Origin of the sequence: Marinobacterium sp. MBR-109 (assembly GCF_040547565.1) — a bacterium.
Lineage (GTDB): Bacteria > Pseudomonadota > Gammaproteobacteria > Pseudomonadales > Balneatricaceae > Marinobacterium.
Genome location: NZ_JBEPPZ010000002.1, coordinates 111,804 through 338,241, shown reverse-complemented (window position 1 = coordinate 338,241; position 226,438 = coordinate 111,804). Strand labels below are relative to the sequence as shown.

At 56.2% G+C, this 226,438-nt stretch carries 228 protein-coding genes, 3 tRNA genes and 1 pseudogene (2 of these 232 only partly in view); 150 read left to right on the top strand and 82 right to left on the bottom strand.

All coding sequences use genetic code 11. From position 1 onward, the window contains the following. The 7 genes from ABIE60_RS04685 to ABIE60_RS04655 all read left to right on the top strand — a co-directional run. Positions 1 to 652: the 3' portion of an ABC transporter ATP-binding protein gene (locus ABIE60_RS04685; RefSeq protein ID WP_354468139.1), read on the top strand. It extends 170 nt beyond the left edge of the window; only the last 652 of its 822 coding nucleotides appear in the window; its start codon lies beyond the left edge, outside the window; it ends in the stop codon at positions 650 to 652. Then, positions 649 to 1,359 (top strand): ABC transporter ATP-binding protein, encoded by a 711-nt coding sequence (locus tag ABIE60_RS04680; RefSeq protein WP_354468138.1) that lies wholly within the window; start codon positions 649 to 651, stop codon positions 1,357 to 1,359. Before ABIE60_RS04685 ends, ABIE60_RS04680 begins: the two co-directional genes overlap by 4 nt. A gap of 48 nt (positions 1,360 to 1,407) precedes the next feature. Further along, positions 1,408 to 2,607, top strand: a complete 1,200-nt coding sequence (locus ABIE60_RS04675; protein WP_354468137.1) for an ABC transporter substrate-binding protein — start codon at positions 1,408 to 1,410, stop codon at positions 2,605 to 2,607. Positions 2,608 to 2,721: 114 nt separating this feature from the next. After that, entirely contained in the window at positions 2,722 to 3,609 is an 888-nt protein-coding gene (locus ABIE60_RS04670) for a branched-chain amino acid ABC transporter permease (protein WP_091827015.1), read from the top strand. A 10-nt stretch (positions 3,610 to 3,619) separates the two neighbouring features. After that, the gene (locus tag ABIE60_RS04665; protein ID WP_354468136.1) at positions 3,620 to 4,546 is read left to right on the top strand and encodes a branched-chain amino acid ABC transporter permease; all 927 of its coding nucleotides are present in this window, start codon (positions 3,620 to 3,622) and stop codon (positions 4,544 to 4,546) included. Between the two features lie 184 nt (positions 4,547 to 4,730). Further along, complete coding sequence (hemH, locus tag ABIE60_RS04660) at positions 4,731 to 5,816, top strand: ferrochelatase (protein ID WP_354468135.1); 1,086 nt, start codon at positions 4,731 to 4,733, stop codon at positions 5,814 to 5,816. Between the two features lie 94 nt (positions 5,817 to 5,910). Further along, complete coding sequence (locus ABIE60_RS04655; protein WP_354468133.1) at positions 5,911 to 7,203, top strand: sensor domain-containing diguanylate cyclase; 1,293 nt, start codon at positions 5,911 to 5,913, stop codon at positions 7,201 to 7,203. Here ABIE60_RS04655 and ABIE60_RS04650 read toward each other — a convergent pair. Continuing rightward, positions 7,186 to 8,091 carry an AraC family transcriptional regulator gene (locus tag ABIE60_RS04650; RefSeq protein WP_354468131.1) on the bottom strand — a complete coding sequence of 302 codons (906 nt, stop codon included), beginning with the start codon at positions 8,089 to 8,091 and terminating at the stop codon, positions 7,186 to 7,188. The two genes, ABIE60_RS04655 and ABIE60_RS04650, sit on opposite strands and share 18 nt — an antisense overlap. Positions 8,092 to 8,300: 209 nt before the next feature. On the opposite strand from ABIE60_RS04650, the gene ABIE60_RS04645 reads away from it, so the two are divergent. The 9 genes from ABIE60_RS04645 to ABIE60_RS04605 all read left to right on the top strand — a co-directional run bounded on the left by ABIE60_RS04645 (position 8,301) and on the right by ABIE60_RS04605 (position 19,261). Then, positions 8,301 to 9,794 carry a CoA-acylating methylmalonate-semialdehyde dehydrogenase gene (locus ABIE60_RS04645; RefSeq protein WP_354468130.1) on the top strand — a complete coding sequence of 498 codons (1,494 nt, stop codon included), beginning with the start codon at positions 8,301 to 8,303 and terminating at the stop codon, positions 9,792 to 9,794. A 77-nt stretch (positions 9,795 to 9,871) separates the two neighbouring features. Next, positions 9,872 to 11,026, top strand: a complete 1,155-nt coding sequence (locus tag ABIE60_RS04640) for an acyl-CoA dehydrogenase family protein (RefSeq protein WP_354468128.1) — start codon at positions 9,872 to 9,874, stop codon at positions 11,024 to 11,026. Between the two features lie 37 nt (positions 11,027 to 11,063). Then, positions 11,064 to 11,840: an enoyl-CoA hydratase gene (locus ABIE60_RS04635; protein WP_354468127.1), complete on the top strand. Its 777-nt coding sequence runs from the start codon at positions 11,064 to 11,066 to the stop codon at positions 11,838 to 11,840. 25 nt (positions 11,841 to 11,865) lie between these two features. Beyond that, the gene (locus ABIE60_RS04630; protein WP_354468126.1) at positions 11,866 to 12,963 is read left to right on the top strand and encodes an enoyl-CoA hydratase/isomerase family protein; all 1,098 of its coding nucleotides are present in this window, start codon (positions 11,866 to 11,868) and stop codon (positions 12,961 to 12,963) included. Positions 12,964 to 13,016: 53 nt separating this feature from the next. After that, positions 13,017 to 13,910, top strand: a complete 894-nt coding sequence (gene mmsB, locus ABIE60_RS04625; RefSeq protein WP_354468125.1) for a 3-hydroxyisobutyrate dehydrogenase — start codon at positions 13,017 to 13,019, stop codon at positions 13,908 to 13,910. A 78-nt stretch (positions 13,911 to 13,988) separates the two neighbouring features. Next, positions 13,989 to 15,878, top strand: a complete 1,890-nt coding sequence (locus ABIE60_RS04620; protein WP_354468123.1) for an AMP-binding protein — start codon at positions 13,989 to 13,991, stop codon at positions 15,876 to 15,878. Positions 15,879 to 16,178: 300 nt separating this feature from the next. After that, on the top strand, positions 16,179 to 16,364 hold the full coding sequence (locus ABIE60_RS04615) for a hypothetical protein (RefSeq protein ID WP_354406301.1): 186 nt from the start codon (positions 16,179 to 16,181) through the stop codon (positions 16,362 to 16,364). Positions 16,365 to 16,423: 59 nt separating this feature from the next. Beyond that, complete coding sequence (locus tag ABIE60_RS04610) at positions 16,424 to 18,364, top strand: alkaline phosphatase D family protein (protein ID WP_354468122.1); 1,941 nt, start codon at positions 16,424 to 16,426, stop codon at positions 18,362 to 18,364. A gap of 60 nt (positions 18,365 to 18,424) precedes the next feature. Then, on the top strand, positions 18,425 to 19,261 hold the full coding sequence (locus ABIE60_RS04605) for an ion transporter (protein ID WP_354468119.1): 837 nt from the start codon (positions 18,425 to 18,427) through the stop codon (positions 19,259 to 19,261). A gap of 144 nt (positions 19,262 to 19,405) precedes the next feature. On the opposite strand, the gene ABIE60_RS04600 is transcribed toward ABIE60_RS04605, so the two are convergent. Then, positions 19,406 to 21,040, bottom strand: a complete 1,635-nt coding sequence (locus ABIE60_RS04600) for an electron transfer flavoprotein-ubiquinone oxidoreductase (RefSeq protein ID WP_354468209.1) — start codon at positions 21,038 to 21,040, stop codon at positions 19,406 to 19,408. Between the two features lie 265 nt (positions 21,041 to 21,305). Here ABIE60_RS04600 and ABIE60_RS04595 point away from each other — a divergent pair, with 265 nt between their 5' ends. From ABIE60_RS04595 to ABIE60_RS04580, 4 genes are all read left to right on the top strand, one after another. Further along, positions 21,306 to 22,055, top strand: coding sequence for an electron transfer flavoprotein subunit beta/FixA family protein (locus ABIE60_RS04595; RefSeq protein ID WP_354468117.1), 750 nt, complete (start codon positions 21,306 to 21,308; stop codon positions 22,053 to 22,055). Further along, entirely contained in the window at positions 22,055 to 22,984 is a 930-nt protein-coding gene (locus ABIE60_RS04590; protein WP_354468116.1) for an electron transfer flavoprotein subunit alpha/FixB family protein, read from the top strand. The genes ABIE60_RS04595 and ABIE60_RS04590 overlap by 1 nt, the downstream gene beginning before the upstream one ends. An 86-nt stretch (positions 22,985 to 23,070) precedes the next feature. Continuing rightward, entirely contained in the window at positions 23,071 to 23,688 is a 618-nt protein-coding gene (locus ABIE60_RS04585; protein ID WP_354468114.1) for an ABC transporter ATP-binding protein, read from the top strand. Beyond that, positions 23,675 to 24,478: an ABC transporter permease gene (locus tag ABIE60_RS04580; protein WP_354468112.1), complete on the top strand. Its 804-nt coding sequence runs from the start codon at positions 23,675 to 23,677 to the stop codon at positions 24,476 to 24,478. The genes ABIE60_RS04585 and ABIE60_RS04580 overlap by 14 nt, the downstream gene beginning before the upstream one ends. Before the next feature lie 59 nt (positions 24,479 to 24,537). On the opposite strand, the gene ABIE60_RS04575 is transcribed toward ABIE60_RS04580, so the two are convergent. Then, the gene (locus tag ABIE60_RS04575; protein WP_354468110.1) at positions 24,538 to 24,822 is read right to left on the bottom strand and encodes a hypothetical protein; all 285 of its coding nucleotides are present in this window, start codon (positions 24,820 to 24,822) and stop codon (positions 24,538 to 24,540) included. 222 nt (positions 24,823 to 25,044) lie between these two features. Between ABIE60_RS04575 and ABIE60_RS04570 the strand changes: the two genes are divergently transcribed. Further along, entirely contained in the window at positions 25,045 to 25,662 is a 618-nt protein-coding gene (locus tag ABIE60_RS04570) for a flavin reductase family protein (protein WP_354468109.1), read from the top strand. Positions 25,663 to 25,748: 86 nt separating this feature from the next. Further along, positions 25,749 to 27,062: a Na+/H+ antiporter family protein gene (locus ABIE60_RS04565; RefSeq protein WP_354468107.1), complete on the top strand. Its 1,314-nt coding sequence runs from the start codon at positions 25,749 to 25,751 to the stop codon at positions 27,060 to 27,062. Between the two features lie 2 nt (positions 27,063 to 27,064). On the opposite strand, the gene ABIE60_RS04560 is transcribed toward ABIE60_RS04565, so the two are convergent. After that, entirely contained in the window at positions 27,065 to 28,207 is a 1,143-nt protein-coding gene (locus ABIE60_RS04560) for a GNAT family N-acetyltransferase (RefSeq protein WP_354468105.1), read from the bottom strand. 68 nt (positions 28,208 to 28,275) lie between these two features. On the opposite strand from ABIE60_RS04560, the gene ABIE60_RS04555 reads away from it, so the two are divergent. From ABIE60_RS04555 to nadA, 18 genes are all read left to right on the top strand, one after another. Further along, a complete protein-coding gene (locus ABIE60_RS04555) occupies positions 28,276 to 28,722 on the top strand; it encodes an HIT family protein (RefSeq protein WP_354468103.1) in 447 nt (148 codons plus the stop codon). A 109-nt stretch (positions 28,723 to 28,831) separates the two neighbouring features. Then, entirely contained in the window at positions 28,832 to 30,595 is a 1,764-nt protein-coding gene (aspS, locus tag ABIE60_RS04550; protein WP_354468102.1) for an aspartate--tRNA ligase, read from the top strand. Between the two features lie 67 nt (positions 30,596 to 30,662). Then, the gene (locus ABIE60_RS04545; protein ID WP_354468101.1) at positions 30,663 to 31,400 is read left to right on the top strand and encodes a YebC/PmpR family DNA-binding transcriptional regulator; all 738 of its coding nucleotides are present in this window, start codon (positions 30,663 to 30,665) and stop codon (positions 31,398 to 31,400) included. Positions 31,401 to 31,529: 129 nt separating this feature from the next. Beyond that, complete coding sequence (ruvC, locus tag ABIE60_RS04540; protein ID WP_354468099.1) at positions 31,530 to 32,042, top strand: crossover junction endodeoxyribonuclease RuvC; 513 nt, start codon at positions 31,530 to 31,532, stop codon at positions 32,040 to 32,042. Between the two features lie 23 nt (positions 32,043 to 32,065). Further along, positions 32,066 to 32,695 carry a Holliday junction branch migration protein RuvA gene (gene ruvA / locus ABIE60_RS04535; RefSeq protein ID WP_354468097.1) on the top strand — a complete coding sequence of 210 codons (630 nt, stop codon included), beginning with the start codon at positions 32,066 to 32,068 and terminating at the stop codon, positions 32,693 to 32,695. A 10-nt stretch (positions 32,696 to 32,705) separates the two neighbouring features. Beyond that, positions 32,706 to 33,713 carry a Holliday junction branch migration DNA helicase RuvB gene (gene ruvB / locus ABIE60_RS04530; protein WP_354468095.1) on the top strand — a complete coding sequence of 336 codons (1,008 nt, stop codon included), beginning with the start codon at positions 32,706 to 32,708 and terminating at the stop codon, positions 33,711 to 33,713. 114 nt (positions 33,714 to 33,827) lie between these two features. Then, on the top strand, positions 33,828 to 34,184 hold the full coding sequence (locus ABIE60_RS04525) for a TraR/DksA family transcriptional regulator (RefSeq protein ID WP_354468093.1): 357 nt from the start codon (positions 33,828 to 33,830) through the stop codon (positions 34,182 to 34,184). A 73-nt stretch (positions 34,185 to 34,257) separates the two neighbouring features. Beyond that, positions 34,258 to 34,689: a tol-pal system-associated acyl-CoA thioesterase gene (gene ybgC / locus ABIE60_RS04520; protein ID WP_354468092.1), complete on the top strand. Its 432-nt coding sequence runs from the start codon at positions 34,258 to 34,260 to the stop codon at positions 34,687 to 34,689. After that, on the top strand, positions 34,689 to 35,366 hold the full coding sequence (tolQ, locus tag ABIE60_RS04515) for a protein TolQ (protein ID WP_354468090.1): 678 nt from the start codon (positions 34,689 to 34,691) through the stop codon (positions 35,364 to 35,366). Before ybgC ends, tolQ begins: the two co-directional genes overlap by 1 nt. A gap of 10 nt (positions 35,367 to 35,376) precedes the next feature. Then, positions 35,377 to 35,793 (top strand): protein TolR, encoded by a 417-nt coding sequence (gene tolR, locus ABIE60_RS04510; protein WP_354468088.1) that lies wholly within the window; start codon positions 35,377 to 35,379, stop codon positions 35,791 to 35,793. A 10-nt stretch (positions 35,794 to 35,803) separates the two neighbouring features. Then, a complete protein-coding gene (gene tolA / locus ABIE60_RS04505) occupies positions 35,804 to 36,703 on the top strand; it encodes a cell envelope integrity protein TolA (protein ID WP_354468086.1) in 900 nt (299 codons plus the stop codon). Continuing rightward, complete coding sequence (tolB, locus tag ABIE60_RS04500) at positions 36,697 to 38,004, top strand: Tol-Pal system beta propeller repeat protein TolB (RefSeq protein WP_502914940.1); 1,308 nt, start codon at positions 36,697 to 36,699, stop codon at positions 38,002 to 38,004. The genes tolA and tolB overlap by 7 nt, the downstream gene beginning before the upstream one ends. Before the next feature lie 69 nt (positions 38,005 to 38,073). After that, positions 38,074 to 38,604: a peptidoglycan-associated lipoprotein Pal gene (gene pal, locus ABIE60_RS04495; protein WP_354468084.1), complete on the top strand. Its 531-nt coding sequence runs from the start codon at positions 38,074 to 38,076 to the stop codon at positions 38,602 to 38,604. Further along, complete coding sequence (ybgF, locus tag ABIE60_RS04490) at positions 38,604 to 39,419, top strand: tol-pal system protein YbgF (protein WP_354468083.1); 816 nt, start codon at positions 38,604 to 38,606, stop codon at positions 39,417 to 39,419. The genes pal and ybgF overlap by 1 nt, the downstream gene beginning before the upstream one ends. Before the next feature lie 14 nt (positions 39,420 to 39,433). Further along, on the top strand, positions 39,434 to 40,114 hold the full coding sequence (queC, locus tag ABIE60_RS04485; protein WP_354468081.1) for a 7-cyano-7-deazaguanine synthase QueC: 681 nt from the start codon (positions 39,434 to 39,436) through the stop codon (positions 40,112 to 40,114). Between the two features lie 63 nt (positions 40,115 to 40,177). Next, positions 40,178 to 40,253 (top strand) — tRNA-Lys (locus ABIE60_RS04480). A 37-nt stretch (positions 40,254 to 40,290) separates the two neighbouring features. After that, positions 40,291 to 40,366 (top strand) — tRNA-Lys (locus ABIE60_RS04475). Positions 40,367 to 40,538: 172 nt separating this feature from the next. Further along, the gene (nadA, locus tag ABIE60_RS04470; RefSeq protein WP_354468079.1) at positions 40,539 to 41,582 is read left to right on the top strand and encodes a quinolinate synthase NadA; all 1,044 of its coding nucleotides are present in this window, start codon (positions 40,539 to 40,541) and stop codon (positions 41,580 to 41,582) included. A 62-nt stretch (positions 41,583 to 41,644) separates the two neighbouring features. Here the strand turns inward: nadA and ABIE60_RS04465 are convergent, their stop codons facing one another. Beyond that, the gene (locus ABIE60_RS04465; protein WP_354468077.1) at positions 41,645 to 43,093 is read right to left on the bottom strand and encodes a M48 family metalloprotease; all 1,449 of its coding nucleotides are present in this window, start codon (positions 43,091 to 43,093) and stop codon (positions 41,645 to 41,647) included. Between the two features lie 88 nt (positions 43,094 to 43,181). Between ABIE60_RS04465 and ABIE60_RS04460 the strand changes: the two genes are divergently transcribed. Then, positions 43,182 to 43,427, top strand: coding sequence for a sulfurtransferase TusA family protein (locus tag ABIE60_RS04460; protein ID WP_354468075.1), 246 nt, complete (start codon positions 43,182 to 43,184; stop codon positions 43,425 to 43,427). 9 nt (positions 43,428 to 43,436) lie between these two features. After that, positions 43,437 to 44,510: an AI-2E family transporter gene (locus ABIE60_RS04455; protein WP_354468073.1), complete on the top strand. Its 1,074-nt coding sequence runs from the start codon at positions 43,437 to 43,439 to the stop codon at positions 44,508 to 44,510. Positions 44,511 to 44,528: 18 nt separating this feature from the next. On the opposite strand, the gene ABIE60_RS04450 is transcribed toward ABIE60_RS04455, so the two are convergent. After that, positions 44,529 to 44,996: a peroxiredoxin gene (locus tag ABIE60_RS04450; RefSeq protein ID WP_354468071.1), complete on the bottom strand. Its 468-nt coding sequence runs from the start codon at positions 44,994 to 44,996 to the stop codon at positions 44,529 to 44,531. 180 nt (positions 44,997 to 45,176) lie between these two features. On the opposite strand from ABIE60_RS04450, the gene dapA reads away from it, so the two are divergent. Both dapA and ABIE60_RS04440 read left to right on the top strand, forming a co-directional pair. Further along, on the top strand, positions 45,177 to 46,052 hold the full coding sequence (gene dapA / locus ABIE60_RS04445) for a 4-hydroxy-tetrahydrodipicolinate synthase (protein ID WP_354468070.1): 876 nt from the start codon (positions 45,177 to 45,179) through the stop codon (positions 46,050 to 46,052). A gap of 11 nt (positions 46,053 to 46,063) precedes the next feature. Further along, positions 46,064 to 47,461, top strand: coding sequence for an NlpB/DapX family lipoprotein (locus tag ABIE60_RS04440; protein ID WP_354468068.1), 1,398 nt, complete (start codon positions 46,064 to 46,066; stop codon positions 47,459 to 47,461). Between the two features lie 56 nt (positions 47,462 to 47,517). Here ABIE60_RS04440 and ABIE60_RS04435 read toward each other — a convergent pair whose 3' ends face one another. After that, the gene (locus tag ABIE60_RS04435; RefSeq protein WP_354468067.1) at positions 47,518 to 48,138 is read right to left on the bottom strand and encodes a pseudouridine synthase; all 621 of its coding nucleotides are present in this window, start codon (positions 48,136 to 48,138) and stop codon (positions 47,518 to 47,520) included. After that, complete coding sequence (gene rlmD / locus ABIE60_RS04430) at positions 48,135 to 49,487, bottom strand: 23S rRNA (uracil(1939)-C(5))-methyltransferase RlmD (RefSeq protein ID WP_354468066.1); 1,353 nt, start codon at positions 49,485 to 49,487, stop codon at positions 48,135 to 48,137. The genes ABIE60_RS04435 and rlmD overlap by 4 nt, the downstream gene beginning before the upstream one ends. An 85-nt stretch (positions 49,488 to 49,572) precedes the next feature. Here rlmD and ABIE60_RS04425 point away from each other — a divergent pair, with 85 nt between their 5' ends. The 6 genes and pseudogenes from ABIE60_RS04425 to ABIE60_RS04400 all read left to right on the top strand — a co-directional run bounded on the left by ABIE60_RS04425 (position 49,573) and on the right by ABIE60_RS04400 (position 56,345). Then, positions 49,573 to 50,565, top strand: a complete 993-nt coding sequence (locus ABIE60_RS04425) for a glycosyl transferase family protein (RefSeq protein ID WP_354468064.1) — start codon at positions 49,573 to 49,575, stop codon at positions 50,563 to 50,565. 82 nt (positions 50,566 to 50,647) lie between these two features. Then, on the top strand, positions 50,648 to 51,241 hold the full coding sequence (nfuA, locus tag ABIE60_RS04420) for a Fe-S biogenesis protein NfuA (protein ID WP_354468063.1): 594 nt from the start codon (positions 50,648 to 50,650) through the stop codon (positions 51,239 to 51,241). Positions 51,242 to 51,432: 191 nt separating this feature from the next. Beyond that, positions 51,433 to 53,859: an endopeptidase La gene (gene lon / locus ABIE60_RS04415; protein WP_354468062.1), complete on the top strand. Its 2,427-nt coding sequence runs from the start codon at positions 51,433 to 51,435 to the stop codon at positions 53,857 to 53,859. 130 nt (positions 53,860 to 53,989) lie between these two features. Further along, positions 53,990 to 54,268 (top strand): annotated as a pseudogene (locus ABIE60_RS04410) (HU family DNA-binding protein); the annotation flags it as partial. 23 nt (positions 54,269 to 54,291) lie between these two features. Then, positions 54,292 to 54,368: transfer RNA gene (locus tag ABIE60_RS04405), tRNA-Asp, on the top strand. Between the two features lie 108 nt (positions 54,369 to 54,476). Further along, positions 54,477 to 56,345: a SurA N-terminal domain-containing protein gene (locus ABIE60_RS04400; protein WP_354468060.1), complete on the top strand. Its 1,869-nt coding sequence runs from the start codon at positions 54,477 to 54,479 to the stop codon at positions 56,343 to 56,345. Between the two features lie 72 nt (positions 56,346 to 56,417). Here ABIE60_RS04400 and ABIE60_RS04395 read toward each other — a convergent pair whose 3' ends face one another. The 7 genes from ABIE60_RS04395 to gloB form a co-directional block, all read right to left on the bottom strand. Further along, entirely contained in the window at positions 56,418 to 58,004 is a 1,587-nt protein-coding gene (locus ABIE60_RS04395; RefSeq protein WP_354468058.1) for an ABC transporter ATP-binding protein, read from the bottom strand. Beyond that, positions 58,005 to 59,027: an ABC transporter permease gene (locus tag ABIE60_RS04390; protein WP_354468057.1), complete on the bottom strand. Its 1,023-nt coding sequence runs from the start codon at positions 59,025 to 59,027 to the stop codon at positions 58,005 to 58,007. A gap of 4 nt (positions 59,028 to 59,031) precedes the next feature. Further along, positions 59,032 to 60,117 carry a microcin C ABC transporter permease YejB gene (locus ABIE60_RS04385; RefSeq protein ID WP_354468056.1) on the bottom strand — a complete coding sequence of 362 codons (1,086 nt, stop codon included), beginning with the start codon at positions 60,115 to 60,117 and terminating at the stop codon, positions 59,032 to 59,034. Continuing rightward, positions 60,117 to 61,916 carry an extracellular solute-binding protein gene (locus ABIE60_RS04380; protein ID WP_354468054.1) on the bottom strand — a complete coding sequence of 600 codons (1,800 nt, stop codon included), beginning with the start codon at positions 61,914 to 61,916 and terminating at the stop codon, positions 60,117 to 60,119. Before ABIE60_RS04380 ends, ABIE60_RS04385 begins: the two co-directional genes overlap by 1 nt. A 70-nt stretch (positions 61,917 to 61,986) precedes the next feature. Continuing rightward, a complete protein-coding gene (locus tag ABIE60_RS04375; RefSeq protein WP_354468052.1) occupies positions 61,987 to 62,127 on the bottom strand; it encodes a hypothetical protein in 141 nt (46 codons plus the stop codon). Positions 62,128 to 62,129: 2 nt separating this feature from the next. Continuing rightward, complete coding sequence (locus tag ABIE60_RS04370; RefSeq protein WP_354468051.1) at positions 62,130 to 63,500, bottom strand: LysM peptidoglycan-binding domain-containing protein; 1,371 nt, start codon at positions 63,498 to 63,500, stop codon at positions 62,130 to 62,132. 63 nt (positions 63,501 to 63,563) lie between these two features. Further along, positions 63,564 to 64,340 (bottom strand): hydroxyacylglutathione hydrolase, encoded by a 777-nt coding sequence (gene gloB, locus ABIE60_RS04365; protein WP_354468050.1) that lies wholly within the window; start codon positions 64,338 to 64,340, stop codon positions 63,564 to 63,566. 136 nt (positions 64,341 to 64,476) lie between these two features. On the opposite strand from gloB, the gene ABIE60_RS04360 reads away from it, so the two are divergent. The 4 genes from ABIE60_RS04360 to nudC are packed head-to-tail and all read left to right on the top strand — an operon-like array spanning position 64,477 to position 67,163. Further along, positions 64,477 to 65,244 (top strand): class I SAM-dependent methyltransferase, encoded by a 768-nt coding sequence (locus tag ABIE60_RS04360; protein WP_354468049.1) that lies wholly within the window; start codon positions 64,477 to 64,479, stop codon positions 65,242 to 65,244. Beyond that, complete coding sequence (rnhA, locus tag ABIE60_RS04355; protein WP_354468048.1) at positions 65,241 to 65,681, top strand: ribonuclease HI; 441 nt, start codon at positions 65,241 to 65,243, stop codon at positions 65,679 to 65,681. Before ABIE60_RS04360 ends, rnhA begins: the two co-directional genes overlap by 4 nt. Continuing rightward, positions 65,678 to 66,388 (top strand): DNA polymerase III subunit epsilon, encoded by a 711-nt coding sequence (gene dnaQ, locus ABIE60_RS04350; protein ID WP_354468046.1) that lies wholly within the window; start codon positions 65,678 to 65,680, stop codon positions 66,386 to 66,388. Before rnhA ends, dnaQ begins: the two co-directional genes overlap by 4 nt. A gap of 10 nt (positions 66,389 to 66,398) precedes the next feature. Then, the gene (gene nudC, locus ABIE60_RS04345; protein ID WP_354468045.1) at positions 66,399 to 67,163 is read left to right on the top strand and encodes an NAD(+) diphosphatase; all 765 of its coding nucleotides are present in this window, start codon (positions 66,399 to 66,401) and stop codon (positions 67,161 to 67,163) included. On the opposite strand, the gene ABIE60_RS04340 is transcribed toward nudC, so the two are convergent. Further along, complete coding sequence (locus ABIE60_RS04340) at positions 67,153 to 67,476, bottom strand: SCP2 sterol-binding domain-containing protein (protein ID WP_354468044.1); 324 nt, start codon at positions 67,474 to 67,476, stop codon at positions 67,153 to 67,155. The genes nudC and ABIE60_RS04340 overlap by 11 nt on opposite strands. 106 nt (positions 67,477 to 67,582) lie before the next feature. Here ABIE60_RS04340 and sohB point away from each other — a divergent pair, with 106 nt between their 5' ends. The 7 genes from sohB to cydC all read left to right on the top strand — a co-directional run bounded on the left by sohB (position 67,583) and on the right by cydC (position 75,483). Then, positions 67,583 to 68,647 (top strand): protease SohB, encoded by a 1,065-nt coding sequence (gene sohB, locus ABIE60_RS04335; protein ID WP_354468042.1) that lies wholly within the window; start codon positions 67,583 to 67,585, stop codon positions 68,645 to 68,647. Positions 68,648 to 68,713: 66 nt separating this feature from the next. Continuing rightward, entirely contained in the window at positions 68,714 to 69,385 is a 672-nt protein-coding gene (locus ABIE60_RS04330) for a TetR/AcrR family transcriptional regulator (RefSeq protein ID WP_354468040.1), read from the top strand. Then, positions 69,385 to 69,864, top strand: a complete 480-nt coding sequence (locus tag ABIE60_RS04325) for a L,D-transpeptidase family protein (protein WP_354468038.1) — start codon at positions 69,385 to 69,387, stop codon at positions 69,862 to 69,864. The genes ABIE60_RS04330 and ABIE60_RS04325 overlap by 1 nt, the downstream gene beginning before the upstream one ends. A 3-nt stretch (positions 69,865 to 69,867) precedes the next feature. Further along, the gene (gene nagZ, locus ABIE60_RS04320; protein ID WP_354468037.1) at positions 69,868 to 70,878 is read left to right on the top strand and encodes a beta-N-acetylhexosaminidase; all 1,011 of its coding nucleotides are present in this window, start codon (positions 69,868 to 69,870) and stop codon (positions 70,876 to 70,878) included. Continuing rightward, positions 70,878 to 72,029, top strand: a complete 1,152-nt coding sequence (locus ABIE60_RS04315; RefSeq protein WP_354468036.1) for a mechanosensitive ion channel family protein — start codon at positions 70,878 to 70,880, stop codon at positions 72,027 to 72,029. Before nagZ ends, ABIE60_RS04315 begins: the two co-directional genes overlap by 1 nt. Continuing rightward, on the top strand, positions 72,026 to 73,756 hold the full coding sequence (gene cydD, locus ABIE60_RS04310) for a thiol reductant ABC exporter subunit CydD (RefSeq protein WP_354468035.1): 1,731 nt from the start codon (positions 72,026 to 72,028) through the stop codon (positions 73,754 to 73,756). Before ABIE60_RS04315 ends, cydD begins: the two co-directional genes overlap by 4 nt. After that, on the top strand, positions 73,753 to 75,483 hold the full coding sequence (cydC, locus tag ABIE60_RS04305) for a thiol reductant ABC exporter subunit CydC (protein WP_354468034.1): 1,731 nt from the start codon (positions 73,753 to 73,755) through the stop codon (positions 75,481 to 75,483). Before cydD ends, cydC begins: the two co-directional genes overlap by 4 nt. A gap of 17 nt (positions 75,484 to 75,500) precedes the next feature. Here cydC and ABIE60_RS04300 read toward each other — a convergent pair whose 3' ends face one another. Beyond that, a complete protein-coding gene (locus tag ABIE60_RS04300; RefSeq protein ID WP_354468032.1) occupies positions 75,501 to 76,112 on the bottom strand; it encodes a CsiV family protein in 612 nt (203 codons plus the stop codon). Between the two features lie 4 nt (positions 76,113 to 76,116). Then, entirely contained in the window at positions 76,117 to 79,566 is a 3,450-nt protein-coding gene (gene mfd / locus ABIE60_RS04295) for a transcription-repair coupling factor (RefSeq protein WP_354468031.1), read from the bottom strand. A 174-nt stretch (positions 79,567 to 79,740) separates the two neighbouring features. Between mfd and ABIE60_RS04290 the strand changes: the two genes are divergently transcribed. The 10 genes from ABIE60_RS04290 to ABIE60_RS04245 all read left to right on the top strand — a co-directional run bounded on the left by ABIE60_RS04290 (position 79,741) and on the right by ABIE60_RS04245 (position 90,135). Next, entirely contained in the window at positions 79,741 to 81,183 is a 1,443-nt protein-coding gene (locus ABIE60_RS04290; protein ID WP_354468029.1) for a glyceraldehyde-3-phosphate dehydrogenase, read from the top strand. A gap of 309 nt (positions 81,184 to 81,492) precedes the next feature. Next, complete coding sequence (locus ABIE60_RS04285; protein ID WP_354468028.1) at positions 81,493 to 82,833, top strand: Na(+)-translocating NADH-quinone reductase subunit A; 1,341 nt, start codon at positions 81,493 to 81,495, stop codon at positions 82,831 to 82,833. A gap of 12 nt (positions 82,834 to 82,845) precedes the next feature. Continuing rightward, positions 82,846 to 84,054 carry an NADH:ubiquinone reductase (Na(+)-transporting) subunit B gene (locus tag ABIE60_RS04280; protein WP_354468027.1) on the top strand — a complete coding sequence of 403 codons (1,209 nt, stop codon included), beginning with the start codon at positions 82,846 to 82,848 and terminating at the stop codon, positions 84,052 to 84,054. Further along, positions 84,044 to 84,820 (top strand): Na(+)-translocating NADH-quinone reductase subunit C, encoded by a 777-nt coding sequence (locus ABIE60_RS04275; RefSeq protein ID WP_354468025.1) that lies wholly within the window; start codon positions 84,044 to 84,046, stop codon positions 84,818 to 84,820. The genes ABIE60_RS04280 and ABIE60_RS04275 overlap by 11 nt, the downstream gene beginning before the upstream one ends. 3 nt (positions 84,821 to 84,823) lie before the next feature. Then, positions 84,824 to 85,483: an NADH:ubiquinone reductase (Na(+)-transporting) subunit D gene (locus tag ABIE60_RS04270; protein WP_354468024.1), complete on the top strand. Its 660-nt coding sequence runs from the start codon at positions 84,824 to 84,826 to the stop codon at positions 85,481 to 85,483. A gap of 3 nt (positions 85,484 to 85,486) precedes the next feature. Continuing rightward, positions 85,487 to 86,095 carry an NADH:ubiquinone reductase (Na(+)-transporting) subunit E gene (gene nqrE, locus ABIE60_RS04265; RefSeq protein WP_354468023.1) on the top strand — a complete coding sequence of 203 codons (609 nt, stop codon included), beginning with the start codon at positions 85,487 to 85,489 and terminating at the stop codon, positions 86,093 to 86,095. 38 nt (positions 86,096 to 86,133) lie between these two features. Beyond that, positions 86,134 to 87,366: an NADH:ubiquinone reductase (Na(+)-transporting) subunit F gene (gene nqrF / locus ABIE60_RS04260; protein ID WP_354468021.1), complete on the top strand. Its 1,233-nt coding sequence runs from the start codon at positions 86,134 to 86,136 to the stop codon at positions 87,364 to 87,366. A gap of 5 nt (positions 87,367 to 87,371) precedes the next feature. Continuing rightward, the gene (locus ABIE60_RS04255; protein ID WP_354468020.1) at positions 87,372 to 88,409 is read left to right on the top strand and encodes an FAD:protein FMN transferase; all 1,038 of its coding nucleotides are present in this window, start codon (positions 87,372 to 87,374) and stop codon (positions 88,407 to 88,409) included. 19 nt (positions 88,410 to 88,428) lie between these two features. Further along, entirely contained in the window at positions 88,429 to 88,665 is a 237-nt protein-coding gene (gene nqrM, locus ABIE60_RS04250) for a (Na+)-NQR maturation NqrM (RefSeq protein ID WP_354468018.1), read from the top strand. A 171-nt stretch (positions 88,666 to 88,836) separates the two neighbouring features. Further along, a complete protein-coding gene (locus ABIE60_RS04245) occupies positions 88,837 to 90,135 on the top strand; it encodes a tyrosine-type recombinase/integrase (RefSeq protein ID WP_354468016.1) in 1,299 nt (432 codons plus the stop codon). An 11-nt stretch (positions 90,136 to 90,146) separates the two neighbouring features. Here ABIE60_RS04245 and ABIE60_RS04240 read toward each other — a convergent pair whose 3' ends face one another. The 28 genes from ABIE60_RS04240 to ABIE60_RS04105 all read right to left on the bottom strand — a co-directional run bounded on the left by ABIE60_RS04240 (position 90,147) and on the right by ABIE60_RS04105 (position 105,656). Continuing rightward, a complete protein-coding gene (locus ABIE60_RS04240) occupies positions 90,147 to 90,365 on the bottom strand; it encodes a helix-turn-helix domain-containing protein (RefSeq protein ID WP_354468014.1) in 219 nt (72 codons plus the stop codon). An 87-nt stretch (positions 90,366 to 90,452) separates the two neighbouring features. Next, on the bottom strand, positions 90,453 to 90,752 hold the full coding sequence (locus tag ABIE60_RS04235) for a hypothetical protein (protein ID WP_354468012.1): 300 nt from the start codon (positions 90,750 to 90,752) through the stop codon (positions 90,453 to 90,455). Next, positions 90,749 to 90,997, bottom strand: coding sequence for a hypothetical protein (locus ABIE60_RS04230; protein WP_354468010.1), 249 nt, complete (start codon positions 90,995 to 90,997; stop codon positions 90,749 to 90,751). Before ABIE60_RS04230 ends, ABIE60_RS04235 begins: the two co-directional genes overlap by 4 nt. Then, positions 90,994 to 91,359: a hypothetical protein gene (locus tag ABIE60_RS04225; protein WP_354468009.1), complete on the bottom strand. Its 366-nt coding sequence runs from the start codon at positions 91,357 to 91,359 to the stop codon at positions 90,994 to 90,996. Before ABIE60_RS04225 ends, ABIE60_RS04230 begins: the two co-directional genes overlap by 4 nt. Then, positions 91,356 to 91,736 (bottom strand): hypothetical protein, encoded by a 381-nt coding sequence (locus tag ABIE60_RS04220; protein WP_354468007.1) that lies wholly within the window; start codon positions 91,734 to 91,736, stop codon positions 91,356 to 91,358. The genes ABIE60_RS04225 and ABIE60_RS04220 overlap by 4 nt, the downstream gene beginning before the upstream one ends. Continuing rightward, a complete protein-coding gene (locus tag ABIE60_RS04215) occupies positions 91,711 to 91,932 on the bottom strand; it encodes a hypothetical protein (protein ID WP_354468005.1) in 222 nt (73 codons plus the stop codon). Before ABIE60_RS04215 ends, ABIE60_RS04220 begins: the two co-directional genes overlap by 26 nt. Beyond that, positions 91,919 to 92,152, bottom strand: coding sequence for a hypothetical protein (locus ABIE60_RS04210; RefSeq protein ID WP_354468004.1), 234 nt, complete (start codon positions 92,150 to 92,152; stop codon positions 91,919 to 91,921). Before ABIE60_RS04210 ends, ABIE60_RS04215 begins: the two co-directional genes overlap by 14 nt. A 262-nt stretch (positions 92,153 to 92,414) precedes the next feature. Beyond that, the gene (locus ABIE60_RS04205; protein WP_354468002.1) at positions 92,415 to 92,789 is read right to left on the bottom strand and encodes a phage protein NinX family protein; all 375 of its coding nucleotides are present in this window, start codon (positions 92,787 to 92,789) and stop codon (positions 92,415 to 92,417) included. Then, positions 92,786 to 93,310, bottom strand: a complete 525-nt coding sequence (locus ABIE60_RS04200; protein WP_354468001.1) for a hypothetical protein — start codon at positions 93,308 to 93,310, stop codon at positions 92,786 to 92,788. The genes ABIE60_RS04205 and ABIE60_RS04200 overlap by 4 nt, the downstream gene beginning before the upstream one ends. Positions 93,311 to 93,320: 10 nt before the next feature. Continuing rightward, entirely contained in the window at positions 93,321 to 95,150 is a 1,830-nt protein-coding gene (locus tag ABIE60_RS04195) for a DNA cytosine methyltransferase (RefSeq protein WP_354468000.1), read from the bottom strand. Then, positions 95,147 to 95,398, bottom strand: a complete 252-nt coding sequence (locus tag ABIE60_RS04190) for a hypothetical protein (RefSeq protein WP_354467999.1) — start codon at positions 95,396 to 95,398, stop codon at positions 95,147 to 95,149. The genes ABIE60_RS04195 and ABIE60_RS04190 overlap by 4 nt, the downstream gene beginning before the upstream one ends. Further along, positions 95,395 to 95,907: a hypothetical protein gene (locus tag ABIE60_RS04185; protein ID WP_354467997.1), complete on the bottom strand. Its 513-nt coding sequence runs from the start codon at positions 95,905 to 95,907 to the stop codon at positions 95,395 to 95,397. Before ABIE60_RS04185 ends, ABIE60_RS04190 begins: the two co-directional genes overlap by 4 nt. Further along, a complete protein-coding gene (locus ABIE60_RS04180; protein ID WP_354467996.1) occupies positions 95,904 to 96,215 on the bottom strand; it encodes a hypothetical protein in 312 nt (103 codons plus the stop codon). Before ABIE60_RS04180 ends, ABIE60_RS04185 begins: the two co-directional genes overlap by 4 nt. Before the next feature lie 2 nt (positions 96,216 to 96,217). Next, positions 96,218 to 96,637 carry a dUTP diphosphatase gene (gene dut / locus ABIE60_RS04175; RefSeq protein ID WP_354467995.1) on the bottom strand — a complete coding sequence of 140 codons (420 nt, stop codon included), beginning with the start codon at positions 96,635 to 96,637 and terminating at the stop codon, positions 96,218 to 96,220. A 45-nt stretch (positions 96,638 to 96,682) separates the two neighbouring features. Further along, the gene (locus ABIE60_RS04170; RefSeq protein ID WP_354467993.1) at positions 96,683 to 97,066 is read right to left on the bottom strand and encodes a Gp49 family protein; all 384 of its coding nucleotides are present in this window, start codon (positions 97,064 to 97,066) and stop codon (positions 96,683 to 96,685) included. Between the two features lie 75 nt (positions 97,067 to 97,141). Beyond that, positions 97,142 to 97,543: a hypothetical protein gene (locus ABIE60_RS04165; protein WP_354467992.1), complete on the bottom strand. Its 402-nt coding sequence runs from the start codon at positions 97,541 to 97,543 to the stop codon at positions 97,142 to 97,144. A gap of 56 nt (positions 97,544 to 97,599) precedes the next feature. Continuing rightward, positions 97,600 to 98,412, bottom strand: coding sequence for a DUF2303 family protein (locus tag ABIE60_RS04160; protein WP_354467990.1), 813 nt, complete (start codon positions 98,410 to 98,412; stop codon positions 97,600 to 97,602). 6 nt (positions 98,413 to 98,418) lie between these two features. Further along, positions 98,419 to 98,766, bottom strand: a complete 348-nt coding sequence (locus tag ABIE60_RS04155; protein ID WP_354467989.1) for a YfdP family phage-associated protein — start codon at positions 98,764 to 98,766, stop codon at positions 98,419 to 98,421. Positions 98,767 to 98,828: 62 nt separating this feature from the next. Next, positions 98,829 to 99,422, bottom strand: coding sequence for a 3'-5' exonuclease (locus tag ABIE60_RS04150; protein ID WP_354467987.1), 594 nt, complete (start codon positions 99,420 to 99,422; stop codon positions 98,829 to 98,831). 17 nt (positions 99,423 to 99,439) lie between these two features. Continuing rightward, the gene (locus tag ABIE60_RS04145; protein WP_354467986.1) at positions 99,440 to 99,589 is read right to left on the bottom strand and encodes a hypothetical protein; all 150 of its coding nucleotides are present in this window, start codon (positions 99,587 to 99,589) and stop codon (positions 99,440 to 99,442) included. 4 nt (positions 99,590 to 99,593) lie between these two features. Then, complete coding sequence (locus ABIE60_RS04140; protein WP_354467984.1) at positions 99,594 to 100,682, bottom strand: DUF1351 domain-containing protein; 1,089 nt, start codon at positions 100,680 to 100,682, stop codon at positions 99,594 to 99,596. Between the two features lie 2 nt (positions 100,683 to 100,684). Beyond that, positions 100,685 to 101,530 (bottom strand): RecT family recombinase, encoded by an 846-nt coding sequence (locus ABIE60_RS04135; protein ID WP_354467982.1) that lies wholly within the window; start codon positions 101,528 to 101,530, stop codon positions 100,685 to 100,687. Continuing rightward, positions 101,527 to 102,408, bottom strand: coding sequence for a PD-(D/E)XK nuclease-like domain-containing protein (locus ABIE60_RS04130; protein ID WP_354467980.1), 882 nt, complete (start codon positions 102,406 to 102,408; stop codon positions 101,527 to 101,529). Before ABIE60_RS04130 ends, ABIE60_RS04135 begins: the two co-directional genes overlap by 4 nt. After that, a complete protein-coding gene (locus ABIE60_RS04125; RefSeq protein WP_354467978.1) occupies positions 102,405 to 102,650 on the bottom strand; it encodes a hypothetical protein in 246 nt (81 codons plus the stop codon). The genes ABIE60_RS04130 and ABIE60_RS04125 overlap by 4 nt, the downstream gene beginning before the upstream one ends. Further along, entirely contained in the window at positions 102,647 to 102,988 is a 342-nt protein-coding gene (locus tag ABIE60_RS04120) for a hypothetical protein (RefSeq protein WP_354467976.1), read from the bottom strand. Before ABIE60_RS04120 ends, ABIE60_RS04125 begins: the two co-directional genes overlap by 4 nt. Before the next feature lie 5 nt (positions 102,989 to 102,993). Beyond that, positions 102,994 to 103,179, bottom strand: a complete 186-nt coding sequence (locus ABIE60_RS04115) for a hypothetical protein (protein WP_354467975.1) — start codon at positions 103,177 to 103,179, stop codon at positions 102,994 to 102,996. 507 nt (positions 103,180 to 103,686) lie between these two features. Beyond that, positions 103,687 to 104,340, bottom strand: a complete 654-nt coding sequence (locus ABIE60_RS04110; RefSeq protein WP_354467974.1) for a thermonuclease family protein — start codon at positions 104,338 to 104,340, stop codon at positions 103,687 to 103,689. A 671-nt stretch (positions 104,341 to 105,011) separates the two neighbouring features. Further along, positions 105,012 to 105,656, bottom strand: coding sequence for a LexA family protein (locus tag ABIE60_RS04105; protein WP_354467972.1), 645 nt, complete (start codon positions 105,654 to 105,656; stop codon positions 105,012 to 105,014). Positions 105,657 to 105,752: 96 nt separating this feature from the next. Between ABIE60_RS04105 and ABIE60_RS04100 the strand changes: the two genes are divergently transcribed. The 32 genes from ABIE60_RS04100 (at position 105,753) to ABIE60_RS03945 (ending at position 140,063) form a co-directional block, all read left to right on the top strand. Further along, a complete protein-coding gene (locus tag ABIE60_RS04100; RefSeq protein ID WP_354467970.1) occupies positions 105,753 to 105,956 on the top strand; it encodes a hypothetical protein in 204 nt (67 codons plus the stop codon). Between the two features lie 11 nt (positions 105,957 to 105,967). Continuing rightward, positions 105,968 to 106,279 (top strand): hypothetical protein, encoded by a 312-nt coding sequence (locus tag ABIE60_RS04095; RefSeq protein WP_354467969.1) that lies wholly within the window; start codon positions 105,968 to 105,970, stop codon positions 106,277 to 106,279. Further along, positions 106,272 to 106,457: a hypothetical protein gene (locus ABIE60_RS04090; RefSeq protein WP_354467967.1), complete on the top strand. Its 186-nt coding sequence runs from the start codon at positions 106,272 to 106,274 to the stop codon at positions 106,455 to 106,457. Before ABIE60_RS04095 ends, ABIE60_RS04090 begins: the two co-directional genes overlap by 8 nt. A 1,012-nt stretch (positions 106,458 to 107,469) precedes the next feature. Next, positions 107,470 to 108,387, top strand: a complete 918-nt coding sequence (locus tag ABIE60_RS04085) for a hypothetical protein (protein WP_354467966.1) — start codon at positions 107,470 to 107,472, stop codon at positions 108,385 to 108,387. 2 nt (positions 108,388 to 108,389) lie between these two features. Further along, positions 108,390 to 109,073 (top strand): replication protein P, encoded by a 684-nt coding sequence (locus ABIE60_RS04080; RefSeq protein ID WP_354467965.1) that lies wholly within the window; start codon positions 108,390 to 108,392, stop codon positions 109,071 to 109,073. Beyond that, positions 109,070 to 109,555 (top strand): recombination protein NinB, encoded by a 486-nt coding sequence (locus ABIE60_RS04075; protein WP_354467963.1) that lies wholly within the window; start codon positions 109,070 to 109,072, stop codon positions 109,553 to 109,555. The genes ABIE60_RS04080 and ABIE60_RS04075 overlap by 4 nt, the downstream gene beginning before the upstream one ends. Next, a complete protein-coding gene (locus ABIE60_RS04070) occupies positions 109,552 to 110,112 on the top strand; it encodes a hypothetical protein (RefSeq protein WP_354467961.1) in 561 nt (186 codons plus the stop codon). The genes ABIE60_RS04075 and ABIE60_RS04070 overlap by 4 nt, the downstream gene beginning before the upstream one ends. Positions 110,113 to 110,200: 88 nt before the next feature. Further along, on the top strand, positions 110,201 to 110,845 hold the full coding sequence (locus tag ABIE60_RS04065) for a recombination protein NinG (protein WP_354467960.1): 645 nt from the start codon (positions 110,201 to 110,203) through the stop codon (positions 110,843 to 110,845). Between the two features lie 316 nt (positions 110,846 to 111,161). Further along, the gene (locus tag ABIE60_RS04060; RefSeq protein ID WP_354467958.1) at positions 111,162 to 111,599 is read left to right on the top strand and encodes a hypothetical protein; all 438 of its coding nucleotides are present in this window, start codon (positions 111,162 to 111,164) and stop codon (positions 111,597 to 111,599) included. A 314-nt stretch (positions 111,600 to 111,913) separates the two neighbouring features. Next, the gene (locus ABIE60_RS04055; protein ID WP_354467957.1) at positions 111,914 to 112,408 is read left to right on the top strand and encodes a transglycosylase SLT domain-containing protein; all 495 of its coding nucleotides are present in this window, start codon (positions 111,914 to 111,916) and stop codon (positions 112,406 to 112,408) included. Next, positions 112,405 to 112,839 carry a hypothetical protein gene (locus tag ABIE60_RS04050; protein ID WP_354467956.1) on the top strand — a complete coding sequence of 145 codons (435 nt, stop codon included), beginning with the start codon at positions 112,405 to 112,407 and terminating at the stop codon, positions 112,837 to 112,839. The genes ABIE60_RS04055 and ABIE60_RS04050 overlap by 4 nt, the downstream gene beginning before the upstream one ends. Continuing rightward, on the top strand, positions 112,836 to 113,327 hold the full coding sequence (locus tag ABIE60_RS04045) for a hypothetical protein (RefSeq protein ID WP_354467954.1): 492 nt from the start codon (positions 112,836 to 112,838) through the stop codon (positions 113,325 to 113,327). Before ABIE60_RS04050 ends, ABIE60_RS04045 begins: the two co-directional genes overlap by 4 nt. A gap of 32 nt (positions 113,328 to 113,359) precedes the next feature. Further along, positions 113,360 to 113,887, top strand: coding sequence for a terminase small subunit (locus ABIE60_RS04040; protein WP_354467952.1), 528 nt, complete (start codon positions 113,360 to 113,362; stop codon positions 113,885 to 113,887). After that, complete coding sequence (locus ABIE60_RS04035; RefSeq protein ID WP_354467951.1) at positions 113,884 to 115,416, top strand: hypothetical protein; 1,533 nt, start codon at positions 113,884 to 113,886, stop codon at positions 115,414 to 115,416. Before ABIE60_RS04040 ends, ABIE60_RS04035 begins: the two co-directional genes overlap by 4 nt. Positions 115,417 to 115,433: 17 nt before the next feature. Then, positions 115,434 to 115,655: a hypothetical protein gene (locus ABIE60_RS04030; protein WP_354467949.1), complete on the top strand. Its 222-nt coding sequence runs from the start codon at positions 115,434 to 115,436 to the stop codon at positions 115,653 to 115,655. 54 nt (positions 115,656 to 115,709) lie between these two features. Next, a complete protein-coding gene (locus ABIE60_RS04025) occupies positions 115,710 to 117,866 on the top strand; it encodes a hypothetical protein (protein WP_354467947.1) in 2,157 nt (718 codons plus the stop codon). Then, positions 117,866 to 118,066 (top strand): hypothetical protein, encoded by a 201-nt coding sequence (locus tag ABIE60_RS04020; RefSeq protein ID WP_354467946.1) that lies wholly within the window; start codon positions 117,866 to 117,868, stop codon positions 118,064 to 118,066. The genes ABIE60_RS04025 and ABIE60_RS04020 overlap by 1 nt, the downstream gene beginning before the upstream one ends. 41 nt (positions 118,067 to 118,107) lie before the next feature. Then, positions 118,108 to 119,001, top strand: a complete 894-nt coding sequence (locus ABIE60_RS04015; protein ID WP_354467944.1) for a hypothetical protein — start codon at positions 118,108 to 118,110, stop codon at positions 118,999 to 119,001. A 183-nt stretch (positions 119,002 to 119,184) separates the two neighbouring features. Further along, the gene (locus ABIE60_RS04010) at positions 119,185 to 120,177 is read left to right on the top strand and encodes a N4-gp56 family major capsid protein (protein WP_354467942.1); all 993 of its coding nucleotides are present in this window, start codon (positions 119,185 to 119,187) and stop codon (positions 120,175 to 120,177) included. 83 nt (positions 120,178 to 120,260) lie between these two features. Further along, the gene (locus ABIE60_RS04005) at positions 120,261 to 120,698 is read left to right on the top strand and encodes a hypothetical protein (RefSeq protein WP_354467940.1); all 438 of its coding nucleotides are present in this window, start codon (positions 120,261 to 120,263) and stop codon (positions 120,696 to 120,698) included. Positions 120,699 to 120,701: 3 nt separating this feature from the next. After that, entirely contained in the window at positions 120,702 to 121,292 is a 591-nt protein-coding gene (locus ABIE60_RS04000; protein ID WP_502914939.1) for a phage adaptor protein, read from the top strand. Further along, entirely contained in the window at positions 121,289 to 122,941 is a 1,653-nt protein-coding gene (locus ABIE60_RS03995; RefSeq protein WP_354467937.1) for a hypothetical protein, read from the top strand. The genes ABIE60_RS04000 and ABIE60_RS03995 overlap by 4 nt, the downstream gene beginning before the upstream one ends. Next, positions 122,938 to 125,682: a LamG-like jellyroll fold domain-containing protein gene (locus ABIE60_RS03990; protein WP_354467935.1), complete on the top strand. Its 2,745-nt coding sequence runs from the start codon at positions 122,938 to 122,940 to the stop codon at positions 125,680 to 125,682. The genes ABIE60_RS03995 and ABIE60_RS03990 overlap by 4 nt, the downstream gene beginning before the upstream one ends. Before the next feature lie 2 nt (positions 125,683 to 125,684). Next, the gene (locus ABIE60_RS03985) at positions 125,685 to 125,978 is read left to right on the top strand and encodes a hypothetical protein (RefSeq protein ID WP_354467933.1); all 294 of its coding nucleotides are present in this window, start codon (positions 125,685 to 125,687) and stop codon (positions 125,976 to 125,978) included. Continuing rightward, entirely contained in the window at positions 125,975 to 126,559 is a 585-nt protein-coding gene (locus ABIE60_RS03980) for a hypothetical protein (RefSeq protein WP_354467932.1), read from the top strand. The genes ABIE60_RS03985 and ABIE60_RS03980 overlap by 4 nt, the downstream gene beginning before the upstream one ends. A 106-nt stretch (positions 126,560 to 126,665) precedes the next feature. Continuing rightward, positions 126,666 to 127,037: a transglutaminase-like cysteine peptidase gene (locus ABIE60_RS03975; protein WP_354467931.1), complete on the top strand. Its 372-nt coding sequence runs from the start codon at positions 126,666 to 126,668 to the stop codon at positions 127,035 to 127,037. A 37-nt stretch (positions 127,038 to 127,074) separates the two neighbouring features. Further along, a complete protein-coding gene (locus ABIE60_RS03970; RefSeq protein WP_354467930.1) occupies positions 127,075 to 128,295 on the top strand; it encodes a hypothetical protein in 1,221 nt (406 codons plus the stop codon). A 5-nt stretch (positions 128,296 to 128,300) separates the two neighbouring features. After that, positions 128,301 to 128,747, top strand: a complete 447-nt coding sequence (locus tag ABIE60_RS03965) for a GNAT family N-acetyltransferase (RefSeq protein WP_354467928.1) — start codon at positions 128,301 to 128,303, stop codon at positions 128,745 to 128,747. After that, positions 128,744 to 129,700, top strand: coding sequence for a hypothetical protein (locus tag ABIE60_RS03960; RefSeq protein ID WP_354467926.1), 957 nt, complete (start codon positions 128,744 to 128,746; stop codon positions 129,698 to 129,700). The genes ABIE60_RS03965 and ABIE60_RS03960 overlap by 4 nt, the downstream gene beginning before the upstream one ends. After that, a complete protein-coding gene (locus ABIE60_RS03955) occupies positions 129,693 to 130,205 on the top strand; it encodes a hypothetical protein (protein ID WP_354467925.1) in 513 nt (170 codons plus the stop codon). Before ABIE60_RS03960 ends, ABIE60_RS03955 begins: the two co-directional genes overlap by 8 nt. After that, positions 130,198 to 131,163: a hypothetical protein gene (locus tag ABIE60_RS03950; protein ID WP_354467924.1), complete on the top strand. Its 966-nt coding sequence runs from the start codon at positions 130,198 to 130,200 to the stop codon at positions 131,161 to 131,163. The genes ABIE60_RS03955 and ABIE60_RS03950 overlap by 8 nt, the downstream gene beginning before the upstream one ends. A 38-nt stretch (positions 131,164 to 131,201) precedes the next feature. After that, complete coding sequence (locus ABIE60_RS03945; protein WP_354467923.1) at positions 131,202 to 140,063, top strand: LPD38 domain-containing protein; 8,862 nt, start codon at positions 131,202 to 131,204, stop codon at positions 140,061 to 140,063. On the opposite strand, the gene ABIE60_RS03940 is transcribed toward ABIE60_RS03945, so the two are convergent. Beyond that, positions 140,056 to 140,205, bottom strand: a complete 150-nt coding sequence (locus ABIE60_RS03940) for a hypothetical protein (RefSeq protein WP_354467921.1) — start codon at positions 140,203 to 140,205, stop codon at positions 140,056 to 140,058. The two genes, ABIE60_RS03945 and ABIE60_RS03940, sit on opposite strands and share 8 nt — an antisense overlap. A gap of 234 nt (positions 140,206 to 140,439) precedes the next feature. Between ABIE60_RS03940 and ABIE60_RS03935 the strand changes: the two genes are divergently transcribed. Both ABIE60_RS03935 and ABIE60_RS03930 read left to right on the top strand, forming a co-directional pair. Continuing rightward, positions 140,440 to 140,730 (top strand): BrnT family toxin, encoded by a 291-nt coding sequence (locus ABIE60_RS03935; protein WP_354467920.1) that lies wholly within the window; start codon positions 140,440 to 140,442, stop codon positions 140,728 to 140,730. Positions 140,731 to 140,764: 34 nt separating this feature from the next. After that, a complete protein-coding gene (locus ABIE60_RS03930) occupies positions 140,765 to 141,100 on the top strand; it encodes a hypothetical protein (RefSeq protein WP_354467918.1) in 336 nt (111 codons plus the stop codon). Positions 141,101 to 141,171: 71 nt separating this feature from the next. Here the strand turns inward: ABIE60_RS03930 and ABIE60_RS03925 are convergent, their stop codons facing one another. After that, on the bottom strand, positions 141,172 to 141,345 hold the full coding sequence (locus ABIE60_RS03925; protein ID WP_354467916.1) for a carbon storage regulator: 174 nt from the start codon (positions 141,343 to 141,345) through the stop codon (positions 141,172 to 141,174). 363 nt (positions 141,346 to 141,708) lie between these two features. Between ABIE60_RS03925 and sthA the strand changes: the two genes are divergently transcribed. Then, a complete protein-coding gene (gene sthA, locus ABIE60_RS03920; RefSeq protein ID WP_354467915.1) occupies positions 141,709 to 143,109 on the top strand; it encodes a Si-specific NAD(P)(+) transhydrogenase in 1,401 nt (466 codons plus the stop codon). Positions 143,110 to 143,160: 51 nt separating this feature from the next. Here sthA and ABIE60_RS03915 read toward each other — a convergent pair whose 3' ends face one another. Both ABIE60_RS03915 and ABIE60_RS03910 read right to left on the bottom strand, forming a co-directional pair. Next, positions 143,161 to 143,457: a hypothetical protein gene (locus ABIE60_RS03915; protein WP_354467913.1), complete on the bottom strand. Its 297-nt coding sequence runs from the start codon at positions 143,455 to 143,457 to the stop codon at positions 143,161 to 143,163. Positions 143,458 to 143,459: 2 nt separating this feature from the next. Beyond that, positions 143,460 to 144,023 (bottom strand): PilZ domain-containing protein, encoded by a 564-nt coding sequence (locus ABIE60_RS03910; protein WP_354467911.1) that lies wholly within the window; start codon positions 144,021 to 144,023, stop codon positions 143,460 to 143,462. Between the two features lie 106 nt (positions 144,024 to 144,129). Here ABIE60_RS03910 and ABIE60_RS03905 point away from each other — a divergent pair, with 106 nt between their 5' ends. Both ABIE60_RS03905 and ABIE60_RS03900 read left to right on the top strand, forming a co-directional pair. After that, positions 144,130 to 145,380 carry a lipoprotein-releasing ABC transporter permease subunit gene (locus ABIE60_RS03905; protein ID WP_354467910.1) on the top strand — a complete coding sequence of 417 codons (1,251 nt, stop codon included), beginning with the start codon at positions 144,130 to 144,132 and terminating at the stop codon, positions 145,378 to 145,380. Then, positions 145,373 to 146,050 (top strand): ABC transporter ATP-binding protein, encoded by a 678-nt coding sequence (locus tag ABIE60_RS03900; protein WP_354467909.1) that lies wholly within the window; start codon positions 145,373 to 145,375, stop codon positions 146,048 to 146,050. Before ABIE60_RS03905 ends, ABIE60_RS03900 begins: the two co-directional genes overlap by 8 nt. Before the next feature lie 5 nt (positions 146,051 to 146,055). Here the strand turns inward: ABIE60_RS03900 and ABIE60_RS03895 are convergent, their stop codons facing one another. Then, positions 146,056 to 146,571, bottom strand: coding sequence for a DUF2062 domain-containing protein (locus ABIE60_RS03895; RefSeq protein ID WP_354467907.1), 516 nt, complete (start codon positions 146,569 to 146,571; stop codon positions 146,056 to 146,058). A gap of 106 nt (positions 146,572 to 146,677) precedes the next feature. Here ABIE60_RS03895 and ABIE60_RS03890 point away from each other — a divergent pair, with 106 nt between their 5' ends. The 8 genes from ABIE60_RS03890 to murB all read left to right on the top strand — a co-directional run bounded on the left by ABIE60_RS03890 (position 146,678) and on the right by murB (position 153,547). Then, positions 146,678 to 148,930: a DNA internalization-related competence protein ComEC/Rec2 gene (locus ABIE60_RS03890; protein WP_354467906.1), complete on the top strand. Its 2,253-nt coding sequence runs from the start codon at positions 146,678 to 146,680 to the stop codon at positions 148,928 to 148,930. A gap of 61 nt (positions 148,931 to 148,991) precedes the next feature. After that, on the top strand, positions 148,992 to 149,612 hold the full coding sequence (locus tag ABIE60_RS03885) for a MotA/TolQ/ExbB proton channel family protein (RefSeq protein WP_354467904.1): 621 nt from the start codon (positions 148,992 to 148,994) through the stop codon (positions 149,610 to 149,612). An 11-nt stretch (positions 149,613 to 149,623) separates the two neighbouring features. Further along, positions 149,624 to 150,046, top strand: a complete 423-nt coding sequence (locus ABIE60_RS03880; RefSeq protein WP_354467903.1) for an ExbD/TolR family protein — start codon at positions 149,624 to 149,626, stop codon at positions 150,044 to 150,046. Continuing rightward, positions 150,046 to 151,089, top strand: coding sequence for a tetraacyldisaccharide 4'-kinase (lpxK, locus tag ABIE60_RS03875; protein WP_354467902.1), 1,044 nt, complete (start codon positions 150,046 to 150,048; stop codon positions 151,087 to 151,089). Before ABIE60_RS03880 ends, lpxK begins: the two co-directional genes overlap by 1 nt. Beyond that, positions 151,070 to 151,261: a Trm112 family protein gene (locus ABIE60_RS03870; RefSeq protein ID WP_091824332.1), complete on the top strand. Its 192-nt coding sequence runs from the start codon at positions 151,070 to 151,072 to the stop codon at positions 151,259 to 151,261. The genes lpxK and ABIE60_RS03870 overlap by 20 nt, the downstream gene beginning before the upstream one ends. Before the next feature lie 3 nt (positions 151,262 to 151,264). Further along, a complete protein-coding gene (kdsB, locus tag ABIE60_RS03865) occupies positions 151,265 to 152,032 on the top strand; it encodes a 3-deoxy-manno-octulosonate cytidylyltransferase (RefSeq protein WP_354467901.1) in 768 nt (255 codons plus the stop codon). A gap of 11 nt (positions 152,033 to 152,043) precedes the next feature. Then, a complete protein-coding gene (locus ABIE60_RS03860; RefSeq protein ID WP_354467900.1) occupies positions 152,044 to 152,535 on the top strand; it encodes a low molecular weight protein-tyrosine-phosphatase in 492 nt (163 codons plus the stop codon). Beyond that, positions 152,528 to 153,547 (top strand): UDP-N-acetylmuramate dehydrogenase, encoded by a 1,020-nt coding sequence (gene murB, locus ABIE60_RS03855; RefSeq protein ID WP_354467899.1) that lies wholly within the window; start codon positions 152,528 to 152,530, stop codon positions 153,545 to 153,547. Before ABIE60_RS03860 ends, murB begins: the two co-directional genes overlap by 8 nt. A 74-nt stretch (positions 153,548 to 153,621) precedes the next feature. Here murB and rne read toward each other — a convergent pair whose 3' ends face one another. Beyond that, entirely contained in the window at positions 153,622 to 156,954 is a 3,333-nt protein-coding gene (rne, locus tag ABIE60_RS03850; protein WP_354467898.1) for a ribonuclease E, read from the bottom strand. 470 nt (positions 156,955 to 157,424) lie between these two features. Here rne and rluC point away from each other — a divergent pair, with 470 nt between their 5' ends. The 5 genes from rluC to ABIE60_RS03825 all read left to right on the top strand — a co-directional run bounded on the left by rluC (position 157,425) and on the right by ABIE60_RS03825 (position 162,581). Then, positions 157,425 to 158,393 carry a 23S rRNA pseudouridine(955/2504/2580) synthase RluC gene (gene rluC, locus ABIE60_RS03845; protein WP_354467897.1) on the top strand — a complete coding sequence of 323 codons (969 nt, stop codon included), beginning with the start codon at positions 157,425 to 157,427 and terminating at the stop codon, positions 158,391 to 158,393. Between the two features lie 16 nt (positions 158,394 to 158,409). Further along, a complete protein-coding gene (locus tag ABIE60_RS03840; RefSeq protein ID WP_354467896.1) occupies positions 158,410 to 159,516 on the top strand; it encodes a DNA-binding protein in 1,107 nt (368 codons plus the stop codon). Positions 159,517 to 159,603: 87 nt separating this feature from the next. Then, a complete protein-coding gene (gene cysB, locus ABIE60_RS03835; RefSeq protein ID WP_354467895.1) occupies positions 159,604 to 160,578 on the top strand; it encodes an HTH-type transcriptional regulator CysB in 975 nt (324 codons plus the stop codon). Between the two features lie 100 nt (positions 160,579 to 160,678). Further along, positions 160,679 to 161,296 (top strand): bifunctional phosphoserine phosphatase/homoserine phosphotransferase ThrH, encoded by a 618-nt coding sequence (gene thrH, locus ABIE60_RS03830; RefSeq protein WP_354467894.1) that lies wholly within the window; start codon positions 160,679 to 160,681, stop codon positions 161,294 to 161,296. Positions 161,297 to 161,342: 46 nt separating this feature from the next. Continuing rightward, positions 161,343 to 162,581, top strand: a complete 1,239-nt coding sequence (locus ABIE60_RS03825) for a peptidoglycan DD-metalloendopeptidase family protein (protein ID WP_354467893.1) — start codon at positions 161,343 to 161,345, stop codon at positions 162,579 to 162,581. Between the two features lie 29 nt (positions 162,582 to 162,610). Here ABIE60_RS03825 and pabB read toward each other — a convergent pair whose 3' ends face one another. Beyond that, positions 162,611 to 163,990, bottom strand: coding sequence for an aminodeoxychorismate synthase component I (pabB, locus tag ABIE60_RS03820; protein ID WP_354467892.1), 1,380 nt, complete (start codon positions 163,988 to 163,990; stop codon positions 162,611 to 162,613). A 106-nt stretch (positions 163,991 to 164,096) separates the two neighbouring features. Between pabB and ABIE60_RS03815 the strand changes: the two genes are divergently transcribed. From ABIE60_RS03815 to ABIE60_RS03785, 7 genes are all read left to right on the top strand, one after another. Next, on the top strand, positions 164,097 to 164,963 hold the full coding sequence (locus ABIE60_RS03815; protein WP_354467891.1) for an alpha/beta fold hydrolase: 867 nt from the start codon (positions 164,097 to 164,099) through the stop codon (positions 164,961 to 164,963). A 130-nt stretch (positions 164,964 to 165,093) separates the two neighbouring features. Further along, positions 165,094 to 165,816 carry a GntR family transcriptional regulator gene (locus ABIE60_RS03810; protein WP_206841446.1) on the top strand — a complete coding sequence of 241 codons (723 nt, stop codon included), beginning with the start codon at positions 165,094 to 165,096 and terminating at the stop codon, positions 165,814 to 165,816. Continuing rightward, positions 165,809 to 166,702: a methylisocitrate lyase gene (gene prpB, locus ABIE60_RS03805; RefSeq protein ID WP_354467890.1), complete on the top strand. Its 894-nt coding sequence runs from the start codon at positions 165,809 to 165,811 to the stop codon at positions 166,700 to 166,702. The genes ABIE60_RS03810 and prpB overlap by 8 nt, the downstream gene beginning before the upstream one ends. 55 nt (positions 166,703 to 166,757) lie before the next feature. Then, entirely contained in the window at positions 166,758 to 167,888 is a 1,131-nt protein-coding gene (gene prpC / locus ABIE60_RS03800) for a bifunctional 2-methylcitrate synthase/citrate synthase (RefSeq protein ID WP_354467889.1), read from the top strand. Between the two features lie 90 nt (positions 167,889 to 167,978). Next, positions 167,979 to 170,591, top strand: coding sequence for a Fe/S-dependent 2-methylisocitrate dehydratase AcnD (acnD, locus tag ABIE60_RS03795; protein WP_354467888.1), 2,613 nt, complete (start codon positions 167,979 to 167,981; stop codon positions 170,589 to 170,591). 233 nt (positions 170,592 to 170,824) lie between these two features. Beyond that, the gene (gene prpF / locus ABIE60_RS03790) at positions 170,825 to 172,003 is read left to right on the top strand and encodes a 2-methylaconitate cis-trans isomerase PrpF (protein ID WP_354467887.1); all 1,179 of its coding nucleotides are present in this window, start codon (positions 170,825 to 170,827) and stop codon (positions 172,001 to 172,003) included. A 147-nt stretch (positions 172,004 to 172,150) separates the two neighbouring features. Next, positions 172,151 to 173,509, top strand: coding sequence for a diguanylate cyclase domain-containing protein (locus ABIE60_RS03785; protein WP_354467886.1), 1,359 nt, complete (start codon positions 172,151 to 172,153; stop codon positions 173,507 to 173,509). A gap of 18 nt (positions 173,510 to 173,527) precedes the next feature. On the opposite strand, the gene ABIE60_RS03780 is transcribed toward ABIE60_RS03785, so the two are convergent. Next, positions 173,528 to 174,595, bottom strand: a complete 1,068-nt coding sequence (locus ABIE60_RS03780; protein WP_354467884.1) for a 3-deoxy-7-phosphoheptulonate synthase — start codon at positions 174,593 to 174,595, stop codon at positions 173,528 to 173,530. Between the two features lie 217 nt (positions 174,596 to 174,812). On the opposite strand from ABIE60_RS03780, the gene dsbD reads away from it, so the two are divergent. Further along, positions 174,813 to 176,654 carry a protein-disulfide reductase DsbD gene (gene dsbD / locus ABIE60_RS03775; RefSeq protein ID WP_354467882.1) on the top strand — a complete coding sequence of 614 codons (1,842 nt, stop codon included), beginning with the start codon at positions 174,813 to 174,815 and terminating at the stop codon, positions 176,652 to 176,654. 48 nt (positions 176,655 to 176,702) lie between these two features. Here dsbD and ABIE60_RS03770 read toward each other — a convergent pair whose 3' ends face one another. After that, complete coding sequence (locus ABIE60_RS03770) at positions 176,703 to 178,649, bottom strand: acetoacetate--CoA ligase (protein WP_354467880.1); 1,947 nt, start codon at positions 178,647 to 178,649, stop codon at positions 176,703 to 176,705. A gap of 145 nt (positions 178,650 to 178,794) precedes the next feature. Next, positions 178,795 to 179,340, bottom strand: a complete 546-nt coding sequence (locus ABIE60_RS03765; RefSeq protein ID WP_354467879.1) for a hydrolase — start codon at positions 179,338 to 179,340, stop codon at positions 178,795 to 178,797. Positions 179,341 to 179,505: 165 nt separating this feature from the next. Between ABIE60_RS03765 and paaY the strand changes: the two genes are divergently transcribed. Further along, positions 179,506 to 180,123, top strand: coding sequence for a phenylacetic acid degradation protein PaaY (paaY, locus tag ABIE60_RS03760; protein ID WP_354467878.1), 618 nt, complete (start codon positions 179,506 to 179,508; stop codon positions 180,121 to 180,123). Between the two features lie 22 nt (positions 180,124 to 180,145). Here the strand turns inward: paaY and ABIE60_RS03755 are convergent, their stop codons facing one another. The 4 genes from ABIE60_RS03755 to ppsR form a co-directional block, all read right to left on the bottom strand. Next, entirely contained in the window at positions 180,146 to 180,736 is a 591-nt protein-coding gene (locus ABIE60_RS03755; protein ID WP_354467876.1) for a DUF2889 domain-containing protein, read from the bottom strand. A 32-nt stretch (positions 180,737 to 180,768) separates the two neighbouring features. After that, a complete protein-coding gene (paaX, locus tag ABIE60_RS03750; protein WP_354467875.1) occupies positions 180,769 to 181,692 on the bottom strand; it encodes a phenylacetic acid degradation operon negative regulatory protein PaaX in 924 nt (307 codons plus the stop codon). An 81-nt stretch (positions 181,693 to 181,773) separates the two neighbouring features. Continuing rightward, positions 181,774 to 182,340 carry an elongation factor P-like protein EfpL gene (gene efpL / locus ABIE60_RS03745; RefSeq protein WP_354467873.1) on the bottom strand — a complete coding sequence of 189 codons (567 nt, stop codon included), beginning with the start codon at positions 182,338 to 182,340 and terminating at the stop codon, positions 181,774 to 181,776. Between the two features lie 73 nt (positions 182,341 to 182,413). Continuing rightward, positions 182,414 to 183,232 carry a posphoenolpyruvate synthetase regulatory kinase/phosphorylase PpsR gene (gene ppsR, locus ABIE60_RS03740; protein WP_354467871.1) on the bottom strand — a complete coding sequence of 273 codons (819 nt, stop codon included), beginning with the start codon at positions 183,230 to 183,232 and terminating at the stop codon, positions 182,414 to 182,416. Positions 183,233 to 183,478: 246 nt separating this feature from the next. Between ppsR and ppsA the strand changes: the two genes are divergently transcribed. The 3 genes from ppsA (at position 183,479) to ABIE60_RS03725 (ending at position 187,740) form a co-directional block, all read left to right on the top strand. Beyond that, a complete protein-coding gene (gene ppsA, locus ABIE60_RS03735) occupies positions 183,479 to 185,818 on the top strand; it encodes a phosphoenolpyruvate synthase (protein WP_502914941.1) in 2,340 nt (779 codons plus the stop codon). 84 nt (positions 185,819 to 185,902) lie between these two features. Then, the gene (locus ABIE60_RS03730; protein WP_354467868.1) at positions 185,903 to 186,085 is read left to right on the top strand and encodes a tRNA (uracil-5-)-methyltransferase; all 183 of its coding nucleotides are present in this window, start codon (positions 185,903 to 185,905) and stop codon (positions 186,083 to 186,085) included. Between the two features lie 134 nt (positions 186,086 to 186,219). After that, on the top strand, positions 186,220 to 187,740 hold the full coding sequence (locus ABIE60_RS03725) for a sensor domain-containing protein (protein ID WP_354467866.1): 1,521 nt from the start codon (positions 186,220 to 186,222) through the stop codon (positions 187,738 to 187,740). On the opposite strand, the gene ABIE60_RS03720 is transcribed toward ABIE60_RS03725, so the two are convergent. Continuing rightward, positions 187,734 to 188,678, bottom strand: coding sequence for a 5-oxoprolinase subunit C family protein (locus ABIE60_RS03720; protein WP_354467864.1), 945 nt, complete (start codon positions 188,676 to 188,678; stop codon positions 187,734 to 187,736). The two genes, ABIE60_RS03725 and ABIE60_RS03720, sit on opposite strands and share 7 nt — an antisense overlap. Then, positions 188,678 to 189,379 (bottom strand): 5-oxoprolinase subunit PxpB, encoded by a 702-nt coding sequence (gene pxpB / locus ABIE60_RS03715; protein ID WP_354467863.1) that lies wholly within the window; start codon positions 189,377 to 189,379, stop codon positions 188,678 to 188,680. Before pxpB ends, ABIE60_RS03720 begins: the two co-directional genes overlap by 1 nt. A gap of 129 nt (positions 189,380 to 189,508) precedes the next feature. Between pxpB and ABIE60_RS03710 the strand changes: the two genes are divergently transcribed. Then, the gene (locus ABIE60_RS03710) at positions 189,509 to 190,336 is read left to right on the top strand and encodes a CvfB family protein (protein WP_354467861.1); all 828 of its coding nucleotides are present in this window, start codon (positions 189,509 to 189,511) and stop codon (positions 190,334 to 190,336) included. A gap of 8 nt (positions 190,337 to 190,344) precedes the next feature. On the opposite strand, the gene ABIE60_RS03705 is transcribed toward ABIE60_RS03710, so the two are convergent. Beyond that, a complete protein-coding gene (locus ABIE60_RS03705) occupies positions 190,345 to 191,409 on the bottom strand; it encodes an NAD(P)H-dependent flavin oxidoreductase (protein WP_354467859.1) in 1,065 nt (354 codons plus the stop codon). Positions 191,410 to 191,559: 150 nt separating this feature from the next. On the opposite strand from ABIE60_RS03705, the gene yghU reads away from it, so the two are divergent. Then, positions 191,560 to 192,423 (top strand): glutathione-dependent disulfide-bond oxidoreductase, encoded by an 864-nt coding sequence (yghU, locus tag ABIE60_RS03700; RefSeq protein WP_354467858.1) that lies wholly within the window; start codon positions 191,560 to 191,562, stop codon positions 192,421 to 192,423. A 21-nt stretch (positions 192,424 to 192,444) separates the two neighbouring features. After that, on the top strand, positions 192,445 to 192,999 hold the full coding sequence (locus tag ABIE60_RS03695; RefSeq protein ID WP_354467857.1) for a YgjV family protein: 555 nt from the start codon (positions 192,445 to 192,447) through the stop codon (positions 192,997 to 192,999). On the opposite strand, the gene ABIE60_RS03690 is transcribed toward ABIE60_RS03695, so the two are convergent. Next, positions 192,994 to 193,389, bottom strand: a complete 396-nt coding sequence (locus tag ABIE60_RS03690; RefSeq protein WP_354467855.1) for a thiol-disulfide oxidoreductase DCC family protein — start codon at positions 193,387 to 193,389, stop codon at positions 192,994 to 192,996. The genes ABIE60_RS03695 and ABIE60_RS03690 overlap by 6 nt on opposite strands. Before the next feature lie 68 nt (positions 193,390 to 193,457). Further along, positions 193,458 to 194,396: a LysR family transcriptional regulator gene (locus ABIE60_RS03685; RefSeq protein ID WP_354467854.1), complete on the bottom strand. Its 939-nt coding sequence runs from the start codon at positions 194,394 to 194,396 to the stop codon at positions 193,458 to 193,460. A gap of 157 nt (positions 194,397 to 194,553) precedes the next feature. Between ABIE60_RS03685 and ydiJ the strand changes: the two genes are divergently transcribed. After that, the gene (ydiJ, locus tag ABIE60_RS03680) at positions 194,554 to 197,610 is read left to right on the top strand and encodes a D-2-hydroxyglutarate dehydrogenase YdiJ (RefSeq protein WP_354467852.1); all 3,057 of its coding nucleotides are present in this window, start codon (positions 194,554 to 194,556) and stop codon (positions 197,608 to 197,610) included. Between the two features lie 113 nt (positions 197,611 to 197,723). Further along, the gene (gene rraA / locus ABIE60_RS03675) at positions 197,724 to 198,218 is read left to right on the top strand and encodes a ribonuclease E activity regulator RraA (protein ID WP_354467850.1); all 495 of its coding nucleotides are present in this window, start codon (positions 197,724 to 197,726) and stop codon (positions 198,216 to 198,218) included. A 281-nt stretch (positions 198,219 to 198,499) separates the two neighbouring features. Here rraA and ABIE60_RS03670 read toward each other — a convergent pair whose 3' ends face one another. After that, positions 198,500 to 199,726, bottom strand: a complete 1,227-nt coding sequence (locus ABIE60_RS03670; RefSeq protein WP_354467849.1) for an EAL and HDOD domain-containing protein — start codon at positions 199,724 to 199,726, stop codon at positions 198,500 to 198,502. A gap of 130 nt (positions 199,727 to 199,856) precedes the next feature. On the opposite strand from ABIE60_RS03670, the gene ylqF reads away from it, so the two are divergent. Genes ylqF through rssA form a run of 4 tightly spaced genes read left to right on the top strand, consistent with a single transcriptional unit; the run spans position 199,857 to position 203,200 of the window. Continuing rightward, on the top strand, positions 199,857 to 200,771 hold the full coding sequence (ylqF, locus tag ABIE60_RS03665; protein ID WP_206841505.1) for a ribosome biogenesis GTPase YlqF: 915 nt from the start codon (positions 199,857 to 199,859) through the stop codon (positions 200,769 to 200,771). Beyond that, on the top strand, positions 200,771 to 201,088 hold the full coding sequence (locus tag ABIE60_RS03660) for a hypothetical protein (RefSeq protein WP_354467847.1): 318 nt from the start codon (positions 200,771 to 200,773) through the stop codon (positions 201,086 to 201,088). The genes ylqF and ABIE60_RS03660 overlap by 1 nt, the downstream gene beginning before the upstream one ends. Before the next feature lie 3 nt (positions 201,089 to 201,091). Further along, positions 201,092 to 202,270, top strand: a complete 1,179-nt coding sequence (locus tag ABIE60_RS03655) for a BaiN/RdsA family NAD(P)/FAD-dependent oxidoreductase (RefSeq protein ID WP_354467845.1) — start codon at positions 201,092 to 201,094, stop codon at positions 202,268 to 202,270. A gap of 30 nt (positions 202,271 to 202,300) precedes the next feature. Further along, positions 202,301 to 203,200, top strand: a complete 900-nt coding sequence (gene rssA, locus ABIE60_RS03650; protein WP_354467843.1) for a patatin-like phospholipase RssA — start codon at positions 202,301 to 202,303, stop codon at positions 203,198 to 203,200. A 3-nt stretch (positions 203,201 to 203,203) separates the two neighbouring features. Here rssA and ABIE60_RS03645 read toward each other — a convergent pair whose 3' ends face one another. The 12 genes from ABIE60_RS03645 to cspD all read right to left on the bottom strand — a co-directional run bounded on the left by ABIE60_RS03645 (position 203,204) and on the right by cspD (position 214,080). Further along, entirely contained in the window at positions 203,204 to 204,037 is an 834-nt protein-coding gene (locus ABIE60_RS03645) for an enoyl-CoA hydratase-related protein (RefSeq protein WP_354467841.1), read from the bottom strand. A 150-nt stretch (positions 204,038 to 204,187) separates the two neighbouring features. Then, positions 204,188 to 205,783 (bottom strand): isocitrate lyase, encoded by a 1,596-nt coding sequence (locus tag ABIE60_RS03640; protein WP_354467839.1) that lies wholly within the window; start codon positions 205,781 to 205,783, stop codon positions 204,188 to 204,190. A gap of 512 nt (positions 205,784 to 206,295) precedes the next feature. Beyond that, positions 206,296 to 207,444, bottom strand: a complete 1,149-nt coding sequence (locus ABIE60_RS03635) for a ribosomal protein uL16 3-hydroxylase (protein WP_354467837.1) — start codon at positions 207,442 to 207,444, stop codon at positions 206,296 to 206,298. Then, on the bottom strand, positions 207,434 to 207,697 hold the full coding sequence (locus tag ABIE60_RS03630) for a hypothetical protein (protein ID WP_354467836.1): 264 nt from the start codon (positions 207,695 to 207,697) through the stop codon (positions 207,434 to 207,436). Before ABIE60_RS03630 ends, ABIE60_RS03635 begins: the two co-directional genes overlap by 11 nt. 70 nt (positions 207,698 to 207,767) lie before the next feature. After that, complete coding sequence (locus ABIE60_RS03625; RefSeq protein WP_354467834.1) at positions 207,768 to 208,490, bottom strand: RNA methyltransferase; 723 nt, start codon at positions 208,488 to 208,490, stop codon at positions 207,768 to 207,770. A gap of 79 nt (positions 208,491 to 208,569) precedes the next feature. After that, positions 208,570 to 209,403, bottom strand: coding sequence for an alpha/beta fold hydrolase (locus ABIE60_RS03620; protein ID WP_354467832.1), 834 nt, complete (start codon positions 209,401 to 209,403; stop codon positions 208,570 to 208,572). A 62-nt stretch (positions 209,404 to 209,465) separates the two neighbouring features. After that, complete coding sequence (gene purB, locus ABIE60_RS03615; RefSeq protein WP_354467830.1) at positions 209,466 to 210,830, bottom strand: adenylosuccinate lyase; 1,365 nt, start codon at positions 210,828 to 210,830, stop codon at positions 209,466 to 209,468. Between the two features lie 87 nt (positions 210,831 to 210,917). Beyond that, a complete protein-coding gene (gene hflD / locus ABIE60_RS03610; RefSeq protein WP_354467828.1) occupies positions 210,918 to 211,589 on the bottom strand; it encodes a high frequency lysogenization protein HflD in 672 nt (223 codons plus the stop codon). Continuing rightward, on the bottom strand, positions 211,589 to 212,716 hold the full coding sequence (gene mnmA / locus ABIE60_RS03605) for a tRNA 2-thiouridine(34) synthase MnmA (protein WP_354467827.1): 1,128 nt from the start codon (positions 212,714 to 212,716) through the stop codon (positions 211,589 to 211,591). The genes hflD and mnmA overlap by 1 nt, the downstream gene beginning before the upstream one ends. A 3-nt stretch (positions 212,717 to 212,719) precedes the next feature. After that, positions 212,720 to 213,166, bottom strand: a complete 447-nt coding sequence (locus ABIE60_RS03600) for an NUDIX hydrolase (protein WP_354467826.1) — start codon at positions 213,164 to 213,166, stop codon at positions 212,720 to 212,722. A gap of 83 nt (positions 213,167 to 213,249) precedes the next feature. Further along, positions 213,250 to 213,858, bottom strand: coding sequence for a pseudouridine synthase (locus ABIE60_RS03595; RefSeq protein ID WP_354467824.1), 609 nt, complete (start codon positions 213,856 to 213,858; stop codon positions 213,250 to 213,252). A 15-nt stretch (positions 213,859 to 213,873) separates the two neighbouring features. Then, a complete protein-coding gene (gene cspD / locus ABIE60_RS03590) occupies positions 213,874 to 214,080 on the bottom strand; it encodes a cold shock domain-containing protein CspD (RefSeq protein WP_354467823.1) in 207 nt (68 codons plus the stop codon). 296 nt (positions 214,081 to 214,376) lie between these two features. Here cspD and clpS point away from each other — a divergent pair, with 296 nt between their 5' ends. Further along, positions 214,377 to 214,709 (top strand): ATP-dependent Clp protease adapter ClpS, encoded by a 333-nt coding sequence (gene clpS / locus ABIE60_RS03585; protein WP_354467821.1) that lies wholly within the window; start codon positions 214,377 to 214,379, stop codon positions 214,707 to 214,709. Between the two features lie 15 nt (positions 214,710 to 214,724). Continuing rightward, positions 214,725 to 216,983, top strand: coding sequence for an ATP-dependent Clp protease ATP-binding subunit ClpA (clpA, locus tag ABIE60_RS03580; protein ID WP_354467820.1), 2,259 nt, complete (start codon positions 214,725 to 214,727; stop codon positions 216,981 to 216,983). Between the two features lie 33 nt (positions 216,984 to 217,016). On the opposite strand, the gene infA is transcribed toward clpA, so the two are convergent. The 4 genes from infA to trxB all read right to left on the bottom strand — a co-directional run bounded on the left by infA (position 217,017) and on the right by trxB (position 219,712). Continuing rightward, positions 217,017 to 217,235, bottom strand: coding sequence for a translation initiation factor IF-1 (infA, locus tag ABIE60_RS03575; RefSeq protein ID WP_091824146.1), 219 nt, complete (start codon positions 217,233 to 217,235; stop codon positions 217,017 to 217,019). 80 nt (positions 217,236 to 217,315) lie between these two features. Further along, entirely contained in the window at positions 217,316 to 218,056 is a 741-nt protein-coding gene (locus tag ABIE60_RS03570; protein WP_354467818.1) for an arginyltransferase, read from the bottom strand. Next, positions 218,037 to 218,756, bottom strand: a complete 720-nt coding sequence (gene aat / locus ABIE60_RS03565) for a leucyl/phenylalanyl-tRNA--protein transferase (protein ID WP_354467816.1) — start codon at positions 218,754 to 218,756, stop codon at positions 218,037 to 218,039. The genes ABIE60_RS03570 and aat overlap by 20 nt, the downstream gene beginning before the upstream one ends. Continuing rightward, the gene (gene trxB, locus ABIE60_RS03560; RefSeq protein ID WP_354467815.1) at positions 218,756 to 219,712 is read right to left on the bottom strand and encodes a thioredoxin-disulfide reductase; all 957 of its coding nucleotides are present in this window, start codon (positions 219,710 to 219,712) and stop codon (positions 218,756 to 218,758) included. The genes aat and trxB overlap by 1 nt, the downstream gene beginning before the upstream one ends. A 76-nt stretch (positions 219,713 to 219,788) precedes the next feature. Between trxB and ABIE60_RS03555 the strand changes: the two genes are divergently transcribed. From ABIE60_RS03555 to ABIE60_RS03530, 6 genes are all read left to right on the top strand, one after another. Further along, on the top strand, positions 219,789 to 222,329 hold the full coding sequence (locus ABIE60_RS03555; RefSeq protein ID WP_354467813.1) for a DNA translocase FtsK: 2,541 nt from the start codon (positions 219,789 to 219,791) through the stop codon (positions 222,327 to 222,329). A gap of 1 nt (position 222,330) precedes the next feature. Beyond that, positions 222,331 to 222,957, top strand: a complete 627-nt coding sequence (gene lolA / locus ABIE60_RS03550) for an outer membrane lipoprotein periplasmic chaperone LolA (RefSeq protein WP_354467812.1) — start codon at positions 222,331 to 222,333, stop codon at positions 222,955 to 222,957. Then, positions 222,957 to 224,312, top strand: coding sequence for a replication-associated recombination protein A (locus ABIE60_RS03545; RefSeq protein ID WP_354467811.1), 1,356 nt, complete (start codon positions 222,957 to 222,959; stop codon positions 224,310 to 224,312). The genes lolA and ABIE60_RS03545 overlap by 1 nt, the downstream gene beginning before the upstream one ends. Further along, positions 224,309 to 224,680, top strand: a complete 372-nt coding sequence (gene crcB / locus ABIE60_RS03540; RefSeq protein ID WP_354467809.1) for a fluoride efflux transporter CrcB — start codon at positions 224,309 to 224,311, stop codon at positions 224,678 to 224,680. The genes ABIE60_RS03545 and crcB overlap by 4 nt, the downstream gene beginning before the upstream one ends. 37 nt (positions 224,681 to 224,717) lie before the next feature. Then, positions 224,718 to 225,992 carry a serine--tRNA ligase gene (serS, locus tag ABIE60_RS03535; protein WP_354467807.1) on the top strand — a complete coding sequence of 425 codons (1,275 nt, stop codon included), beginning with the start codon at positions 224,718 to 224,720 and terminating at the stop codon, positions 225,990 to 225,992. A 143-nt stretch (positions 225,993 to 226,135) separates the two neighbouring features. Further along, positions 226,136 to 226,438, top strand: partial view of a UbiH/UbiF/VisC/COQ6 family ubiquinone biosynthesis hydroxylase gene (locus ABIE60_RS03530; protein WP_354467806.1) — the 5' portion only. Its footprint extends 906 nt past the window's final position; the window shows 303 of its 1,209 coding nt (coding positions 1–303); it begins with the start codon at positions 226,136 to 226,138; its stop codon lies beyond the right edge, outside the window.

Here is a 226,438-nt window from a genome sequence, read left to right as displayed (position 1 = left end):
TCCCACAACGGGTCAGATTCTATTCAATGGCCGTGACATCACGCCCATGAAACCGGCTGCCATCGCTCGTGCGGGTGTGGTGCGCTCCTTTCAGATATCAGCGGTGTTTCCACACCTTACGGTACTGGAAAATGTGCGTATCGCGCTTCAGCGCAAGGAGGGCAATAGCTTTCATTTCTGGCGCCCGCAAAGGGTACTGGACAAACTCAATGATCGTGCCGTCGAATTGCTCGAATCGGTGGGGTTGGCTGAGTTTGCGGACGCTCAAACGGTTGATCTTTCCTATGGGCGCAAGCGTGCCCTGGAGATTGCGACCACATTGGCGCTTGAGCCTGAGCTGATGCTGCTGGATGAGCCCACTCAGGGGATGGGGCACGAAGATGTGGGGTTGGTTGCAGACCTCATCAAGAAAGTATCTGAAGGTCGAACCATCCTGATGGTTGAGCATAACCTTCATGTCGTCTCCAAGCTTGCTGACAAAATTACAGTGCTTCAGCGTGGCGCCATCCTTACGGAAGGTGATTACGCAACGGTGTCCGCAGATCCGCGGGTGCGTGAGGCCTATATGGGGACGGCTGCCAGTGAGGAGCAGGATCGAGCCAACGAACAGGCAGCCAGGGATGCCGCAGCGGCAGAGGAGACTCAGGCATGAGTACTTATGGCGAGAAATTGCGTATTGACGACCTGCATGCCTTTTATGGCGAGTCCCATATCCTGCATGGCATCGACATGAATATCATGCAGGGCGAGCTGGTTACGCTTCTGGGCAGAAACGGTGCCGGACGCAGTACCACCTTGCGCGCCATCATGAACATGGTGGGACGCCGTACCGGCTCGATCAATATCAATGGCAATGAAACCATCAATATGCCGGCGCACAAGATTGCCCACCTCGGGCTGGGCTATTGCCCCGAAGAGCGTGGCATCTTTTCCAGTCTTAACGTGGAGGAGAACCTTTTGCTGCCGCCGGCAGTGCGTTCCGATGGCATGAGCGTTGAGGAGCTGTACGAGATGTTCCCCAACCTTTATGAACGCCGATACAGTCAGGGCACTCGCCTTTCGGGCGGGGAGCAGCAGATGCTTGCCCTGGCGCGTATTCTGCGCTCGGGTGCCAATATTCTGCTGCTGGATGAGATTACCGAAGGCCTTGCGCCGGTAATTGTGCAGAAGCTGGGTGAGGTACTGGTTAAGCTTAAGGAGCGAGGCTTGACCATCCTGCTGGTGGAGCAAAACTTCCGTTTTGCTGCCCCCATCGCCGACCGTCACTACGTTATGGAACACGGTCATATCGTTGAGGAAATTCAAGCCAGTGAGCTTGAAGCCAAAACAGAGCTCCTGAACACCTATCTTGGGGTTTGATCCCTTAACTGAGAAATAAAAATAACAATGCTCGACAGGAGAGTAACGATGAAAATGATGAAAAAGACCCTTCTCGCTGCATCCGTTGCCGCTTTCGCGTCTTCAGCTGCCATGGCCAACGTCTCCGACGGCAAGGTCAAGATTGGTGTGCTGGCAGACATGGGCGGTGTATACGCGGATATCTGTGGCAAAGGCTGTGTGACCGCGATCGAAATGGCGGTTGAAGACTTCGGTGGCACCGTTCTGGGCGCACCGATCGAAATCGTCAGTGCTGACGACCAGCTCAAGCCGGACGTGGGCTCTGCCATCGTGCGCAAATGGGTAGAAAACGAACAGGTTGATGCGGTTGGTGGCCTGGTATCATCCGCTGTTGTGGGCGCTGCTACCAAGGTAACCACTGAAGCCAAGAAGATCGCCCTGATCTCGACGGCTGCTTCCAACGCGTTTACCACCAAGCAGTGTTCTCCGTACAACGTGCACTGGACCTACAACGTAGTGGCACTGGCCAACGGTACGGTTAAGCCGATGGTTGAAGCTGGCAAGAAAAAATGGTTCTTCATCACGGCTGACTATGCCTTCGGTCACGCGCTTGAAGGCGTTGCCACCAAGGTTATTCAGGAGAACGGCGGTGAGGTCGTAGGTGCAGCGCGTGCACCGCTGGGCACAACTGACTTCTCTTCCTACATCCTGCAGGCACAGTCTTCCGGTGCTGACGTAGTGGCCCTGGCCAATGCGGGTGGTGATACGGTTAACTCATTGAAAGCTGCGTCCGAGTTCGGTCTGACCCAGATGATGGACGTGGCCGGTCTGTTGGTATTCACCCCGAATGCCCAGGCGATGGATGCCAATACAGCGGGTGGCATGCGTACCACAACCGGTTTCTACTGGGATTATGATGATCAGACTCGTGCGTGGAGCAAGCGCTTCATGGAACGTCACGGCGCCATCCCGGCGATGGGACATGCCGGTGCCTACTCCATGACCATGCACTACCTGAAGGCGATTGAAGCTGCCGGTACGGATGAATCCGATGCCGTTATCAAGAAGATGAAAGAGATGAAGCCGGATGACTTCTTCTCCCGCAATGCAACGCTGCGCAGCGATGGCCGCATGGTTCACGACATGTACTATGTCGAAATCAAGAAGCCTGAGGAGCGCCGTGATAACAATGACATCTTCAAGGTCGTGAGTGTGATCCCGGGTGATCAGGCTTTTGCTCCGGTGCTGCCTGAGTGCGACTTCAAATAACAATAAGAGTTAAACCCTGCAAAAACTCTGTCCTGCTGCCCTGAATCGGGCGGCAGGGCAGCCTGACGGCTGCTTCTGGCCGCAGGATCAGGCAGGTGAGAACGGGACAAGGCTATGGCGACATTTCTCGGTATCAATCTCTTTGGTCTTTTCGGCCAGCTGCTGGTCGGTCTGATCAACGGGTCATTCTATGCTCTGCTCAGCCTGGGGCTGGCAATCATCTTTGGTCTGCTCAAGATCATCAACTTTGCTCAGGGTGCCATGTACATGCTGGGTGCCTTTGCTGCCTGGATGGCGCTGAACTACTTCGGCATCAACTATTGGGCTGCACTGGTGATAGTGCCGCTGGTGGTTGGCTTTGTCGGTATCCTGATGGAACGGTTTTTGATCCGTCCCATTGCAAATGAGGATCATCTTTACAGTCTGCTGCTGACCTTCGGGGTTGCGCTGATTCTGCAGGGGCTGTTTACCCATCTGTACGGCTCTTCAGGTATGTCGTATACCATTCCTGACGCATTGCGTGGCGGTACCAAGCTGCCGTTCATGTATCTGCCGGACTATCGTCTCTGGATCATCTGTGCCTCGGTCGTGGTCTGTGGCCTGACCTGGTGGATGATTGAGAAAACCAAACTGGGCGCCTATCTGCGTGCCGGTACCGAGAACCCGCAGTTGATGCAGGCGTTTGGTATTAACGTTCCCTTGATTGTGACACTGACCTTTGGCTTCGGTGTGGGTCTGGCCGGCCTTGCCGGTGTCATGGCAGCCCCGATCTACTCCGTGTCACCGGATATGGGCTCCAATATTCTGATTGTGGTGTTCGCCATTGTGGTGATCGGCGGTATGGGCTCCATTGGTGGCGCAATATTGACGGGTCTCGGCATGGGGGTCATCGAAGGTTTGACCAAGTATTTTTACCCGGAAGCGTCCAATACCGTCATCTTCCTGGTCATGGTGATTGTATTGCTGGTGAAACCGGCCGGTCTGTTCGGTAAGGAAGCCTGAGGGGGTTATGATGAAAGTAAACAAACTCTATGTAGCACTTCTGGTGCTGGCGGTAGTGGCTCCCTTTTTCCTCTACCCGGTATTTCTGGCCAAGCTGCTCTGTTTTGCGCTCTTTGCCTGCGCGTTCAACCTGATGCTGGGGTATGTAGGGCTGCTGTCATTCGGTCATGCTGCTTTTCTGGGCACGGGCGGTTATATCACCGGTTGGTTGATGATGAACTCCGGCATGACGCCCGAGCTGGCGATCATCCTGGGAACTGTTGCGGCAGGAGCCCTGGGGGCGGTATTCGGCAAGCTGTCGGTGAAGCGTGAGGGGATCTACTTCGCCATGGTGACACTGGCATTGGCACAGTTGGTCTTCTTTATCTACCTCCAGGCGCCGTTCACCGGTGGCGAGGATGGCATGCAGGGGGTACCGCGTGGAAATCTATTCGGATTCATTGATCTGTCCGACAACATGAACATGTACTATTTCGTGCTGGCCGTGTTTCTGATTGGTTTCTGGCTGATTCATCGCACTATCCATTCGCCCTTTGGCCAGGTGCTGAAAGCGATTCGTGAGAATGAAGCGCGTGCGGTCTCCCTTGGCTACAACGTCAATGACTACAAATGGGTTGCCTTTACCATTTCAGCCGCACTGGCCGGTCTGGCCGGTTCGACCAAGACTCTGGTATTCCAGCTGGCATCACTGACCGATGTGCACTGGCACATGTCCGGTGAGGTGGTACTGATGACGCTGGTAGGTGGTGTCGGCACCATTCTGGGTCCGGTTGTCGGTGCCGGTGTGATCGTGACCATGCAGAACTACCTGTCCGGTGGTGAGTTGGGCAACTATGTCCATATCATCATGGGCTTCATTTTCGTGATCTGTGTGCTGGCGTTCCGTAGCGGTATCGTTGGCGAGTTCCAGAAAATGTGGAAACGCAATTTCGGCTAAGTCGAGAGTGTCGAGCGATTCGCCCGTCGGAGATGCCCCGGCGGGCGTTTTTTCGTTGTTGGCACTGTTCAGCGGTGATCCACTTGGCGTGAAGCACCGTATGGAATAGGATCACGTCACATCGAGTCTTGTCTTTTTGCCCTGATCTCACAGGATCAGGGCTTTTGCTATTCAGGGAGCTGTAATGGGCTATCGCGGAGTAAAGGGCTTCAGTCACGACCAGAAAGAATTGACCGGGGTACTGGTCACCAACCTGGGGACACCGGATGAGCCTGCACCCAAGGCCCTGAGGCGGTATCTGAAAGAGTTTCTCTGGGATCCGCGGGTGGTTGAAGTGCCGCGACCGATCTGGTGGTGCATTCTTAACGGCGTGATTCTGAACATACGGCCGCGCCGCTCTGCAGCTGCATACAAAGAGGTCTGGACCGATCAGGGGTCGCCACTGCTGCTGTATACCCAGGCACAGACAGCGGCCCTGCGGGAACGGTTGCAGCACCGCTTTGGCGACAATGTGATGATCGAGTTCGCCATGCGTTATGGAAACCCTTCCATTACCAGCGCAATTGAGCGCATGCAGCAGGCCGGCGTGAGGCGTTTGCTGGTGCTGCCTCTGTATCCGCAATACTCCGGCGCCACTACGGCTTCAACCTTTGATGCCGTAGCCGAGGATTTTCGTACCCGTCGCTGGTTGCCGGAACTCAGGATGGTGAATCACTATCATGATGATTCTGCCTATATCGATGCGCTGGCCGCCTCGGTTGAGGCGCATTGGAAGCACCATGGTCGTGCTGACCGTCTGTTAATGTCCTATCACGGTGTTCCCAAACGCTACTTGTTACAAGGCGATCCCTACTTCTGCGAATGCCACAAAACCAGTCGTTTGCTCGCCGAGCGGCTTGGTCTGGAGCCCGGCAGCTGGATGACCACCTTTCAGTCGCGCTTTGGTCGAGAAGAGTGGCTTAAGCCCTATACGGATGAAACCCTGAAGGCCTTCCCGCAACAGGGCGTCAAATCGGTTCAGGTGATCTGCCCCGGCTTCTCGGCAGACTGTCTGGAAACCATCGAAGAGATCGGACAGGAAAACCGGGAATACTTTATGGAGTCCGGTGGCGAGCGTTATGAATACATACCGGCGCTGAATGCGGAGCCTGCCCATATCGATGCGTTGGAAAAGTTGATCCTGAATCATCTGCAGGGCTGGGATCTGTCACCTGTCGATGAAGGTGAAAAGCGTCAGAAACTTGCGCAAGATCAGGGTGCAGAACGATAGAAGCAGGCAATGCTTCACAACAGGGACGGTCGCAATATCATGGATCGATTGATCGCTCCGGTATAACAGGATGACCCGGAGCCAGGAGCCTCTTATGGATTTGGCACAACTGTACGAACATCTTCCCGACGCTGTCTATATTGTCGATTCCGAGACCTCGGCGATCATTGGCTGCAACCGTGCGGCCTGTACTGATCTGGGCTACAGCCGAGAGCAGGTGCTGGGGCATTCAGTATTGACCCTGCAGCGTGATGTGACAGGGATGGACCACTGGCGAAAGATTGTCGAAAGTGCACGGGAGCGGGGTTCGTTTGTGTTTATAGGCCATCATATCTGCGCTGATGGCTATGAACTGCCGGTTGAAATTCGCATTTCAATCGACCAGGTGGATGGTCGTGAAGTGTTTATATCGGTTGCGCGCGATATCAGCAACCGGATGCAGCAGTTCTGCCTGGTGCAGCAGGCGCCGCAGAATGTGTGGCAGGGGCTGCACGATGTGGCGGACGGCGTCTGGGACTGGCAGGTTGACAGTGGGCAGCTGTATTTCAGCCCTAACCTCAAGCGTTTGCTGGGCTACGGACCGGATGAGATGCAGCCGCGGCTGGAAAGCTGGAAGAGCAACATCCACCCGGAAGATGCTCCCCTTGTGCTGAGCATTCTTGAAGAGCACCTGCAGGGGCGGCGTCATCTGTTTGAAGCGGAGTATCGGCTCAAGAACCGCAACGGGCATTATTTGTGGGTGCGCGATCGTGGCCAGGTGCGCGAGCGTGACGAGCAGGGTGAACCTGTTCGCGTAATCGGGATGGTGTTCAACCTGACGGATCTCAAAATGCAGGAGCTGGAGCTGCAGAAACAGGCTGATTACGACGTCCTGACGGGGCTGTTCAATCGTCGTCGCGGCGAAGGGCTTGCCGAGCAACAGATTGCGCTTATGCGACGCCAGCGCCGGCCACTGGGGCTGGCTCTGGTTGATCTGGATGACTTCAAACAGATCAATGACCTGCATGGGCATTTGGCTGGTGATCAGGTACTGCAGAACGTTGCTGCCTATATCGATGAGTTTACCCGACGTTCGGATGTTCTGTTCCGCTGGGGCGGAGAGGAATTTGTGCTGGTGTGTCCTGATACCGATGCCGAAGGTATGAAAAGCCTGATGCAGAAGCTCTGTCAGGGCATTGCCCAGGTAACCTTGCCGGACGCGCTGAAGACACTGGATCTGACAGCCAGTATTGGTGTTTCCATCTACCCGCGTGATGCGACCAGCCTTGTGGATCTGGTTGCCCGTGCTGACTCGGCTCTCTACGCGGCAAAGCATGGCGGCAAGAATCAGGTTGTGCTTTACGATGATCCTCGCTGCTGTGAAGCCTGCTCAGCTGACGTACGATGAGCGACCCAGACGTATCGCACGGTACTGGCTGGGTGAAATCCCCATCATTTTCCTGAAGATGCGTGAAAAATAATAGGCATCTTCATACCCTACCGCCCATGCGATCTCCTTGATGCCTTTGTTGGTCACATCCAGCAAGTGGCAGGCACGTTCAATCTTGAGCTGAATGAAATGGTTGATTGGAGTCGTACCGGTCAGCGCCTTGTACTTCTTGATGAAGTGAAATTTCGACAGGCTGACGGCCCCGGCCAGTGTCTCCACATCGATCTGCTCATGCAGGCGGGCCTGCATCAGGCTGTGAATCTTCTCCAGATCCAGAGACTCTTCCTGCTGTTGCCGTGCAAGCGGTCGCAACAGCGCAATATGTGTCATTAACTGTCGCAATTGATTGGCGCTGTGCAGGTAGGACGCCAGATGGTGACGTGCCTGTCGCGTGTCCAGCAGGGCTTCAAAGTCCGATACCAGACGAGAGTGTATCCCCAACGGCAATAGCGGTGATCCCGGATCCAGCGCCAGCTGCTCAACAAAGTCCTGTGACAGGGCGCCGTCAAAGTGGATCCAGTAGATGCTCCAGGGGTCGCGCTGGTCGGTCCAGTAATGGTGAGGCGTGCCGCGTGGCAGCACCAGCAGATCGCCGGCACGGATGATACGGCGCTTGTGGTCACTGCCGTACTCGACCCGGCCGCTGCCCTCCAGACAGTAGATGAGCAGGAAATCATCATGCTGCTCACGCCGCATTTCATGACCGCGGGCCAGCTGATAGTAACCAATCCCGAGCGGATACAGCTGCTCGCTAAGGGGATGTGTCGCCAGTTTAGAGACCATCTGCCGTGGCAGTACAAAGCGGATGCTTTCCGGTGGCAGGGGCCAGCTGGATGGAGTGCTCATCTGATGCGTTAGCCTTTGGTTTCATATGCTTTAGTGAAAACCCTTACTTTACAGCAATATAGTCCATCATCTGAGCAACATTATCAATCCTGACCACCGTCTGGCTGTGTTACAAAATGGACAACGAATTAACGTTAACGTAAATAGAAGTCAGCAGGTCTGCTTCTGATCGGATAACAACAATAAATCTGACAGTGAAGGTGAAACGAATGACTCAGCATGTACCGCTCCTGATCGGTGGCGAATTTGTCCAGAGTGAAACCAGCCAGTGGCTGCCGGTAACCAATCCCGCCACTCAGGAAGTGCTGGCGCAGGTTCCCTGTGCGACCCCCGCAGAGGTTGAGCGCGCCATTGAAGCCGCCAAGACTGCATTCGAAACCTGGAAAGAAACCTCGGTCGGTGATCGCGCTCGCCTGATGCTGCGCTACCAGCATCTGCTGAAAGAGCATCACGATGAACTGGCTGAACTGCTGGCGCAGGAAACCGGCAAGACCTTTGAAGACGCCAAGGGTGATGTGTGGCGTGGTATTGAGGTGGTCGAGCACGCCTGCAACATCGCGTCTCTGAGCATGGGTGAAACCGTCGAGAACGTGGCCCGTAAAATCGACTGCTACAGCATTACGCAGCCGCTGGGTGTGTGTGTCGGCATTACGCCGTTCAACTTCCCGGCGATGATTCCGCTGTGGATGTTCCCGATGGCAATCGCCTGCGGCAACACCTTTGTGCTCAAGCCGTCGGAGCAGGACCCGCTGACACCGATGCGCCTGGCCGAGCTGTTCCAGCAGGCGGGTGCCCCTGAAGGCCTGCTGCAGATCGTGCATGGTACCAAGGATGTGGTAAACCAGCTGCTGACTCACAAGGATACCCCGGCGATCTCCTTTGTTGGCTCGGTGACCGTGGGTGAACATATCTACCGTACCGGTACCGATCACATGAAACGTGTGCAGGCCTTCGCCGGTGCCAAGAACCACATGGTGGTGATGCCGGATGCCTCCAAGAACCAGGTGGTCAACAACATCGCAGGGGCATCCGTTGGTGCCGGTGGTCAGCGTTGCATGGCGATCTCCGTGGCGGTGTTTGTCGGTGAAGCGCGTGAATGGATCCCGGAAGTGCGTGATGCGCTGGCCAAGGTGCGTCCGGGTGCCTGGAATGACCCCGAAGCCGGTTATGGTCCGCTGATCAATCCGCAGGCCCGCGACCGTGTGCTGCGTCTGATTCAGGAAGGCAAGGACGCCGGTGCCGACTGCATTCTGGATGGCAGCGAGTGTGTGGTGGAGGGCTACCCGGATGGCAACTGGGTGGGGCCGACCATGTTCCGCAACGTGACCCGTGACATGTCGATCTATCAGGAAGAGATTTTCGGCCCGGTTCTGATCGCGCTGGAAGTGGATACGATTGAAGAAGCGATCGCCCTGATCAACGAAAACCCGTACGGCAACGGTACCTCCATTTTCACCTCATCCGGTGCGGCCGCGCGCAAATACCAGCATGAGATCAAGGTGGGACAGGTGGGTATCAACGTGCCGGTTCCGGTGCCGCTGCCGATGTTCTCCTTCACCGGCTGGCGCAAGTCTTTCTACGGTGACCAGCATGCCTATGGCAAGCAAGCGGTTAAGTTCTACACCGAAACCAAGACGGTAACCGCACGCTGGTTTGAAGATGACATCGTGACGGGCCCGAACATGACCATTCAGCTTAAATAAACGACAACGGTCATCGCAGCCATGGTGGTTTCGACCGCCATGGCTATAACAATAAAAAAGTGCGTCCGAGGTATGGAATGGATTTTGAACTGAACGAAGACCAGATCGCCTTTGCCGACATGGCGCGGGCGTTCGCACAGAATGAACTGGAACCCAACGCGGCCGAGTGGGATCAGGAAGCGATCTTCCCGGTTGATGTACTGCAAAAAGCGGGTGAGTTGGGTTTCTGCTCCCTGTATACCCCCGAAGAAGTGGGCGGCCTGGGTTTGAGTCGACTCGATGCCAGCATCATTTTCGAGCAGCTGGCCATGGGCTGTACCTCCACCACCGCCTACATCACCATCCACAATATGGTGAGCTGGATGGTGGCCAGTTTTGGTGGCCCTGCCGTGATTGAGCAGTGGGGCGAAGGGCTGGCCACTGGTCAGATGCTGGGCTCCTACTGTCTGACCGAGCCCAATGCCGGCTCCGATGCAGCCTCACTGAAAACCAGCGCCCGTCTTGACGGCGATCACTATGTGCTCAATGGCAGCAAGATCTTTATCTCCGGTGCCGGCAGCACCGATGTGCTGGTGGTGATGGCGCGCACGGGGGGCGAGGGTGCATCCGGTATTTCAGCCTTTGCCGTCGATGCCAAAAGCGAGGGCATCAGCTACGGCCGCAAGGAAGACAAGATGGGCTGGAACTGCCAGCCAACCCGCATGATCACGTTCGAGGATGTGCGAGTACCGGCCGAGAACCTGCTGAGCAAAGAGGGTGATGGCTTCAAGATCGCAATGAAAGGCCTGGACGGTGGCCGTATCAATATCGCCACCTGCTCTGTCGGTACCGCTCAGCAGGCGCTGAACAAAGCCACCGAGTACATGCTGGAGCGCAAGCAGTTCGGCAAGCGTCTGGCTGATTTCCAGGCGTTGCAGTTCCGTATTGCCGACATGCAGACTGAGCTGATCGCCGCACGTCAGATGGTGCGCCTGGCGGCCAGCAAGCTTGATAGGGGGCATTCTGATGCCACTACCTACTGTGCCATGGCCAAGCGTTTTGCCACAGACGTCTGCTACAACATCTGTGATGAAGCCCTGCAGCTGTATGGCGGTAACGGTTACATTAAGGAGTACCCGCTGGAACGATATCTGCGTGATACCCGTGTCCACCGTATTCTTGAGGGCACCAACGAAGTGATGCGTCTGATCATCGCCCGCCGCGTACTGGCGGAAGGTGCAGCCGAGCTGTAAGCCCTACTGACAAGTCCAGCATAAGGAGAACAGGGTAATGTCTGAACTGATTCGAGTTGAAAAGCGCGGCCATGTGGCGTTGCTGACCATGAACAATCCGCCGGCCAATACCTGGACGGCTGATAGCCTGCAGGCGCTGGTGCGCATCGTCGGTGAACTGAATGAAGACCGTGATATCTGGAGTCTGGTGCTGACCGGCGAGGGTGAAAAATTCTTCTCTGCCGGGGCGGACCTGAAACTGTTCGCCGATGGTGATCGCAGCGTGGCCCGTGACATGGCACGCCTGTTTGGCGAAGCCTTTGAAACTTTGAGCCGTTTCCGGGGTGTGTCCATCGCGGCGATCAACGGCTTTGCCATGGGCGGTGGTCTGGAAGTGGCGCTGGCCTGTGATATCCGCATTGCCGAAACCCAGGCCCAGATGGCACTGCCGGAAGCCAAGGTGGGGCTGCTGCCCTGCGCCGGTGGTACCCAGAACCTGACCTGGCTGGTGGGTGAGGGCTGGGCCAAGCGCATGATCCTCTGCGGCGAACGGCTGAAGGCCGACAAAGCGCTTGAGATCGGGCTGGTTGAAGAGGTGGTCGAACAGGGGCAGTCACTTGAGCGTGCATTGCAGCTGGCAGAGCAGGTGGGCGAGCAGAGTCCGTCCGCAGTAGCGGCTTGCAAGACACTGATCCAGTCGGGTCGCAGCCGTCCGCTGGACCAGGGCTACATACTTGAGCGTGAACTCTTCGTGGATCTGTTCCACACCGAAGATCAGCGTGAAGGGGTTAACGCTTTCCTCGAAAAGCGCAAGGCCGAATGGAAAAACCGCTGAACAAGCAGGCACTGGGAGCCCGATTATGAGCTGCGTACTCTTTACTGAACACGCGACAAAGGATGGCCAGATCATCGGTGAGATCCGTCTCAATGCGGAGAAATCGCTGAACGCCCTTACGCTGGAGATGATTGACCTGATTCAGCCGAAACTGGATGAATGGCAGGATGATGCCAACGTGGTCGCGGTGCTGCTGGACAGTGCCGGTGACAAGGCGTTTTGTGCCGGCGGTGATATCGTCAACCTGTACAAGTCGATGGTTGCCAACGACAACGACTTTCCGGAGCAATTCTTTACCCGTGAGTATCGCCTTGACTATACCCTGCATACCTATCCCAAGCCGGTGATCTGCTGGGGCAGTGGCATCGTGATGGGTGGTGGCATGGGTCTGATGAACGGTTGCAGTCATCGAGTCGTGACCGAGACCTCGCATCTTGCGATGCCGGAGGTGACCATTGGCCTCTATCCCGACGTGGGAGGCAGCTGGTTTCTCAACCGTATGCCTGGCGGTACCGGCCTGTTTCTCGGCCTCACCGGCAATCCGATCAATGCGGCCGATGCGCTGTTCCTGGGGCTTGCTGACCGAGCCCTGACCGTGGACATGCGCGAAGGCATGCTGGAGCGACTGCAGAGCGAGCACTGGGGCGAAGATGCCGGTGGCGTGGTCAGCCGTGTCCTGCGTGAGCTGGAAGAGGAGTGTCGTGAAACCTTCGAGGCGATGCCGGCACCGATTCGTGCCCATGAAGCGTTGATCCGGGAGGTCACCGATCACGACTCCGTTGAAGAGATGGTTGAGTCACTGCTGGCGTTGGAGTCTGACGACAAGTGGATCAAGCGGGCACAAAAGGCGATCAGCCACGGCAGCCCACTGTCGATCAAAATGATCCACGAGCAGTTGCACCGCTGCCGCCATCTGTCGCTGAAGGAGGTGTTCCAGCATGAGCTGATCCTGTCGGTACAGTGTTGTCGTCATCGTGAACTGCAGGAGGGTGTACGCGCGCTGCTGATCGACAAGGATGGCCAGCCCAACTGGACCTTTGCCTCCATCGAAGAGGTCGAGTCGCAGTTTCTGGAGGGCATGTTCCAGTCACCCTGGCAGCAGCACCCACTGGCGGACCTGTGATTACCGATCACCCATATCTTTGACTTTTTAGAATAAAAACAAGGAATAGCATCATGGCAACAATCGCATTTATTGGTCTGGGTAACATGGGCGGCCCAATGGCTGCCAATCTCGCCAAGGCAGGCCACAGCGTCAAGGCGTTTGACCTGTCCGCGCAGGCACTGGCACAGGCGGCGGAAGCGGGCTGTCAGACTGCCGAGTCTGCTCAGGACGCAGTAAAAGGCGTGGATTTTGTCGTTTCCATGCTGCCTGCCGGCAAGCATGTTGAAGGGCTTTTTGTAACAGGCGACCAGCCTCTGTTTGATCTGATCGACAGCAATACGCTGGTGATCGACAGCTCCACCATTGATGCCGATACGGCACGCCGTGTGGCCGCGGCCGGTGCCGCCAAGGGCATCGGTTTTATTGATGCACCGGTTTCCGGCGGTGTGGGTGGTGCCCAGGCCGGTACACTGACCTTCATCGTGGGTGGTTCTGACGCCCAGTTTGCACAGGCCAAACCGGTTCTGGAGTGCATGGGCAAGAACATCTTCCATGCCGGTGATCATGGTGCAGGTCAGGTGGCCAAGGTGTGCAACAACATGCTGTTGGGCATTCTGATGGCAGGTACCTGTGAAGCCTTGAACATGGGCATGAAAAACGGCCTTGATCCGAAGGTGTTGTCCGACATCATGAAGCAGAGCTCCGGCAACAACTGGGCGCTGCAGGTGTACAACCCGGTACCCGGTGTGATGGATGGCGTACCGGCTTCGCGTGATTACCAAGGCGGCTTTATGGTGGATCTGATGTTCAAGGATCTGGGGCTGGCGATGGAAGTCAGTCAACAGAGTGCATCGGCTACCCCCATGGGGTCGGCGGCCCGTGCACTGTTCAACCTGCACAAGTCAGCCGGTAATGGCGCGCTGGATTTCTCCAGCCTGATCAGACTGTATCAGGACGCCGAATAAACAGGGATGTGTGTCCGGCGTGTCGTACGGTGCCTGAGGGTGCCGTACACGCATAACAAGAATAAAATGAGGTGGAGCATGGATTACAACGAACAATACCGCGCGTCTATCACCAGTCCCGAGGCTTACTGGGCCGAGCAGGCCAAAAGCATTGCCTGGTACAAGGCACCGCAAACCACTTTGACCACCACCGATTGGGGTACCCACAGCTGGTACGCCGACGGTGAGCTGAACACCTGCTATCTGGCGGTTGATCATCAGATCGAGCAGGGGCGTGGCGATCAGGTTGCGCTTTACTACGACTCGCCTGTCACCGATACCAAGCAAGCGATCACCTTCAACGACCTGAAGGAACATGTCAGCCGTTTTGCCGGCACCCTGCGCAACCTGGGTGTTGAAAAGGGCGATACCGTCGTCATCTACATGCCGATGATCCCCGAGGCGGCAGTGGCTATGCTGGCCTGTGCCCGACTGGGGGCTGTTCATTCGGTGGTGTTTGGCGGCTTTGCACCGCATGAATTGGCGATCCGAATCGATGATGCCAAGCCCAAGGTGATTCTGACCGCCTCCTGCGGGATCGAATTTGAGAAAAAAATCGCATACAAGCCGTTGGTCGACAGGGCAATTGAACTGGCCAGCCATAGGCCTCCGCACACGCTGGTCTGCCAGCGTCCAATGCTGAAGGCCGAGATGGATCCCAGTCGTGATCTTGACTGGTATCAGGCGCAGGAAGGTGTCGAGCCGGCCGAATGTGTACCGGTCAAGGGCTCTGATCCGCTCTATATTCTCTATACATCCGGTACCACCGGGCAACCCAAGGGTATCGTACGTGACAACGGCGGCTATGCCGTGGCCCTGCGCTACGCGTTGAACAACGTCTATGGCATGGAATCCGGTGATGTCTGGTGGGGTGCTTCGGATATTGGCTGGGTGGTGGGACACTCGTTCATCGTCTATGGGCCGCTGATGGGTGGCTGCAGTGCGATTTTCTATGAAGGCAAGCCGATCAAGACACCGGATGCCGGTGCCTTTTGGCGCATCATTGAAGAGTACCAGGTCAACTCCATGTTCTGTGCGCCAACGGCTTTCCGTGCGGTGCGCAAGGAAGATGCGCAAGGTGATCTGGCCAAAAAATACGATCTGAGCAGTCTGCGCTGGATCTTTGTGGCCGGCGAAAAACTGGATTCCTCAACCTACTACTGGCTGGATGATCTGTTAAAGGTGCCGGTGGTTGACCACTGGTGGCAGACTGAAACCGGCTGGCCGGTGACCGCGCCCATGATGGGTTGGGATTCCCCCTCAGAGCCCCGTCTAGGATCTACCAACAAGCCGATTCCCGGTTACGACATTCAGGTGCTGGATGGCGACGGTGAGCCTGTCGGGGCGATGGAAGCGGGTAACATCTGCATCAAGCTGCCGCTGCCGCCAGGCGTTGCCTGGAGCATCTGGAACAACAATGATCGATTTGTCAGCTCGTACCTGACTGCATTTCCGGGTTACTACCACACCGGTGATGGTGGCTATAAGGATGAAGACAACTACGTTTATATCACCGGCCGTACGGATGATGTGATCAACGTATCCGGTCACCGCCTGTCAACCGGTGAGATGGAAGAGGTGGTCTCCGCTCATGCTGCCGTTGCAGAGTGTGCCGTAATCGGTCTGGCAGATGAACTGAAGGGTCAGGTGCCGGTTGGGTTAATTGTACTCAAGGCCGGCGTTGAGATCGAAGAGGAGCAGCTGGAGAAGGAGCTGGTTGCCATGGTGCGTGAGCAGGTGGGTGCACTGGCCTGTTTCCGTCGTGCCGTTGTGGTGCAGCGTTTGCCCAAGACCCGTTCGGGCAAGATCCTGCGTGCCATCCTGCGCAAGATAGCCGCCAGTGAAGATTACAAGATGCCATCCACCATTGATGATGAAACCATCCTGCCGGAGATCGAAGAGAAGATCAAAGCGGTAGGTATTGCCTGACCTCCGGGCCCCCGTCGTGGGGCCCATTATTCTGTTTCTCCGGCTCCATGCTTGCATACCCATGCCATGGAAGGCCTCTCGGGCTTGAGGGAAGTGATTCCCTCTTTTTTGTCTTGTGCTGTTTACCGCCTGTATTGTGAATGCCCGCGTTTATTGCGGAGAGAACTTTTGCATGCGAATGCTTTCATATTGAGCGGAACGTCATTAGATTGGCCGTAAGACTGGTGGACAAGCCGTGAGCTGTGCACAATATGACGGGCAGAACATCAAGACTGCAGTATCAGCTAAGAGGGCATAGCCATGAGCAACAACACTCCCCACCCCAAATTCATTGAAGCCATGAAGCAGCTCTCGGCCATGAGCGAGGAAGAGCGTTTGTCGGAGGAGAACAAGGAACTGTTTGAGCAGGCCATGAACTATGCACCGCTGGATATTCAGCCTGCTTTAATGGCGATTCGTAAAAAATACGAGGAGCCTTTGCACTGATAACCCGCCACTTCAGGAGACCAGGGCCGGATGTTAGGTGTCCGGCCTGAATCTGAAACATGTCGATAACCCCACCGGCTTCACATTCTGACTCACGCTTTCCCGTGCTGGTTGGCCCCATTCTGCGCCGCACCGCGCCTGATGAGCTGACATTCTGGTGCCTGACCACTGCGCCCCTGGACTTTTCCCTGCGGCTGAAAACCTCAGAGACAATGTTGTTCGACAGGACACTTGCGGCAGATGAGTGCTGGTCGGTCCAGGTTGGTGAGCGTGCCTGGATCTGCCTCCTCAATCTGCAACCCGAGAGCCCTCTGCCGACGGCCGAACGTATTGATTACGATCTGATGATCCGTATTCAGGGGGATGTTCAGTGGTGCTCCATTCGGGATTGGGGGCGGGATCTGCTATATCCAGACGAAAGCCTGCCGGGTTTCGTGATCCAGCCTCAGCTGCGTTCAATGCTGCATGGTTCCTGTCGCAAGCCGCATCACCCATCAAGAGATGGTTTGGCGCGTGCCGATACCTGGCTGGAGCAGAATCTTGCAACACCGGCTGACTGGCCGGCAGTATTGATGCTCAGTGGTGATCAGCTCTACGCGGACGATGTGGCAGGTCCGATGTTAAGAGCGGCACACCTGCTCAGTGATCGCCTGGGACTATGGGACGAAACGCTGGAGGGTGGTGGTGCTGACAGTGGTCTTGAACTGAGACAAAGCCCGCATTGTTACTATCAGCGCGAGCAGCTGCTTCCGAAAGATCAGCTAAGTGAAAATGTGCGAGAACGGTTCTTTGCCGGAGTGCGCAAACCTATTTTTACCAGCGATTCAGCGCACAATCACCTGATTACCTTCGCCGAGGTGATTGCCAGCTACTGCCTGATCTGGTCCCCCAGGGCCTGGCAGGGGATCGATCTGAAACCGCCTCCACTCTCACTCCGTCATGCAGCACTCTATGATGACGAACTGGATGCCATTTTGGGCTTCCGTGCGCAGTTGCCTCAGGTCAGTCGGGTAATGGCTCATCTTCCCACGTACATGATCTTTGATGACCATGATGTTACGGATGACTGGAACCTGTCGGCTGCATGGGAGCTCTCTGCCTATGGCCACCCGTTCTCGCGTCAGATCATCGGTAATGCGATGATCGGTTATCTGCTTTGTCAGGGCAGTGGCAACGCGCCGCGCAGGATCCGCAAGCATTTGAGCGAGCATGTGGAACGTTGGCTCAGAACACACGATGAAGAAGATCACCATAACCTGATCAATGAATTAATAGCGTTTCAGCGCTGGGACTACCTTATTCCCGTTGATCCCGGTGTGCTGGTGCTGGATACGCGTACCCGCCGCTGGCGTGCCGAGCGCAACCTGAACAGTCCTTCGGGGCTGATGGACTGGGAGGCCCTGACCGAGTTGCAGCAGCATTTGCTGGACCGAAAGGCCGTGATTCTGGTTTCCCCGGCCCCCGTGTTTGGTGTCAAACTGATCGAAGCGGTACAGAAGACATTCACCACCTTCGGCCAGCCGTTGATGGTTGACGCTGAAAACTGGATGGCACATCCGGGTGCTGCCAACGTGATCCTGAACATTTTCCGCCATACGCGTACACCGGAGCATTTTGTCGTGCTCTCGGGTGATGTGCACTACTCATTCGTGTATGACATCGAAATCCGCTTCCGCAAGGGTGGGCCGAAAATCTGGCAGATCACCAGCAGTGGTCTGAAAAATGAATTTCCGCCCCGACTGCTGACTCTGTTCGACCGGCTTAATCGCTGGCTCTACGCCCCTTCATCGCCGTTGAACTGGTTTACGCGACGTCGCCTGATGAAGGTGTCTCCTCGACGCCCTGAAGGTGCGGCAGAAGGGTGTCGGCTGGTCAACAAGGCGGGCATAGGCCTGGTGCGTTTTGCGGCCGATGGTGAGCCGCAAGAGGTCTGGCAGCTTGGGGCTGATGGTCGGGATGTACGTTTTGATCTGACCGATGAAGAGGAGCATTGGGGCTGAGAGGTCGCTGACGTATAATCCGCGCGCTTGTCTACCATTTTGTTTCGGAGAGTACGTCGCATGAGGATTTACTGGGCTCGACTCCAGGACAGGCTTGAGCGGCTGCGTGCCAATAAGCTGTTCGAGACTTTTGTCATTCTGGTCATTGTTGCCTCGGCGCTGCTGATAGGCGCCAAGACCTATGAAGAAACGTCAAGGTTTGATCAGCTGATCAACTGGCTCGATCTGGGTGTGACTCTGTTTTTCCTGTTTGAAATTATTGTCAGGATGGCGGCGGAAAAGCGTTTTTTCGACTTCTTCAAAAAGGGATGGAACATATTTGATTTCGTGATTGTGGTTGCCAGTCTGGTGCCGATCAACGATTCGGAGATGGTCCTGATTGCGCGCCTGCTCAGGGTATTCCGAGTCCTGCGACTGGTGTCCATGGTCCCGGAGCTGCGGATGTTGCTGTCGGCGCTGGTCAAGTCGATCCCTCGAATGGGCTATGTGGCGCTGCTGATGTTCATTATTTTCTACATCTATGCCGCCATTGGCAGCTTTCTGTTTGAGAGTATCGACCCCTTCCTCTGGGGCAACATCACCATCGCTATGCTCACGTTGTTCAGGGTGGCAACTTTTGAAGACTGGACCGATGTAATGTATGACACCATGGAGGTGTACCCGCTGAGCTGGGTGTTCTACCTGACGTTCATCTTTCTGACAGCCTTTATCTTTCTCAACATGATGATCGGTATCGTGCTGGATGTGATGCAGAAGGAAAGCGCTGCCGAACAGCTGGAGTCCGGTGAGGGAGAAATAGCCGAGATTCACTGGATGCGTGAACATATGGCTGCCATGAGCGAGCAGCTACAGCGCATTGAAACAGCCCTTGAGCAGGAGCGGATGCGTAACCGTTAAGTGGACAGTAACTACTGTTACGTGCGCGGGTCGTGTTTGTCGAGGTCAGAGCAGGGCCGGCAGTGTGGTATTAAGCTTGATCTTTAGAGGTAAATGGTGATCTGAAATCAACAGGGCCGGCCTTAAAGCCGGCCCTCGGCGTTTCTACATATTGGGATAGTTGGGCCCACCGGCACCTTCAGGTACCACCCAGTTAATGTTCTGGGCCGGGTCCTTGATATCACAGGTTTTGCAGTGGACGCAGTTCTGCGCGTTGATCTGGAACTGCGGGCCGTTTTCCCCTTCAACCACTTCATACACACCCGCCGGGCAGTAACGCTGGGCCGGCTCTGCGTATTTGGGTAAATTTTGACTGATCGGGATATTTGGATCCTTCAGCTGCAAGTGGCAGGGCTGATCCTCTTCATGGTTGGTGTTGGAGAGAAACACCGATGAGAGCTTGTCGAACGACAGGACGCCATCCGGTTTTGGATATTGAATTTCCGTGCTCTCACTGGCCAGCTTGAGCTGTTCATGATCCTTGTGGGTGTCGTGCAGCGTGACCGGAATCTTGCCGCCGAACCAGTTCTGATCGATATAGTTGAAGGCGCCACCCAGATAGGGGCCGAACTTGTGCATCGCCGGGCCGAAGTTGCGCCCGCGATACAGCTCGTCATACAGCCATGAAGCCTGGTAGGCATCGGTAAAGCCGGTCAGGTCCTTGCCGCCTTCATCGCCATTGGCCAATGCCTCTGCAATCGATTCCGCCGCCAGCATGCCGGATTTCATCGCGGTATGAATACCCTTGATCTTGGAGAAGTTGAGTGTGCCGGCATTGCAGCCGATCAGCAGTGCACCGGGCATGGTCATCTTCGGCAGGGTGTTGAAGCCGCCCTTGGTGATGGCGCGGGCCCCGTAGGCCACGCGCTTGCCGCCCTCAAGATACTGCTTGATCTCGGGGTGGTGCTTCATGCGCTGGAACTCGTCAAACGGGCTTAGATACGGGTTGGAGTAGTTCAGGTCAATAATCAGGCCAACCACGACCTGATTGTCTTCCGCGTGATACAGGAAGAAGCCGCCACTGGCGCCGTCGCTCAACGGCCAGCCGGAGCCGTGCACCACCAGGCCAGGTTTGTGTTTGGCCGGGTCAATGTCCCACAATTCCTTGATGCCGATGCCGTAGTGTTGGGGGTCGGCATCCTTGTCCAGAGCAAACTTCTCGATCAGTTGCTTGCCGAGGTGGCCACGGCAGCCCTCGGAGAAAAGCGTGTATTTGGCATGCAGCTCCATGCCGGGCATGTAATTGGGGCCCTGCTCACCGCTGGCGGTCACACCCATGTCACCGGTGGCGATCCCCTTGACGCTGCCGTCCTCGTTGTACAGTACCTCGGCGGCGGCAAAACCCGGGAACACCTCTACACCCAGCTGTTCTGCCTGTTCACCCAGCCAGCGGGTGACATTGGCGAGGCTGACGATATAGTTGCCATCGTTGTGCATGGTCTTGGGCACAAAGGCGTTGGGCAGTTTGACGGCACCGGTTTCATTCTTGAGCAGGAACACCTGATCTTCTGTCACAGGCGTTTTCAGCGGGGCACCGTTCTCTTTCCAGTCGGGGAAGAGCTCATCCAGTGCGCGGGTTTCCATTACGGCGCCAGAAAGAATATGGGCGCCGACCTCAGACCCCTTTTCAACCACACAGACGGTCAGCTCCTGCTCGGCGGCCTGAGCCTGTTGCATCAGACGACACGCCGCCGAGAGCCCGGCAGGCCCGGCGCCTACGATTACTACATCAAATTCCATCGATTCGCGATTCACGGTTGCTCCTCCATCAGTGCAGATGGTTTATTCTTCTACTTATTGTAAGTCGTTATGACTGACCCTATTGTATGTAAATTAGTATAAGTGAAAACCCTTATTTCGGAAATTATCGTCATTGAATGTATCTGTCGATGCTTTTGGATAGGGGTTATTGCTTATTTTTCGTGGCTGGTTATGATGCAAGACAATGCCCGCAAGAGGTGAAGTCGCCTCCGGTGACCCATAACAACAAGCAAAGGATATGACAATGAAGGTGCTGGTAACGGTTAAGCGAGTTATCGACTACAACGTCAAGGTCCGGGTTAAATCCGACCAGTCCGACGTTGATCTGAATAATGTGAAAATGGCGATTAACCCCTTCTGCGAAATCGCGGTCGAGGAGGCTGTTCGCCTGAAAGAGTCCGGTCAGGCCAGCGAGGTAGTTGTGGTCTCTCTTGGGCCTCAGGCCGCTCAGGAGCAGCTGCGCACGGCGCTCGCCCTGGGTGCCGACCGGGCCATTCTGGTTCAGAGCGATGAACCGCTGGAGTCGCTTTCGGTGGCCAAGCTGCTGGCCAAGGTGGTTGAGAATGAGAAGCCTGATCTGGTACTGATGGGTAAGCAGGCCATTGACTCTGACAACAATCAGACGGGTCAAATGCTGGCTGCCCTGACAGGAATGGGGCAGGGGACCTTCGCGTCCGAAGTGAAAATAGACGGCAATCAGGTAACCGTCACGCGTGAAGTGGATGGTGGTCTTCAGACCGTTGCAGTCAACACCCCTGCAGTGGTGACGGTAGACCTGCGTTTGAATGAACCGCGTTATGCCTCTTTGCCAAACATCATGAAAGCCAAGCGCAAGCCGTTGGAAACGCTGACACCGGCTGATCTGGGTGTCGCGGTCAAGGCTCACACCAAGCTGTTGAAGGTCGAACCACCGGCTGAGCGCTCAGCCGGTATCAAAGTGGCTGATGTGGCTGAGCTGATCGATAAACTCAAGAACGAGGCGAAGGTGATCTGATGAGTATTCTGGTAATTGCTGAACATGACAATCAGGTGCTGAAGCCCTCCACCTTGAGCACTCTTGCTGCCGCCGCACAGATCGGCGGTAACGTTACCCTGCTGGTCGCTGGCAACGGTTGTGCCGCTGCAGCCGATGCCGCTGCCAAAGTACAGGGCGTCAGCAAGGTGCTGCTGGCTGACAACCCGGCGTATGACCATGAAATTGCTGAAAACATGGCAGCCCTGATCGTATCCATGGCCGATGGATTCACGCACATTCTGGCACCGGCAACCGCCAACGGTAAAAACTTCATGCCGCGGGTGGCTGCATTGCTGGATGTGGGGCAGATCTCGGATATCATCAAGGTGGAGTCCGCCGATACCTTTGCCCGTCCAATCTACGCCGGTAACGCCATTGCGACCGTTCAGTCTTTGGATGCGGTCAAGGTGATCACTGTTCGCGGTACCGCATTTGACGCGGTGGCAGCGGAAGGTGGCAGTGCAGCCGTTGAAACTCTGACCCAGGTTGAAAATACCGGGCTTAGCCAGTTTATCGGTGAAGAGATGGCGAAGTCCGATCGTCCTGAGCTGACGTCGGCGCGTGTCGTTATTGCCGGAGGTCGTGGCATGGCGGACAGCGAACATTTCCACCTGCTGGAAAAAGTGGCCGACAAGCTGGGGGCTGCAGTTGGCGCATCCCGTGCAGCGGTTGATGCCGGTTTTGCTCCCAACGATATGCAGGTTGGACAAACCGGTAAGATCGTGGCGCCTGAGCTGTATATCGCGGTCGGCATTTCCGGTGCCATCCAGCATTTGGCGGGGATGAAAGACTCCAAGGTGATCGTGGCGATCAATAAGGATGAAGAGGCGCCAATTTTCCAAGTGGCCGATTACGGTTTGGTGGCCGATCTGTTCACTGCGCTGCCGGAGCTGGACAGCGCACTTTAAACCTTGCGTCAAACATCTTGCGAGATGCCAAAACCGGAGCTCAGCTGTTAAGCTGGCTCCGGTTTTCTGTTTTCAGGGAGTCGATTTTGCCGCCTGTTACGCTTCACCTTAAACAACTGTCCAATGAACTGATCCAGCCCTTTGATCTTTCGATAGAGCCAGGAAGGATATGCTGCATCAGTGGTGCGTCAGGCAGTGGCAAAAGCCGCCTGCTGCGTGCCGTTGCTGATCTGGAGCCCCATTCGGGAGATGTCCTGCTTGATGATCAGGAACAGCAACAGCTGCCGGCAGACCAGTGGCGGCAACGGGTACGCCTCGTCCCGGCCGAAAGCCAGTGGTGGAGTGAGCGCGTGGGGGACCACTTTCCTGCGGAGTATAATGGCGAGGGCCTAGAGGCTTTGGGCTTGCCTGCAGAAGCTCATGGCTGGGACGTGATGCGTCTTTCATCTGGCGAGAAGCAACGTTTGGGTCTGCTGCGTGCACTGTCCATTCCCCTTCAGGTGCTGCTGCTGGATGAGCCCTGTGCAAATCTTGACCCTGAAACCACGCAGCGCGTAGAGGCGATGCTGCTGGAGCGAATTCAAGCGGAGGGTTGGCCAGTACTCTGGGTTGCTCATGATGCAGCCCAGATTCAGCGCGTGGCGGACTACCGGTTTCAGATCAGGCACAAGCGGCTGGTTGAGGTAACTGATGGGCGTGATTGATATCAGCTGGTGGCAATTGTCACTGGCCGCAGGGCTGGTGCTGGTGCTGGCATTACTGGCCTGGCAGGCCCGCTTGGGGATCAGTCGCAGTTTGCTGGTCGCCAGTGCACGTACCGTTGCGCAACTGTTTTTGATAGGCCTTGTGCTGGAGCTGCTTTTTTCTGTTGGGACGCTGCTGTGGGTGGGATTAATGGCGCTGGTGATGCTGTTGCTGGCCGGTCGCGAGGTGATGGCGAGGCAGCAGCGCCGCTTCAGCGGCGGCTGGGCTTACTGCATTGGCACCGCGTCAATGTTTATATCCTCCTTCAGTATCGCCTTGATCACACTGCTGGTGCTGGTGGGGCCAGATCCCTGGTATCGGCCACAATATGCCATCCCGCTGTTGGGTATGCTGCTGGGCAATACCATGACCGGTGTGGCGCTCAGTCTGGATCGGCTCACTGAAACGGCATGGCAACAACGTGCGCAGATTGAAAACCGCCTGATGCTGGGACACAACTGGAAACAGGCATTGGGGCCTATTCAGCGTGATGCAATGCGTGCGGGTATGATGCCCAGCATCAATGCGATGGCGGCGGCGGGTATCATAAGCCTGCCGGGCATGATGACGGGGCAGATTCTGGCAGGTACGGCACCGGCATTGGCGGTCAAATACCAGATTTTGATCATGCTGATCATAACGCTGGGCAGTGGTTTCGGGGTGATGTTGGCGGTGGTGGCAGGCAGCTGGCGTCTGTTTGATCAGCGCCAGCGCTTGCGAATGGAACGACTGGTGAAACGGGCCGAGTAACCCTTGGTGGGTGAGTGGCCCTGCACAGCAGGAAGTACTCAGACCCAGGAGTCACCTGATCAGGACGCCAGCATCTGACCCTGTGCCTTTTTTACCGGGTGGGTGGCTATGAAATGGCGCAAAGCCCCCGCCAGAAGTGCCTGCTTCTGGTGGTCACCACAGCGGCGTGCACGTTCAATATCATCCAGAATAAAGCTCTGAATACGCTTTTCGCCATCATGTGTTACGAGATAATGCCCAAGGGCAACAGCTATCATCGGGTCCATATGTTCATGTTCGGCGATGGCGGCGATTTCGTCAGCCGAGAGATCACTCATCTCCAGGCACTCTTCGTACGTCAGCATACCAATCCTCCTCGCATTTGAGGTTTTATGAAGGGGTCGCCCGATAGCGGGAGTTTCAGTTTAGGCCTTTGGTACAGGTTTACGAGGGTGTCTGGCTGCAAGATTTTCATCGTTTAAGCCGATTTCTGCACTGCTGTTCATGCTGCAACTGCGCATCAAAATGGGTGTCAATGGCGCTGAATGTTATGCTGTGGCCCTTTAACGGCTTGAGCAGGAGCAACAATGATCATCGAAGCCAATCAGGTGAGCCCGACCGAGATCTATCACACCTTGACCCAAGTCATTATTCCGCGCCCGATAGCCTGGGTGCTGAGCCCTAATGATGAGGCAGGCAACAGCCATAACCTGGCGCCGTTTTCGTTTTTCAATGTGGTATGCAGCGATCCGCCCATTCTGATGCTTTCCATCGGCCGGAAAAGTGACGGAAGTTTGAAAGATACCTGTCATAACCTGTTGGAATACAAACGCTGTGTGATTCATATCGCGGCTGATCAGCAGGCACAGATGGTGAGCGACAGTGCCGCTGAACTGGCTCGGGGTGACTCTGAACTGGTACTTGCCGGCCAGACACTGGTGCCTTTTGACGGGACTGACTTGATGCGGTTGAAGGGTGTGCCTGTTGCGATTGCCTGTCGACTGCACCAGCACCTAGAGGTGGGCAATCGACCCCAGAATCTGTTGCTGGTGGAAGTGGAGCGGATCTGGATCGATGACGCGGTGTGCGGCCGGGATGCGAAAGGGCGGATGAGATTTGAGGCAGGCAGGATCAAGCCGCTGGCACGACTCGGGGGCTCTGAGTATGCCCGGCTGGGGGAGCTGTTCAGCATTCGCAGAGGCTGAGTTTGACATCTGGCTTTGGCTGCTGCAGAGTGCGCGCTTTTTTTCGTCTACCTTTAGCAGCGAGACGCTGCAGGAGAAAGTGACTGATGAATGCCGTAGTGGCCGCAGTGCTGGTGATGCTGGTACTGAGTCTGGCGCGTACACCCGTGGTGGTGGCGCTGATTCTGGGGGCTCTGAGTGCGGGCCTGTTGGTGGGGATGGGGCTGGAGCAGACACTGGCAGCGTTCAGCGGAGGTATTGGTGGCGGCGCCGAAGTGGCCCTGAGCTATGCGATGCTGGGTGGCTTTGCCGTTGCTATTGCTCAATCAGGCCTGCCGCACGCAATGGCCGACCTGGTCCAACGCAAGCTTGGGCAGGGTAATGGCAATACCCGTGCATTGAAATATGCACTGGTGCTGGTGATTCTGGCGATCGCCATCTCCTCGCAGAACCTGATCCCGATCCATATCGCCTTTATCCCCCTGCTGATTCCGCCACTGCTGCTGGTCATGAGCAAAATGCAGTTGGACCGCCGCTTGATCGCCTGCGTGCTGACTTTTGGCCTTGTGACTCCTTACATGTTCCTGCCAGTGGGATTTGGTGGCATATTCCTTAACAATATTCTGCTGAAAAACATTGCCGATAACGGCCTCACCATGGAGGGGATCAATGTGATGTCCGCCATGTGGATTCCGGCGGCCGGAATGGTAGCGGGGCTGCTGCTGGCGATGGTCAGTTATGGTCGCAAGCGCCGCTATGATCTGGCGCCACTGGAGCAGGTGGAGCGTGTAAAGGTTGAATACAGCGCAGCCCGTCTGGTTGCGGTTATTGTGGCGATGCTGGCGGCATTCGGTATTCAACTCTGGACCGGCTCAATGGTATTGGGTGCGCTGGCCGGCTATATGATCTGTACTGTCACAGGTATCGTGCGCTGGAAACAGGCTGATGGGGTACTGATTGACGGCATGAAAATGATGGCGATGATCGGTTTCATCATGATCACGGCCGCGGGCTTTGCCGAGGTGCTGCGTCAAACGGGTGAAATCACCACCCTGGTCAGCAGCAGTGCAGAGCTGATTGGCCAAAACAAGGCGCTGGCTGCTCTGCTGATGTTGATGGTTGGGCTGTTGATTACGCTGGGCATTGGTTCCTCTTTTTCGACCATACCGATCATTGCGGCGATCTATGTACCGTTGGCGCTGTCATTGGGCTTCAGCCCACTCGCCATTGTGGCGCTGGTCGGGACGGCAGCGGCACTGGGTGATGCCGGTTCACCGGCGTCTGACTCTACGCTCGGGCCCACAGCGGGCCTTAATGTGGACGGCCAGCATCATCATATATGGGATACAGTGGTGCCAACGTTCCTGCACTACAACCTCCCGCTGCTGGCAGCGGGCTGGGCGGCCGCCATGATTCTCTGATCCTATCCTGGTTCACCGGCCGACGGCTTGAACGGCAGCCAGCCGGTGAGTGACTTGATCTGCTCCTGCATGGCGGGCGTCTCCTGCTTGAGGAAATCACGAATTGCGGCGTCGAACCCCGGATGCGCGATCCAGTGCAGTGATCCGGTTGGAACCGGCTCGAAGCCGCGCTGAATCTTGTGCTCACCCTGAGCGCCGGGGTCGAAACGTGCAAGGCCCCGCTCGATACAAAACTCTATGCCCTGATAGTAACAGGCTTCGAAGTGCAGGCAGTCGTACTCCTCTGCACAGCCCCAGTAGCGGCCATAGAGTGTATCTTCACCGATGAAGCACAGTGCAGCAGCGATGGCATCGCCTTCGCGTTCGGCAAGTACCAGCAGCAGTTGTTCCGGCATGCTCTGATGCAGGCGGTGAAAAAAGTCCGGTGCCAGATATCCCTGTCGACCACGCTTGAGGTAGGTCATCTGGTAAAAGCGGTAAAACAGATCCAGTTGTTCGGAGCTGATCTCCTGCCCGTTGATGCGCTTGAGGCTGATCCCTTGCTCCTGTACTTTTTTACGCTCGCGTCGCACGGCCTTGCGCTTTCGTGAGTTGAATCGATCAAGGAAATCATCAAAGTCGCGGTAGTCACGGTTAAACCAGTGATACTGAGCACCCAGGCGTTGCTGCAGTTGCGGCGGGGCGCGTTGCAATTCCGGTTGCGGCAGGAACAGGCCGTGCCAGGAGGAGGCACCGGTTTGGCTGCAAACCGAGTGCACGAGATCGGGCAGTTGCTGCATGACGTCACTGTGGCTCATTCGGGTGCCAAAGCGCGGCCCGGTGGCGGGTGTAAAGGGAACGGCAGTCAGCAGCTTGGGATAGTAGTTCAGGCCGTGACGCTCATAGGCATCGGCCCAGATCCAGTCGAATACGTACTCGCCCCAGGAGTGTGACTTCAGATACAACGGCATCAGCAGGCTGGTTTCACCCGCGTCACTTAACTCCAGATGCAGCGGTTGCCAGCCGGTGCCCGGTCCAACACTGCCCGAGGCTTCCAGTGCGTGCAGAAATTCGTAGCGCAAGAAAGGATAGTCAGTGCCACAGAGCGCATTCCAGCGCTCAAGGCCGATTGACTCTATACTTTGATGCAGATTGACTTTAGCCATGCCGACCTATACTAATCAGTGTAACTGTTGGATTAAAAAGCATATTTAACGATTCAAGGAGCAGGGCAATGGATGAACTGGAGCTGGAGTTTGAACTTGACCCCCGTCTGATCACCGATACGGTCGCCATTGGTGATTTCCCCCTCTGTCGCCTGCTGCTGATGAATGACAGCCAATACCCCTGGTTCATTCTGGTACCCCGAAGGGCTGGTGTCACTGAACTGTACCATTTGCCAGCCAGTGAGCAGCAACAGCTGATGCATGAGGCCAGTAACCTTGCGGAAACGCTGGCGGATCTGTTTCAGGCGCGCAAGATGAATATCGCCTGTCTGGGCAATATGGTGCCACAGCTGCACATGCACGTTATCGTGCGCAAGGAGAATGATCCGGCCTGGCCTGGCCCTGTGTGGGGCAAGGTGCCCTCTGTCGCTTATACGCAGGAGCAGCTTGATCGGGTTCGCGGCAAGTTGGAGGCGTTGCTTGAAGGAGAAATGGCGTTCGAGCCTCATAACTGAGCCTTTCCCGGTGTTATCCCTGTCGCCGGGCCTGTCAGGCCCGGCCAAATCGGTTATAATTCCCGCCTTTCATTTTCCTTGATGCACCCGGATACAGGAACAGGACAGTATGCGTAGCCATTATTGCGGCGATCTCAGATCAGAACATATCGGTGAAGATGTCACACTCTGCGGCTGGGTACACCGTCGCCGTGACCATGGCGGAGTGATCTTTCTTGACCTTCGCGACCGTGAGGGCATCACTCAGGTGGTGTTCGACCCGGATCGTGAAGAAAGCTTCAATCTGGCTGACAGCGTGCGTAATGAATACGTGGTTGAAGTGCGAGGCACCGTGCGTGCACGCCCTGAGGGCACCACCAACAAGGAGATGGGCACCGGCGAGATCGAAGTGCTGGGCAAGGAACTGGTCATTCTGAACAAGTCCGAAACTCCGCCGTTCCAGCTGGACGAGCATCAACAGGTAGGTGAGGATGTGCGTCTGCGTCACCGTTACATCGACCTGCGTCGTCCGGAGATCCAGCGCAAACTGCGTTTTCGTTCCAAAATCACCCACAATATCCGCAACTATCTGGAAGAGAACGGCTTCCTCGATATCGAGACGCCGATTCTGACCCGCGCAACACCTGAAGGTGCGCGTGACTACCTGGTACCAAGTCGTACACATGAAGGCAGTTTTTTCGCTCTGCCGCAGTCGCCGCAGCTGTTCAAGCAGTTGCTGATGGTGTCCGGCTTCGACCGCTACTATCAGATCGCCAAGTGCTTCCGTGATGAAGACCTGCGCGCTGATCGCCAGCCCGAGTTCACCCAGATTGATATCGAGACCTCGTTCATGGACGAGGAAGGTGTTATGGGGTTGACCGAAGCGATGATCCGCGAGCTGTTCAATGAACTGCTGGGCGTTGACCTGGGCGAGTTCCCGCGCATGCCGTACTCCGAAGCGATGCACCGTTACGGCTCAGACAAGCCTGACCTGCGCATCCCACTGGAACTGGTTGATGTGGCCGATCTGCTGCAGGATATCGAATTCAAGGTGTTTGCCGGTCCCGCCAAGGATCCCAAAGGCCGCGTAGCGGCACTGAAAGTGCCGGGTGGTGCCGAGCTGACCCGCAAAATTATTGACGAGTACACCAGTTTTGTTGGTATCTACGGTGCCAAGGGTCTGGCCTGGATCAAGGTTAACGAGCTGGAGAAGGGCGCCGAAGGCCTGCAATCTCCGATCGTGAAATTCCTGGGTGAAGATGTGGCCATGAAGGTCATGGAGCGCCTGGAAGCCAAAAACGGCGACATCGTGTTCTTCGGTGCCGACAAGGCGACGGTTGTCAACGAAGCCCTGGGTGCGCTGCGCATCAAGGTCGGCGAAGACATGAACCTGATCGAACGCGAGTGGGCGCCGCTGTGGGTGGTCGACTTTCCGATGTTCGAAGAGAACAGCGATGGTTCCCTGACCGCGCTGCATCACCCGTTCACCTCACCGAGCTGCACCCCGGAAGAGCTGATCGCCGAGCCCGAAGGCAAGCTCTCCCGTGCCTATGACATGGTGCTGAACGGCACCGAGCTGGGTGGCGGTTCCATCCGTATCCATGATCAGACCATGCAGAAGGCCGTATTCAAGGTGCTGGGCATCTCCGATGAGGAAGCGGACGAGAAATTCGGCTTCCTGCTGAATGCGCTCAAGCACGGTGCGCCACCCCACGGTGGTCTGGCGTTTGGTCTGGACCGTCTGGTCATGCTGATGACCGGCTCCACTTCCATTCGTGAAGTCATTGCCTTCCCGAAAACCCAGAGTGCCGCCTGTCTGCTGACCGATGCACCGGGTGAAGTGAGTGCCGCTCAGCTGCGCGAACTGAACATCAAGCTGCGCAAGACTCCCTGATTGCGCACCCGGGGCGACCATCAGTGTCGCCCCATTTGTTTACACGACCGATATTTGAGGATGTTGTATGGCAGGTCATTCCAAGTGGGCTAACATCAAGCACCGCAAGGCGGCTCAGGACGCCAAACGGGGCAAGATCTTCACCAAGCTGATTCGTGAACTGACGGTTGCCGCCAAAGAAGGTGGTGGTACTCCCGAAGACAACCCGCGCCTGCGTGCGGCGATGGATAAGGCGCTGGGCGCCAACATGAAAAAGGACACCATCGAAAAAGCGATTCAGCGTGGCGCAGGCGGTGGTGAGGGTGACAACTACGATGAGCTGACCTATGAAGGTTATGGTCCTAACGGTGTTGCCATTCTGGTTGAGTGCATGACCGATAATGTCAACCGTACCGTGTCTCAGGTACGTGCGGCCTTCAACAAGGCTGGCGGCAACCTGGGTACCAACGGCTCGGTTGCCTATCTGTTCGAGAAGAAGGGTCAGATCAGCTTCGGTGACGGCGCTGATGAGGACGCGATCATGGAAGCGGCACTGGAAGCCGGTGCCGATGACGTTGTCACCAACGAAGATGGCTCTATCGATGTGTTTGCGCCCTGGCAGGAGTTCATGGACGTGAAACAGTCGCTGGTAGATGCCGGATTTGAACCGGTTTACGCCGAGGTTGGCATGATTCCGTCCACTACGGTTGAGCTGGATGTGGAAAGCGGTCAGAAAGCGCTGAAGCTGATCGACGCGCTGGAGGATCTCGATGATACCCAGAACGTGTATCACAATGCCGAAATTCCCGAAGAAGCGATGGAATAAACGGGCTGTATGACAGCTGGCAGAAACCGGGGGCAACCCCGGTTTTTTTTGAGCAAAATACGTTGTTATAGTGTATAAATATACAGACTTAGCTCGCTTGAAGCTTTCCTGGAGAATCGAGACAGGTCCATGCTGATATTGGGAATCGATCCCGGTTCAAGAATTACCGGCTACGGTGTTATCCGTGTGGCGGGTTCTCGGAGTGAATACGTTGCCAGTGGGTGTATCCGCATCAGCGGTGATATCCTTGCTGATCGACTGCAGCAGGTATATGCCGGTGTTACCGAAGTCATTGAGCGCTACCAGCCGCAGGAGATGGCGATCGAGCAGGTGTTCATGTCACGTAATGCGGATTCTGCTCTCAAGCTGGGACAGGCCAGAGGGGTTGCGATCGTGGCCGGTGCCAATCGCCTGCTGCCGGTCTCCGAGTATGCGGCCCGCCGGGTCAAACAGTCGGTGGTGGGTAATGGTGGCGCCGACAAGGCGCAGGTGCAGCACATGGTGATGCACCTGCTCAAGTTGCCGGGGCTGCCTCAGGCCGATGCGGCAGATGCACTTGCGATTGCGCTCTGCCATGCACATACCTGTGCGGGTCAAATTCAGCAGGCGCGTGGCAAAACGGCCGGGCGCTGGCGTTACTGATTCATTATGGAGATGCAAAGCGCGTGATCGGACACCTAAGAGGTCGAATTCTGGAAAAGCAACCGCCTTGGATGCTGCTGGACGTTAACGGTGTAGGCTATGAAATCGAAGCCTCGATGAACACCTTTTACAAGTTGCCGGAAGTGGGAGCTGAGGTTTCGCTGCATACGCATTTTGTGGTGCGCGAAGACGCTCAGTTGTTGTACGGTTTTGCCGATCAGCAGGAAAAACTCCTGTTTCGTTCGTTAATCAAGGTGAACGGTGTCGGTCCCAAGCTGGCGCTGTCGATCCTGTCCGGCATCAGTGCCGGTGACTTTATCCGCAGTGTGCACAATGAAGACACCACGGCGCTGGTACGGGTGCCGGGAGTGGGCAAGAAAACCGCTGAGCGCTTGATTGTGGAGATGAAGGATCGCCTTAATCAGCTGCAGCTGCCCACCTTGACCGAACTCGAGCTCAGTAGCGGCAACCATTCCGAAATTGTGATGCCCGCCGTGACTGATCACCGTGGGGAAGCCGAGAGTGCATTGATTGCATTGGGCTACAAGCCGCAGCAGGCCACGCGCGCAATCGAACAGGCAGCGCAAGCTCTGGGTGATGACGCCGTCACCGAAGCGCTGATCCGTCATGCTCTGCGCACGATGGTAGGTTGAGGTACTTGCTATGAGAATCGAAGCGGATCGTTTTATTACGCCCATGGCGGCGCCTGCCGAAGAGGTTCAGGATCGTGCCATTCGTCCCAAGCTGCTCAAGGACTATGAGGGGCAGCCAGTGGTGCGCGAGCAGATGGAGATCTTCATCCATGCAGCGCGCAATCGCAATGAAGCGCTGGACCACACGCTGATTTTTGGCCCTCCCGGTCTGGGCAAGACCACGCTGGCCAATATCATCGCCCATGAAATGGGCGCACAGATTCGCACTACCTCCGGCCCGGTGCTTGAAAAGGCCGGTGATCTGGCTGCACTGCTGACCAATCTGGAAGCCGGTGACGTGCTGTTTATTGATGAGATCCACCGCCTCAGTCCCAACGTGGAAGAGGTGCTCTATCCGGCGATGGAAGACTACCAGCTGGATATCATGATCGGAGAAGGGCCGGCGGCACGCTCCATCAAGCTGGATCTGCCGCCTTTTACGCTGGTGGGAGCCACCACCCGGGCGGGTCTGCTCACTTCGCCTTTGCGTGACCGTTTTGGGATCGTACAGCGGCTCGAGTACTACTCGATTCAGGATCTGACCGGTATCGTGATGCGCTCAGGGCAGCTGTCGGGCACGCATATCGATGAAGAGGGGGCTCGCGAGGTGGCAAGGCGCTCACGCGGCACGCCGCGTATCGCCAACCGATTGCTGCGCCGTGCACGCGATTTTGCCGAGGTGAAGGGCGATGGACGCATTACCAAGGAGATTGCTGACCTGGCATTGAACATGCTCAATGTGGATGAGCGTGGGTTCGATCATATGGATCGACGCCTGCTGCTGGCGATGATCGAGAAGTTCGGTGGCGGACCCGTGGGCATCGACAGTCTTGCGGCCGCAATCAGTGAAGAGCGCGATACCATTGAAGATGTGCTGGAGCCCTACCTGATCCAGCAGGGGTTCATGATGCGCACCCCTCGAGGGCGGGTAGTCACCGACCACGCCTATGTCCACTTCGGGATTGAAAGGCCTGACTGATATCAATAGTTGAATGATGTTTTTCCGCTCAGGTGCAGCTCACTGATAAAGATCAACTCGGTCTCCGGAAGAGCCGTCTAGGATGATGACAGTCCAATAGCGGAGTTCATCACCATGTCGGCCGTACTGAATCATCATGAGCTGGAAGGCTTCTCCGAAGAGCTGCACGAACTGCTCACCTCTGTGCAGGAGGAAGTGCGTGATGAGTTGCATGACATTGAGCATGTACGCCAGCTTCTCAAGGCGACCCCTCCCGGGCAAACCGAAGAGCAGGCGGCGCTGGAGATCGCAAGTCGACTGGATCTCGAGCACCTTCGCCATCATCTTGACGTTATCGCCCGCTGCAATGAAGCGCTGGAGCGAATCAATCGAGGCCACTATGGGCGTTGCCGTCACTGCGGCGAAGCGATCGAACTGAACCGCCTGAGAGCTGATCCGCTCACGGATTGTTGCCTGAGTTGTCAGGAGTAGCAGGCCCCCTCTTGTATTAAAATCTGCGGCTGCTATTGTTGTGTGCCATCTGTAACCTGATCAGGTCGACGGCATGCCGTTTCAGTGGCCCCTACGTGTCTATATCGAAGATACCGACCTGGGTGGTATCGTTTATTACGTCAATTACCTCAAGTTCATGGAACGCGCTCGTACCGAACTGCTGCGGCAGTGTGGTCGTTCTCAGCAGGAGTTAATGGCGGACGATATCATCTTTGTTGTCACCCGTACTGATTGCCGTTATTTGAGCCCTGCACGCCTGGATGATGAACTTCTGGTCGAAGTGAGCATCGAACAGGCGAGCGGGGTGAGGGTGTCTTTCCAACAGCGTATTATCCGCCAGTCGGATGAGCGTCTGTTATGTGAGGCAGACGTGGACGTTGCCTGTGTGCGTGCTTCAGACATGAGGCCTGTGCGATGGCCTTATAACCTGTTCGAATCTATGAAAACTGTCACCAAGTCACTGCCTGCTGCCGAGGAGAAATGATGGAAGGCAAACTGCCAATGTGGAGTCTCGTTGCCAATGCGAGCCTGACTGTTCAATTTATTATGGTGTTGCTGTTTCTGGCTTCCTTTGTATCCTGGGTCATGATTTTTCAGCGCCACCAGGTGCTGCGTAAGGCGCGGCGATCCATGCGCGAGTTCGAGGATCGCTTTTGGTCAGGTGTTGATCTGGCCCAGCTGTTTCGTGACATCAATCAGTCACCGAATACGATCTGCGGCGCAGAAAACATATTTCGTGCTGGCCTGCAGGAGTTTACCCGTCTGACGCAAAAGGCGAATCGCGAGCCGGATGTTGTTATGAATGGCGTGCAGCGAGCCATGCGTGTAGCCATGGCGCGAGAGGAAGAAAAACTGGAGCGTCACCTGCCTTTTCTGGCGACCGTTGGCTCAACAGCGCCCTATATGGGGTTGTTCGGTACCGTCTGGGGGGTAATGAATGCCTTCCGTGGACTCGCGACCGTGCAGCATGCAGCTATTTCGGTGGTCGCGCCCGGCATTGCAGAAGCCCTGATTACCACGGCGATCGGCCTGTTTGCGGCAATCCCGGCGGTGGTGGCCTATAACCGTTTCTCGTCTCAGGCCGAGTCTCTGCTGAGCAACTATGAAACCTTTGCCGATGAGTTTTCCAGCATTCTCTACCGGCGTGTGCACTCCGTCTGAGGTCTGATCTATGGATTGGCGTCCACGCAAACAACGCAAGATCAACGCTGAAATCAATGTTGTCCCCTATATTGAGGTGATGACCGTACTACTGGTTATTTTCATGCTGACTTCGCCGATGTTGACCCAGGGTGTGGATGTGAATCTGCCTCAAGCGGGGGCGGAGCCAGTGGAAACGGAAGACGAAGAGCCTCTGGTGTTGACGGTTGACCGTGAGGGGCAGTACTACATCAATGTAGGAGGGGACGATCGGGTACCCATCAGTCGTGAAGAGGTGGCCAGTCGGGTCGGCAAGGTGCTTGCCAGTGCGCCGCAGAAGCTGCTTCTGGTCAGAGGGGATCGTGATGTTAATTACGATCAAGTGATCCAGTTGATGGTGCTGCTGCAACAGGTTGGGGCTACCAGCGTAGGCCTGGTAACGGAATAGAATAGTGGAGATGCGAAGCTATATTCTGCCGTCCATATTGGCCTTGATTGTCCACGCGGTCGCTTTTTCGCTTATTGCCATGAACTGGGATCGTCCTGCAGAGCCGGTGCGTTCAGCTCCCCGTCATATCCAGGCGGAGATGATAGACCTCAAGGCGCTGGCGCAGCAGCAGGCGGCGCAGGAGCAGATTGCTCGCCAGCAGGCTGAGCAACAGCGCAAGGCTGAAGAGGCCCGCAAGCGCAGTGAGCGCGAGGCTGTTGAGCAGCGTCAGCAGGAACTGGCGCGAAAGCAGGCAGAAGCGGATGCGCGCAAGCGTGAGCAGCAGCAGGCCGAGCAGAAGCGACAGCAAGAGCAGGCACAACAGAAAGCTGCCGAACAGAAGCGCCAGGCTGATCTGGCCGCGCGCAAGAAGGCTGAAGCGGAGGCGGCCAGGCGCAAGGCTCAGGAGCAGGCCAAACGGGAGGCTGAAGCAGCCAAGCGCAAGGCAGAAGCAACAGCCAGGGCTGAAGCTGAGCGCCGCAAGCAGCAGCAACAGGCGGAAGCGGAGCTGCAACGCAAGATGGCGGCAGAGCGTGCGGAGGCTCAGGCCCGTGCTGAGCAGGTTTCTCAGGCGGTGATTGGGGACATACAATCCTATATTCAGGCCGTGCTGCAGGACAGCTGGCGTATTCCGTCAACGGCTCGTAACGGAATGGAAGCAGTTGTCGCGATACACTTTCTGCCCAGTGGCGAGGTGGATCAGGCCTACATCCATACCAGCAGTGGCAATGCTCAGTTCGATAGCTCTGCCGTGCAGGCTGTGCTGAGAGCGCGCAGTTTTCCAAGGGTAGCGGATGTTGATCCGCTGCTGTTTGAACGCCGATTGCGAAAACTTTTAGTCAAATTCAGGCCGGAGGGGCTGAGGTGGTAAGGATCAAGCAACTGTTTGCAGCGTTTACATTGCTGTTCGTCGCACAGCTGGCACAGGCTGAACTCATGGTCGAGGTGACTCAGGGGGTTGAGGCGCCGACCTCCATTGCCGTGGTGCCGTTTGGCAATAATACCGGCTCTGCTCTGGCTGAAGATGTGGCCCGCGTAGTCGGCCAGAACCTGGAACGCAGTGGCTTTTTCAGTTCCATGCCGCGTGACAACATGCTGAGTTTTCCGACCCGTCGTGATGATGTGTATTTCAGGGACTGGCGTGTTTCCAAAATGGATTATGTGGTGATCGGGCGCATCGACTCGGCGCAGGATGGTCAGCTTACCCTGCGTTTTGAATTGTATGATGTGCTGCGCGAGCAGCAGGTACTGGCTGAGCAGGTCAGTGCGACCCCCTCAAGCTTACGTGATGCCGCGCACTATATGGCAGACAGGGTTTTTGAGCAGCTGACGGGCCTGAAGGGCGCCTTTGCGACCAAAATAGTGTACGTCACGGCAGAGCAGCTTGGCGACAACAAGCAGCGCTATCGCCTGCAGTTGGCAGACTGGGATGGTGCCCGGGCGCAGACCATTCTGGAATCTTCGCAGCCCATCATGTCGCCCGCGTGGTCAATGGATGGCAGCAAGCTGGCGTATGTATCCTTTGAAACCGGTCGTCCTGCCATTTATGTGCAATACCTTGCAACCGGCAAGCGTGAGCGCATTCAGTCCTTTCCGGGCCTTAACGGTGCACCTGCCTGGTCACCGGACGGCAACCGGCTGGCATTGGTCCTGTCGCGAGACGGTAATCCCGAGATCTACCTGCTGGACCTGCGCAGTCGTCAGCTGCAACGGCTGACTCAGCATTACGGTATTGATACCGAACCGGCATGGTCGCCGGATGGGCGTTCATTGATTTTTACCTCTGACCGGGGCGGCCAGCCACAGATTTACCGCCTGGGACTTGAGGATCGCAAACTGGAGCGTCTTACCTTTGACGGTAACTACAATGCCAGGGGACGCCTGACTCAGGATGGGCGATTCCTGACCATGGTTCATCGCAGCGGCGGTGGCGGAAATGGTTTTGATATTGCGGTACAGGATTTGAAGTCGGGGCGGCTGGATATACTCACTCGCTCCGGCATGGCCGAGTCACCCAGCATAGCGCCAAACGGCAGTGTGGTTATTTATGCCACACAGGAAGGAACGCGCGGTGTGCTGGCGGCCGCATCACTGGACGGTCGGGTTCAATTCAGAATGCCGGTTGACAGGGGTGATGTACGAGAACCTGCCTGGTCACCCTACTTGCAGTAGGGTGGCGTGGCAGTAAATTGCAACACAATGGCAATACACTCATTTAAACAGTCAAATCGAGGATTTATCATGCGGGTAGTCAATCTGAGCAAAGCGGTTGCCCTGACGGCGGCCATGGTATGGGCTGCAGGTTGCAGCACCACCAGCACTACAACTGACGCAGGCGGCGCGGCAGGTAGTGATACTTCGGCTTCCGGTGCCAGTACTTACGGTACTTCAGGTAGCCGTGTCAGCGGTGCCATTGTGACAGCAGAGGACCTGAAGCAACTGCGTACCGTATTCTACTTCGACTTCGACCAGGCTGTAGTACGCCAGGAAGGGTTCTCCGATCTTGAAGCGCATGCTCGCTACCTGTCCCAGAACCCTTCGGCATCCGTTCGTCTGGAAGGTCATGCTGATGAGCGTGGTACCCGTGAATACAACATGGCACTGGGCGAACGCCGCGCCAAAGCCGTTGAGCGGCTGCTGGTCGTAAATGGTGCAGGTAATTCACAGGTGGAAAGCATCAGCTTCGGCGAAGAAAAGCCGGCGGTTGTTGGTCACTCGGCCGATGCCTGGAGCAAGAACCGCCGTGTTGAACTGATTTACCAGAGTAAGTGATGAAAAGTGCCGCAACAGCCAAGGCTACCGTCCTGCTGGTGCTGGCGTCATCCTGGTCGTATGCGGCCCCGGTGCCGGTGATCGAGATCACCGAGACGCCGGTGGCTTCACGAACGGGAGGCACGCAGTCGTTGCAGGTGCAGAGTACGGGCGGTGTTTCGGTTCAGAATGAGTTGTTGTTCAGTCTGCAGCAGCTTCAGGATGAAGTCAGAATGCTGCGCGGGGCATTGGAAGAGCAGCAGCACAAGCTCGAGCGGCTTGAGCAGCAACAGCGCGAGCGTTATCGGGATATGGATCGTCGTATCAGCCTGCTGATGTCAGCCATGCCTGATGATGCCCTGCTCACTGCTCAAACTGCTTTGGAGCAGTCGCAACCGACGGTGAAAGTGCCGGATGCGGCTGAGAATGCTGCCACGGATACCTCTGCAGAACGCCCTGCTGCAAGTGATACTGCCGCTTACGACAAGGCCTACAGCCATGTGCGTCAGCGTGAGTTTGATCAGGCAGAAAAGGCGTTTGAGCTGTTTCTGAACGATTATCAGAACAGTGCGCTTGTACCCAACGCCTGGTACTGGCTTGGCGAGGTAAAGCTTGCTCAGGGCAAGGTGGAAGCGGCAGGCAGCGCCTTCAACCAGGTGATTACGGGTTATCCGGTTCACGCCAAGGCAGCTGATGCGCTCTACAAACTGGGTGTGCTTGCTGAGCGGGGCGGTGACGGCGCAACAGCCAAAAGCCTGATGCAGAGAGTGCAGAATGAGTACCCGCAATCCTCTGCGGCTGGTCTGGCCCGCAGCTTCCTGTCCAATCAACAGTGACTGGCTTTATCGAAATGAAACAAAGTGAAAAACGTGCGGTTGTGCTGCTTTCGGGTGGCCTTGACTCTGCGACCGCATTGGCAATTGCCCTTGAACAGGGCTACAGCTGCCATGTGCTCAGCTTTGACTACGGTCAGCGTTCAGTGACTGAGTTGAACGCGGCCCGGGCAATTGCAGCTCAGGCGGGTGTCAGCGAGCATCGGGTGTTGCGATTGCATCTGGAGGATTTTGGCGGCTCGGCACTCACCGATACCAGTATCGATGTGCCCGAGGATCAGGCTGAAGGCGTGCCGGTTACCTATGTGCCTGCACGCAATACGGTGTTTTTATCACTGGCGCTGGGATGGGCAGAAGTGCTGGACGCCGATGCCATATTCATCGGCGTCAATGCCGTTGATTATTCCGGGTATCCGGACTGTCGTCCCGAGTTTATTGAGGCGTTCGAGCGCATGGCGAATCTGGCAACCCGTCGAGGAATCAACGGTGAGCCCGTACATATCGAGACTCCCCTCATGCATCTGACCAAGGCCGATATAATTCGCCGTGGAACAGCGCTGGGTGTCGACTATGCGCTTACGGTTTCATGCTATCAGGCCGACACTGAAGGCCGTGCCTGTGGTCGTTGTGACAGCTGTCGCTTGCGTGCCAAGGGGTTCGAGGAAGCGGGCGTTGCCGATCCAACACGCTATGTTTGAATAAAATCTCGCCCAAGGGTTGCCTTTCACGCCTCGACAGGTAAAATGCGCAGCCCATCGGGAGGGTCGTTAGCTCAGTTGGTAGAGCAGTTGGCTTTTAACCAATTGGTCATAGGTTCGAGTCCTATACGACCCACCACCTCTTCTTTCCTGCATGCTTTTGGGCATCAGTGTCCGGGTCGTTAGCTCAGTTGGTAGAGCAGTTGGCTTTTAACCAATTGGTCATAGGTTCGAGTCCTATACGACCCACCATTTTCCCTGGCGGATACCTCTGTTTGTCTCAGTCGGGACACCAAACGCAAGGTTTTTTGTACCTGCCTGTTGTGTCGGTGCTTCACCTACTGCAGTGCAACTATGGTATAATCGCCGCCCCAAGATTTTGCCGTCCAAGGCATCCAACCAGCGTGATGATAAGAATCGGACTATGTTGAGTAAGCAGGACATCGAAGATCGCATTCTGGTGCAGGAGCATTTTGCTCAGGAGCACCTGCCGCAGCAGATGGGATCTGCCGAGATCGAGCAATACAAGAGCAGGATCCGTCAGCTTCTGAAGGAAAAGGATGCCTGCCTGGTGGCACATTACTATACCGATGACCTGATTCAGCAGCTAGCGGATGAAACCGGTGGCTGTGTCTCCGATTCTCTGGAGATGGCGCGCTTCGGTTCACGCCACCCGGCTTCAACCCTTATAGTGGCGGGTGTTCGTTTCATGGGCGAGACAGCGAAGATCCTGAATCCAGAAAAACGCATTCTGATGCCCACGCTTGAAGCAACCTGCTCGCTGGACATCGGGTGTCCTGCAGATGAATTCTCGGCGTTCTGCGACCAGTATCCCGATCATGAAGTGGTCGTTTATGCGAATACCTCGGCTGCCGTCAAGGCGCGTGCCGACTGGGTAGTGACGTCCAGCATTGCACTCAAGGTGGTCGAGCACCTGGCCGATCAGGGCAAAAAGATTATCTGGGCGCCGGACAAGCATCTGGGCGAATATGTGCGCAAGGAAACCGGTGCTGAGATGATTCTCTGGGATGGCAGCTGTATCGTCCATGAAGAGTTCAAGGCCAAGGGGATTCTGGATCTGAAAAAGGTCTATCCGGACGCAGCCGTGCTGGTTCATCCTGAATCACCCGACTCAGTGGTCCAGATCGCGGATGCCGTTGGCTCAACCAGCCAGTTGATCAAGGCGGCGCACGACCTGCCAAACGAGACTTTCATCGTTGCAACTGATCGAGGCATCTTTTACAAGATGCAACAGGCCGCTCCCGGCAAGCGCTTCCTTGAAGCACCCACAGGTGGCTCCGGCGCAACCTGCCGCAGCTGTGCTCACTGCCCCTGGATGGCGATGAACGGACTGGATAATATCGTTGCCGCTCTGGAACATGGCACCGATGAAATCCACGTTGATGCGGAACTCGCGCGCCGGGCGCTCAAGCCGCTGCAGCGGATGCTGGATTTTTCGGCCAGCTGATATCACGTGGCCGGGGGCGCTGCCTATCAAACGAGCAGTGCCTCCGGATCTCAAGTCTGCTTTTAAAACTGTTCCTTCATTTCCTGCCGCAGCGCTTTTGCTTCCTGTTCACGCTGCTCCAGTCTGGCCCTGTCTGACGCGGTCAGATCCTTTTCCCGTGCGGCGTACTCAAGCTGTTTCAGCGCCAGATCAAACTGTGCCGTCAGCAGGAAATACTCTATGCGTGCTTCATGTACGGCAAGAATGTTACCGGCAAGTCCCTCAGCTTCAGCCAGCTCGAACCAGATCAGCGTGTCGGTCGGATAGTCACGAGTGAGCTGTTTGTAGAGCCGTATGGCCTGCTGCAGCTGGCCTGTCTCACGCAACGAGCGTGCATGCAGTGTACGTACCGGGCGGCTGTCGGGGTAAAGTGCAATCAGTTCTCGAGAAATTTCCAGTGCGCTGGCTGGATCGGCAGCTGCCAGAAAACGCTCGACTCGGCCCTGCAGTAGCCATGGGTGTCTGCGTGCAGTGGCATCCAGAGAGTTCCAGATTTGATCGGCAAGGTTAAAGTCGGCAGCAGCAGTGGCGGCCAGCATCAGGCCATAACGATCGTGCAGCTGGTCAGATCTTTGAACGGCAGCCCGGAAGGTGGCAAGTGCCTTCTGCGGAGATTCGCTGTGATGAACCTGAAGCCGTGTACGAATCAGATTGAAGTCGGTGTTGTCGGCATGCGATCGCACGCCAGGCAGCTGGCTGGCACGGTTGAGGGAGTCGGCGATGCGTGACTCGGTCACCGGGTGTGTTAACAGAAATTCAGGCGGGCGCTGGCCATAGAAACGATAGTTGCGCTGCAGGCGTGAAAACATCTGTGGCATGGTGTGCGGGTCGATGCCGGCCTCGACCAATGTTTGCATGCCGACGCGATCCGCTTCTTGTTCGTTGCGACGACTGAAAGCCAGTTGCCCCTGGGCACTGGCCCCCATGGTGGAAGACAGCACAGCCATGCCACCCTGAGTGTCGGCTGCCGCTACCAGAATGCTGGCGAGCAGGCCTGCCAGCATCAGTGGACGGTTGCGTCTTTCTTCCTCAAGTCTTTGAGCATAATGGCGCTGACTCAGGTGGGCCAGCTCGTGTGCAATCACCGATGCCAGCTCGCCTTCATTTTCAGCGGCCAGCAGCAATCCGCTATGGATGCCAATGATGCCGCCCGGGACCGCAAAGGCGTTAAAGGTGGGGTTGTCGAGCAGAAACAGTTCGAGCCGGCGATCCTGTACCTGGCTTTTGGGCAGCAGACGCCAAAGCAGGTCTTCAAGGTACTGATAGCTGATCGGGTCATCCAGCAGCGGAGCCTGAGCGCGAAGAATGCGCGCCCAGTTGCGACCCAAGCGATATTCGGCATCCAGGCTGACGGCTGCGGAGCTGGCATCATTCAGCACCGGCAGGTCCGTGTTGGAGCTGCCTGCAGAGGGTAGCAGGGCGGTGGTAAAGCCGGTCGCTGTCACCAGCAGGGTTTGCATCAGTCTTCGCATCATTCTACCGCTGTCAGAATTATCTTGCCGAGCATTATGGTATATAGTGCTTGCCACTCAAGGCCAGTGATTTACGGGAGTTTTCTGCATGTCATCGCCGCCATTTGATCACGAACTGGATACCAGTGGTCTCAGTTGCCCCATGCCACTGCTGAAGGCCAAGCTCGCGTTGCACCAGCTTGAACCTGGGCAGGTCTTGAAAGTGATTGCCACCGATGCCGGATCACTGCGGGATTTTCCCGCCTACACTCGGGTTTCTGACCATGAGTTGCTGCAGACGTTCAGCGATGAGCAGCGTTATATCTATTGGATCCGGCGTGGGGCCAGCGCCTGAGGAGCATTAATGCGCAAGATTTTCAGTAAATGGATAGACCGATACTTTTCCGACGAAGAGGCGCTGTTCCTGTTCCTGCTCCTCGCAGGCGGACTGCTTGTAATCCTGTTTCTGGGGCAGCCACTGGCACCGGTGATTGCGAGTGTCATCCTGGCATTTCTGATGCAGGGTGTGGTTGACTGGCTGCAACGGCGCGGTGCTGCCCATCTGCTTGCCGTCAGTGCCGTTTTTGTTCTGTTTATTGGTTTTGTCAGTGCCTTTCTTGTCTTTGTGGTGCCAATTGTCTGGCAGCAGATGGTCAATCTATTCAACGAAGCTCCGCGCATGGTCAGCGAGGTGCAGAACCTGCTTCTGATATTGCCGGAACGCTATCCGGAGCTGATTTCGGAAACCCAGATAAGGCAGATAATTTCAGCCGCCGCCACTGAGCTGAGCCGTCTGGGGCAATGGGTGCTGACCTTTTCGCTAAATTCGATCACCAGCATTATCACCCTCCTGATATATTTGATTCTGGTGCCCATACTCGTGTTTTTCTTTTTAAAGGATGGCCGCAAGCTGATCACTGGCTGGACCGCCTTTCTGCCTGAAAAGCGCCAGATGATGACCCGCGTATGGCATGAGATGGATGTTCAGATTGCCAATTATGTGCGGGGCAAGTCGATCGAAATACTGATTGTGGGAGGGGTGAGCTACATTACCTTTGTTCTGTTTGGTCTCAACTATGCAGCGCTTCTGGCCCTGCTGGTCGGCTTCTCGGTTGTGATTCCCTATATAGGGGCCACGCTGGCAACGCTGCCGGTATTTCTGATTGGCCTGTTCCAGTGGGGCTGGGGCAATGATTTGATGTATCTGATGATTGCCTATGCCGTCATTCAGGCGTTGGATGGCAATGTGTTGGTGCCGTTGCTGTTCTCGGAAGCGGTTAACCTGCATCCCGTCTCGATTATTGTGGCAGTGCTGATTTTTGGCAGTCTGTGGGGGTTTTGGGGAATTTTCTTCGCCATTCCTCTGGCGACACTGGTAAAGGCAATTGTAAATGCCTGGCCGAGGGTGGCTGAGGAGTTGGATACCCCTGCCGAATAGGGCAGGGGCTGAGTTGGATCAGAGGGTCTGCACGGTTTGCAGAACTTCTGCTGCATGTCCTTTAACCTTAACCTTGCGCCACTCGTGACGCAGCACTCCCTCCTTGTCGATCAGAAAGGTGCTGCGCTCAACCCCCAATGACTCACGGCCATACATTTTCTTCAGTTTGATGACATCAAACAGCTGACACAGCACCTCGTCCTTGTCGCTGATCAGCTCGAAGGGAAAGGACTGCTTGGCCTTAAAGTTTTCATGGCTTTTAAGGCCATCACGGGATACGCCGAAGATTTCCGTATCCAGCGCCTGGAACGCTTCATACAGATCGCGAAAATCCTGACCTTCAGTGGTGCAACCCGGTGTACTGTCCTTCGGATAGAAGTAGATTACGACGTTTTTACCGCGCAGTGCGCTCAGCTTGACCTCCATATTACTGGTTGCGTTGGCGGTAAAATCAGGTACGGGCTGGTCGATAACCGGTGCTGTCATGCTGTTCTGTCCTCGAAAATGAAAAAGTCACCCTCACTACTACGCTAGCCGGGCATAATTCGTTTAGAATGATCGGTCTATTACGATAGCAAAAAAGTGCTGACCGGTTGAGGCTGTTTGTTTGGGCCGGTAGCATGAAGCGGCAACCTGAGAGTTCTCAAATTCAAGATGGAGACAGAGATGATTCGCGGCAGTATTGTAGCGCTCGTGACCCCTATGACAGCCAATGGTGATATCGACTGGCCAGCGCTGGACAAGATCGTGGATTTTCATCTCGACAAGGGCACCGATGCCATCGTGGCAGTCGGCACCACGGGGGAGTCTCCTACGCTGGACTACGATGAGCATCTGGATGTGATTCGTGCCATCATCAACCGTGTCGGAGGCCGTATCCCGGTTATCGCCGGTACCGGTGCCAACTCCACTCAGGAAGCGATTGAATTAACGGAGCGGGCCGCCAGAGCGGGTGCGGATGCTTGCCTGCTGGTTACTCCGTACTATAACAAGCCGACCCAGGAAGGCCTGTACCAACACTTCAAGGCGATAGCTGAAGCGGTTGATATCCCTCAGATTCTTTACAATGTACCGGGCCGTACAGCCTGTGACATGCTGCCGGATACCGTGCTGCGACTGAGTCAGATCGACAATATTGTAGGCATTAAGGAAGCAACCGGTGATCTGGATCGCGCACGCGAGCTGATCAACAAGGTACCGACCGACTTCGCTGTCTACTCCGGTGATGATGCAACTGCGATCGAACTGGTTCTGATGGGTGGCCAGGGTAACATCTCCGTGACCGCCAACGTGGCTCCCACTGAAATGGCTGAGCTGTGTCGTTTCGGTTTGCAGGGTGATACGCAAGCGGCCCGTGAATTACAGGCAAAGCTGATGCCGCTGCACAAGAATCTGTTCGTTGAAGCCAACCCGATTCCCGTCAAGTGGGCCATGGCTGAAATGAAGTTGATCGATTCCGGTATTCGTCTGCCTCTGACAGTCTTGTCCGAGCAGTATCACGAACTCGTTCGCAACTCTCTGCGTGAATCCGGCATCATTTGACAGGAAGCGTCATGCATAATCTCCGAACCATTTGTTTTCCGGCTGGCCTGATTGCGCTGGTGGCGCTATCAGGCTGCAGCATGGTCAAGAACAACCCCGTTTATGGCGAGAACGGTGTGATCCGTGACCGCAGCCAGGATTACGAACTTGCCAGTGGCAGTGACCGTTTGCAGCTGCCGCCTCACCTGCGCGCCAAGCAGATGCAGGAGCAACTCGTGGTGCCGGATGTGGGCGTAACCGCAACCCGCAGTGACAGCGACTTCAGGGTGCCTCGTCCGGAATTCTTTTACGCGGAGTCCGGCAGCGACTCGGTCAACTTCCGACGTGAAGATGGTGAAAAGCTGATCATCGTGGATGAACCGATTGCGGATGTCTGGCTCAAGGCACAGGACTTCTGGGCGTTCAACAATATTGATATCAGCCGCGCCGATCCTCGCCAGGGGGTGATGGAAACCGACTGGATTCGCCTGGATGGACGTGAGTACAGCTTTGTTGACCGCTGGGTCAAACGGTTGACTCTGCAGTCGGTTGATGGCCCGACTCAGAACAAGCTTCGCATGAGCCTGCGCCCCGATCCGGAAGATTATGGTCGTACGGCATTACGGTTGAGACATGTGCAGTACCCGGATGGTGCCAATGTGGCCAATATCAACTGGGAGCAGCAGGCGCGTGACGTAGAGTACAAATCGGACATGATGTTCGAGCTTCTGCGTTATCTGAGCAAGTCCAGCGGACAGCAGACAGCCAACACCTACACGGCGATGCAGCAACAGCGTGCTCAGCGACCTCTGCTTGGGCGTGATTCACGTGGCAACCCGGTGCTGAGAATCAGCTCGGAAATTGATCAGGCCTGGAGGCAGGTCAGTGATGCCCTGGACAAGGCTGAAGTGGACGTGGGTACGCGTGATCAGTCTGCCGGTATTTTCTACCTCACTTACACTACGACTACACCCTTCGATGACACCGAAAAAATGGGATTCTTCGAATGGTTGCACTCCGATCGTGGCGAGATCAAGCTGGATACCAGCATGATCAGTGCTGCTCTGGGGGGCAGTGAAGAAGGTGAAGGTGGTATCAGTTACAGTGCAACGGGTGCGCGACCCAGCAGTGATGCTGAAGATGAGGCACCGATGGAAAATGACCTGTCTGACCCGAACAATCCTGCCAACCAGAAAGGCTACAAAATCTGGTTTGCCGGTAAGGTTGTCTATGTGTTCGGAGGGGGTGACAACGGAAACTACAATGCTGAAACCGGCAACTACGAGCATACCGGACGTTACCAGCTGCGCCTGAATCGCACTCGGACCGGTGTATTCCTGTCGGTGCTGAACGATCAGGGACTGGAAGCTGCACCGGTTGTGGCTGAAGAGATTCTCTGGACGGTCAAGGATCAGCTGCCGCAGAACTGAGTTGAATAGCGACTGAAATCAAAAATGGAGGCATTAGCCTCCATTTTTTTTGCGCGTCAGAATGGGCAGGCGGAATTGAATTCGAGCCATTTTCTGCTTGCAGGATGGTTCAGAGCCAAATGCTCGGCATGCAGCAGCAGGCGAGGAGCAAGTGCGAGAATTTCATCAGGCGCATAGAATTGATCGCCGAGGATGGGATGGCCCAGCGCCAGCATATGCACGCGCAGTTGATGTGAGCGACCGGTATGCGGAAACAGCAGTACTCGGCTGCGATCACCGTAGCGCTCGATGCAGTGCCAGTGGGTGAGGGCGGGTTTGCCTTCGGCCATGTCGACCATCTGCTTTGGGCGCCGTTCCCAATCACAGCGCAGGGGCAGTTCGACCTTACCTTCATTCTGTACCGGCTCGCCTGCAACGACTGCCTGATAGCGTTTCTCGGGTATGCGCTCCTGAAACTGGATGCTCAGTGCTCTGTGGCTGTCGGCGGTCAGGGCCAGCACCATCAGACCTGATGTGGCCTGATCCAGGCGGTGCACGATGCGTGCAGTCGGATGTTGTTGCTGTACGCGATGCCAGACACAGTCCTGTTTTTCAGGGCCTCTGCCGGGGACCGAAAGCAAGCCTGAAGGTTTGTTGACCACCAGCAGGTGTTGATCCTGATAGAGGTACTCGATCACGGTGTACGCTCAAGCAGCAGCATGGATTCCACATGAGAGGTCTGGGGGAAGATATCCATGATGCCGAACCGGGTGACACGGTATCCTGCCTGCAGCAGCAGGGGCAGGTCAGCAACCAAAGCCGATGGGTTGCAGGAGATATAGAGCACCTTGCGGGCACCATAGCCAGCCAGCTGCTGCACCGCCTCACGTGCGCCTGTGCGCGGAGGGTCGAGCAGAATCAGGTCAAAACCGCTGCGATACCAGGGCGCATGGACAAAGCTTTCACTCAGGTTGGCACGATAGAATTGAGCGTTCTCGAGTCCGGCGCAGGCGGCATTGCGCTGTGCCTGAGCAACCATGTCGGCCGAGCCCTCGATGCCGACAACCTGAGCGGCTTGCTGTGCCAGCGGCAGGGTAAAGTTGCCCAGACCGCAGAACAGGTCCAGCACCCGCTCTTCAGGCCCCGGGTTCAGCCAGTCTAAAGCCTGCTTGACCATCAGTCGGTTCAGCTCGGCATTGACCTGAATGAAATCGCTGCTGCCAAATGCCAGTTTAAGCTTGAACTGCGGCAAGTCGTAGTGGCAGGAGGTTGGGTCAGTCGGAATCGTGGCATCATCGAGCGCGACTACCAGTTGCAGTTGCAATGTATTCGCAATAGCCTGCAAGCGTTGCATCAATTCTGCCGAAGGTGGACGGGTGGCGCGAAAGCGAATGAATCCGCTCTGATCGCCGCAACTGAGATCAATGTGGGTCAGTTGACGAACATCAGTGACATCAGCGAGGTGTTTTCGTACTACATCGAACACGGGTTGCAGGCGAGGCTCAAGTATCGGGCATTGGTCGATATGCAGCAATTTGTTGCTGCCGCGGCGACGAAAGCCCACCAGCAGTTCACCATCACGCTGGCGTTGATTCAGGCCTATGCGAGCCGCTCTGCGGTAGCCAAGCGGAGCACCTGTGAGGGCCGGGAACAGCTGTTCTGGCTGTATCTGTACCCCGGCATAACGTTTTAGCTGGTCCAGAACCTGCTGTTGCTTGTGCCGCCGCTGTGCTTCAACGTCGAGGTGTTGAAGGTCACAGCCGCCACACTGATTGAAATGGGCGCATGCGGGTTCACGGCGCTGAAGGCTGGGGTGTATGACCTGAAGCAGTTCTGCCTCGTCGTAACGCTTGTGTATCTGGGTCAGGCGAGCCTGCACCTGCTCTCCGGGCAGTGCCCCTGCTATGAAAGTGGTTTTGCCGTTGTGGCTGGCAATGCCACGACCTTCATGGCTCAATCGATCCACCGTCAGCTCAAGTGGCGTATCACTCACAACGGTTTTTTTACTGCGCCGGGGAGCGCCAAACTGAATTCGTTTTCGACTCATGTCATAATTTCCGCTTTATAAGGCGGGCATTCTAGCAACTGCAGGCAGCAGCTGGAATGCACAGGCTCATCGGGGTAGAGAGCTCATGCAACAGGAACATCCATTTGCAGTCTATGTGCGCATACTCGGCAAGGGTAAAAAAGGCAGCCGTTCATTAACCATGGAGGAAGCCCGGGATGCAATGGGCATGATCCTGGATGGGCAGGTGAGGCCGGAACAGCTGGGCGCCTTTCTGATGCTGATTCGGATGAAGGAAGAAACCCCGGAGGAGTTGCAGGGATTCGCTCAGGCCGTGCGACTGCGTTTGAACCGGCCTCAGTCACTTGTGGCCGATCTGGACTGGCCAACCTATGCCGGCAAGAAACGCCGTTTGCCATGGTTTTTTCTGGCGGCGCTGGTATTGGCTGGTGAGGGGGTAAGCGTATTCATGCACGGTGCCAAAGGACATACGCCGGGGCGTATTTATACTGAAGATCTGCTGTACATGTTTGGTCTGAACGCTGCCGAAAACTGGTCTGAGGCAAGGGCCTCACTGGAGCGGCACAAGCTGGCCTTCTATGCCATCGATCAAATGGTACCTGTACTGGGTGGGCTGATCCAGCTGCGACCGGTGCTGGGGCTGCGCTCGCCGGTTCACACACTGTGCAGACTGCTTAACCCGCTGGATGCCCCCTGCAGTGTGGATGGTGTTTTTCATCCCCCCTATGCGCCGATGCACCAGCGAACGGCACAGCTGCTGGGTACCCCTCACAGTCTGACCATCCGTGGTGATGGTGGTGAGGCCGAGGTGAAGCCTGATTCGGATACCGAGCTGCACTGGGTTACGGCCGGCGAGTTGCATCAGGAAACATGGCCCCGTATCGAGCCCCAGCGGCTGGTTCGTGACGAGCAGCTTGATCCTGAAGATCTGCTGCGGCTCTGGCGAGGTGAAATCAATCATGCCTATGGTGAGGGTGCCATTATCAGCACCTTGGCCGTGGTCCTGCGGTTGCTGTCACAGGGCGAGACGCATTCGCAGGCGCATTGGTTGGCAAAGGCGCATGCAGCCTGGCAACAGCGCGACCGTTCAGCCTATTGATTAATATCCGATCAATTTACTCGGGTTTAATTTGGGTGTATCCTCAGGGGTATTCGAAACATCAGATCCACAAGGTTTAGCCATGACAATTACGGTAACTGAATCTGCCGAGCGTTATCTGGCAGAGCTGCTCGAAAAGCAGAATGTTGAAGGTATTGCGGTACGTCTTTTCGTGACCCAGCCGGGTACTGCCTATGCAGAAACCTGCCTGGCCTACTGTCGTCCGGATGAGGTCAATCCGGAAGATGAAATCATCGATTATGAACTGCTGCGCTTTTACCTGGAGCGTAACAGTCTGCCGTATCTGGAAGAAGCCTACATCGACTTCGCCACTGATCGCATGGGGGGGCAGCTGACCATCAAGGCGCCTAACGCCAAGGTGCCGAAAGTGTCACCCGACAGTCCAATGAATGAGCAGATCAACTATATTCTGTATTCGGAGATCAACCCCGGACTTGCGTCTCACGGCGGCGAAGTGAAGCTGGAAGACTTGATCGAAGATGAAGCCGGTACCATTGCCGTACTGCGTTTTGGCGGTGGCTGCCAAGGCTGCAGTGCCGTTGACATGACCCTTAAGGACGGAGTGGAAAAGACGCTGATAGAGCGGGTTCCGGGATTGATCGGTGTGCGTGATGCTACCGACCATACTGTGCGTGAAAACGCCTATTTCAAGTAACATCTCCTCTGCAGGCGGTCATATCCGACCGCCTCGCCCCTCGTTCAATCGCTGTCTTCTGTGCAGTTGCGAAAAAAGCCTCCGCTCCGGTTGTAATTGCTGGAACGGGCCCCATTGAAAGACTAACCTGACAATTATCCGAAGATGCGCCGGCCCTAATGCACAGGCGCCCTGTAAAGAGGCACTCCATCATGGATCAATTTGAAGCAAAAGATGACGCTGTGACCGTCGAGCTTCCGGTACTGCCACTGCGTGATGTGGTGGTTTATCCCAATATGGTGATCCCGCTGTTTGTCGGGCGTGAAAAATCCATCCATGCCCTGGAACTGGCAATGGCCAGTGATAAGCAGATTCTGTTGGTGGCCCAGAAGAGCGCGTCCGAGGATGAGCCGGATTCCGAAGCTCTGTTCTCAGTTGGCTGTGTGGCGAACGTACTGCAGATGCTCAAGTTGCCGGATGGCACCGTGAAGGTGCTGGTTGAAGGCGATTACCGAGCTCAGATCAGTGCGCTGATCGAATCCGAAGAGTGCTTTCACGCACGCGTAACGGTCCTGCCGGTCGAGGATGTGAGTGCGGCTGAGGCTGAAGTATACAAGAAAACAGCGCTTGATCAGTTTGAGCGCTTTGTACAGGTCAACAAAAAGATCCCATCCGAAGTGCTGAGCTCACTGCAGAATATTGACGATATTGGGCGTCTTGCAGATACGATTGCCGCACATATGGCCCTCAAGCTGGATGAGAAGCAGGCCATTCTGGAAATTCTGGGTACCCGTCAGCGCCTCGAGCACCTGATGTCATTGATGGAAGCGGAAATCGACCTGGTTGAGGTCGAAAAGCGCATCCGAGGTCGGGTCAAGAAGCAGATGGAGAAGAGCCAGCGCGAGTATTACCTCAATGAGCAGATGAAGGCGATCCAGAAGGAACTGGGTGATATGGATGAAACCGGCTCTACCGATATGGAAGAGCTGAAAAACCGTATCGAAAGCGTCGGCATGCCTCAGGAAGCGCTGGACAAGACGCTCAACGAATACAACAAGCTGAAGATGATGTCGCCCATGAGTGCCGAAGCAACGGTGGTGCGTGGCTACATCGACTGGATGCTGCAGATTCCCTGGGTCAAGCGCTCCCGTGTGCGCCTGGACATGAAGCACGCCGAGAAGATCCTCAACGAGGATCACCATGGTCTTGAAGAGGTCAAGGATCGCATTCTCGAGTACCTCGCCGTGCAGAAGAGGGTGAAGAAGCTCAAGGGGCCAATTTTGTGTCTGGTCGGACCTCCGGGTGTGGGCAAGACCTCTCTGGGTCGCTCCATTGCGCGCGCGACCAACCGCAAGTATGTACGCATGGCGCTGGGTGGTGTGCGTGATGAGGCCGAAATTCGGGGCCATCGTCGTACCTACATCGGTTCCATGCCAGGCAAGCTGATTCAGAAGATGTCACGCATCGGTGTCAAGAATCCGCTGTTCCTGCTGGACGAGATCGACAAGATGGGCATGGATCATCGTGGTGATCCTGCATCCGCATTGCTTGAGGTGCTGGACCCCGAACAGAACAGCAGCTTCAACGATCACTACCTTGAAGTGGACTATGATCTGTCTGACGTGATGTTTGTGTGTACGTCCAACTCGATGAACATCCCTGGGCCGCTGCTTGATCGTATGGAGATCATCCGCATTCCGGGTTACACCGAGGACGAAAAGCTCAACATTGCACGCAAGTACCTGTTGCCGAAACAGCTCAAAAACAACGGAGTCAAGGCAAGGGAGCTCGAGATTACTGACGATGCCGTACTGGGCCTGATTCGCTACTACACCCGTGAAGCGGGTGTGCGTGGCCTTGAGCGCGAGATAGCCAAGATTGCACGCAAGGTCGTGCGAGAACTGGCGCTTGAGCGCAAGGGTGAGGTGGTGAAGGTGACGGCTGAAGAGCTGGAGCAGTACAACGGCGTCAAAAAGTACAAGTTCGGCATGGCCGAAGAGCAGGATCAGATTGGGCAGGTAACAGGTCTGGCCTGGACCTCGGTCGGGGGCGATATTCTCACCATCGAATCAGCCGTTGTGCCCGGCAAGGGGCGTCAGATCCATACCGGCTCTTTGGGTGACGTAATGAAAGAATCGATCCAGGCGGCCATGACCGTGGTGCGCAATCGGGCGCGATCGCTTGGCATCAAGGCTGATTTTCACGAAAAAAACGATATTCATATCCATGTTCCTGAAGGGGCAACCCCCAAGGATGGCCCCAGTGCCGGTATTGGAATGTGTACAGCGATGGTGTCTGCATTGACCGCTATTCCGGTGCGTTCAGAGGTTGCCATGACGGGCGAAATCACCCTGCGCGGACAGGTGCTGGCCATCGGTGGGCTGAAGGAAAAGCTGCTTGCGGCGCACCGTGGTGGAATTCGTACGGTGATCATTCCTGAGGAAAATACCCGCGATTTGAAGGAAATACCCGACAATATCAAGGCAGATCTCGATATTCGCCCGGTCAAGTGGATAGATGAAGTGCTGGATGTCGCACTGGCCTATCATCCGACGCCGTTGCCAGAAGAGGTCGAGGAGCCGGCTGCCGCTGATGCCAAAAAGGGACATGCTGAGCCGGGTCAACTCAGCACACATTAACCGGAGGCCGCGGCAGAAAAGGGCTGCGGCCAGTTGACACCGGTTTCAGGCAGTTGGTATAAAGTTGCAGACTATGCGCTGGGCAACGACAACAACGGATAGAACACGATAACGATTCGATAAGGGGAACAATGTGAACAAGTCTGAACTGATTGACGCTATTGCTGCATCTGCTGATATTCCCAAGGCAGCTGCAGGCCGTGCACTGGATGCCACCCTGGACGCGGTCACTGAAGCTCTGCAGCGCGGTGAATCCGTTGCTCTGGTAGGCTTTGGTACTTTCTCCACCAAGGAGCGTGCCGCTCGTACCGGACGCAACCCGCAAACCGGCAATCCGATCGAGATCGCTGCTGCAACCCTGCCGACTTTCAAGCCGGGTAAAGCGCTGAAAGACGCGGTCAACAAGTAAACGGGATCTGAAGTCCTGATACTGGAGCGGTAGTTCAGTTGGTTAGAATACCTGCCTGTCACGCAGGGGGTCGCGGGTTCGAGTCCCGTCCGTTCCGCCAGATTCGGACATGTTCACTGGAAACAGAGAACGGTCTTCGTAGTCCAAGAAAGCGCATTCATGGCTGAATGCGCTTTTTTTTATAAAAGAGTCAGAGTGAACCCAAACCATGCTGCAATCCATTAGGGAAAATTCCAAAGGGATCATCGCCAAGGTGATCGTTGGTCTGATCATCGTCACCTTCGCCCTGTTCGGTGTCGAGTCGCTTGTCGGACTTGCCAACAGTGAAAAGGCACCGGCTGAAGTGAATGGTGAAGAGATCAGTAACCAGGATCTGCAGCGTGGTATTGAGCTGCAGCGGCGCCAGCTGCTGGCCCAGATGGGTGAAAACGGCAATCCGGCAGATATCGATGAAAATCAGCTGCGTCGCATGGTGTTGCAGGCCCTGATTGATCAGGAAGTACGCCTGCAGTCTGCTGAGTCGCAGGATCTGTATCTGTCTGAAGCGATGATCGACCAGATGATCGTACGCACTCCGGATTTCCAGATTGATGGCCGGTTTGATCGCAACCAGTTTGAAGCGGTGCTGCGTGGGGCCGGTTTCACGCCGCTCATGTATCGTGAACTGCTGCGCAAGGAACAGCTGATTGCACAGGAACGAAACGCCTTCCAGCTGTCAGCCTTTGCAACTGAACAGCAGGTTGAACGTTTGTTGAAACTGGATCGGCAGACCCGGGATCTTGCCTGGGCAGAGCTGTCACTTGACCAGTTCCTGCAGGCGGAAGAAGTGAGTGATGCCGAACTTGAGGCGCGTTATCAGGAGCAGCAGGAACGCTTCATGACCCAGCCACAGGTCGTGCTTTCCTACGTGGAACTTAATCAAGCTGACTTTGTAAAGCCGGATTCAATTACCGATGCGGAGCTGCAAAGTGCCTATCAGCAGGAGCTGGCAAGGTTCCAGGCATCAGAGGAACGTGCCGCAGCCCATATTCTGTTTGAAGAGGATGCTCAGGAACAGGCGGAAGCCGTTCGTCAGCGCATTCTTGATGGTGAGCTGAGCTTCGCTGAAGCGGCGCAGGAGTTTTCGGCGGACCCTGGATCTGCCGGGCAGGGCGGTGACCTTGGCTACAATGGCCGTGGCGTGTTTACCGGGCCGTTTGAGGATACGCTGTTTGCAATGCAGCCGGGTGAGCTGTCCGAGCCTGTGCGCACCGAGTTTGGCTATCATCTGATACAGCTGAACGATGTCCGCAGCAGCGAGCCGCCGGCGCTTGAGGAGATGGCGGCAGAGCTGCGGCGTGATTTGGCCCAGTCCCGTGCTGAGGCTGAATACGTGGCTGCACTTGAGCAACTGGCTGATCTGAGCTTCTCGGCGGGTGATCTTGATGTCCCGGCTGAGGAGCTTGGGCTTGAGATTCGTCAGACCGAACCGTTCGCACAGGGTGGCAGTGAGAGTGGATTGGCCTCCAATCCTCGTGTGCTCAAGGCTGCATTCAGTGAAGAGCTGACACGTGAAGGTCTGAACAGTGACCCGATTGAGCTGGATCGTGAAACGACAGTTGTTGTGCGGGTGAAAGAGCAGATTCCGGCACGTCAGCTGTCACTGGATGAGGTACGTAACGAGCTTGAAGGCGAGCTGCGACGTGAACAGGCTGAAGCCGCACTGCAGGCACGCCTGGATCAGTTGCTGGCGGCACTGGAGTCTGGCAAGTCGCTCAGTGAAGTGGCCCCGGAACTGAACTGGAACGAAGCGGCTGCTGCCGAGCGTGAGCAGGCGGACATCCCTCCTGCGGTCAATCGCAAGGCGTTTGAGCTGCCACGCCCGGCGGGAGACAAGGCGTCATTTGCGACTGTGCGTCTGCCGGGCGGAGACCGTGCACTGGTGCGTGTCAGTGCAGTTCAGGAGCCGGATCTTGCAGACGTTGATGCTGACCTGAAGCGTCAGATGGCGGCTTTCCTTGCCAGCCGCAATGGCCAGTTGGACTATCAGCTGCATGTGGAGGCACTGACTGAAACCGCTGAAATTGAGCGAAACTAGTCCGCGGGTCTGCTGACCTGAACTGAAAAGGGCCGCAAATGCGGCCCTTCTCGTTTCTGACGGGCGTAGAGGTCAGGCAGAGGGTAGCGCGGCGGCTTCCAGCAGGCGTTGAGTGTAGGGGTGTTCTGGGCGGTTAAAGAGCTGTTCGGCAGAAGCCTGTTCAACGACTTTGCCTGCCTGCATCACCATAACCCGATGGCTCATGGCCCTGACCACGGCCAGATCATGACTGATGAAAAGATAACTGAGCTGGTAACGCTGTTGCAGGTCGCGCAGCAGCTGGATGATCTGCTTCTGTACGGTGCGGTCCAGTGCCGAAGTGGGTTCATCCAGTATGATCAACTCAGGACGCAGTACCAGTGCCCGCGCGATGGCTATGCGCTGCCTCTGTCCGCCGGAGAATTCATGTGGATAACGGTGCCGCACCTCCGGGTCCAGCCCTACATCGCGCAGGGCCTGGCACACCTGCTCATCCTGCTGACTGCGCTTTGTGATGCCTTGAACCTCAAGGCCTTCGGCGATGATTTCGGCAATGCTCATGCGTGGGCTCAGGCTCCCGAAGGGATCTTGAAATACCACCTGCAGTTGCTTGCGCAAGGGTCTGAGTTGCTTCTGCTTAAGACCTGAAAGCAGCGCACCATTAAATACGATATCACCCTTGCTGGAGATCAGGCGCAATATGGCCAGGGCCATAGTGGTCTTGCCTGAACCCGACTCGCCGACAACACCCAGCGTTTCACCGCGGGCAAGCTGCAGATCAATCTCGTCCACCGCCTTGTGATAGCGGCTGACCCGTTGCAATATGCCCTTGCGCTCGGAAAACCAGACCTTCAGCGCCCGGGTTTGAAGGATCATATCATTGAAGTCGGCGATTGCGGCGGGCTGCCCTTCAGGCTCGGCAGCCAGCAGGGCGCGGGTGTATGCGTGGCGGGGTGAACGAAACAGATCCGCGCAGGGCTGCTGCTCCAGCAGTTCTCCCTGATGCATAACACAGACCGAGTCTGCCACTCTTCGTACAATGTTGAGGTCATGGGAGATCAGTACGATCGCCATGCCCAACTGTTTCTGAACACGCCCCAGCAACTCGAGGATCTGGTGTTGTATCGTGACATCCAGAGCAGTGGTTGGCTCATCGGCAATCAGCAGTTCTGGTTCATTGGCCAGGGCCATTGCAATCATGACGCGCTGGCGCTGTCCACCGGAAAGCTGGTGCGGGTATTGTCCCAGCCGCTCCTTCGGGTGATCAATGCCCACCAGCTCAAGCAGTTCAAGCGCACGCGTGCGACAGGCAGGCAGGCTCAGACCGCGATGCAGATGCAGAGTTTCTCCGATCTGCTTCTCCAGCGTATGCAGTGGGTTGAGCGAGGTCATCGGTTCCTGAAAAATCATACCCACCCTGTTGCCACGCAGCTGCAGCAATCGCTTCTCGGGTGCCTGAAGCAGGTTCTCGCCCTGATACAGCACGACACCTTCCGTCTGAGCCTGGGGCAAAAGTCGCAGCAGCGAAAGAGCCGTAACCGACTTGCCGGAGCCGGACTCCCCCACGATGGCAAGCGTTTTGCCTGGCTCGATATCAAAACTGATATTGCGCACAACCGCCTCGCGTGAAGAGCCGAAACGGACACTGAGATTCTGGACGGAGATCAGCGGTGTACTCACTCAGACTTTCCTCGGGTCGAAGGCGTCACGGACTGCTTCACCGATGAAGATCAGCAGCGTCAGCATGACCGACAGCGAGATGAATGCGGTCAGGCCCAGCCAGGGGGCGTGAAGGTTTTCCTTGCCCTGTGCCACCAGTTCGCCAAGGGATGGAGAGCCCGGTGGCAGGCCAAAGCCCAGAAAGTCCAGGGCAGTCAGGGTAACAATGGCGCTGTTGAACACAAAGGGCATGAACGTCAGGGTCGCGATCATGGCGTTGGGCAGTACATGGCGGTACATGATGAGGGTATCGCTGAGGCCCAGTGCCCGTGCTGCACGTACATATTCAAGGTTGCGTCCGCGCAGGAACTCGGCCCGGACGACATCGACCAGGCTCATCCATGAAAACAGCAGCATAATGCCGAGCAGCCACCAGAACCCGGGCTGTACCAGCGAGGCCAGTATGATCAGCAGGAAGAGTACGGGCAGGCCAGACCATATTTCGATGAAACGCTGAAAAAACAGATCGATGCGGCCGCCATAGTAACCCTGAACAGCACCTGCGCAGACGCCGATGACCGAACTCGCCAGTGTCAGCGCCAGTGCAAACAGAACCGAAATGCGGAAGCCGTAAATGACACGCGACAGCACGTCTCGACCCTGATCGTCCGTCCCCAGCCAATTGGTTGCTGTTGGCGGCGAAGGGGCGGGTTGCTCAAGGTCGTAATTGATGGTGCTGTAGCTGAAACGGATCAGTGGCCAAATGGTCCAGCCCCCGGACTCTGTAATCAGCTCCTGAATGTAGGGGTCGCGGTAGTCGACGGGCAGCGCAAAGTCTCCGCCAAAATCGGTTTCATTGTATTCCTGCAGCATTGGCCAGTAGAGCTGTTGGTCGTGACTGATCAGCAGCGGTTTGTCATTGGCAATCAATTCTGCGACCAGGCTCAGTCCAAACAGGATTAGAAAGATCCAGAGTGACCAGTAGCCACGGCGGTTGCGCTTGAAGCTGTCGATGCGACGACGCTGCAAAGGGGTGAGCTGCACCGGCTTATACCTCCCTGCTGGCAAAGTCGATACGGGGGTCTACCAGCGTGTAGGTAATGTCGCTGACCAGTTTCAACAGCAGCCCCACCAGCGTGAAGATATAGAGGGTGCCGAAGATGACCGGGTAGTCCCGGTTGATGACGGCTTCGTAGCCCAGAAGCCCCAGCCCATCGAGGGAGAAAATCACTTCGATCAGCATCGAGCCGGTGAAAAAAATACCGATGAGGGCGGCAGGCATACCGGCGATGATCAACAGCATTGCATTGCGGAAGACATGGCGATACAGCACCGCGTTTTCATCCAGTCCCTTGGCGCGGGCGGTCAATACATACTGCTTGTGGATTTCATCCAGGAAAGAGTTTTTGGTCAGCATGGTCAATGTGGCAAAGCTGGATACAACCGAGGCCAGTACCGGCAGGGTGATATGCCAGAAGTAGTCGCCGATCTGTTGCCACCAGGTCATCTGGTCAAAGTCAGGAGAGGTCAGGCCGCGCAGCGGGAACCATTCAAGCCAGGTACCCCCGGCAAACAGAACGATCAACAAAATGGCAAACAGGAAGTTTGGAATTGCGTAGCCCACAATGATGGCACTGCTGGTCCAGACATCGAACGATGAGCCATCACGCACGGCCTTGCGGATGCCAAGCGGAACCGAGATCAGATAGGTGATCAGTGTGGTCCAGAGTCCCAGAGAAATTGAGACGGGCAGTTTCTCGATGATCAGCTCGATGACGCTTTTGTCGCTGTAGAAGCTCTTGCCAAAATCGAACATCAGATAGTTCTGCAGCATCTGAATAAAACGCTCATGAGCCGGCTTGTCGAAGCCATACATGCGCTCTATTTCGGCTATCAGCGCAGGATCCAGCCCCTGTGCACCGCGGTAGCCGCTGTTTTCGCTGCCCGCAGCGATATCGGACTGTGCACCGCTGCCGATACGGTTGCCTGCATCAACCCCAAGCCCCTCAAGGTGAGCGATGGTTTGTTCAACCGGCCCGCCGGGGGCAAACTGAACCAGTACGAAATTGAGCAGCAGTATTCCCAGCAGTGTGGGGATGATCAGCAACAGACGACGGACAATGTATGCGGCCATCAGGGCTTGGTCCACCAGGTATCAAGACCGAGATCGTAGGTGGGACTTACCTCGGGGTGAGCAAACCTGTTCCAGTATGCGATGCGGTAGGCACTGATATGGTAGTGGGGGATTACGTAATGATTCCATTGCAGTACGCGGTCCAGTGCACGTGCACGCAATACCAGTTGTTCGCGGTCTGGTGCGGCGATCAGTTGCTCAACCAGATAGTCGACCGCCGGATTTTGAATACCGATCAGGTTGCGGCTGCCCGGCAGGTCGGCTGAACTGGAATGCCAGTAGTCGCGCTGTTCGTTGCCGGGAGAACTGGACTGGCCAAATCCATACACCACCATGTCAAAGTCAAATTGGCGCAGCCGATTGATATACTGCGATACATCAACGATACGGATACTGGCACTGATGCCAAGCCGTTCCAGATTACGGATGAAAGGGGACACCACACGTTCGAACTCCTTCTGTACCAGCAGTATCTCGAAGTTGAAAGGAGTGCCGTTGCTGTCAACCAGCTTGCCTGACTCCAGCCGCCAGCCAGCCTGTTTCAGCAAGCCCAGTGCCTCACGAAGCTGGGTACGATTGCGGCCGCTGCCATCCGTGACAGGAGCACGGTATACCTCGGTAAACACTTCAACCGGCACCTGCTCACGTACCGGCTCAAGAATCTCCAGCTCGGCAGGCGTTGGCAGTGCTTCGGCAGCCATTTCAGAGTTGGAAAAGTAACTGTGGCTGCGGGTATAGGCACCATAAAACAGGTTGCTGTTGGTCCATTCAAAGTCGAATGCATGCGCCAGCGCCTTGCGTACTTCGGGTTGGCTGAATCTGTCCCGACGTGTGTTCATGATGAAACCCTGCATGCCGCGCGGATTTTCATGTTCGATCTCTTCCTTGATGATGCGGCCATCGGCAAAGGGTGCTCCGGTATAGCCTGTAGCCCACGCCTTGGAGGCGTGTTCACTGCGAAAATCGTATTCGCCGGCCTTGAACGCCTCCAGTGCAACCGTGCTGTCGCGGTAGTAGTCGTACTGGCGCTGGTCGAAGTTGTAACGGCCTCGGTTCACTGGCAGGTCGCGCCCCCAGTAATCAGGATTGCGGGTGTAAACAATGGTCCTGCCCGGGTCTATTTTTTCAATCAGGTAGGGGCCTGATCCAAGTGGCTGCTCCAGCGATGGCGTCTCAAAATCCCGTTCGGCCCAGAAGTGCTGTGGCAGGATCGGCACCTCGCCCACGATCAGGGGTAGCTCACGGTTGGTACTGTCTCCAAATTCAAACCGTACGGTTGAAGGCGTCAGTGCCGTGACGCTTTCAATGCCTGCATAGTAGCTTTTGAAAAAGGGGCTGCCCTTTTCACGCAGGATATTAAACGTGAACACGACGTCATCTGCCGATACGCTTTGACCATCACTGAAGCGAGCGTCCGGGTGCAGGTCAAACTCGATCCAGCTGCGATCTTCAGCAACGCGCAGCTGTTGGGCCAGCAGGCCGTATTGGGAAAAGGGCTCATCAAGTGCCCGTGCCATCAGAGAGTCATACAGTAACCCGGTACCCTCGGCGACCGTGCCCTTGACGATGAACGGATTGAGGCTGTCGAAAGTGCCGATGGCCGACTCCTTGAAGCGTCCGCCTTTGGGGGCGTCCGGGTTGACGTAGTCAAAATGGCTGAAGTCGGATGGGTACTTGAGGCTGCCATGCATGGCGATGCCATGCATGTTGTCGGTCGCGGCCTGCAGCGGCAGGCCGAAAAGCAAAAGTGAGAAAACGGCTGAGAGATAAAGGCATACCGAACGCAGCTGTACAGGCACTGTTTTCTCCTTGGTGGTATCGTTTTTTGTGCGAATTTAACCCGTGCTGTAGCTCTGTGACAACGCCGGGTCAATCCGGTTCTGAGTCGTTGGCACGCTCTCGCTCCAAGTCTCGCTTCATCCAGCCTCGAATCTTGCGAAACAGGACCCACTTGAACAGAACGGCCAGCAGTACTGAAACCGCTATGATGAACAGACTCAGACTATCCATGATCAGCTTGCATCGGCTATATCCACGTTGAGCAACAGCAGCGTCTGGCCAATCTTGAGCGTATCGCCGGGCGCCATCTGGTTCCAGCGTGCCAGATCACGTACGCCGACACCATAGCGGCGTGCAATGCTCCAGAAGCTTTCGCCCGAGTTTACACGGTGGTAGTGCTTGCGTTTGGCGCGCTGCTCAAGCTGTTGGCGCTCGGCCTGAATGCGCTGTTCCATGCTCAGGCTGTAACTGTCGGATGAGGCGCTCGGTTTAGGCACCAGCAACGCCTGGCCCGCACGAATCAGATGGTTGTCAAGCTTGTTGCCCTGTCGTATCACGCTGACAGAGCTGTTAAAGCGCCGGGCGATCGTACTGAGGGTGTCGCCGGGACGTACGGTGTAACGGTGCCAGTTGACCCGTTTCTCTGGCGGCAGCGAGTGCAGGGCTTCGCGCAGGCTTGCAGCACGATCTCTGGGAACCAGTAACAAGTGAGGGCCTTCAGGGTCAGTGGCCCAGCGGTTGAAGCCTGGATTGAGTTGGTAGAGGGTATCCAGATCAAGACCGGCCATGGAGGCGGCCTGGGCCAGGTCGATCTGGCCGCCGGTTTCTACGGCCTCAAAATGAGGTGAGTTCTCGATGGGGGACAGTGTGATGCCCAGGGTATCGGCATCACGGACCATCCGCGCAACGGCCAGCAGTTTGGGAACGTAGGCCTTGGTTTCGCCCGGCAGCTCCAGTGACCAGAAATCGGTCGGTTTGTTTTGCTCGCGGTTGCGGCGCATGGCTCGGCTGACCGTACCGCCACCGGCGTTGTAGGCGGCAAGCGCCAGAAGCCAGTCGCCATCAAAACGGCGGTGCAATTGTTCAAGATAGGTCAGTGCGGCATCAGTGGAGGCAAGAATGTCGCGTCGACCGTCGTACCACCAGCTGGAGCGCAGGCCAAAATGTCGTGCCGTGCCGGGTATAAACTGCCAGGGGCCGGCGGCACTGCCGTGTGAATAGGCAAACGGGTCGTAGGCACTTTCAACGATGGGCAGCAGGGCGATTTCAGCCGGCATGTCACGCTTGAGCACTTCATGCAGGATGTGGTGGTAGTAGGGCTGAGCGCGTTCGGTCACACGAGGCATGTGGCCGGGGTGGCGCAAATACCAGTTGAGCTGACTTTCAAGTCGAGGGTGTTGATAATCCAGCGGCAGCTGCAGGTGCTGGCGGGTCAGTTGCCAAAGGTCGCTGTCCTCGGTTTGGCTCGCGCTGGGCGCTGCCTTTTGTGTGGGTTTAACCAGGCTGGATGCCTTGAGTGGCTGTTTTTGTACTGTTTGGGTCTGGCAGCCGGCAAGTGCCAGACCCAGAGTGGTTGCCAGAAGCAAAGCAGGCAGTTGTCGCATCAGTCCCTGTTCCCGAAAAATCGCAAAAGCCTGATTTTATGAGGGGAATAGGTTTGTGGTCAATCAGAAACGGTTCTTCCACTCGCGCAGTGCTGCCAGGACTTCAACCTCGGTTTTCAGAGGATTGCCGCCGTAGTGCTCAGCTGAGTGGATTACGCTGGTTTCAGTCGTGCGCATAAAAGGGTTGATCTGTTTTTCCTGCGCGATACTGGAGGGAAGGGTTGGCCGCCCCTCATGGCGAAGTTGATGGCAGCGTTCATGCACCCGGGTAATCTCTGCGTTGGCAGGCTCTACACTGGCGGCAAAGGCCAGATTGGAGAGTGAATATTCATGGGTGCAATAGACTTCAGTGTTGTCCGGCAGTGAAGCAAAATAGTGCATGGCTGCCAGCATCTGACGGGCAGTGCCCTCAAACAGGCGGCCACAGCCGGCAAGGAACAGGGTGTCACCGCAGAACAGCTGCGGCTGATCGCCGTCCACAAAGTAGCTGATATGGTCCTTGGTGTGAGCGGGTACGGCCTTGACCTGAAGAGTGTGCTGCATCAGATCCAGCTTCGCGCCATCCTGCAGTGGGTGGGTGATGCCCTCGAAAGGCGAGTGCTCGGGGCCGTAAACCGGCACTGTAGTATGGTTGATCAGCGCCTCAACCCCGCCGGTGTGGTCGGCATGGTGGTGGGTGATCAGAATGGCCGCAAGGCTGCAGTTGTTCTTTTCAAGCCATGCCAGTACCGGAGCGGCATCACCGGGATCGACCACGGCAACCATGTCTGGCTGGCGGGTGTTGCGCAATGCCCAGATATAGTTGTCATTGAAGGCAGGGATCGGATGGACGTCAAACATGTTAAGGAGTTCCTGCTTTTTGTAATGGAAACACACAATGCCCAATGGATACAGAGCACTTAGGGTATAGATGGCATTTAGGGTACTGTATACTTCAATTCGATGAAATCTTAGTCCGGCATGGGGCTCCAGGGGTATGAAGTTCAATGAGCAGCTACCAGTCGAGCAGTTAATCCCTCCGCTGTGCCAGTGGTTTGATACCCCGCTGGGGCAAGAGGTGGTTCAGGCCGAGCAGGCACTGGCAGAGTCGGTGTTGCCGACCCTGTTCGGTTATCATCTGTTGCAGGTGGGGCTGGATCATCGGCAAGTGTTGTTTGATGCCAGTCCGGTGTCGCGCAAGGTAATGCTGATGCCGCAGATGCAGCTGGGCGCCCAGCCGCTCACCATCATTGCTGAACATGACGAACTGCCGGTGTGCAGTAATGAACTGGACGTCGTCATTTTGCATCATGCGCTGGATTATGCCGCCAACCCTCACCAGGTGCTGCGTGAGGCTGCACGAGTGCTGCGTCCTGGTGGCTTCATGCTCAGCTTCAGCTTCAATCCGGCCAGTTACTGGGGCTTGTGGTCGAGGCTTAAGCGACGCAATCCGCCACCCTGGGGCGGTCACCTGATCAGCCATGGTCGCCTGCATGACTGGCTCAGCCTGCTTGAAATGACAGAAGTAAAGGCGCAAACCGCCTGCCATCACTTGCCTCTGGAAAGCCCGCTGTGGCGCCGTCGTCTCAGTCTCTTCGAGCGTCTGAGTCAACGTGTGCCGGGGTGCAGCGGCGCCATATTGATGGTGCTGGCGCGCAAGGATGTGGCGGGCATGACACCGATCCGGCCGGGCTGGAAACGCAGGCGCCTGCTCAGTCTACCCGTGGCCGAACCCAAGCCGACTGCCAGAGGAAAAAGTTCTTGAAAGTAGTGGAAGTATTTACGGATGGTGCCTGCAAGGGCAACCCGGGCCCCGGCGGCTGGGGTGCGTTGTTACGGTATGGTGAGCAGGAAAAGGAGTTGTTTGGCGGCGCCAGGGATACCACCAACAACAGAATGGAGCTGCAGGCTGCCATTGAAGCGCTGGCAAGCCTGAAACGCCCGTGCAAGGTGGTATTGACCACTGACTCACAGTACGTGCGTCAGGGCATCACCAGCTGGCTGGCCGGCTGGAAGCGCAATGGCTGGAAAACGGCATCGAAGCAGCCGGTCAAAAATATCGATCTCTGGCAGGCACTTGATGAACAGGTGGCTCGTCATGATATTGAATGGCGTTGGGTCAAGGGGCACAGTGGCCATCCTGAAAATGAAAGAGCCGACCAGTTGGCAAACCGTGGTGTAGAGGAGATTGGCAGGGCGTGAGCGTACGACAGATCATTCTGGATACCGAAACAACCGGTATCGACCCGGAAGCGGGGCACAACGTTATCGAGATCGGCTGTGTCGAGATGATACGGCGCAAGCTGACCGGGAATACCTGGCATCAGTACATCAAGCCTGATCGTGAGGTGGAAGCCGAAGCGATTGAGGTGCATGGCATTACCAACGAGTTTCTGGCTGACAAGCCCAGATTCGCAGAGTTGGCGCGCGAGTTCCTTGAGTTTGTGCGCGGGGCGGAACTGATCATCCACAACGCAGCCTTTGATATCGGCTTCCTGAATACCGAGCTGGCCAGAAACGGTATCAATGAGCGAGTGGACGAGATCTGCACCGTTATCGATACCCTTATGCTGGCGCGCAAGAAGCATCCGGGTCAGCGCAACAGTCTGGATGCCCTCTGCCGTCGCTATGGAATCGACAACTCCCACCGTGAACTGCATGGGGCATTGCTTGACTCTGAAATTCTTGCCGATGTCTATCTGGTCCTGACGGGTGGACAAACCAGCCTGCAGCTGGGGCAGGGTGACAGCGAGGATGGTGAAGGTGAAGAGCCGATTCGGCGTATTGATACCAGTGCCTTGATGTTGCCCGTGGTTCGGGCAGGCACGGATGAAATTGCACTTCATGAAGCGTTTCTTGATCTGCTGGACAAGAAAAGCGATGGAGCTGTCTGGCGCAACCTGAACTGAGAGAGACGCAATGTCAGATCCCGTAACCGCAGAGCGCTGGTTTCTCGCTCACGAGGGCCGGCTGCTGCAGCAGGATAACCACATTCTGTTCACGGCGGCTGAAACGGATGGTGCGGATATTCGTTACAACGTTGATGATGGCTTCGGTCTGGCTGTTCTTGCTCAATGCCCTGCAGGCATGACAGCTGTCGATGGGCTGCGTAGCCTGCTCGCGCGGGCTGTTGATGAGGCGGAGTATGCGCGCCTGGCGCGGGCATCCCAGCTGGCAACCTGGCACGATCAGCACCGCTTCTGTGGCCGCTGTGGTAATACCCTTGAAGCGCATCTGCAGGATCTGGCGCGGCAGTGCCCCGGCTGTGGCCTTGTTCAGTACCCGCGCATATCCCCCTGCATCATTGTCCTGGTGACCCGTGGCGACCGCTGCCTGCTGGCCCATTCGGCACGCTTTCCCGCCGGCCGCTACAGCACGCTGGCTGGCTTTATTGAGGCGGGCGAAACAGCGGAAGCCGCATTGAAGAGAGAGGTTCATGAAGAGGTCGGGATAGAGGTGAACAATATTCGCTTTTTTGCCAGCCAGTCATGGCCTTTTCCGCACCAATTGATGCTTGGCTTCTTTGCCGACCATGTCGATGGTGAGCTGGCGCCCGATGGCGAAGAGATCCTGCAGGCCGACTGGTTTGGGGTTGATGACTTGCCCGATCTGCCGCCGCCGTTCAGTATTGCACGCCGGCTGATCGACCACTTCTTTGCTTCTCAGGCGGGTCTTAACGACTGAACAGTTTCCCCAGTCGAGTGGCCAGCATCACATTGCCTTCGGCACGGAGCTGGCCTTTCATGAAGGCACTCATGCCATCCTGCTCACCGCTGATGATGCGGATCAGGGTGGCCTCATCCAGATGCAGCACCAGGTTGGGATCCTCATGCAGGCCATACTCGCTTGCGCACTCACCGTCACGAATATCAATATAGAAAGATTCTGCATCGCTAAGCCGGAACTGGAAAATGGCATTGAGGCCCGCAGCCTGATCGGGATTGAACTTCTGTGGCAGCTTGTTGACGATGCGTTCGAGAGTGAGTGGCTGGGTCATGTTATGGGGTGTCCTTGGCGGTGATACGGGCATGCTAAAAGCTTTGTTTATGGTACAGTAGCCCCGGCTTTGAAGTGAACCCGTTAGCCCTGACCGGAGAGATAGATTGACAGCGTTTTTAGCCGAGTATGGCCTGTTTCTGGCCAAAACCCTGACCCTGATTGTCGGACTTTTGCTGCTGTTGGGCGGCGTGGCCGCGCTGGTGGAACGCAGAAAGGAGCAGCGTGAAGGTCATATCGAGATCAAGAGCATTAATGATCATCTCGAGGACATGAAAACCGATATCGAGGCGGCGGTGGTAGATGAAGCCCTGGCGCGTCAGCATGAGAAGGCACGCCGCAAGCAGGAAAAGGCTGAAGCCAAGGCTCTGAAAAAAGCCCTGAAGAAAGGTGAAGAGCCCGAAAAGCCGCGTCAGCGCGTTTTTGTACTCGATTTCGATGGTGACATGCATGCCTCTGATGTTGATCGTCTGAGGGAAGAGGTAACAGCCGTCCTGACGATAGCCGATGCGGACGATGAGGTCGTTGTCCGCCTTGAAAGTCCGGGTGGGCTGGTGCATGCCTATGGTCTGGCCAGTTCGCAGCTGGAACGCTTCCGTGCCGGCAATATTCGGCTCACGGTGTGTGTTGACCGGGTGGCAGCCAGTGGCGGCTATATGATGGCCTGTATTGCCAACCACCTGGTGGCGGCGCCTTTCGCGGTCATCGGTTCCATTGGTGTGGTTGCGCAGTTGCCCAATTTCCACCGCTTGCTCAAAAAGCATGAAGTGGACTATGAAGTACTGACGGCAGGCGAATACAAGCGCACGCTCACCGTTTTCGGCGAAAATACGGAAAAAGGTCGGGAAAAGTTTATTGAAGAGCTGGAGGATACCCACTCCCTGTTCAAGACGTTTGTCAGTGAGTACCGTCCGCAACTGGATCTGGACAAGGTTGCCACAGGTGAAGTGTGGTTTGGTCGCAAGGCGCTGAACGAAAAGCTCATTGACGCGATCAGTACGAGCGACGACTATCTGTTTAAACTGTGTCAGGATCGCGACGTTTATGAGTTGCGCTACGAGGTCAGACGAGGGCTGCAGGAGCGACTGGGGCAGCTGGCAGTGTCGACATCCGATAGCCTGTTGCTGCGATGGTGGCATCGTCTGCATAACAGCCGCCTGCTGTCGCGCTGACAGAGTCTATTTTTGAGTAATTGATGTTGTATGGGATCGTGAGTTGAGATGAGATGGAGATCGTTAATGGAACGGCCGGAGGATCTGCAGATGTATGACACCTCTGATACGGCTGGGCGGATCATTCAGGCCGCAGAGAGGCTGTTCTCCGAACAGGGCTTCAAGGAAACCACCATGCGCCAGATTACCGGGCTTGCGGAGGTTAATCTGGCAGCGGTCAATTACCACTTTGGCTCCAAGTTCGGGTTGATCCGCTCGGTTGCCGAGCGCTCGCTGTCACCACTGTGTGAACAGATCGACAAGGGCCTGGTGCAGCTCAAGGTGACCGATGCCACCCCGGGCCTGGATGAGTTGCTTCAGCTGATGGCCCAGGCGCTGGTGCATGTGCACAGTCAAAACCAGCACGCACTTTCGGTACTGATGCGGCTGTTGGATCAGGCCTATCTGCCCAGTCAGCATGACCTGCAGGCTTTTTTGCGCGAGCGTTACGGAGCGCGCTTTGAGCGTTACCTGCAGTATTTCAGGGCAGATGCCGCGCCGCTGGATGAGCGTGAATTCTTCTGGCGCCTTCACTTCCTGCTGGGTTCAGTCATTTTCACCCTGTCCAACATGCACACACTGAGTGCGCTTGAGCAGCACGGTGAAGCCACTGAAGTGGAACTGGAACAGATTCTGGCGCGAATGATTCCGGTCATTTCGGCCGGGATGAAGGCACCGGTCCGCAACGGAACGCACTGATGCAGGTTTGGCTGCAGGTTTCACTGAAGCGGCAGCAACTGGTTGTGCATACCGAAAAGGGTGCACACAGCTACCCGGTGTCAACGGCGAAGGCCGGGGCCGGTGAGCGCAACGGCAGTGGCTGTACACCGCGTGGCAGGCACTATATTCGTGCCTGCATCGGCTCTGGCCAACCCGCGGGGGCCGTATTTGTCGGTCGCCGACCGACCGGTGAGGTCTATTCCGACAGACTGGCAGCCTCTCACCCCGAGCGCGACTGGATTTTGACCCGCATTCTCTGGCTGTGTGGCCGTGAACCCGGCTTCAACAGAGGGGGGGCGGTTGATACCCAACGACGCTATATCTACATACACGGCACCCCGGATACGGAGCCCATGGGAACGCCCTTGTCTCATGGCTGTATTCGGATGCGCAACACGGACCTGCTGGAGCTGTTTGAGCAGGTCTCTCCCGGCACTGACATTCTGATAGAAGAGTAGATCATGACCACTGGCGTTCTGATGCTTGATATTGAGGGGACTGCACTGAATGCAGTCGAAACCGAGCAGATCAAGAGCCCCCAGGTAGGCGGGCTGATTCTGTTCAGCCGCAACTACGACAACCCGGACCAGCTCAAGTCGCTGATGGCGTCGATTCGTGCGCTGCGGGCAGATCTGCTGGTGGCGGTTGATCAGGAGGGGGGGCGTGTTCAGCGTTTCCGTGAAGGCTTTACCCGCTTGCCCCCCATGGCTGTACTGGGACGTCGCTGGCAGCAGAATCCGCATCATGCGATCGCCTGCGCCCATGAGCTTGGCTGGCTAATGGCGACCGAGCTGCGTCAGTTCGATATCGATATCAGTTTTGCACCGGTGCTGGATCTTGACTGGGGGCAGAGCAGCGTAATCGGAGACCGTGCCTTTGGTGCCGACCCTGAAGCGGTTATCCAGCTGGCCGGTGGTGTAATGGCAGGCATGCATGAAGCCGGGATGGCTGCGACCGGCAAACATTTCCCTGGCCATGGCTGGGTTAGGGCCGATTCGCACCTTGAGCTGCCGATTGACGAACGCAGCATGGCTGAAATCGAAGAACAGGACCTGCGGCCATTTGACGCATTGATCCGACGCGGGCTTGATGGCGTAATGCCGGCACATGTGGTGTACAGCCAGGTTTGCTCGGCACCGGCAGGGTTCTCCAGTTATTGGCTGCAACAGGTTCTGCGTCAGTGGCTGCACTTTGATGGCGTGATCTTCAGCGACGACCTCAGTATGGAGGGGGCCAGTCAGGCCGGCAGCTATGCCGAGCGCTGTGATCGTGCACTGGCAGCCGGTTGTGACATGGTGCTGGTCTGTAATCATCCTGAAGGCGCACGGCAGGTGCTTGAGCATTTGAGAACCGGTTCGGTTGCCGCTTCACACCGCCTGGCTCGGATGCGCGCCCGTCCTGCGCGGATTCCGGACCCTGACCGTCTGAATGAAAGCCGCCAGCTGGCGGCTGAGTTACTCAAGGAGATCTGATGCTCGAACAGCTGCTGAAACCTCTGCTGGCCCCCCTGTTCAGACAGTGGCCTGTGTTGGAGGATTACAGCTGGCAGGTGGCCGCCACTGCCGTTATTGTTCTGGTGTGGCTGTTAACCGTTGTGTTCAACTGGGTGATGGGGCGCTTGATTCACCATTTGAGTCAGAGAGCCCCCGCCTGGGATGATCTGCTGTTGAAGTCGATCAAAACACCGCTGCGCCTTCTGATCTGGATCATTGGCATATCCCTGCTGCTTGAAATCTTCAGTCGAAACGGCCTGCCGGTCAGCACGGGAATTGGCGGTGACCTGCGTCGTCTTGGGATTATCATCATTCTGGCCTGGGGGCTGATCCGCTTTATCAGCGCCGGCGAAAGCTACCTGACAACGCCGGTGGCAGGTCGCAAGCAGGTGGATCGTACCACCGCTGACGCCGTTGCCAAGCTGCTGCGCCTGATTGTGTTCATCTTGGCAGGGCTTACGGTACTGCAGTCATCCGGTGTCAGTATTTCAGGCATTCTGGCATTTGGCGGTATCGGCGGTATAGCCGTTGGCTTTGCAGCCAAGGATCTGCTCGCCAACTTTTTCGGTGGTCTGATGGTGTATATGGACCGCCCGTTTCGAGTGGGTGACTGGGTGCGTTCGCCGGATAAGGAGATAGAGGGGACCGTCGAACATATCGGCTGGCGCCTGACACGAATTCGTACCTTTGACCAAAGGCCTCTGTACGTTCCCAATGCAACCTTTACCAGCATCTCGGTGGAAAACCCTTCACGGATGCGTAATCGACGCATTTTTGAACATGTGGGCGTCCGCTATGATGACGCGGACAAGGTCAAGGCAATCGTTGATGATGTGCGCGAGATGATCCGCAACCATCCGGAAATTGATACGCGCCAGACACTGATTGTGCAGCTTAATCGCTTTGGCCCTTCCTCCCTCGACTTTATGGTGTATACCTTCACCAAAACCACACAGTGGGTTAAGTATCACGAAATCAAGCAGGATGTGATGCTGAAGATAGCCGATATTATCTTCAGCCATGGTGCCGAGTTTGCGTTCCCGACCCAAACCATCCACATGGCAGCAGCGGAAGCTGTCCAGCCGGAACCTGTACCGCAACAGGCCGCCGAATCGGGACAGCAAGCATGAGCCGTTTGCAGGAAAGGGAGCAAAAACGCTGGCTGCAGCAGTTGGGCAGGCAGGAAAAACGCTGGGTCTGGCTCAGTGTGGCAGCGGGGCTGGGCATTGGTCTGATGTTGATTGTTCAGGCTCACCTGCTCGCAAGGGTGGTGAATGGCACTGTGTTCAGCCAGCAGCCGCTGGCACAGCATTGGCCGTTGCTGCTCATGCTGCTGGCGGCGCTGCTGCTGAGAGCTCTGCTGGGTGTGCTCAGGGAGTGGGCCGGCCAACAGGCATCAATTCGGATCAGGCGCGGCCTGAGAGGGTTGTTGCTGAATCACATCAACCGTCTTGGGCCGGCCTATACGGGCGACCAGCGCAGTGGTGAGCTGAGCAGCATTCTGCTTGAACAGGTGGAAGCACTGGACGGTTTTTTTGCCCGATATCTGCCGCAGATGGCGCTGGCTGCAATGTTGCCGCTGGTTATACTCGCGTTCATCTTCCCGGTAAATTGGGCTGCAGGGCTTATTTTCCTGCTCACGGCCCCGTTGATACCCCTCTTTATGGCACTGGTGGGAACCCGTGCCGCCGAAGCCAATCGACGTAACTTTGCTGCATTGTCACAGCTGGGATCGCATTTTCTTGATGTGGTGCAGGGCATAGTAACGCTGAAACTGTTTGACCGTAGCCGGGCTCAGGCAGAGGTGATCAAGACCGGGGCGGACGAATTTCGTCAGCGCACCATGCAGGTGCTGCGCCTGGCATTTCTGTCCTCAGCCGTGCTTGAGTTCTTTGCTTCCATCTCCATTGCCGTGGTCGCGGTTTATTTGGGTTTCAGCTTTCTTGGCCACCTGGACTTCGGCTACTGGGATGCACCGGTGAATCTTTACCAAGGTCTGTTTATCCTGTTGCTGGCCCCCGAGTTTTATCTGCCCCTGCGGGAGCTGGGCACGCATTACCATGCCCGGCAGGAAGCGGTGGCCGCCGCGGACAAGCTGCGTGAGCTGCTGGATGCGACACCCAGGGCGATAGCCGCAGAGGGCGCTGGGCTTGATTCTTCAGTGCATCAGATCAGCCTTGTAAACGCGGCGCTGACCTATCCTGGCCGTCAGGCGCCAGTGTTTAGTGGGGTCAACCTGACCCTGCAACGTGGCCGAATTGTCGCGCTGTCAGGTCCCAGTGGTGCCGGCAAATCATCCCTGCTGCAGGTGTTATTGGGGTTTCGTCAGCTCAGTGAAGGTCAGGTCATGGTTAACCGAACATCACTGCAGACGATCGGAAGTTACGCCTGGCTGGAACAGGTTGCCTGGGTCAGTCAGCACACAACGCTGTTTCCGGGCAGTCTGCGCGACAATTTGCTGCTGGCCGCTCCAGGCGCCAGCGAACACGCCCTGTATCAGGCACTGGAACAGGCCAATGCGCTCGAATTCGTGCAACGTTTGCCTGATGGGCTGGATACAACTGTGGGTGAGCAGGGCAGTGGCCTCTCCGGTGGCCAGATTCAGCGTTTGGCGCTGGCGCGCGCCTTTCTCAAGGACGCCCCGGTTCTGTTACTGGACGAGCCTACCGCCAACCTCGACCGGGACAGCGAGCAGCTGGTGCTGGAGTCGCTGCAGCAACTGTGTGCAGGCAGGCTGGTATTGATGCTGACACATCGGCGCTCCTCCATGCTGCAGGCGGATGAAGTCTGGCAGCTTGAAAACGGGCAGCTGAGCCCCTTGAGTACAGACGCACCGGAAGCCGGAGGCGCGACATGAAAGAATTGCGTCCATTCGTTGGGCTGATGCGACCACACCTGAACTGGGTGCTGCTTGGTACCTTGCTGGGGCTGGTCACGCTATTGGCCAGTATCGGTCTGATGACGCTGTCGGGCTGGTTCATATCGGCAGCGGCCCTGGCAGGCATGAGTGCGGTTACAGCCCAGCAGTTCAACTACTTTACCCCGGGCGCCGGGGTGCGCGGTTTTGCCATTGCCAGAACGGCAGGGCGTTACTTTGAACGGGTCACGACTCACGAAGCAACCTTTCGACTGCTGGCCGATCTGCGCAGCTGGTTCTATCGCTGCCTCGAACCGCTTGGTCCTGCGCGTCTGCAGCAGTTTCGCTCTGCTGATCTGCTGAACCGACTGATTGCTGACGTCAATGCGCTGGATAACCTGTATCTACGTGTGCTGGCGCCCAGTGTGATCGCATTGCTGGTATCCGTGCTGGTATTGGGTTTTCTGGCACTTTACAGCCCAACGATTGCACTGTTGGCAGCGGTCGGTCTGCTGTTGGCGGGCGTGATCACACCGCTGCTGGCACACCTGTCGGCACGTCACATTGGTGAGCGGCAGGTGATGGCGACAGCGCGTCTGCGACAGCAGTTGATAGCGCTGGTACAGGGGTTGGCAGATCTGCATATCTATGGGGGTGTACAGCGGGCCATTGATGCAGCCACTGCCGAGGAGGCAAGGTTGCAGCGCACCCAATTGCGCATGTCGCTTCTGACTGGCCTGATGACGGCGCTGATGGTATTTATTGGCGGCACGACCGGTCTGCTTACTTTGGCCATGGGCGTTGAGCAGGTTTACGACGGCAGGCTTGAACCGGCTCAGCTCGCCATGGTGCTGTTTTGCGTACTGGCACTGTTTGAAGTCGTGGCACCATTACCCTTGGCTTATCAGTATCTTGGCAAGACACGCCGAGCGGCTGCGCGCCTGCAGGAAGTTGCTGAAGCTGAGCCGCTGATCAATTACCCGCCGACGGATGAGGTCCAGGTGCTTACGCCCGGCAGCTTCAGTTTTGATCAGGTATGTTTCCATTATGACCGCTCTGCAGAACCTGTGCTGGATCACTTTTCGCTGCAGGTGTCGGCTGGTGAAAAAATACTCTTGCTGGGACACACCGGCAGTGGCAAAAGCACGCTTGTCAGCTTGCTGGCGCGTTTTCATGACCCCCAGCAGGGACAGGTTTTACTGGGTGGTCATGCAGTTGCTCACTACAGTGAATCAACCCTGCGGGAGCAGATGAGTGTTCTTTCGCAGCCGGTGCAGCTTTTTGCCGGTACTGTCGCTGACAATCTGGCACTGGCCAATGCGGCAGCGGATGAGACGGCAATGGCATCGGTACTGGCCGTCGTGCGACTGGATATGGAGCTGGGGGATGAGCCTTTGTCCTACTCGATAGGTGAATCTGGCAGTCGCCTTTCAGGGGGCCAGCGCAAACGTCTTGCGCTGGCGAGAGCGCTGTTGCGTGATGCGCCCATCCTGCTGCTCGATGAGCCGACCGAGGGGCTTGATGCCGCAACCGAAGCCGCTGTCGTGGAGAATGTTCTTCGGCTCTACCCCGAGCGTACGCTGGTCATGATCAGTCACCATCTGCAGACGGCCGCACTGTTTGATCGCGTTGTGATACTGGACAGGGGGCAGGTGCTTGAGCAAGGGACGCCACAGGCGCTGGCGGCCATCCCCGACAGCCGCTTCAGTCAGCTTAATGCAGTTTGAGAGCCCGTTAAGTCGACTTAATTGTCGACAGGGCGAATGATCAAAAGCACACCCATCTGTGGGTGGTCGATATAATGAATTTCATTTGAGCGCATGCGGCGCGCGTCCTGCAGCAGCCAGGCGGCGGGGCGATAAAGTGTGTCGCTGTCTGTTGCGGGCAGTGCCTGTGGAGACCGTCCATGGCTGCTCAGTTGCAGGCTGGGCTGTGCATGCAGGAAACGGTTGCGGTAAATGCTGATTGAACCGTCCAGTTCGTAGCCTTCAGTGCTGGCCTTTACGCGTACTGATCGGGCCTGTTGCCTGCCACCAATGGGTTGCAGCCAGCCGCGGTGGTAGAGCACGCTGTAGTCGCCACTGCGGGTCAGGCGGCTTGCATCTGCACTCAGGCGTAAATCGTTGCGTGGCAGTTCCTCAAAGGCCTGCAAGGGATAGCCGTCCCAACTGCGTGGAAACACGGCGCCGCTGATGTCGGCAGGTGCAATATCCGGCCAGTATTCATCGTTCACACCGATGCCGCTCTCATTGGCAAACACCAGCATCTCGACCTTGTACAGATCGGCGGCGCTGGCTATTGCCGTCAGGCTCGAAAGGGTTGCCAGTGTCAGGGTGCGCTGCAGTAAACCGGGCATAGGATCACTCTTTCTCTTTGGGTGACAGTTGGGTAAGCAGTGACTCGACCGCTTCGAAACGGGACGCGACCTTTTCCATGGGTTGAGTAAACCGCAATACGCTGGCACCGTCCAGACGGAAACGCTGTGGCTGGCGCTGAATCATGGTGATCAGTGTCAGTGGGTCGATGTTGGGCTCGGCTTCGAACTCGATACGACCGGCCTTGTCGCCGGCATCAAGCTTGACGATGCCCAGCGCTTCAGCCTTCAGCTTCAGGTGTGTCAGCCGCATCAGGTTGCGGGTCGGCTCAGGCAGCAGGCCAAAGCGATCAATCATTTCAACCTGCAGTTCATCCAGTGCATTGGCATCTACTGCATTGGCAATGCGCTTGTAGATGATCAGTCGATTATGGACGTCCGGCAGGTAGTCATCAGGAATCAGCGCGGGCAGGTGCAGGCTGACCTCGCAGCCATGGTGCAGAGGCTTGTCAAGATCCGGAGTTTTGCCTTCACGAATGGCCTTGATTGCCTGGTCCAGCATCTCCATGTACAGGCCGAAGCCCACGCTCTGCATCTGGCCGCTTTGCTCTTCACCCAGCAGCTCACCCGCTCCTCGAATCTCCAGGTCGTGGGTTGCCAGAGTAAAGCCGGCTCCGAGAGTGTTGGCTTCGCTGATCGCTTCCAGCCGTTTGATCGCATCCTGTGTCATGGCGCGAGCGGGCGGAGTCAACAGATAGGCATAGGCCTGATGGTGAGAACGGCCCACACGGCCCCGCAGCTGGTGCAGCTGGGCCAGGCCGAATTTGTCGGCGCGATCAATGATAATGGTGTTGGCACTGGGTACATCGATGCCGGTTTCAATGATGGTGGTGCAGACCAGTACGTTGAAGCGCTTGTGATAGAAATCACTCATGACCTGCTCAAGCTCACGTTCGCGCATCTGTCCGTGGCCAATGGCAACACGCGCTTCCGGCACCAGGGCGCCGATATCCTGCGCTACCTTCTCAATGGTTTTGACTTCGTTGTGAAGGTAGTACACCTGGCCGCCTCGCAGCAGCTCGCGCAGGATCGCTTCCTTGACCATCGGCTCGTCGTGCTGGCGCACAAAGGTTTTTACCGATAGGCGCCGGGCCGGCGCAGTGGCAATGATGGACAGGTCACGGATGCCGGACATGGCCATGTTGAGTGTGCGGGGAATCGGGGTGGCCGTCAGGGTCAGAATGTCGACCTCGGAGCGCAACGACTTGAGGCGCTCTTTTTGCTGTACACCAAAACGGTGCTCCTCATCAATGATCAGCAGGCCAAGATCGCTGAAACGGATATCCCCCTGAAGCAGTTTATGGGTGCCGATCAGGATGTCGACCTTGCCCTCGCTGAGTGCGTGAAGAGTCGTCTGTTGCTGTTTGGCGCTTTTGAAGCGCGAAATCAGCTCCACTTCGACAGGCCAGTCGGCGAATCGGTCGCGGAAGTTTTCGAAGTGCTGCTGCGCCAGCAGAGTGGTGGGTACCAGTACCGCGACCTGCTTGCCGCTCTGTACCGCGATGAAGGCCGCTCGCATTGCGACTTCCGTCTTGCCGAAACCCACGTCACCACACACCAGCCGGTCCATTGGAGTGGCTGCGCGCATGTCGCCGACAACGGCATTGATGGCATTGGCCTGATCCGGTGTTTCCTCGAACGGAAAGCTGGCTGAAAAGCGTTCATACTCCGCTTCGCTGCAGTCGAAACTGAATCCCTTGCGGGCCGCGCGGCGGGCATAAATATCGAGCAATTCGGCGGCTGAGTCGCGCACCTTTTCGGCCGCCTTGCGTCGTGCCTTGCTCCACTGTTCGGTTCCCAGTCGGTGCAGGGGTGCTGACTCGTCGCTGGCGCCGGAATAACGGCCAATCAGGTGCAGAGAAGAGACCGGTACATACAGCTTGGCGTCATCTGCATATTCCAGCACCAGGAATTCGGCGGTCTGCTGATCGACACTGATGGTCTGCATGCCAAGGTAACGACCCACACCATGATCCAGGTGAACAACCGGAGCGCCGATGGTGAGCTCGGACAGGTGGCGAATTGCCTGGTCAGAGTCAATTTGCTGCTTTTCACGGCGGCGGCGCTGGAATACCTGACGTCCGAACAGCTGGGTCTCGGTAATCAGCTGCAGCTGGCCCGGAATGTACAGTCCCCGTTCGAGAGCAAAGGTGGTGATCGCCAGGTCTGGCTGCCGTGATACGAAATCCGACCAGTCATCGCACTCGGCAAGATCAAGCCCGGCCTTGCGTGCATGTTCCAGCAGTGCCTCACGACGACCAGCCGACTCTGCACAGATCAGAATGGGAGTGGCATCATGCTGGCGATATGTCTGCAGGGAAGTAAGCGGTGTCTGGCGGTCATCCGTACTGAAATCGGGCAGGGTGGTACAGGGCAGGTTGTCGCGACCGGGCTTGACCTCCTCGGCCTCTTCATTGAGTCGAATGACGGGGCGTTGCCGCAGTGCGCTGAAAAGCTCCTCAGCGGAAAGAAACAGTTCGGCAGGCGAGAGGATCGGGCGCTGCAGGTCACCGCGGCGTTCATCGTGTCGCTGCTGTACATCGTGGTAGAAATGCTCGGCGGCCGAGTTGAGGTGTCGGTCATGAAGTATCAGGGTGTTGTCGGGCAGATAATCAAACAGGGTCGCTGTCTGCTCGAAAAAGAGCGGGGCATAGTATTCGATCCCTGGTGGTGTCAACCCGCTGGCAACATCCTGATACAACGGGCAGCGGGTGTGGTCCACATCAAACCGCTCGCGCCAGCGCTGCTTGAAACGGGTAATTGCTTCCTGATGAAACGGGAACTCCTTGGCGGGCAGCAGCCTTACTCGATCCACCTTGTCGATGGAGCGTTGGCTCTCCGGGTCGAATGTGCGGATGGTATCGATTTCGTCATCGAACAGGTCGATGCGCAGCGGCAGCTCGGAGCCCATGGGATACAGGTCGATGATCGCGCCGCGGATGGCAAATTCGCCATGCTCATAGACGGTATCAACGGCGGTGTAACCGGCATCGGTAAAGCGCTGGCGCAACGCGATGCTGTCGAGCTTCTGCCCCGGTTCCAGAAATAACGCGCTGGCGGTGATGAAGCTCAGCGGGGGAAGGCGATGCATCAATGTGCTGATCGGCAGGATCAGTACACCGTGTTGCTGCTCGGGAAGCTGATGCAGTGTCTGGATGCGTGTGGAAATGATGTCCTGGTGCGGTGAGAAGCTGTCATAGGGCAGAGTTTCCCAGTCAGGCAGCAAGCGAACCGGCAGCTGATCGCAACTGTAGAACCTCACTTCATTCTGCAGTCGTTCCGCGCTTTCCATATCCTGACAGATCAGCAGCATCAAGCCGTCATGGCGGCGGGCTATCTGCTGTGTCAGCAGGCCGGTGGCGCTGCCCTGTACCTGGCCCAGACGTCGAATGTCACCGGGGCCCTTGGGTAATGGAAAGTTGAATTCGACCGCCAATGCCGTTTCTCCCTGCAGGTTGTAAAGGCGAGCAGTTTAACCGCTGAAACCGTAAAACGCAGCCTCGTAACAACAAGGGGACCAAAGTCTAGCGTTACCGGGTTTGCCCCGGCCGTGTGAAAAGAGGATAATGCGCGCACCCAAATTGAGCGTTGACAATTTCGGAGTTACCCCGTGAGCCAAGAACTGATTTTTGCAGACTGGAAAGCCCGTGAAGCGATCGCGGAAGCGATGGTGCCACTGGTAGGTCGTCTGTACCGTGACCGAAACGTAGAGATCTCTGTCTATGGTCGTCTGATCGTCAAGCGGTCTGTGATCAATATTCTCAAGGCACATCGCTTTGTGCGCCAGCTGGAAGCTGAAGAGCTGTCCGTGGTGGATACCTTCCCGGTGCTGGAAGCCGTGGCCGAAATGGATGTGACCAATGCTCACATCGATATTGGCAAACTGGCGGTAAAATTCCGCAATGAAGGTAACGGCCGCACTCTGCAGGCCTTTCTTGCCGACGAACTGGCCGATGCCTCTACCGAGCCGGCCGAAGCGCATGAGTCCACCGATGTTGTACTGTACGGCTTTGGCCGCATCGGTCGTCTGCTGGCGCGCCTGATGCTGGATCGGGCCGGTGGTGGTCACTCTCTGCGCCTGCGTGCCATTGTTGTACGCAAGGGTAACGCCGAGAACGATCTCGAAAAGCGTGCCAGCCTGTTGCGTCGTGACTCGGTGCATGGCTCCTTCAAGGGCACTATTCAGATCGATGAAGAAAACAATGCGATCATTGCCAACGGCAATTACATCCAGGTGATTTTTGCCGATGGCCCGGATCAGGTCGACTACACCCAGTACGGCATTAAAAACGCACTGGTCATCGACAACACCGGCAAGTGGCGCGATGAGGCTGGCCTGTCTCTGCATCTGCAGTCCAAGGGTGTTGCGCGTGCTCTGCTGACGGCGCCAGGCAAGGGTGTCAAGAACATCGTGATGGGCGTTAATCACAACGATATCAATGACGATGACCGCGTACTGTCTGCAGCATCCTGTACCACCAATGCCATCGTACCGGTACTGAAGGCTGTCAACGATCAGTTTGGCGTCGTGAATGGACATGTTGAAACCGTTCACTCCTACACCAACGACCAGAACCTGATCGACAACTACCACAAGGGTGATCGTCGTGGTCGCGCTGCGGCATTGAACATGGTTCTGACCGAGACCGGGGCAGCCAAAGCCGTTGCCAAGGCGCTGCCGGAACTGGAAGGCAAGCTGACCGGTAATGCGATCCGTGTTCCCACGCCGAACGTGTCAATGGCGATCCTGAACCTGAATCTGGAAAAATCCACTGACAAGGAAGAGCTGAATGCCTTCCTGCGGGATGCGGCACTGCACTCTGATCTGCAGAAGCAGATCGATTACAGCAACTCGCCGGAAGCGGTTTCCAGTGACTTTGTTGGTTCGCGCGCCGCGGGTGTGGTTGACGCGCTTGCCACCATCGTCGACGGTAATCGCTGTGTACTGTACGTATGGTATGACAACGAATTCGGTTACAGCTGTCAGGTTGTTCGCATGGCGCAGCATCTGACCAAGTGTACTCTGCAGGCGTTCCCGAAAAACAGTAAATAAGCTTTTGCTTGTTTAAAGAAAGGCTGCTCGCTTCGGGTGGCCTTTTTTATTGTGCAAAACCAAATATTCCATATAGGTATATGTATATTCCTATACGGTCTCTTCATGTATACCTTTTTATCACTCTGATCCGGCTCGGCAAATCAGTGGCTTGTAGAAAAACAACAAGGGTGTCGGTTATACTTGTGCGGATTTTTAGGTGGGAATCCTGCGTCTGTTTCCCGGCACGGAAGGCTGGCTCCAATTCGGCTGAGTGCGCCTGGGCAGGGGCGAGGTCTCCTGAATATTTTCGATAGTTGGGTGAGACGAATGATCAAGATCAATAAGGGTCTGGATCTACCGATTGCAGGTGCACCCGAGCAGACCATCGGTGATGGTCCCGCTGTGCGCACTGTGGCTCTCCTTGGCCAGGATTATGTCGGCATGAAGCCGTCAATGAAGGTCAAAGAGGGTGACCGGGTAAAACTCGGTCAGGTGATCTTTACCGATAAAAAAACAGAAGGGGTCCAGTATACGGCTCCGGGCGCCGGTGTGGTCCGTGCGATCAACCGTGGCGAACGCCGTGTACTGCAATCCGTGGTCATTGAACTGGACGAGCAGGAAGAAGCGGTCGAGTTTGCCCGCTATTCCGCCGCTGAACTGGGCAGTCTGACGCGCGAGCAGATCGAAGAGAATCTGCAGTCGTCCGGTCTCTGGACTGCGTTGCGGACCCGGCCCTTCAGTCGGGTGCCTCAGGTCGGTACCACGCCTCACGCCATCTTCGTCACCGCGATCGACACCAATCCGCTCACCGCCAGTCCTGAGCTGATTATCAATCAGCAGGCTGAAGCGTTTACCAATGGCCTCAAACTGCTGACTCACCTCAGCGGTGGCAAGGTTTACCTGTGTCAGGCCAGTGGTGCCAATGTGCCAACCGCTGAAGGTGTCGAAGTTGCTGAATTTGCCGGCAAGCATCCGGCTGGTAACGCCGGTACACATATCCACTTCCTGGATCCGGTGTCGCAGCAGAAAACGGTCTGGACCATCGGCTATCAGGATGTGATCGCTTTCGGACGCCTGTTTACGGAAGGGCGTCTGCCTGTTGATCGCATTGTTGCGCTGGCAGGCCCTCAAGTTGAAAAGCCACAGCTGCTGCGTACCCGACTTGGTGCTTCCACTGAAGAGCTTGTGGCCGGGCGTCTGCTGCCAGGCAAAAGCCGCGTTATCAGCGGCTCTGTCTGGAATGGCCGTGCCGCACTTGGCCCTCATGCTTTCCTCAGCCGCTATGCCAATCAGGTCAGCGTGCTGCTGGAGGGTGACAAGCGTGAACTTCTGGGCTGGATCGCTCCAGGCAGCAACAAGTTCTCTGTCTTGAACATGTTTGCGTCCATGCTGTCTCCGGGCAAGAAATTCAATTTCACCACAACGACGAACGGATCCGAGCGGGCAATGATTCCCGTAGGTCAGTTTGAAGCGTTGATGCCGCTGGATATCCTGCCGACTCAGTTGCTGCGCGCACTGGTAACCGGCGATATCGTGACCGCGATGCAGCTCGGTTGTCTTGAGCTGGATGAAGAGGACCTCGCACTGTGCACCTTCGCGTGCCCTGGCAAGTACGAGTACGGTCCGATTCTTCGCGACAACCTGACGCGCATCGAGAAAGAGGCGTAAGAGAGGCTGGTCATGAGTTTAAGAACCGTTCTGGATAAAATGGAGCCGCATTTCCATAAAGGCGGCAAATACGAAAACTGGTATGCCCTGTATGAAGCGGTGGATACCATTTTCTACACACCCGGTCAGGTCACCAAAAACGCGGCACATGTGCGTGACGGCGTTGATCTGAAGCGCATTATGATTCTGGTCTGGCTGTGTACCTTCCCGGCAATTTTCTTCGGGATGTATAACATAGGCCTGCAGGCCAATACCGCCATGGCCGAACTTGGTCTGAGCGAGTCGGCCGGATGGCGCGGTGCTCTGGCAGCCTCTCTGACGGGCTTCAGCCCGGACAGTGTTTGGGACAACATCATTCACGGTGCGGTCTACTGGTTGCCGATCTACATCACCACGTTTGTGGTGGGTGGCTTCTGGGAAGTGCTGTTCGCCATGAAGCGTGGTCATGAAGTCAACGAAGGCTTCTTCGTGACCTCCATACTGTTCTCACTGATTCTGCCGCCGACCATCCCGCTGTGGCAGGTTGCACTGGGTATCAGCTTCGGCGTGGTGATTGGCAAGGAAGTGTTTGGCGGCACCGGCAAGAACTTCCTCAACCCGGCTTTGACCGGTCGTGCATTCCTGTTCTTTGCCTACCCGGCACAGATGTCAGGTGATGCGATCTGGACCGCTGTTGACGGTTTCTCGGGAGCAACCCCGCTGGGTCTTGCCGCCATGGGCGGCGTTGAAGCGATTCTGGCAGCAAACGTCACCTGGTTTGATGCTTTCATCGGCACCATTCAGGGCTCGGTAGGTGAAACCTCTACCCTGGCTATTTTGATCGGTGGCTTGATCATCGTTTTTGCCAGGATCGCGGCCTGGCGTATCGTCGCTGGTGTGTTCCTCGGCATGGTGGGCATGACACTGCTCTTCAACGCTATCGGATCCGATACCAACCCGATGTTCAACATGCCGTTCTGGTGGCACTTTGTATTGGGTGGTTTTGCCTTCGGCATGTTCTTCATGGCAACCGATCCTGTATCAGCCTCCATGACCAATACCGGCAAATGGGTGTTCGGTGCGCTGATCGGTGTAATGGTGGTGCTGATCCGTGTCGCCAACCCGGCCTTCCCGGAAGGCATGATGCTGGCGATTCTGTTTGCCAACCTGTTCGCGCCGCTGATCGACAACTTTGTTGTGCAGGCCAATATCAAGCGGAGGATGAAGCGTAATGTCAGCTAATAACGATACTATCCGCAAAACGATACTGGTTACGGTTCTGCTGTGTGTTGTCTGCTCCGTAGTGGTGTCTGCAGCGGCTGTAATTCTCAAACCCATGCAGGTGGCCAATAAGGAGCTTGACCGCAAGAGCAACATTCTGGCGGCGGCGGGCATTTCAGATCCGAGCAAATCGGTGGATGAACTGTTCAAGCAGATCACCACTCGCTATGTGGATCTGGAAACCGGCAGATTTGTTGAAATGCCAGCGACCTATGACGAAGCCAAGGCTGCCAAGGACCCGCAGCAGAATATCCGACTCGACCGTTCTGAAGACAAGGCCGGTATCAAGACGATTGCCCGTGTTCAGCCGGTTTATCTCATAGAAGGTTCTGATGGATCTGTTGAAAAGGTCATCCTGCCGGTTCACGGTAAGGGTCTCTGGTCTACCCTGTATGGATTCTTGGCGCTGGAAGGCGACCTGAACACCGTTGTGGGTCTGGGTTTCTACTCCCATGCCGAGACCCCGGGGCTGGGTGGCGAAGTCGATAACCCTTCCTGGAAGGCGCTGTGGCCTGGCAAGGAAGTCTACGGTGAAGACAAGACGGATCCCAAGATCCAGCTGATCAAGGGCAGTGTTGATGCATCGACCGCAGATGCTGAACACAAGGTGGACGGTCTTTCGGGTGCAACCCTTACGGCCAATGGTGTCACCAACCTGGTTCAGTTCTGGATGGGCGAGAATGGCTACGCGCCGTTCCTGAACAACCTGCGTGCAGGGGAGGCTTAATCCATGTCCAAGACTAAAGACGTTCTGGTAACGCCAATCTTCAAGAACAACCCGATCGCTTTGCAGATTCTGGGTGTCTGTTCTGCTCTGGCCGTTACCTCCAACATGGCGACCGCGACGGTAATGACGCTGGCTGTTATTGCAGTTACGGCGTTTGCCAACCTGTTCGTGTCGCTGATCCGAAACCACATTCCGGGCAATATCCGAATCATTGTGCAGATGACCATTATTGCCTCCCTGGTAATCGTGGTTGACCAGGTGCTCAAGGCGTTTGCCTATGAGATATCCAAGCAGCTGTCGGTGTTTGTGGGCCTGATCATCACCAACTGTATCGTAATGGGGCGTGCCGAAGCCTTCGCCATGAAAAATCCGCCTGTGCCGAGCTTTATTGACGGTATCGGTAACGGTGTTGGTTATGGTGTCGTGTTGTTGTTCGTGGCGTTCTTCCGCGAGCTGTTCGGTTCCGGCTCTCTGTTTGGGGTAGAAATTTTCACGCTGGTCAACAATGGCGGCTGGTACATGGGTAACGGTTTGATGCTGCTGCCTCCGAGTGCCTTCTTCCTGATCGGTATTTTTATCTGGATTATCCGTACTCGCGATCCGGCACAGGTTGAAAAGCCAGACTTCGAGATGGCTCCCAATACCAAGAAGGAGGCTGCGTAAATCATGGAACAGCTGATCAGCCTTGCTGTTAAGGCGATTTTCGTTGAAAACATGGCGCTGGCCTTCTTCCTGGGGATGTGTACGTTCCTTGCCATTTCCAAGAAGGTACAGACGGCCATCGGTCTGGGTATTGCCGTAGTTGTGGTGCTGGTCATCACGGTGCCGGTCAACAACCTGATCTACAACAACCTGCTGCGTGAAGGTGCGCTGGCTTGGGCGGGCTACCCTGAAGTGGATCTGAGCTTCCTGGGTTTCATCTCCTACATCGGCGTTATTGCGGCGATGGTACAGATTCTGGAGATGTTCCTGGACAAGTTTGTACCCGCTCTCTATAACGCGCTGGGTGTATTCCTGCCACTGATTACCGTGAACTGCGCCATCATGGGTGCCGCTCTGTTCATGGTAGAACGTGATTACACCTTCGGTGAGAGTGTTGTATACGGCGCTGGCGCGGGTATCGGCTGGGCACTGGCTATTGCCGCGCTGGCCGGTATCCGCGAAAAGCTGAAGTACAGCGATGTGCCGCACGGTCTGCGTGGTCTGGGTATCACCTTCATCACCGTGGGTCTGATGTCTCTCGGCTTCATGTCCTTCTCCGGCGTACAGCTGTAACCGGTTGGCATGAATAGCGAAAAGGATAGGATGAACCGATGAATACAGAAGTCATCATTCTCGGTGTAGTGATGTTCACGGCAGTGGTGCTTGCACTGGTTGCCGTGATCCTCGCTGCACGAGCCAAGATGGTCAGCTCCGGCAATGTGACCATCGAGATCAACGACGATCCGGAAAAAGCCATCACTGTTCCTGCAGGTGGCAAGCTGCTTCAAACCCTGGCTGACAAGGGGATCTTCCTTGCTTCTGCCTGCGGTGGCGGTGGTACCTGCGCGCAGTGCAAATGTCAGGTGCTGGATGGCGGCGGCTCCATGCTGCCGACCGAAGAGTCCCATTTCACCCTGCGTGAAGGCAAGGAAGGCTGGCGCCTGTCCTGCCAGGTAGCGGTTAAGCAGGATATGAAGATCCACGTAGAAGACGATGTCTTCGGCGTGAAGAAGTGGGAATGTACCGTTGAGTCGAATCCCAACGTGGCGACTTTCATCAAGGAGCTGACTCTGCGTCTTCCTGAAGGTGAAAGTGTCGACTTCCGCGCAGGTGGTTACGTACAGCTGGAAGCGCCGCCGCACGAAGTGCATTACAAGGATTTCGATATCCAGGAAGAGTTCCGCGGTGACTGGGACAAGTTCGACATGTGGCAGTTCGTGTCCAAGGTTGATGAGCCGGTTATCCGTGCCTATTCAATGGCGAACTACCCGGAAGAACGCGGTCTGGTGAAGTTCAACATCCGTATCGCCTCGCCGCCTCCGGGCAGTCAGGGTATTCCGCCGGGGCAGATGTCGTCCTACGTGTTCAGCCTCAAGCCGGGAGACACCATCACTGTATACGGACCCTTCGGTGAGTTTTTTGCCAAGGAAACCGACAACGAAATGGTGTTCATTGGTGGTGGCGCCGGTATGGCCCCCATGCGTTCACACATTTTTGACCAGCTGAAGCGTCTGAAATCCACACGCAAGATCTCCTTCTGGTACGGTGCTCGCTCCGTGCGCGAGGCCTTCTATGTTGAAGAGTTCGACAAGCTGGCAGAAGAGAACGAGAACTTTACCTGGCATCTGGCGTTGTCTGATCCCTTGCCGGAAGACAACTGGACCGGTTACACAGGCTTTATCCATAACGTCTTGTATGAGCACTACCTGAAGGAGCATGAAGCACCTGAAGACTGTGAGTACTACATGTGCGGACCACCCATGATGAACGCGTCCGTGATCAAGATGCTGGAAGATATGGGTGTCGAGCCTGAAAATATCCTGCTGGATGACTTTGGTGGCTGATATTGATGGCTAATCAGATACGTCTGACAAAATGGCTGGCAGCTTCGCTGCTGGCCGTTTTTGTTTTGGGGCTACTGGGGTGTGACAGCCGTCCCCGAGAGCGGATTGTTTCCTTTGACGGTTTGACGATGGGAACCAGCTTCAGCGTGAAATGGGTTGCTGAAGGCGATGCACGCGTGGCATCCATTCGTGCCGAGGCTGGTGCTCTGCTGGCTGAAATCAACCGTCAAATGTCGACCTATATTGCTGACTCGGAGCTTTCGAGGCTCAACCGTGCAGAGCCAGGTCATGTGCAGACCGTTCCTGCCGAGTTGATGTTTGTGCTGCAGGAAGCGCAGCGGGTCAGCGAGTGGACCGATGGCGCATTTGATGTGACTGTTGGGCCGCTGGTGAACCTCTGGGGGTTTGGTCCTGATGGCAGAATAATGCATGCACCGACGGATGAGCAGATTGAACACCTGCGTGAGCGAATAGGATACCGTTTTGTCGAGCTGATACCTTCAACCCTGAAGGTTCAGCGCCATGGCGAGCAATACATTGACCTTTCGGCCATCGCCAAGGGCTACGGTGTAGATGCGCTGGCGCAATTGCTGGAGCAAAAGGGAATTGATCGCTACCTGGTTGAGATCGGGGGGGAGCTGCGGGCGCAGGGGCTGAAACCGGACGCTTCCGCCTGGAAGCTTGCCATAGAGGCGCCGGTGGCCGGTGCTGAACGTATCGCTCAGACAATTATAAGCCTTGACCGTGATGCGGTTGCAACGTCGGGCGATTATCGTAACTACTTTGAAGAAGACGGTGTGCGTTACTCCCACACCATCGATCCCCGAACGGCTCGTCCGATCACTCACCGCCTGGCTTCGGTGACGGTGATCAGGCCCACCTGCGCCGAAGCCGATGCCCTTGCCACTGCACTCATGGTGATGGGGGAGGAACAGGGGTACAATTTTGCAATCGAACATAATGTGAAGGCATTCTTTATCAGCAAGGGTGATGAGGGGTTTATTACCCGTGCCACACCTGAGTTTGAAGCCTATCTGAACTGATAATGCTCGGAGGTATGCAATGGAAACCATGATTCTGACCTTCGCTGCGCTGCTGTTGATCATCACGGCCATGTCTGTGGGAGTATTGATGGGGCGCAAGCCAATTTCCGGCTCCTGTGGTGGCATGAGTGCCGTTGGCATGGATACCGTATGTGACATTTGTGGCGGTGATCCCAACAAGTGTGATGAAGAGCAGGAGAGTCAACAGGACGGCGTCCGTGGCGACCTTGCCTATGAGGTTAAATCTAAAGGTTAATCAGGCGTGATCTTGTACCATCAAGACACACCAAGTGCCACGGAAGGCCATAAATGCTTATTTATCCTGCCTTTTCATGCCATACTGACCACCATCAAGATGCACTGAGATGCATCAAGGTCCACAAAAAATGTGGGCCATGTGTGGGCCAGCTGTGGGGCAGAGGATAATATGCGGCACAAGTTCACCAAAGGATGGATTGAAGGGCTGTCGGTTGAGGTGCGTACCCGATATACCGATATCAACAATCCGTCTCTTTCTATTCGGGTTACTCCCACCGGATCAAAGACCTTCTACTATCGTGCTCGACACAAGCACCGCGGTGTCGTGGAGCGAAAAATCGGGCCTTTCCCGCAATGGACGATTGATCAGGCGAGAGCGAAGGCCACTGAGATGGCCGCGAGCTTTAACGCAGGTATAGATCCTGAAGCCGCCCAGAAAGAAGAAGCAAAGAAGAAGCAGCAGGACGCACTGACGCTCAATCAGGCTATAAGCGACTGGCTGGCTGATTTTCAGCAGATGGTTGAAGATGGCGAGCGTAGGCCGCGAACCCTTGAAACCTATACCGACATTTATGAAAACCACCTGCAGAAGAGTATCGGCAAACTGTCGTTGATAGAAATCACCGATGAGATACTGCAGGAGTTCATAAAGGAAAAGCGACCTGCCGCTACACTTCACAACCACATACGCGTGGTGATCAGTAGTGCCTACAAGCACGCGAGCAAGAAGCACCGCATCAAGTTTCAAAACCCCACATCCAGCGTCAAGCTGAGACAGATCAGAAAGCGCGATCGATTCTTGCAGCCAGGTGAATCCGCAAGGCTGTTTGCTGCCATTGAGGAAGAGCAGCAGCTGTATCAGGACTTGGTGCGTGTGATTCTTTATACCGGCCAGCGAAAGGGTGTGGTTTATACCATGGAGTGGGTTGAGCTGAATTTACAGCGCTGCACCTGGACGATCCCAGGGCGAAAAATGAAAGGCAAAAAGGCACATACCGTTCCACTGATACCACAAGTGGTTGAAATTCTGCAGCGGCGCCGGCGAGAGGTAGAAGGGAGGTATGTTTTTCCGTGGAAAAACGGGCCTCACGTGCCTCTGAATAACTATTACTACTGGAGCAGGATTGTAAAGCGTGCGGGGCTGGATCATAACGAGGAGGGTCAGGAGCGGCTAACCATTCATGACCTGCGCCGAACCCTTGCGAGTTGGCAGGCGGCGGAGGGCGTAGGCCTGCAGCAGATATCACAGACGCTTGCGCATCAGGATATCAACCTTACAGCAAGCACTTACGCCCATATCAATGCGGAAAGCACTCGAGCGGGTATCCAGGCCGCTGTCGCTGCAATCAATCGAGCGGCGGCCGGTACGCCTGAACCTGCTGAGCAAGCAGATCCCATTGGCGCGTTATTGGATAAGCTGAGTGTAGAAGAGAAAGCCGCGCTGCTGGCACGGTTGAAGGGGGATTAACGCGGAGAGGGTCAGGTGTGCGTGCGAGCAGATACTTCAAGGAAGTTATCAAGCGCAGATTTCCGGTATCGCACACTTCGACCAACCTTGATATAGGGAAGGCTGTCGCCGTGCTTTCCGGAAAGGCGCCATGATTGCAGTGTGCTTACCGACATTTGCAGCATTGCGGCCGCTTCTTTGGTTGTCAGCAGTACGTCATCGTCCAGTTTTTTTGCTGTTGCAGTATTCATCACTTTTTGTCCTCATCTTCCACTGCCGCCCTGATCATCATCAGGCTGCGGCCAAAATTGTTGCTGCCAGAAAGGCGAGTAGTTTGGTCACTTCAGAAGCTGCCACAGGTTGCCGCAACCCGTGCATTTGGCGCGCTTTGCACCGGAACGAGTTTGCTTTAGCTCGCCCTGGCACTTACTGCATTTCACTTCTTCAACTCGCTGGGCCATGCGTTCGTTGATGGCAGCGATTCGCTGTGATCGGTCCAGCTTCTTAATCAGACCGAGTGCCTGAGCTGTGCGGCGATACTCCTTCTCGATCCACTTACCGTCCGGCTCATGGTGAAGCCCGTCACCCATCATGTCGCCAAGCTTGATAAGCTGACGGTGAAGGTAATCCGTACTCACTTGCGCCTCCGATTAATCTGTCTGCTTACCGCTCGCCAGTCCCAGTAGGTTGAGGGCACTGGCTGCGGCTCATGTGTCTGAGTGATTGATTCAATCTGTTCCCAGTGCAGCTGGCGTTCTATGTTGCGCATGTCCGGGTCATCAATAGTGATCAGCCCGGGACCGTAGAGCACCGCATCGGCTTGGGCGAACATCGGTGCCGTCATGGCCCCGGCGACGGCCAGGGCGAGCTTGGATTTTTTCATTGGGCTATCAATCCTTTAAGCGCATCAATATCTTCATCGGTAAGACCGGCAGCCTTCGCTTTTTGAATAGCCTTCTCTGCTCTTACCTTTGCGCTGCGCTCCACTTCCAGTCGCCTTTGCTCCTCACGATCCTCTTTGCTGAGTCCGTTGATCTGTATCAGGCTGGTAGGCGCGTACCATTTACCATCAACCATGATCAGGTCGACCGGCTTTACAGGGCCATCGCTCCCTTGCACATAACAGCCTTTGGCAAGCCGTCTTGCTGTAGCTTCAGCTTCACAAATGGCATACGGGATATTTTGACCGCGCCCCTCGGTTCTATCAGTGTTCGTATAAGCCACATAAACTGTTCTGGTTTTCATACGACTGCTTCCTCTTGCTTCAATCGTCTACCCACCCGTGTAATCGCTGCTCTCACTGCGCCCAGGCGCTTGCTTGCCCTCATGCGTTCGCGCCTCAGTTCGCGCACCTTGCGGCAGTGTTCGCAGGGCTCAGGCTCCATGTCTTCGAAGATCTCATCGTACTCCCAGCGCTCAAGCGGGTCCGCTGTCCGCTCCTTCTGAAGCTCATCCCATGCGCGTTGGATGCAGTTGGTGCCAAAGGTCATGGGGATCTCTTCGGGCGCGGTGCCGGCCTTCAGGTGTACGCATTGAGCCGCCTCATCCTCACCGGCTTTCTTCAACCGCCGAATCTCATCAGCCCAGTAGGCGTGATCAGCTACCAGTTTTTGAATGCTCACTCTGCACCTCCCCAATCGTCGTAAACTCAAACCCTTCCGGCAGCTTCTGCACCGGCAGGGCCCCGGAATCGGACAGGCCTGATGCCATCTGAACCAGTATCATCAATCGATCATGCGGCAGGGTGACGGCGTAGGCTTGGCCGGCGGTTTCGATGAACAGGGCGATTTTGTCGATCTCTGCGTTACTCCGTTTCATCACAGCCTTCTCCATATGTGATGCCAGTCAGCGGTACGTAGAAAGCCAGCTCGCACCCGTTCTCATCGACGACAGAAACGTTCTCGACTGCTGCTTGATACCCTTTGGTTGCACCATAGGCCAGCATGAAACCGGCAGCGCCGATGGTTACTGCAATGCAGAAGGCTTTCCAGAATGCCTCAATCCATTCCACTGCCTGCTGTTTCAACCATGCTTTCATTTGCTCACCTTCTTCGGCTTGAACCAGCCGAGATAATCAATCTGTTCAATCAGCAGAGTGCCGTTTTTTCGCAAGTGGCGCGGGATGTTATCGATGCTCCAACATGCTTTCTTGAGGCCTCGCTGATTTGTGATCTCGACCTGATCAGGGGTCCAGATAACAAGCCGACGGTCTGCGTAAAGGCTCCCGTTGCCCTGCTCCGGGTAATACCGAAACCTAACGAAGTAGTGGTGCTGTCGGCCCGTAATCTTGCTGAGTAGGCTCACGGCTTAACCCCTTCAACAATAACCACCGGCACTTCCACTTCGGCGCCCAGTTTTGCGGCTACGATGGCGCGACAGGCCGCTATCTTGGGTGTATCGCCAAACGCCCCTGGGTCCCAGCTGTAACCTCGTGCCCAGTACCTGCAGATCCTGTCATCGCAGACGATGATTGATATTTCGTATTCATCAATCAGCGGTCCGCACTGGTTCCATGAAATTGACGGCTCCCAGTGAGTCCATAACTGCATGTTCTTTTCGGCAGTAGGTTGGCCTGTTATTTTGTTCCAGGACATTTTGAAGCCGGCGGCAAGGCCTGTTGCCCAGTCGAGCGCCTTGCCTTCAAGCTCAGAGGTCTTGATGATGACGGTGGTCACGACTGCACCTCCTTGGCTTGCTCCTTCTGCTGGATTTCTTTCATGTGCTCATGGCAGCACGCACCATGCCCCATCCAGAGTTGATTCGATGGGCGACCGCAGTGGCAGGCAGGGAATGGGTCTGCGTTGTTGGCGTCGTAATAGGCTTGCGGATCGTTGGCCCAAGGTTCGCTCTCGTCGGGAATTTGGCCGGGGCCCCACAAACCGTTATGCACCCATGCCATTGCAGCCTCAGCGCCTTTGCCGCGTTGCCACTCGATCCATGCCGCTTGATTTGCGACAACCTGGTTGTGAATGATCTTTCCGAATTGTTTGTTGGTATCCGTCAGGCGCCCCAACTCAGTCTGCACCTGCTTCATCGCCTCAGCTGGATCAGACTCCAGGTGCTTTCGGGCCAGCGCTATCTGTTCACGCAGGTGGCGCAGTTGCTTTTCCTCTGGCCAATCGGGGCTGACCTGGTCGGCAAACACCAGCGCATCAAGGGCCAGCAGCATGACGGCTTCACGGTTATCGGTTTTCATTTCGCTCTCCTCAAGCAGCTACTGGCTGGCGCTGCTCTATTCGATATGGATTATTTACCCGGGCAATTGCAGCCATTGGCGGCGGGCTCACTGAGTTGCCGCACATGTGGACCTGTTCGCTCTTGGTGAGCTTCCGGCCATCGTGGCCACGGTCGATGATGTAGTTGTCCGGAAAGCCCTGAGCGGCATACAGCTCATGCGGCTGCAACATGCGCAGGTGGATATCAACGATCACGTATGGATCACCACTGATCCAGACGGTGACCAGTGCCAGTCGGTCACGAGTGGTCAGCGTGTCTGCCGGAGCACCCAGCGTGCGTGCATCGCCGTTGCCGTAGTAGTTGATCAGGAACGCTGCGCAGCGCAGGGCTCCTTCTTCAATTTCGGGTGACAGCTGCAGCTCAACAAGTGAGGTTTTACCCATGCCACCGGCCGTAATGGTTGGGGCGGGTGCATCTGCAGGCTGACCAACGCTTGCGCCGAACTGGCGGCTGAGGAATGCAGTGACCAGGCCATGATGCTGACCACCGGCGCTGATCGTGTGCAGCGGAGCATCAACTGATCGCGCATCGCAGTTGCCGCGCAGATGCATCAGGTTGGCGGTTACCAGCTGCTGCTGACTGCCAGTGTTCGTGATTGTGGTGGTCGGCGCATCCAGCGGCTTGCTGTGCGTGGTGTTGAACCCGCCGTTGGCTTGGACCATGAAGGCTGTTGCGACAGCATGGCCGCCACTTCCGCTGGCTGTTACCGTTGGTAGCGGCTCAGTAGCTGGTCGCGATCCTTTGCCCCAGCGCTTCACGCCACCCGGCTTGCCTTCGCCATGCGCAGCATTGACCATGACGGGGCTGGCTATTGCAAATGATCCCCCGCGCGGCCAGGCGGTGATCGTATTCAGAGGCTGATCGATTGGCTGCACTGTTTCTGAGCTCCAGTTAGCGATCGGCACAATAAACGGCTCGGCCCGATCCAGCACTTCACGCTTCACGCCCTTTGCAATACGGCGCATGGTTGCGTCAGCCAGTGGGCGAGGGCGGTTGAAGATGCTTTTACCTGGAACGCTCCAATCAATGCATTCGGCGGCAGTACGGTATGGCTTTTGGCCCTTGGCTGGTTTCGCTGCATGAGTCGGCTTCGGCCACACAATAGGTTCACCATCGCATCGGGCAATCAGGAACAGGCGTTCACGGCTGGTCGGTGCACCGAAGTCGCAGGCTTTCAGCAACTGGTGTTCGACTTCATAGCCAAGCCCCTGCAGAGCCTGCAAAAAACGGCGCCATGTTTTGCCGCGGCGCTTTGGGTCGGGTACCAGAAACTGCTCGTTACGCGGAACCCGCTCGCCACGCTCAGCAACAGTGCCATCCAGTTTCATGACGCGGCCGGTCTTTTTGCAGCGCTTGGCAATCAGCGGTCCCCATTGGCGGATCTGCTTCACGTTCTCCAAGCTGAGGATTAGCGGTTTTGTTTTGCCTGCCCACTTGGTTACCACCCATGAGAGGTTGCGGATCTCCGCCTTGCGCGGCTGACCGCCTGCAGCCTGGCTGTGGTGGGTGCAATCTGGGCTGGCGTGGAACCAGCCAATACGCCGACCGGCGAGAACCTCAACAGGGTCTACATCCCATACGTCAGTCTGCAGGTGTAGGCAACCCGGGTGGTTTGCCTCGTGCATGCTGATTGCTGCCGGGTTGTGGTTGATGGCGATATGTACCGGACGCTCAAGCCCCATTTCAAGACCTGTACTGGCACCGCCGCCACCGGCGAAAAGGTCGACATTGATATGGTCGTCATACTCGTTCAGTGCCAAGCCGTATTGAGTGGTGAAGTGGGTGTTAATTGCGTTCATGCCGCTGTCCTCACGTTGTAATGCTTGGCGAGCTGTTGCCGGCATTTTGCTATCTCTTCGGATAATGCCTGCTCGATACCGCTTCGGATGATCTTCATTACGGGCTCTGTGATCGGCATATCCTTGTTGCTGCGAAAGCTCAGGACGATTGCCATCAAGTCCTCACGCCCTATGTTCACGGTTACCTGCTCCAGGAACTCAAGCTCTTCTATAAGGCGAGCGGCTTTCTTTACTTGCTCAGGCGTCATTGTGCTGTTCTCCAAGGTTTACCGAGCCACTCCCGGCTGATTGAACACATGGGTGCATCCATCGGGTCGGGCTTTCGTTCCATACCTGCGCGCTGAATCCTGATCCGCTGACCTCGCGCCTCGGTGTCGTAATTCAGGTCACCGAGAATGTCGTACAGGGCTTTCAGTGGAATCTTCAGCTCTTTGGCGATCTCTGCAGTGGACAGGGTGGTGTGGTCCAGCGCATGCAATACGGCATCACGATTGGCGGCCTTGATTGCTTCGCGCCGCTCTTTGTGGCCTTTCTCGCGTCTGCGCTTTGCAATGTCAGCTGCGCGCTTCGGCAGATCGTATTCGTAGTGATCACGCAGCACGCTGGCGAGGGACTTCTGGCCGTACCCGTGCTTGAGGCAGATTTCACGAAAGGTCAGCAGCGAGTTTTCAATATCGTCAATCACTTCAGGCGGTAGCGGGTATTCCGCCTGCTTGTACTTGTTCGCTCTGTAGCGTCCGTTATCCGGTATGATCACGCCCATTCCCTCCCGAGCCAGTAGAGTGAGAAACCGTCACCAGTCATGGACTCTCGGATGAACTCTGTTGGCTCTGGCCTGTGAAACTGATCACGTTGCTTCTTGGGTCCGCGTCCATTTGGCCTTGGCCTGCTGGCATTCAGCCGGCGCATCCGGTCGGCGCGTGCTTTCATTTCTGCCTTTGGTATGCCGTGCTCAAGGCACAGGTTGGTGACGTGAAGGCCGCTCTTTAAGCCGTGCTCGGCGGCAATCGCCTTCAAGGATTTGTCTGTCTCCTTCACGTCATGCAGTACGGCGTTCACGTTCATGGTTAAATTCCTGTACTGCCGAACGCCCCAGTACCGCGTTCTGTTCCGTCCAGATCATCGGCCCATACTGCAGGCACGATCAGGCACTTCTCGATGATCAGCTGGGCGATGCGATCACCCGGCTTGATCTCCACCATCTTGTCACCGTGATTGATCAGGCAAACGCGCATCTCTCCGCGGTAATCACTATCCACAACCCCGGCGTGAACCTGTATGCCGTACTTGGCGGCAAGGCCGGAGCGGGGCGCAATGCGGCCGTAGTGATCAGCAGGAATGGCAACGGCAAGGCCGGTAGGGATCATTACCTGAGCTCCAGGCCAGATATCCATCCGCTCAACGGCGAACAGATCCAGACCAGCGGCGTGTTCGCTGCCACGGGTGGGCAACTGCGCGTTCTCATGCAGTTTCTTGAAGTAGATCATCGGTATTCCTTGCAAAGAAAAGCCCCGGCTGGCGGGGCTTGGTGGTTACTTGGCGGTATGCAGCGCCTGCTTCAGCAGGTAGCCCTCAAGCGGCCAGATTTTTTGCCGCGCATTCTCATAGGCGATCTTGCGGCCAATCTCTGCATCGAAGTTTTCAGGGCTGGCACAGGCAGACTCGCCGGTAACGGTAAAGCCGTTCTCCAGCACCAGGACGCAGAAGGTCAGCAGGCGCAGCGGCTGAAGATCAGTATCATCAGGCTGCGGTTTTTCATGCCCGACATAGGTATCGTTACTGAGCGCACCTGTGCGCCCGTCTGCAGCCGTGAAGTAGTGTTCACTGGCTATCACTGAGTCGATTGCAGAAGGCGTCAGGCGAGGCGCGTTCAGGTTCTTGGCTTGGATCTCGGCTTCTTGCTGTTGTTCGTTCATTGGTATGGATCTCCGTTCGATTTGAAGTGAGGCACCTGCTGCTGCAGATGCCGTCAATGCAGGCGGGGCAGGGCATTAATCGTCATCAGGCACAGAGAAGAACTGTTCAACTGATGGTTCGCTCGGCCAGTTTTTGATCACACCATCACCGCCGATCTTCAGGTCGACGTAATCGCCGTATTCACCAGGAACAACACCATGCGGCACGTAGTTCTCATAAATGGCGCCGACTTCTTCGCCATTCGCATCGTTCAGGGTATAGGTGCCGCCATCTACGACCTTCATGTAAAGGTCATACTCTACACCTTCCGGCCAGTTGAGGATTTCGCCTGAGTCAATCAGAACCTCAATACGCCAGCGGTCGCCATCACGGTGCGGAAAATCCATCGGCATATCGTCTTCGTCGTAGCGGACAGGCAGGTCCAGAATGATCGAGCGGATATCCAGCTCGACCGGTTTCATTACGGTAGTTTTCATGGGGTATGTCCTTGCGGGGTAAGCAAGGCGGCACCGGTCGGTACCGCCAATGTTGATCAGGCCTTGAATGCACCCATCCAGACGTTGAAACCTTCACCGGTCAGGTGTCCCTCTACCTTTATGCGGAACTCCTCTGCGATCTCCTCCTGAATCGCCTCCAGTTCCTGAACACGCAGCTTCAGACGGATGTTATCGCCACCAGTCAGGGCGCTCAGCGGCAGGCGGAAGGTGCGTTCCTGAAACCCGTTGTGCGGGGTGCAGGTGAAGTAGAAACCGCCCAGCGTCTTGCCTTCGGAGCTGACTTCGATGCGCTCCATTGCGGACAACTGGCGGCCCATGTTTTTCTCTTCAGACTCCAGTTTGCGGGCTGTTTCGATGGTCATCTTGCGCACAGAGGCGAGCGCTTTAACGATGTGCATATCCTCGCCTTCGGAATCGAAGCACTGAACATGCCGACCCCAATCTTCAAGCCAGTCAGCCAGCTCACGCTGGTTCAGCACCTGGCCGTTGATCTTTTTCATAGCGCAGTAGGCGGCGGTCTGTTTCAGGCTTACAGCCGCACGGTGTTCGCAATGCCCAGGCTCATCCCGGGTGCCCATATCGAAGTAGGCAATCGCACACATACCGTCAGTGTCGATGAATACTTCAGCCTCACCCTGGGCTTCGGTGTACTCACAAAACGCACCGATCTGTTCTGTTTCCATGCTGCCCCGGAAGCGGCGGCGTACAGGCATGAACTTTTCCAGATCCTGAATGCGCATACTTTCCGGCAGCGCAACGGCCTGCTCACCAATTGCGGATGCCAGCGGGTTATCTGCAGCCAGTGCCAGGCTACCAATACGATCAATTGCTTCAGCGGTCAGTGACATGCGGTGTTACTCCTGATGGTGGTTGTCGGTTACTTTGCGGTGCTTGAACCCGAAATCCATTTGATCCGGGTGGAACAGGGACAGGTCGCCGTTATTGGCAACATGAAGCGGCGTTACGGTTTCGTCCTCCTCGGTGGCCTTGCCGCGCTTGGTGGGTTTGACGAACTTCAGCTTGTGCTTGCAGTTCACCTGCTGGGTTTCACCGATCTGCTGCAGGTCAAATTCAATTGTGACCTTGCCCTGGCGGCCATGAGTGACCACGCCGTGTGCAACTTCAGACAGCATGGTGGAAATTTTCTGTTCAAAGACACCGCCATCCAGGTCGGGCAGCAGATTATGCAGGTTGGTAGCCATTGGCTTCTCCTGTTGGTTTTTAATCGGGTAGGTAATGCCCAGCAGTGCAGGGCGGGAAGGGGTTAAGCGGCTTGCTGTGCCAGGTCCTGCATGGCCCAATAGATCTCCATACAGGCCTGAGCATCGGCCATTGCGGAGTGGGCGTTCTGCAGCTCTTTTCCAGTGAAGTGCAGATATGCCTCAGACAGCTTTGGTGACTTGTATCCGTAGCGGCCTTTTGGACCCATCTGCATGATGGGCTTGGCCATCAGCATGGTGCAGTCGTGATTGTCCTTCTCGGCCCACTGATCAATCGAATGATCTGAATACCCGTAACGCTTCAGGCCAATGCGAATGATGCGCTGATCGAACGTCTTGTTGTGCGCGACACGTTTACCACCAGTCATTTTCATAAAGACGGCAAGCGCATCTGCTTCGTTGACACCCACTTTGTTTGCCATATCAGTGGTGATGCCGTGAATCTCGGATACTTCGTCGGGTATCTCCCAGCCGTTTGGCTGAATGATCAGGTCCAAGGCGGATATCACTTGTCGGGTATCCGCATTGGCTAGAATGGCGGCCAGCTGAACCAGGTGCGGCTGAGTTTCGCTTTCGGACGGCGCTTTCCAATCAGGCAAGCCGGTAGTTTCCGTGTCATAGAACAGAATAGTGTTCATCATGTTGCTCCGTGGTGTTACCGCACAAGAACGGCGCGGACGTTGTTACTGCGGAAAAGCTGCCGGGCGTGCCGGGTGGCAACTGCCGTCCCGTTGCAGCGGGGAAAACAAGAAAGGCTGATCGTGGTGACCAGCCTTTTATTTAGGTAGATGAGGTAGTCGGTCATGGCGTTACACCTTGCGGAATACCTCATCGCCGTAAACGATTGCGATCAACTGGCCGGGTACCCAGATACCGATCGGCTGCTGATCTAGCAGCAAAGCATCCCGCTCAACATCGTAAAGCGTCGATGCAACCACGATGGCGCTACGCGGGTCTTGCAGTGGCCCGTAAGCGTATTTTTGGGTGGCGGTAGCTAGCGATGGCGTAGCTGGCTGCTCCGGTTCAGGCTGCTGCTGTTCGGGCTGCGGTATGGTTGCTTCGGCAGACTCGATTGCCACCTGATCGCGTTGCTTCCGCTCAGCCTCTGCTGCGACCTGTTGTTCCTCCCGTGCTTTGCGTTCAGCGTCAGCCTTGGCCTGGGCTTCCATCTTCTGGCGCATACGCTCCTGCGCCACCTTTTCACGTTCCAGTTCAGAGGCCAGCATGGCATCAAGGCGATGGTTGTATTGGTCATCCGGTGCGAACAGGAATGGCTCAACGTGTGCCCGGGTGAGTGGGGCGGCAAGACCGGCCTTGTACGACTGGTTCTCCAGGTGCAGCAAGCGCATTTCCGTCTGCTGCTGGAGCTGCTTGTCCGCCTGTACGCGGTTGCCCACTTCGTTTGCAGTGGCTGCAGTGAGGTTGCCGGTTTTGGTCAATGCACTTATTTTGATCAGATCATTAATCACTGCATTGCGGAACTCATCGGACACTCCGTGATGATCCCATGCCTCAAGACGACAACGCTCAAGTTCAGCTTTGGCTTTGGCACGGGTTTCATCTTCAAACACCTGTACTTGGTCCAGCAACTTCTGGCGGCCGTCCTTGCACATTTGCTCAAGTGATTTGGCCTGATCCTCAAACAGCTTGATCGGTGCACTCACCTCCGCAACGGCTTCACGGCGGCGCTTGCTGATCTCTGAGGCCAGCTTGTTCAGCTCGGTGGCCAGCTTTTTACTGCCGGCCAAGGTTTCGGCTGTCACAACAACATCGTATTGCTTCAGCTCCTGTTCCAACCATGCCTTGGTTTCTTCGTAGTTGAAGGCGATGGCTGCTGGTGTCGAGCTGATCACAACCAGATCGGTTGTCTGTACGTCCAGTTTTTCGGCGGCTGACATGGTTATTCTCCTTGTGTGTTCTGGGCTTTCAGCTGGGCAACATGGGCGCTGTAGGCGTCAACAAGCTGCTGATATTCAGGTGTGCCCTCCGGCCAAGCCATTGCATCCTGTTTCCACTCATTCAGGGCTTCGCGCGTGGTGCAGGCGGGCAGGTGCTTTAACAACTCGGACGGCGGGACTGCTTCAATCTGCGGCTCATCAAAGTCAGGCATTTCTGGCTGCGGTTGCGGCTGTGCCAGCTTGCTGTTGATGCTTGTGCTGGCAGGATTAACCTCGCGCTCCGGTTGCAGATTGGTCTGCTTGTAGCGTTCAGCCTCATCCTCATCAATGATGCCGGACAGGCCAAAGGCGTAGCGTGCGGCCTGAATGGTAGCTTTGTGGCGCAGCATCCGCGCTGGCCACTTCATCCAGGGTTCAGAGGTGCCTTTGCACTCATTCAGGTACTCGGTCACTTCAGTGGGGCGCTGGCGATCCTTGCGATAGATCCGGCAGGTGATTGCCGACAACTGGCCGTTGGCGTCCAGCGTGTCCTCAAACTCCATGCCATCAAACTGCGGATGCTCATTGATAATCTTCAGCCAGCCATCAATCGAAACGATGGGCTGGATGGCGCCGCGATTATTGAAGGCATAAATCTCTTTCGTCAGCGGATTCAGCCGGTACTCGTTGGCGATGGCGAGGAATGTCACCAGTTCTTCGTTGCTGACCTGGCCGTTATTCTTGGCCTTCATCAGCGTGTTCATCATCAGCGAGCGGGTTTCCTGCTCGTCAATGTTCAGACGGGCAGCCATTACAGCGAAAGGGCTTTTCTGCACGGGCTGTTGTGCGATGGTGGCTACGTTACTCATGACAATCTCCGTTCATCCTGGCGAACAGCCCATGCTGGGCGCTCCAGTTTGCGTATGTGCAACCAGTCATCGTTGACCTTGCACTGGTGATAGGTTTCGAGGTTCTGGCGGAACAGTTCATGGCCTCGGCGCTTCCAGTCCGGCTCGATCTCGATCACGTCAACCGCGTACCGGCCGGCACCGACTGTTGAGCTGACAGCCAGGAACAGGAATGTGGGCTCCACACCGAAATGCCGGTGATACCCTTCCGAGTACATGGCGTCCTGAACGTGGTACCTGAACTCCTCAATGTGCTTTTCAAACCGGTCCATACCGTCCACCTTCTTCACGTCTACGATGATGTGGTGGTCGGTCAGTATCCGGTCAGGACGTACCCGGCACAGTTCACCGGTCTGTTGATCTGTCCAGTAGATAGAGGCCTCATTGACACCGGCCTGCTCAAAGATCCAGCGAGCGGTAGGGTGTGCCATGACGCTGCCTTGCATGATTTTCAGCTTGCGGCTTTCGTCAGCGGTCATGATGATCTTGCCGTCATGCTTGGCCTGAAATGCTTCCCATGCGGCTTTGCCGTCATTGGTGCGTAGATTGAATTGCGGCGCTTCGACAAACTGCTCATCGAACAGGTGAGGTTCAAGCAGCAGGCAGTGAAGGGCGCTGCCAAAATCCATTGCTTTCAGTTTCTCATCATCTACCGGTGCCTCACGGGACCAAGGCAGCGAAGAAGGGCAATGAGCAATGTGGTCCAGCCCGCTCTTGCTGATACCTGGGCCTGAGTGGTACTCCTCATTGCTCAGGTTTGTGTAGAAGCCTGGACCAGAAAAAGCCGGCTCAATGGCCGGCTGTTCCTGTAGGTCGAAAGGATTGGCGGGCATATTCATGCTGCATTCTCCCGATCCTGTTCATCGATCTGCTTCACGGCACTTGATGCAAGCTGCGCCTTGGCTCGTTTGATCGCTGCGTCAATCTGCTCTTTCGTCATTTCCGGCAGCTCCACCGCGATCTCATCAATGAGAATTTCACCTCGGCGCAGATCGTTATCATTGAAGGGGACGGTGGAAACATGGACCCAATCGGGAAGGGCGGCGCAGGCGATGCTGCGGTAAAGGGTGATGGTGCTCATGCCGCGTCCTCCTCAATATCCCGGGTCAGCAGAGGATCAATCACCGTTTCAACGTAGTGCCGAATACTGGCTTCCATGATCTCCTCGTACTCTGAAACCAGCTGCTTGCGCTGATCTTCCGTCAGATTCGGCTGCTTGCTACGCTTCAGCCAGTTGCTGTATGGCTTAGATCCGTAGAACTCGTTGTAGGCGTCATCCTTGTTGTGCCAGATGCCACCGGCAACGATGCCGGACTCCAGAAACACATCCACCAGCTGCGTGATCTCATCGCTGTGTGAATACAACAACTCTTCCAACGCACCGGCCTGGGCGCGCAAATTGGCTCCGTAGTCGGACATGGCGGTTACTCCGGCTTGTAGATGGGAATGTTGAACTGCAGCGTTGGCTGCCGGTTGCGTGCAATGCGGCGGTACGTCCAGCGAAGGCGCCGAACCTCATTGGCAATGTCACTATCGGGGTGAATCCACCCGTCACCGCGCAAGACGATGACCTGTGCGCGGCTACGTTGCCGCTTGAATAGATTTCTCATGGCTGTTCTCCTGTTCGATTCCGGTAGCACCCTGTTGCCAAGGCGCTACGAGAACTTTTCAGGTATTGCTTGTGTCGCGTTCGCTTACTCGCCAGCGAAAGGGGCGGTTGCTTATCAACCGTCGCGCTGTACTCAGTACATCAGCCCGTTCTGAGGGCTATCTGGGAAGGGAGCGTTCGGGGAGCACGGTGCAAACCGTGGCCGGGACAGAGCCGGCATGGACCAGAAACTTATATCCCGCACTGTGCCCACAAACGTGGGGATCTGGTCGCGGGGATCTTGAGATGTTAAAGAGCGGTGCAGTGTTTTGCTGCGAGTGTTCTCGTTGAACTGGCTTGAAGTTTAGGAACGTTAAACTTATTGGTCAAGGCTTTTGTTTAAAATATTTAAACATAATCGCTAGATGAGGATGTCTTGAACAACACTGTGGCTGGGTGTACAAGGAGGAATGGGCACAAAAAAACCCGCCGGAGCGGGTTGTTAAGTATTAGCGTTGAAGGGAGATAATTATCTACAAATTGACTCGCACGGGGTTCCATCGCCATCACCGTCCAGGCGATGGAGGCCGCATGACTTCAGATAAAACCGCGCCTCGGCGCAATTGCTCATTTCACCACAGGTTGATTTCGTACCGCAGGTACTTGGATTACTGGAAGCCGTTGATATAACAGGCTTCCTCTTTTGTTTGCGCCAATCCCAAGGAGGGATTCGCTCAGACTTAGGTAAAGCCCATAAGCCAGCCATATCTGCGCGCGCCTTTTTCTCGACCTTCAAGAAATCAGGGTCTGTCATGTACTGGCGATAAACCCAGGCACCACCCATCTCAACCATTGACTTATTCACGTCACGCCCAGATGAAAACACCCGGCCAATAGTTCTGCCGTACCTATCCACACCATTTGAGCGAACCTGCACCGATCTCCCGGCTACCATATCGGCCAGCATTTGAGTTGCCCTTGATCCGTATGGCTGGCCGCGTTCAGGGGCGTCAATTTCGGCAAGTCGCACTTTTCGCTGATTATTGCCCGACACCAATATAGTAATGGTATCCCCGTCAGACACCTTAACAACTTTGCCGGTCATTGTTTCGGCGTAAGCCTGATGCAGCGTAATGGTGAATAAGAATGCTATCGCTGCTTGTCTAAACAATACCGGCACCATTTAGTCAGTCCATCTGGGTTCTTGTCAGATTTATAGAAGTTTGTTCGAAGCCTTCGTTTCTTGCACTTTGGGCAACGCTTGTATCTCGGATCTTCTTTATCCCTATTTGCGTGGCATGTTTTGCACCATACAGAAAAACCATCAGGCTGCTTTGAGCTGCGGTAAAACTCTGTTACGGCAGGCTGAGACTTCCCGCACTTGGTGCAGCGTTTTGTGGTTATTGTCTTCTGTGTTGTACTTATGCGTTCCGGTGGCTGATTGGGTTCAGCATAGGGCTTCGAGGGCGACTGTAATGATGGCTCTCTGCCAAACAATCGTGCTGTGGCGTGATAGGGCTGCTGTGCCTGAGTATCTTCGTGATTCAGCGCCTTATGGGTAGGCACTCCGCTTCCCGAGATGGTTTTTATGCCCGCTATGTCGGCATCACTAAGGCCTACTGTCGGGTCTGCCGGTGTATTTTGAAAGTTTACCGATCCGTGCGCTGTGCCCCGTACAAACTCTTGATGAATGACGGTCTCTGTTGTTGTTTTCCCGCCACTCTGGCGAATGGTTGTAGTTTGCCGAACGGTGTCCTTGTTTTCGGTTTTGCTGCTTGCAGAGTCAATTAATTTCCAAACGACTACGCAGGCGGCAATGAAAGCCAGTATCTCCATTTGCCAACGCCTCCATGGTTATAGCTTTATCTTTGCTTCCTTAACAACGCCCACGATACGGCAGTTGCCGTTGATCTCAATGGTTCGGTAGTTCGGATTCAGTGGCTTGAGGTACTTCTGCCCGGCATCGATCACCAGTTTTTTGAATGTGACCTCATCGGAATCTGTCAGTTTTGCGATCACCAGGCTGCCGTTGTCAGCAGGGGATGCCGGATCAACCAAGATCATGTGTCCTTCTGGAATGCTCAGGCCTGATGGCGCAGTCATACTGTCACCGACTACGCGCAGCCAAAAGGCATTCTCACCCACGTTGCAGTCTGATGATTCCCACTGGTCTGCATCGCCAGGGTGAAACATATCAATCGCTTCAGACCATTCTCCGGCCTGCACCCAGCTGATGACTGGGAATTTCCGAGGCTCCTTGAAATAGGCCGGCGCGACATTTGATGTCGGCTCAATTCCACCGCCGACACCAAACTGCAGCCATTCAGGAGCACATCTCAACACTGCGCACAACTTTTGCAAATTTTCACCGCGCGGAGAGGTGTGGCCGTTAACCCACTGGCTAACGGTGCCCTTGCTGAGCCCGGTGCGCGTGACTATATCGACCGCTTTTAGGTCGAGGTCTGTCATTCGCTGCTTTATGCGATCGCTAATTTCCATTTTAAAGATTCTAAACCTTTGGTGTTTGGATATCCTTGACTTGAAGGTTTAACGTTTCTAAACTCATTCACATAGTTAAGCAGGAGTAAGGAACCAATGACCTTTGAAGACGCAGTCAAGTTTTACGGGAGTAGTCGTGCGATCAGCCGAGCACTCCAGATGACTGATGGGCGTATTTCTCAAATGAAGTCTGCCGGTGGCTTTTCCTATCCAGTTCAATGCGTCCTGGAAAAAGACTCTGGCGGGAAGCTGATCGCCAGGCGAGAAGACGAACCAAAATCACAACCAGCCGCCGCTTAAGGATTTCAACCATGCCCAAAAAAACCGAAAACAAATGCGTTCACATGACCGAATCCGAAAACAGCCGTCTTGAACAGATGGCTGAGATATCCGGTCGCCGCTGCTCGCAGCTGATCCATGACGCGCTGATCGTTGCCATCTTCCAGCCGGGCGGCTCTGAACAACGCCTTGCAGAAACAAGACTGGCACAGGCACGCGAGCTGGTCAGCGATTCTCAGAATTCATTTGTCGCGCTGGGTTTTGTGAGTTCGGACAGTGCCAGTGACACCCGTTTTTCCCGCCTGATGGCAGAAGCCAAGAGGCCGGAGGTGTTGCATGGCTGATGTTGCTGATCTGGCGCAGGAACGCATTGAGCGCAGTCATTCCGCCGATTTAGAGCGCTCCAAGGCGAAGGCCGCTTCCATGAAAGGGGAGCCGGTATGCCGCAAGTGTGATGGGCCGAATGACCGGTACAACCTTGGCTATGTCGTCTGTTCTGACTGCGTGCCGGGGGCGGCTTAACAAACTCTGATCCTGGCTCTTGCACGGGGCCCTTGAGACTGGTTTTTGGATTCCCTTCCCCAGTCTCCTTTTTCCATGCGTTCGGATCGTGCGCATCGAAAAAGCTGACGGGAGATCCAGCTTTATGCCAAGGGCCTGTGCCCTGAAATGGCCGGTCAGTCCCACCGGTGGCGGCAACGGGACATGGCTTTACTGACCGGTATCCGCCTCGCCGGTAGCGACAGAGAGGCGGCAACGCAAAGCAGCTCACAAACCAACTGCATGTGCATTGGGGCGTTTAAGACAGGGCTGCTTTCCGTTGCTACGGAAGGAGAGAGATATGGCGATTGCGTTCATCCTCCGTTTGCTCTGGATCTCGGCAGAGACTCGCCTGGGTGGAGCCATACAGGGCGCGTCCATCCCGGTGATCAGGAGACCGCCCGATCCGGTTGAGCAAATGGACTACGGCTGAATTAAGGGGCCACTTGCCGAGATATCGCCAGGCCCCGGTAACAAAAAGGCGAACCGTTGAGCCCCTTAGCTGGGGCTTTCTGGGTGAAGGTGAAAGCCACTGCATAGCGAGTTCAACCGGATTGATGAGGTGATCGCCATGAAAAAGTAAACCGTTAACCCAGTCGCCCGCATCCCCTTGCGCGGGCTAAGGAAGCAGGGGGCAACTGGGAGTGGCTTCAGCGACGGTAGCTTAACGGCCTGTGATGCGCAGCAGGCTAAGAGGCCACTACCAGTTGTGGTGAATGCGCAGGCTGATGCGCCCCTGGGGCAGTAAAGGTGAGTATCTGCCGGTTCATGACCAAACCAGTGCAAACGTACCGGGCCATGTAGAAGCAGTACATGGCGAGCATATGCCGGGATCAGCTCCGGCCATCACAACAACTTTACGAACGGGGCGAACGCTCCGCACAGAAAGAAAAAACCCTCGATGCTAATGGCTGGGCGGCCGCAACGAGGGTCATTTCCTACGAGGTAAATCATGGCACAGACCGCACAGATAATCCAATTCAACAGGCCCCGTATGGAGCAGGAAGAAGCGAGCGCCCCAGATGCGGGGTACATCAAGTTGTTCCGCACGCTTCAGGACAGTGCATTCTCTGATCGTCCTGAATACTTCTCGGCATGGGTGCATATTCTCATGTTGGCTTCGCATAAGCCGCGCAAGGCCATGTTGGCGAATCAGCCCGTCATGCTTCAGGCCGGTCAATTTGTGTCAGGCCGCAAGGCTTTGGCAAAGCGTGTCGGTGTCACTGAAAAACAGATGCGCGGCATTCTTGAGTTCTTTGAAGGCGAGGGGATGATCACCAAGTCATCAAGCCGTGCCGGAACTGTTTTTACTGTATGCAATTACAGTTTTTTTCAGTCAAACAAGGGCCAAGAAGGGCCAACGGTTTTGGGCCAAGGTAAGGGCCAAGCAAACGCCAGCAGTGACGGGGCTTGCAGCGAAACAGGGGCCAAGGAAAGGGCCAGCAAAGGGCCAAGCAAAAGGGCCACTACACAAGAACACAATACTATCCCTAACGGGATAGATATTTATGCCTCATCCGGCGATGAGTCTGCATCCAAACGACCAGCGCCCAAGAAATCCCCCCCTGATTACCCCGAAGAGTTTGAGTGGATCTGGCAGAACCGCCCCCGCCGAGAAGGCTCAGACCCCAAACGCAAAGCCTTCCAGGCCTGTAACGCTCGCATCAAGCAAGGCGCGACATGGCGTGAGCTGGCAGAGGGCATGAAGCGCTACAACCGGTTCTGTGAAGCCAAGGGCATCCTGAATACCGAGTTCACCAAGACTATGGCCGTGTTTTTCGGCCCTGACGAGCATTTCCGAAACGACTGGGCTGTAACCACGACCGCAGCCAAAGCAATGGCCACCGGTGGCAAGGCCAAGGGCCCCGACTGGGACGATCTCGATTGGGCAAATGATCTGGGAGTGCTGTAACCATGAAACCCGTTACCGCAGTAGCAAACCAGCTGGCACACCAGCACCAAACAGGAAGGGTGCATGCAGCACCAGAAGCACCGAAGGCGCTGAACGCCGAAGCTGCGAAGAGCGTGAACGAAATTTTCCGTGCGCTGCAGGGGGCCTTTCCAGCCTGGCGATCCGCTTTTCCTGATGATGACAGTCTTCGAGTGGCAAAGGCTACTTGGGTGAAGGGCTTGATGGCCGCAGGCGTAACTGACCTCAAGCAGATTGCTCGAGGTGTCGAGAAAGCACGTTTGTCTGAGTCCGACTTCTTCCCATCGGTAGGCAAGTTCATCAGTTGGTGTCAGTTGGAACCGGGTGATCTGGGTATGCCAGAGCCCGATCAAGCATGGATGGAAGCCTGCCAGCACTCGCACCATGTGCTGGCCCACAACTGGAGCCACCCGGGCGTTTACGAAGCTGGCCGCAGAGCAGGCTGGTTTGAGCTGCGCAACGGCACAGCCACCAGCAAATCTTTCACTGAGCAGTATCAGACAGTTGTGGCAGAGGTGGCCGCTGGCGCTGAGTTCGTCATGCCTGCTGCGGACGCTACCCGGCTTGAGCATCACCGCAATGGGCGGCGGGTACAAACCGAGCAGAGCAAGGCGAAGTCGCGTGAAACCATCAGACAGCTGCGGGCTTCGTTGGGGATGAGCCGATGAAACAAATCACCATCAAAACCGAAGATCAGCAGCGCCCGGTCATGCTGCGCGTCTGGCAGCTGGTCAGCGAAATGATTAAGGGCGGGCCGGTAACTGTATCGGTCCAGCGCCCGAGCCGGTCAGCGGAGATGAACAAGAAGTTCCACGCCATGATCCGGGATATTGCCCAGCAGGTGACGTTTTTCGGCAGGCGCCGATATGACACCGAAGTGTGGAAAGCGCTGCTTGTCGATCAGTTTGAGCAGGAGAAGGCCGCAATGGGTGAGCCATTGAGCCATCCCGGCCAGTTGATCACCAGCATGGACGGCCATCGCACCATCACCGTTCGGCCATCTACGACCAAGTTCCGCAAGGCGGAAGCGTCAGAGTTCATCGAATTTCTGTACCAGCAGGGCAGTGAAATGGGCGTGAACTGGAGTGAACCAGCACTGGCGATCTACGCCGAGTACCGGGAAGCACAGCAGAGCAAGGAGGCAGCATGAAGATTTGCAGAGTGGACGGTTGCGGTCAGGCGGTTCGGTGCAAGGAACTGTGCAGCATTCATTACTCAAGAATGCAAAGGAACGGCACCACCGAAAAGCTAAAGCCTAGAGGTAATAAGCGCCCTGGCAAAGATCACAACCGCTTCAAGCATGGAATGGCTGGGACTTCGACATACAAGTCATGGTTGGCGATGAAGAAAAGGTGCCTGAACCCTGATTGCAAAGACTATCCGAACTGGGGCGGGCGAGGAATAACCATCTGCAATGAGTGGATGGACTTCAACAATTTCTTGCGCGACATGGGCGAGAAGCCGAAAGGCATGACTCTCGAGCGGGTAAATAACGACGATGACTATAAGCCTGGAAACTGTATCTGGGCCAGCAGGACGGCGCAGAGCAGGAACCGGCGATATACCAAGATGAGTGCCGAACAAGCAGCCGAACTGAAGGCTGATCGAGAGGCTGGAATGACTTATCCGGTGCTATCTGAGAAATACGGAATCAGCATTTCCCATGCTCACAGGATCGCCTCTGGCGATTCATGGAGGGCTGAATGAACCACTTCACCGGCAAGGGCTTTCAACTGACCGACCCGGCCATGATGGGGATTGATGATTACAGCAAATGGGAAAGGGAGATGGCTGCATGAGCGCATCAACCCTCAAGTGCCGCCACTGCAAGCAGCGCAAGCCTCGTGAATCGATGCTGAAAGTTCCTCTTGGTGCCTTCTGCGATACCCAATGTGCCACTGGATATGCCATCGAGAAGGTTGCAAAGGAACGCCAGGTAGCCAAGCGCAAGAAGAGCCGAGAGGATCGCAAGCGACTGCGCGGCGATAGTCTGCCTCACCAGTTGGAGCTCACCCAAAAGGCGTTCAACGCCATGATCCGAGAAATGGATAAGCACCTGCCATGCGTGAGCTGCGGCAAGCCTGCTGGCCAGTACACGCTGACAGCAGGGCACTATCAGACCGTTGGTGCACACCCGGAGCTACGTTTCGATGCCCGCAACTGCCACGGCCAGTGCAGCGGCTGCAATTCAGGCGTTCAGCGATTTGCCAAAGGCGACAAGGCCAGTACCAGGCAGAAGTTCACTGCCACGTTGGTATATCGATACGGACAAGCATTTGTGGATGCGGTGACTGGCCTACATGAAGCAGCCAAGTACACATGCGAGGAGCTGAAGGCCATGCGGGCCGAGTTCAATGCCGAGCGCCGCCGCTTGGAAAAAGGCGAAGCACCGAGCCGTGACTGGCGGCAGATCGAGCAGCAGGGCAGGAATGCAGCATGACGCCAGACCAGCGGGAACACTTCCTTGACTGCCTTGCCCGGTGGGTAGACCGGCAGCCACGGCAGCGGCAGGTGAGCTGGGCGCAAAAGCAAAACCAGCAGATGAAAGATGAGATACGCAGGCGGATCATCAAGCAGAGGGGAAAGTGGAATGCAGGGCGCTGATCAAAGCAGAAAGTATCAATCACTCAGGAGCGCAATTGCACTCGGGATGGACAACCTGGAGCGCAGAATCAACGAGAGCCCAGACGAGGCGCACACAATAACAACGGAGTGGGTGCACAGCTTGCGTAGATGGATTGATCGGGAGCTGCCAGATGAACAACGCTGAACGCCATGCAGACAAGTTGATCGAGGTGTATCTGAATTGGGTGATGAGTGCCGACATGGCGGCAGGCTGGCACCAACCCAGCGCGCTGCAGTCGCTGATCGAGTTCCGGGGATGGCTGCCCCCGCCAACAGGGAATGATCAGGCGGATCTCAAGATGATCAGAGAGGTGGAGTTTATCCGCAGGCCTCACGCACTGCTGCCGGAGGCGAGGGAGCTGATCGGGAGACTGCCGCAGCGACACCGTACATGCCTGCTGATCCATGAGCATACCGCCGGCACCTATGACCGCCAGGGTAAACGCTGGACCGAGCGCAGGATAGCGGAGGAATTGGGCATGACGGTTCGACAGTATCGGTATTACCGAGGCAAAGGGATGGGGGCACTGGTGCAGATGATCAGAAACTTCAACGCTCAAGCCGCATAGCGCTTGCATGGTACGTCATTTCTGCTATGCTTTTTTGTAGATTGGTCGTACTGACGGCCAGACAAATGAACCCGGCATAGCGTCCGGGTTTTTTTGTGCCCTGATTTCGCTGCTCGACGTGGAAAGCAGACACGTAGACTGGGAAGGTTACGCAGGCGCCCGCCACAAGAAAAAGTCACCAGTGGGGCGAAAGTCGCATTGGGTAGCGTAGATCGGGAGTAGCGCCCCGAAGCAGCGAAATACTCGCCGTGAGGCGATAGGTTCCGTACCGGCGGACAATCCGGCCCCCCATTCAGCCATTCGTGAGAATCGCTATGCCTTCCCAATATGACGAGCTGATCCAGCAGGCAGCAGAGACGCATTTGCCTGGTGTTGATTGGCGCCTCCTCAAAGCGCAGTACATGGCCGAGTCCCGGCTTGACCCGAATGCGGTGTCACCGGCGGGAGCTCAGGGTATTGCGCAATTCATGCCGGGCACTTGGGCCGATGTTTCCAAAGAGCTTGGATACCCGGCTGATATCACCCCGTTCGATCCAGAAGCGGCTATCCCTGCAGGTGCCTACTACATGGCAAAGCTTCTGAGCGGGTGGACTGCACCGCGGCCTGAAATCGATCGCTATTGTTTGGCCTTGGCCAGTTACAACGCTGGCTATGGCCACTTGCTGAAAGCACAGAAGGTCGCCGGTGGCGTGAACGACTATGCACGCATCATTCGCGCGCTTCCGCAGGTTACAGGCCACAACGCCGCCGAGACCACGGCATACACCAAGCGGATCCTCAACTACTTCAATCAGATGGTGACAGGATGAGCCAAGCCGATACCGACTTGATCCTCAAGGCCCTGAACGATCACCAGCACGCCATGAACCTGCACCGTGACGAAGTGCGCTCCGATATCAAGGAGCTGCGCGATGCTGTTGTGAAAGTAGCGGATGCCGCCGCCGAGATGGGCAAGACAATGGCCACCTCTGAAGCGCGCCATATGCAGCATGAAGATGGCATGAAGCGAATCGGCAGAGTCTTGGATGACCATGAGACTCGCATTCGGGGAATGGAAGCCGACCGCCCAGCATTGTCTGAGTGTCGCAAGCATGCAGAGCAGATCGAGTCCATCCGAGATCAGCTGCTGACTGGAAAGGGAACGGTAGCGGGAGGCTGGAAGGTGCTCACAGTCATTGGGGCCCTTTGTGTCGGCATGGCAGGTATAGCGACAGCATTGATTCAGGTGGTGAGCTCATGAACTGGTCGAAAGTGGGGGATATCGCCGGGAAGGCATTGCCGGTACTGGGTACGGTGCTTGCCGGCCCGGCTGGCGGGACGGTGGGGGCAATGATTGCGGGCGCACTTGGGGTAGATCAAGACCCCCAGGCAGTGGCCAAAGCCCTTCAGTCACCTGAGTCATTCGCACAACTGCAGAAGTGGGCGTATGAGCACCGCGAAAAGCTGGAGCAGATCGCACTGGATACGTTGCGTGCTGAACTGGCAGATAAGGCCAATGCCCGAGCCGCACACAAGAACAGCCCAATGCCGGCGGCAATCACCTCAATGATGACCATCATCTGTGCATGGGTGATCTATCTGGTGTTCTTCCATGTGATCCCGGAGGAGAACCAAGATATCGCCTACATGCTGCTGGGCCAGACGGTAACTCTGTGGGTGGCGAGTATCACCTACTGGGTCGGCACCACTCGCAGCAGTGCAGATAAAACCCGGATGCTCGGCAAGTAACATAATCCAGCCGCCCGAGAGGGGCCGCTACCATGGCAAGAAAACTCACCGATAAGCAGCAGCGATTTGTTGAAGAATACCTGATCGATCTGAACGCTACGCAGGCGGCGATACGTGCGGGCTACAGCCCCAAAACTGCCGATAGTCAGGCTGTTCAATTACTCAGGAAAACTCAGGTTCAAGAGGCTATTGCTGCAGGTAAGCAGGAGCGCTCAGAGAAAACCGCCATTGATGCGACATACGTGCTGAATCGGCTGGTCGAGATCGATCAGATGGACGTGCTGGATATTCTAGATGATGACGGCCATATGCGTCCGGTCAGCCAGTGGCCGAAGGTGTGGCGTACCACGTTGTCTGGTGTGGATATCAACCGCCTGAAAACCATTGGTGAAGGCGATGATGCGATTGAAAGCGTACTGCAGAAGATCAAATGGCCCGACAAGGTGAAGAACCTGGAGCTTATCGGCAAGCATGTTGAGGTGCAGGCGTTCAAGGATCAGCTGGGTTTGTCCGGCGGCATGAAGATCAGCCATGAAGATGCGCTATCTGAGCTGGAATGAACGAGCGCGAGAAAGAAATTCGGCGCAAGCTGCGCGATGACTTCGAGCACTACGCGCCGCGATGCTTGCGCATTCGCACCAAAGAGGGTCGAGTCGAGCCGTTCGCACTGAATGAAGCCCAGCGTTATATCCATGCCTGTATCAGCGAGCAGAAGCGGCTGACCGGCAAGGTAAGGGCGATCATCCTGAAAGGCCGGCAGCAGGGCGCATCCACGTACACGGAAGGCCGGTTCTACTGGCTGGTGTCACACCGCAAAGGGGTAAGGGCGTTCATCCTCACGCATGAAGCAGAGTCCACTTCGGCACTGTTTGAGATGGCCGAGCGCTATCACGAGAACTGCCCGGCACTGGTAAAGCCTTCAACCGGCGCGAGTAACGCCAAGGAGTTGATCTTTGATCGTTTGGATTCCGGGTACAAGGTTGGCACAGCTGGCAACAAGGCAGTGGGCCGGGGCACTACTGTTCAGTATTTCCATGGCTCAGAGGTTGGCTTCTGGCCCCATGCGTCAGAGCATGCCAAAGGCATCTTGCAGGCCATCCCAGACGCACCCGACACCGAAGTGATACTAGAGTCAACGGCAAACGGGATTGGCAACTACTTTCACCAGCAGTGGCAGCAGGCCGAGGCGGGAGAGAGTGAGTATATCGCTATCTTCGTTCCCTGGTTCTGGCAGAAGGAGTACCGCAAGCCGGTATCGGAAGGCTTCAAGCCCACAGCAACTGAGCAGGATCTGAAGGAGCTGTACCGGCTGGATGATGAGCAGATCATGTTCCGCCGCTTCAAGATTGCGGAATTGACCGTTGACGGTGTTGATGGCGAATCGGCCTTTAAGCAGGAATACCCAATGACCGCACAAGAGGCCTTCCAGGTATCTGGCGGACAGTCGCTGATCACACCTGAGCCTGTAATGAAAGCGCGGCAGTACAAGTGCCTTGCGTCAGGCCCGCTCAAGATCGGCGTTGACCCGGCACGGTTCGGTAATGACAGCACGGCTATTATCCGGCGCCGCAATCGAGCCGCGTACCAACTGGAGCGGCACAAAGGCAAGGACACGATGGAAGTGGCCGGTCTGGTGTACTCCATCATCAAGAAGGAAAAGCCGGCACAGGTGGCTATTGATGTGGGTGGATTGGGTGCCGGGGTATATGACCGCTTGATGGAACTGCTACCCGAAAGCCAGCAGCAGATCGTTGTGGCCGTCAACTTCGGCAGGAGCGCACTGGACCCGGAGCGGTACCGCAACAAGCGGGCTGAAATGTGGTGGGAGATGCGCGACTGGCTGAACGGTGACCTGCCGGTGATGATCCCGGACGAGGATGCGCTTCATGCCGATCTCTGCGGACCCCAGTACAAGTACGACAGCAATCAGCGCCGAATCCTTGAAAGCAAAGAGGACATGCGCAAGCGCGGCCTGCGATCACCAGACGGTGCAGACGCGTTGGCACTGACATTTGCCGAACCGGTACGCGCACCTGATCGATCCGAACAGCACGAAAACATCATTGGCGACCGGGTAGCCGGTTACTGACAGGGAGATGACTGCGAATGTATATGGCGGTATTTATCGGCGGCCCGTTCGATATGACAAAGCGTGCTGTGGAACATAGGAGGCGCGATATCTATTTCTACGAGCCCGTAAAGCCAGTGCTCGCATTGGATCAGGCAACAGAAGAGGCGGTGGCGTGCAGGAAGCTCCGCTATGAGTTTGAGCATGTCGCCCGTGACGGCGCTTTGATTTACAGCTACGCCGGATACGAACCGCAGTAACACTTCATCGCCGCGAGGCGATACGACCCATTCCTACACAGCCGTGAGGCTCTGATGAACGAATCTGTAAACCCTGTTGAGCAGGAAGAACAACTTGCCGAACGTCTGCAGGTGTTCGCGTCACGCCTGTCCCGGCTTGCGCATGATCAGGCCGCACGGCGCTCGGATATCGAGCAGCGCTGGCTGAAGGATCTGCGTCAGTACCATGGTGAGTACCAGCCTGGCGAGTACGAGCGCATCAAACAGGCGGGCGGCTCTCAGGTCTACGTCAATATCACCCGCAACAAGACAAACGCGGCCGAGGCACGGCTGCAGGACATGCTGTTCCCGACTGATGACCGCAACTGGGGCATCAAGCCAACGCCGGTACCCGAGCTGGATAACGTCAAGCCCGGGCAAATGATGCAGGGGCCGGGCGGTGAACAGGTCGATGCCGGCAAGGTTGCTGACGAAATCCTGCGCGAAGCCAAGAAGAAAGCCCTGCTTATGCAGCAGGAGATCGATGACCAGCTGAATGAAGCACGGTACCCAACGAAAGCGCGCGACATTATTCACGATGCGGCGCAGCTGGGTACCGGTATCGTCAAGGGGCCGGTCGTTGTTGGGCGTGTACGTAAGCGCTGGGATCTGATGGATGATGGCACGTCCGTGTTGCAGATCACCGAGGATCTGGCCCCATCCATTGAGCGCGTGGATATCTGGGATTTCTATCCGGATATGTCAGCGCGCACCATTGATGAGTGTGAGTTCATCTTTGAAAAGCGCCGGCTGACCAAGCGACAGCTGCGCGACTTTGCACGGATGCCGGGTGTACTCAAGGGGCAGTTGCGCAAACTGCTTCGTACCGAGGCGAAGGAAACCCATGTCGCCAAGGACTACGTGAACGATATCCGCAGCATCACTGGTGTCGGTAGCGTTGTTGACTCCAATCGCTATGAGATATGGGAGTACCACGGCCCGATCAGCAAGGAAGAACTGATCGACGCGATGCAGGACACGGAAGAGCCGCTACCCGAGAAAGAGATTGACGAACTGAATGACGAACTGGAAGCGGTGGTGTTTTTCTCCGGCCAGTGCGTCCTGAAGGTGGCAGTCAATCCAATGGACACTGAGGACCGCCCATACTCGGTATTCAACTGGGAGAAGGACGAGTCCAGCATCTTTGGATTTGGCGTGCCGTACCTGATGCGCAATCCGCAGAAGGTGATCAACGCAGCATGGCGCATGATGATGGATAACGGCGGCATGAGTGTTGCCGATCAGGTGGTAGTCAACCGCGAGATTGTTCGTCCGGCTGATGGCAGTTGGCAGCTGGGGCCGAAGAAGCTGTGGTACATGCAGGACAAGACTCGCAGCGTTCAGGAGGCGTTCGCCACCTTCAGCACACCCAGTCACCAGGTTGAGCTGGCCAATATCTTCAGCATGGCGCGACAGCTGGCCGATGAGGAAACCAACCTGCCGTTAATCGCTCAGGGTGAGCAGGCATCCCACGTCACCAAGACCAGCAGCGGCATGGCCATGCTGATGAATAGCGCCAATATCGTGCTGCGCCGTGCGGTGAAGAACTGGGATGACGACATCACCCGTCCAACCATCACGCGCTTCTACGACTGGAACATGCAATTCAGCGAGAGCCCGGAGATCAAGGGTGATTACACCATTGATGCCCGCGGTTCCGGTGCGTTGTTGGTACGCGAGAAACAGCAGGAGAATCTGCTGGTGTTCGCCAACGTGACTGGCAGCAACCCGGAACTGGCATTGCGCCGTGATTGGGAGGGGCTGGATTGCGAGATCGCCAAGGCGCTTGAGGTTCCATACCACCAGATCACGTTGTCAGATGCTGAGATCGAGGAGCGCAAGCAGCAGATTGCCGAGTCCCAGCAGCAGCCTGAAGATCCAAACGCTCAGATTAAAGCGGCAGAACTGCAGCTGAAGCAGCAGCAGATGCAGGTCGATGCGCAGCTGAAGCAGCAGGAAATGCAGTACCGGCAGCAACTGGATGCGGCAAAGCTGCAGCAGGAGCGTGAATTGAAGCTGGCAGACATTGCAGCACGGGAGAACCTGACCGTGGCACAGCTGCAGGCCAAGCTGCAACTGGAGCAAGTCAAGATCCAGACGCAGCGAGATAAGGCGGCTGGTGATCTGGCATTGAAGCGCACGCAGACGCAGATGCAGGCCGAAAACCTGGCACGGGGGTTTGATACCTTCTGATGAACCAGATCGACAAGCACAGTGAAACCTGGCTGGCCGTGACCGAGTGGGCGCAGAGCCAGCGACTGGAAGCGATTGAATCTCTGATCGCAAACCAAGAATCAGAACGGCAACGCGGCAAGATTGATCTGATCAATCAGTTGCTTTGCCTGACGGATACCGAGGACGACCCGGTAATCGTGTCGGACTCTTACTCATAACCCGAAACCAATAGCCGCCTGTGAAGGCCGCTGGAGGCACCATGCAAAACGAAGAACAGCAGAACGCGCACGATCAGGAACTGGAATCAGCCTTTGATGAGTTTGCCGCTGGCGAAATCGGCGGAGAGCAGGGCGGCCAGCCCCGTGATGAGCAGGGCCGATTCGCCTCTGATGACTCGCTTGATGACGAAGTGGGCGGCGACATTGGCGATGACGGACAAGGCAAACAGGGCGAAGAAGGCGGGCAGCAGACTGACCCGCTTGCTGAACTGGAGCGCTACAAGCAGGAAGCACAGCAGTGGCAGCACCGCTACAACAGCGACCTTGGCCGCCAGAATGCCCTGCAGCGCAAGATTCATGAGCAGGAACAACTGATCCAGCAGCTGCAGAGCAAAGCGCCTCAGGCATCAAGTCAGAGCGGATCAGACAACCCTGAAGGCTCAGGCTATACCGATGCCGAATGGGAAGCGCTGAAAGAGGACTTCCCGGAAGTAGCGCAGGCGCTGGAAAAACGCATGGCGGCCGTATCCAGTCAGTACCAACAGCAGATTCAGCAGCTGCAGCAGCAGATCCAGCCGATCCAGCAGCAGGCGCATGAGCAGTATGTCAGCTCACAGTATCAGATTCTGGAGCAGCAGCACCCCGACTGGCGGGACGTGGCTGCATCAAATGAATTTCGCCAATGGGTCAGCACGCAGCCACCGGCGGTACAGCAGTTAATGGGATCAGAAAACGCCGCAGATGCCGCGTATCTGATCGGCAACTACAAGCTGGCCAATGGTATGCAGCAACAGCAGACCCAAGCGATGAACCAGCGCCGGCAACGGCAGCTGCAGAACGCGCAGACAATCCCCAATCGTGGCGGACGGCGCAACCCCGGTCAGCCGGCAGAGGATGATCTCGATGCCGCGTTTGACTACTACGCGAACCAGTAAGGCCGCTCACGCCGCCTGACATACTGGTTTGCTCTGATCCACCCGCGCAAGCACGAAGCGGACGATTCCCAAGACCCTGCCTCCTTAACTGGACGCGGGGTTTTGCTGTGACTCCTCCGTGTAAGCAAGCGAAAGGGTAGCAAAGCAAAACCTTTTACTTATCTTGCACTTAGGAGCAAAACCATGACACAAACTACTTACTCCAGTCTGTCCCAGCGCACTACCGCGTGGGCAATGACTGAACACCTCAAGCACGCCGAGCCGATCTCTGTACTGTCCAAGTACGGTATGGCCAAGCCGGTACCCAAGAACAAATCCCAGACCGTGAAGTTCCGCCGTCCGGTACCGCTGGCACTGGCCACCACTCCGCTGACTGAAGGCACAGCCCCGACTTCCAAGGCGCTGACCTACGAAGATGTGGAAGTGAGCCTGAGCCAGTACGGTGACGTAGTTGAAATCACTGACGTGGTTCACGACCTGGCAGAAGATCCGGTACTGAAGGATGCCACCACTCTGACCGGTGAGCAGTCTCAGGAAACTTTCGAGTCCCTGCTGTGGGGCATCATTCGCGGCGGCACCAACGTGTTCTATGCGAACGGCTCTGCCCGTAACGCGGTGAACAGTGCGATCAGCCTGTCCAAGCAGCGCGCAGTGACCCGCTTGCTGAAAGCCGAGCGTGCGAAGAAAGTGACCAAGATGGTATCCAGTTCCGTCAAGTACGGCACTGAAGCCATTGATGCGGCTTTCCTCGCATTCGCACACACCAACCTGGAAGCGGATATCCGTGACCTGACTGGCTTCGTACCGGTTGAGAAGTACGGCTCAATGAAGCCGCTGCCGTATGAGATCGGCAAGGTTGAAGATGTTCGCTACATCCTGACTCCGGTGCTGGAGCCTTGGGAAGATGCCGGCGCTGCAACAAGCACCATGGTGTCCACTACCGGCACCAATGCTGACGTGTACCCGATCATCTACACCGGTCAGGACGCCTACGGCCACATTGCCCTGAAAGGCAAGGAAGCAGTTGAGATGAAGATCCGCCAGCCGGGTGAGATCGATTCCAACGACAAACTGGGCCAGGTGGGCTGGGTAGGCTGGAAGTCCTACTGGAAAGGCTTTATCGCCAACGAGGCGTGGCTGTGCCGTATGGAAGTGGCGGCTACTGAGCTGGCATAACCAGTGATGTAACAAGGGGAGGCATTCGCTTCCCCTTTCTTTTTTGATCTGAAGCCGCCCGCGAAGGGCCGCAGGAGAACGACATGAACGAGATCAACCTTGAATCCATGAGTAAAGACGAACTCAAGGAACAGGCGAAAATTTTGGGTATTACGCTGGCCGGTAATCCGAGCGAGGACACCATTCGCGCCAAGATCCGCGAAGCCCTGGGTGAGCCTGATCCAGCTGCCGAAGCCAAGGCCGCGCCAAGCCGCAATGACACAGGTGTTGCGATCCGCAAGGGCGAGAAGCGTTACACCATCAAAATTCACAAGGACGGCAAGGACAAGCAGCCGGTGATGTTGGGCTGCAATGGCCGCGTGGTCCGCATCAAGCGTGGCGAGACTGTCACCATTGGTGAAGGCCTGTTCCACTCACTGGACAACGCCGTTCAGAACGTGCGTGACGAAGATACCGGCGAGTGGACCGAAGTACCGTCCTATCCGTTCACCGTGCTGGGTATCGAAGATCCCGAGGGCTGATAAATGAACTTCCTGCAACTGTGTCAGCGCTTGCACCAAGAAACGGGTATGAGCGAGATATACGACTTCACCAGCACCAATCCATATGGCGAAGAGGCGCGGCTTCGGAGCTGGATCAATGACGCTTGGCTGCGCCTGCAGACCATGCACTTCAATTGGTCATGGCTTTGGTTTGAAGATGAATTCGTGGCGTCTGGGGACTACACCCCTGACACGGTTGGCAGGTTCATTACAGTCTCAGTCGGAGGCGTTGAGCTTGAATACAAGCCCTATGAGGACTTTGAGGCAACCGGACCGCTGAAGTATTACACGATCAAGCCCAACGGCCGGATCGCCTTCAACGAGAATATCGACACGCAGACAGTCAGCTTCACGGCATACCAAAAGCCAGCACTGCTGTCGGCCAATACCGATGTACCACTACTGCCAGAGCAGCACAGGATGGTAATTGTCTGGATGGCGCTGCAAGACTACGCGATGTATGACGAAGCGCCAGAGCTTGCCCAGAAAGCCAGCTGGCACTATGCGCAGATGCTGGCCGAGCTGACGCGGGACTATCTGCCCGAAATGAAGCTACCGGGAGCGATCGCATGAAGGCGGAGCAATCTTTCTTGTTCGGTGGCGGCGTTGTTTCCAAGCCCAAGAGGATGTACGCCCCGGGTGAGCTGGTTGATGCAGTGAACTACGTTCAGCAGCCAGGTGGTGGGTATGCGCCCCGTAAAGGCTATGAGTATATCTACCGCACTACGCCAGATGGCGCGCAAGGCAGCAGCACCAAAGCGCCGGCGGTATTCGATATGTTTGGCGAGGGCAAAACCCTTCCAAATGTCTACGCTGTTGGTCGTGAAGGTGTTAGCGGTGCCGTGACAGGGGTATGGATCTGGAGGGATGGCGTTAAGCAATATGAATTGCCGGACCCATCCCCTGGGCTTGGTGTACCAATGGAGCCGTCAACAGAGAGCCCAACCGTTGCGGATACTGCCCAAGGGGCATTGAGGGTGTATGCGGGTAACTTCTATGCCAGCGCTGGATTCGCAGCGGCCTACATTGGGGCAGGTAGTGTCCTGTATTCATGGCAGACCGGGCAGGTGCCTGAAGCGCGCGCGTTCTTCGGCTCAGGCCAAAACATTGCTGCGATAGCACGGTTCAAAGATCACTTGGCTGTTCTTGCGGGTGAATCGATTTACTTCTCCGCCGTTGGAGACCCCATGAACTTCAGCGATTCAACAGCGCTACAAATAGGCCTTGGGCATACAGGGGTATGCTTGCGCGAATACCAAGGGGCGCTGTTTGTCTCCACCCGTTCCAGTGTCTACGTGATTCAGGGCAGCACAACTGCAGACTTTCAGATGAGGAAAGTGCTGGATCGTGGCGTTGAGAGCATGAGCGCTGTGGATGGCAGGCTAGTTCTTCTGACACGGGATAGCGGCCTTGTAACCTTGGCTGCTGACAACGTATATGGTGACTTCATCCCAGGCGAAGCCGGCGCCAATCTGAATGACTATATCAAGGCGCACTTCATTGACCACGATGCGGCTTACCCGCCTGCATTGTTTATGTACTTCAACAAGAATTCCAGGCAGCTCGTGGTCACACAGGAGCAGCAGCAGCTGATTGATAACCCAGATACTAGAGGCTTTGTGAAGGGTGTCAGCATCTGCATGGAGTCACCCCTGGCGGCCATGCCTATCGTGAACACACACCTGTTTGCTAGGTACTTTGAAATCCCGGGAACAGTCATTGACCCGCAAACCCGCTACTACGCCACGGATATATTCGGGCGGATCTTCCAGCTCGATAAGTCCGACACCCTTGATGGAACGCCGATGTTTGGCTGGATGCTCACCGCTCCGTTCTCATACGGCAGTCAAAACAAGGTCAAGGTGTTCAAGAAGCTGGATCTTGATATCGCATTTGAAGGCGAAGAACACACCATCCGAATCCAGTCATATGCGAACGATGGTGAATTGACTGAATACACCACCAGTGCTGAAGCGATCACGTATCAGGCGCTTGGAGATCCGGACAACTCAGTTTTGCTTGGCGATACCGGAATCCCAGCGATTGAGAACAGCATTCAAAGCATGATCCTTGGCGTTCGCCTCCCTCGCTCAAACAGCATGCGAATTAACAAGCGCGGTGACAACTTTGGATTGCTGATCAGCTTTGATGGCCTGACTGCAGGCAGTCACACGATAACGGGCGCGACCGTCAGCTACTCCCCCCGGAGAAACAAACGATGACCGATAAATTCATACCTGATCTGCCGGCACTCTATAACCAGACCAGCTTGACGGCTGAGATGCTGAATCAGCGGTATCAGAACATTGTAGAGGCATTCAACCGGTTGCCAGCCCCCGCTACTGTCGGCAGCTATGGCTTCTCTGAACCGCTGACAGTAGGGGAGCCCACGGATCACAGTCATGCGGTAACGAAGTATTGGGCTGAGACAGCGCTTTCATCCAGTGTACAACAGGCGAATGCAGCACAAGCAGTGGCATCATCTGCCGCTTCTGCCGCCGGCCTGTACCGTGACGAAGCCCAGCAGTACGCTGCGGCCGCTGCCCAGTCTGCCGCAGACTCTGACGTTGTTGTGACGGTTACTGCCGCAATGGAAAGCCATGTCGGTGAAGCTGACCCTCACACTCAGTACGAGAAAAAGTCAGCATTGGGTACCGCTGCGTACACGGAAAGCACTGCCTATGCCACAGCAGCCCAGGGTTCAAAAGCCGACACGGCCATTCAGCCAGGTGGCAACAACTCGGCACTGAATAACGATTCAGGCTTCATCCGCAGCGATCAAGCACCCGTACAGTCAGTTGATGGTCAAACCGGCCCCGTTGACCTGTCAGCATCATACGAGAAGAAGCGAAAGAATAATCTGACCGCCACCACCAACCCTGCAGCGACAGACGACTCCAGCGCAGGGTATGAGCCGCTTTCGCGCTGGATCAATACAGCCACTGGTGAAATATGGCTGTGCGTGTCAGCCGCTTCAGGCGCTGCAAACTGGCAGCAGGCATCTCTTACCCTTGATGAGCTTGGTAGTGCAGCCGTAGCGGATATCGGCACTGGAGCAGGGCAGGTGCCTGTAACCGGTGATTATGACCCTGCAGGATCTGCTGCTACCGCTCAGGCCTACGCTATTCAGCGTGAGAACCACACCGGCACTCAGCCCTTGTCCACGATCTCTGACGTGGGCACTGCTGCCGCGGCTGATGTAGGTGATTTCGAGGCTCGCCTTGCCGCCATCGCTGCCGAGAAAGCTGTTACGGCTGTAGATGTATTCATCTACGACACGGCACGGATGGATACTGACGGCGGGGCATGGCGTGTAAACGGAGAGTTGCCGTCAGTCAGCATTATATCGGCAGAAATATCAACACTGACCATTTACAGCGCGGACGATCCGGTTATTCCGATTTTCGCAACGCATGATTCCACTGGATACACGATCACGTCCATTGCTGCGAAAAACGGCAAGATTGTTGTCGGCACCACTACTGGCGTCATCGTGCTTGATTATGCGGCTGGTGATACTGCGGTGGCAGTTGATTACTCAACATCAACAACTCCCGCTATCGTGAACAATGCTGTCAACGACGTAGCCATGACTATCCTCCCCAACGCCCCTGTCGATCCTGCTACGGGACTTCAGATTCCGACCATTGCTGTTGCGACTGATGGCGGTGTCAGTGTGATCAAGGATGATGGGGGTGTGGTGGATATCACGTACACTGCTTTTGTAAACAATAAATCAAACCATATTGCATTTACCGATCAAGGTGGCCTGGGCTGGTTCACGAGAGATGGGACTGTTTACTACATCGAATATTCTCAAATACCGGAATCCGATACGACAAGCCTTCCTGATACTATTTTGCTCCATAGACAAACAAGTATTCCGTCTGGGCTTAGGGTGCTACCAAAGGCGAACGGTGAAGGTTTTGTATCGGTAGGGACTCTACGTGCTCTTGCTGGAGATCCTGCTGGCTGGTCATCCGAACCAGATCGTTCCGGTCTACACCTAGTAGACTTATATTCGGCGTCATCTACTGATAACGGTAGAAACCTCTCAATAGCACTGGTTTCTTCTGATTTTAACACAGGCTGGATGCACGGTGATATCAAGGGTGCATGGTTGGCGGATACTACTGCTGAGACAATCTCAGAGCCAGCAACGGTTGCAGACAGATCAGTAAACGCTAATCCCCTTAATGTAGTTGGAACCCTGACTAAATCCCCTGTGGCTACAGGCAGTGAGCTTGTTGCGTACTCTGGATTCAGCTCTACCAATTATCTTGAGCAGCCGTATAACGCCGATCTGGATTTTGGGACGGGTGATTTTTATGTGATGGGGTGGGCTAATTTCCTAAATACAACATCACTTCGGAGATTAATTGATAGGAGGGTAACAGACGAATCGTCAAACTGGTTCACTTTATCTTTTAACCAGCTAACACCATTCTTTTATACAAAGGGTTCAACGGTAGCACTTACAACGCCTACGTCAGGTAAGCCAATATCCCCCGATGTCATTCATTTTTATGTTGGGGTTAGGAACTCTAGCGGTGTTTATTTATATGTAGACGGTGAATTGTGGACATCCGCGTCAGGATCGCCGGAAGATGTCTCATCCGCAGGTGCTACTCTAGTTTTAGGTACGGATAATACAGCAGCTCATTCCTTGCCGCACCCGTCTTGGATGTCACTCTGGCGCATCGGCGCTGGTGCGCCCACCGCCGATCAGATTAAAGCTATCTACGAGTCCGAGAAGGTGCTGTTCCAAGACAATGCAGCTTGCACCTTGTACGGCTCATCCGATGCAGTAACCGCACTGTCTCACGATCCTGTAACTGATCTGCTTCACGTAGGTACAAGTGCTGGACGTAGTGTGTTCCAAGGCTTGCGTCGAGTAGACAATACAACTGACCCTGTTGGCGCTGCTATCAGTGCTGTCAATAACCTGACCGTGGAGGATTGAGCATGACTGTTAAGATTACAAAGCCCCAGCTTAATCTGCGGGAAGAACTGGCCAAGGCATCTGCAAGGGTGCCTTATCAGGAGCAGGAGTTTTACTTCACCGGCGATGCGTCCACTACGACATTCACGCTGCAATCAGGATGGATGCCGAAGTACGTCTATCTTGATGGTCTGAAGAAGCGGCAAGGTTCTGCTGATGATTTCACTGTCTCTTTTGATGGGTTCAGTTACTCGGTCGTGTTTGCCGTTGCCCCGGGCGGCGCAGCTGAAATTGACGTTATAGGAGTGCTGGCATGATCAACCTACTGACTGAGCAAAAAGCGTGGGAAACTCGCCAGATCGACAAGAGAGTGGTGGCAATGATCCGGCAGCGCTATTCGCTGAACGACGAGCAGTTGCTGTCTCGCATACTCCATGGCGCTGCACTGGGCACGTACCAGATGAGCGATCAGGAGCAGGCCGAGGTTCAGGCGTATCAGGATCACGCTGAGGCCTGCCGTGCTGTCGGCCGACTGGCAAAAGCCAACAATCAATTGCTGATAGGCGTTCTTGCATATGAGCAGGCACAACGTGATGTTGCCCGACTGACACTGCTGATCAATGGCCGCGATTACGTGCCGGCTGTGCCCGAGGTGCCTGAGGAACGCGACCCGGAAACCGGGCAAGTCACTCAGGAATATCAGCCGCCGGTACCCGCCGTCGAGGCTGTCGAACCGCTGCCGCCGACAGTCGATCAGCACGATGAGAACGGCACCCTGCAGACGGTTGATAACCCCGAGTACCTGGCGGCATTGGACGCCCTGAATACCGCCCAGGCGGTGATCGAGAATGTGGAACCGGAGGTGCTGACATGGGTCGAGCAACGATCTGCTGTTTGATCGCGCTGCTGCTGGCTGGCTGCGCAGCACCGCCAACGCCCCTGCAGCCCGGCGCTGAAACCATCCCACCACACGGCTGTATCGAATACCGGGAAAGAGGTGGCCGATGCTGAAGCAATTACAGGCTGTGCTGGATGATGCCCACAACCAGCATGAGTACCACTACGACCATGACCGGTACGGTATCAGCGAATACTGGACGGTCGATCTGGTCGGTGATTGCGAGGACTTCGCCCTCTGGTCCCGCGATCAGCTGGAGCAGCAGGGCATTCATCCTGATCTGGTCTTTTGTCGGGTGGAAACCGGCGGTGGCCATCTGGTACTGCATGTCGATGGGTGGATTCTCGATAACAGGCACAAGTGGGTCATGCGCCAAGACGATCTGCCCTATGAGTGGGTGAAGATGGGTGTGCCGAACGGGGATGCCTATGACTGGTACGAGGTAAACAAAATGGCGACCGAGGGCGCAAAAGGCTAAAATATAACCACCGCATGCTGTGAAGCAGAGGGCACGAATGAATACCACACCAGCTTTCAATATCGATAAGCAGACTCAGACCGTCCAAGGTCAGATGACCGGCCTGCTTTCCTCCGATAATCCCTACATCAAACAAGCGAGAGAGCAAGGGCAAAGCTACGCCTCTTCTCGCGGACTGTTGAATTCATCCATGGGCGCAAAGGCGGCTCAATCAGCTGCAATTGAAGCGGCGCTTCCGATTGCCCAGGCTGACGCATCCACCTATAACGCATTTGCCAATATGGCGTATGGCGATCAGCTGCAGCGTGGGCTGAATCAGCAGATCCAAGGCTTTACGCAGGACAATATGCGCCTGACTGACACCATAGAGCAGAACCAGATGCGCCTTCAGAACGCACTTGGGCGGGGTGATATGGAGTTGGCGAACCAGCTGCAGTCTCGGCTGAACCAGCAGATGCAGGGGTTCGAGCAGGACAATATGCGCCTGTCTGATTCACTGCAGCAGGGCCAGATGACTCTGCAGGACACAATACAGCGCGGCCAGATGGGGCTTGCCAACCAATTGCAGTCACAGCTTGATGCTCAACAGCAGGGCTACACCCAGGCCAACATGACGCTGGGGGATGAGTTGCAGCGCAAGCAGATGGAATTGCAGAACGCACTTGGTCAGGGCGATATGGTTCTCGCCAACCAGTTGCAGCGCGAGATCGATGCACAGCAGCAACTGTACCAGCAGGAAAACATGCAGCTGTCCAATCAGTATTCGCAGTCCGACATGCGACTGCAGCAGCAGCTTAACGAACTTCAGTCGCAGTCCGACTATGCGCGTCAGCTGGGGCAGATGGATAAAGCGGCTGAACTTGATCGGCAGATGGCATCCCTGCAGCAGCAGTATGCGCAGGACAATATGCAGATGGATCAGCAGTGGCGTAGTGGTGAAGCGGCCACTGAACGTGCGTTCCAATCTGATCAGTCGGCGCTTGATCGACAGCAGCAGATGGAAATGCAGTCACGCGAACTAGAGGCCAAGCTGCAAGAACTTGGCATGAACTTCGACAACAGCTTGAAGCTGACCGATGCGCAGCAGCAGTACAACATTCTGAACCAGGGCTTGCAGGGAATCAGCGCAATACTGGCCGATCCCAATATGGATAACGCTGCAAAACAGCAGGCCATTGCAAACCAGAATGCTGCAATCAACAGTCAGCTTCAGTTTGTAGCCAAGATCACCGGCCAAGACACGCCGACATACGGGTAACACGCATGATTCGTAAAGCGAAACCATCGGATATACCCGCGATTGTTGATATTGCGGTTGAAAGCGTCAGCCAGAACCCGCTGCCGGTGAAGATCGACCGAGAAGCAATCGCACAGATGATTCAGTTTTGCCTGAATCCAGCACACTTCGGCTATGTCATTGAAGATGACGGAGTGGTTGTGGCCGCAATGGGAGCGATCAGCCAGCGGTCATTCTGGTACAAGGGGCTGCAGGTATCCGTGCTGCTGTATTACACACGCAAACCTGGGGCCGGGATTTTACTGATGCGCGAGTTTGCGCGATGGGTGAAGTCGCGCAGCGGCATCAAAACTGCGGTTATTGAACTTGAGCCAGATGTGGATGAAAGGCTGGTGAGCTTCTTGTCCAAGGCGGGCTTCGGAAGGAAAACCATCAACATGACATATGTGCGAGAACCTGGGGGCCAGTCATGAGCAAGGTTGTTAAGGGTGTCGGCAAGGTCGTTAAAGGCGTTGTCAAAGGCGTCACCAAAGTAGTCAAGAAGGTGGCAAGTTCAAAGGTATTCAAGTTTGCAGCTACTGCGGCCGCGCTTTACTTCACAGGAGGTGCAGCCCTTGGGGCGGCCAGCGGGGCATCCGCAGGCTGGGCCGGTGCTGCGGCACAAGGGGCCGGCTTCTTTGGGAAGCTAGGGGCCGGTCTATCGGGTGCATTCACGGGGGCGGCAGCTGGTCTTGGTTCGGCATGGGGTGGAATGCTGCAGGCGGGCAGCTCCCTGATGGGCGGTAACTTCTCTGGAGTATTCAGTTCACTTGGGCAGGGTATCTCGGGAGCAGGTGCGGCCGGTGGCAGCAGTGTTTCAATGTCGCTGGGTAATGCGTTTACCACCGGCATGAAGGGCGTTAGCCAAACCGGCGGAGGCCTACTGAACAGTGCTGCAGGGTCTGCAACAAGCGCAGGGGCAACGTCAGCGCCTGCTACAGCGGCACAGGCGGCAGGTAATCGCCTGGGCATGCAAGCAGCGCAAACCGCGGGGGCTGGATCTGGTGGGCTCGTCCCGGGCGTGGAAGCTGTTGCGGGTCAAACGTCTGGGGCTGCAGTGCAGTCAGCGGCAAGCCAAGCAGTTGCAGGGCAGGCGGCAGCACAGCAAGCATCCGGCGGCCTGCTTGGGTCAATCACCAGTAATCCGCTGGCTCAATACGGGCTTATGCAGACTGGTGGCCAAATGCTGCAGGGATACGCTCAAGCCAAGGCCCAAGAGGAGCAGTACGAAGAGCAGTTGCGGCAGGAAGAACTGCAACGCCAGCGGTACAACAACAATATGGGCGGCGACCTGACAGGAGCATTTGCAAACTATAACGGGACGCCGGCATCAACAAGCCGCTTCGGTAATCGTCAGCCTTTGTTGTCAGGAGTGAGATATGCGTAATCAGCCACAGAATCCAAAGGCTGCCAAGGCGCCACCGGCTATGAGTGGGCAGCAACCAGCAGAAGAAATGGCACAGGACGAGAGCGCATCCCCTCAGTATGAGAGTGCAATCAAAACCGTGTACAAGCTGCTGTACGAGAAAGGAGCCGGCAAGGACGCCATCGAAGCCATTTCAAGCGCTGCCAACAAGACTGACGCCATGGCAAACATGGCCTATGAACTGGCACAGGTTGCGGCTGAGAATGAGGAGTCATTCCCCGAGGATGATCTGACGCTATTGGCAACCTCAGTGCTGGCTGAGATAGGCGATATCGCTGAAGCTGCAGGGATTGAAATCGCTGCATCGGATGTTGCTGAGGCTTTCAAGATTATGCTGCTGCGAATGCTGGGTGAGCTTGGGCTTGATACAACCAAACTTGAGCAGGCAATGAGTGCATACACACCTGAAATGATCGATGAAGCCGTTGGCTACGCATACGGCGGACAGGAGGCGCAGAATGTCTAGTGGTTTGCTCGGGGCAATCGGCGGGCTTGGTCAAGGCCTGGCCAATACTGGTCAGGCAATGTTCGGCAATGAACTGGAGAAGATGAAGGAGCAGCGACTTCAAGAGTGGAAGGAGCAGCTTGTTCAGCGGGAATGGGATCGAGAGGACCGCATGCGGGCGGAGGACTTGGAGCTCGCATCAAACGCGGCACACTCAGAACGTGAGTGGGAGCGCGAGAAATTGGGGCTTCAGCACCAGAATGCGAAAGAGCTGGCAGGCATGAAAGAGCGCAGCATGTCCGGTCGGTATAAAGCATCAACATGGACTGATCCCGACACAGGGATGAAAGAGCAGCGCGTGCTGGATACCTGGACAGGCGAATGGGCAGACGGCGGGGCAGGCGCCTCTTCCGGTGCCTCTCCAGCAACTCCAGAGATGGAAGCCAGAGCCCGTGAAATTGCACGTGAAAGAGCGGACCAGCAGGCAGGCTGGCTGTCATCAGACTCATCCGACTTTGCTGAATATGGTGGTAGCCGCCAGGCTGCAGAGGAACAATTCTACCGCGAGGAACTGGAAAAGCTGAAGGGTGGTGGATCTGCAGGCGGTGGCAACCCGCTGATTCAGGCCATCCAGTCAGGGAAGATCAAGGTGAATGATCCTGCAGCGCAGTCATCCGCAGCGCCGGCAAGCACACAGGCGCAGCCGCAGTCAGCCATGCCGCAGGCGCAGCCGTTCAACCCTGCTGCCAGTGTAGGGCTTTTGAACAGCCCGGCCGTAACCAACAATCAGCCGCAGGATTGGCAGACCCGCAACCAGCAGTATGAGGCCATAAAACCTGCAATCGAGATGGTGCGCAAGAAACTGGATGCAGGCTGGGCACCAGAACAGGAAGAGCTGGAACGTGTGCGGCCATACCTGACTGAAAAAGAGATCCGCCTGGCCGAGCAGCGTATAATGGAACGCAAGCAGTACCGGTAAATCCAGTCTGAATTCGCCTGTCGTGAGGACACGCATACATGAATTACCTCTCCCAGTTCCGGGCAGCAAACCCGGACCTTCAGGGCTTCAGTGACGATCAGATCGTTGAAGCACTCCCTCAGTTGCTGCCAGAGCGTTTCGGCGGCAAGCCAATGTCCCAGGTCAGAGCAGAAGCACTGCTTGCACCCGAAGAACTGGAAATCCGCCAGTATGAACAGCAGGGCGGCGGCATCGGGTCATCCATTGAGCGCGGTCTGCTGCGTGTAAACCAGACATTCAACGCGGCGGGTGCAGCGCTGGGTGATGCTGTCATGGGTGCAATGCCAGACTCGGTGAGGCAGTCTGATATCGGGCAATGGCTCCAGGGGCAGGCGGATCAGGACAAGCTGGATATTGTGCGTGATCAGGAGCGTATGGGCGAGCTGCCGCAGCGTCCTGAGATGTTGCGTGCAATTGAGGCTGCCAACAATGCCGAAACCGGCATGGGCGCCATTGGTGCGTTTGCAAAAGAAGTTTGGAATTCTCCGGATACCGCTGGCTTCCTCGTTGACACAATGGCCGAGCAGATCCCGGTGATGGCTACAATGGCACTTGGCACCAAAGGCGCAGGGGGTTTATTCGGAACATCATCCGCACTTGGCCGGGCCGCCACCTTTGGCACCGGTGCCGGCATTGGGTCTGGCTCCACCACGTTTGGCTCCAATGTGGCCGAGGCCATGGGTCAGGATATCAGTAAGTTTGATGAGGCTTCTGATTACGCCTTCAAGCGAAGCCTTGCGCAAGCCATTGTCGATGGCACAGTGGGTGCTGTTGTTCCGTTCAAGATCGGCGGAAACCAGATCGTCAACATCCCAACGCAGGCTGTGCTTCAGGCCGCCGGCGGCGCGGCAGGTGAGTATGCTGGTGGCGCTGCAGTAGGCGAGGAACTCAGCAAGGGTGAACTGGTTGCGGAAGGCCTGCTTGAACTGCTGTCGCTCCCTGCTGACCTGGCCATGGCCAACATCGAATACTTCAACAGCAAGCGCAACCCTGTAGCCGATGCCAATACCCGCATTAACGCCGCTGGTGATCAGGTGGCAGCCGCGGGTGGTGATGCACTTGCTCAGGAGTCAGCCAAAGCGCAGGCGGCGTCCAGTGAGATACCCGGCGCTGTAGGCGAAGCCAAAACCATCGCTGACACAATCAAGGCGGCAGGGCAGGTCAGTGCGGCTGATCTTGGCCTTCAGATGCCAGAGCAGCGCGACTGGTCACAGTATGACAGCGCGCCGATAGGGCGCGAGACTGCGCAACCGGTACCACGGCAGGTAGAGCAGGCTGCACCGCGTCAAAGCGCCCGCGACATGTCCGGCCTTGATGGCTTGATCATTACCGCTGATCGCATGGGGTTCGCAGACGAAGCTGCCATGCTGCGCACTTCGCAGCGCCTGTATCGGCAGGCTGATGAAGCGAGAGCAAAAGGTGACAATGAAGCGGCAAGCCGATTCGTTGATCGAGGCAATCGCCTTTACCGAGAAGCCACCGAAACCAACGACCAGGTACGCGAGATTGCCGATCAATACCCGGTCCCGTATGTGGCAACCGGTGAAGTTACTGGTGGTGAAGTAGGTCCGTATCAAGGCCCGGGGCGAACGGGGGCAACCTACGATCAGCCGCGCAGTGTTGGCGGCCCTGCATCATTGGAGCAGCAGCGTACCAACCGCCTGAACGATTCCGGCATTATCTTTGGTGAAGAGCCGGATTATGCCCGGGCGCAGCGTCAGCAAATGGAGTCCGAACGTGCCCAGCGGACTGCCGATGACTTCAGCGCACGTTATGGGCAGGAAGGCCAGACGCCATTCCGCCCGACCACCATTGATGGTGAACTGGATCGCAGTAGCGAGCTGCCGCCTGCACAGCGTCAGGCTGCACTGCCACCCGGTACTGGTCAGATCAACATGGGACAGGATCGTCCGCAGCAGGGTATACAGCAGCCGCAAACAGGATATGAAGGCATTGGTCGCAATACGGTAGAACGCACCGCACAGGCGAAAACAGACGCGCTGCCGGCCGGTAACGCCACCCGTGCAATCACCCCAGAGCAATACCGCAATGTAATGGAACGTGCGCGCCTTGCGCTGCGCACCCCGGTGTCACGCCGCACCCCCGAAATGACGCAGGCACTTGAAGTGCGCAATCAGGTGCGAGCCGGTGAGGTAGCGGTATCAGAAAATGCGCAGCCCGACACACCACGTATTGCCGGAGAGCAGATCGACCAAGAATGGACCCGCTTCACGCCAGAGTCAGGCACCCTGAATGTTCCACGTGCTGAAATGCCACAGGTCAAGGCCGAGAATCGTGGCGCACTGGTCAACTACCTGAATGCACGCGGCATTGATCATCAGCAAGCGGAAATCGACCCGCGCACACTCAAGCCAACACAGGCTGAGTTTTCGCCTGCAAAGGTGCAGAAGGCGCGTGAGTTTACCGGAGGAGACCGGTCAATCTTGGTGTCGGCTGACGGTCATGTTGTGGATGGGCATCACCAGTGGATGGCAAAGCGTGATACCGGTAAGCCCGTGAAGGTTATCCAGCTGCAGGCGCCGATTGATGACTTGGTGCCACTGATCAGAGAATTCCCAAGCTCTGAACAAGATGCAGGTGCCCAATCAAACAACGATCAAGCAAATACGGATCAGCCGGAACTGAGACTTAAAGCCAACGGGACTCCATTCGCGTCCGAGCGCGCCGCCCAGGCGTCCGCCGCATTCCGCGACAACCGCGACTATGCCTCAGTGGTACCGGTAGATGGCGGCTTTGCCGTGCAGATCGATACCCAGGCCCGTGATCAGGCAGAAACCCAAGCGACGGAGGCGACACAGGCAAAATCAGATCAAGCCAAGCGCCGCATGTTCCGCGAGCCTGATACCGTCAACGATGACATGCTGGATGCCATTGCCTTGATGGGCGGCATAGACCGGGCCGAGGCAGAAGCGGAAGGCATTGATCCGACGAACTTTGGCCGGCAGGCGGGTGGTATCCGCTACGTGTTCCCGCGTCAGAACGGCGACAGCTTTGACGGCATGGCCGAGCGCCTGGCGCAGTACGGATATCTTGATCCGCGTATTGATCGGCTGGATGATCTGCGCGCCAAGCTGGATCAGGCCATAAACGGCAATGCCAAGATCATGACCCCGGAAGGCTACGAAGCACTGGCCGAGAAGGAAGCGGCAGCCGAGGCGCAGTTGCAGCAGGAACATGAACCGCTGGCAGACGATATCACCAGTGATGAGGCATGGGCCGGTGAAGCCTACGCAAACGCTCTTGAGCAGGGCGTGCCTGCACCCGTTATTGATGCCATACTTGAACAGTACAGCGATGATCCAGTTATCGCACTTGTGGAGCTGAATGATGCAATCAACCAATCGAGAGAAGCGTCCGGCACTCAGGCCGGAGAAAGTCAGGAAAGCGGCAGCGATAATCTTGAAGCAACGCTCACAGCAAGCCGACCCTTCACACCAGAGCAAGCCGCAGAAATCTTCGGAGAGCCCGAGCAAGCAGAACCCCTCCTAACCTCCTACACCGAGCAAGATCTGCAGGCACAGGATGATGCCCGCACCGCTGCTGAAGAAGCTGAAGCTCGAACCCAGCGTGAAGCCGAGCAGAAAGCCCAGGCTGATGCCGAAGTAAATGACTTCAGCCTGACCGGCTCCAACCGTCCCGCCGATATTGCCGCTGCCGCTGGCCAGAACGATATGTTTGGGCTGGGCAGCAGAGCTCAGACCGAGCCTTCAAGCCCCAGACAGTCTGCAGAACCCACCTCTCAACAAACCGCTGATACAACCATCATTGAAGATGTTGGCGAAAAGCTGGGGCGCGCCCGAAAAGATGAGCTGCGCACGGCCCGTGAGCGATTGGATAGCCTGGATGATCAGCAGATTGCGGCGAGCACAATGTCAAAGCTGTGGCCCAAGGACGAGATCAACAAGATCGAAGATCCAGTCAGTGCTGCGCTTTACCATGTTGCCCGCAGCGAGGTACCCAATAAGCCACGTGCCACTTACAAGCTGAAGCGCTGGGTTGAGTATGTGAAGTGGGCACGCGATGTACTCAGGATGATTGACGAGATTGGTGCTTCGAGACTGATTGAGAAGATCCAGCGAGGTGATGCCAGCGTCAAGTTAAAAACGGTTGCAGACAAAGTTGAGCTACTTACCGGTATTGATCGAAGCCTGTGGGATCGAATAGGGCGCGTTGAGAAGGCAAGCGGCACCTACCGTGACGGGGATGAAATGGTGTCCGGGTCTTGGATCCTTGTCGAGATAGACAAACGCATGACCATTCACCGCGGCACGTCTGAAATCTCCGAAGTGCTGCCGGCCGTCAAAGCCCACCTTGAGAAAAACGTAAACGATCAGCCGGCCATGAAGTTTGAGATCCGCCATGACAGGCGGCACACGGTCTACCAGATCAACAAGGCCGGTGATAATGAGCAGCGACCGCTCAAAACCTTCGACACTCTGAAGGAAGCACGGGATTACCTCCGCAACAACAACGCTGATCTGGTGGCAGCATGGGAAGCCGTGAAGCAGCGCGATAATGTCACCAAGGCTGATATGCGCAGCGATAAGAACCGCGAGCGTACTGGTCAGGATTATCGAGGCGGCAAGGATGTATCCGCAGAAGAGTTCATTGATACCTTTGGTTTCCGCGGCGCTGAGTTTGGCAACTGGGTGAAGCAGGGCAAGGCAGGCCAGGAGCGGCAAGGCCTGTTGAATGATGCCTATGATGCCTTTATGGATCTGGCAAATGTACTGGGATTACCACCGAAAGCATTGAGCTTTGAGGGCCGGCTTGGCATTGGCTTTGGTAGTCGTGGGCGAGGCGGACGCAATGCAGCCCACTATGAGCCAGATTTGACGGTCATCAATCTGACCAAAACCAAAGGTGCAGGGTCGCTGGCACATGAGTGGTTCCACGCCCTGGACAATTATTTCAGCCGCAAGCGTGGCGACACCGAATTCAACGGAGATCAGAAGGCGTACCGTGAAGGCGCCTTTGTCACCTATCGCCCTGAGCCGATGATGGCGTACAAGCCAAGCATGAAGAACGGGCGCAATCCGTACCTCATCACGAATGCCGAATACAACCGCCGCAAGGAACGCGGCATGGGTTTTAATGAATCTGATTGGACCCCCGACCCGAGCCACCCGCAAGGCATCCGTCCAGAGGTAGAGAAGGTATTCGCGGAACTGGTGGAAACGCTCGACGCTTCACCGATGCTGACTCGCGCTCAGGTTATCGACAAAGGCAAAGTGGATGGATATTGGTCACAGATCATTGAGCGCGCAGCCCGGTCGTTTGAGACTCATATCATTGCCAAGCTGGCACAGAAGGGTTACCGCAATGACTTCTTGGCGAATGTCACCAGCTTTGAAAAGTTCAAGCGTGATCCTGGCCGCTATCCGTATCTGAAGCCAGACGAGCAAGGGCCGGTATCGGAGGCGTTCGATAAACTGTTCAGCACCATTGAAACCAAGGAAACAGAATCAGGTGTCGCCATGTTCTCCCGCACGGAGAATGCGGGCCTGACCATCTCGCGTGACCAGGTAGAGGCTGCCGCCACTCGAATCACTTCCAACTGGACGAATGCACCCGAAATGGTAACGGTTGCGACGGATCGCGATCTTCCGGCGGATCTGCAGGACACCATAGATAAGCAGAATGCCCGCGGCAAAATAGATGGTGTATTCCATAAGGGCCGGTTTTACCTGGTTGCTGACAAGATCCGGACAGAAGCGGACGTTGAACGCATTGTACTTCATGAGGCGCTGGGTCACTACGGACTACGACAGCTCTACGGCCCGGCCTTCGGCATGCACATGGATCGGCTGTTCAACCGCGTGGGCGGATACCCTGGCATCCAGCGCCTCGGAAAGAAGTACGGCTTCGACCTGTCCAGCTACTGGGAAAATGCCGGGGATATGTCACTGTCTGAGCGCCGGGAAATGATGGCGGATGAGCTGATTGCGCATATCGCCGGTACCGGTACCGTTCAGCCTGATCTGATTCAGAAGATCGCGCACTTGATCCGGAAAGGGCTTCGCAAAATCATGGCTGGCACCCGGTTTGCGGAGCGTCTTGATCAGATGACCGATGTTGAGGTGCTGAGTATCGTTGCAGCGGCACGGAAAGCGGTGGTTGAAGGGGAGAGCCAGATCACGGTTCTGACACATGATCCACGGTTTGTGCGCGACTTCGAGAAAGTAGTTTACGGAGATGCCCGATTCAGCCGCGTGCCTGATGATGCCTCAGGTATCGAGGCAGACGGCACTGAATCACTGGCTGACAGGACTCCTTATGGATCAATCCGCAATAGCGTAAATGACCGGGTTGATGGTCTGCGATTTCAAATCCAAGACAAGCTGATCGATCTGAAGCGGAAGCAGCAGGAGGCTGGCGAGGTGGAGGATGATGTCAACGCATACCAGAAGGCCGCGATATGGGAAGGCCGTGCCGGCGAGCGCCTGAGCGACTTTGACGAGGAGCGTGTACAGCCGCTGCTGGACCAGGTAGCGCAATCCGGATTGAGTCTTGAGGAAGTGGGTGAATGGCTGGTTGCCCGCCACGCCGAAGAGGCCAATGCCTATCTTGCCGAGATCAATCCAGATAAGCCTGATAACGAGCGTTTCCGACTGGCCGGCATGAGTAACGAAGAGGCACAGGCGATCCTTGAAAAGCATGCCGACAACAAAGCGCTTCAGGAGGTGGGCAAGCAGGTAGATCAGATCAACCAAGAGCGGGTGAGCATGCTGGTTGATGAAGGCCTGATCACTCAGGAGACGGCGGACGCCTGGCAGTCCCGGTACAAAAACTATGTGCCGCTCAACCGTGAAGAGGCGGACACAGCCGACAGGCTGCCAAGTCGTGGCAAGGGGTTCCAGATCAAGGGTAAGGAATCCAAGATGCGCACCGGTTCAGCGTACTGGAAGCCCGACAAAATCCTGAGTCATGTTATTGCCAACTACGAGTCCAGTATTGTGCGCGCCGAGAAGAACAAGGTGGGTGAAGCGCTGCTGAAGTTCGCGGAAGCAAACCCCGATGAGAACTTCTGGGCGGTTGATACCGAACGGACCACGCGCACAGTACGTAACGGCAAAGTGGTTGAGGGTGCGAAGCTATGGGATGCACCTAACGAACTGACAATAAAGCGTGACGGTGTCGAGCATGTGCTGGTGTTCAATCCCAACAACAAGCGAGCAATGCGACTGGTTTCAGGCCTGAAGAATCTGCAGGCGGCCGAAATGAACACAGCCATGCAGGCTATGGCCAAAGTGACGCGATTCTTGGCCATGATCAACACTTCATTCAACCCGGAATTCATGATCTCCAACTTTGTTCGTGATATTCAGACGGCTGGTTACAACCTGTCAGACACTGAACTGAAAAGCATGGAACTGAAGGTGATCAAGGACGTGTTCCCGGCAATGGGCGGCATTCGCAACGCCTTGTTCGGGGATGGCTCAAAGGAGTGGGCTTCTGTCTGGGAGGACTTCCGCAAGAACGGCGGCAAGACTGGCTGGATCGACATTCACAGCGACATGAAGGCCAAGGAGAAAAACCTGGTCAATATCGTTGAGCGGATCAGGAAGGGGAAGGCCCCAAAGCATATGTTCCGCCGCTTCCTGAATGGCATTGAGGACATGAATAATGTGATTGAAAACGGTGTGCGACTGTCAGCCTACAAGCACGCACTGGATGCTGGCCTGAGCAAGGAGCGCGCCGCAGCGCTGGCCAAAGACCTTACGGTCAACTTCAACCGGAAGGGGGCCATGGGGCCGCAGCTCAATGCTTTCTACATGTTCTTTAACGCAGCGGTTCAGGGTAACGTCCGCCTGCTGCAGGCTATGGTCAACTCCAAAAAGGGCCGAACCCTGGCAATTGGGACCATTGGCTTTGCGGTGATGCTGGACATGATCAACCGTTCAATTGCAGGTGATGATGACGATGGCGAGAATGCCTATGACGCCCTGCCGGATTACGTGAAGGATAGAAATATCATTGTAATGATGCCGGGCGGCACCGAGCCGTTGATTAAGCTGCCAGCACCTTGGGGGTACAACACGCTACATGTTGCTGGCCAGGAGATTGGCAAGGCGATCAGCGGGGAGCGGTTCAATCCGCTGGATTCGGCAGGGCGAGTAGCCATGGCTTTTGCTGACGCATTCAATCCTGTTGGCTCTGGATCAATTGCACAGATGATTGCACCGACAATCGTTGACCCAATAGTGCAGGTTGCGGAGAACAAAAACTTCGCCGGCAACCCGTTGATGCCAGAGCATACCTTCGATGCCTTCCAGCCAAGGCCTGAATATCAGATGCACTTTTCTACCGTGCGCGAAGGATCGAAGGCTGTTGCTGAATGGTTGAACGACATATCAGGCGGCAACGAAATACGGCCAGGTGCCATTAACATATCACCAGAAGTGATTGATCTGCTGGTTGATACTTCAACCGGGGGGCTTGGTCGAATGCTGAATGACAGCATCGACTTCACTACCAGATTGGTGACCGGCGAAGAGATCGAGGTCGAAAACGTCCCATTCCTGCGCAAGGTGACGGGCTTCAACACAGACTACGGAGTGAAAGGCCGCTATTACGAGTGGAGCACCAGTGTTGGCTATGCGAAGGATGAAGCGAAGAAACTGAAAGGGCGTGAGCTTATGGAGGCCAGGCGGCGGCCTGAGTTTAAGCTGATCGGCCTCTATACTCAGACCGACAAGCAGCTGCGCGCACTGCGCAAGCGGCGCAAGGCTGCTGAAAAGATGGGGGCGTCCGATGCAGTGATCGAACGTATTGATGAGCAGATCAGGCAGGTAATGGCTCGCTTCAACAAACGGTACGTGGAGGTGGTCCTCAAGTAGGGCCGCCACCGGAGCCGACGAGCAGCGATACCACAACTATCGCTGCAATAACCCACTCGGGGTATTTGTCAAACGCCCAGCCAAGGCCAACCATAAGGGCGCCGTAAACCGCCACCAGAAAAACTATCGTTGCGCTGCTCATGCTGATTCCCTTATCAGATTGATATAAGCAGTGTAGCGGCTGCCTGGGCATTGGGCAGGATTCTCTGCGTTCGGCCCTGCTGGCAACGGATTCAATTATAACCACATGGTTAAATCTAATGGTGCCGTATATACAAATAACCCGGGTTTTGTATATACTGAGACTGTATTGATCAGAAATGAACAAACAGCAGCACGATGAGCGCTCTCGCGGTCAGGGACGAATGAGGTGTGAATGGCACTTAAGATATCATCAAAAATTCAGCAGAAACTAGAGCAAAAACACGGAGTCTCAATAGATGAGGTAATCCAGTGCTTCGCCAACTGGGACGTATCATATGACCCAATGATTGATGACCGCGAAGAGCACGCGACAGATCCGCCAACAAGGTGGTTTGTTGCTGAGACAGACAAGGGGCGCATGCTGAAAGTGCTTTTTGTTTGGTATGAAGATGGACGCATCTTTTTAAAGTCGGCGTATGAAGCAAACGATGCAGTACAGGCATTGTTCTTCGGTGAGAAATAAACAGTAAGACGCCGCAAAAATGGAGTAATGGGGAATGAGTAAAAAAATCAACGGTACTGAAGAAGCATGGGAAAGTGGCCTACTGGGCGAGGATCCGAAGCATGCGGTAAGGGCGCCGATTGATATGAGTGCGCTGGACGAGGCGGTCGGGCTCAAGACCATCTCTATACGCATGCCGCAGACATTGCTTGATGATCTGAAAGACGTTGCCAAGATCCATGGTCTTGGCTACCAGCCTTTAATGAAGCAGATTCTGACGCGGTTCGTAGAAGCCGAGAAGAAGAGACTCCTGCGTGAAAAGGCATGCAGGGCAACTGACTGCGAAGAGGTCGAGCTCAGCCATGACGAGCCTCAAATGGCTTGTGGTTAGCAGTCCTTTGTAAGCCAAGAACCCGCCCAATGAGGCGGGTTTTTTGATGCATCATAAATACCTCTGCATCTTTAATCATCAATCTCAAGCATGCCCTCCAGCTCCTCCCGAATAACATCCACATCATCCGGCGCATCAATGGTTATCTTGGCCTTGCCATTCCTGGCTCGTTGAACGATGACTCGGATATCGTGATCGATGATGAGAACTTCGCCTTCCTTGCGATTCAGAGTGAGCCGCGGCATTGTGCACCTCCTTTGTGCATAGATTTCAGATCAAATTAACACGCGGAGCCGCCATTGCAAGACTATCTGTATCGCCTGCTGGCATCTTTGACTATTGTCGTTTGCCGACAGAGGGTAGGGCAGATAAGATTACAGCACTTTTGAGCATGCGGCGTATCACCGGAGCGTACTCGAGCCCACAGGAATTTGAGTTGGCGTGGGCTATTTGTGGGCCAGATCAAAAAGAATCGCTGCAGGGCCCGGAATACAGGGCTTCTTGCCTAAAGGTTAATTGGTAGTTGCCAGCTGCATCTCTATGCTGGTCAGCAATCAGGGACGGAGTGGTTGGCTCCGATCTCGTTTTTTCTACTAAGGGGAAAGTTAATGGCTGTATATGACTATGATGTCGTTGTGATTGGCTCCGGTCCGGCTGGCGAAGGCGCTGCGATCAATGCTGCCAAGCAGGGCCGCCGCGTTGCCATTGTCGAGGAGCAGAATACCGTGGGTGGAAACTGCACTCACAAGGGCACCATTCCCTCCAAGGCGCTGCGACACTCGGTCAAGCAGATCATTGAGTTCAACACCAACCCCATGTTTCGTGATATCGGCGAGCCGCGCTGGTTCTCATTTCCCAAGGTGCTCAAGCGCGCGGAGAAGGTCATCTCCAACCAGGTCATGCTGCGGACCAACTTCTACGCCCGCAACCGAGTGGATGTGTTTTTCGGCCGCGCCAACTTCCAAAAGCCCGGCGAGATTGAAGTGGCAGGCGAGCATAATTCTAAGGAAACCCTGCGCAGCCGCAACTTTGTTATTGCAACCGGCTCCAGCCCCTGGTGTCCGCCGGATATCGATTTCGCTCATCCCCGAATTTACAACTCCGATACCATCCTCAAGCTGAGCCATACGCCACGCACGCTGGTGATTTTTGGTGCCGGCGTTATTGGCTGTGAATACGCATCCATTTTCAGTGGCCTCGGGGTCAAGGTCGATCTGATCGACATGCGCGATCGTCTGCTTTCCTTTCTTGATGACGAGATCTCCGACGCGCTGAGCTATCACCTGCGTAACAACGCCGTGAAAATTCGCCATAACGAAGACTACAAATCGGTCACCGGTGATGCACATGGTGTCACCATTGAGCTGAAATCCGGCAAGAAGATCCGTGCAGATGCGTTTCTCTGGTGCAACGGTCGAAGCGGCAATACGGCGGGCCTTGGGCTCGACAAGATTGGACTTGAGGCCAACAGCCGAGGTCAGTTGGCGGTTGATGAGCATTACCGCACCGAGGCTGATGGAGTGTATGCGGTTGGTGATGTGATCGGCTGGCCGAGCCTGGCATCTGCAGCACTGGATCAGGGGCGCTCTGCATCGGCTGACATGTTGTCAGCGGATGATTTCCGCTATATCAATGATGTGCCGACCGGTATCTATACCATCCCGGAAATCAGCTCCATCGGCAAAACCGAGGAAGAGCTGACGGCAGAGTGTGTGCCTTATGAAGTGGGGCAGGCATTCTTCAAGGATACGGCAAGGGCTCAGATTTCCGGCGAACCGGTTGGAATGCTGAAAGTGCTCTTCCATCGTGAAACCCTGCAAATACTCGGCATTCACTGCTTTGGTGATCAGGCCTCGGAAATCATTCACATTGGCCAGGCGATCATGAGCCAGGAAGGTGAGGCGAACACGTTGAAGTATTTCATCAACACAACCTTCAACTATCCGACCATGGCTGAGGCCTACCGTGTAGCTGCCATTTCGGGGCTCAATCGGATTGCGAACCTTTAATCAAGCCGGTCTGATATGCTGTGTTGTTCAGCCGGGCACTGCCCGGCTGTTTCATTTCTGTTTGGGTGGCAAGTAGGCACCGTCTTCGTAATAGCGCCCCTTTACCTTGAGGCGCTTTTCAATCCAGCGGTTATAGTATTTCCAGAGTAAAAAGCCGGGGGTCATCAGGATCATGATGGCGATCATCAGGCCTGCGCCTGCATGTGACGGCGGAAACAGGGCACTGATCCAGTCCAGTACGCCCAGTGAGCGCCCAATCACGAACCATGCAATCAGGCCGGCAAAACCGGCTCCCATGGCCAGCAGGTAGAGCCTCGGATGGGGCGTGGGTGAAGGGTTTTGGGTCATGCTCACTCCTGCTTGAGCTCGTTCTGGCGCTGCCGGGCCTGTGCTTCAAGGATCAGGCGAGCCAGCTGGGTGCGGCAGTTTTCAGGCATCTGCAGAAACTCCGCGGCAACTTCAAAGCCTTCTGCTTGTGCTTCGGAGCGAATGACGCGAGCATAGAGCATCATGCCAAGCCGGGACTCGGTGAATACCAGCTTAAGGGCCAGCGCCTGCCCCTGATCCAGTGATTGGGCGGAAAAGAAATTGATGCCACCTTCGCTCAAATTAATGAATTGAGGTTCACCCTGGTCCAGTTTCAGGCTGTCGGCAGTCAGCGCCTGTGCAATCAGTTCGATTTTCTTGTTCAGGGATTGAAGATAGGCACTTAGAGGGGCGGAGTGCTCACTGATTCGGTGCAGGTAATGGCTGCACTCGGCATCGATTGCGTGCAATTGTGCCTGCAATGAAAAATAGGCAGATACCTCAAACTGGAACGGCTGATTTGAATGAGCCACATCCTCGTCACTGACACATTTGTGTTCAATGATGACGGGGTGATCGATCCGATAGTATTGACGCCTTTCAGACACGTTAATACTCCTGCGGTTAGTGATAGAATCGCGTAACATTCAGTATAACCAACATAGTGCCGCTGCTGTTAGAGCTGCGGCCACAACAGTGATTGAAAACGGCCACATGTACAGACCTTTGTCGCTTTTTGTCGGCCTGCGCTATACAGCAGCCCGGCGCGGGAATCATTTCATCTCCTTCATTTCACTTGTATCGATGCTCGGGCTGATGCTGGGTGTGGCAGCGCTGATTCTGGTGCTTTCCGTCATGAACGGGTTTGACCGTGAGCTTCGTCAACGCATTCTCGGTATGGTGCCCCATGCCACCCTCGGAGCCTACGGAGACGAGGGGCTGGAGGGCTGGCAGGAACTGGCCACCGAAATCAGACTTGAACAGGGTGTGGCTGGTGTGGCGCCATTTGTTCAGGCTCAGGGCATGTTGACCAGTTATGGTCGCGTGCAGGGGGTGCAGGTCAATGGCATCGACCCCCGGGTTGAGAACGAGGTATCGATTATTGGTGACCACATGCAGCAGGGTGAGACCGGGTTGCTGCAGGCGGGAGAGTACAACATCGTTCTGGGTGAATTGCTCGCCAGGTTTCTCGGTGTCAGCGTGGGAGACAAGGTTACGCTGGTGCTGCCCGAAGCGTCCGTCAGTGTGGCAGGCGTTGTCCCGCGCATGAAGCGCTTTACAGTGGCGGGCCTGTTCTCGGTGGGCGCTGAGCTGGATGCCAATCTGGCCTATATCCACATCGACGATGCCGCCAGGCTCAAGCGAATGCAATCGGGACGTGTGGATGGACTCAGACTTAAACTGGACGATCTGTTCAAGGCACCTGAGCTTGCCAGAAGGGTAGCGATGGCGCAGGAGCGGCCGTTTTACGTCAGTGACTGGACCCGTACCCACGGTAATCTGTTTCAGGCCATTCAGATGGAAAAACGCATGATTGCCCTGCTGTTACTGCTGATCGTGTTTGTGGCCGCGTTCAATATTGTTTCAACGCTGGTGATGGTTGTCACCGACAAGCGCTCGGATATTGCCATTCTGCGTACAATGGGGGCGACGCCTGTCAGCATCTTGCGAATTTTCATGGTACAGGGAATTCTGATCGGCCTGATTGGAACGGCACTTGGCGTCGGACTTGGGGTTACGCTGGCGTTGACTGTCACCGACCTGGTGGCCTGGGTTGAGCGCATGTTGGGGATCCAGTTCCTGTCATCCGAGGTCTACTTTATCAGTTACCTGCCCTCTGAGCTGGTCTGGTCGGATGTTGGTCTGATCACCTCCGCTGCTCTTTTAATCAGTTTTGTTGCCACGCTCTATCCAGCCTGGAGAGCATCACGAACCCAGCCTGCGGAGGCCCTGCGTTATGAGTGAACCAGTGCTCAGCTGTCGCAATATTAACAAGAGCTACGAGGAAGCAGGCAGTATCGTCGAGGTATTGCACGACATCAGCCTGACTGTGGCTGTTGGCGAGCGAGTGGCCATCGTCGGCAGTTCAGGCAGTGGCAAAAGTACACTGCTGAACATTCTTGGTGGGCTGGATACGCCGGACAGTGGTGAAGTTGAAGTGGCTGGTCAAGCGCTGTACTCGGTCACTGAAGTACAGCGCTGTCGCTTGCGTAACAGCTCGCTTGGCTTCGTCTATCAGTTTCATCACCTGCTGCATGAGTTTACGGCACTGGAAAATGTGGCGATGCCTTTGCTTATCGGTGATGTGACCACAAAAATGGCGATCGAGCGCGCCGAGCAATCGCTGCTGCGGGTTGGTCTTGGGCACAGGCTTACACACAAGCCGGCACAGCTCAGTGGTGGTGAACGCCAGCGTGTTGCCATTGCCCGAGCGCTGGTGATGGAGCCGGCCTGTGTTTTGATGGATGAGCCGACCGGTAATCTGGATCGGCATACGGCAGCTGATGTTCAGCACTATTTGGATGAACTCAACCAGACCCTCGATACGGCATTTGTCATTGTGACGCATGACATGCAACTGGCTGAGAGAATGGGGCGAGTGTATGAGCTTGTGGATGGCCGCTTCAACGCCTGATGAGATCAGGGATCGTCCCTGTGTCGACGACGGCTGCGCGCAAGTATGCGACGACGCCAGCTTTTGTTGACGTGCCAGATCCAGAAGCGGTTTATCAGCAGGTAACCGATCAGGCCGCTGATAATACCGCAGAGGATGGAGCCCAGCAGCAGGGGCCACCAGATGGATGCAAGCTCGGTCTGGATGGTATGCAGGTTCCAGCTGCGCTCGCTGGCAATGCCGCGCTCAATGCCCAGTATCCAAACACCAACTCGGTATGACAGATAAAATATGGGCGGCATTGTCAGTGGATTGGTAATAAACACCAGTCCGACTGATATGGGCAGATTGCTGGAGATCAAAACCGCCATCAGTGCAGCCACCAGCATCTGCCCCGGTATGGGCAGGAATGCACAGAAAAGCCCCACCAGAAAGGCACGCGCAACGGACTTGCGTGTCAGGTGCCAGAGGTTGGGGTCATGCAGATGACGGCCGAGCCACCCCAGATGACGGTGGTTGCGCAGCTTATGTTCATCGGGCATGAATTTTCGGATCAGCTTTCGGGGCATGAGAAGCAATCGCGGCCAGAGTCTGAAAGTGGCCACATTATGCCGCCTGTGCTCTGCCAAGCCAACTCGGAGATCAAGGATGATCGCATATATCGGCGGAATTCTTACAGTGGCGCTGTTGCCGTCACTGACGTATGTCTGGCTATCGGTCCTGTTGCTGATTCTGTTGTGCATAAAACAGAAACGGCTGCGGCGGTGGCTGCTGCTTTATCTTCTTGGTGTGGCCGTGGCTGCGATCTGGGGCGCCTGGCAGCTGCACCACCGCTTGCCGTCCAGCCCACAAGCCCTGGATCTGCAGATGACCGGTCGGGTAGACAGCCTGGTTCAACACCATGACCAGCGGCAGGTATTTGAGCTTGCCGTGCAGGCTGTTGAATCGGATCTGCCCGCACATCAACGACTGCGACGCATTCGGCTCAGTGCTTACCATGCAGATGTTCGTTTCGGCTTTGGTGATGAGATCAGGGCTGTAATACGTCTTCGCAGTCCAAGGGGGCTGCATAACCCGGAGGCAAGGGATACCGAGCGCTATTACCTTGCGTCTGGCCTTGATGCACGCGGCTATGTCCGAACGCTCGTGCATCATCAACCTGCCAAGTTTCTCAGTGCAGGTGTGGTGCGGTTGAAAATCAAAACCTGGCTGTTCGATCAGTTTGAACCTCAGACGGCGAGTACCCTGAGTGCGTTGATCATTGGCGACCGCTCGGGGCTGGATGATCAGCACTGGGAATGGCTTCGTCGTACTGGCACAACACACCTGCTGGTTGTCAGTGGTTTGCATATCGCGGTCATGGCAATGCTGGGGTGGCTCTTCGGACGACTGGTGGCAATGCCACTGCAGCTGTCTGGCTGGATGGGCTGCAGTCGCTGGGTCCCAACCGTATCAGCTCTGCTGTTCGCAACCGCCGATGCTTCTCTGGCAGGCTGGGGGCTTCCGGTGCAGCGTGCCTGGTTGATGCTGGTGGTGTTTCTGGTTGGTAACTGGCAATTGCTGAACCTGTCAGGCTGGCAGCGCCTGAAGCTTTCACTGCTGGTGATAGTAACCGTACAGCCGCTGGCGATACTGGAGCCGGGCCTGTGGCTCTCATTTGGTGCCGTAGCGCTGATTCTCTGGCAATTGCAGCAACGCCGGCAGCAGGTGTTCGCTTCTGCATGGATGCGCTTGCCCGCAGAGTGGTGGCGACTGCAGTTGGGCTTGTTTATTGGCATGTCACTGGTTCTGGTCATGAACTTCAATCAGCTCAGCCTGTTGGGGATCGTGGTTAACCTCATTGCTGTGCCGTGGGTCTCGGTAACGATCTGGTTATTACCGGTACTTCTGCTGTTGGTGCTTGAGCGGCCTGAAGCTGCGGCTCTGCTGGACTGGAATCTGGAGCTGATCTGGGGGTTGCTGCAATGGGCTTCGCAGCTTCCCGGGCTGGTATTGCAGGTCGGTCGCCCACAGCCGCTGCTGCTGGTGCTAGCCCTCTTGGGTACATGGATCATGTTACTGCCGCTTCCAGTTCGAATACGAGCCATAGCCCTGCTGCCTTGCTTGCCGGTATTGCTGGTGCCGGTTTCGCAGCCACCCACAGGGCAATATAACGCCTGGGTGTTTGATGTTGGCCAGGGGCAGGCAATCCTGATTGAAACGGCAGCGGGGCGGCTGCTCTACGACACCGGCCCCGGGTTCGGTGATGGACGTTCCGCCTTTGCCTATACAGTGGGGCCCTATCTGCGCAGTCAGGGCAGCCCAGCATTGGAGTGGGTTGTGGTCAGTCACGCAGATGCAGATCACAGCGGAGGTTTCGCGGCATTACAGCAAGCTCATTCGATCGGCATGTTGCTTGGTGGTGAAGCGCTTCCGAGTGCGCACACCCAAGGGTGTCGCAATGGCAACTGGCAAAGCGGTGGCGTTAACTTTACCTTGCTGGACCCCTTCAGGGAGCATGCAGGCCTCAGCAGCAATGATCGCTCCTGTGTACTGAGGGTAAGCAATGGCCGCTGCTCGCTGCTGTTGACCGGTGACCTGAGTCAGAGCGGTGAATATCGCCTGTTGTCGGCAGGTCAGATTGAGCCAATTACATGGCTGGTGGCGGGGCATCATGGCAGCCGTGACTCAACGGCAGGGGCGTTACTGGATTACGCGAAACCGGAACATGTTGTGGTCAGTGCCGGATTTGGTAATCGCTTTGGTCATCCGCATGCCGAGGTTATTGAGCGTATCGAGCGCCGTGGAATTCCCTGGAGCAGTACCGCCAGACAGGGTGCACTGCTTCTGCAGGCAAGCAGCGACAGCTGTAGTCTGATCCCACATAGAGCGCTTAAAAAGCGTTACTGGACAGGCGGTTAACGCCTACTCCTGCCCAGGGGGCTGTGTTAGAGTTATTTCATTCAACAGGAGGTGATTGAAGGTGTTTGAACTTATTGTCGCTGGCGGCTGGCTGATGCTGCCGATTGTTGCCTGTTCAGTGGTTGCACTGGCGATCTGCCTGGAGCGGCTTATGGTGTTGCGCCCTCGGAAAATCGCCCCCTCCGGGTTGTTGGCTCAGGTGTGGGAGATGACGCGCAGCGGTACCCTGAGTGCAGAACACATGAGTGTTATCCGACAGGAAAGCCCTCTCGGGCGTATCATTGTGGCGGGCCTGAACAACTCCCGTCATGGACGCGAAATCATGAAGGAAAGCATCCAGGAAGAGGCTTCACATGTCGTACATGACATGGAACGTTTCCTGAACCCGCTGGGGACCATTGCGGCCATAACACCGCTGTTGGGCCTGTTGGGTACCGTTATCGGCATGATCAAGGTATTTACTGAAATCATGATCCAGGGAACCGGCAATGCCGGGGTGCTGGCCGGCGGCATCTCCGAAGCACTTATCACTACGGCGGCAGGGCTGTCTGTTGCCATTCCCGCACTGGTCATGCACCGCTACTTTCAGCGTCGAGTCGACTCTTTGGTGCTGACAATGGAGCAGGAATCGATCAAGCTGGTTGAAGCGATCCACGGTGATCGTGAAGTCGATATCCGATAGCGGAGCGCAGGGTGAAATTTCAACGTCAACGCAGGGAAGAGATCAATATCAACCTGACACCATTGATCGACGTGGTGTTTCTGCTGTTGATATTTTTCATGATTTCCACCACCTTCACGCGCGAGGCTCACCTGACCATCAGTTTGCCGGAGGCCTCTGCGGAAGGAGAAGCCCAGCAGCAGGCAGACAGCATTGATGTCGTCATCGGAGCCGAAGGACAGTACACAATCAACGGTGAAGCGTTGGTGAGCAGCGATGCCCTGACCTTGCGCCGTGCACTGCTCAAGCTTGCGGGGGATGCACGCGATCTGCCCTTCATCATCACGGCAGATGCCCAGACGGCACATCAATCGGTGGTCACCGTCATGGATGTGGCCGGGCGGTTGGGCTTCAGCAAGCTCAGTATCACAACTCAAAAAACCAGCGCCGACTGATGTCACTTGCTTCTGCCTGGTACCGCAATGCCCGCTGGTTGAAGTTGCTGCGACCATTGTCCATGCTGGTCGAACAGGTCGCCCGAAAGCGGTTCACAAAGCGCTTTGTCACCTCTGCCGAAAACCAACTGCCGGTCCCTGTTATCATCGTGGGTAATATCAGTGTCGGCGGTACAGGAAAGACGCCACTTACCATCGCACTGATCGAACTGCTGCGCAGGCATGGATGGACGCCAGGGGTTATCAGTCGAGGCTATGGTGCCAATCCAGCGCACTACCCCTATTCGGTGACATCCTCAAGTACAGCCAACGAGGGTGGGGACGAGCCGTGTCTGATTGTGCAGCGTACCGGAGTGCCGCTGTATATCGATCCAAATCGCGTTGCGGCTGCACGTCAGCTCCTGCAGCACCATGCCTGCGATGTTCTGATCAGTGATGACGGCCTGCAGCACTATGCCCTGCCTCGTACGATTGAAATCGCCGTGCTTGATGGTACACGCGGGCTCGGAAACGGACGCTGTCTGCCGGAAGGGCCGCTGCGAGAGCCGCCTGAACGGCTGCAGCAAGTGGATCTGGTTGTCGTCAATGGCGAGCTCTCGCCAGCTACACGACAGCAGCTGACCGAGTTGGGCCTGCTCTGGTATCAAATGAAGCTTGAGGCTGGCAAGCTATATCCGCTGGCCGGCGGTGACGCGGTCACGGCCGATGTCTGGCCGCATGAGCGGCATGTCGATGCGGTAGCTGGGATTGGCAATCCGGCCCGCTTTTTTCATACGCTGCGTGAACTGGGCTTCGATCCGGTAGAACATCCGCTGGCTGACCATGCAAGTCTGAGTGAAGAGACGCTCGGCTTTGCATCGGGGTTACCGTTGATCATGACCGAGAAAGATGCGGTAAAATGCAGCCAATTCAATCTTGCCAATGGCTGGGCGCTCAGAGTGGATGCCCGGCTGGATGCTCATATTGAGCAGACCTTGCTGACACGCCTGACCTCAGAGTCGGCACAACCCACAGGACACAACGATGGATCCGAAACTGCTTGATATTCTCGTCTGCCCGGTCTCCAAGGCTCCACTCGAGTGGAACCGTGAAAGCAATGAGCTGATCTGCCGCGCCAGCGGCCTTGCCTATCCGATCAGAGACGATATCCCTGTCATGCTGGAGTCCGAGGCGCGCACCCTGACGACCGATGAACGACTCAAAGAGAGCAAGTAAACCATGAGTTTTTCAGTTGTGATCCCGGCTCGGTATGCATCCAGTCGCTTCCCGGGCAAACCTCTGGCGGATCTTGCCGGCAAGCCGATGCTGCAACACGTCTATGAACGAGCCTGCGAAAGTGAAGCGGTGCGCGTCATCATTGCAACCGATGATGATCGTATCGCGGAGGTAGCCCAGAATTTCGGTGCCGAAGTGTGCATGACCTCAGGCGACCATCCTTCCGGTACCGACCGGCTGCAGGAAGTGGTTCACAAACTTGGGTTCTACGCAGACGATATTGTGGTAAACGTGCAGGGTGATGAGCCGCTGATTCCCCCCAGAATCATCAACCAGGTTGCACACAACCTGATGGCACTGCCGATGGCGGGTATTGCAACCCTGTCGGAGCCGATCGAAACGGTTGATGCTCTGCTCAACCCTAACGTGGTTAAGGTTGTGACTGACCATCAGGGCATGGCGCTGTATTTCAGTCGCGCACCGATCCCCTGGCCGCGCGACAGCTTCATGAATGAGTCGGGCCGTTCCATGATGCCCGAAGGGTTCCCCTGGCAAAGGCACATCGGCCTGTACGCCTATCGGGTCAAGCTGCTGAACGACTTTGTGCGCTGGCCACCTGCACCGCTGGAGCAAACCGAGTGTCTGGAGCAGTTGCGCGCACTCTGGAATGGTGTTGGCATCCACGTCGATGCAGCCGATGAAACACCACCCGCTGGTGTGGATACACCAGAGGATCTGGAGCGCATCCGCCAGTTGTTGTCGCTGAAATAGCAGGAGTACCGATGAGCAAACCGACGCGTATCCTTTTCGTTTGCCTGGGCAATATTTGCAGATCACCGACGGCACATGGCGTGTTCGAGCATCTTTTGAGTCGGGAAGGAGGCAGTGAGTGGATTTCCGTTGACTCGGCAGGCACCGGTGACTGGCATGTTGGCAAGGCGCCGGACCCTCGTACCCGGGCTGCAGCGGCACGGCGGGGGTACTCGCTTGACCACTTGCGAGCCCGTACAGTGGATGATGAGGACTTTCGCCGGTTTGACTACATTCTGGCGATGGATGCCGCCAATCTGCGAGAGCTGCGCAAGCGCTGTCCAGTGGACTTTCGTGGCCATCTTGGTCTGTTTCTGGAGTTTGCGGCCAACAGTCGTGTACGCGAAGTGCCAGACCCCTATTACACCTCCGGTGAGCAAGGCTTCGATGAGGTGCTGGATCTTGTAGAGGCAGCTTCTGCGGGACTGTTGCGGCATTTGCGCTCAGGTGAGCGCCGTGACTGACTCGCTTCAGCTCAGATCCGAATATCCGCTGCAGGAGCTGAATACATTTGGGCTGCCGGCCGTTGCTGAATACTACACCGAGATTCACGCCGCTGATCAGCTGGAGCAGCTTGAGCAATGGTTGAAGCGGCACCCGATGCCGCTGCTGCTGCTCGGTGGCGGCAGTAACCTGGTGCTTGCAGATCGCGTACCGGGGCTTGTTGCAAGAATATTGATACGCGGATGGCACCGATCTGACCTCTCCGCAAGCCATGTGCGCTTGCGTGTGGGGGCGGGGGAGAACTGGCATGCAACGGTTGAGAAGTCGATCGAACAGGGGCTCTACGGACTTGAGAATCTTGCCCTGATACCGGGAACCGTGGGTGCTGCACCGGTACAGAATATCGGTGCATATGGAGTCGAGCTGAAGGACCGGATCAGTGCAGTCGAGGTGTTTGATCGGCAGGAACAATGCCTGCGTGACCTGAGTCCAGAGGCGTGCCGGTTTGGCTACCGGGACAGTCTGTTCAAGAGTATCGAGCCTGAGCGCTACATTATCACGGCTGTGGAATTCAGTCTTGCGCGGCAATTTACGGCTGAGCTGAGCTATGCAGGCCTGAGAGAAGGGCTTGGACATGATCCCGTGACGCCGAAGCGTGTATTCGACACCGTTTGTCGAATCCGCCGAGAAAAGTTGCCTGACCCAACAGAAATCGGCAATGCCGGCAGCTTCTTCAAGAATCCAGTGGTTTCAGCTGACCTGTATCAGCAATTGAAACATCGATTTGAGAGCCTGGTGGCATACCCTGACACCGATGGCTATAAACTGGCAGCAGGCTGGCTGATCGATCAGTGTGGCTTGAAAGGGTTCTCCCTCGAACATGTAGGAGTGTATCCCCGGCAGGCTTTGGTGCTGGTAAATCTTGGGGCTGCCCGTCGGGAGGATATCGAGCGGCTGGCCCGTCACGTACAGCAGATGGTACAGGAGCGCTTTGGTGTAAGGCTGGAGCCGGAGCCGCGCTTTTATCCCTGACCAGGGAATGGCTAATCAATAGACGAAAAAAAACCGCAGGGCTTTCACCGCTGCGGTTTTTTTAACCGTGAGCCTTACTGGTCACTGTCCTGCTTGGCTGCCTGCTGGCGGCGTCGCACTTCGCGTGGGTCATTGGGCGCGCGGCGGGCACGACGGCGAGGCGTGGGCTTGGCAGAATCAGTATCGGCTGTCTCGGTCTTGTTTTCATCCGCTTCAGCTTCAGCTTTCTCTTCAGCTGCAACAGGCTGCTCAACTTCAGGCACTGTTGGTTGAGACTCAGCTACCGCTTCCGGCTGCTTTGCAGCTTCGACTTCGACTGTAGTCTGGTCTGTTTCTGCAGCTTCATTTCGGACCGCCTCCTGATCATCGCTCTGATCAGCAACGGAGGACTCAACAGCCACCTTGGGCGTATCGTCCTCGCTCTGGGCAACCATCTCGATAGCGGAGTCAGGTACAGCCTGAGCTGCATCTTCAGCCGTCACTGGAGTCGTGTTGTTTTCAGCGTCAGTATCAGCATCAGCATCAGCTGAGGACTGGGCCTGTTCTGCACCGGCATCCTTGTCCTGACGAGATTTTCCACGACCACGACGGTCACGCCCGCGTGAACGACTGGAGCGCTTGCGCTCAGTGCTTTCGGACTGTTCGGCGTTTTCCTCTTCAGTGGCAGCGGCAGCTGTCAGCTCGACTGAATCCGACTGCTCGGGTGCAGCGGCTTTTTCAGTAGAGGAGGGCTGCTCTGCAGCTGACTTGGCTTCAGTGGCGGATGATGCAACAGCCTCTTCCGGGGTTGGCGCTCCAGGTACTGCTTCGGCCGATGCGGCTTCCGGGAGCTTTTCATCCGTATTTGATGGCATTGGCTGTGTAGCCGAAGGCTCGTTTTCTGTAGCCAAAGGTTCTGCCGCTTCAGTAGCTGAAGATTCTTTGGTAGCCAAAGGCTCCTCAGTAGCTGCCTCAGTATCCTGAGACTTGGCGACTGTCTGATCCTGGTCAGCATCGGCTGTAGTGTCCTGCACCGACTCAGCACTAGTCTCAGCCGTTACCTTTTCAGCCTGCTCGCCCACCTGATCAGCCGCTGCCAGAGTGGCATTGGTGATTTTGTCTTCAGCCAGCAGGGTCTGAATTTCGCCTTCGGCATTTTCGTCACGCATCTCTTCAGGCAGCGGTGTGCGAGTGGCGCTGCGCTGTTCGGTGTTGCGACGACGACGGCCACGACGACGGCTGCGACTGCTTTCCTCGGTCGTCTCGGCCTGAGGGGCTTGAGACTGAGGTGCTTGAGCCTTGCTCTCGGGTGCGCTGCTGTTCTGGTTATCGTCAGCGGCAGTATTGTCCTGACGAGGCGATTGGTCATCACGACGGTTGCGGCTGCGACGACGTCGGCTGCGCCCGCTGTTCTCTTTTTTCTCTTTGTCGCCGTTGCCGTTTTCGCCAATCGGTGGCAGGTTGGCATCACGTTCAACCGTGATTACTTCGTCAGTGTCACGACGCTCACGGCTGTTGCGGCGGCGATCATTCTCGCGGCGCTCACGTGCGCGGCGCTTGTTGTCACGACCGCTGTCACGGTTGCCACGACTGCTGCGGCTGTTGCTCGCATCGTTGCTTGTGGTGTCGGGCTGCTTTTCCTGCTTGTCGTTTTGGGTTGGAGCGGACTCGGACTTGCCGCCAAACAGGGTGCGCAATGTCGACAGTACGCGCTCACCAAAAGAGGCTGAGGCGGCGGCCGGGGCAGCTGCGACAGAGGGGGCTTGAACCGCGGGCTTTTCAGGAGCTGCCGCAGGAGCGGGTGCTTCGGCTTTGCCCTGTGGTGCGCGTGTTGGCGGTACAACCGCTTTCACGGCTGCCTGCTCACGCTTGACCGGCACGGTGCGGCCCGGATCGGGTGTTTCTGCCTCGACCTCTGGCTGCAGGGTGTAGCTCGCATCATGAGTGGTGGCAATTGTATGATCGTCACGCAGGCGAACCACTTCGTAATGCGGTGTTTCCATATTCGGGTTGGGGACTATGACGACCCGCACCTGATGACGCAGCTCAGCGTTGTGCACCTCATGGCGCTTTTCGTTGAGCAGGTAGGTTGCAACGGTGACCGGCAGGATGGCGCGAATCTGAGAGGTACGGTCCTTGGATGACTCTTCCTCGATCAAGCGCAGAATCGACAGTGCCAGTGATTCCGTATCACGAATGCTGCCCTGGCCATGGCAGCGAGGGCACACCATACCACGTGACTCGCTCAGAGAGGGGCGCAGGCGCTGACGTGACATTTCGAGCAGGCCGAAACGTGAGATGCGTCCCATCTGTACGCGGGCACGGTCAAGCTTGAGTGAGTCGCGCAGACGGTTTTCCACTTCACGCTGGTTTTTGATCGGCGTCATATCGATGAAGTCGATAACAATAAGGCCGCCGATATCACGCAGGCGAAGCTGGCGTGCAATCTCTTCTGCCGCTTCAAGATTGGTCTGCAACGCAGTTTCTTCGATGTCACCGCCGCGGGTTGCGCGGGCGGAGTTGATATCGATAGATACCAGCGCTTCCGTGGGGTCGATGACAATAGAGCCACCGGAAGGCAGTTTGACTTCGCGTTCAAACGCGGTCTCGATCTGGCTTTCAATCTGGAAGCGGTTGAACAGCGGAGTCTGCTCCTTGTACAGCTTGATGCGGTTCTCGTAACTCGGCATCACCTGCTGTGCAAACAGAACAGCCTGTTCATATACGGTGGGGTTATCGATCAGTACTTCACCGATATCAGCACGCAGGTAGTCACGAATGGCACGAATGACTACGTTGCTTTCCTGGTAGACCAGGAAGGGAGCGGGGCGCTGATTGACTTCCTTGACGGCGTCCCAGAGGGTGATCAGGTAGTCGAGATCCCACTGCAGTTCTTCTGAACTGCGGCCAATGCCAGCGGTACGCACGATGGCGCCCATGCCGTCAGGGATATTCACACCCGACAGTGCTTCCTTGAGCTGAGCGCGGTCGTCACCTTCGATGCGGCGCGAAATGCCACCGGCACGGGGGTTGTTTGGCATCAATACCAGGTAGCGGCCGGCAAGGCTGATGAACGTGGTCAGGGCTGCACCCTTGTTACCACGCTCTTCCTTGTCGACCTGCACAATGACTTCAGTGCCTTCCTTGACCATCTCCTTGATATTGGGGCGCTGGCCACGCTCAGGCTGTTTGCAGAAGTATTCGCGGGCGATCTCTTTAAGCGGCAGAAAGCCATGGCGCTCTGCACCAAAATCAACAAAAGCCGCCTCCAGGCTGGGTTCAACCCGGGTGATGCGGCCTTTGTAGATGTTGGCTTTTTTCTGTTCGCGACTGTCGGATTCTATATCAAGATCGAACAGGCGCTGGCCGTCAACCAGCGCAACGCGCAACTCTTCGGGCTGAGTTGCGTTTATAAGCATTCTTTTCATGTTATGTGCGTTCTCATAAACGCAACGCTTTACGCCCTGCACGAGCAGAGGGTAAAGAGTCTGATGTCCAGTCTTTGGATCGGCAGCTGCGTGTGGCAGTCTTGCCTGCAGTCACGCAAACGGCGTGCTGCATATCGGCGGTGAAGGAAACGCTGACCCATGTCATTATAGGTTCTGGCTGTGGCTGCCCTGATGGTACGGACAGGTTCCTGGTCAGCGTGCGTCTTCACCTCCAACTGGACCTTCCTGTCAGGCGAAGGCCGTGAAAGCGTTACGTAAAAAAAGTTTGTGACCCCGTATGGGGATCTCAGTATTCTGCCGTGGGTCGGGGTCTTAAGCGGCCACTCATCCTGAATGAAATGGCGGGGCCGGCTGCATGGATTCCAAATTTACTAAAGCCAACCGCCTGCGGCATCGGTAGAATATAACAGTTAACCCCATAGGCATCAATTGAGAGTCAGTCCGTCTTTATGACGCATACAGCAGAAAATGAACAACATCAGGTCCGCTATCTGGAAGTGGATGCGGATCAAGCCGGCCAGAGAGTCGATAACTTCTTGTGCACTGCATTAAAAGGCGTACCCAAGAGCTTGATTTACAGAATTCTTCGCAAAGGCGAGATTCGTATAAACAAGAAACGAGTCAAACCGGATACCCGCCTGGAAGCGGGCGATGTGGTGCGCATACCACCGATCAGAACAGCACAGCGTGGCGAGGCGGCACCGGTAGGGCAAGGTTTGGCGGACCACCTCGAAGAGGCCATTCTGTTCGAGAGTGATAGCCTGCTCATTATCAACAAGCCAGCGGGACTTGCTGTTCACGGCGGCAGTGGCGTTACGTTGGGCCTGATTGAAGCTCTGCGTCAGGTTCGGCCTGACTGTCGCTTTCTGGAACTGGTGCATCGGTTGGATCGAGACACATCCGGCTGCATCATGGTGGCCAAAAAGCGCAGCATGCTACGTTATCTTCATGAAGCACTGAGAGAGCGCAAGGTGCGCAAGATTTACCATGCGCTGGTGGTTGGTCGCTGGTCGGCTCGCTGCAATCAGGTGGATGCGCCGCTGAGAAGATTTGAACTGAAGTCAGGGGAGCGCATCGTAAGGGTGCATCCCGATGGCAAGGCATCCATCACCTCGTTCAAGGTGCTTCGGCGCTATGCCGATCTTGCAACGCTGGTGGAAGCCAGGCCTCTGACGGGGCGAACCCATCAGATCAGGGTGCATACCCAGTTTGCGGGGCATCCGATTGTTGGTGACAGCAAGTATACTCCCGATGAGGACAACGACGGTTTTCGTCAGCTCGGGTTGCGTCGGCTCATGCTGCATGCGGCTCGCCTTGAGGTGATTTTGCCTGATGGTGACAGGCTGCAGGTCGACGCACCACTGGATGACGCGACAGCGGCATCCCTGCAGCAACTTTCAGTTGTACACCCGCAGTAATAAGGATGAATCAAGCATGGATAAAGAACTGAAAGCGGCGCTTTTTGCTGCTGCCGATCGCTGTCTCCTGGCCGGTGAAGCACCCACGCCGGAGCGGCTTAAGACTGATCTCGGTGAGCAGTGCAAGGCGGTACAAGTTATCAGCACGGGGCTTGATGAGTGGTGGCAATTACTGCCGGCGCGAGTTCGTCTCAGTGATACCAGTCCTCATATTCCCGATATGCCGGATGTGATGAAACAGACGTTCAGTCGAATCTGGCACCAGGCGGTTCAGGAGGCGCACACCGAACTTAGCCTGCAGATTCAGCGGCCCGATCCGTCGCTGGATCAGGCCCAGCGTGCCTGTGACGATGCCTTGCGCCGCACTCAGGGCGAGGTGGGTGAGCTGGAAGCACGCTATCGAGAGCAGGGGGTTAAGCTGGATCAGGCGCGTGAACATGCTCAGGCACTGGAGGCGGAAATTCAGGTTCTGCGTCAGAACCTGGGTAATGAAACCACGCTGCGCAAGAAGGAAGAGCAGCTGCGCTCCAATGCCGACCAGGAGCTGGCACATCTGCGCAAGGCGCATGAAGACGCCAAGCGTGTATTTGACCAGCGTATTCGTGATGAACAGCGCCACGGCCTTGAAACGGTTGCCAAGGCGGAGGTGGATACCCGCTACTACCGCAATGCGCTTGAAAAGCTGCGCGATGAGACCGGCCGCAGGGAAGGTGAGCTTACTCGCGAAATACATGAACTTCAGGGGCTGCTGGCTCGACGTGATGTCAAAGTGGAAACTCAGGCGACTCAGATAAAAAGCCAGGATGAGGAGCTGCGCAAGCTTAAGGCGCAGGATACTCAACAGCAGCGTGATTTTGCACAGCTGAATGCACAGCTCCTTACCGAGACCAACCGCAGCAAGCGCCTGGAAGAGCGTGTGCGGCAACTTGAGGAAGAGCTGCAACGGCTGAACCAGAAACAGGTTGGCCTGAATAGCGAAAGCGGTCGTCGCGAGAATCAGCTCCGCGGCCTGCTTAAGGAGAAGGAAGAGTTGCTGCTGCAGGCCCAGGGGCGGGCAGGAACGCTGGAAAAACGTGTGGCGGGGCTGGAAGAAGAGAACAAGCGCTTGAAAAATCGCGCCTAAAGGATAACCCTTGCATTAAAGGGGATTTTCTTCATTATTCTCCAGTGTTATATTAAATCATAATTTAATAACTCCAAGGGTTTTTCGATGAAGCTGCAGCAACTGCGTTACATCTGGGAGGTTGCACATCACGATCTCAACGTCTCGGCAACGGCACAAAGCCTGTACACCTCTCAGCCTGGCATCAGCAAGCAGATTCGACTGCTCGAAGATGAGCTTGGAGTTGAAGTATTTGCGCGCAGCGGCAAGCATTTAACTCGCGTGACACCCGCCGGCGAAGCGATTCTTGCCATCGCCGGAGAGGTGCTGCAGAAATGTGATGCAATTCGTCAGGTCGCTCAGGAGTTCAGTGACGAGCGCAAGGGCAAGCTGGAGATTGCAACTACTCATACTCAGGCTCGATATGCGCTGCCGGATACCATCCATGACTTCATCAAGGTCTATCCCGATGTATCTCTGCATATTCACCAGGGGACGCCGATGCAGATCTCCGAAATGGCCGCTGATGGTACCGCAGACTTCGCGATTGCCACTGAAGCCATGTCTCACTTCAGTGACCTGATCATGATGCCGTGTTACCGCTGGAATCGGTCCGTTGTTGTTCCGGCAGGGCATCCCCTCACTGAACTGCCGGAGCTTACGCTTGAGGCGCTCTCCGAATGGCCGCTGATCACCTATGTGTTCGGTTTTACCGGCCGCTCCAAGCTGGATGAGGCGTTCAGTAATCGTGGGCTTGAGCCCAAGGTGGTGCTGACGGCTGTCGACTCCGATGTGATCAAGACCTATGTGCGCCTCGGGCTGGGGGTTGGCATTATCGCAACTATGGCGTTTGAAGAGGGCAAGGATGAGGGGTTGGTGGCACTGGATGCCAGTCACCTGTTCGAGCACAGCGTAACCCGGATCGGCTTCCGCAAGGGGACCTTCCTGCGCGGTTACATGTACGATTTCATTCAGACCTTTGCGCCACACCTGACCCCAGATCTGGTGCGCCAGGTTCAGGCCTGCAGCAACCGGCATGATATTGATGCTCTGTTTGATGACCTTGATCTGCCTGAGCACTGAAAGGGACAAATACCCCGGTATAACGGGCCTGAGCATTGAAAGCCTCGGTATGACAGGGTAAATTGTGGCGCAATTTATTAACTGACTGGAGGCGTCCCGCGTGGAACTGGCTTGTCTTGACCTTGAAGGTGTATTGATTCCTGAAATCTGGATCGCATTTGCGGAAGAAACCGGTATCGAGGAGCTCAAAGCCACCACTCGGGACATTCCCGACTATGACGTGCTGATGAAGCAGCGTCTGCGTATTCTGGATGAGCACGGTCTGACCCTGCCTCAGATTCAGGACACCATCAGCCGTCTGGCCCCGCTGGAAGGTGCACGTGAATTTATCGACTGGCTGCGTGAGCGCTTCCAGGTGGTGATACTGTCCGATACCTTCTATGAATTCGCAGCCCCTCTGATGAAGCAGCTCGGCTATCCGGCTCTGTTGTGCCACAAGCTGGAAGTGGATGAGTCAGGACGCATCACCGACTACACACTGCGCCAGCGCGACCCCAAACGCCAGTCTGTTCGTGCCTTCCAGTTGCTGAACTATCGTGTTATCGCCACCGGGGACTCCTACAACGACACCACCATGCTGACACAGGCAGAGTCCGGCATTCTGTTCCATGCGCCGGATAATGTGATCGCTGAATTCCCCCAGTTCCCGGCCGTACATACCTATGAAGACCTGAAGCAGGCTTTTGTTGATGCCAGCGTACGCAACCTGACCGTTTAATGGCTTAGCGGCAGCAGCAGTGGTTGCCACAGCAGAGGATGAGAGCATGAAGATCACAAAACCCAAACGTTTGCTTTTGGCACTCGGTATTGCGGTGCCTGCCTCCTTGGTTGCAGCCGGTCTGCTGTCCTATCAGCCATTATCGGCTCCGCTTGAGCTGCGCCTTTCGGTGCCCGAAGCGACCGACTTTTCGTCCGTTGCTGCAGAAGGCGAGATGCAAGATCTGGAGCCGGCTGACTTTGTCTATACCATTGAGCCCGGCGATACCCTGAGTACCATTTTTGAGTTACTGGGTGTCCCCCAGAAGCACATGTATCAGGTGCTGGAGAGCGATGTTTCAATTCTTGCACTGGATACGCTCAAGCCTGGCGATCAGCTGGCGTTCTGGCTCAATGGCGGGGCGCTGAGCAAGCTGGAGTTGATCTTCAGCCCGGCCCACCAGGTCGTATTCAGTCGTGTGGGCGATGAAACTTTTGAATATCATGAAAACCTGGTGGAGGGTGAGTGGAAAGAGGAACTCATCGCGGGTGAAATCAACGGCAGCTTCTATGTGGCGGCCAAAAGTGCCGGACTCAATGCACTGGAGGTTCAGCGCATCTCCAACCTGCTGCAGGACAAGATTAATTTCCGACGCGACCTGCGTGCGGGCGATCTGTTTCAGGTTGTGCGTGCCGAGCAATTCGTGAATGGTGAGCCGACGGGCAACTCACGACTGGAAGGGCTGCGGATTATCAACCGTGCGCGTGAATTGACTGCGTTCATGTTTGATGGTCACTACTATGATCTGAATGGTGAGAGCCTGGCGCGCGCGTTTATGCGCTATCCCACTGAGCGCAAGTTTCGCCTCAGTTCGCACTTCAACCCCAATCGCAAGCATCCTGTCACTGGGCGTGTTCGACCTCACAACGGCACTGATTTCGCCACTCCAATCGGTACCCCCATTCTGGCAACCGGGGATGGTGTGGTAACACGGGTGCAGAATCACCCCTACGCGGGCCTGTATATCGTGATTGAACACGGTCAGAAATACCGTACCCGTTATCTGCATCTGAGCAAGTCGCTGGTCAGCAAGGGGCAGACCGTAAGCCGAGGCCAGAAGATCGCCCTGTCAGGCAATTCCGGGCGTTCAACTGGAGCGCATCTGCATTACGAGTTGCACATCAGCGGACGTCCGGTCGATGCCATGCGCGCCCCTATCCCTGTTGCAGAGGCCGTGGGTGACAAGGATCGGGTAGCATTTAATGAATTGCGCAATCGCATTCTGGCACAGATGGAGGAGAGCTGAAGCGCTCTCCCGCCCGTCTGCTCAAAGGCTCAAAGCTGCTCCAGGGTCTGGAGCAGGTTGTTGACCTTGTTGTAGCACTCCTGATATTCGTCGTCGATGTCCGAATCGGCGACAATTCCACCTCCCGCCCAGCAGTGCACGCTGTCTTTCTGTACCAGTAGCGTCCGAATGGTGATGCTGGTATCCATTTTGCCGCAGGCGCTGATGTAACCGATTGAGCCGCAGTAGATGGAGCGACGCTGAGGTTCCAGCTCATCGATAATCTCCATGGCGCGAATCTTGGGTGCGCCGGTAATCGAGCCACCCGGAAAACAGTCTCTCAGCAGCTGAACTGGAGTTACCCCGGGGCGCAATATACCGCAAACACTGCTGACCATATGGTGCACATTCGGATAGTGCTCAATACTGAACAGCTCGGGCACGTTCACGCTGCCGGGCAGGCAGCTCTTGCTCAGATCGTTGCGCAGCAGATCCACGATCATCAGGTTTTCAGCGCGATCCTTTGCCGACTGCAACAGCTGTTGCGCCAGGCGCTGATCTTCTTCCATGGTGGCGCCGCGCGGTCGTGTGCCCTTTATGGGGCGTGTCTCAACTGCACCATCGCTGGAGACTTCAATAAATCGTTCAGGCGAGAGAGACAGTATCGTGCCGTCATCGGATTCAATGAATGCGGCAAATGGTGTGGGGGCAATGCTGCGCAGCGCGCGGAAGGCCTGCCAGGGATCACCGCTGCAGGAGGCGGAAAAGCGCTGGGTGAAGTTGATCTGATAGCAGTCACCCGCATGGATGTAGTCATCAATCCGATTCAGTGCCTGACCATAGGTGGCACGGTCCATATTGCTGACAAACGCAGTTGTGAGTACAAACGGGCGTGCCTGCCGGACGCTGTTCGTCGTGAGCTCGTGTCCGAGCCGCTGCTGGACCTGTTGCAGGCTGGTTTCGTTCACTTTGGGGTGGTGCATAAGGCAGCTGCGCTGCAACTGATGGTCAATGATAACAGCCCAGAGATAACGCCCGACCCGCAGCCATGGGAAATTGATATCAGCCTGGGCCTTGCTGGGCAGCTGCTCAAGCGCGCGTCCCAGATCGTAGCTGAAGGTGCCGATAAAGCCGCCATTGAACGGTATATCCGGATCTGTTGCGGATACTTCAATCTCTGCAAGCAGCTGCTCAAGGCAGGCAAAGGGATCGTCACCCTTGGTGTCGAGGGCGATATCGTTTCGATTGATCTCCAGGCCCTCGGGGCCAAAGCGGACTACAAGGTCGGGAGCGGCCGAAATGATATCGTAGCGCCCGCAGTGAGCGACGGGGTGTGAACTGTCAAGCAGGACAGGTTCGCCAAGATCACGCATGATCTCGAAGACCCGGTGTGCATCCAGCGGATAGGGTAGCGGCTGATATTGAATCACCCTTGCTCCTCACGCAAAAGGCCCATTTTACTCCTGTCCCTGGCAGGGGGCGAGTCCGTTGCCACACATGGGTATAATTGCTTAATCGTGTAGTCAGGAGTTGAGCATGAAACACCCCTTCGTCATCAGTGAACATCAGCTGGTACTGCCGGATCAGCATCTTCATTACCGTCTGTACCGCAATCCAGCCCTGAACAATGGTCGCAAACTGCTGTTGATCCATGGTGCGGGTGTGGCAGGTGAAGATACCTGGCACATGCTGACCGCCTTTCTTGAACACTGGCAGGAGATCCTGGTGCCGGATCTGCGCGGCGCGGGGCAAAGTGAATTCCCGGATGGGCGGGAGCATCCCTTCAGCGTGCAGACTTTGGTCAGTGACATGGCTGCACTGCTCGACCAGCTTGAGTGGCAACAGCTCGATCTGGGAGGCTACTCCCTTGGCGGACTCGTGAGCATGCTGCTCAAGCAGCGCTACCCTGATCGTGTCGGCAAACAGTTTTTACTGGAGTCGGCTGTGCTGGATCGGCCCGACTGGGTCAGCACCATTGAGTTGCGACAGCGCTATTCAAGCGCGGCCGTGCATCTGCGCTCTGATGACCGAGAGCAGGGGATACGTCAGTTCCTCGACACCATTTCACCGAACCGCAAGGCAAGTGTGCAGACCGAATCGGTTGCGGTCAGCCGATTGGCGCGTCGGCCGCTGGGCTTTGCTCATGCACTGGACGCCGTGACGGCCGCCATCAACAGTATCGACCGCGATGCGTTGCTGGCGTCTCAGGGGGATGTGAGCAGCTTTATCGGAGGGTTGAGTGTGGAGCTGATGCATCAGCTGCATTTGACTCTGGCTGAACAGATGCCCAATTGGCACTACTTTATGGTGCCTGGAACCGATCACTCACTGCCATTCCAGAAGCCACGGCAGATCGCCCGCATTATGAATGCGGAACTGGAACGCTACCTGCGCGAACGCTGAGGGAAAGCCCCTAGACTTTTGTCTGATGTTGACAATTTTTCAGCCAGATCAGGTTGACGCCCCTTTTTGGCATGGGTATCGTTGCTTCTGAAAATATTGTCGACAATCTTGATCAGGGGTTGTAGCTGACGTGAGTGAAGAAATCGGGTATCCGAAAGTGGTACCGCTTGAACCGGAAGCCCGTACGCTGGCTGACCGAGTGTGCCGCCAGATCGTGACGGCCATTGTGAAGGGTGAAATTCCGCCCGGTCACAAGATCAGCGAGCCAGAGCTGGCCAGAACCTATGGTATCAGCCGCGGCCCGTTGCGCGAAGCCATTCGCCGCCTTGAAGGCTGGCGCCTGGTTGAGCGCAAGGCGCATGTAGGGGCTCGGGTGGTTAAGCTGAGTGCGCACGAGTTGATCGAGATTTACCGCGTTCGCGAAGCGCTGGAAGGCATGGCATGCCGACAGGCCGCCAAAAACATGACCGATGCCGAGATTGAGAGCCTGAAGCGCCTGCTGGATGAGCATGAAGCCTCCATTGAGCAGCGCGAAGGCCGCTCCTACTTCCAGAAGGAGGGTGATCTCGACTTCCATTACCGAATTGTACAGGGCAGCAAGAACTCCAAACTGCTGGAGCTTCTGGGCGACGACCTGTACCACCTGGTACGTATGTACCGTTATCAATTCAGTGTGTCCAGCTCGCGCCCCAAGCGTGCCCTCAAGGAGCATCGTCAGATTATCGATGCGATCGAGGCACGAGATGAGGAGCTGGCCGAGATGCTGATGCGTCGTCATATCAGTGCCGCGCGCCGCAACATCGAAGACAAACTGGATACAGTGACCAAACCTGAAGGGGATAAACATGGCTGAGAAAATGACTGCGGGTGCGCGCTTCCGTAAAGCGCTGGCTGAGAACCAGCCGCTGCAGATCGTTGGTACCGTCAACGCTTACAATGCAATGATGGCTACACGAGTGGGACACCAGGCGATCTACCTGTCCGGTGGTGGTGTTGCCAACGCTTCTTACGGCCTGCCTGACCTGGGCATGACCTCCATGAATGATGTGCTGGAAGATGTATGTCGCATCACCAGTGCCGTCGATACACCACTGATGGTGGATATCGATACCGGCTGGGGTGGCGCATTCAACATCGCCCGTACCGTAAAAGAGATGATCAAGGGTGGCGCTGCGGCCGTTCATATCGAAGATCAGGTTGCGCAGAAGCGCTGTGGCCACCGTCCCAACAAGGAGATCGTATCCCTTGAAGAGATGGTTGATCGCGTCAAGGCCGCCGTTGATGCCCGTACCGATGATAGCTTCTTCATCATGGCTCGGACCGATGCGTTCCAGATGGAAGGGCTAAACGCTGCCGTTGAGCGTGCCCAGGCCTGTCTGGAAGCCGGTGCGGATGCGATCTTTGCCGAAGCCGTGCACACGCTGGATGACTACCGCGCCTTCTCCAACGGCATCAACGGTTCTCACTTGCTGGCGAATATCACCGAGTTTGGTGCCACGCCGCTGTTCAACAAGAAAGAGCTGGGTGAAGCCGGTGCCACCATGGTGCTGTATCCGCTGTCAGCGTTCCGTGCCGCCAACAAGGCTGCGCTCAATGTTTACGAACATCTGCTGAAAGATGGCGACCAGAAAGCGGTTGTCGACACCATGCAGACGCGCATGGAACTGTACGATTTCCTCAACTACCACGACTTCGAACAGAAGCTGGATGCGCTGTTCAAAGAAGGCAAAAACAAATAAGAATCACGGGTATCGGGAGGTCTGACCTCCCGACAACAGATTGAAGGAGAGACAGATGGCAGAAGCAAAGAAACTCGGCGGTGCCGGTCTGCGTGGACAGTCCGCTGGTGAAACCGCTCTGTGTACCGTCGGTAAAAGTGGTGCAGGCCTGACCTATCGTGGCTATGACATCAAGGAACTGGCTGACAAGGCCCAGTTTGAAGAAGTGGCCTATCTGCTGCTGTACGGCAAGCTGCCGAATCAGGCAGAGCTGGACGGCTACAAGGCAAAACTGAAAGGCATGCGAGGCCTGCCTGAGGCCCTGAAAACCGTGCTGGAACAGATTCCGAAGGATGCGCACCCGATGGATGTGATGCGCACCGGTTGTTCAATGTTGGGGAATCTGGAAACCGAGCAGGATTTCTCCGAGCAGCACGATCATATCGACCGCATGCTGGCCGCCTTCCCGTCGATCATCAACTACTGGTACAACTTTGCGCACCACGGCAAGCGTATCAACACCGAGACCGACGCCGACTCCATTGGCGAACACTTCCTCTGGACTCTGCACGACAAGAAGCCCGAGCCTCTGCATGTCAAGGTGATGCATGCATCCCTGATCCTCTACGCTGAGCATGAGTTTAACGCGTCCACCTTTACCGCTCGCGTATGCGCTTCAACCCTGTCCGATATTCACAGCTGTGTGACTGCGGCTATCGGCTCTCTGCGTGGCCCGCTGCACGGTGGTGCAAACGAAGCCGCCATGGCGATGATCGAGAATTGGACCTCTGCCGATGAAGCGGAAGACGCGATCATGGGCATGCTGGCGCGCAAGGACAAGATCATGGGCTTCGGCCACGCGATCTATCGCGACTCCGATCCGCGTAACGCCATCATCAAGGAATGGTCGAAGAAACTGGCCGAGCAGGTGGGTGACACCGTACTGTATCCGGTTTCAGAACGTGTTGAAGCGGTCATGTGGCGCGAGAAGAAGCTGTTCTGTAACGCTGACTTCTTCCATGCGTCTGCCTACCACTTTATGGGCATTCCGACCGAACTGTTCACGCCGATCTTTGTCTGCTCGCGTGTGGCAGGCTGGACAGCCCATGTGATGGAGCAGCGTGCCAACAACCGCATCATCCGTCCGTCCGCTGACTACACAGGTCCCGAGTCGGCCGAATGGGTTGCGATCGAAGACCGTCCCTGAGTCGGGACTGTCTGATCGCCCCTGGTTGCAGCGGTCTGCGTCCGCAGCCGCTGCCATATGCCCCTGAATACATCGATGGACACCAGTCATATGAACACTCAATACCGTAAATCACTTGCGGGCACCGGTCTGGACTATTTCGACACCCGCGCGGCGGTCGATGCCATTGCGCCCGGTGCTTACGCCACTCTGCCATATACCTCGCGTGTACTGGCCGAACAGCTGGTACGCCGCTGTGAGCCCGAAGCGCTGACCGACTCTCTGAAGCAGCTGATCGAGCGCAAGCGCGACCTGGATTTTCCCTGGTATCCGGCACGCGTGGTCTGCCACGACATTCTGGGTCAGACCGCACTGGTTGATCTGGCCGGTCTGCGTGATGCCATTGCCGAGAAGGGCGGTGATCCTGCCAAGGTCAACCCGGTTGTACCGACCCAGTTGATCGTTGACCACTCGCTGGCCGTTGAGGCTGCCGGCTTCGATCCGGACGCGTTCGAGAAGAACCGCGCCATCGAAGACCGCCGCAACGAAGACCGCTTCCACTTCATCGAATGGACCAAAACCGCATTCAAGAACGTGGATGTGATCCCGGCCGGTAACGGCATCATGCACCAGATCAACCTGGAAAAGATGTCCCCGGTGATTCAGGCCCGTGAAGGTGTTGCCTTCCCGGATACCTGTGTCGGTACCGACTCTCACACCCCGCATGTGGATGCTCTGGGCGTCATCGCCATCGGCGTCGGCGGCCTTGAAGCTGAAACCGTGATGCTGGGTCACCCCTCCATGATGCGCCTGCCGGACATCGTGGGTGTCAAGCTGGTTGGCAAGCGTCAGCCGGGCATCACCGCTACCGATATCGTACTGGCGCTGACTGAGTTCCTGCGCCAGGAGCGTGTCGTGGGTGCGTACCTGGAGTTCTTTGGTGAAGGTGCTTCTACGCTGACCATCGGTGACCGCGCCACCATTTCAAACATGACACCGGAGTACGGTGCCACGGCGGCGATGTTCTACATCGACGAGCAGACCATCGATTATCTGAAGCTGACCGGCCGTGAGCCGGAGCAAGTAGCGTTGGTTGAGCAGTACGCCAAAGAAACCGGCCTTTGGGCTGATGCACTTGAAACGGCACAGTATGAGCGTGTGCTGGAGTTCGATCTGTCCTCTGTTGTGCGCAACATGGCAGGACCGTCCAACCCGCACCGTCGTCTGCCGACCAGTGCATTGCATGACCGTGGCATCGCCGACGAAGGCATGCTGGCGGCTGCTCGCGCTGAAGAAGCCGAAGGCAAGCTGCCGGACGGCGCCGTGATCATCGCTGCGATCACTTCATGCACCAACACCTCCAACCCGCGCAACGTGGTGGCGGCCGGTCTGTTGGCGAAAAAAGCCAACGAGCTGGGTCTGATCCGCAAGCCCTGGGTCAAGTCTTCCTTCGCACCGGGTTCCAAGGTGGCGCGCCTGTATCTGGAAGAAGCCGGTCTGCTGTCGGAACTGGAAAAGCTGGGCTTCGGTATCGTGGCCTACGCCTGCACCACCTGTAACGGCATGTCCGGTGCACTGGATCCGCAGATCCAGCAGGAGATCATCGACCGCGATCTGTACGCCACCGCTGTTCTGTCCGGCAACCGCAACTTTGACGGCCGCATCCACCCGTACGCCAAGCAGGCGTTCCTGGCATCGCCGCCACTGGTTGTGGCCTACGCCATCGCCGGTACGGTGCGCTTTGACATCGAGAAGGATGTACTGGGCACGGACAAGGATGGTAACCCGGTTACGCTGAAGGATATCTGGCCGTCTGATGAAGAGATTGATGCACTGGTGAAAACCAGCGTCAAGCCGGAGCAGTTCAAGCAGATCTACATCCCGATGTTTGACCTGGGTCAGGTGGAAGAGGCCGAGAGCCCGCTGTATGACTGGCGTCCAATGTCAACCTATATCCGCCGCCCGCCGTACTGGGAAGGTGCACTGGCCGGTGAGCGCTCTCTGACCGGTATGCGTCCGTTGGCGGTGTTGCCCGACAACATCACCACCGACCACCTGTCGCCCTCCAACGCCATCATGATGGACAGTGCGGCCGGTGAGTACCTGCACAAGATGGGAGTGCCGGAGGAGGACTTCAACTCTTACGCAACGCACCGTGGTGACCACCTGACGGCGCAGCGTGCGACCTTCGCCAACCCGAAGCTGATCAACGAGATGGCCATTGTCGACGGTGAGGTCAAGCAGGGATCGCTGGCGCGTGTCGAGCCGGAAGGCAAGGTCATGCGGATGTGGGAAGCGATTGAAACCTATATGGATCGCAAGCAGCCGCTGATCATTGTGGCCGGCGCCGATTACGGTCAGGGTTCCTCCCGCGACTGGGCCGCCAAGGGTGTACGCCTGGCCGGCGTGGAAGTGATCGTGGCCGAGGGCTTCGAGCGCATCCACCGCACCAACCTGATCGGCATGGGCGTTCTGCCACTGCAGTTCAAGGAAGGCGAGACTCGCCACACCTATGACATTGACGGTACCGAAACCTACGATGTGAAGGGTGATATTGCAGCGGGTGCAAACCTGACGCTGGTGATCAACCGCCTCAGTGGTGAGCGCGTTGAAGTGCCGGTTACGTGCCGCCTGGATACAGCGGCGGAGGTGGAAACCTACAACGCCGGTGGTGTGCTGCAGCGTTTCGCCAAGGAGTTCCTGGAAGCGGAAGGCGCTGCCTGATTCCGGACTCTGTAAACGCCCGGGTCATGTTTATGGCCCGGGCATTTCCCGGACTCGATGTTGAATCCGTGCCGGGATGTAACTGCAACGGACACGCCGTAAACCCATCCATGGGGGGCTCGATGGCGCCATCCCTGGCGCCACACGGTCCGTTGCAGCCACACCCCGCCACTCGTTCTCGTCGCTCGACAGCACTCCCAAGTCCGGCAACCGACTATTTTTGGAGCATCTCAATGTCCAGTGTTCCCCAGATTAAAATACCGGCCACCTATATCCGTGGCGGCACCTCCAAAGGTGTATTCTTCAATCTTACTGATCTGCCTGAGGCCGCGCAGGTCCCGGGTGAAGCTCGTGACAAGATCCTGCAGCGCGTAATTGGCAGCCCCGACCCCTATGGTCAGCAGATTGACGGTATGGGTGGTGCGACCTCCAGTACCTCCAAAACCGTTATTCTGGCCAAAAGTGAACAGCCCGATCACGATGTGGATTACCTGTTCGGTCAGGTGGCGATCAACAAGGCGTTTGTGGACTGGTCCGGCAACTGCGGCAACCTGACCGCTGCCGTCGGCGCCTTTGCCATCAGCAAGGGGCTGGTCGACCCTGAGCGCGTGCCGGAAAACGGCATCTGCACCGTGCGCATCTGGCAGAAAAATATCGGCAAGACCATCATCGCCCATGTGCCGATCACCAACGGTGAGGTACAGGAAACCGGTGATTTTGAGCTGGATGGCGTGACCTTCCCGGCAGCCGAGGTGGTGATCGAGTTCATGGACCCCGCTGATGGCGAAGGCTCCATGTTCCCCACCGGCAACCTGGTGGATGAGCTTGAAGTGCCGGGTGTGGGGACCTTCAAGGCGACCATGATCAACGCCGGTATTCCGACCATCTTTGTCAACGCGGCCGATATCGGTTACACCGGTACGGAGCTGCAAAAGGATATCAACTCCGATGCCGAAGCACTGGCACGGTTTGAAACCATGCGTGCCTATGGTGCGGTAAAAATGGGCCTGATAAAGGATATCGAGGAAGCGGTGGCACGTCAGCATACGCCGAAGATCGCGTTTGTTGCACCAGCTACTGATTACGAGGCTTCCAGCGGCAAGCAGATCAAGGTCAGTGATATTGATGTTTGCGTACGTGCGCTGTCCATGGGCAAACTGCACCATGCCATGATGGGTACGGCGTCTGTCGCGATCGCCACGGCTGCGGCTGTGCCGGGTACGCTGGTCAATCTGGCGGCCGGTGGTGGTGCCCGTGAAGCGGTCACCTTCGGCCATCCGTCCGGCACTTTGCGTGTGGGGGCTGCAGCTGAAGAGGTTAACGGTGAGTGGACCGCGAAAAAAGCGGTCATGAGTCGCAGCGCTCGTGTGCTGATGGAAGGCTGGGTTCGCATTCCGGGCGATACCTTCTGAACAGGCCTCGGACCTGACGTTTACGCTACAAGCGCCCGCCGGTAATCGAGCGGGCGTTTTGTTGTAAGCTGAATCTGCGCTTAAGCAAGACAGTGGCTGGTTGATTCACGTACAATCGGAACTGTACTGGTTATACATGGACAGGTTATGCCTCGCTTTCATCGCTCCCACAAGCCCATCTCGTCTCGGCTTGTCGTTCTGGCTATGCTACTGCTGGCACTTGCTGGTTTTGTGGCAACTGAATACGTGGTACGCATGGCTGAGCAGCGTGTTGCTCAGGTCAGAACCATCGAAGCCACCGCTACACTGGCACAAATGCGGGCACAGCTGGAAAGCGAAATCAATTCAGTACTCTATCTCTCCCGAGGGCTGATCAGCTACGTGGCTGTTCAGCCCGCCTATGACCCTGATCGCTGGCGTGAACTGGCGGCAGAGGTTGCGCATGAATCCCCACTGGTGCGCAATATCGGCCTTGCGCCTGATAACGTGATGCGTTTTGTCTACCCGCTGAAAGGCAATGAGCAGGCTCTGGGGCTGGACTATCGCACCACTCCGGATCAGTGGCCCGCCGTGGAAAGAACCATTGCCAGCGGCAAAATGGCACTTGCAGGCCCTATTGAGCTTAAACAGGGTGGGGTGGGCATTGTGGCCCGCAGTCCGATCTATTACAGCGAAGGGGGCGAGCGCTACTACTGGGGGCAGGCCTCAATTGTGATCGACTTCCCGCGGTTGCTTGAGCAGGCCAGAGTCAGCGCAACAGTGAAGCATTTCGAGATCGCCATCAGAGGCCGGGATGGACGCGGCGCCGATGGCGATGTGTTTTTCGGCAAGGCCGACGTGTTCAACGAGCCAGTGGTTGAAATGACTGTTCATTTTCCCAACGGCAGCTGGGTTATGGCGGCCCGCTCAAGTCCCGGCGCTCCCACTCCGGTGATCTTTATTCGCCTGGCGGCCTGGCTGCTTATCATAGTGCTGGGAGGTCTGTTCCTGCTGCTGTTCAGGCTTTACCGCTTTGCCCACAAACAGTCAGTCTCTGACCCGCTTACAGGTCTGGCCAATCGACGGTTGCTGCTGGGGCGTGCAGAGTATCTTGCTCAATTGCACGCACGCACAGGGCAGGGGTTTGCACTTTTCTTTGTCGACCTGAACCGGTTCAAGCAGGTGAATGACCGTTTCGGCCACCATGTGGGTGACCAGCTGCTGATCGAAGCGGCCAACCGGTTGAGCCAAAGTGTCCGGCAGTCGGATACGCTGGCTCGCAACGGGGGCGATGAATTCATTTTGCTTCAGCCGGGGGTCAATGCCGGTGATGTAGCGGCTATCGCATCGAAGCTTGAGGCGATGATGGACCGGCCATTCATGATTGAAGGGCACACGTTACAGATCTCGGCCAGCGTGGGCTGCGCGGTATTTCCGCAGGATGTGGACAGTGTGGAAGCGGTGATCAATCTGGCTGACAGCCGGATGTATGAGCGTAAACAGGAAAAAAGAACCCGCCAGAGCTAACTCTGGCGGGGAGGGGTCTCAGCGCTGGCTCAGAACCGGCTTGAGTTTTTCGTTCATGGCTCGCAGGCAGTCTTCGGTGGTTTTCCAGTCGATGCAGGCATCGGTAACGGATACGCCGTACTTCAGCTCCGACAGGTCCTGAGGGATGGACTGATTGCCCCACTCCAGGTTGCTTTCAATCATCAGACCGACAATGGAGCCGTTGCCTTCCAGGATCTGGTTGGCCACGTTTTCTGCCACCAGTGGTTGCAGTGCTGGGTCCTTGCTGGAGTTGGCATGACTGCAGTCGATCATGATGTTGGCTTTCTGCCCGGCTTTTTCCAGCGCCTGCTCACACAGTTTTACGCTGACAGAATCATAGTTGGGCTTGCCGTCGCCGCCGCGCAGTACAACATGCCCATAACGGTTGCCACGGGTGCGCACGATCGATACCTGGCCGTCTCCATTCATGCCGAGGAAGCTGTGGGGATGGCTGACGGACTTCATGGCATTTACCGCCACGTCCAGACCGCCATCGGTACCGTTCTTGAACCCCACGGCACAGGAGAGACCGGATGACATCTCGCGGTGGGTCTGAGATTCAGTGGTGCGAGCGCCAATGGCGGACCAGCTGATCAAGTCCTGCATGTACTGAGGGCTGTTGGGGTCCAGTGCTTCTGTTGCCAGCGGCAGGCCCATTTCAGCCAGATCCAGCAGCAGCTTGCGACCGATATGGAGTCCTTCTTCGATATCAAAGGAGTCGTTCATGTGCGGGTCGTTGATCAGGCCTTTCCAGCCCACCGTGGTGCGTGGTTTCTCAAAGTAGACACGCATGACCAGATACAGTGTGTCCTTGACCTCTTCGGCCAGCACCTTGAGACGGCGGCCATACTCCAGGGCTGCTTCAGGATCATGGATCGAGCAGGGGCCAACAACCATAAACAGGCGATTGTCCTTGCGATCGAGGATGTCCTTGATTACCTGGCGGCCCTGCATCACGCTGGCAGCCGCGGTTTCCGTCAGGGGCAGGCGAGCCTTGAGCTCTTCCGGCGTTACCAGAGGGGTGTTGGATTCAATATTAAGGTCTTCTACACGTGTATCGGTCATCGTTAAGTCCTGACAGCGGCTGGAATGCTGAAAATACGGCGCCCGGCGCCGATCTCAGCTAGTTTTACCATATCGCTGCAGTGGTTATAAGTGCCTTTAGGTTGTAGTTGTACTCACTTGTTCAGGTGTCAGTGATAAACTGGCTTTTTTACGATGAACGTTCAGACCCTGTCAGAGTCACAGTTCACATCTCATTGACCGATAAAGGAATTCAGCCTTGTATCCCGCTCTGTCAAAATCCCTGCATCTGCTTTTGACCTTGCTGCTGGCGCTGCCATCGGCTGCCAGCGCTTTCAGCTTTGGCACATCCAGCAACGAACCACTGCCGGTCGAGCAGGCATTTCAGCTGCGCAGCGAGCTGGGCAGTGCAGGTGAAATCAAGCTGGTGTGGGACGTACAGCCGGACTATTACCTCTATCGTGACAAGATCGAGATCGGACTGCCTGATCATCTGCAACTGGTCGACCGGCGCGATGTGAGTGGCGAAATGAAAGAGGACCCGCTGTTTGGGCGGGTAGAGGTCTATCACAACACGGCACGGGTTGATTTGTTGCTGGGCCATCAGGCGGGTGAGTCTGATGCGGGTACGCTCAATGTCACCTATCAGGGGTGTTGGGAAGGCGGCGTCTGTTATCCGCCCGTAACCGAGCAGCTGGATGTGAGCAAATTGCCGGCTGCAGCGGGTCTTGCCTGGGCTGAACCGTCAACTGCGGCATCTGCGCCTGCCCTCGCCCAGGCGGAACAGCCCTTTGTCAGTGAGCAGGACCAGTTCGCGGGCCTACTGGCCAGTGGCAACTGGTTCCTTATGCTCGGTGCCTTTTTCCTTGCCGGTCTGGCTCTGTCGTTTACGCCCTGTGTCTTGCCGATGATTCCGATACTGTCCGGCATTATCGCGGGGCAGGGGCACCAGGTCAGCGCCCTGCGGGCCTTTATGCTGTCGCTGGTTTATGTGCTGGCAATGGCCTTGACCTACACCCTGGCCGGTGTGCTGGCGGGCCTGTTCGGTGCCAACCTGCAGGCAAGCCTGCAGAGTCCATGGATTATCGGCAGCTTCAGTGCTGTTTTTGTGTTGCTGGCCCTGTCGATGTTCGGTTTTTATGAACTGCAGCTGCCCTCGGCACTGCAGAGCCGTGTCAGTACGGTGAGTCATCGCCAGAAGGGCGGCACCCTTACGGGGGTGGCCGTGATGGGCCTGTTGTCAGCGTTGATCGTCGGTCCCTGCATGGCGGCCCCGCTGGCCGGTGCGTTGATCTATATTGGCCAGAGCGGTGATCCTGTATTGGGTGGTGCTGCACTGTTCGCGCTGTCGATGGGTATGGGCGTACCTTTGCTGCTGGTGGGGGCATCAGCCGGCAAACTGCTTCCCAAGGCCGGTGTCTGGATGGAAAGCGTCAAGGCCGGCTTTGGCGTCGTGCTGCTGCTGATGGCGGTCTGGATGCTGGATCGGGTGGTTGCCACCGAAGTAACTATGTTGTTGGCCGGTCTGATTCTGGTCGTCAGTGCGGTTTATCTGAGGGCTCTGGACAGGCTGCCGGAACATGGCAATGGCTGGCATCGATTCTGGAAAGGGGTGGGGCTGATCCTGCTGGTATACGGCGCTGCGCTGCTGATCGGAGTCCTGGCGGGTAATCGCAGTCTGCTGTATCCACTGCAGGGGATTGTCGGCGGCGGGGCTCAGGCGCAGCAGCGGGCTGAGCTGCCGTTCACCACAATCAAAACCGAGTCTGAGCTGGATGCGATTCTGCAGCAGGCTCAGACCAATGGCGAACCGGTGATGCTGGATTTCTATGCGGACTGGTGCATCGCCTGTATCGAGCTGGAATATGTCACCTTCAGTGATGCGGGTGTGCAGCAGGCATTGACCCCGTTCCGACTGATCAAGCTGGATCTGACCGCTCACAATGACGAGGCCCGTGCCCTGTACAGGCGATTCAGCATTATCGGTCCGCCGGCACTGGTTTTTTACGATGCCAGTGGTGAGGTGCGACCCGAGCTGACTTTAATTGGTGTGATCGATCCTGAAGATTTCATCGCTCAGACCGGTCGGGTAAAATTCTGAGACGTAAACAGTAAAGCGCCGAAGCTGTTTCGGCGCTTTACTGGTGTGTCAGCTCTGCAACTCAGGCAGGTCACGGAACAGTTCCAGCGCCTCGGGGTTGGCCAGCGCATCCTTGTTTTTGACCTCTTCTCCCAATACCACCTTACGCACTGCCAGTTCGACGATCTTGCCGCTGATGGTGCGCGGAATGTCCGCTACCTGTATCACCTTGGCGGGTACATGGCGGGGGGTGGTGTTGGCCCGAATGGTGTCCCTGATCCGTTTGACCAGCTCATCGGTGAGATTGAAGCCTTCCTTGAGTCGCACGAACAGGACGACCCGTACATCATTGTCCCAGGGCTGGCCGATACAGAGGCTTTCCAGTACTTCGTCCACCTTTTCAACCTGACGGTAGATTTCGGCCGTGCCGATGCGTACACCACCGGGGTTAAGCACGGCATCGGAGCGTCCATGAATGATCAGGCCATCATGTTCGGTAATCTCGCCATAGTCACCGTGTGCCCAGATGTTGTCGAACTGGCCGAAATAAGCATCATGGTATTTCTGACCATCTTCGTCATTCCAGAACCCGATCGGCATGGATGGGAAGGGGCGGGTGCAGACCAGCTCACCTTTCTCGCCGCGTACAGGTTTGCCGTTGTCATCAAAGATCTCCACTGCCATGCCAAGGCCTCGACACTGCAACTCACCGGCGTAGACCGGCCGGATGGGGCAGCCCAGCGCAAAGCAGGAGACGATGTCGGTACCGCCTGAAATGGATGACAGTTGGAGCTCCTGCTTGATGTCACGATAGACATATTCAAAACTTTCATGCGCCAGTGGCGAGCCGGTCGACAGCACTGCGCGCAGTTTTTCCAGATTATGGCTCTCACGAGGTTTAACGCCGGCTTTCTCAAGCGCTGCAATGTATTTTGCACTGGTGCCAAATACCGTGATCCCTTCCTGTTCGGCGATATCCCAGAGAATGGAAGGGCGGGGGGCAAAGGGCGAGCCGTCGAACAGCATCAGGGTGCAACCGGTTGCGAGCCCGGATACCAGCCAGTTCCACATCATCCAGCCACAGGTGGTGTAGTAGAACAGACGGTCGTCACGGCCCACATCCGTATGCAGGATATGTTCCTTCAGGTGCTGAATCAGGGTGCCCCCGGCACTGTGTACAATGCATTTGGGGACACCGGTCGTACCCGAGGAGTACATCACATACAGGGGATGATCGAACGGCAATGGCTCAAATTCGATTTCGCTCGCTTGCGTGTCTACAAAGTCCGGCAGCAGTACCGCGCGATCAAGGGTGCTGATATCGGGTGTGGCTTCAAGGAAGGGGACCACAACTATTTTTTCAACCGAGTGCAGTTGATCAGCGATCCCCTGTACCCGCTCCAGGCTGTTGAGCCGCTTACCGTTGTAGCGGTAGCCATCCGTGGTCAGCAGGATTTTCGGCTCAACTTGACCAAAACGGTCCAGTACGCCATTGATGCCGAAATCCGGTGAGCAGGAGCTCCATATGGCGCCAATGGAGGCGGTTGCCAACATGCCGATCAGGGTCGCCGGAATATTGGGCATGAAGCCTGAGACGCGGTCACCTCGGGTAACCCCCTCGCGCCGCAGAGCACTCGCCAGTTGCGCCACCTGAAGGTAAAGCTCGGCATGACTCAGTTCTATTCGGGTGTTGTCCTCGCCGCGGAAAATGACGGCAGGCCTTTGGTCCCGGTAGCGCAGCAGGTTTTGGGCAAAGTTCAGTCGCGCATCAGGAAACCAGCGAGCACCGGGCATGCGTTCGGGATGCTCCAGCACACGCAGCCCCTTGTCACCGATAATCCCGGCGTAATCCCACAGGTCACTCCAGAAAGTCTCGCTGTGCTCAGTACTCCACTGATGCAGGGCTTGATAGTTGTTCAGATCGAGCTGATGGCGCTGGTTCAGAGTCTGCATGAAATCATAAAGGCGGGTAGCCCGGCAGCGTGCCTCATCGGGTGCCCAGAGTGGCTCAGTCATCGACCTCTCCTGATTGTTCTCTTGTTGTTATGGTGAGTCGGCTGTATGCACAAAACAGAAGCAGGCAGCCAAAAGTTTACGTTAACGTAAACTTTCATGGATCTGCCGGTTTTAGTCAAGGGGGTAGGGGTTATTACTGAATGGTTTAGCGCAGGTATTCGCGGCTTATCTCACGGAAGGTGTCAGTGCCGGCACGGCGCAGCCACTCAAAGGCGACCATTTCACGGGTGACTACATAAATGCCACACTGACGGAAACGTGCCAGAGCAGCCGCCTTGTCGGCCGGTGAGCGGGATGACACACAGTCCTCAACCACATAGACCTCACGTGCCTGCTGCTTCAGTTCAATGGCGGTTTGCAGCACGCACACATGGGTTTCCATGCCGATCAGGATCACCTGGTTGTGCTTGCCGGCATTGATGCGTCGGTTGGGTTCGGGGTCGGACATGGCGGAAAAGTGAACTTTCTCCATCACGTTTTCAGGCGGCAGAATTGCCTGAAGTTGTGGCAGTGTGGCACCCAAACCCTGTGGATACTGCTCGGTGGTCAAGACAGGCACTTCAAGCCGGTTGGCGATATTGATCAGCCATTCGCAGTTGCTGACGATCTGGTCAGCCTCATGAATGACCGGCGCCATGCGCTGCTGAATATCGATCACCAGCAGGCAGGATTTGTCAGGATGAATCAGCATGGTGTCTCCTCGCTGCGTTTTTGTTGCAGCATAGCGGCTGGAGTGGTTTTAGGGAAACCGGATGGATCAATTCAGCGTTGTCGATATGGCATCTCGGCAGGGATATGGTAGCCTGCCGAGCCATTAATGCTGATAATCAGAACAACAGTAGCCATGGAGTCTGTTATGAAAGTCTATTCCATTGACGGCATTACCCCGGTGATTGATCCAACGGCCTATGTACATCCGACCGCTGTACTGATTGGGGATGTAACCATCGGTCCGCGCTGTTACGTGGGGCCGGCGGCCTGTCTGCGCGGTGACTTTGGTCGTTTGGTGCTGAAAGAGGGCGCGAACATTCAGGATACCTGCGTCATGCACGGTTTCCCCGGTACCGATACCGTGATTGAGGAAGATGGTCATATCGGCCATGGCGCCGTGCTGCACGGTTGCGTCATCAAGCGTAACGCACTGGTCGGGATGAATGCCGTGATCATGGATGATGCAGTGGTTGGCGAGTCCGCCATTGTGGCGGCCATGTCATTCGTCAAGGCCAAGTTCGAAGTTCCGGCACGTACGCTGGTGGCGGGATCACCTGCGCGCATTATTCGCGAGCTGAGTGATCAGGAGATCGAATGGAAGGGCATGGGGACACGTCAGTATCAGGATCTGACGATCCGCAGCTTGAACACCATGCAGGAAGTGGAGCCGCTGACCGAGGTGGAGCCAGACCGCAAGCGGCTGAGTTTTGATGACAGCGTGATCCCTCTGTCCGAGCTCAAGCAGCGTTCAGGCAAGGATTAAGCAGTGGTTAATACGCCGCGGTTCAGGAGTGCGGCGTATCTTTCTCATCCCCGGGCTGATCGCCGGTATAGAACTGGGGCCAGTAGTTTTGCACCACCGGGCCATTGGTATCAAAGCTGTGGCAGGTGTTCAGCGTTGGCGGCGGTGTTTCGCCACCAATGCCGAAATCTTCCCGCTTCTCGCGTTCCTGATGGGTGGTCTGATAGGCCGTGGTCGCCATGGTGCCCAGCATCTCAAGCAGATGGGTACAGCCCTGGGTTCCACCCAGCAAGTCACGGGTCAGGCGAGTAAAACCGGGTGCAATGCGGTGACCGATCAGGCGGCGAAAATTGTCGGCAATACTCGGACAATGCTTGAAGGGCGTGTAGTCCATGCTGGCCTGAACATCATGAATCAGCAGGTCGTAATCAACGGTCAGTCGCAGTGCCATCTTGTGCAGAGGCTCTCCGGTGGGAATGATGCCATCGTTGCGCTCAATAACCTGCAGGTCAAAACTCTTAAGGTCTACCAGTTCGCCCTCCACATCCCATAGCCCATCATGGCGTCTATAGCCCTTGCAGGTGATGTAACGGGTATGCAGCAATTCACGGTCTTCAGCAGGGGGCAGGGGCATCGTTCGTCACTCGGTTTGCTGGCATTGACGGCTTAAAGGCCGCCAAAGCGTTTATAGAAGCGGGGGGCAGGTTCCGGCAGAGGGCCATCAGCGGTTTCCTGGGTGACAGCCAGCCACTGATCGGCTCCGGCGTATATGCGGCGATAGATATTGCGACACAGCACGCGTGCAGAGGTGCCGGCCCAGTCTGCAGGGAGCAGTTTCTCGGGGAGCAGCGGGTCACGCAGCAGCAGTCGTCGATAATGGTGGATCAGCAGTGTGCGCAGCTGAAAACACTGTTCCGGTTCAAGATTTTCGGCGGACTCCAATGCACGCAGAATCGGGCGGAACCGGTCAAGGAACTGTTTGTAGTCCTCTGCCAGTTGCTGCAGATTCCAGCATTCGTGCACCAACTGTTTCAGCGCAGCCGAGGTTTGAGTCGTACCCACCATTTCAGCGCGCATATGGATCACTTCAGCCTGAACGCACAGCTCCTGCAGGGTGTTGTACAGTTCCTGCTGATCCGCCATCGGATGCGCCATGATACTGGGTGCAATATTGCCAAAACCCTGCCACTCAAGCTCTTTTTTCAGTACCTTGCGCAGCTCGTTATCCAGCTGGGTGGCGAGCACCATGTCCCACTTGCCGTCCCACTCGGGATAGAGTTCAGCGTAGATGCGACGAAAGGCACTTTCAAAGCGGCGCCGACCGGAATCGGTCAGGGTGTAGTAGCTGCGACGGCCAATCTGATTGGAGGTCAGCCAGCCGTCTTTGGTCAGGCGAAAGATGGAAGTGCGCACCAGTCGCTGATTCAGGCCCAGTGGCTCCAGCAGGTTGATCAGGCTGCCCAGCCACACGGTACCGCCACGGGGCGCGATGGCATCACCAAAGATGGTGATGATCAGCGATCCGCCTCGGATGGGCCTCTGTTCCTGGAACTCCTGAACAAGTTCTTCAATACAGCGCAGTCTGGTCATCAAAAATGTATCATTTACGTTAAGAAGCAGGGGATTCTATGTTGAACCCGGGGCGGGCATCAAGGAAAACCCCTGCAAACCTCAGGCGCGCGAGAGGTACTTGCCCGTTTCAGTGTTGATCTTGACCTTTTCGCCCGCTTCCAGAAACTCGGGCACCTGCAGTTCAAGGCCGGTTGCAAACCTGGCCGGCTTGGTACGACCGGTCGCGCTGGCAGCCTTCATGCCCGGCACGGTTTCGATGATCTCCATCACCACAGTGCCGGGCACTTCAATGGTCATCACCTTGCCTTCGACCAGCAGCGCCATGATGTTTTCCATGCCGTCCATCAGATAGGGCAGTTGGGCCTCTATGGCGTCGGCGTTGATCATGTACTGGCTGTAGTCTTCCGAGTCCATAAAGGTGTACAGGTCACCTTCCTTGTACAGGTAGGAGCACTTGCGCCGTTCCAGCTGGGCTTCCTTGAGCATGTCGTCGCCGGTGAAGGTTTCTTCATACTTGCCGCCACCGGGCAGCTTGCTGAAGCGCATCCGATACAGGGTTTGGGCGCCGCGTGCTGTCGGGCTCTTTACATCGATCTGCTGTACCAGCATGTATTGGCCATTGATTTCAACCAGATTACCGCGTTTGACATCTGCCGCTTTGGGCATGGTGATACTCCACACAGAAGTGAGAAACAGGGCCCCATTTTATGAGAAAAAACAGCTGCGGCACAGTAGTCCGTCAGCTTATGCGGCGCTTTAGCCCGGACTCGTTAATGATACGGGTCGCAATCTCTTCAATGGAAAAATTGGTGGTGTTGATACAGGGGATGTTTTCCTTCTGGAACAGCCGCTCAACGGTACGGATTTCAAAATCGCACTGGTCCAGTGAGGCGTAACGGCTGTTGGCACGGCGCTCGTGGCGAATGGCCGCCAGCTGAAAGGGATCAATGGTCAGGCCATAGAGTTTTTGCCGGTGCAGCTGAAGGGTTTCAGGCAGGCGATTGGCCTCCATGTCCTCCTCGGTAAGCGGGTAGTTGGCCGCACGAATGCCAAACTGCAGCGCCATGTAAAGGCAAGTGGGGGTTTTGCCACAGCGGGATACGCCCACCAGTATGATGTCGGCCTTGTCGTACTGGCGGGTACGTGCGCCGTCATCGTTGTCCAGTGCAAAGTTGACCGAGTCGATGCGATCCTTGTAGCGGTCCATCTCGTTGATGGCGTGTGATTTGCCAACAGAGTATGAAGAGTGTGTTTCCAGCTCCGATTCCAGCGGCTTGAGAAAGGTGGAGAACACGTCGATCTTGAAGCCGTCACAGGTGGCCAGCAGCTCACGAATATCATCGTTGACGATAGTATCGAGCACAATGGGAGCCTTACCGTCTTCTTCCCCCTGTCGGTTAATGCGCTCAACGACGGCCTTGGCTTTCTCAATGGTATCGACATAAGGCAGCGTGATTTTTTCAAACCGGATCGCCTCAAACTGTGAAAGCAGGCTGTTGCCCAATGTTTCGGCAGTGATACCTGTACCATCGGAGATGAAAAAAGCGGTCCGTTTCATGTGTAAGCCTCGGGTGTCGACAATTAGAGAGCCCGGTGGCAAGGCCGGGGCGGTGATTTTAGCAGATAAAACCGCCTCTGGTTTTGTAGCAAAATTACATTTGCAGTGGCCAAGATTTTTACGCCTATCTGCAGTATCATCCGGTTTTTCCGGTCAAGAATAATAACAATGATCCTTACGTCAAACGGCTCAGATTCAGGAGAATTGGCTTTGCAGGATTATGTACTGCGCCTTGAAGAGGCGGGCATGGGTGATGTCGACAAAGTCGGCGGTAAAAATGCATCTCTGGGCGAGATGATCCATCAGCTCAGTGATGCCGGCGTACGTGTGCCCGGTGGCTTTGCTACCACGGCGCAGGCCTATCGTGATTTTCTGGCGCAAAGCGGTCTTGCAGATCGCATCAACACGGCACTGGATGCCCTGGATGCGAACGATACCCGTGCCTTGAATGAAACAGGGCGCAATATTCGCCAGTGGATTATGGACGCTGATTTTCAGCCTGAGCTGAATCAGGCCATTGAAGCGGCCTGGGCCGAGATGAGTCAGGGAGAGGCTATCGCGGTTGCCGTTCGTTCTTCTGCCACCGCTGAAGACTTGCCGGATGCCTCTTTTGCCGGCCAGCAGGAAACCTTCCTCAATATTCGCGGGCTGGATAACGTCAAACAGGCGATCAAGGAAGTGTTCGCCTCGCTGTATAACGACCGCGCCATCTCCTACCGTGTGCACAAGGGCTTCACCCATGCCGAGGTCGCACTCTCCGCAGGCATTCAGCGCATGGTGCGCTCTGAAACCGGTGCGTCCGGTGTCATGTTCACCATGGACACCGAATCCGGCTTCAACCATGTAGTGTTCATCACCTCCGCCTATGGCCTGGGTGAAACCGTGGTTCAGGGTGCCGTGAACCCCGATGAATTTTATGTGTACAAGCCGACCCTTGCTCAGGGCGCCCCTGCGATACTGCGCCGCACCCTGGGGTCAAAGGCGATCAAGATGATCTATACCGGTGATGGCAGCACCGGCAAGGCGGTCGAAACAGTCGATGTGCCGAAAGCTGAGCGCAACACCTTCTCCATTAATGACGCCGATGTGGAAGAGCTGGCACGTATCGCCGTGATCATCGAGAAGCACTATGGCCGTCCGATGGACATCGAGTGGGCGAAGGATGGTGATGACGGCAAGCTTTACATTGTGCAGGCGCGGCCGGAAACCGTGCGCAGCCAAAGCAAAAGCACTGTCATTGAGCGTTACCTGCTGAAGGAAAAGGGCAAGGTACTGGTTGAAGGGCGCTCCATCGGCCATCGTATCGGTTCGGGGATCGTACGCGTGGTCAATGGCCTGGACGACATGCATGAAGTGCAGCCCGGCGATGTACTGGTCACCGACATGACTGACCCGGACTGGGAGCCGGTGATGAAACGTGCGGCGGCCATCGTGACCAACCGTGGCGGCCGAACCTGCCATGCGGCGATTATCGCCCGTGAACTGGGCATCCCGGCCATTGTCGGCTGTGGTGATGCTACTGAAAAACTCAACGATGGCCAGCTGGTCACGGTCTCCTGTGCGGAAGGCGACACCGGTCGTGCCTATGAAGGCAAACTGGCTTTTGAACACCAGAGCAACAGCGTCGAGTCGATGCCGACCCTTTCGTTCGATATCATGATGAACGTGGGCAACCCGGATCGGGCATTTGATTTCCAGTCGTTGCCCAACGCCGGTGTCGGTCTGGCACGACTGGAGTTCATCATTAACCGAATGATCGGCGTGCACCCCAAGGCACTGCTGAATTTCAATGATCAGCCGCGCGACGTCAAGCAGGTGATTGAGCGCCGTATTGGTGGCTACGCCTCACCAGTCGACTTCTATGTCGACAAGCTGGTTGAGGGGATCTCCACTCTGGCGGCTGCCTTCTACCCGAAGAAGGTGATTGTGCGAATGTCCGACTTCAAGTCGAACGAATACGGTCACTTGATCGGCGGCGATCGCTACGAGCCCAGTGAAGAAAACCCGATGCTGGGTTTCCGCGGCGCGGCACGTTACATCTCTGATAACTTCCGGGACTGCTTTGAGCTCGAATGCCGTGCGTTGAAGCGGGTGCGTGACGAGATGAAGCTGACCAACGTCGAGATCATGATTCCTTTCGTGCGTACGCCGGGCGAGGCCAAACAGGTCGTCGAGCAGTTGGCCGAGAATGGCCTTAAACGCGGTGATAATGGACTGCGCCTGATCATGATGTGTGAAATACCATCAAACGCCTTGCTGGCGGACCAGTTCCTTGAATATTTTGATGGCTTTTCCATCGGCTCCAATGATCTCACTCAGCTGACACTGGGGCTGGATCGTGACTCCGGTATCATTGCGCATCTGTTTGACGAGCGTAACGAAGCGGTCAAATGCCTGCTGGCAATGGCGATCAATGCCTGCCGCAAGGCCGGCAAGTACGTCGGCATCTGTGGCCAGGGGCCATCGGATCACCCGGACCTGGCGCGCTGGCTGATGGAGCAGGGGATCAACAGTGTCTCGTTGAACCCTGACTCGGTACTGGACACCTGGTTTTTCCTCGCCAATGAGGAAAAACCGGGGGCCTGAGCCCAAGTCGCCGGACTCTAGCGAAGCCTTTCCGCCAACAGTCCGGCGACTTTAATCCCACGGCAAACCTTAAAAGGAGAAACCATGGCCGATACCAGGGTAGTGGATTTCAATCAGGCCGGGGACAGGCATCGACAGGAAAAACGGCACCAGCAGAAAGAATCCCGTGCAGAGTCGATGCGCAAGCGGTTCGCTGCCGCATTGCCGGACAAACCCACCCCCGTTAAGGACTATTTCAAGAAAAAGCGCGCCGGAAAAAAACGCTAATCTGATCGGTTAGAGCATGGACGACAGGGTTCAATGTAAACGGCTCAGTCGTTGAGGCGTGTAATTTTATTGATTAACATGAACCTGGTTGCCTCTATTCGGGGGTAAAGTGAAAGCTGAGTCTGGGCAACACTATGGATGATACAGAGCCAAATGGATTTCAAGGTACCCCGCCTGAGAGCAGCCTTTCCGTCGATCAGCTGCTCAATAGCCTGGTCAAGAGCGAGCGTGAACTGAAAAAACAGCTTATGCTTTTTTCCGCCTTTCTCGATGCGCTGCCAAACCCCATTTTTGTTAAGGATAATAAGGCTGTCTTTCTTGCATGTAATACTGCATATGAAGAAGCATTTGGAATACGGCGCGAGGATTTTGTTGGCAAAACCGTTCTGGACCTTGATTACCTGCCTGAAGCTGCACGCCAGGCGTTCCAGCAGGCTGATCTGAAACTTTTGCAGGAACGCGGAGAGACGCGTGAAGAGATCGAGCTGGCCTTCAGCGACGGTAAGCCCCGTACAGTCCTGTATCAACGAAAAACCTTCGACATGGGTGATGGCCAGGGCGGCCTGCTGGGGTTAATCATTGATATTTCGGAGCGAAAAAGAGCGGAAGAGTTTGAACGCTTTCGCAGCCGTATTCTGGAAATGCTTGCCAGCAGCACAGTGCTTGAAGATATCCTGCTTGAACTGGTGACGGGTATCGAGTCACTGTACCCGGACATGCTGTGCAGCATTATGCAGACCGATATTGCGGGCAGTTATCTATGCAACGGCATCGCCCCAAGCCTGCCTGATTTCTACAATGCTGCACTGGAAAAGGTTGAGATCGTGAACGGTATGGGCTCATGTGGCACCGCGGCCTTTACCGGTGAGCGCGTTATTGTTGAGGATATCTCAACACACCCCTATTGGGCGACAGTCAGAGAGCTGGCGGCACAAGCTGATTTGAAGGCATGCTGGTCTCAGCCAATCAAGACAGGCCGCGGCGCTGTTCTGGGCACGTTTGCGATTTATCACCGCACAATTGCCGCACCGACAGAAGAACAGATAGCAATCATCCAGCATTGCGCTCGCTTATCCAGCATCGCGATCGAAAAAAAGCGCGCTGAAAACACCATTCGTGAACTGGCCTACTATGACCCTTTGACCAACCTTGCGAACCGAAGGTTGCTGGATGAAAAGCTTGCCGCTGTTCTTTCATCCGGGCAGTCAGCTTCAGGTTATACCGCGCTAATGCTGCTCGACCTGGATAACTTCAAGCCGTTGAATGACCAGTATGGCCACGCCATGGGTGACCGGCTGCTGATTGAAATCGGCAAACGGCTCAATCGCTGTATACGCAGCAGGGATACGGTAGCCCGGCTGGGCGGTGATGAGTTTGTGATTGTGCTGGAAACATTGAGTCCCGATTTCAATACAGCAGTCAAACAGGTACGGCAGGTGGCCGAAAAGATCCGAGCCACCATAGAGAAACCCTGTGAACTTAAGCTTGTACAGGACGGTGGCAGCCTGCAGTCAGTCGTGTACCAGTGTACTGCAAGCATCGGTGTAACACTGTTTGCCGGAAACGACTTGAGTCAAACAGAGGTGATCCGTAAAGCGGATGAGGCGATGTATCAGGCCAAGCAGTCGGGGCGCAATACCGTGAATATCTATTGATCCTGAAAAAACGCCAAAAAACGCCTTTCCCGTTCCTGTGCTTCATGTAACGCAATCGGCTGAAAATGGATCTCACTGCCGGGCATGCGTTGCGCCAGGGCATCCAGACTTCGGGGCGTCACGGCACCCAGTTTGGGGTAACCGCCGACGGTTTGGCGATCCTGCAACAAGATAATCGGCTGCCCGTCCGCGGGCACCTGAATGGCTCCCAGACTGATCCCTTCCGATATCAATGCCTGCCCGTGATGCTCAAGTTCTGGCCCGCTCAGTCGTGCACCCATTCGGTCACTGCGGGGTGTCAGCATATAACAACTGCTGAAAAACCGGTGCAGTGTTGAGGACGGGAAGCGGTCCAGCTGCGCACCCATAATCACATCCAGCACGAGTGGGGCAGTGTAGTCCGGCAGCCATTGCTCTGGCATCTGACGCTGTATGCCTCGCGATTTCACAGGGTTGCAGGGCAGATGATCACCGGCCTGCAGCGCAGAGCCGTCACCCTGCAGGCCACCTGTGCCTTCACGCACCAGTGTCGAGTTGCTGCCACCGAGCCCCGGATTAAGCGCAAAGCCGCCCTGCACCGCCAGATAGGAACGAACGCCGGCCACAGGGCGGCCCAGCACCAGGCGGTCTCCGGGATGTAGATTCAGGGCCGTCCAGCAGGGTTGTGGCCTCCCGTTGACATGCAATTGAGTATCCGCACCGGTTATGGCGAGCTGAAGTGCAGTTTCTGCCACGCATTCAAAACCGCCAAAACTGATCTCCAGTGCCGCTGTATGCCAGGGGTTACCCGCCAGCCGATTGGCCCAGGCCCAGGCGTGGCGATCCATCGGGCCACCGCAGGCCAGCCCCTGATGCATAACGCCGCGGCGGCCCGAGTCCTGCAGCAAGGTCATAAAGCCGGGCTTGATAATGCTCAGGCCGGGCAAATCGGTTGTCATCAGGCAAAGCCTCCGTCCAGTTCACCACCCAGCGCGAGATACTCATCGCGATCAATGGAGCGAAAACGCACACGTTGACCTGCCTGAAGCAGGCTGTTGGGCTCACGCCGGGTGTCAAACATGACCAGTGGTGTGCGTCCAATCAAATTCCAGCCACCGGGAGAGTCCAGCGGATAGATTGCGGTTTGTGTATCCGCAATGCCAAGAGAACCGGCAGGTACCCGGTGGCGCGGTGTGGCAAGGCGTGGAGTTGCAATGCTTTGCGGCACTTCACCCAGATAGGCAAAACCGGGCGCAAAGCCGATGGCAAAAACATGGTAGGTCTGCGCCGTGTGCAGTTCGATGACCTGCTCGGTGCTGATGCCGGCACGCCCGGCAATTCGCTCCAGGTCTGGCCCGACAGAGGGGTGATAGAACACGGGGATGTTCACCAGCGGGGAGTCTTCCACATCGGTGTCATCCGGCAGGGATGCGAGTATCGGCGTAACCGTGGCGATCAGGCTGGCCAGGTCATCCTGCAGCAGATCGTAGCGCAGCATAATGGTGGTGTAGGAGGGCACACTATCGATCAAGCGGTTGCCAAGCCGTGTTCTCAACTGCCGGGTTGCCCTGTGGATCCTCTGTGCAAGCTCCACTCCGATCTGGTCTCCGAAATGCAGGGTGATGGTGTCAACTCCGGTAATCTCATATCGCCACAGCATTGCGCCTGTCCTTCTGTGAGGGCTCTGGGATTTACAGCATCATTTTACATGCAAAACCGTCATAAACAGGTACCCTATACAGTTGAATAGAGTAGACAGACAGTGGCCCCGAGCGGGCGGAGTGTATCAATGGTCGAAACCGGCTGCTTTAACAAGCTGAAAGTGATCCGTGAAGTGGATTTTGGTGTGTATCTTGAGGGCGGAGCCGAAGGCGGCATTCTTCTGCCAAAACCCGAGGTGCCTGAAGGAACGCGCCTGGGCGATCGGCTGCAGGTGTTCGTTTATCTGGACTCTGACGACATGCCGGTGGCGACCTTGCGTCGGCCAAGGGCTCAGGTAGGCCAATTCGCCAGTCTGAAAGTGGTTGACGTCAACAAGATTGGTGCCTTTCTGGATTGGGGGCTGCCCAAGGACCTGTTCCTGCCGTTCAATGAGCAAGTGAAACCGCTGACGATTGGCGATTATGTCACCGTTTATCTCTACCTCGACAACACCAACCGGATCGCAGCCAGCGCCAAACTGGAAAAACATCTGGAGCCGGGGGATGACTACACTCAGGGCCAGCTGGTTGAGCTGCTGGTGGTGCGACCTACCGATATTGGCTATCAGGTGATTATCGACAACCGCGCCTTGGGACTGCTTCAGCATCAGGATATCCATCGACCGGTACGCCCCGGTCAGCGTATGCCCGGCTTCATCAAGCAGGTGCGAGACGAAGACGGCAAGATCGATGTGATGCTGGAAAAGCCCGGCTATGCCCGTATCGATCCGCTGGCCCAGCAGGTGCTGAAGTATCTGGAAAGCCGTGACGGTTTTTGTCCTCTGGGGGACAAGAGTGACCCCGAGGCCATCCGAGACCTTTTCGGTGTCAGCAAAAAAGCCTACAAGATGGCACTTGGCCAGCTGATGAAGGCCGGACGCATCCGTCAGGATGAAACCGGTATCCACCTGATCTGAGCTGGCCGTCAGCAGGAGCTGACGGAGGAGGGCTTCAGATCGCTGACCAGTGCCCGCGTCAGTTCAGCGGCAGGGATGGAACGGCAGCCAGTCACATTTTGCCCGGCCCAAAGCGGCGAAAAATCACAGCGGCCCAAACTTTCAGCGCGGGCACGCAAAGGTGCTGAAGCCGCTGTTGCCAGCGGAAAGACAGGGGCTGCCGGATTGATCGCGCCCAGCTCTCGTATCATGCGGTTTACAATGCCGCGAGCGGGGCGGCCACTGAACAGGTTGGTCAGTACCGTATGGCTTGCCCCCGGCGACAGCAACGCGGCTCGGTGTACAGCCGACGTGTTGGCTTCAGGGCAGAGCAGGTAAGCGGTCCCCACCTGAACGCCGTCAGCCCCCAATGCCAACGCCGCCTGAACCCCGGCAGCATCCGCAATACCGCCAGCGGCGATGACCGGCACGTTCACCGCTGCCCTGATCTGCGGCAGCAGGGCAAAAGTACCCACCTGAGTGCTGATCTCTTCACTCAGGAACATGCCGCGATGTCCACCGGCCTCCACCCCCTGTGCAATGATCGCATCAACCCCCTGCCGCTCAAGCCAGCACGCTTCCTCAACCGTGGTCGCTGAAGAGATGATGCGAGCACCACTGGCACGAACCTGCTCCAAGAGCGATGGTTCAGGCAGGCCAAAATGAAAGCTCACAACCTCCGGTGCCAGTTCGATCACCCGATCGGCCATTGCCTGATTGAAGGGGAGGCGCCCCGGTCCCGCAGGTGCCCTGGGTGCCTCAAGTCCCAGTTCGGTGTACCAGGGCAGAAACAGCTCCAGCCAGCGCTGCTGCCCCTCAGCATCAGGCTCCGGTGATTGATGACAGAAAAAATTCAGGTTGAGTGGACGGTCAGTCTGGGCGCGAAAGCGGGTGACGGCATCTCGCACAGCATCAGGCGTCAGCATGGCACAGGGGATGGAGCCCAGTGCTCCGGCAGCCGAAACAGCTGACGCCAGTTCCCACCCCTGTACACCGGCCATCGGGGCCTGAATCAGAGGGAACTGGATATTAAACAGGGATTGCAGCGCTGACATGGCATTCCTCCACAGATGGCCGTGCATGAACGTGCATCCACTATACCCGTTCATCTCAAAGCTGGCTTTTAGACCTCAGTTCCAGCGCTTGATTTTGTACTTGCCAGCCCACAGGATGAGAGGCAAATGCGGATCCACAGGAGTATTGTCATGAGTGATTCCAGCTACACCCCGCCAAAAGTCTGGACCTGGGAGGCTTCCAGCGGTGGTCAATTTGCCAGCACTAATCGCCCGGTTGCAGGTGCAACGCATCAGAAAGAGCTGCCGGTCGGCAAGCATCCGCTGCAGTTGTACTCTCTGGCGACTCCCAACGGTGTCAAGGTAACGATCATGCTGGAGGAGCTGCTGGCACTGGGGCGCAGCGGCGCCGAGTACGATGCCTGGTTGATCCGTATCGGAGAGGGGGACCAGTTCGGCAGCGGATTTGTCGAGCTGAACCCGAATTCCAAGATTCCGGCCATGCTGGACCGGAGTGTTACCCCGGCTCAGCGTGTATTTGAGTCTGGCTCTATTCTGGTCTATCTGGCCGAGAAGTTTGATGCCTTCCTGCCCAAAACACTGCCTGAGCGCACCGAAACCCTTAACTGGCTGTTCTGGCAGATGGGAAGCGCCCCGTTTCTGGGAGGCGGCTTTGGCCACTTCTATGCGTACGCACCCGAGAAATACGAATATCCGATCAACCGCTTCACCATGGAGGTTAAGCGGCAACTCGATGTACTTGATCGCCAGTTGGCTGAACATGAATATGTGGCAGGGGAGGAGTACAGCATTGCCGATATGGCGATCTGGCCCTGGTATGGGGTTCTGGTACTGGGGCGTCTTTATAGTGCTGCCGAGTTTCTGGATGTTGACAGCTATACACACGTCAAACGCTGGGCGCAGGCGATTGATGCCCGTCCGGCTGTGCAGCGTGGACGCAGGGTTAACCGCAACTGGGGAGCTGAAGACGAGCAGTTGCCTGAGCGGCATGACGCCGGCGACTTCGAGCCAGGTCATGCTGATGACGGCCACTGATGGCCTGGCAGAGCTGCCGGCATGCTGATGCTGGCCTCTTTAAGCCCTCTGGAGCTGGCAGGGCAAATTGTCAGTCTGACGGCTCTTGTGCTGTGCCTGATCGCCTTCGCCAGCAAACAGGATCAGCGCTTGATGGTCTGGCTGCTGGCAGCGAATGTGGCCTTCGCGCTGCAGTTTGCCCTGTTTCAGAGCTGGACGGCGGCGGTACTGACACTGGTTGTTATTGCGCGCATTCTGTTGGCGCAACGCTATCCCGGCAACCTCTGGTTGCTGGGCGCGATCCTGGGGTTGAACCTTGCAGGGGCCTGGCTTACCTGGCAGAACTGGCATGATCTGTTTGCTCTGCTGGCCGGTACGCTGGGGGCACTGGGCATGTTTTTGCTGCGTGGTATCCCGATGCGGCTGATGCTTGGTGCTGCAGCGGTTTGCTGGATGGCCAGCAACATCCTGATCGGCTCGGTGGGAGCCACTCTCGCTGAAGGGCTGGTTTTGGTCACCAACGCGATCACCATTTGGCGACTTTATCGCATCAAACAACAGTACCCGGACCTTAACCAACCCCCTGCAGGCTCATAAACCGGAGACTCTTTTGACAGGTGGCAGTTTGCACCCCTGTTTGCAGCGTGAGCGAAAACGCCAGACGGCAAAACGATGGTAGGCCCAGTCCAGCGGTCGAGTCAGATGCAGTCGATCGATCACGCTGGCCAGGTGCCTGTAGTAGGGCAGCTCTCGCCAGATCACCATAAAAGCGTGCACCCCGGTCTGGAGCTGCCCCTGCTGATCAACCGCATGAATCACGCGCATCGCCTGAATGCGATCAAGGCCATAGCGCTCGGGGTTGGATTCGGGAATGAAAAGATCCTGCCAGTCGACCCGCTGCCGTCGGTCAAGCCGTTGGTAGTGAGCGATTTCCTTGCGACAGAGTGGACATTGGCCATCATAGAAAAGGATTGGTCGAGTCGGCATCGGGTGATCTCATGCACGGTTGGCTGTGTTTAAGACCCTTACGTTGCACGGACATAAACAGATCCCGTTCAGTTGATTGCGTTGACCCAGGCGGGCAGCTGAGCCTGGTGCAGATGTTCTCGCAGGGTATCGAGCAGTGCCGCTGCAGCCGGGCTTAGTGCTCGTCCCTTGCGGGTAATGATGCAGATTTCACGCTCGATCTCCGGCTCATGCAGCGGAATGAATACCAGCCCTGCAAATGAATGCACATCAGCGGCCAGGGCCGGCAGCAGGCTGATGCCCAGTCCCTGACTGATCAGAGCCGCCATGGCAGCAGGGTTGGATACCTCGATCTGAACCCGGTCCAATCGAATCGGAATATCGCCTCGCTGACTGAAGCGGGTGAGCTGGGCGCGAATGCCGGTATCCTGCGACAGCAGCAACAGGTGATCATCGGGTATCGCCTGCCATGACAGATGGGTATGCCGCGCCAGCGGGTGATCGCTGGGCACCACGAGTCCGTAGCGGTCGTGCAGCAGCGGGGCGTATTCGAGTTCGGGTTGCTGTGAGTGGTTGCCGGCGACGGCAAAATCCACCTCATTGTTGAGCACGCGCTGCTCCAGGCTGCCGGCACTTTCATCGCGGATGTTGACCTGGATCGAAGGGAAGCGGGTGCGGAACTGCAGAAAGGCTGCGGGCAACAGACGGGTCACGACCGAAGGGGAGCCCGCCACGCTGACATGGCCCTGTTGTAACTGGGCACGGGCGCGCAGGTCGGTCAGTGCTGCGGTAAAGTCCGACAGCAGGCGCTCGGCTACCGGCAGAAAACGCTCTCCTTCTGCACTGAGCACAACGCGCCGAGTGGTGCGGTCAAACAGAATCAGCCCTGCATCCTGCTCCAGCTGTTTGATGGTAGCGGTCAGGGCGGACTGGGTCAGAAATAGATGCTCGGCGGCACGTGTAAAGCTGCCGCAGCGTGCGACCTCGATAAAAGCCTGCAGATGACGAATACCGATCGAACTGCTCATTATTGATTAGCCATATTGATTAATTTATAGAATTTAATCATTTGAATGATAAATAAAGATTCTGCATCATTACCCGCCACTGAACAATGGCTGTCAGACTGTCTATTCTGTTGTGACGACAGCCCGCTTGAGCCTAGAAACAAGCCCGGAGAGCACCATGATCCCTCGCATTGACAGCATCGACGATACCCAAAGCCTGTATCTGGACTTTATCGAAACCCTGAAACAGCAGGGGTTCAAGGGGGATCTGAACCCGGACTATGCCAACCGCGTGGTGCTGGCAACCGACAACAGCATCTATCAGATCCTGCCCCAGGGCGTGCTCTATCCAAAAAACAGCGACGACCTGGTGCTGATAGCACGCCTGGCGGATCAACCCCGTTTCCGTTCAATCGTATTGAGTGCACGCGGCGGCGGCACCGGCACCAACGGGCAGTCGTTGACCGATGGCCTGATCGTTGATGTGTCAAAGCACATGAACCGGATTCTGGAGATCAATCCGGATGAGCGCTGGGTGCGGGTGCAGGGCGGGGTGGTCAAGGACCAGCTTAATGCCGCGCTCAAGCCCTACGGACTCTTCTTTGCGCCGGAGTTGTCCACCAGCAATCGCGCCACCATCGGCGGCATGATCAACACCGATGCCAGCGGGCAGGGCTCTGTGCTGTATGGCAAGACCCGTGACCATGTTCTTGAACTCACCAGTGTCTGGCTTGACGGTACGCTGTGGCAATCCGGCCCGATTGATGAGGCCGAGCTGGATACAGTCAAGCAACGCACTGATCGTGTGGGCGAAGTACACCGTCTGCTGGATGGCATTCAGCGTGAGCGACAGGACGAGATTGATGCCTGCTTCCCCAAGCTGAACCGCTGCCTGACCGGCTATGATCTGGCCCATATCCGCGATGAATCCGGCCGTTTCAATCTGAATTCCATTCTCTGTGGCGCGGAAGGCTCGCTGGCGTTTATCGCTGAAGCAAAGCTCAATGTCTTGCCGATCCCCAAGCATGCTGCGCTGGTCAACATCAAATATGACAGCTTTGAAGCCTCTTTGCGTGATGCTCAGGCCTTGATGCAGTGGCAGCCCACCTCCATCGAAACCGTGGATTCCAAGGTACTGAATCTGGCGATGGGGGATATCGTCTGGGACAGCGTGCGTAACTACTTCCCCGAGAAAGAAGGCGACCCGGTCATTCAGGGGATCAACCTGGTGGAGTACACCGGTGATGACGAGGCCGAGCTGAAAACCAAGGTGGAAAAGCTGTGCCGACATCTGGAGCAGGTCAGCGGCGAAGCTGGCAAAAGCTTTGGCTTCAGCGTGGTGTATGGCGCCAGCGAGATCAATAAGGTCTGGGGCATGCGCAAAAAGGCCGTAGGCCTGTTGGGCAATGCACAGGGGCAGAAGCGTCCGATCCCGTTTGTGGAAGATACCGCCGTGCCGCCGGAAAACCTGGCCGACTTCATCATGGCGTTCCGCAAGGTGCTGGATGATCGCGGTCTGGCCTATGGCATGTTTGGTCATGTGGATGCCGGTGTACTGCATGTGCGTCCCGCCATCGACATGAAAGACCCCGAGCAGGAAAAGCTGATCCGCGAAATTACCGATGAGGTGGTGCGCCTGACGCAAGAGTACAAGGGGCTGCTCTGGGGCGAGCACGGCAAGGGTGTGCGCTCGGAATACGCCCCTGAGTTTTTCGGCCCGCTCTATCAGGTACTGCAGCAGATCAAGGGCTGTTTCGATCCACGCAACCAGCTCAACCCGGGCAAGATTGCAACGCCTGCGATAGATGGAGCCGAACTGCTCAAGATCGATGCGGTACCAACGCGGGGACAGCACGACCGACAGATCAGCGAGGCGGTGCGTGAGCAATATGATTCCGCCATGAACTGTAACGGTAACGGTGCCTGCTACAACTACGACCCCAACGATGCCATGTGCCCGAGCTGGAAAGGCACCCGTGAGCGTATTCACTCACCCAAGGGACGTGCCTCGCTGATCCGTGAATGGCTGCGCTTGATGGCCAGCCGTGGCGTGGATGTAAAAGCGGAAGCTGAAAAGGCACGCAGCCGCAGTGGCTTGCTGGCTCTGCCGAAGAAAATCAGCAACACGCTGGCCAGGCGCAAGGGGCGCTATGACTTCTCAAACGAAGTACATGAGGCGATGATGGGATGCCTCGCCTGCAAGTCCTGCGTCAGTCAGTGTCCGATCAAGGTTAACGTGCCGGACTTCCGTGCGCGTTTTCTTGAGGTTTATTACGGCCGCTATCTGCGCCCGGTGAAGGACTACCTGGTCGGCAGCCTTGAATTCATGATCCCAACATTGTCGAAATATCCGGCTCCGTACAACTGGGCCATGCGCAATACATTGGTACGCAGTGTCATGCGCCGTATCGGTGGCATGGTTGACAGCCCCGTGATCTGCACCAACAGCCTCAAGCAAGGGCTGGATCAGCGCGGCATCGACTGGGCTACACCGGAGGTCGCCAGCAGGCTCAGTGCAGCGCAGCGTGAACGCGCCGTTGTGATCGTGCAGGATGCCTTTACCAGCTACTTCGAGACCCGCTTGGTGCTGGACCTGGTTGACCTGCTGGGCAAACTCGGATTTTACGTACTGGTGGCCCCGTTCATGCCCAACGGCAAACCGCTGCATGTACACGGCTTTATGGCGGCCTTCAACAAGGCGGCCCAGCGCAACACCCGCATGCTCAACCAGCTGGCTGAGCTGGACCTGCCGCTGGTGGGTATCGATCCCTCGATGACACTGACCTACCGCCAGGAATACAAGGACGCCATTGAAGGAGAACTGCCACCGGTACAGTTGATTCAGGAGTGGCTGAGCCAGCAGCTGGAACGTGTTGAGCTGCCTGAAATTCTGCCGCAGGGCGAATATCGTTTGATGGCACACTGTACCGAGAAAACCTCTGCTGCACCGAGCATTCGTCAGTGGCAGAACATTTTTTCTGCATTGGGCCAGCAGCTGGATGTGGTGGCGACAGGATGCTGTGGCATGTCGGGTACCTTCGGTCATGAAACCGCCAACCTGCAGCGCTCGAAGGATATTTATGACCTGAGCTGGCGCGATATCGTCAACCACCCGGAAAACCGGGGCAAGCTGATGGCTACCGGTTATTCCTGCCGCTCTCAGGTAAAGCGTTTTGACGATCAACAGCTGCCACATCCGGTGCAGGTACTGCTGGATGTGGTGTCTGCCGTTTGAAGCAGTGCGGGACTCGGGGCCGCGCGGGCCCCTAGTGCCTAAGTTGTAGTGCAAAGCGCGGGGTGATCGGCGATGATGAGGCCATCTCACGTAACTGAAACAAGGAGCACCTGATGGAAGATCTGTTGCCCGATCTCTGTGATCACTTTGAGGGACTGGTAAAGGTTGTTGAGCCCATGTTCGGCAACTACGGCGGTCGTGAAACCTTCGGTGGTGAAGTGGTTACCATCAAGGCGTTTGAAGACAACTCACTGGTGCGTGAGCAGGTGGCGCAGCCGGGGCAAGGCAAGGTGCTGGTCGTTGATGGCGGTGGCTCAATGCGCCGCGCCATGCTGGGTGACATGTTGGCCGAAAAGGCCGAGCAGAACGGTTGGGAAGGGATCATCATCTACGGCTGTATCCGTGATGTGAATGCCATTGCCGAACTGGACAATCTGGGTGTGCAGGCACTGGGTACGCACCCGATGAAAACTGAAAAACTGGGTACGGGCCAGCTGAACGTGCCGGTTACCTTCGGCGGCGTTACCTTCCACCCCGGGGACTATGTCTACGCTGATAACAATGGTGTTCTGGTTTCACCCCAGAAACTGGAGCTGCCCAAAGCCTGATCAAACCTGTTGGCGGGTGAAACGGCCCGCCACTCCAACCTGCTGCCTTATGTGTTTCTCGCAAAACTTTAAGAAGCCAATCTATCTGTTTGTTACTTAACAGATAATAAAGAAAAGTTAAAAATTTTTTTAACTTTGGTGCGACAAATCAAAAGCTGTGGCTATACTGAGTTCAACAGCGTACCGGATGTACGCTGGCCTGTCAGAGCAGGCAGAAATGGAAGTACACACTGCGCGTATCCGGCTTCCCCTTCTCCGGATACGCGCTTTCTTTTATGGGTTTATTCGTACATCGCCTGCATCGACTCTTTGGTCCACTTCAGACTGTGACGATAGGTTGCTTCATACAGCGAGATATCAAAATCACTGGGCAGCTGATCCCAGTCACCGGATTCGTACGCAATCACCTGCTTCAGAACCTGACCCATCTTGCCTTCACCTTTTGCCAGGGCCGCTTTGATATCCTCGCCCAGCGGCAGCTGTTCCAGCAGCGTTTCCTGATCAATATCCAGCATGGCGTGAAGACCCGACATCATGCCAACCATAAAAAAGCCTGACGGATTGGGCTGATGTTCACTCTGTGCAATCATTTCGCACATGTGGCCACGGGTCAGCAGGATGCGGGTGAGTTCTTCCGGCTTGTCGCGGTTAGCCGTCATCGCGATCAGTGTGGCCCATTTGCGTATCTGCTCCATACCGAGCAACACCACAGCCTCCGCGATGGACTCAACCTGACGTACAAGTGAATAAGCGGCGGAGTTGACAATGCGCAGCAGTTTATAGGTCAGAATAGGGTCGCGGATGATCAGATCTTCCAGCTTTTCAGGTGTTGCGCTGGGTTTCTGCAGCTCCTGAATCAGCTGCATCAGTGCAATCTGGTTGGCATTGACCTTGCGACCCTTCACAACCTTTGGCTTGCTCAGAAAACTGCCCTGAAACAGTTTGTAACCACTGCTGATGCAGTGCTCCAGCGTATCGAAGCTGGCAATGTTGGTCGCCAATAGAGTGGCCTTATAGGGGCGCAGGTGTTCCGCCTGCTCCTGAATACCTGACTGATCGAGCTGGCCCACATCGATTTTGATGATTTTGGCAATCTTCAGGGCGGTATCGTACTCGGGGCTGAAGCGAAAGTCGGTCAGCGCTATACGGTAACCATCCTTCGACATTTTGTGCAGGGCGCGCAGCAGATCCATATTGCCCGGCTCAGTAAGGCGGACACAGATGACGACCTGCTTGGCCGGCAATGTGGGCATGGTGCCTTCCTGGATCATGCGCGGAGCAATCTGGATAAACGCGGGCACGCGCTTCACTTCGCCCTGATCCGAAATACTGGTATAGGCGTGCAGAATCACCTCTGAGCTGGATTCAGCTTCGGGGTCCGTCTGCAACATCGCATTCAGGTGTTCGTCTTCCTTGTACAGCAGATCATAGGCGATAACACGCTGCTGGTGATCGAAGATCGGCTGCCGGGCCAGCAGAGGCTGCCCCTGTTCAGTGTTACGGTCCATTCATGTCCCCGAATCGGCGTTTTCAGGCTGGAAGTGTATAATTTTATCATGTTGCAAGCACCTGCCGGTATGGTTGAGTACGGCCTGCAGGTATAATGCTGCCCCCTGATTTGCAAGCACTGGATTGTTAATGTCACGTATCAACTGGTTTCCCGGACACATGCACAAGGCGCGCAAGGAAATTGCGCAGGTAATGGATGAGATCGATGTGGTGATCGAGGTCCTGGACGCCCGCCTGCCCATGTCGAGTGAAAACCCGCTGGTTGATCAGCTGCGGCGCAACAAGCCGGTTTTGAAACTGCTGAACAAGCAGGACCTTGCCGATCCCGTGCGGACTCAGGAGTGGCTCGATCACTTCAATGCGCGCGAAGCAATCACGGCAGTTGCACTGGATATGCAGCAGAAGGCTTTGATCAAACGAATTCCGGAACTGTGCAAGCAGATGGTGCCTGCACGCACCCGTCAGGATCGTCCCGTACGTGCCATGATCATGGGCATCCCGAATGTGGGCAAGTCGACTCTGATTAATGCACTGCTTGGGCGCAAGATTGCCAAAGTCGGCAACGAGCCGGCCGTCACGAAGGCTCAGAAGCGTTACAGTGTGCACAACGGCATGGCGTTGTCGGATACACCGGGCATTCTGTGGCCGAAAATCGAGGATGAAGACTCCGGTTACCGCCTTGCCGCCAGCGGTGCGATCAAGGATACCGCCATAGAACATGAACTGGTGGCAGCCTATGCCGCAGGCTTCATGTTGCAGGATTATCCGCAGCGATTGGTGGAACGCTATAAACTCAAAACCCTGCCAGAAGGGCGCGAAGCACTATTGGATGAGATCGGTCGCAAGCGAGGCTGCCTTCGTCCAGGTGGTGTTGTCGACCGCCACAAGGCGTCTGAAATCCTGCTCACTGAGCTGCGTGCAGGCAAGCTGGGCCCCATAACCTTCGAAACCGTCGAAGAGTGGGAACGTAAACGAATTGAGGCCGAACAGGCCGCCGCCGAAGCCGCTGCACTGGCAGCCGCTGAAGCCGGGGAGAGTAACTGATGAGTCGCGGTAAAAAACAACGCAAGATCGGCGCCTTCATGACCGTACTGGAGCGCAAGCCCAAGAAACAGGAGCGCCTTGCGGATCCGACCAGCAAGGAAGCGCGGCGCAAGCGCGCACTTGAACAGCGCAAGAAACAGAAGTCCGTGTATGAGAAGGCGCAGGGCAGTCAGAACGCGCTGGAACGTGACAAGGCCGCCGGGCGCAAGGGAACCCGTCATGGAGGGCCACTGGCGGCCAAGATTCGCAAGCTCAATGCTGCCAAAGACAAGCCCCAGGACAAAGCCATCCAGCCCGATGCTGAACAGGACGATTAAGGCGTGTCTGAGCGGGATGTCATTATCATCGGCGGCGGTGCTTCGGGCCTCATGTGCGCGGCAATTGCCGCCTACCGCGGCCGTCGGGTACTGCTGCTTGAACACACCAAAAAGATCGGTCGCAAGATTCTCATGTCAGGTGGTGGGCGCTGCAACTTTACCCATTTACACAACACAGCAGCCAACTTCCTGAGTGACAATCCGCATTTCTGTAAATCGGCGCTGAGTCGTTTTGGGGCTGCTGATTTTGTTGAGCTGGTTGACCGCCATGGCATCGAATACCACGAGAAAACACCCGGTCAGCTGTTCTGTAACGAATCCAGCAAGGAAATTCTTCAGCTGCTGCTGACCGAGTGTGAATGGGCGGGGGTTGAGATTATGACTGAAACCCAGGTGTTTGAAGTCAAGCCCACCACCAGTGGCTATGCGTTGCGCACATCCCGCGGACAATTTGTTGCCGAATCGGTGGTGGTTGCTACCGGTGGTCTGTCGATTCCCAACGGTGGTGCCACCGGATTTGCCTACCAGATCGCCGAGCAATTCGGACTCAACGTCACACCGCGTCAGGCGGCACTGGTACCCTTTACACTCCAGCCTGATCTGCTGGAGCACCTGAAGCCACTGGCAGGGGTATCTCAGCCGGTCAGGGTCAGTTGCAACGACGTGTCATTCAATGACAACCTGCTGTTTACCCACCGCGGCCTGAGCGGTCCGGCCATTCTGCAGATATCATCCTATTGGCGTGGCGGCGATGCAGTTGAAATCGATCTTGTGCCGGGCACTGACCTTGAACACTGGCTCAGACAGCAACGTGACGAGCGCCCAAAGGCCGAGGTACGTACCCTCATGGCACAGCATATGACCAAGCGCCTGGCACAGACGTTGTGCGATCTCTGGAAAATACACGACGAGATTGGCCAGTGCCGCAATGCACGCATTACCGAGATTGCCGAGCGTTTCAACCGATGGCAGGTCAAACCCTCAGGCACCGAGGGCTATCGTACCGCGGAGGTCACTCTTGGAGGCATTGATACGGCTGAGGTGTCTCAAAAGACATTCGCGGCCAACAAGGCCCCGGGGCTGTATTTCATCGGTGAGTGTCTGGATGTGACCGGGCATCTGGGGGGACACAACTTCCAATGGGCCTGGGCTTCATGTTACTGTGCAGGTCAGCATGTCTGACTGAAGTCGAAATGACAGGGAGATCCACGCATGAAAATTGGCCTGGCACTTGGGAGTGGTTCCGCACGCGGCTGGTCTCATATCGGTGTGATCAATGCACTGGCCCGGGAAGGGATTAAGCCCGAAATCATTTGCGGCACCTCAATTGGTGCATTGGTTGGCGCTTCCTGTGCAAGTGGCAGTCTCGACCGTCTCGAACAATGGGTGCGTTCACTGAGCCGGTTCGAGACCGCTCGATTTTTCGAACTGAATCTTTCTCGTCAAGGTTTCGTCAATACTGAACGCTTCCACCGCTTCCTGAATACGTACATTTCTGACGACGATACCCATATTGAATCACTTCAATGCGCCTATGGCGCGGTAGCCACCGAGCTGGAGACAGGGCGTGAGGTATGGTTTACCGAGGGCTCACTGTTACAGGCCGTATGGGCCTCAACCTCGTTACCGGGCCTGTTTCCAGCCATTCGTCATGATCACCACTGGCTGGTGGACGGCGGCCTGGTGAATCCGGTGCCGGTATCTCTGTGCCGAGCGATGGGTGCTGAGGTGGTGATTGCGGTCAATCTGAATGGCGATATCATCGGGCGCCACCTGCATAAACCTAAACCGGTCGAAACACAAAAGCCGCGCAATGGCGTGATGGGCCGGTTAACTGAGCTGGTCGACGAATACACAACCCGGCTGACCGGAGCTGATGAGCCTGAGGATCATTCACCAAGCATGTTTGATGCCATTGCCGGCTCGATCAATATCATACAGGACCGTATTACACGTAGCCGCATGGCGGGGGATCCGCCCGATATCCTGCTGTCGCCACCGCTGGCCGATATTGGGTTGCTGGAGTTTTACCGAGCAGAAGAAGCGATCAGGGAAGGGGAGCGGGCGGTGGAAGAGATGCTGCCAACCATTCACCGCCTGCTGCAACGCTAGATCTTATCGACCTCTGTAGAGGCCTTCACGTTTTTCAACAAATGCCATCACCGCTTCCTGATGATCATCGGTGTTGTGCAGCATCCCCTGCCAGGCAGCACAAAGTTCCAGAAAATCCGACAGTTCATGCCGCTGTGCCTGTTTCATCAGTCGCTTGCTCATGCGCAATGCCTGTGGCGGCTTGGCAGCCATCTGGCGAGCCAGTGTCATGACCCTCGTCATCAGCTGATCCTGAGGCACCTGTTCCAGCATAAGCCCGATCTCGACCGCTTCCTCTGCGTGTACCAGTCGTCCGGTAAGGGTGATTTCTGCCGCTCGCTGATAACCGATCAGGCGCTGTAGGAACCAGGCACCGCCATCACCGGGGATGATGCCAAGATTGACGAACGTCTCACCAAAGGTGGCGCGCTCGGAACCGATCCGAATATCGCACATGCAGGCAAGGTCGCAGCCGGCGCCAATGGCGGGGCCATTAACAGCGGCTATTACAGGGATTTCGGCTCGATGCAGGGCCAGGGGAATACGCTGGATACCCTGGCGGTATTTGCGTTCCAGTTCCAGTGCATCACCGCCAAAGGGTCCCTGGCGATGATCGCCATCACGATACTGCATCTCCTTGATATTGCCACCGGCACAGAAAGCGCTGCCATCACCGGTAATCACCAGTACGGAGACAGCCGGGGCGCGATTGGCCCACTCAACGGTGGTGACGATGTCATCGATCAGGGCTGTACCGGTCAGAGCGTTGCGCAGGTCATCGCGTGCAAGCGTGAGTACGGCAACCCGATCTTCCAGCTCCAGCCGGGCATCCTGTAGCGTGGGTATGGCGTCAGTCATGAAGCACTCCCTGTCATTATCTTTATTGGCTGCAAATTGTGACGGTAGGGCACAAGAATAACAGAACAGATACGGGTTGGGAGTCATGTTTATGAAACAAAAAAGGGCAGACCTAAGTCTGCCCAGTATCAGATCGGGGAAGATCTGGATTTAGAACTGGTTCATGGTGTTGTCTTTGCCGGAAGCCTTCAGGGCTGCATCGCCAGAGAAGTATTCCTTGTGATCGTCACCCATGTCGGAGCCAGCCATGTTCTGGTGCTTGACGCAGGCGATGCCCTGACGGATCTCCTTGCGCTGTACGCCTTCAACGTAGCCAAGCATGCCAGCGTCACCGAAGTACTCTTTGGCCAGGTTGTCGGTAGACAGGGCCGCAGTGTGGTAGGTCGGCAGCGTGATCAGGTGATGGAAGATGCCGGCTTCGCGGGCTGCATCAGCCTGGAAGGTGCGGATCTTCTCGTCAGCTACAGCGGCCAGCTCGGTTTCGTCGTATTCAACGCTCATCAGGTTGGCGCGGTCGTACTTGGATACGTCCTGACCGGCTTCTACCATCGCATCGAACACCTGCTGACGGAAGTTCAGGGTCCAGTTGAAGGACGGGCTGTTGTTGTACACCAGCTTGGCATTGGGCACTTCTTCACGGATGCGGTTAACCATCGCCGCGATCTGGCCTACGTGCGGCTTCTCGGTTTCGATCCACAGCAGGTCGGCACCGTTCTGCAGTGAGGTGATGCAGTCCAGAACAACGCGGTCTTCACCGGAGCCTTTCTTGAACTGGAACAGACCGGACGGCAGACGCTTGGGCTTGAGCAGCTTGCCGTTGGCCTTCACAACCACGTCACCGTTGTCGATGTCGGCCGCGCTGTCGATGTAGTCGCCATCCAGGAAGCTGTTGTACTTGTCACCCAGGTCGCCCGGTTCGTTGGTTACGGCGATCTGCTTGGTCAGGCCGGCACCCAGAGAGTCGGTACGGGCAACGATAACACCGTCTTCAACACCCAGTTCGAGGAAGGCGTAGCGAACGGCGCGGATCTTGGCCAGGAAGTCGGCGTGCGGAACGGTTACCTTGCCATCCTGGTGACCACACTGCTTCTCGTCAGATACCTGGTTCTCGATCTGGATCGCACAGGCACCGGCTTCGATCATTTTCTTGGCCAGCAGGTAAGTGGCTTCTTCGTTACCGAAACCGGCGTCAATGTCGGCAATGATCGGCACAACGTGGGTCTGGAAGTTGTCGATCTGAGCCTGGATGTCAGCTTCTTTCGCTGCATCACCGGCTTCACGAGCGTTATCCAGCTGACGGAACAGTCCGCCCATTTCACGGGCATCAGCCTGGCGCAGGAAGGTGTAGAGCTCTTCGATCAGCGCCGGTACAGAGGTTTTCTCGTGCATGGACTGGTCGGGCAGCGGGCCGAACTCGGAACGCAGCGCGGCAATCATCCAGCCGGACAGGTACAGGTAGCGCTTGTTGGTGTTACCGAAGTGCTTCTTGATGGCGATCAGCTTCTGCTGACCGATGAAACCATGCCAGCAACCCAGAGACTGAGTGTACTGAGAGCTGTCGGCATCGTACTCGGCCATATCCTGACGCATGATCTTAGCAGTGTAGCGTGCGATATCCAGACCGGTCTTGAAACGGTTCTGAATGCGCATGCGAGCGGCGTATTCAGGGTTGATCGCTTCCCAGGTGTTGCCGGCAGCAGCGCGAACTGTAGCGATGGCGTCGATCTCGTTTTTGTAAGCTGACATGGTCATTCCTTCACAGTGTTTGTGTTTAGGTAATGTTGGATCGGGTTGACCCCGTTCCAGATCTTGCGACACTGGCATTCCACTGGACTGACAGTGCCTTGTTGCAGCGAATAATGGGCGCATGATGGAAGGGTGTCAAAATGATTTTGTGCACAGCAACAAAAATGTAGTATCACTACATTCAAAATCATTATCAGGCTGTAATTTAACTACAATGACAAAAACGGCTATAAATTGAAAAAACCCAGTGATTACCGTAGTTTGACTGCCTAAAACTTAAGGATTAGCCACTTTGGTATTAGTAAATAATATCCGATTTTACATGGTTTTTAAGTTATTTTAGTTATCTTGCTTATACCTAAAAAATCTAAAAGAGTCTGACTACATTTCCAGTAAAAATGCGTTATATCAGGCACTTATGGTGAATTTCCTTACGACCAAAGTCGATCAGATACAAAAAGGCCACCCCGTTAAGAGTGGCCTTTTGAGGTAAAATACGGGCTGGCAGGGAGTTATTCGAGATAAAAACTCCCCTGGTTGAGTAATGCCAGTATCAGGAAGGAGGTCTCGTCATCAAACGAAGGTCTAAGCCTGTGATGATGGCACAATTGCTGTGCGATTTTTTTTGCTGCAGGCGCGTAAACCGGGAATGATTGTCCATCCGCAAACAGGGTAAGGCTGGAGCCATCATTCTGATGCCAGGCCAGACGCGCTCCTTCTGCACGTACCAGTTCTGCACCACCTTCAAGTGCTTGAGCCAGCTCGGCTGACGTCAGGGTTTCGTCACTTCCGGCCAGCTCCGGGTACTTCGGCTCAGTCATAAAGGTACCAAACCAGTGTGCAAGTCGGTCAGGGTCACCAAGATATTGCTGCAGGATTGAGCTTAGGCGCGCGATTGCGGCCGCATCAATTTCACCTGGGTTGGCAGCCGGTGCCAGATCAGCATCGGTGTAACGCAGGTCGGTACTGAGTGAGTCACACAGACTGTCGGTGAGGCCACGCAAGATCTCGGCATGGGAAGGCGCCCGAAAACCGATCGACCAGGTCATACAGCCATCACCCACACCGACACCGTTGTGACCCACTCGAGGCGGCAAATAGAGCATATCCCCCGGATTCAGTTCCCAGCTCTGCTCGGCATGCCATTCCGGCAGGATCATCACCGGAGTATCTTCTCGTCGCGGGGAGTCTTCACCAAACAGGCCGCCCACTTCCCAGCAACGTACGCCTTCGGCTTGCAACAGAAACACATCGTAGTTGTCATAATGCGGACCCACACCACCGCCATCACTGGCGTAACTGATCATAAGATCATCGCGCCGCCACTGGGGAATGAAGTTGAAGGCCTCCAGCAGCGGGGCAACATCCGGTACCCAGTGATCCACGGCCTGAACCAGCAGCGTCCAGGGGGCGTCACCCAGCTCAGCAAAGCGTTCAGGCGCAAAGGGACCGTGCTCAAGCGCCCAGTGTCCGCTGGCAGGATCATTGATGATCAGGCGGGATTCGATCTCGTCTTCACACGCCAGGCCAGCCAGTTCATCCGCATCAATGGCCGGCTTGAAACCGGGAAAGGCGTTACGAATCAACAGAGGCTGCTTCTGCCAGTAGTCACGCAGAAAGATTTCAGGGCTCAGCTCACCCCAGTTCAGTTCAGTGATCAAGATTAAGTAGCTCCGCCATTTCAGTGACCGCATCTTCAAGCTCAGCCATCACCTTGCGCTTGTCACGGTTGGCCAGTGCGGCCTGACGGTCGTTACCGACCATGCGAATACATTTCTGAATGCGTGCCATGCAGCTGTGCACCCCTTCCACGTTAAATTCGAACTGTTCGTAGTCGCGGGCGGTCTGCTGCAGGCTGTTGCGCAGGGCTTCCGCCTGGGCGGCCAGCTCAAGCAGGCTGTGTGAATGGCTCATGGGTCTCTCCTTGTTGGTTACAGACCTCAGTCTGACAGAGTGGGGCATTGGCACCGAAGTCGACTTTGGTTCAGTGCTTCTCGCGCTCCAGCACCTCTTCAACCGAAGTCAGAATGCCGCGCAGCATGCCCAGCTCGGCCTTTTCGGGGCGGGTGCGATTGAAGTAGCGGCGCAGTTTGTCCATCACCCGCCCCTCATGCTGAGGGATGATGAATCCGGTGCGACGCAGCACCTTTTCGAGATGTTCATAAAACAGGGTGATTTCACCCTGACGCGGGTAGGGGGCAGGCTCGGATACGGCTTTTGCACCACGGGCGGCTCGGCGCAGCTCGTAGGTGACCAGCTGGATCGCCTGGGCGATGTTGAGAACCGGGTAGTCTTCATTGGCATCGATGTAAAGATGGCGGTTGCACAGCAGCATCTCTTCATTGGTGAGCCCCATGGTTTCACGCCCAAACAGAATGGCGATCTGGCCGCTGCGGGCCTCATCCACCATCATGGCTGCGGCTGCTTCGGCATCCATCAGCGGCTGGTCGAAACTGCGCTGGCGAGCGCTAGTGCCGATCACCAGCTGACAATCGGCAATGGCCTCTTCGACGGTCTTGACCACCACGGCATTGTCGAGCAGATCCTTGGCACCGGCTGCACGGGACTCCGCCTCTGCATGCGGAAACTCGATGGGGTCAACCAGCCAGAGTTGGCTCAGGCCCATATTTTTCAGCGCACGGGCCGCAGCGCCGATGTTGCCGGGGTGAAAGGTGTTGACCATGATGATACGGATATTGTCGAGCATGCTGAGCCTCACAAACGAAAGTGAGCCGCATTATAGGGGGCGTAGCGGGTGAGACAAAGCAACAGAGGCCGTATCCGGCTCACAGCCGCCGACACCAGTGTTTGAGATCATGTGCAAAGCGTTCTTTATGCCAAAGGTGTGGCGAGTGATCTGCCTTGGGGTATATATGCAGCTCGGGGAAGGGCAGTTGCGCTTCAACCCACTGCGACACCTCTGAGCCGTAAAACTGGCTGCTGTCACCGTAGATCAGCAGAGCCGGCAGGTCGATCTGTGGCAGCAGGTCGCGGTAGTCCTGTTGCGTCAGCGAATCCCAGCACCGAGTCAGTGCCGCTGCGTTCAGTCCGCGCAGATAATCTCGCATCTGCTGAAAACCGCGCGAGTTGGCTTCATAGTTCTCGCGGCTGCGTCGGTTAAGGCCGTGCGCCGCCAGTTCCAGCACCCCTTCGGCAAAGTCCTGCTCCAGCCGTTGCAGGAAGCGCTGATTGCGCTCGTAATCGAAGTCGCCGTAGATGCCCAGAGGCCAGTCGATATCGGTAACCAGCTTGGGGGACTGATCCACTATGCACAGGCCACCGAGACGCCCAAGTCCGTAGCTGCGAATGTACTCCCAGCTGATCAGAGCGCCCATGGAGTGGCCTACCAGTACCGCATCGCGCAGATCATGCTCGGTGAGCAGGCGGTCAAGATCGGCCGCCAACTGGCTGATTACCATCTGATCGCAGGATGGAGGTTCATGGGTGCCGTGGCCACGGGCATCCCAGCAAAACACCTGGTGGGATTCAGCCAGCTCGGAGGCGAAAGGGAGCCATTCGCGAGCGCCAGAGGTCCAGCCATGCAGAAACACCGCGGGCTGGCCCTTGCCCAGGCTGACATATCGGATGGGGTGATTATCGGTCGCGAGCAGTGTTTCCATACCTGCACCTGTAAAAAACTGTCATGGAATCAAAAACGGGGCCAGAGGCCCCGTGAAACAATTTAGATGCGCTTGGCCTGAGCCGCAGCGTTGCCGGTGTAGAGTGATGGCGTCAGCGCCTTGAGCTCATCCTTGGCACTCTGGGGCATATCCAGCGTGTCGATGAAGTCCTGAATGGTGGACTGGTTCATGGTCTTGCCACGGGTCAGGTCCTTCAGTTTTTCGTAAGGCTTCTCGATACCGTAGCGGCGCATCACGGTCTGAATCGGCTCGGCCAGCACTTCCCAGGCGTTGTCCAGATCCTCAGCCAGGCGGGCAGCGTTGATTTCCAGCTTGCTGATCCCCTTGAGGCTGGCCTGGTAGGCGATCAGGCTGTGGCCAAAACCGACGCCCAGGTTGCGCAGTACGGTGGAGTCGGTCAGGTCACGCTGCCAGCGGGAGATCGGCAGTTTGCTGGCCAGATGCTGCATGATCGCGTTGGCGATACCCAGATTGCCTTCGGAGTTTTCGAAGTCGATCGGGTTAACCTTGTGCGGCATTGTGGAAGAACCCACTTCACCGGCCACGGTCTTCTGCTTGAAGAAACCAAGCGAGATGTAGCCCCACACATCACGGTCAAAATCGATCAGGATGGTGTTGAAACGGCACACGGCATCAAACAGCTCGGCGATGTAGTCATGCGGCTCGATCTGAGTGGTGTACGGGTTCCAGCTCAGACCCAGGCTCTCGACAAAGGACTTGGCGTTGGCTTCCCAGTCGATATCGGCATAGGCGGACAGGTGGGCGTTGTAGTTACCCACCGCACCGTTGATCTTGCCCAGATACTCGATATTGTCGATCTGCTTCAGCTGACGCTGCAGGCGGTAGGCGACGTTGGCCATCTCCTTGCCCATGGTGCTCGGCGAAGCGGTCTGACCGTGGGTACGGCACAGCATCGGCTGGTCAGCATGCTCGCGACCCAACGCCGCGATGGCATCAGTCACCTGCTGCATCTGATTGCGGGTAACTTCGACGCCGTGACGCAGCATCAGTGCATGGGACAGGTTGTTGATGTCTTCAGAGGTGCAGGCGAAGTGAACAAACTCGCTGATCGCGGCCAGTTCGGCGTTATCGGCGATCTGTTCCTTGATGAAGTACTCAACCGCTTTTACATCGTGATTGGTGGTGCGTTCAATTTCCTTGATGCGCTCGGCATGTTCAACTCCGAACTCATCCACGATGCGGTTCAGCTGCGCGTTGGCCGCTTCACTCAGCGCCGGAACCTCCACAATCTGCGGGTGGGCTGCCAGCTGCTGCAGCCAGCGGATCTCGACCTGGACGCGGAAACGGATCAGACCGAATTCACTGAATACAGCACGCAGGTCGGCAGTTTTGCTGCCGTAGCGGCCATCAACCGGGGATACGGCGGTAAGGGCAGAAAGCTCCATGTTACACAGTCTCACTCTTGGCTTGCGTCGATAAAGCGCGAATTATACGGGAAATGGCCGCAGCTGGGTACGCCAGTGCGGCCCGGATCAGGAAGACTTGAGGATGCGTCTGAGCGAAGGCTTCAGGCGCGAACGGAAAAACAGCATATGCCAGCGTTTGCCGCCAACCTGCCGCCAGAGCAGGGCAGAGCGAATGCCGGCCAGCAACAGGGCGCGGATACGCGCGGCGTTTTCACTGTTCTGCAGATGTCTCGGATCCCCGCCAACCTGAATACGAAAGCTGAAAGTGCTCACGGTGGTTTGATACAGACCATCCAGCGCCGCAATCACATTGCTGTGGGTATAGGCGGATGGATCAAGCTCGGTGTTTTCATCCTGCTCACTGAAATAGCGTGCCTTGCGTGCCACTTCATCGATGCCTTCACCGACTTTCTGCATCACATCCGGGTGTTTGTCGAGCTGACGTTCCAGCATGATCATGCCGAGTACATATTGCACAATCTGTTTGTTCTGGGCGCTCTCGTTCTTGTCCACCATATCCTGCAGGTGGCGCAGGCCGAGGTTGAGCGAGTAGGGGATGTCGCTCACGCCGCCATACACGTCTTCCGTTTGGCGGGGGCTGGTCACGAACAGGCTGGCAATGCTGGTTTCAAGGTTGTTCTGGGGCACCATGCCACGACGGGCGATCTGGTCCACCAGGCTGGCGGCCTGAAACATCCCTGCCAGCGCGATGGTTTGTTCATCATGTTGACGCGACATCAGTGCTCCTTGGCCGAACCGGCGATCGAATGGCGCGAGGTGGTTTCGATAACGCCACCACCGAGACAAAGGTCATCAATATAGAGTACAACGGACTGACCCGGGGTTACGGCACGCTGTGGCTGATCAAACACCACTCTATAGCCCCCCTCGGGGGCGGCCTCCACCGTGCAGTCCTGATCCGCCTGGCGATAGCGCACCTTGGCTCTGCAGCGCAGCGGCAGCTCGGGCGCTTCACCGCTGATCCAAAAAATATCACCAGCGTGCAGCCAGTCGGAATAGAGCAGGGGGTGTTGTCCCTGAACCGCGATCAACACATTTCGATCCAGATCTTTCGCCGCTGCAAACCAGGGCTCTTCGGGATAATCCTTGAGACCACCAATGCCCAGCCCCTGCCGCTGACCGATGGTGTAGTACATCAACCCCTGATGCTGGCCGATCACGTCCCCTTCGGGAGTTTCAATGTTGCCTGGCTGTGCCGGCAGGTATTGTTTAAGGAAATCACTGAAACGGCGCTCACCGATAAAACAGATGCCGGTGCTGTCCTTCTTGTCATGCGTGACCAGGCCATACTCTTCCGCCAGTTGTCGGACTTCCGGCTTTTCGAGCTCACCCACCGGGAACAGTGTCAGTTCAAGTTCGTTTTCACCGACCTGATGCAGGAAGTAACTCTGGTCCTTGTTGGGATCAAGACCTTTCAACAGTACCGTGTGCCCGTCACGCTTACCGCGACGTACATAATGGCCGGTGGCAATCAGATCAGCCCCCAGCAGCTGGGCATATTCAAGAAATGCCTTGAACTTGATCTCACGGTTGCAGAGGATGTCCGGGTTGGGTGTACGCCCGGCCTTGTACTCTTCGAGGAAATGCTCAAAGACGTTATCCCAGTACTCGGCGGCAAAATTGGCGCTGTGCAAGGGGATGCGAAGCTTTTCACATACAGCCTGAGCATCGGCCATATCTTCCTTTGCCGTGCAGTATTCGGTGCCGTCATCCTCTTCCCAGTTTTTCATGAACAGGCCTTCAACCTGGTATCCCTGTTGCAGCAGCAACAGGGCCGAAACGGAAGAATCGACGCCGCCGGACATGCCGACGATCACTTTGGTCTGGGCGTTGGCAGAAGTCATGGTTCAGACAGTTTCCTGAATAAAGTCCAGAGGGTAACGGGTGCCGTTAAGGTAATCATCAATACACCGGGTAACCAGCTTGCTGCGCAACCTGTCGCGATGCTGCTCCAGCTCTTCCCGCGTTAGCCAAAGCGGGCGAATAATGCCCTGATCCAGGGTCGCTCCGGCCTGCTCGCTGATGGCCCGGGCAATAAAGCAGAAGCGGTGATAGGTTACGCCATTGGAAGGGGCGTGATAAGTATACATGCCAAGCAGCGCCTCAGGCTCGACCTGCCAGCCCGTTTCCTCCAGGGTTTCACGCCGAGCAGCCTCAACAAATGATTCACCTTCCTCAAGGTGGCCTGCAGGTTGATTGATAACGACCTTACCGGTCGCCATCTCCTCGACCAGCAGAAAACGGCCCTCACGTTCAACGATACAGGCAACAGTGGCGTGGGGTGTCCAACGCATTGCAACTCCGTGATTCGGTTTGGATACGGGCGCAATAATACCAGTTCCCGACAGTCGTTGTCTGGTATGAGATCAGCGCCGATCTAACGTTGCCGAGGACGCGGCTTCGGGCTGCGGCGCGGGGAAGGGCGGGCTGGAGTGGCCGGCAGGTGTACCTGCTCTTCACGCCACTGGCCAGGGGCCAGATTATCCAGCGTCCAGTTGCCAATGGACCAGCGGATCAGGCGCAGAGTCGGGAAGCCCACTTCGGCTGTCATGCGCCGCACCTGGCGGTTGCGCCCCTCGGTAATGACCAGCTCAACCCAGCTGGTGGGCTGCTCCCTGCGGAACCTGACGGGCGGGTTGCGTGGCCAAAGCCAGTGGGGCGGGTCGATACGGCGTGCTCGCGCCGGGCGAGTCGGCCCGTCCTTGAGCTGAACGCCCTGACGCAGCCGATTAAGTGCCTCTTCACTGATTTCGCCATCAACTTGAACACAGTAGGTTTTGGAAAGCTTGAATGCGGGATTGGCCAGTTGCTGCTGCAAGCGACCATCGTCCGTCAAAATGAGAAGCCCCTCGGAGTCAAAATCGAGACGGCCGGCTGCGTAGACGTCAGGAACCTTGATGAAATCCGCCAGCGTCGAGCGTCCTTCAGTGTCCGTGAACTGGGTCAGTACACGAAAAGGCTTGTTGAACAGAAGGATTCTCGACATGCAGTGACCGGTCGGTTACTCCGCAGGTTGAATATTTACAGCGTGCAGCCCCTTGGGGCCCTGCTGTATCTCGAACTGAACTGTCTGGCCTGCCTTGAGACTTTTGTAGCCATCCATCGCGATGGCAGAAAAGTGTGCGAACAACTCTTCTTCACAGGCCTCGGAAAGAATAAAACCGTAGCCCTTGGCGTTGTTGAACCACTTGACTGTCCCTGTTTGCATAAAAAACTCCCCCGTGACATTCGGAGCACTGCTCCTTGGTCATTGCCTGCAATACCGATCAGAACAGGGATGCGGTGTTGCAGGAACTCCTTATGTGTTATGCGTTTCTATGGCCGGGACTACAGGCAAGAGCAGTGCCATGGACTTATCAGTCGGCTGCCTTTAACCTCTCCTTGTAAGCGCGAGTATAGCATTTGCTGTTAATGACACTAGACATTGCCGGGTTTTTTCCCGGTTGTTTTAGACTAATATCGAAGGTATCGAAGTTGTTTGTGAACGAACACGAGTTCAGGCTCATGAGTTCAGACCCTAATGCTGATGACGAGCATCATGATGATGGCGGTCTGGCAACAGCGGAAACCAAGCCGCAACTAAAGCGCCCTCCGATGTATAGGGTGGTGCTGATGAACGATGACTACACCCCGATGGATTTTGTCATCGAGGTGCTAATGATTTTTTTCAATATGGACCAGGAGAAGGCTACACAAGTGATGTTGGCGGTCCATACTCAGGGTAAAGGCGTATGTGGGGTATACACCCGCGATGTGGCTGAAACTAAAGCCACACAAGTGAATCAATATGCCAGAGAGAACAAGCACCCTCTGCTGTGTGAAGTGGAATCGGTCTGACGGGAGGCGAATGCCATGCTGAATCGAGAGCTTGAAGACACCCTGAGCGTTGCTTTCCGGTCAGCCCGGGATAAGCGACATGAATTCATGACGGTTGAGCATCTGCTGTTGGCGCTGCTCGACAACCGTCAGGCGGCCGAGGTACTCAATGCCTGCGGTGCCGATCTTAACCGTTTGCGCCAGCAGCTGTCGGTGTTCATTGATGAAACAACACCGCTGCTGCCAGACAACATTCCCAACATGGAAACCCAGCCCACACTTGGCTTTCAGCGCGTGTTGCAGCGTGCGGTCTTCCATGTCCAGTCCTCCGGCAAGTCCGAGGTCAATGGCGCCAATGTGTTGGTGGCCATCTACAGCGAACAGGAAAGCCACGCGGTGTTTGTGCTGCAGCAGCAGGGCATTGAACGCATGGATGTGGTCAACTACATCTCTCACGGCATCTCCCGTATCAACGAGCAGGAGTCTGATGAACCTGGGCTGGGTACAGACGGCGAGGAAGGCAGTGACAGCAGCAAAAGTGCGCTGTCACAGTATGCTGTCAACCTGAATCAGCAGGCCGCACTGGGCCGGATCGACCCGCTGGTGGGGCGTGACTCGGAAGTCGAGCGGGTGGTACAGATCCTGTCACGTCGCCGCAAGAACAACCCTTTGCTGGTGGGCGAGGCCGGGGTTGGCAAAACGGCCATTGCCGAGGGGCTGGCAAAACTGATCATCGAAGACAAGGTGCCGGATATCATTTCCGACAGCGTTGTCTACGCGCTTGATCTGGGGGCCCTGCTGGCGGGTACCAAATACCGCGGTGATTTCGAGAAGCGACTCAAGTCACTGCTGAACGAGATCAAGCAACAGCCGCGCTCCATTCTGTTCATCGATGAAATTCATACCATCATCGGTGCGGGCGCTGCATCGGGTGGTTCCATGGATGCGTCCAACCTGCTCAAGCCACTGCTCAGTTCCGGTGAGATTCGCTGTATCGGCTCCACCACCTTCCAGGAGTTCCGTGGCATTTTCGAGAAGGATAGAGCGCTGGCACGTCGTTTCCAGAAGATAGATGTGCTTGAACCAAGCGTTGATGATACCTACCGCATTTTGAGAGGCCTCAGGTCCCGCTTTGAGGAGCACCACGATCTGGAGTACACCGATGCCGCTCTGCGTGCAGCCTCTGAGCTGGCGGATCGTTATATTAACGACAAGCATATGCCGGACAAGGCCATTGACGTGATCGATGAAGCGGGCGCCTATCAGCGGCTCATGCCCGTTGAGCAGCGCAAAAAGGTCATCGACGTGGCTGAAGTCGAGTCGGTGGTTGCCAAGATCGCACGCATCCCGCCGAAAAGCGTGTCCACTTCCGACAAGGATCAACTGCGCAAGCTGGAGGGTAACCTCAAGATGGTGGTGCTGGGTCAGGATGAAGCGATCAGCTCACTAGCTTCGGCCATCAAGCTGTCTCGCGCAGGCCTCAAGGAGCCGAACAAGCCAGTGGGCAGCTTCCTCTTTGCCGGCCCTACCGGTGTCGGCAAGACCGAAGTCACGCAGCAATTGGCGCGCATTCTGGGCATCGAGCTGGTGCGCTTTGACATGTCCGAGTATATGGAGCGGCACACGGTATCGCGCCTGATCGGTGCGCCTCCGGGCTATGTGGGCTTTGATCAGGGCGGGCTGCTGACCGAAGCGATCACCAAGTCACCTCACTGCGTACTGCTGCTGGATGAAATAGAAAAAGCGCACCCCGAAGTGTTCAATCTGCTGCTGCAGGTGATGGATAATGGCACATTGACCGACAATAACGGCCGCAAGGCCGACTTCCGCAATGTGATTCTGGTGATGACGACCAACGCAGGTGCCGAAGCACACAGTCGGCCTTCAATCGGCTTTACTCAGCAGGATCACAGCACGGATGCAATGGAAGCTCTTAAGCGGCTGTTTACGCCAGAGTTCCGCAACCGTCTGGATACCGTGATTCAGTTCAAGCCTCTGACACTGGAAATCGTCAAGGGTGTGGTCGACAAGTTCCTGACCGAACTTCAGGCTCAGCTGGATGAGAAACATGTGGTGCTGCATGTCGATGAGACTGCACGCCAGTGGCTGGCTGAACATGGTTATGACGAGAAGATGGGGGCCCGTCCGATGCAGCGCCTGATTCAGGAAAAGCTGAAGAAGCCGCTGGCCGAGATGATTCTGTTCGGAGAGCTGGCAGAATCCGGTGGCGAGGTCGAGATCGGTATCGGCGAGGATGGAGAGATCTGTCTGGAGGTCGCAGCGGTGGCAGCCTGAGGGCTGCCATCCACCGCAGCCGCGCTCGTGATATCAGCGGGCGCGGTAAACGATACGGCCTTTGCTCAGGTCATAGGGAGTCAGTTCGACCTTGACCTTGTCGCCAGTCAGGATGCGGATGTAGTTCTTGCGCATCTTGCCGGAGATATGGGCAGTTACGACGTGGCCATTTTCAAGCTCAACGCGGAACATGGTGTTGGGAAGGGTATCGATAACGGTACCTTCCATTTCAAATGAATCTTCTTTAGCCATTCACTACCTACCTTTGAGGCTGGTTCGCCTGAGTGTGGAAAGCGCAGTATTGTGCCCTAAAAGACGCTCGATTTCAAAAGCTAATCGGTGCCTGCCTCGGGCGTCAAGCGACGCCACTCGCTGTTGATCAGCATCTCCAGCGGCCGATAGCGAATCTTGTAGTTCATTTTGCGGCAGTCTTCCACCCAGTAGCCCAGATACAGCCACTCCTTGCCGCGCCTTGCGGTTTGTCGAATCTGCCAGATAACCGCATACACACCAAGGCTGCGCCACTCCATGTCAGGATCATAGAAGGTGTAGAGAGCCGACATTCCCTGCTCCAACATATCAGATACCGCCACTGCCAGCAGCGTACCTTCAGGATTTCGGAATTCGTAAAAACAGGAATCCACCGTGCCTTCAACAAGGAAATTGAAGAACTGATCAGGAGAGGGCGGATACATGTCTCCATCCGCGTGGCGCTGATTGATATAGCGCTCATAGAGCGCGTAGTACTCATGTGTCAGCTGGCAGGGAACAGCACGAACGTTCAGATCAGCATTACGATTCTCGATACGCCTCTGGGTTTTTGAGGGCCTGAATTCGGCAACGGGTACACGAACGGAAATGCAGGCCTGACACTGCTCGCAGTGAGGCCGATAGATATGCCCGCCGCTGCGCCGGAAGCCGAGTTCTGACAACTGGCTGTACAGGCTGCCATCAATATCGGCTCGCGGATCTACAAACAGTGTACGCGCCCGGCGGTCGGGCAGATAGCTGCAGTCATGCTCAGGCGTGGCATAGAACCGCAACGCACACAGATCAGCTACGCGAATCTTCACAAACCGCCTCATGGGTAATGGAAAGTTGCCAGAGGTGATCAAGTGGCTGTTCACACAGTTGATCCAGACTGGCGGCGAAGTCACGGCGTGAGATTTCGATCGCACCGAGACTCGCCAAATGATCGTTATATACCTGGCAATCGATGAGCCGGTAACCCCACTGCTTGAGTTGGGTCACACACCAGACAAAGCCTATTTTGGAAGCATCACGCTGGCGCGAGAACATCGATTCACCAAAAAACACCGACCCAATAGCCAGGCCGTAAAGCCCACCCACCAGCTCGTCACCCATCCAGACTTCGACAGAATGCGCTATGCCCTGGTGATGCAGGTTCAAATAGGCGCTGAAAATATCATGGCTGATCCAGGTACCCTGTTGTCCCTGGCGCGGTTCTGCACAGGCTCTGACCACACGCCCAAAGGCCTGATCGAAGGTCACCCGATAGTCAGTGCGGCGCAGGCGCTTGCGCAGGCTGCGCGACACGTGCAGCGTGTCCGGCAGCACGATGCAGCGCGGGTCAGGGCTCCACCACAGGATAGGTTCCCCCGGGTTGTACCAGGGGAATATACCTCTGCGATAGGCGCTCAAGAGTCGCGCCTTGCTCAGGTCTCCGCCGGCCGCCAACAGCCCGTTGGGCTCTGTCAGGGCCATGTTGAGTGGAGGAAAGAGCAGACTGTCGTCAGCCAGCCACGGGATCATCAGGCGTCGAGATCATCCAGATACTTTTCGGCATCCAGTGCTGCCATGCAGCCAAAGCCGGCCGATGTGATCGCCTGACGGTAAACGTGGTCACACACATCACCCGCCGCAAACACGCCTTCGATGCTGGTCTGGGTTGCCTTGCCTTCAAGCCCCGAGCGAATCTTCAGATAACCGTCATTCATCTCCAGTTGGCCTGCAAACAGCTCCGTATTGGGCTTGTGTCCAATGGCAACAAACACACCCTGCAGATCAAGCTCATGCGTGGAGGCATCGGTTGTGCTGCGGACACGGATGCCGGTGACGCCACTCTGGTCACCCAGCACTTCATCCAGCTGGTGGTTCCAGAGGATATTGATGTTGCCGTTTTCAGCCCGTTCCAGAATCTTGTCCTGCAGGATTTTTTCGGAGCGCAGGCTGTCACGACGGTGAATCAGGGTTACGTCTGCCGCAATATTGGACAGGTAAAGTGCTTCTTCAACAGCCGTGTTGCCACCGCCGATCACGGCCACTTTCTGGCCGCGATAGAAAAAGCCGTCACAGGTGGCACAAGCGCTGACACCCTTGCCCATAAAGGCCTCTTCGGACGGCAGGCCCAGGTACTGTGCCGATGCCCCTGTTGCGATGATGAGGGCATCACAGCTGTACTCGCCCATATCACCCTTGAGGCGGAAAGGGCGGCTCTGCAGCTGTGTTTCATTAATGTGATCGAAAATCACCTGAGTATTGAAGCGTTCGGCATGGGCCTGCATCCGCTGCATCAACTCAGGGCCCTGCACGCCGTCCACATCTCCGGGCCAGTTATCGACATCGGTGGTGGTGGTCAGCTGGCCGCCAGCCTGCATGCCGGTGATTACAACCGGGTTCAGGTTGGCACGGGCAGCATAGACTGCGGCGGTGTAACCGGCAGGGCCAGAGCCCAGGATAATCAGGCGATGGTGTTGTACTTCACTCATGGGTGTTGGGTATCCGGATTGAATGGTTCCTGTTACTGATTGCAGCCGACTCTAAACCCGTGCTGGCGGATTGTCTATGACAGCACGGATGAGCATGGCAATATTCGGTGTCCGTGGCCGATATATGGTATTTTTGCCGCTGCGTCGAGATCTGTTGAGTGTAAGGAAAACCGGATTGAGTGAAAAGCGAACCCCCACAGTGCCTTCTCTGACAGCCCAGCTGGCCAGCATTGCCCGCGAGGGCGGACTGATCCTGTTGGCAGGAGCCAGTCTTTTTTTACTGCTGGCACTGATCGGATATGATCCGCGCGACCCGGGATGGTCGCACCTGGCTTACCAGCCTGAAGTTAAAAACTTTACCGGAACAGCAGGCGCCTGGCTCGCTGACGGCATGGTTTCCGCCTTTGGCGTAGGGGCCTATCTGTTGCCGGTGCTGGTGCTCTGGCCGGCATGGCGCTATCTGCGCCAGGTTCGCGTGGGCGTTATGGAAACCCTGCCGTTTCTGATGCTGCGCAGCCTGGGGGCCGTACTTTTCCTGCTGGGCCTGTGCACACTGTCGTCTATCCACCTTTCCAACGACAGTCTCCACTACCCGTTTACGGTGGGCGGTTTGCTGGGCGAGGCGATATCGGACTGGGCCGTCAGCTGGTTCAGCGTTGCCGGCAGCTCAATCCTGTTCTGGACACTGACGCTGCTCGGCCTGACCCTGTTTCTGGAGTTCTCGTGGCAGGAGTTGCTGGAACAACTCGGAGGGCTTTTGCTGCGGCTGGTTGAGCAGGTGCGCGAACGGTTCACCCCTGCGTCTGCCACCGAGGAGCCCGCCACTGTAAGTCATGAGCCTGTCCGGGCAGCCGATGCCGGTACAGCAGCGCCTGGTGCGTCACGCCCGAAAAAACCGGTACCCGCCATGCCTGAGCGTATTGAGCCGCGCATGGAGCCATCAGCAGAAGAAGAGACCGCGACTGTCAAAAAAACAGTCATGGCCAAAACCAGTGAGGCCGCCGGTGCTGTAGCGGAAGCGGCAAAACGCAGCCTCAAGATTGTACCGTTGTCTGAAACTCACCAGCCGATGGCGGATGAACCTGACAGCGAGCCTGCCCCCGTCAAGCGCAAACAGTTACCGCGCCTGCCATCTCTGGATCTGCTTGACCCGCCCGAGCTGCAACAGCAGCAGGGCTACAGCGAAGATGAGCTGGAGCAGATGTCACGCCTGCTGGAAAGCAAGCTGAAAGACTTTGGCGTGGTCGCTGAAGTGGTTGAAGTCAATCCGGGCCCTGTCATCACACGTTTCGAGCTTCAGCCAGCACCCGGGGTGAAAGCCAGCAAAATCAGTAACCTGTCGCGCGACCTTGCCCGCTCCATGGCCGTCATGAGTGTGCGAGTGGTCGAGGTCATTCCGGGCAAGTCCGTTGTCGGGGTGGAAATACCCAACGAAGTCCGTCAGACCGTTCATCTGAGTGAGGTCCTCAATGCCAGACCTTATCTGGAGGCGTCCTCACGCCTGACGCTGGCACTGGGCAACGACATTGCCGGCAACCCGGTGGTGGCCAACCTGGCCAAGATGCCGCACCTGCTGGTGGCTGGCACCACGGGCTCGGGCAAATCGGTGGGTGTCAACGCCATGCTGCTCAGCCTGCTGCTGAAGGCAACGCCGGAAGAGGTACGTCTGATTCTGGTGGACCCCAAAATGCTGGAGCTGTCGGTCTACGAAGGTGTCCCACATCTGCTGACGCCTGTCATTACCGATATGAAAGAGGCCGCGGGTGGTTTGCGCTGGTGTGTCGCCGAGATGGAGCGACGCTATCGCCTGATGGCCAAGATGGGGGTGCGCAACATTGCCGGCTTTAACGATAAGGTCATTCAGGCGCAGGAAGCAGGGCAACCCATTCCGGACCCGCTGTGGAATCCGCAGGAATACGGTCTGCCCGATGATGAGCCCGCTCCGTCACTGGAAACGCTGCCCTATATCGTCGTGGTGATTGATGAGTTTGCCGACATGATGATGATGGTGGGCAAAAAGGTCGAGGAGTTGATTGCCCGTATCGCACAGAAGGCAAGGGCAGCCGGTATCCACCTGATTCTGGCCACTCAACGCCCGTCCGTGGATGTGATCACCGGCCTGATCAAGGCCAACATCCCGACCCGTATCGCCTTCCAGGTATCATCCAAGATCGACTCACGCACCATTCTCGATCAGGGCGGGGCCGAAAGCCTGCTGGGTTATGGTGACATGCTCTACGTGCCGGCCGGTACCAGCATTCCGAACCGTGTACATGGTGCTTTCGTCAGCGATGATGAGGTCCATCGAGTGGTTGAGCAGTGGAAGCTGCTGGGCGAACCGAACTACATTGACGTGAACCTGTCAGATGGGTCAGCAGGTGATGGCGGCAGTGGTGGTGATCTGTTCGATGACGAACAGGACCCACTTTACGATGAGGCGGTAGCGTTCGTGACCGAGTCCCGTAAGGCGTCCATCTCCAGCGTACAGCGCAAGCTCAAGATCGGTTACAACCGTGCTGCGCGCATGATCGAAACCATGGAAGCAGCCGGCGTTGTTTCCGAAGCGGGCAGCAATGGTCAGCGTGAAGTGCTGGCACCGCCACCACCGAGGAACTGAAATGCTGAAAAGACTGATGGCCACTCTGGCGCTGGGTATAGGCACCGCGTTTGCGGGCCCGGCCGATGATCTGCAACAGCGACTGTCCGGGTACGAATCGGCACGGGCCGAGTTCAGCCAGTTTGCACTCAGCAGCGATGGCGACCGAGCCGAGGAATCGACAGGCTATTTCTACGTTGCACGGCCGGACCGTTTCCGCTGGGTAACGGAACAGCCGTTCGTTCAGGAAATTGTCAGTGACGGTGAGTCGATCTGGATACACGATCCAGACCTGGACCAAGTGACTCGAAGGCCCTCAGACGCACAGGGTAACAGTGCTCCGGCCCTGATTCTGAACGGCCAGATCAATGAGCTGCAGCAGCAGTTCAGCATTACCCGCATCGATGAAAACGAGCCAGGCATCGCCCTGTTCGAGTTGCGACCGCTGAATCCTGAAGGCAATACATTCGCCCGTATCCGGCTACTGTTTGAGCAGGAGCGCCTGACTGAATTGTCAATGGAAGACAGTCTGGGCCAGCGCAGCATGCTGGTTTTGCATGATCTGGAGTACAACCCGGAGCTGCCGCAGGATATTTTTGAGTTCAACCTGCCGCCAGGCGCTGACCTGATCGAGGATCCGGGCTTCTGATGCAGGATCTGTTCAGCAACCAGACACCAGGCTATCAGCCTCTGGCGGCCCGCATGAGACCGCATGCACTGGAGCACTACGCTGGCCAGAGCCACCTGTTGGCAGCGGGCAAACCACTGCGTCAGGCGCTGGATCAGGGGCTGATCCATTCCATGATCCTGTGGGGGCCGCCAGGCGTTGGCAAAACCACGCTGGCACAGCTGGTAGCCCACAAGGTCGATGCCCACTTCATGACCCTGTCGGCCGTACTGTCGGGCGTGAAAGAAATTCGTCAGGCGGTTGAAGAGGCGCGCCAGGTAAAGGCTCAGAGCGGGCGCAAGACCATCCTGTTTGTGGACGAAGTGCATCGCTTCAACAAATCACAACAGGATGCCTTTTTACCCTATGTGGAAGATGGCACTCTGATCTTCATCGGTGCGACCACCGAAAACCCGTCATTCGAACTGAATAATGCGCTTCTGTCCCGGGCGCGCGTCTACCTTCTGCGCGCACTGCAGACCGATGAGCTGATGCAGGTGGTCAGCCATGCCCTGAACGATGTCGAACAGGGTCTCGGTTCACTGCGGTTGAATATCGAACCCGACATGCTGCAGCGGTTGGTGGCAGCGGCTGACGGAGATGCCCGCAGTGCTCTTAATCTGCTTGAAATCGCTGCCGATCTGGCACAGCCGCTGGCGGACGGCACCCATCTCGTAACGGAGGCTGTACTGCATGAAGTGCTGCAGGCCGGTGGGCGACGTTTTGACAAGGGCGGAGATCACTTTTATGACATGATTTCCGCCTTTCACAAGTCGGTACGAGGCTCTTCGCCGGACGGAGCGCTGTACTGGTATTGCCGTATGCTGGATGGCGGCGCAGACCCGCTGTACGTGGCGCGTCGTCTGGTGGCGATCGCATCGGAAGATATCGGCAATGCCGACCCCCGTGCCATGCAGGTGGCGTTATCGGCCTGGGATGCCTTTCAACGGGTAGGTCCCGCCGAAGGTGAGCGGGCGATAGCGCAGGCCGCGATCTACTGTGCCTGTGCACCCAAAAGTAACGCCGTCTACAAAGCATTCAATCAGTGTCTGGCACAGGTGAAAAGCGAAGGCTCTCATCCGGTTCCGGAACACCTGCGCAACGCGCCCACCAGCCTGATGAAATCGCTTGGCTACGGTGATGAATACCGCTATGCACATGATGAACCAGAGGCGTATGCGGCGGGGGAGAACTACCTCCCGGAAGCGCTGGCTGATCAGCGTTGGTACGAGCCCGAACCTCGTGGGCTGGAAATCAAAATCCGTGAGAAACTGCAACGCCTGCGAGAACAGGACCGGACCAGTCAACGCCAACGCTACCGGAGGAGCAAAGGATGATGCATGTTGTGGCGGTTGCCATTGGGGGAGCACTGGGCGCACTGGGACGATACTGGGTCAGTGGCTGGCTCAACAACGCTGAACACCCCATCCCGACCGGCACACTGACCGTGAACGTGTTGGGTTCATTCCTGATGGGCGTCTGTTTTGTACTGATTCTGGAAAAGGCGCGCCTGTCGCCAGAGCTGCGTCCCCTGCTGATGGTGGGCTTTCTGGGCGCTTTCACCACTTTCTCGACCTTTTCCCTTGAAACGGTGGCGATGATCAGCGAGGGGCATATAATGTCGGCCCTGATTTATATATCATTAAGCGTTCTATTGTGCATTGCCGCACTGGGTGCCGGATTGTGGTTGACCCGTCTGTTCTGACAACTCTGTACTGACAACACAAGGTAAGTTTGCTCTCATGCTGGATCCTAAATTTGTACGCGCCAACCCTGAAGCAGTCGCTGAACTGCTGAAAAAGAAAGGGTTTGAATTCCCGGTTGAGCGCTTTATCGAGCTGGACAATCAGCGCAAGTCCATCCAGACCGAAACCGAAGCGCTGCAGAATGAGCGCAACACCCGCTCCAAAAGCATCGGCAAGGCGAAAGCCTCCGGCGAAGATATACAGCCGTTGCTGGATGAAGTGCAGAACCTGGGTCAGCAGCTTGATGATGCCAAGCAGCGCCTGAATCAGGTGCAGGTTACGCTTGACGCGCTGTTGCTGGGTGTTCCCAATATTCCGCATGAGTCAGTGCCTGCGGGGGCAGATGAAGAGGACAACGTCGAGGTGCGCCGCTGGGGTACGCCTGCAGAGTTCAGTTTTGAGCCTCAGGACCATGTGGCGCTGGGCGAAAAGAACAACGAGCTGGACTTTGAGACTGCCGCCAAAATCACCGGCTCTCGTTTTGCCGTAATGAAAGGCAAAATTGCCCGCCTGCACCGCGCCCTGACCCAGTTCATGCTCGACACCCATATTGCCGAGCACGGCTACACCGAAATCTATGTGCCGTATCTGGTCAATGCCGACTCACTGCTCGGAACCGGCCAGCTGCCCAAGTTCGAAGAAGACCTGTTCCGCACGCCGCTGGGTGATCGAAACTACTACCTGATTCCCACCGCTGAAGTCCCGGTTACCAATACGGTGCGTGACGAGATCATTGATGCTGCCCAACTGCCGCTGCAGTACACCTGCCATACGCCCTGTTTCCGCTCCGAGGCAGGCGCTTCCGGACGCGATACCCGCGGCATGATTCGTCAGCATCAGTTTGACAAGGTTGAGCTGGTTCACGTCGTTGAGCCGGAGAAATCCTGGGATGCACTCGAAGCCCTGACGGGGCATGCCGAAGCAATTCTGCAGAAACTGAACCTGCCTTACCGGGTTGTGGCTCTCTGCGGAGGCGACCTCGGTTTCAGTGCCACCAAGACCTACGACATCGAAGTATGGCTGCCCGGACAGGGTAAATTCCGTGAAATTTCCTCCTGCTCCAACATGGGTGACTTTCAGGCGCGCCGCATGATGGCTCGCTGGCGCAATCCGGAAACCGGCAAGCCGGAACTGGTGCATACCCTGAATGGTTCCGGTCTTGCTGTTGGCAGGACACTGGTAGCCGTACTTGAAAACTACCAGACCGAAAGTGGTGCCGTTCGCGTACCCGAAGTGCTGCAGCCTTACATGGGCGGCATTAGCGAACTTTGATTCTGCTGCACATTACCTTCAAGCCCCGCAACTGCGGGGCTTTTCGTTTCCAGCTTCACAATAGGCACGGTTTGATCTGACGCAAGCGACCATTCGGAGCTTCCGGTATACTGACGCACATTGCGATCTGAAGGAGCACACTGATGAAAACCCGATACGATGTTCTGATTGTCGGTGGTGGAATGGTGGGATCGGCACTGGCCTGCGCCCTGGGCAACTCCGGGTTGTCGGTGGCCGTACTGGAACGGCAGCTGCCTGCCGGTTTCGAGCCTTCCCAGCCTCATGATCTGCGCGTATCCGCATTGAGTATTGCGTCCGAGCGCTTCCTTCAGAACATCGGTGCCTGGGGTGGAATCAAGGACCGGCGCAGCTGCCCCTACCGACGCATGAAGGTGTGGGAAAAAAGCTCTACTGCTGCAGCCACCGAGTTTGATGCCGCCGCTATC

Coding starts and splice junctions, on each gene's coding strand:
- ABIE60_RS04680 (WP_354468138.1), top strand. CDS start 649: ATGAGTACTTATGGCGAGAAATTGCGTATTGACGACCTGCATGCCTTT.
- ABIE60_RS04675 (WP_354468137.1), top strand. CDS start 1,408: ATGAAAATGATGAAAAAGACCCTTCTCGCTGCATCCGTTGCCGCTTTC.
- ABIE60_RS04670 (WP_091827015.1), top strand. CDS start 2,722: ATGGCGACATTTCTCGGTATCAATCTCTTTGGTCTTTTCGGCCAGCTG.
- ABIE60_RS04665 (WP_354468136.1), top strand. CDS start 3,620: ATGAAAGTAAACAAACTCTATGTAGCACTTCTGGTGCTGGCGGTAGTG.
- hemH (WP_354468135.1), top strand. CDS start 4,731: ATGGGCTATCGCGGAGTAAAGGGCTTCAGTCACGACCAGAAAGAATTG.
- ABIE60_RS04655 (WP_354468133.1), top strand. CDS start 5,911: ATGGATTTGGCACAACTGTACGAACATCTTCCCGACGCTGTCTATATT.
- ABIE60_RS04650 (WP_354468131.1), bottom strand. CDS start 8,091: ATGAGCACTCCATCCAGCTGGCCCCTGCCACCGGAAAGCATCCGCTTT.
- ABIE60_RS04645 (WP_354468130.1), top strand. CDS start 8,301: ATGACTCAGCATGTACCGCTCCTGATCGGTGGCGAATTTGTCCAGAGT.
- ABIE60_RS04640 (WP_354468128.1), top strand. CDS start 9,872: ATGGATTTTGAACTGAACGAAGACCAGATCGCCTTTGCCGACATGGCG.
- ABIE60_RS04635 (WP_354468127.1), top strand. CDS start 11,064: ATGTCTGAACTGATTCGAGTTGAAAAGCGCGGCCATGTGGCGTTGCTG.
- ABIE60_RS04630 (WP_354468126.1), top strand. CDS start 11,866: ATGAGCTGCGTACTCTTTACTGAACACGCGACAAAGGATGGCCAGATC.
- mmsB (WP_354468125.1), top strand. CDS start 13,017: ATGGCAACAATCGCATTTATTGGTCTGGGTAACATGGGCGGCCCAATG.
- ABIE60_RS04620 (WP_354468123.1), top strand. CDS start 13,989: ATGGATTACAACGAACAATACCGCGCGTCTATCACCAGTCCCGAGGCT.
- ABIE60_RS04615 (WP_354406301.1), top strand. CDS start 16,179: ATGAGCAACAACACTCCCCACCCCAAATTCATTGAAGCCATGAAGCAG.
- ABIE60_RS04610 (WP_354468122.1), top strand. CDS start 16,424: ATGTCGATAACCCCACCGGCTTCACATTCTGACTCACGCTTTCCCGTG.
- ABIE60_RS04605 (WP_354468119.1), top strand. CDS start 18,425: ATGAGGATTTACTGGGCTCGACTCCAGGACAGGCTTGAGCGGCTGCGT.
- ABIE60_RS04600 (WP_354468209.1), bottom strand. CDS start 21,040: ATGGAATTTGATGTAGTAATCGTAGGCGCCGGGCCTGCCGGGCTCTCG.
- ABIE60_RS04595 (WP_354468117.1), top strand. CDS start 21,306: ATGAAGGTGCTGGTAACGGTTAAGCGAGTTATCGACTACAACGTCAAG.
- ABIE60_RS04590 (WP_354468116.1), top strand. CDS start 22,055: ATGAGTATTCTGGTAATTGCTGAACATGACAATCAGGTGCTGAAGCCC.
- ABIE60_RS04580 (WP_354468112.1), top strand. CDS start 23,675: ATGGGCGTGATTGATATCAGCTGGTGGCAATTGTCACTGGCCGCAGGG.
- ABIE60_RS04575 (WP_354468110.1), bottom strand. CDS start 24,822: ATGCTGACGTACGAAGAGTGCCTGGAGATGAGTGATCTCTCGGCTGAC.
- ABIE60_RS04570 (WP_354468109.1), top strand. CDS start 25,045: ATGATCATCGAAGCCAATCAGGTGAGCCCGACCGAGATCTATCACACC.
- ABIE60_RS04565 (WP_354468107.1), top strand. CDS start 25,749: ATGAATGCCGTAGTGGCCGCAGTGCTGGTGATGCTGGTACTGAGTCTG.
- ABIE60_RS04560 (WP_354468105.1), bottom strand. CDS start 28,207: ATGGCTAAAGTCAATCTGCATCAAAGTATAGAGTCAATCGGCCTTGAG.
- ABIE60_RS04555 (WP_354468103.1), top strand. CDS start 28,276: ATGGATGAACTGGAGCTGGAGTTTGAACTTGACCCCCGTCTGATCACC.
- aspS (WP_354468102.1), top strand. CDS start 28,832: ATGCGTAGCCATTATTGCGGCGATCTCAGATCAGAACATATCGGTGAA.
- ABIE60_RS04545 (WP_354468101.1), top strand. CDS start 30,663: ATGGCAGGTCATTCCAAGTGGGCTAACATCAAGCACCGCAAGGCGGCT.
- ruvC (WP_354468099.1), top strand. CDS start 31,530: ATGCTGATATTGGGAATCGATCCCGGTTCAAGAATTACCGGCTACGGT.
- ruvB (WP_354468095.1), top strand. CDS start 32,706: ATGAGAATCGAAGCGGATCGTTTTATTACGCCCATGGCGGCGCCTGCC.
- ABIE60_RS04525 (WP_354468093.1), top strand. CDS start 33,828: ATGTCGGCCGTACTGAATCATCATGAGCTGGAAGGCTTCTCCGAAGAG.
- ybgC (WP_354468092.1), top strand. CDS start 34,258: ATGCCGTTTCAGTGGCCCCTACGTGTCTATATCGAAGATACCGACCTG.
- tolQ (WP_354468090.1), top strand. CDS start 34,689: ATGGAAGGCAAACTGCCAATGTGGAGTCTCGTTGCCAATGCGAGCCTG.
- tolR (WP_354468088.1), top strand. CDS start 35,377: ATGGATTGGCGTCCACGCAAACAACGCAAGATCAACGCTGAAATCAAT.
- tolA (WP_354468086.1), top strand. CDS start 35,804: ATGCGAAGCTATATTCTGCCGTCCATATTGGCCTTGATTGTCCACGCG.
- pal (WP_354468084.1), top strand. CDS start 38,074: ATGCGGGTAGTCAATCTGAGCAAAGCGGTTGCCCTGACGGCGGCCATG.
- ybgF (WP_354468083.1), top strand. CDS start 38,604: ATGAAAAGTGCCGCAACAGCCAAGGCTACCGTCCTGCTGGTGCTGGCG.
- queC (WP_354468081.1), top strand. CDS start 39,434: ATGAAACAAAGTGAAAAACGTGCGGTTGTGCTGCTTTCGGGTGGCCTT.
- nadA (WP_354468079.1), top strand. CDS start 40,539: ATGTTGAGTAAGCAGGACATCGAAGATCGCATTCTGGTGCAGGAGCAT.
- ABIE60_RS04465 (WP_354468077.1), bottom strand. CDS start 43,093: ATGCGAAGACTGATGCAAACCCTGCTGGTGACAGCGACCGGCTTTACC.
- ABIE60_RS04460 (WP_354468075.1), top strand. CDS start 43,182: ATGTCATCGCCGCCATTTGATCACGAACTGGATACCAGTGGTCTCAGT.
- ABIE60_RS04455 (WP_354468073.1), top strand. CDS start 43,437: ATGCGCAAGATTTTCAGTAAATGGATAGACCGATACTTTTCCGACGAA.
- ABIE60_RS04450 (WP_354468071.1), bottom strand. CDS start 44,996: ATGACAGCACCGGTTATCGACCAGCCCGTACCTGATTTTACCGCCAAC.
- dapA (WP_354468070.1), top strand. CDS start 45,177: ATGATTCGCGGCAGTATTGTAGCGCTCGTGACCCCTATGACAGCCAAT.
- ABIE60_RS04440 (WP_354468068.1), top strand. CDS start 46,064: ATGCATAATCTCCGAACCATTTGTTTTCCGGCTGGCCTGATTGCGCTG.
- rlmD (WP_354468066.1), bottom strand. CDS start 49,487: ATGAGTCGAAAACGAATTCAGTTTGGCGCTCCCCGGCGCAGTAAAAAA.
- ABIE60_RS04425 (WP_354468064.1), top strand. CDS start 49,573: ATGCAACAGGAACATCCATTTGCAGTCTATGTGCGCATACTCGGCAAG.
- nfuA (WP_354468063.1), top strand. CDS start 50,648: ATGACAATTACGGTAACTGAATCTGCCGAGCGTTATCTGGCAGAGCTG.
- lon (WP_354468062.1), top strand. CDS start 51,433: ATGGATCAATTTGAAGCAAAAGATGACGCTGTGACCGTCGAGCTTCCG.
- ABIE60_RS04400 (WP_354468060.1), top strand. CDS start 54,477: ATGCTGCAATCCATTAGGGAAAATTCCAAAGGGATCATCGCCAAGGTG.
- ABIE60_RS04385 (WP_354468056.1), bottom strand. CDS start 60,117: ATGGCCGCATACATTGTCCGTCGTCTGTTGCTGATCATCCCCACACTG.
- ABIE60_RS04375 (WP_354468052.1), bottom strand. CDS start 62,127: ATGGATAGTCTGAGTCTGTTCATCATAGCGGTTTCAGTACTGCTGGCC.
- ABIE60_RS04370 (WP_354468051.1), bottom strand. CDS start 63,500: ATGCGACAACTGCCTGCTTTGCTTCTGGCAACCACTCTGGGTCTGGCA.
- gloB (WP_354468050.1), bottom strand. CDS start 64,340: ATGTTTGACGTCCATCCGATCCCTGCCTTCAATGACAACTATATCTGG.
- ABIE60_RS04360 (WP_354468049.1), top strand. CDS start 64,477: ATGAAGTTCAATGAGCAGCTACCAGTCGAGCAGTTAATCCCTCCGCTG.
- nudC (WP_354468045.1), top strand. CDS start 66,399: ATGTCAGATCCCGTAACCGCAGAGCGCTGGTTTCTCGCTCACGAGGGC.
- ABIE60_RS04340 (WP_354468044.1), bottom strand. CDS start 67,476: ATGACCCAGCCACTCACTCTCGAACGCATCGTCAACAAGCTGCCACAG.
- ABIE60_RS04330 (WP_354468040.1), top strand. CDS start 68,714: ATGGAACGGCCGGAGGATCTGCAGATGTATGACACCTCTGATACGGCT.
- ABIE60_RS04325 (WP_354468038.1), top strand. CDS start 69,385: ATGCAGGTTTGGCTGCAGGTTTCACTGAAGCGGCAGCAACTGGTTGTG.
- nagZ (WP_354468037.1), top strand. CDS start 69,868: ATGACCACTGGCGTTCTGATGCTTGATATTGAGGGGACTGCACTGAAT.
- ABIE60_RS04315 (WP_354468036.1), top strand. CDS start 70,878: ATGCTCGAACAGCTGCTGAAACCTCTGCTGGCCCCCCTGTTCAGACAG.
- cydD (WP_354468035.1), top strand. CDS start 72,026: ATGAGCCGTTTGCAGGAAAGGGAGCAAAAACGCTGGCTGCAGCAGTTG.
- cydC (WP_354468034.1), top strand. CDS start 73,753: ATGAAAGAATTGCGTCCATTCGTTGGGCTGATGCGACCACACCTGAAC.
- ABIE60_RS04300 (WP_354468032.1), bottom strand. CDS start 76,112: ATGCCCGGTTTACTGCAGCGCACCCTGACACTGGCAACCCTTTCGAGC.
- ABIE60_RS04285 (WP_354468028.1), top strand. CDS start 81,493: ATGATCAAGATCAATAAGGGTCTGGATCTACCGATTGCAGGTGCACCC.
- ABIE60_RS04280 (WP_354468027.1), top strand. CDS start 82,846: ATGAGTTTAAGAACCGTTCTGGATAAAATGGAGCCGCATTTCCATAAA.
- ABIE60_RS04275 (WP_354468025.1), top strand. CDS start 84,044: ATGTCAGCTAATAACGATACTATCCGCAAAACGATACTGGTTACGGTT.
- ABIE60_RS04270 (WP_354468024.1), top strand. CDS start 84,824: ATGTCCAAGACTAAAGACGTTCTGGTAACGCCAATCTTCAAGAACAAC.
- nqrE (WP_354468023.1), top strand. CDS start 85,487: ATGGAACAGCTGATCAGCCTTGCTGTTAAGGCGATTTTCGTTGAAAAC.
- nqrF (WP_354468021.1), top strand. CDS start 86,134: ATGAATACAGAAGTCATCATTCTCGGTGTAGTGATGTTCACGGCAGTG.
- ABIE60_RS04255 (WP_354468020.1), top strand. CDS start 87,372: ATGGCTAATCAGATACGTCTGACAAAATGGCTGGCAGCTTCGCTGCTG.
- nqrM (WP_354468018.1), top strand. CDS start 88,429: ATGGAAACCATGATTCTGACCTTCGCTGCGCTGCTGTTGATCATCACG.
- ABIE60_RS04245 (WP_354468016.1), top strand. CDS start 88,837: ATGCGGCACAAGTTCACCAAAGGATGGATTGAAGGGCTGTCGGTTGAG.
- ABIE60_RS04240 (WP_354468014.1), bottom strand. CDS start 90,365: ATGAATACTGCAACAGCAAAAAAACTGGACGATGACGTACTGCTGACA.
- ABIE60_RS04230 (WP_354468010.1), bottom strand. CDS start 90,997: ATGAAAAAATCCAAGCTCGCCCTGGCCGTCGCCGGGGCCATGACGGCA.
- ABIE60_RS04225 (WP_354468009.1), bottom strand. CDS start 91,359: ATGAAAACCAGAACAGTTTATGTGGCTTATACGAACACTGATAGAACC.
- ABIE60_RS04215 (WP_354468005.1), bottom strand. CDS start 91,932: ATGAAACGGAGTAACGCAGAGATCGACAAAATCGCCCTGTTCATCGAA.
- ABIE60_RS04210 (WP_354468004.1), bottom strand. CDS start 92,152: ATGAAAGCATGGTTGAAACAGCAGGCAGTGGAATGGATTGAGGCATTC.
- ABIE60_RS04200 (WP_354468001.1), bottom strand. CDS start 93,310: ATGAAAACCGATAACCGTGAAGCCGTCATGCTGCTGGCCCTTGATGCG.
- ABIE60_RS04195 (WP_354468000.1), bottom strand. CDS start 95,150: ATGAACGCAATTAACACCCACTTCACCACTCAATACGGCTTGGCACTG.
- ABIE60_RS04190 (WP_354467999.1), bottom strand. CDS start 95,398: ATGACGCCTGAGCAAGTAAAGAAAGCCGCTCGCCTTATAGAAGAGCTT.
- ABIE60_RS04180 (WP_354467996.1), bottom strand. CDS start 96,215: ATGAACGTGAACGCCGTACTGCATGACGTGAAGGAGACAGACAAATCC.
- dut (WP_354467995.1), bottom strand. CDS start 96,637: ATGATCTACTTCAAGAAACTGCATGAGAACGCGCAGTTGCCCACCCGT.
- ABIE60_RS04170 (WP_354467993.1), bottom strand. CDS start 97,066: ATGAACGAACAACAGCAAGAAGCCGAGATCCAAGCCAAGAACCTGAAC.
- ABIE60_RS04165 (WP_354467992.1), bottom strand. CDS start 97,543: ATGAAAACTACCGTAATGAAACCGGTCGAGCTGGATATCCGCTCGATC.
- ABIE60_RS04160 (WP_354467990.1), bottom strand. CDS start 98,412: ATGTCACTGACCGCTGAAGCAATTGATCGTATTGGTAGCCTGGCACTG.
- ABIE60_RS04155 (WP_354467989.1), bottom strand. CDS start 98,766: ATGGCTACCAACCTGCATAATCTGCTGCCCGACCTGGATGGCGGTGTC.
- ABIE60_RS04150 (WP_354467987.1), bottom strand. CDS start 99,422: ATGAACACTATTCTGTTCTATGACACGGAAACTACCGGCTTGCCTGAT.
- ABIE60_RS04145 (WP_354467986.1), bottom strand. CDS start 99,589: ATGACCGACTACCTCATCTACCTAAATAAAAGGCTGGTCACCACGATC.
- ABIE60_RS04140 (WP_354467984.1), bottom strand. CDS start 100,682: ATGTCAGCCGCCGAAAAACTGGACGTACAGACAACCGATCTGGTTGTG.
- ABIE60_RS04135 (WP_354467982.1), bottom strand. CDS start 101,530: ATGAGTAACGTAGCCACCATCGCACAACAGCCCGTGCAGAAAAGCCCT.
- ABIE60_RS04130 (WP_354467980.1), bottom strand. CDS start 102,408: ATGAATATGCCCGCCAATCCTTTCGACCTACAGGAACAGCCGGCCATT.
- ABIE60_RS04125 (WP_354467978.1), bottom strand. CDS start 102,650: ATGAGCACCATCACCCTTTACCGCAGCATCGCCTGCGCCGCCCTTCCC.
- ABIE60_RS04120 (WP_354467976.1), bottom strand. CDS start 102,988: ATGTCCGACTACGGAGCCAATTTGCGCGCCCAGGCCGGTGCGTTGGAA.
- ABIE60_RS04115 (WP_354467975.1), bottom strand. CDS start 103,179: ATGAGAAATCTATTCAAGCGGCAACGTAGCCGCGCACAGGTCATCGTC.
- ABIE60_RS04110 (WP_354467974.1), bottom strand. CDS start 104,340: ATGGTGCCGGTATTGTTTAGACAAGCAGCGATAGCATTCTTATTCACC.
- ABIE60_RS04105 (WP_354467972.1), bottom strand. CDS start 105,656: ATGGAAATTAGCGATCGCATAAAGCAGCGAATGACAGACCTCGACCTA.
- ABIE60_RS04100 (WP_354467970.1), top strand. CDS start 105,753: ATGACCTTTGAAGACGCAGTCAAGTTTTACGGGAGTAGTCGTGCGATC.
- ABIE60_RS04095 (WP_354467969.1), top strand. CDS start 105,968: ATGCCCAAAAAAACCGAAAACAAATGCGTTCACATGACCGAATCCGAA.
- ABIE60_RS04090 (WP_354467967.1), top strand. CDS start 106,272: ATGGCTGATGTTGCTGATCTGGCGCAGGAACGCATTGAGCGCAGTCAT.
- ABIE60_RS04085 (WP_354467966.1), top strand. CDS start 107,470: ATGGAGCAGGAAGAAGCGAGCGCCCCAGATGCGGGGTACATCAAGTTG.
- ABIE60_RS04080 (WP_354467965.1), top strand. CDS start 108,390: ATGAAACCCGTTACCGCAGTAGCAAACCAGCTGGCACACCAGCACCAA.
- ABIE60_RS04075 (WP_354467963.1), top strand. CDS start 109,070: ATGAAACAAATCACCATCAAAACCGAAGATCAGCAGCGCCCGGTCATG.
- ABIE60_RS04070 (WP_354467961.1), top strand. CDS start 109,552: ATGAAGATTTGCAGAGTGGACGGTTGCGGTCAGGCGGTTCGGTGCAAG.
- ABIE60_RS04065 (WP_354467960.1), top strand. CDS start 110,201: ATGAGCGCATCAACCCTCAAGTGCCGCCACTGCAAGCAGCGCAAGCCT.
- ABIE60_RS04060 (WP_354467958.1), top strand. CDS start 111,162: ATGAACAACGCTGAACGCCATGCAGACAAGTTGATCGAGGTGTATCTG.
- ABIE60_RS04055 (WP_354467957.1), top strand. CDS start 111,914: ATGCCTTCCCAATATGACGAGCTGATCCAGCAGGCAGCAGAGACGCAT.
- ABIE60_RS04050 (WP_354467956.1), top strand. CDS start 112,405: ATGAGCCAAGCCGATACCGACTTGATCCTCAAGGCCCTGAACGATCAC.
- ABIE60_RS04045 (WP_354467954.1), top strand. CDS start 112,836: ATGAACTGGTCGAAAGTGGGGGATATCGCCGGGAAGGCATTGCCGGTA.
- ABIE60_RS04040 (WP_354467952.1), top strand. CDS start 113,360: ATGGCAAGAAAACTCACCGATAAGCAGCAGCGATTTGTTGAAGAATAC.
- ABIE60_RS04035 (WP_354467951.1), top strand. CDS start 113,884: ATGAACGAGCGCGAGAAAGAAATTCGGCGCAAGCTGCGCGATGACTTC.
- ABIE60_RS04030 (WP_354467949.1), top strand. CDS start 115,434: ATGTATATGGCGGTATTTATCGGCGGCCCGTTCGATATGACAAAGCGT.
- ABIE60_RS04025 (WP_354467947.1), top strand. CDS start 115,710: ATGAACGAATCTGTAAACCCTGTTGAGCAGGAAGAACAACTTGCCGAA.
- ABIE60_RS04020 (WP_354467946.1), top strand. CDS start 117,866: ATGAACCAGATCGACAAGCACAGTGAAACCTGGCTGGCCGTGACCGAG.
- ABIE60_RS04015 (WP_354467944.1), top strand. CDS start 118,108: ATGCAAAACGAAGAACAGCAGAACGCGCACGATCAGGAACTGGAATCA.
- ABIE60_RS04010 (WP_354467942.1), top strand. CDS start 119,185: ATGACACAAACTACTTACTCCAGTCTGTCCCAGCGCACTACCGCGTGG.
- ABIE60_RS04005 (WP_354467940.1), top strand. CDS start 120,261: ATGAACGAGATCAACCTTGAATCCATGAGTAAAGACGAACTCAAGGAA.
- ABIE60_RS04000 (WP_502914939.1), top strand. CDS start 120,702: ATGAACTTCCTGCAACTGTGTCAGCGCTTGCACCAAGAAACGGGTATG.
- ABIE60_RS03995 (WP_354467937.1), top strand. CDS start 121,289: ATGAAGGCGGAGCAATCTTTCTTGTTCGGTGGCGGCGTTGTTTCCAAG.
- ABIE60_RS03990 (WP_354467935.1), top strand. CDS start 122,938: ATGACCGATAAATTCATACCTGATCTGCCGGCACTCTATAACCAGACC.
- ABIE60_RS03985 (WP_354467933.1), top strand. CDS start 125,685: ATGACTGTTAAGATTACAAAGCCCCAGCTTAATCTGCGGGAAGAACTG.
- ABIE60_RS03980 (WP_354467932.1), top strand. CDS start 125,975: ATGATCAACCTACTGACTGAGCAAAAAGCGTGGGAAACTCGCCAGATC.
- ABIE60_RS03975 (WP_354467931.1), top strand. CDS start 126,666: ATGCTGAAGCAATTACAGGCTGTGCTGGATGATGCCCACAACCAGCAT.
- ABIE60_RS03970 (WP_354467930.1), top strand. CDS start 127,075: ATGAATACCACACCAGCTTTCAATATCGATAAGCAGACTCAGACCGTC.
- ABIE60_RS03965 (WP_354467928.1), top strand. CDS start 128,301: ATGATTCGTAAAGCGAAACCATCGGATATACCCGCGATTGTTGATATT.
- ABIE60_RS03960 (WP_354467926.1), top strand. CDS start 128,744: ATGAGCAAGGTTGTTAAGGGTGTCGGCAAGGTCGTTAAAGGCGTTGTC.
- ABIE60_RS03955 (WP_354467925.1), top strand. CDS start 129,693: ATGCGTAATCAGCCACAGAATCCAAAGGCTGCCAAGGCGCCACCGGCT.
- ABIE60_RS03950 (WP_354467924.1), top strand. CDS start 130,198: ATGTCTAGTGGTTTGCTCGGGGCAATCGGCGGGCTTGGTCAAGGCCTG.
- ABIE60_RS03945 (WP_354467923.1), top strand. CDS start 131,202: ATGAATTACCTCTCCCAGTTCCGGGCAGCAAACCCGGACCTTCAGGGC.
- ABIE60_RS03940 (WP_354467921.1), bottom strand. CDS start 140,205: ATGAGCAGCGCAACGATAGTTTTTCTGGTGGCGGTTTACGGCGCCCTT.
- ABIE60_RS03935 (WP_354467920.1), top strand. CDS start 140,440: ATGGCACTTAAGATATCATCAAAAATTCAGCAGAAACTAGAGCAAAAA.
- ABIE60_RS03930 (WP_354467918.1), top strand. CDS start 140,765: ATGAGTAAAAAAATCAACGGTACTGAAGAAGCATGGGAAAGTGGCCTA.
- ABIE60_RS03925 (WP_354467916.1), bottom strand. CDS start 141,345: ATGCCGCGGCTCACTCTGAATCGCAAGGAAGGCGAAGTTCTCATCATC.
- sthA (WP_354467915.1), top strand. CDS start 141,709: ATGGCTGTATATGACTATGATGTCGTTGTGATTGGCTCCGGTCCGGCT.
- ABIE60_RS03915 (WP_354467913.1), bottom strand. CDS start 143,457: ATGACCCAAAACCCTTCACCCACGCCCCATCCGAGGCTCTACCTGCTG.
- ABIE60_RS03905 (WP_354467910.1), top strand. CDS start 144,130: ATGTACAGACCTTTGTCGCTTTTTGTCGGCCTGCGCTATACAGCAGCC.
- ABIE60_RS03900 (WP_354467909.1), top strand. CDS start 145,373: ATGAGTGAACCAGTGCTCAGCTGTCGCAATATTAACAAGAGCTACGAG.
- ABIE60_RS03895 (WP_354467907.1), bottom strand. CDS start 146,571: ATGCCCGATGAACATAAGCTGCGCAACCACCGTCATCTGGGGTGGCTC.
- ABIE60_RS03890 (WP_354467906.1), top strand. CDS start 146,678: ATGATCGCATATATCGGCGGAATTCTTACAGTGGCGCTGTTGCCGTCA.
- lpxK (WP_354467902.1), top strand. CDS start 150,046: ATGTCACTTGCTTCTGCCTGGTACCGCAATGCCCGCTGGTTGAAGTTG.
- ABIE60_RS03870 (WP_091824332.1), top strand. CDS start 151,070: ATGGATCCGAAACTGCTTGATATTCTCGTCTGCCCGGTCTCCAAGGCT.
- kdsB (WP_354467901.1), top strand. CDS start 151,265: ATGAGTTTTTCAGTTGTGATCCCGGCTCGGTATGCATCCAGTCGCTTC.
- ABIE60_RS03860 (WP_354467900.1), top strand. CDS start 152,044: ATGAGCAAACCGACGCGTATCCTTTTCGTTTGCCTGGGCAATATTTGC.
- rne (WP_354467898.1), bottom strand. CDS start 156,954: ATGAAAAGAATGCTTATAAACGCAACTCAGCCCGAAGAGTTGCGCGTT.
- rluC (WP_354467897.1), top strand. CDS start 157,425: ATGACGCATACAGCAGAAAATGAACAACATCAGGTCCGCTATCTGGAA.
- ABIE60_RS03840 (WP_354467896.1), top strand. CDS start 158,410: ATGGATAAAGAACTGAAAGCGGCGCTTTTTGCTGCTGCCGATCGCTGT.
- cysB (WP_354467895.1), top strand. CDS start 159,604: ATGAAGCTGCAGCAACTGCGTTACATCTGGGAGGTTGCACATCACGAT.
- ABIE60_RS03825 (WP_354467893.1), top strand. CDS start 161,343: ATGAAGATCACAAAACCCAAACGTTTGCTTTTGGCACTCGGTATTGCG.
- ABIE60_RS03815 (WP_354467891.1), top strand. CDS start 164,097: ATGAAACACCCCTTCGTCATCAGTGAACATCAGCTGGTACTGCCGGAT.
- prpB (WP_354467890.1), top strand. CDS start 165,809: ATGGCTGAGAAAATGACTGCGGGTGCGCGCTTCCGTAAAGCGCTGGCT.
- prpC (WP_354467889.1), top strand. CDS start 166,758: ATGGCAGAAGCAAAGAAACTCGGCGGTGCCGGTCTGCGTGGACAGTCC.
- acnD (WP_354467888.1), top strand. CDS start 167,979: ATGAACACTCAATACCGTAAATCACTTGCGGGCACCGGTCTGGACTAT.
- prpF (WP_354467887.1), top strand. CDS start 170,825: ATGTCCAGTGTTCCCCAGATTAAAATACCGGCCACCTATATCCGTGGC.
- ABIE60_RS03785 (WP_354467886.1), top strand. CDS start 172,151: ATGCCTCGCTTTCATCGCTCCCACAAGCCCATCTCGTCTCGGCTTGTC.
- ABIE60_RS03780 (WP_354467884.1), bottom strand. CDS start 174,595: ATGACCGATACACGTGTAGAAGACCTTAATATTGAATCCAACACCCCT.
- ABIE60_RS03770 (WP_354467880.1), bottom strand. CDS start 178,649: ATGACTGAGCCACTCTGGGCACCCGATGAGGCACGCTGCCGGGCTACC.
- ABIE60_RS03765 (WP_354467879.1), bottom strand. CDS start 179,340: ATGCTGATTCATCCTGACAAATCCTGCCTGCTGGTGATCGATATTCAG.
- paaY (WP_354467878.1), top strand. CDS start 179,506: ATGAAAGTCTATTCCATTGACGGCATTACCCCGGTGATTGATCCAACG.
- ABIE60_RS03755 (WP_354467876.1), bottom strand. CDS start 180,736: ATGCCCCTGCCCCCTGCTGAAGACCGTGAATTGCTGCATACCCGTTAC.
- paaX (WP_354467875.1), bottom strand. CDS start 181,692: ATGACCAGACTGCGCTGTATTGAAGAACTTGTTCAGGAGTTCCAGGAA.
- efpL (WP_354467873.1), bottom strand. CDS start 182,340: ATGCCCAAAGCGGCAGATGTCAAACGCGGTAATCTGGTTGAAATCAAT.
- ppsR (WP_354467871.1), bottom strand. CDS start 183,232: ATGAAACGGACCGCTTTTTTCATCTCCGATGGTACAGGTATCACTGCC.
- ppsA (WP_502914941.1), top strand. CDS start 183,479: ATGGGTGATGTCGACAAAGTCGGCGGTAAAAATGCATCTCTGGGCGAG.
- ABIE60_RS03730 (WP_354467868.1), top strand. CDS start 185,903: ATGGCCGATACCAGGGTAGTGGATTTCAATCAGGCCGGGGACAGGCAT.
- ABIE60_RS03725 (WP_354467866.1), top strand. CDS start 186,220: ATGGATGATACAGAGCCAAATGGATTTCAAGGTACCCCGCCTGAGAGC.
- ABIE60_RS03720 (WP_354467864.1), bottom strand. CDS start 188,678: ATGACAACCGATTTGCCCGGCCTGAGCATTATCAAGCCCGGCTTTATG.
- pxpB (WP_354467863.1), bottom strand. CDS start 189,379: ATGCTGTGGCGATATGAGATTACCGGAGTTGACACCATCACCCTGCAT.
- ABIE60_RS03710 (WP_354467861.1), top strand. CDS start 189,509: ATGGTCGAAACCGGCTGCTTTAACAAGCTGAAAGTGATCCGTGAAGTG.
- ABIE60_RS03705 (WP_354467859.1), bottom strand. CDS start 191,409: ATGTCAGCGCTGCAATCCCTGTTTAATATCCAGTTCCCTCTGATTCAG.
- yghU (WP_354467858.1), top strand. CDS start 191,560: ATGAGTGATTCCAGCTACACCCCGCCAAAAGTCTGGACCTGGGAGGCT.
- ABIE60_RS03695 (WP_354467857.1), top strand. CDS start 192,445: ATGCTGATGCTGGCCTCTTTAAGCCCTCTGGAGCTGGCAGGGCAAATT.
- ABIE60_RS03690 (WP_354467855.1), bottom strand. CDS start 193,389: ATGCCGACTCGACCAATCCTTTTCTATGATGGCCAATGTCCACTCTGT.
- ABIE60_RS03685 (WP_354467854.1), bottom strand. CDS start 194,396: ATGAGCAGTTCGATCGGTATTCGTCATCTGCAGGCTTTTATCGAGGTC.
- ydiJ (WP_354467852.1), top strand. CDS start 194,554: ATGATCCCTCGCATTGACAGCATCGACGATACCCAAAGCCTGTATCTG.
- rraA (WP_354467850.1), top strand. CDS start 197,724: ATGGAAGATCTGTTGCCCGATCTCTGTGATCACTTTGAGGGACTGGTA.
- ABIE60_RS03670 (WP_354467849.1), bottom strand. CDS start 199,726: ATGGACCGTAACACTGAACAGGGGCAGCCTCTGCTGGCCCGGCAGCCG.
- ylqF (WP_206841505.1), top strand. CDS start 199,857: ATGTCACGTATCAACTGGTTTCCCGGACACATGCACAAGGCGCGCAAG.
- ABIE60_RS03660 (WP_354467847.1), top strand. CDS start 200,771: ATGAGTCGCGGTAAAAAACAACGCAAGATCGGCGCCTTCATGACCGTA.
- rssA (WP_354467843.1), top strand. CDS start 202,301: ATGAAAATTGGCCTGGCACTTGGGAGTGGTTCCGCACGCGGCTGGTCT.
- ABIE60_RS03645 (WP_354467841.1), bottom strand. CDS start 204,037: ATGACTGACGCCATACCCACGCTACAGGATGCCCGGCTGGAGCTGGAA.
- ABIE60_RS03640 (WP_354467839.1), bottom strand. CDS start 205,783: ATGTCAGCTTACAAAAACGAGATCGACGCCATCGCTACAGTTCGCGCT.
- ABIE60_RS03630 (WP_354467836.1), bottom strand. CDS start 207,697: ATGAGCCATTCACACAGCCTGCTTGAGCTGGCCGCCCAGGCGGAAGCC.
- ABIE60_RS03625 (WP_354467834.1), bottom strand. CDS start 208,490: ATGCTCGACAATATCCGTATCATCATGGTCAACACCTTTCACCCCGGC.
- ABIE60_RS03620 (WP_354467832.1), bottom strand. CDS start 209,403: ATGGAAACACTGCTCGCGACCGATAATCACCCCATCCGATATGTCAGC.
- purB (WP_354467830.1), bottom strand. CDS start 210,830: ATGGAGCTTTCTGCCCTTACCGCCGTATCCCCGGTTGATGGCCGCTAC.
- hflD (WP_354467828.1), bottom strand. CDS start 211,589: ATGTCGCGTCAACATGATGAACAAACCATCGCGCTGGCAGGGATGTTT.
- mnmA (WP_354467827.1), bottom strand. CDS start 212,716: ATGACTTCTGCCAACGCCCAGACCAAAGTGATCGTCGGCATGTCCGGC.
- ABIE60_RS03600 (WP_354467826.1), bottom strand. CDS start 213,166: ATGCGTTGGACACCCCACGCCACTGTTGCCTGTATCGTTGAACGTGAG.
- ABIE60_RS03595 (WP_354467824.1), bottom strand. CDS start 213,858: ATGTCGAGAATCCTTCTGTTCAACAAGCCTTTTCGTGTACTGACCCAG.
- cspD (WP_354467823.1), bottom strand. CDS start 214,080: ATGCAAACAGGGACAGTCAAGTGGTTCAACAACGCCAAGGGCTACGGT.
- clpS (WP_354467821.1), top strand. CDS start 214,377: ATGAGTTCAGACCCTAATGCTGATGACGAGCATCATGATGATGGCGGT.
- clpA (WP_354467820.1), top strand. CDS start 214,725: ATGCTGAATCGAGAGCTTGAAGACACCCTGAGCGTTGCTTTCCGGTCA.
- infA (WP_091824146.1), bottom strand. CDS start 217,235: ATGGCTAAAGAAGATTCATTTGAAATGGAAGGTACCGTTATCGATACC.
- aat (WP_354467816.1), bottom strand. CDS start 218,756: ATGATCCCGTGGCTGGCTGACGACAGTCTGCTCTTTCCTCCACTCAAC.
- trxB (WP_354467815.1), bottom strand. CDS start 219,712: ATGAGTGAAGTACAACACCATCGCCTGATTATCCTGGGCTCTGGCCCT.
- ABIE60_RS03555 (WP_354467813.1), top strand. CDS start 219,789: ATGACAGCACGGATGAGCATGGCAATATTCGGTGTCCGTGGCCGATAT.
- lolA (WP_354467812.1), top strand. CDS start 222,331: ATGCTGAAAAGACTGATGGCCACTCTGGCGCTGGGTATAGGCACCGCG.
- ABIE60_RS03545 (WP_354467811.1), top strand. CDS start 222,957: ATGCAGGATCTGTTCAGCAACCAGACACCAGGCTATCAGCCTCTGGCG.
- crcB (WP_354467809.1), top strand. CDS start 224,309: ATGATGCATGTTGTGGCGGTTGCCATTGGGGGAGCACTGGGCGCACTG.
- serS (WP_354467807.1), top strand. CDS start 224,718: ATGCTGGATCCTAAATTTGTACGCGCCAACCCTGAAGCAGTCGCTGAA.